This is a genomic window from Bacillus sp. z26, assembly GCF_058313635.1.
Genome location: NZ_JBZFQM010000002.1, coordinates 304151 through 534836 on the forward strand (window position 1 = coordinate 304151; position 230686 = coordinate 534836).

Here is a 230686-nt window from a genome sequence, read left to right on the forward strand (position 1 = left end):
TTGTCCTTGTTACCTTCACCGCCGCTTTTCGTCTCTTCTTTGTTTCCGCAAGCCCCCATGATTGTGCCCGCAGCCATAACAAGTGACAATGCCAAACCTAATTTGCGTTTCTTCAAGGCCTTAACCCCCTATAGTTTTTTGGCAGTAGGTTTCTTTTTTGCGCATGAATTATATTCTTTTACGCAAAATATGAAAGCGGAATGTATCCGCTTTAAAGAAGTTGGCCGAGTAAAGATATGGTTTGTCTTTACTATCATAGTGAGTTTGTTTAAGTAAAAGCAGAGCAGTGTCTGATTTGCAATTTAAAATAGGAGAAATCTTCTCGTGATATCCATGTGGTTCAATATCTGCCACAGCGTATGTAATTTGTATACCCGCATTTTTTTCCAAGACATGAAGTAATGATTCTTCTTGGTAAAGAGACGGATCCGGTAACACACGAACGGGTATCTTGTCCAGACAATAAACGACAGGTTCTCCATTAGCAGTTCTGACTCGCTCGATTACTGAAAACTGATCCTCAACTTGACAGTCAAACCTTCGCATATCTTCTTCCGTTGCATGCTCTATGAATGAGTTTAAAAAAATTGTTCCCGGTTTCATGTTAGCCTCGCGGATCATGTCTGTTACACTCTTTAATTGTTCAATTCCTGAAGAGAATACAGGAGTGGAATTCACAAAAGTACCTACCCCATGCCTGCGTGTAATCAAATTATCTTCTTCCAGAATTCTGAGTGCTTCTCTTAATGTCGCTCTGCTCACACCGAGTAATTTGGCCCATACAGACTCAGAGGGCAATTTTTCATGCTCTTTATAGACACCGTTTCTTATGTCCTGTCTAATCTTGTCGATTACTTGCAGATATAATTGCCGGTTGTCTTGTCTGATAGACATACTCTTTTCCCCCAAAGAACTTCTAATTCTCATTCTATTGTTGTTATCTACTAACCACTCATAATTTATCATGTATTCACAAAGAAATAAATAGCTATTCACAAAATTATCATTTTTTGTAAGCGGTCTTTTATCCGATTTTTTCCATAACGATATGCTAAATCCCGCGTCAAATCTGGTTTTTTCAACAAATAAGTCTTTTTTCCTACAATTAATGTTTATATATTATAAATATTCTGTTAAAGTATAAATTTAAGGTGATTTGCATTTAGCGTGTTTTGGAAAATAAAATAATGATATACACATATAGTCATTCTCTATTTGCTCATCCCGGTACTTTCCAAAGAATATTCCAGACTAGAATCGCCATATGTTATTACATACTGAGGTACATAATCTTTCGACATTTTGGATCTTACCATAAAAAGATTTTCTTCTTCAAAAGATAAAGGGATAAGGATCTAGGTCCTTATCCCTTTATCTTATTTAAAGAATACATCTAGTTCTTTTTGAGTAGACGGTACTTTTATTTCACCATTCTTAATTTTCACTTTGTAGTCATTGACAGTCTTGATGATATCGTCAGATAAGTTATCGGTAGTCGGTGCGATATCTACTCCGTTAGCTTCAAGTCCAAATTCAACGGTTTCACCTTTAGGGAAGTCACCATCCATTGCACGTTTTGAAATTTCCTGAACAGCCAAGTCAACACGCTTAATCATTGAAGTTAGTGTGACATTCGTGTCTGTTCCGCTAATTTCACCTTCAGCTGCTTGATCTTTATCTACACCAATCACCCATATCTCTTTATCTGGATTGTTTTTCTTGATGTTTTTCGCTTCGGTAAAGACTCCTTTACCACCATTTCCTGCTGCATGGTAAATGACATCAATGCCCGATTTATACATTGCTGCTGCAGTTGCTTTGCCAAGTGACGCATCACTGAAACTTCCTGTGTATTTTACTTGTACTTCAGCATCTGGATTTACTGTTTTAACACCGGCAATAAAACCTTTTTCAAATTTTTGAATTAGCGGGTTCTCCACTCCACCTACAAAACCAATTTTGTTGGACTTTGTTTGCATCCCGGCAATAACACCTACCAAGAATGAACCTTCATGCTCTTTAAATGTAATACTTGCGACGTTATCAGCATCAACTACTGCGTCAACGATAGCAAATTGTGAATCAGGATTTTGCTCTGCTGCCTCTTTGATTGCTTCCTCCATCGTAAAACCAATACCATATATTAAGTTAAAGTTTTGGCGTACTAATTGGTTCAAGTTTGTTGTATAATCTGCATCAGATTCAGATTGCAAGTAGTTATAACCGTCTTTTCCTTTTTCCAAACCGTTCTTTTTACCGAAAGCTTGCAATCCTTCCCATGCAGATTGATTGAATGATTTGTCATCTATCCCACCTGTATCACTAACCATCGCCACGGTGAAATTATCCTTGTTCGAACCACCATCATTGCTTTCCTCTTTGTTTCCACAGGCACCAAGAATTGTTCCTGCAGCTAATAAAAGAGACAAAGCTAATCCAAATTTACTTTTTTTCAACATAATGCCTCCTAAAAAATATTTAGTCAGTGCTCCATATAGTATGAGCTTCTTTACTTCCTTTTACGCAGAATAATCTGCTTGAATAAGATCTCATTAGTTATATCAACCCTTGTTATCATAAAATTTACACATTGCCAATTCGCAGGGTAACGAGTATAAATCATGACCTTATATCAACATGAAATCCGTTGCTGCATATGTATTTCAATATTTCAGTAATATAAGTACCTTGGCAACTGTAATTGTATGATCTGACCTTGTACAAGTATTTGCTCTGATATCTAAGCGAACTATTCAAAAGCAATTCTACATACGATTCCCTGACCAATCATAATTTAACATGGATTTGTGTAAAAATAAATAGATATTCTAATATAATTAATCGCATCATTTCCCATAAGAATTAAACTTTAAAAAAATATATATAAACCATCATATATCAGAAATAACAGACTTTTTTTCAGGTAAATATTATTATTATTTTAATATATATTATATTAAAATAATATATACCTTTATTACCTATAATTATTTAGTTCTTCCTTATCCTTGGTTGAGATAACCGCCTACTTATTATTTTACAATTCAGCTTAAATACCAATTACATCCGTATGCTTACCAAATACACGAAATATTGATTACAGTGCTAATAGTTTGGATCCTTTACAACTAAATTAAGTAAAAAAATGGAGCAGCATTAAGCTGCTCCATTTACGAATTCATAGCCTGATCATAATCTTTAGGGACTAATACATTCCTTGGTTTACTTCCTTCATACGGCCCGACAACGCCCTGAGCTTCCATCTCATCAATCAAACGGGCAGCCCTTGTATATCCAATTCTGAACCGTCTTTGCAGCATCGAAACAGAAGCTGTTTGCATTTCCGCAATTAATCTGACGGCTTCATCATATAATTCATCCGTTGATACACTCACAGTTTCTGATACTTCATCCGGTATCATATTTTCTTGATATTGGGCTTTTTGTTGAGTTATCACAAAGTTTACTACATCTTCAACCTCCTGATCTGATAAAAAGGCACCTTGGACCCGTACAGGTTTTGATGCACCTACAGGAAGGAACAACATATCTCCGCGACCAAGAAGCTTTTCTGCCCCACCCATATCCAATATGGTTCTTGAATCAATTTGGGAGGAGACACTAAAAGCAATCCGGGAAGGAATATTAGCTTTTATAACTCCTGTAATAACGTCTACAGATGGCCGCTGAGTTGCAATAATTAAATGTATACCTGCAGCCCTTGCCATTTGCGCAAGTCTTGTAATGGCATCTTCCACTTCACTGGAAGCTACCATCATTAAGTCAGCCAGTTCATCCACAATCACTATAATGTATGGCAATAATGGATTTTTCTCGCCTTCTTCTAAATTTTGTCTCGTTACTAAGTCATTGTAACCCTCAATATTCCTGGTTCCAGAATGAGAAAATAACTCATAACGTCTTTCCATTTCCATAACGACTTTCTTTAATGCCTGAGCAGCTTTTTTCGGATCGGTAACGACAGGTGCCAATAAATGAGGGATTCCATTATAAACATTTAACTCCACCATTTTTGGATCAATCATCATCATTTTCACTTCATGCGGCTTTGCTCTCATCAATACACTTGTTATAATTCCGTTAATGCAAACACTTTTCCCGCTTCCTGTTGCTCCTGCTACGAGTAAATGAGGCATTTTGTTTAGTTCAGCTGAAACAGCTTCACCAGATATATCTCGTCCTAAAGCAATTAATAATTTTGAACCGCTTTTTTCGGATGGCTGTACTTCAAGCACTTCTCTTAAAGAAACTATGGCCACCTCTGAATTTGGAACTTCTATCCCAATTGCTGATTTACCTGGAATTGGGGCCTCAATCCGTATATCTTTGGCAGCTAATGCAAGTGCCAAATCATCTGATAACGAAACAATTTTACTAACCTTTACACCTACATCAGGGTGTACCTCATACTTAGTTACAGCAGGTCCCAAATGAACTTGAGTCACCCTAGCTTTAACTCCGAAACTTTTAAAAGTACTCTCTAATTTCTCTGCATTAGTATGTATTAGTTCATATTCTCCACTTTGATCTGTCTTTTTAGGTGAACGCAGCAATGAGATTTTAGGAAGTTTATAGTCCACATTTTCAACTTCTGTAAAATTCATATGCGGTACAGGATCAGGGATTACTTCCGTACGATTGCCTGGTTTCAATACCTGGTCATCACTTTTCTTTTCATCGGTTTCCTGGTCAGAATATGCCCGATCTGCAAAATTCGAAATAATTCGTTCTTCAAGTGTATCTTCATTTTCAATAATTTTTCCCGATACATCTAGATTAGCGGAGGTTTGTACAGATTCTCCATCGCTCTTTTCCTTTTGCTTTTTATTCTTCACTGACTTAGGCTCGCGGATATCTTTCAAAAATCCTTTCCACTGACCCGCCATAAACTTTCCGCTTGAACCCATTATCTTACCGATTGGTTCGCTAAATCCTTTACCAGTAATTAGAATTAAACCTGCAACGATCGATAAAAATGAAATAAATTTACTACCGGCATCTGCAAATAAAAAATGAAAGACTGCATAAAGGATTGCACCTATCATCCCACCACCAAGGTCTGTTGTACTGGCTGTTCCCTCTAGTTCCATCCAAAAGATTTCCCAGGTATTTAGTATTACACTTGGTTGCATAAATCCATTATTAGAGGACAAATGTTCAAATAAGATAGTATGTGAAGAGAGTAATATCGCTAAAATAATAAGATATAATCCGACGAGCTGTCTTTTAAAAAAGAAAGGAATCTCTCTTTTCCACATTAAGAACACACCGAAGGCCATTAAGCCAAGAAGAAGCAAAATGTACCATTCACCCATAAAAAACCTTGAAAGAAACACGAATGAAGTGCCTACAGCACCAAGCTTTGCCATCGCAATCGCAGAAAATCCGAATATCGCCAATCCTGTTATTTCATATTTCAATGTCGACTTTATTTGGTCACCTTTTCTGGAACGAGATTTCTTTTTTTTCTTACTCATTCGATCACCCGTATTTCATATAGAATTAAAAACGAAAAGAAAGCAGCCGACTTGGCTGCCTTTACACCGTTCACCCTATTATAGCATATATAAGGACTACTGACTGCTATTCAAGGTTGATAATTACCGCACCAGGCGCAAGGTTCTCAGATAAGTAATCATTGGGATCTGTGCTGATAATCCGATTAACCTTTACTGCCCCATTAGGTAATCTTTCCCCAATAAATGGAACACCGTCTTTCTTAAACATCTCCAGACTATTTTGATTTAAATCTTCATTAACAAGAGTTTCAAGAGGCATGATTGTATAATAAGTCATCTTAGTTTTCCTTTCATTGCTCTTTGATCATCTCATTTAGCTTAGCAATAGCGGCACCAATTCCGCCCACCTCATTAATCAACCCTGTTTTAACAGCATCATCTCCCACTACATTTGTCCCTATATCCCTTGCCAGGTTCCCTCTCGCAAACATTAAATCCTTAAAAGTTTCTTCACTAATATCTGAGTGCTTTACCACAAAATTTACAACTCGATCCTGCATTTTATCTAAGTATTCAAATGATTGCGGAACTCCTATAACCAAACCCGTTAAACGGATAGGATGGATTGTCATTGTAGCTGTTTCCGCAATAAAAGAATAATCACAGCTTGTGGCAATAGGTACCCCAATACTATGACCTCCCCCTAAAACTATGGATACAGTTGGTTTAGATAATGATGCTATCATCTCAGACATTGCAAGACCAGCCTCAACATCACCACCAACCGTGTTTAAGATAACTAATAAACCTTTAATATCAGGGTTTTGTTCAATCGCGACTAGTTGCGGGATAATATGTTCATACTTTGTTGTCTTATTTTGAGGCGGCAATTGCACATGTCCCTCAATTTGCCCAATAATCGTTAAACAATGGATCGTAGAATCCTTTGGCATCTGCGGTACAATTGTTTGTCCTAAAGATTGTATTTTATCAACAAGCGCACTGGCGGCCCCTGTTTTGTCACCAACAGACTTTTCCTCAGACGGCATCTCTACCTTTTTATCCAATTTGTAATCCCCCTCTTAAAAACACTCATCCTTTTAATAGTATGTACAGAGGGAGAATTTCCATTCAGGAGTATAATCATAGATAAATCTTATTTGAACAAATAAAAGAATCCCCCTTTATGAAGGATTCTTAGGAAACCGTTTAGTTTAACACCTTAGGAGACTCAACCATGCATCAGCTGATTTAACATTTATTTTTTCCGGTACTATTCGTGCTTACTATATCAGCTGAAATGTGTTTGTTCCGTCTTTATAAAGGTTTCTTTACACCTTTACTATTACACTTTGAAAACACACTGCCTATATTCGGTTATGGGTTACTCAAACCTGTTTATCGATTTCTAAAGATTATGTGGAGTGAACTAGCCAATTCCTCTCTCATCTAAATGTGATCATCACCTTGCCTTTTTGATTATCATTAGCTAAAAACGAACAATTAACTCCACCCTTCTTATAAATATCCGACGAAAGGATTTTGGTTAAGCATATTCAGACTTTTATCCTGACAACATTCACAATACAGTATAATCAGTCTTTCAATTCATTCCCGTTTGAGTTACTTTCAATTCATTCCTAATGCATAAACACACTATCACATTTTGTTGAAGATTCCCATAATCTTTGTAGAAATAGCTTTCCAGGAATAAATCATACATCGTTCTTGCTTAATACGTAAACCAAATTCTTATTTCTTAAGCTTTCCTTTTTACGGAACGAACACTATATGATTGAGTCACCTGAAGTGTTAAACTTTATTGTTTCCTCCTTTCTTATTTATATAATACCCATTTCCAAAAGAATAAACCGCTTTCAATTATTTTTTTTGATATTTTTTTAACCTGCATTTCCGTCCATTAATACCCAATTATTTAACTGATTGAAATAGATAAAAGCGGCCCTGTTTAAAGCCGCCTTATCACTATACCAATTGCTTTTCATAATACGTTATTTCTTTTCCCTTACTCATTCTTTCCTTAAAGGATGAAAATCCGCTTCTCTCCCAAAAATGTCTGATTCTCTCATCTGTGCTCCAGACATTCAAGCAGATTTTCTTGAATCCGCTATTTTTAAATGCCTCTTCCAACTCATAATAAGCTGCGGTTCCATAACCAAATCCTTGATAATCAGCATGGATTATGAACAAATTGATTGATACGAGCATCTCCTCTGGTTCTTCCTGATAGCAGGTTAGTCCAATATAGGTATCCTCAACTTTGATTAAAAAAGAACGATTATTTGAAGACAAGTATTCTAATACATACTCTTCTATAGGCATTTTGCCATTTTCTAAATAAGATGAATTGGAATGTATCATTTCTCTCGCAATATATAGATTCTCTTCAACTACTTCTTCAAATGTAATCATTCTATACCACTCTCCTATTCTTGGTTTAGCTTATGTTCACTTCTAACTGGCTACTGAGTATTACGAATGAACAGATTATCAGAAATCCAATTTTCTTTTACCATTTCAAGTATTTATTATTTGTACGCATTGAGTATCTGAATATGAAAAATGACTATCCAGCGGATAGCCATTTTCATTCTACTTTATACTTCCATAATAATTGGTAAAATCATTGGACGACGTTTTGTTTTTTCAAACAAATAATGATTCAAATTATCACGGACCTCCTGTTTCACTCCAGCCCAGTCAAAATGATCTTTTGCCGTGTTTTTCACAACAATTTCACGTACTATATTTGTTGATTGTTCCATCAATGATTCTGACTCACGGACATAAACAAATCCGCGAGAAATGATTTCAGGACCGGCAACGATACTTTTATCCGAGCGGCTCAATGTCACAACGACAATGAGGATCCCATCCTGGGATAATAAACGTCGGTCACGCAATACAATATTCCCTACATCACCTACGCCGCTTCCATCAATTAATACATTGCCTGCTATCACTTTTCCTGCACTTTCCATTGCCTCATCTGTAATTTCAATGACTTCCCCATTTTCAGGTATATGGATACGGTTTTGTTCAAAGCCAATCGATTTAGCTATGCGCATGTGCGCAATAAGCATCTTATAATCTCCCTGAATTGGTATAAAGTATTTAGGCTTCATAAGGTTCAACATCATTTTCAGCTCTTCCTGGCTCCCATGGCCAGAAACATGAATTTGATTTTTACCAGCTACTACTTTTGCGCCCGCTCTATATAACAAATCAATGGTCCGGGACATAAGTAGTTCACCGCCGTGAACAGGGTTAGCGGCCAATAATACGGTATCACCTTGTTTAATATTCACTTGTTTATGAGCGTGCTTAGCCATTTTTTGTAGTGCATCAAATGGTTCACCCTGCGACCCGGTTGCAAGGATGATAATTTCCTTATCCTCATGCTGATCTATTTGAGTTATTGGGATTAAGACATCCTCATGTACATCTAAATAGTTAAATTCTAAGGCAATCTCCAATACTTTTTCCATAGATTTACCAACTATTGCAACTTTTTTGCGATTATCGTAGGCAGCATTTAACACTTGCTGAAGACCATTAATATTAGACGCATAACAAGCTACAATGATTCTGCCCTTGGCATTGTAAAATTCATCTGACATATGTCTTGCAACCAATGATTCAGATGGAGTAAAACCAATGCGTTCAGCTCCTGAACTATCTGATAAAAGACATAGCACTCCCGATTCACCGATTGCTGCCATTTTGCCAATTTCCGCCTTATAGAGTCCTTGTGCAGCCTGATCGAATTTAAAATCACCCGTATAAACAATAGCACCATCTTTTGTTTCAATACAGATTCCAACAGAATCAGGAATGCTGTGGTTTGTTTTAAAAAATGTGATGCGTGCAGAGGAAAAACGCAGAGATGTGTTTGAATCTATTACTTCAAAATCAACATTTAATTGATCGTTTATCTCCGCAATTTTCGATTTCGTTAATTCTATACTTAATCTTGTACCGTATACAGGCGCATCCAATTCTTCAATAATATAAGGCAATGCACCAATATGATCCTCATGGCCATGTGAAAGGAAGATTCCCTGTATTCTTTCTTTATTTTCGATAAGGTAAGAAATGTCCGGAATAACAACATCTATACCCAGCATTTCAGTCTCTGGGAACATCAAACCGGCATCAAGAACATATATATCTTCGTCCACTTCAACGAGATACATATTCTTGCCGATTTCTCCTGCTCCTCCCAATGCAATTACTTTGATTTTCTGTCTAATTTGTTTTACCAATTTATTGTTCCTCCTGTTATTAACTGCTCGTCCATTTTCCAGTTGAATCCATTATAACTGATAGTGTAGTGGCATGCCACTGCCACACCCTTTTCGAATATATCTATTTATTCTAACTTGTAACATTATTTACAATAAAACCATTTTAATGTCCAGTATGTGCCTAAACTTCATGCTTTATATTTCACTGCTTTATATCACAAAAGTTCCAATGTCCTTCTGGTTAGATAATATGAAATAAATAACCCCAAATATGTATAATATAATCCAATAGATAGATAAGCCAATTGCAAAGAATTGGCTTACCAGACTTGAAAAATAGATAAACTTAATTAAGCATGTTTAATAGATTTATTAATGTACTACGTTCAGCTTCATTAAGAGGCACAAGCGGCAATCGGACAGATCCCACGCTCATCCCCTTGATTTGTAAAGCTGTCTTGACAGGAGCAGGACTTGGCGCCATGAATAATCCCTCAATGACAGGAAGCAACTTCTGATGCATTTTGGCCGCTTCAGCAATTTCACCATCAAAGAAATACCCAATCATTTGTTGTATGTCACGTCCAACGATATGAGAAGCTACCGAAACAACACCTGCCCCTCCGATAGAAAGTACCGGAAGTGTTAATACGTCATCGCCACAATATAATTCAAAATCAGCCGGTGTATTGGCAATGATTTTAGTCATTGCATTTAAATCACCGCTTGCCTCTTTCACTGCGACAATATTTGGAATCTTTGCCAGGCGAATAACCGTTTCCGGTTGAATATTTGTTACCGATCTTCCTGGTATATTATATACCATTACAGGCAGTGATGTAGCTTCAGCTACAGTCTTGAAGTGCTGATACAGCCCTTCCTGGTTTGGTTTATTATAATAAGGAGCTACAAGCATAATCGCATCCACACCGGCAGCTTCTGCCTTTTTCGTCAAATGTATGGATGCATACGTGTTATTTGAGCCTGTTCCGGCTATAACAGGGATCCGTTTATTAACAATTTTCACAACATATTCAAATAGAGCTATTTTTTCTTCTGTTGATAATGTAGGAGATTCTCCGGTAGTTCCTGATATCACCAATGAATCTGTTCCTGTCTCAATTAAATAATCAATTAATTTTGCTGTCTTAACAAAATCTATATTCCCTTTATTATCAAAAGGGGTTACCATTGCGGTGGACACACGTCCAAAAAGACCCATTCTACCACTTCCAATCCCTAAATTTTATTATTCAGCCATTTCTCGCCATTCAGTTAGATGTTCATCCAGTAAATGGAGATTAAACGCATCATGTAAAGCATTTACTGCTTCAACTAAATCTTTTTCTTTAACCAATACCCAAATTGTAGTGTGACTATCTGCCGATTGCAGAATCTGTATTCCACGTTCGGACAGCGGAGTGACAATTTTTGCCGTGACTCCAGGCACTCCAGTTATTCCGGCCCCAACGACAGATACTTTGGCACAGTTTGGTTGCACGCGAGGCTCATAGCCTAATTCATGTAATACTGCTATCGCTTTATCTGCGTCCTTATTAGAGACTGTATATACAGTACCATTCGGGTAAATATTGATAAAGTCTACGCTTATTGCCGAATTTGCCATAGCTGTAAAGACTTCAGTCTGCAAATTATACTGGTTTTCTTTGGCTTTTACTTTAATCTGAGTAATATTATTCACATGTGCAATACCTGTAACAAGACGTTCCTGAATATCGCTGCCGCGCCGGTGTTTCGGGTGACCTGTCACCAACGTCCCTTCACCTTCAGAATAGGTTGAACGGATTCGCAAAGGAACTTTAGCCTGCATCGCTATTTCAACCGCTCGCGGATGAATAACTTTAGCGCCTTGATATGCCATATTACATACCTCTGTATAGGTTACTACAGACAAAGGTCTGGCTTGCTCGGCGATACGGGGATCTGCTGTCATGATGCCTTCCACATCAGTGAATATATCAACATAGTCAGCCTTTAATGCGGCGCCAAGGGCTGCAGCAGATGTATCACTGCCTCCACGGCCTATTGTTGTTATATCCCCATTTTCAGCTATCCCCTGAAAACCGGTTACAACGACAACGTCTGATTTAGCTAATTCATCAATCAGTCTATCGGTCTTCATTTCCATGATTTTCGCATTTGTATAATCAGTATTCGTTCTGAAACCGGCCTGTCCTCCAGTTAAAGCAGTTGCCTGTATACCTTCTTCAAGGAGCATATTGGTAAATACAACCGCTGAAATAATTTCCCCGCATGATAATAGCAAGTCCTGCTCGCGCTCTCCCAGGTGCATTCCGTTTTCATTCACAAGTGAGAGCAATGAATCTGTTGCATATGGATCGCCTTTTCTTCCCATTGCCGATACAACTACTACTATTTTATATCCTTTATCTAAACCTCTTCTAATATGTTGAAACGCATACTTTCTGCTTTCTGCATCCTTAACAGATGTACCGCCAAACTTTTGAACGATGATTTTCACTATTCCACCCCAAAATTGGCCTTCATATTTAAAGAATAATAGGAAGGCCAGAATATCTTATATATATCCTTGATTATACAAGACCTAATCGGACTAGGCTCTCGGCGATCTGGACAGAATTCCATGCAGCCCCTTTTAAAAGGTTATCTGATACCACCCACATATGGAACCCGCTCTCTTCGTCCAAATCTTTCCTAACTCTTCCAACAAACACTTCATTTTTTCCAACGCAATCTGCTGGCATGGGATAAACCTGATTGGCAGGATCATCCTGCAGGACAACTCCTGGAGCATCCATTAACAATCCTTTTATTTCCTCAGCACTGACACCGTTACTTTCAATTTCAAAGTACACAGATTCAGAATGACCCACTGCAATAGGAAGGCGAACACAAGTAGCAGCAACCTGCAGGGAAGGCATATGCATAATTTTTTTCGTCTCATTTATCATTTTCATTTCTTCATACGTATACCCATTATCCTCAAAGATATCTATCTGAGGAATAGCATTAAAAGCGATCTGATGATGTTTGTCTGCACCTTTAACAGGTAATATAGATGGGTTAACGGCCCTGCCGGCTAAAATGTCGCCTGTTTGCCTATTTAATTCCTCAACAGCTGCTGCACCTGCACCGGAAACAGCCTGGTAGGTGGAAACAATAACTTTTTTAAGTCCGTAAGATTTTCTAATTGGTTCAAGTGCTGCAACCATTTGGATAGTCGAACAGTTCGGATTCGCAATAATTCCCTGATGCTTATGAAGATCTTCCTCATTTACTTCAGGAACTACAAGCGGGACATTCTCTTCCATACGAAATGCACTTGTATTATCCACAACGATGGCACCTCTTTTAACCGCCTCTGGAGCTAGTGCTTTTGATATACTTCCACCCGCACTGAACAGAGCTATATCGACCCCTTCGAAGCTCTCTGGCTTAGCTTCCTGTATCGTTACGGTCTCACTGTTAAATTCAACTTGTTTACCAGCAGATCGAGAAGAGGATAACAGACTTATTTTTCCGATAGGGAATTTTCTTTTTTGTAGTGTTTCAATCATTTGCTGTCCGACGGCCCCAGTGGCCCCCACTACAGCTACATGCAATTTTTTTTCATTCATGGATGTTTCCCCTTCCTATAATTTCTGTATTTGTCTAACTGTAAACTGCAACAGTAAAAGTAGAAATGTTGTCAAGATTATTTTTATATTTATTTATAAAAGGGCAACATTCTTTTCAGAACAATGAATATATTCTTCTTTAAAATATATCATAACATGTCATTTTTTTAAATCATCCACATTAATCTCTGTATCTTTCAATTATAATAGGCTGGACTTGTTTAGCTTCTAGAGCATATTCCACCGTCTCTAATAGACTCTCCATTCTGGCCACCATTGAATTTGGTTTTTTTAAGGGGTCATCCTGGCCAAATGGAATAAAGTATATATCTTTAGTACTTAGCAATCTCATTAAATTCACACCATTTAAACCAAGTGCATCATTTGTTGAGATCCCGAGTACAACCGGACGATGATTCCTAATAGTTGCTTTGGCAGCCATTAGTACTGGTGAATCATTTTGTGCATTTGCAAATTTACTCATCGAAACACCAGTCATTGGCGCGATTACCATACAATCCAATGGAAATTTGGGACCTAAGGGCTCTGCATCGACAATGGTATCGATCACTTTTTTGTTTGTCAGTTTTTCAATTTTCGCTATCCAATCTTCACCTTTGCCAAATCTCGTATCCGTATTTTTAACCGTATAACTAACAACCGGAACAACCTCTGCCCCAGCGTGAACCAGTTTTTCAATTTGTGGATAGACTTCATCATACGTACAGTGGGATCCTGTTAATCCGAATCCTATTCTCAATCCCTTGACATCCATTATTATATCTCCCTTCCATTTCCTAAATCATCCAGAAGTAATTGGCCCAGTACATTAGCCATAATTTGGCCAGCCGTTTTAGGTGCCACTATTCCAGGCAATCCAGGTGCTAAAATAGCCTTTATTCCACGTTTTTCTGCATATCTGAAGTCTGTCCCGCCCGGTTTCGATGCTAAATCAATAATCAATGTTCTTGTTGGCATTTTTGAGATGATTACGGCTGTAATAATCTTATGAGGCACAGTATTTATACAAATATCAACATTTTCAACAACAGATTCCAATTCTGTTAATGGAAAAGGAGTCAAACCCATTTCCGTTATTCTGGCTATATGTTCTGATTTACGGGCACCCACACGAACTTTGGCTCCAAGTCCATGAAAAGCTCGGGCCACACTCATCCCGACTCTCCCCAATCCAAGGACTAGCACATTAGACCCATGAATCGTAAAATCTGTATGCTGAATAGCCATCATTATTGTCCCTTCAACGGTGGGAATGGAATTGTATATAGCTATATCATCCCGTTCAAATAATTGGACTAATTTACGATTTGTCTGTTTCGTTATATTGTTTAAGTAATCATTGCTAATACCCGAATAGATTGTACAATGTTCCGGTGTTTCTTTTAAAAAAGCTTCCGTGAGGATGATTTGTCTGTTTGAAAAAATAGTATCCAGCTTCCCATCCATATTTGTACCTGGAACAGGCAAAATAATGGCATCCAGCTCTTTAACAGGCAAATCTTCCAGACTTTCCTTAACTGCTCCCGTGTAAGCATGTGCTAATTGTTCAAAACCTGTTAAATACACCTTTGCATCCAACTCGGTTAATTTGCGAATCACTTCAAGCTGCCTGGCATCTCCACCGAGGACGGCAATATTCATTCCTGTGAGCATGGAAGATTTTCACCTTCTTTATTTTATAAAGATCAATTCATTCAATCTCATAATATGAAAAGAAGAAGGCATCGGTGATAAAAACCTGGACCAACAAAAAAAACGCACCTTGGCGTTTTTTAAGAATCCGTTATTGTATTTTCATTAGGAATATCTATGATGATCATATCCGTACCTATTGTTTGTATATGACTCCAGCGGACGCGTACTTCATTTCCATTTTTTCTGAATCCAAACCATTTACCCGATGGGATTAAAAGAGCGGTAATTTGACCGGATAATTCATCTATCTCAAGGTCTGTTTGGCCAAGTACCCCTAATCGTTCTGCTTTTTTAACATCCACAATCTCTTTGCCGCTTAATTCACTCAGCTTCATTTAGGCCACTCCTCTTTCATTTGCTTACTCTAAACTATATGAAGGGGTGGCATACTTTTAGAAGAGAAAGTTAATCCGGGTACTGCCTAATAATAAATAAAAAAGCAAGCCTGCTAATAATCCAATGGATTAAAAGAAGGCTTGCTTTTTTATTATTTATAAGTTCCACTCATCTTGCGGCCCAACTAAAGCCGCTGCATAGGAGTCAGTAAATATATCTTTGATGCAATCATTTACACTGTTAACAGAAACAGCATCAATCAATTCTACAATATCATCGAGGGAACGGTGTTTTCCCAGTAAGAGCTCATTTTTACCATTACGGCTCATTCGGCTGTTTGTGCTTTCTAAACTTAACATCAGACTGCCTTTCAGTTGCTCTTTGCAATTATCAAGTTCTTTGCCGGTAATCCCTTCATTGCGCAATTCATTAAGAGTGTCCTGAATCGTATTAAATAGCTCCTGGACCTGATTGGCACCAGTTCCGCCATAAATAACAACCACACCATTATCCTGATAGGAAGTATGGTAGGAATAGACACTGTAAGCAAGCCCCTTTTCTTCACGCACATTCTGGAATAAACGGCTGCTCATCGATCCGCCTAATACATTGTTAAGCGTTATTAAGCTGTAAATTTTTTCATTTCCTATATCATAACCGTTAAAACCAAGACATAGATGGGCTTGTTCGGTATCCTTTTTTCTAACAATCTTATTCGTATGGAAGGTTGGAATTTCCAATTCAGGCCGCGCTGTCCCGCCCTCATAACTTCCAAATAACTTTTCAACCTGTTTGATAAAACTCTCATCAACATTGCCTGCAACGGAGATAACGACCTTATCTGGAGTATAGTGATTATAAACATACTGTTTCAATGTCTCCGGGTTGATTGTATCCAGAATTTTTTCTGTGCCTAAGATTGGGTAACCAAGTGGATGTTTTTCAAAAACAGCCTGGCTCAGAATATCATGAACAATATCATCAGGTGTATCTTCATACATTTTGATTTCTTCACCAACAACATTTTTTTCTTTTTTTAGTTCCTCTTCGGCAAATGTGGAATTGAAGAACATATCCCCCAGAACATCCAAAGCATATGGCGCATGATCATCCAACACTTTGGCATAGTAGCACGTATATTCTTTAGATGTAAAAGCATTCACCTGACCGCCAATCCGATCAAATGATTCCGCTATTTCTTTCGCAGTTCGGGTAGTTGTCCCTTTAAAAAACATGTGCTCCAGAAAATGAGAAATGCCATTGTTTACTTGATCTTCATTTCTTGAACCAGTTTTGATCCAAACCCCGATTGCCACTGAACGAACAGTAGGGATGGTTTCCAAAACTATACGGACACCGTTTTGACATGTATATTTTTTTATCAACAAACGTTCCTCCTATTCATGATGTCCCCTTTTTCAAATATACCTAATATGTATACACTTTTAACAGCATAGAGAAATCTTTCCGGCCCTATATGGGTACAGGAAAGTCTTCAGGGGCTTACACGTTCTTCTTTGAATGCCTCACTTACAGGCACGATTTTATATTCCTTCTCAATCTTCTTAATTAATATATCCAAAGATTTTGATGTTGATTCTGTTGGGTGCATAAGAATAAGAGCACCTTTATGTATATGGTCTAGAACCCGTTTTGTCAGTACTTCTGGTGTTGGTTTTTTCCAATCCACTGTATCAACTGTCCAGAGAATAGTTTCCATACCAAGGCCGGCTGCCACTTGAACTGTCCGATCGTTATAACTCCCGCTCGGAGGTCCAAATAATGTCGGCGTATGACCCGTCACTTTTTGAATCACTCGGTTTGTTTCCTGGATTTCCTTTTCGGCAGCTGCAGCTGATAAATGTTGCATATTTGGATGAGTATATGAATGATTCCCCAGCTCATGCCCGGATGCTGCTATTTTTTTGGCAAGTTCAGGGTTGTTTTTTACCCATCGTCCTTCCATTACAAATGTAGCATGGATTTTAGACTTTTTCAAAGTGTCCAGCATTCCTGCAATAAATTCATTGCCCCAAGCAACATTAATGATAAACGATACGACAGGTTTATTTGGGTTTGCACGATAGATGGGTGAGGGTGACAAGTCTTTCAAATGGACTATCGGGCTGACTTCTTTGTAGACGAGTTGATTTTCCTGGAATTTCCCTTTAGGTTTCATCTTCTTATACGACTTCTCTATGTCTACCTGAATTCCATTGTACCCCGGAGTTTTCTTCCAGACCCGATCAATCACTGCATCAACAGGCTCCTGTTTGTATCTTTCAGCGGCCTGTTCAATTTGTTGGTAAAGTTCATCATTTGCATTTGTGACATAAGCAACCATTCCATTCGGAATGCTTGTCACATATTGGTTCATAAAAGGACTTTGCACCAACATCCATGATATAACGCAAATGGCACATAATGCAAGGAATTGGAACATTTTTTTATCCATAGCTTCTCCTCCTCACACAAAATGTATGAGTGGATAGGACAGGTTAGAACTATAGGGATTTATTAACAAAAATGAACATTGTTAAAAGACTAGGAAACCAATGTCTCCTAGCCGGCTCGTCATGCTTATTTTTGTTCTGCTTTTTCTTTTTCTTCTTTTATAACTGCTTTACGTGATAGGTTAACTCTTCCTTGTCGGTCAATTTCAGTAACCTTAACAAGAATTTCATCACCAATTTTCACGACGTCCTCTACTTTGCCAACACGTTCTTCTGCCAGTTCAGAAATATGGACAAGACCGTCTTTTCCTTTAAAGATCTCAACAAAGCATCCAAATTTCTCAATACGTTTCACCGTACCAAGGTAGATTTGGCCAACTTCAACTTCGCGAACTAAATCCTCAATAATCGCTTTTGCTTTTTCATTCATTGACTGATCAGTGGATGCGATATAGACCGTACCGTCTTGTTCGATATCGATTTTCACGCCGGTTTCTTCAATAATTTTATTGATTTGTTTTCCGCTTGGTCCAATAACATCTCTGATTTTATCAGGTTTAATAGCCATTGTTAAAATCTTAGGCGCATATTGAGAAAGTTCTTCACGAGGTTGGTTCAATGTGCTCGTTAGGTGATTCAAAATATGGTTTCTTCCTTTTTGAGCTTGCATTAAAGCTTCCTCTAGGATTTCACGAGTCAGACCAGCAATTTTTATATCCATTTGTAGTGCAGTTACACCTTTTGCGGTACCTGCTACTTTAAAGTCCATATCTCCCAGGTGATCTTCCATTCCTTGGATGTCTGAAAGAACGGTATAATGTTCTCCTTGCTTAATGAGACCCATTGCAATACCTGCTACCGGGGCTTTGATTGGAACTCCGGCATCCATCAATGCTAACGTACTGGCACAAATACTTGCCTGAGAGGTAGATCCATTTGATTCCAGCACTTCGGATACAAGGCGGATTGTATATGGAAAATCATTTTCATTAGGAATAACCGGTTCAAGTGCTCTTTCACCAAGTGCTCCGTGTCCGATTTCACGTCTGCCTGGTCCTCTGATTGGTCCTGTTTCTCCAACACTGAAATGCGGGAAATTATAATGGTGCATGAAGCGCTTAGACTCTTCAAGGCCAAGCCCGTCCAATATCTGAACATCTCCTAATGCACCCAGTGTAGCAATAGAAAGGGCTTGAGTTTGTCCACGAGTAAATAATCCGGAACCATGAGTACGAGGTAATAAGCCAACTTCAGAGGACAAAGGACGAATTTCTTCAGGATTTCTTCCATCAGGACGTACTTTTTCTTCTGTAATTAAACGGCGGACCTCATCTTTTACCAATTTACTCAAGATTTCATTTACTTGTTTGAGCGTCTCTTCATCCGCTTCTTTTTCTTCGTAAACAGCCTTGACTTTTTCTTTTACTACTTTAATCGCATCTTCACGAGCGTGTTTTTCTTGTACTTGCACAGCCGTGTGCAATTCTTCTAAACACATTGCTTTAATTTCTTCCATCAACTCAGCATTTAATTCATATAGAGTGATTTCACGTTTTTCTTTACCGACAGCTGCTACAATTTCATTTTGGAATGCAATCAATTTTTTGATTTCATCATGTCCAAACATGATTGCTTCCAGCATTGTTTCTTCAGGCACTTCCTGCGCTCCTGCTTCAACCATGTTAATGGCATCCATTGTCCCGGCAACTGTCAAATGAATGTCACTATTTTCAAGCTGTTCAATCGTTGGGTTAATAACAAATTTGCCATCAACTCGGCCAACAATTACACCGGCAATTGGTCCTTCAAATGGAATATCAGAAACACAAAGGGCCAGTGAAGATCCAAACATAGCTGCCATTTCCGTAGGACAGTTTTGGTCTACACTAAGAACCATGCTCACTACCTGTACATCATTACGGAATCCATCAGCAAATAATGGACGGATTGGACGGTCAATTAGACGGCTTGTCAGAACTGCCTTCTCACTTGGTCTTCCCTCACGTTTAATAAATCCACCAGGGATTTTTCCTACTGCGTATAATTTTTCCTCATAGCTCACTGTTAATGGGAAGAAATCTAAATTCTTTGGTTCCTTTGAAGCTACTGCTGTACTTAGAACGGCTGAATCGCCATAACGAATTAACGCAGCACCATTAGCCTGTTTCGCTAATTGGCCGATTTCTACCGTTAATGGACGTCCTGCCCAATCAAAAGAAAATGTGCGTTTTGTTTGCTCCATTTCTTCATTGCTCCTCTCTGCTTACAATAATCTTACAAAATTTATCCTGTTTCTCATCATTTTGACAAGATCTGTTGGATTTCAATCAAATTAATATTAGTATACTCCATAGTTGTCGAGTTAAAAAGCGACAATACCTTCTAACTTTTATGATCTCCTCTATGTATAACAAAAAAGCGGGAAAAATCCCGCTTTTTCTGAGTAGTTTATCGACGTAAACCAAGCTTGTTGATTAGTTCGCGATAACGTGTAACGTCTTTATTACGCAAATAAGTAAGTAAGTTACGACGTTTACCTACCATTTTTAAAAGACCGCGACGTGAGTGGTGGTCTTTCTTATGAGTGCGTAAGTGTTCGTTAAGTGTGTTGATTTGTTCAGTAAGGACAGCGATCTGAACTTCTGGAGAACCAGTATCGCTCTCATGAGTTTTGTACTCATTAATGATCTCATTTTTACGCTCTTGCGTTAATGCCATCCTAATTCACCTCCTAATTTTCAAATCCCCTCGTCCTGAGCGAGCGTTGGTGATGCGCTTAGCCAAGGAAAGGTTCTATTCATACGATAATTAGAATACTACGTTCCTGTAAAAAAAGCAAGTGCTTAGTTTTAACCAAAATATTCTATTGCGAATTTTTTATCATTTTTAAGCTGAGCAACCAGGCCGTCCACGGAACTAAATTTTTGTTCACTCCGAATACGTTTATGCCACTCGACAATGACTCTTTCTTTATAGATATCAGCTTCAAAATCTAACAAATGTACTTCTATAGTCGGTATTTCTTCTTTTTCCAAATGGAAAGTAGGTTTATAGCCTACATTACATATACCATTATACCAATTACCACGCACCTTCATACGTACGCAATAGACACCGGTCCCTGGAAGATAATAATCCGGATCAATCTTTATATTAGCAGTGGGAAAACCTAATAATCTTCCGCGTTTTTCCCCATCCACAACACTTCCTTTAACCGAGAAATGTCTGTTTAGTAATTGATTGATCGTTTCGGTATGACCGTTAATCAATTCTTCGCGAATTCGGGTTGAGCTAATTTTCTCTTCTCCAAGATCCTGTTTTGATACCGTTGTGACATCAAACTTATCTTTTGAATGAAGCGGCAGTGTTTGCATGGTACCTTTTCCATATTGCCCATAAGAATAATCGAAACCGGCAACCACATGTTTAATATTGAGTGATATTAAGTAATCATCGACAAATTGTTGTGGTGAAAGACGTGAAAAATCAGGCGTGAATTGGACAATAAAGAGATAATCCAATCCCATATTCTCCATTAAATCTATTTTATCCTGCAAAGGTGTTAAGAGCCTTACATGCTTGATATGTTTATTCAAAATGACAGATGGGTGGGGATCAAATGTCATCACTGCTGTCGCCAACCCTTTTTTTTCTCCAATTCGTTTAACCGTTTCAATCACCTTTTGATGGCCGATATGAACGCCATCAAAATAACCAAGAGCTGCTGCTATTGGCGGAAAGTCTCCCCAATGATAGTTATGGGGATGAGTAATATTGATTATTTTCATCTTTATTCCCCTCTGAATTCAATCTCCATAATCATTATCATACTATATAAATGGAATAACTTTAACCGGTTTACACATACCTTTTTTCTCAGGATGGTGCTGATAAACAGCCAATAGTTCATGTCGGTCATTAAATACGGCAAACGGACTTTCCATATTCCCTGCAGATAAATAGTCGGCTGTCATGACAGCACCGTTACAAACCTTTTCCGCAGCCTCTTTTGAGACTTCAATATATGGCAGATTGACAACACCATCTTCAACAGGTTTCAGTACTTCGTTAACGGTTCCCTCCTCCGCATGAACTGCCAGCTCCTCAAGTGTAATAGCATCGGTCAAGGTGAAAGATGCTGAACGCGATCTGACGAGCTTAGACATATGCGCAGGATAGCCTAATTGATCTCCTATCATACAGGAGAGGGTTCGGATATACGTTCCTTTACCACAGGCAACCCGAAAAGAAAAGGTAATGGAATCACCTTCAAATAGCTCTCTGTCGTCTAAGAGCTCAATTTCATAGATATTTACCTTACGTGACGGGATCTCCACTTCCTGTCCCTTTAAAGCATACTCATACAGTCTCTTTCCATTCACTTTGACAGCCGAGTAAATAGGCGGAGTCTGAACAATTGTTCCTGTAAGTGAGTTTAAAATACGGATAATTTCAGCACGTTTAATTATCCGCTCAATTTTTTTCTGATTTACTATATCACCAGAAGCATCTTCAGTGGTTGTTGACCAGCCAATAGTCACTTCACCTATGTATTCTTTACCAGCATCCGTTATGTACTCAGCTACCCTGGTTGCCTTTCCTAGACATATAGGTAATACTCCGGTCACATCCGGATCCAATGTTCCCGTATGTCCAACTTTTTTCATTCTCAGTATTTTCCTTACTTTGATAATACAGTCATGTGACGTATATCCTGCCGGTTTATTGAGAATCAGGATTCCATTTAACTGACTCATCGCTATCACCCTAGTTCTCCTAAAATTTTTAATATAAAAAGGGGATAGACATTACGTCTATCCTTACCTCTATTCTTCGTGTTTATCTTTATTTTCCTCATGAATTTGATGTAACAGATTATCGATTCTATTTCCATATTCAATGGACTCGTCAAATTCAAAAGAGATTTCCGGTGTTTTTCGCAGGCGAATACGTTGGCCCAGCTCAGAACGGATAAATCCTTTTGCTTTAGCAAGGCCTTTAAGGGTATCCTCTCTTTTCTCAGCATCACCGAGAACAGAAATATAAACTTTGGCCTGCTGAAGGTCACCAGTCACTTCAACGTCTGTTACAGTCACAAATCCTACTCGTGGATCTTTAATTTTCCTGCCAAGTATCTCACTTAGCTCTTTTTTCATTTGCTCTCCCACACGTGTAGATCTAAGGCTCATGTTTTTCACCTCTTTTTAAAGCCATTCTAGATTGGTTGAATTCCTTTCCAATTCTGGAAAGGAATCAAGAAATGCCAATGCCTTCTGCAGCTCCTTTTCAGCTGCAATTTTGGAAGAGGAGACAACCACAATGGCAATGACCGTATGTTGCCACCTATCCTGATAATCGACTTCAGCGACAGAGACATTAAATTTTTGTTTTAAACGCGTCATGACACGTTGCAGAACTGCCCTTTTTTCCTTTAGGGAGTGAGTATTTGGAATCAAACATTCACATTCTGCTGCTGCAATCATGCTCGTTTAATTTCCTCCATTACATATGCTTCGACAACATCGCCTTCTTTAATATCATTAAAGTTTTTGATAGTTATTCCGCACTCGTAACCCTGCGCTACTTCTTTCACATCATCCTTGAAGCGTTTAAGTGTATCCAGTTCACCTTCAAAGATTACAATGCCTTCACGAATCAGACGGATTCCACTGTTACGCGTAATCTTACCATCTGTTACATAACTTCCTGCAATGGTTCCTACTTTGGAAATTTTAATTGTTTGACGAACTTCAGCTTGACCGATTACTTTTTCCTCATATTCAGGATCTAGCATACCTTTCATCGCTGCTTCGATTTCTTCAATTGCTTTATAAATAATTCTGTGCAGACGTACATCTACTTTTTCAGCTTCAGCAGCACGTTTAGCATTGACATCCGGACGTACGTTGAATCCAATTACAATTGCATTGGAAGCAGTCGCTAAAATAATATCAGACTCAGTAATTGCACCAACGCCTGCGTGAATGATTTTAACTTTTACGCCTTCAACTTCAATTTTTTGCAAGGAAGCTGCTACCGCTTCAACAGAACCTTGAACATCACCTTTTACAATGATATTAATTTCTTTTACTTCACCTTGTTTTAATTGATCAAACAAGTTTTCAAGAGTTACACGTGAACTCTCATTACGTGAAGCTAAAATATGTTTTTGAGCACGCGCTTCCCCAACTTGACGGGCTGTTTTCTCATCTTCAAATACAACGAAGCGATCTCCTGCCTGAGGGACGTCGTTTAATCCAGTAATTTCGATTGGAGTGGAAGGACCCGCTTCTTTTATACGACGGCCTAAATCATTCACCATCGCACGTACTTTACCAAAAGTGTCCCCAACAACAATTGGATCTCCTATGCGCAGTGTTCCATTTTGTACAAGCAAAGTAGCTACAGATCCACGGCCTTTATCTAATTCCGCTTCAATAACTGTACCAATTGCTTTACGGGCAGGATTTGCCTTATATTCATTTACTTCGCTTACAAGTAAAATCATTTCAAGCAATGTTTCGATTCCTTCCCCTTTTTTCGCAGACATTGGTACAAAGATAGTATCCCCGCCCCACTCTTCAGGTACCAGGCCATTTTCAACCAATTCCTGTTTCACACGTTCAGGGTTAGCTCCTTCTTTATCCATCTTGTTAACTGCAACAATGATGGGTACTTCTGCTGCTTTAGCATGGTTAATTGCTTCTATTGTTTGTGGCATTACTCCATCATCAGCAGCTACCACGATAATTGTAATATCCGTTACTTGCGCACCACGTGCACGCATAGTTGTGAAAGCAGCATGTCCCGGGGTATCCAGGAATGTGATTTTCTTACCATCAACATCTACTTGATAAGCACCAATATGCTGCGTAATTCCGCCCGCTTCGCCTTCAGTAACTTTTGTATGTCGGATTGCATCCAGCAAAGTTGTTTTACCATGGTCGACGTGACCCATAATTGTAACTACAGCTGGTCTTTCTACTGTATTTTCATCTGGATTTTCATCATCCGCAATGACAGCTTCAAGATCTGTCACATCTATCTTAATGATTTCTTCTACTTCTACGCCATAATCAGCACAAATCAGTTCGATTGCATCTTTTTCCAATATTTGATTAATAGTTGCCATGACTCCAAGCATGAATAATTTCTTAATGATTTCACTTGGTTCACGGTGAAGTTTTTTACTTAACTCCTGTACAGACAGAGATTCAGTGAAAGTAATTTTCTCCGGTAATTCTCTTTCTTTTCTAGGTATCGGCTGATATGTTGATTTACTTTGATGACGTTGGTTATTTTTTCTATTTCGGTTATTTTTGAAGTTACCTCTTTTTTGATTATCTTGCACGCTTTTTTTCCCTTCATTTCCCTTAGTTGCCGGTTTATTCTTTGTATTTTGTTTTGTAACCTGATTGTCCTTTGTTCCAGTAACACCAGGTTTTGGTCTATCAGCGTTTTGAGCTGGCCTTGAAGTTTGCTGGCCACCTCTTTGCTGATTATTAGTTGCTTGATTTTTTTGTTGCCCGCTTATATTTCCTCGGTTTTGGTTCTGGTTCTGATTTTGACTAGTTCCAGCTTGATTGGTATTTGCAACTTTAGCGGTATCTGCTTTCTCTGATTTTGGATTAAACAGCTTTTCTAGTTTTTCTACTGCCTGTTCCTCAAGAGCCGTCATATGATTACTGACTTCGATACCCATGTCCTTAAGTTTATTAATTACCACTTTACTAGAAACATTGTTCTTCTTCGCATATTCATATACACGTACTTTACCCATTCCTTCACCCCCGAATTAGTTAATCGAGCAAGGAGATTAATTTCTTTGCAAACCCATCATCTTGTACAGCAACTACCACTCTTGATTCCTTTCCTATTGCTTCTCCAAGCATAGTACGGTTTTCAACCCTGATAATTGGTACATGGTAAAAATGACATTTGTCGGTGATTTTCTTTTCCGTATTTATAGAAGCATCTTTTGATAATAAAACTATTTTCGCTCGACGAGAGCGTATTTCTTTTATAACCAATTCTTCCCCGGAAATAACTTTTCTCGCTCGATATGCGAGTCCCAATAGGGACATCCATTTTTTTTGCATCATGGTTGTGATTTGTTCTCCTTAGTAGCCAGCATTAAAAGTTCTTCATATATGGAAGAATCTATATCTGCCTCCAGATGATTAGATAGGCTATTCTTCTTTTTGGCAGCTTTAATGGCTTCCTCAGAAAGGCTTAAGTAGGCTCCCCGGCCTGCTTTCTTACCGGTTGGATCTATGGAAACCTCGCCTTCCTTGGAGCGAACAATCCGGATCATTTCCTTTTTTGGTTTCATTTCACCGGTGCCGATACATTTTCTCAGCGGTACTTTCTTTCGGTTGTTCACCATCATCACCTCACCAATGGAATCATTCTTCTTTTTCATCATCGAGTCCAAATGTGAATCCTGTAAACTCGAGTTCTTCATCATCTTCATTATCAGCTAGGCGATTAACAGGATAGATCCCTGCTTCACGTGCATCTGTTTCACTCTTAATATCAATCTTCCACCCAGTAAGTTTAGCAGCCAGGCGAGCGTTTTGTCCACGTTTACCAATAGCTAAGGAAAGTTGATAATCAGGTACAATAACAGTGGTTGCTTTTTCTTCTTCTTTCACAATGACTTCAAGTACTTTTGAAGGACTTAAAGCATTGGCTACGAAAACAACCGGATCTTCTGACCATTTCACGATATCAATTTTCTCGCCTTTCAGTTCATTGACAATGGCTTGTACGCGTTGACCTTTAGGACCCACGCACGCACCTACCGGATCCACTTCAGAATTATCGGAGTGGACGGATATTTTAGAGCGGTCACCTGCTTCACGAGCCACAGATTTTATTTCTACTGTACCGTCAAAAATCTCAGGTACTTCCAGTTCAAACAATCTCTTTAGAAGGCCCGGATGAGTACGGGACACAAAAATTTGAGGTCCTTTTGATGTCTTTTCCACTTTTGTAAGAAACACTTTGTAGCGTTCATGTGGTTGATAAGACTCATTCGGCATTTGTTCATTGGCCGGAAGCAGTGCTTCTGTTTTGCCGAGAGCCACATAAATATATTTTGAATCACGACGTTGGACAATACCTGTCATAATATCTTCTTCGCGATCAATGAACTCATTGTACACAATGCCTCTTTCAGCTTCACGAACACGTTGTGTCACAACTTGTTTAGCTGTTTGTGCTGCGATACGGCCAAAGTTTTTTGGTGTAACTTCAAGTTCAAGGACATCTTCAACTTCATAGTTCGGATTGATACTTTTTGCTTCTTCCAATGAAATTTCAAGGCGGGAATCAAAAACTTCATCAACTATTTCTTTACGCGCAAATACTCGCATGGAACCATTTTCTAAATTAAAATCCACTCGTACATTTTGGGCTTGGTTGAAATTTCTCTTATAGGCTGATACAAGTGCTGCTTCAATAGCCTCTATAAGTACATCCCTGGAGATTCCCTTTTCCTTTTCTAAAATGGTCAGTGCATCGAGTAATTCATTACTCATTTTACTAATCCCCTCCTACAAACTTTAACCCTTATGAAAAACTAATAGCTAGTCTTGCCTTGGCAATCTTGTCATAAGGGATGGTTATTTCCTTTATGCGTGTTTTAATTTTAATTTCAATACTGACGGTGTCGCCATTGAAATCTTTTAAGATACCTTCAAACTCTTTTTCATTATCAATCGGTTCATATGTTTTAATATGTACATTTTTACCGACTGCTTTCGTAAAATCGCTGTCTTTTTTTAGTGGACGTTCTGCACCCGGAGATGAGACCTCCAGGAAGTAGTTGTTGGAGATAGGATCTTTTTCATCAAGCTTCTCGCTCAACCTTTCAGAAACAATGCCACATTCTTCAATATCCACACCGTCTTCCTTATCGATATACACTCTAAGGAACCAGTTTCTGCCCTCTTTTACATACTCTACTTCAACGAGCTCGAGGTTTAATTCTTCAAGGATAGGGGCAGCCATTTCCTCGACAATATCAGTGACTTTCTTGCTCATGCTTTCACTCCTTTACGTCTATGTAAACGACTGAATATCATCCTAATACAAACGAAAGAGTGGGTTTCCCCACTCTTTAGCACATACGTATCAGCAGTAATTCTTACTTGAATATAACATAAAGAGTTGGTTTTTGCAAATTAGCGATTCTGAATCAGAATAAAGAGAGTTGGTTTTGATCAGGCATATCGCCCAATGAACCATGATTATCCAGATATTCTAATATAGTTTTGGAAACTTTGCCTCTTTGCTGCAAATCTTCTTTAGATAAAAATTCGCCGTTCTCTCTAGCTTTTACAATATTGAAAGCCGCATTCGTTCCAAGTCCTGGGATTGAATTGAATGGCGGAATTAAGGTATTGCCATCAATAATAAAATCAGTTGCACTGGATCGGTATAAATCAACTCTCTGGAAGCTATAACCACGCTCACACATTTCCAGGGCTAACTCTAGAACAGTCATTAAGTTTTTCTCTTTTGTAGAAGCATCAAGGCCTTTTTGATTGATTTCATCAATTCTAGAACGAATCATTTCGGATCCTTTCACCATGGCATCAAGATCAAAGTCCTCTGCACGCACCGTAAAATAAGCAGCGTAATACAGAAGTGCATGATGTACTTTAAAATAAGCGATCCTCACGGCCATTAATACATATGCCGCAGCATGGGCTTTCGGGAACATATATTTAATCTTTTTACAAGATTCAATATACCATCCCGGCACATTGTTTTTCAGCATTTCTGCTTCCATATCTTCACTAAGGCCTTTCCCCTTACGTACAGACTCCATTATCTTGAAGGCAAGTGATGGTTCGAGGCCCTGATAAATTAAATACACCATAATATCATCCCGGCAGCCAATAACCTGGCTCAGGTTACAAATATTGTCTTGAATTAATTCCTGCGCATTTCCAAGCCAAACATCCGTACCGTGTGAAAGACCGGATATTTGAACAAGCTCCGCAAATGTTGTCGGTTTCGTATCTTCAAGCATTTGTCTTACAAAACGCGTACCAAATTCAGGGACACCCAGAGTACCTGTTTTACAGTTAATTTGTTCAGGGGTTACGCCAAGTACTTCCGGCGTACTGAAAATCTTCATTACTTCCGGATCGTCTGTAGGAATTGTTTTCGGATCTATTCCACTTAAATCCTGCAGCATCCTGATAACGGTTGGATCATCATGACCAAGAATATCAAGTTTCAAAATATTATCATGGATGGAATGGAAATCGAAGTGTGTTGTTTTCCATTCTGAATCACTCGCATCAGCCGGGAACTGGATAGGAGTGAAATCATAAATATCCATATAATCAGGGACTACAATGATTCCCCCTGGATGCTGCCCTGTTGTACGCTTAACACCCGTACATCCGCTTACTAAACGATCTGTTTCCGCCGAACGGAAATGCAGGTTATTTTCCTGCGCATACCCTCTGACATATCCATAGGCTGTTTTTTCAGCTACCGTACCAATCGTTCCTGCACGGTACACATAATCTTCACCAAAAAGGACCTTTGTATAATTATGGGCTTGCGGTTGGTATTCACCTGAGAAGTTCAAGTCAATATCCGGAACTTTATCTCCCTTGAAGCCAAGGAATGTTTCAAACGGAATATCATGTCCGTCTTTCACATAGCTGACAGCGCAGTCCGGACAATCCTTATCAGGCAGGTCAAAGCCTGACCCGACAGACCCATCATTAAAGAATTCGGATTTCTTGCACTTCGGACATACATAATGAGGCGGCAATGGATTAACTTCCGTAATCTCGGTCATCGTAGCCACAAAGGAAGAACCGACGGAACCACGGGAACCAACCAAATATCCATCATCGAGCGACTTTTTAACCAATTTATGAGAGATTAGATAAATAACCGCAAATCCATGGCCTATGATACTCTTCAGTTCTTTTTCAAGACGCGCTTCCACTATTTCTGGCAGGTTTTCTCCATAAATCATTCGGGCTCTTGAATAACTCATTTCACGTATATCTTCTTCAGCACCCTCGATTTTTGGTGTATACAAGTCATCCTTAATCGGCTTAATTTCATCAATCATATCTGCAATTTTGTTTGTATTAGTCACAACAATTTCTTTTGCTTTTTCTTGACCAAGAAACGCAAAGCAATTCATCATCTCATCCGTCGTACGGAAGTGTACATCAGGCAAGCTGTGACGGTTCAGAGGGTTTGCTCCCCCTTGTGAGTTAATTAATATTTTACGATAGATTTTATCATTAGGATTCAGGTAATGAACATTGCCTGTCGCCACAACTGGCTTGTTTAATTTTTCTCCAAGCTTAATAATATTGGCAATGATTGATTCGAGCGCCTTATCACTTTGGACAAGCTCCATCTCGATAAGAGGAGCGTATACTTCTTTTGGATGCACTTCAAGATAATCATAGAATTCAGCTACTCCCTCTGCTTCTTCAAATGATTTTTGCATCATATTCTCAAACACTTCGCCGCGATCACAACCGGAACCAACTAAGATCCCTTCACGATATTGCATAAGGACGGATCTTGGAATTCTTGGGACACGGTAAAAATAATTGATATGGGCGATTGAAACAAGTTTAAATAAATTCTTTAAACCCTCCTGAGTCTGCGCCAGTAATGTGCAGTGATACGGTCGGGCTCGCTGAAATGCCTTGCCTTTGCCCATATTGTCATTTAGTTGATTATGATTGGTAATTCCTTTTTCATTAGCATCCTTTAACATTTTCATTAATAGATGGCCGGTGGTTTCAGCATCATAGATAGCCCTGTGGTGCTGAACAAGTTCCACATCAAATTTTTTCGCCAAATTATTAAGGCGGTGATTTTTCAAATCAGGATAGAGGAAACGGGCCAGTTCAAGTGTATCAATAACCGGATTCGTGGCTTTACCAACTCCGAGTTTTTTATAACCCATATTTAAAAATCCCATATCAAAACTTGCATTATGTGCAACAAAAATTGAATCTCCTGACCAATCCCTGAACTTCGTCAATACTTCACTAACTTCAGGAGCATTTTCTACAAGGTCGTCGGTTATTCCTGTTAAATTAATGGTTGTGGAAGACAATTTATGGTGTGGATTTGCAAATGACTCAAACCGATCAATAATCTCTCCATTTTTCATTTTAACTGCCGCAAGCTCTATAATGGTATCATATATGGCAGAAAGCCCCGTTGTTTCAACGTCAAAAACTACATATGTGCTTTCTTCTAAATTTAAATCCGCTGTATTATAGGCAATCGGCACGCCGTCATCTACTAAATTAGCTTCTACTCCATATAATATTTTTATATTATTTTTTTTGCCGGCAGAGTATGCCTCAGGGAATGATTGAGCTACGGCATGATCTGTTATCGCGATGGCTTTATGGCCCCATTTGGCTGCTTGGCTAACCAATGCGGAGACTGATGTAACAGCATCCATTTGACTCATCGGAGAATGCAAATGCAGCTCAACACGCTTTTCATCTTCATGAGCTGTATCCCTGCGATCTTTACCGGCTATTTCATTAATATCATTTGCAATCATGACTAAATCACGTACAAATGTATCATTTTGAACACTTCCCTGAACACGTACCCACATACCTTTTTTAACACGTGCTAATTGGCTTGCATCCTCTCTGTCACGTGAAAACATTTTGACGAGAATACTGTTGCTATAATCCGTAATTTTAAAGGTCAATAATGTACGACCACTCTTCAGCTCTCTCGTCTCAGCATCAAATACATATCCTTCAACCGCAACTCTGCGTTCTTCTTCAACGATTTCATCCAATGTTTTAAAGTCCGCATCCGGTTTAATTTTATAGCCGATTACTAATGGGCCATCAGAGACTGCACCATCATCCTTAGCTTCAGCAGCTTTCTTCATATCCTGGACTGCCTGCAGAGCCTTTTCTTCATCTTCTTTTTGCTTTTCCTTTTTAAATGATTCCATTGCCTCACTGTACGCATCCCTATCAACAATTGCATCCAGCTGCAAGGGCGGGAAACCAAAACGCTGATAAACTTCAGAAATTAAACCTGTATATTTTCGTTTAAGCTGTCCTGCTTCCGCCTCATTGCGGGCAGTTATAATCAGCTTATTTCCTTCAACCTTTGGGACCTGGCCATGTAATAACTCTAATATCGCCGGAGAAATCCCATCAATTTCACTTATACAATTTTTCCAGTAGTCTGAAATCAATTCACTCGAAGAAAGTGGATTCCTTACTTCAATAGAATAGCCGACAGTTGCAATCGGAGAAAAGACCTGCATTAATTGCATCGTGAATCTAGTCCATACACTGCATGGAATTATATGTTCAAAGCTGAAATAGAAGTGCCATTTACGAGCCACTTTTTCTATCACTACTTTATCGATTTCTGCATTGGAAAAATGCATGACTACTGCATCTTCCGTAAGCTGAAGTTGCTGGAGCAACGTTCTGAATTTATCTTGTTTAATACGAGAATTCTCTTCCATTTCTATCTCTCCCAAACGTCATTCTCCTTTTTGTGTCTAGTAATTATAACACAACTCCTTTTTAATCAAATCCCTTCTTGCAAAGATTAATGCTTTTATCAATTCAGATAAATTGTATATGGTAACCCATATTATCCCACATGAAATTCCTGCAGTCTCTTTAATGAAGTATTACAGATCATACATTTTCACTTATAAAATAACTTCTCTCATGATGCACGACCGTATATTTCAGCATAAATAAAAACAAGCTCTCCTCTGGAAGCGGGAGAGCTTGCTTGTTTCATTTATTTACAGTAGTTCTTTTAGTCGTCCAGCCAGATCAGCAACGGACACTTCAAAGCTTTCACCTGTCTGTCTTACTTTCACTTCAACGATACCTTCAGCTGCTTTTTTACCGATCGTTACTCGAACTGGAAGCCCGATTAAGTCGGAATCAGCAAATTTCACACCTGCACGTTCCTTACGATCATCCATTAAGACATCGAAGCCTGCTTGTTGAAGCTGGTCGTATAATTCTTCACCAAGTCTCTTTTGCTCATCGTCCTTCATATTAACAGGAATTAGGTGCACTTGATATGGAGCAATATTTACAGGCCACATCAACCCTTTTTCATCATTAAATTGCTCAGCAATAGCCGCTACGGTTCTGGATACGCCAATTCCATAGCAACCCATGATCATAGGCTGGCTGCGTCCATTTTCATCCAAATAGGTACCGTTCATGGCCTCACTGTAACGCGTACCCAATTTGAATACATGACCCACTTCTATTCCTTTGGCAAATTGAATAGTACCTTTTCCATCTGGAGAAACATCTCCAGCCTTGATAAATCGAAGATCTTCATATTTTACATTTTTAAAATCACGCTCAGGATTTACATTGATATAATGTAAGCCTTCATCATTGGCACCGCAGACCGCATTTTCTAGAACTTCAACCGCATAATCCCCAATGATTGTCACGCGATCTCTATCCACTCCAATTGGGCCGAGAGAACCAACGCCGCAATTCATGATTTCTTTTGTTTCTTCAGGACTTGCTGGTTCAACAATTGTTGCATTAAAAATATTTTTTAATTTTATATCATTTAATTCATGATCTCCCCTAATCAATACAAGGACAAATTGATCATCCACTTTCCAAAGAAGAGATTTAATGCACTTATCCGCACCTATATTTAAAAAATTCGATACTTCTTCAATTGTTTTTTGCTCAGGTGTTGATACCTTGGTTAGTTCTTTAAGCTCTTCACCCGTTTTAGCTGTTGCATTGATAACTGGTGCCATTTCAATGTTAGCCGCAAAATCAGAAGAATCAGAGTATGCAATTGTATCTTCACCTATTTCTGAAAGCACCATAAATTCATGCGTATCTTTTCCACCCATTGCCCCAGAATCCGCTATTACCGCTCTGAAATCAAGTCCACAACGGCTGAAAATATTGGAATAGGCTGTAAAGATGCGATCATATACCTCATCCAGGCTTTCCTGGCTGGAATGGAATGAATAGGCATCTTTCATGATAAATTCACGGCCGCGAAGCAAGCCAAAACGAGGACGTTTCTCATCACGGAATTTTGTTTGGATTTGATAAAGGGTTAATGGCAGACGCTTGTATGATTTCACTTCATCACGAAGTAAGCTTGTAATGACTTCTTCATGGGTTGGTCCCATTGCAAACTCACGATTATGGCGGTCGCTCATTCTCATCAATTCAGGACCATAAGAATACCATCTGCCGGATTCCTGCCATAACTCTGCCTGTTGCAGCGTTGGCATTAATAATTCTACCGCTCCCGCACGTTCCATTTCTTCTCGAATAATTTTTTCGACATTTTGGATTACTTTTAAACCAAGAGGAAGATAACTGTATATTCCACTCGCATTTTGGCGCATAAATCCGGCACGAAGTAATAATTGGTGACTTTTTACTTCAGCGTCAGATGGCACCTCTCTCAATGTTGGAATCATGGTCATACTTTGTTTCATATCTATTCACCTTTCTATCCCTATTCGCTTTACTTTATGTATAACAGGGGCTTTAAATTTTATAGCCCCCGTTACTTTTGAATCCTATTTTAAAAGAAAAACCTCTGTATATCATTCCAAGTGACAACAATCATTAAGAGCATCAATAAAGCAAATCCGATAAAATGGACCATACCTTCCTTTTGCTTATCGATTGGTTTCCCTCTGACCGCTTCAATCGCAAAGAATAACAGTCTTCCTCCATCCAAAGCAGGTAAAGGCAAGAGATTCATTATACCGAGGTTGATGCTTAAAACTCCTGCCCATTTTAACAAGTAAAAAATACCTGATTTTGCCACTTCTTCAGTAGAAACATAAATACCTACAGGACCAGATAATTGATCTACGGAGAATCCTCCAGTGATTAAATCTCCAAGCACAATGAAAATTTGCTTAGTCCATACATACGTTTCAGTAAAACCATACCCAATCGCTTTTAGAAAAGATTTTTCTGTTGGTGCATAGACACCAATAATGCCTCGTTTACCAGCTGAATCCTCCACTAATTTAGGCGTGACTGTGATTTCCTGTTCCTGTCCGTCACGCTCGACCTTAAAGGCCAGATCATTATTGGCATTTTCCTGTATCGTGGATTGAATATCACTCCATGAATCCACCTTTTCACCATTAATAGATTGGACAGTATCTCCTTCTTTGAGGCCAGAACTAATGGCAGGTCCGTCTTCTGTCAATTTACCAAGCTTAGGCTCATCGACCACGACTCCTTGGGCAATCCCAATAATCATGAATAAAACTGCTGCTAAAACGAAATTCATCATCGGACCGGCAAAAATGGCCATCGCTCTTTGCGGTAATGTTTTCGATGAAAATTGACGGTCATATGGAGCAATTTGCAATTCAAGACCATCTTCTATCATGACTGCTTTTGGGTGAACCTTATACGTTTGGATTATTTCATCATTTCCATCTTCATATCCCCGAATGATTAACTGATGATCCAAATCTGCTTCTTCTACTTCAATAATTCGAGCTTCAGGAAATTTATCCTTGTTGGTAACAATAATTTTGTTGATTTCTTGATTTTCATTAAACATAACACCAATACGGAAACCTGGTTTCAATTCTACTGATTCTACATCTTCACCTGCCATTCGAACAAAACCGCCAAGCGGGAGTAAACGAATGGTATAAACTGTTTCATTCTTTTTTACTGTAAAGATTTTTGGCCCAAAACCTATTGCAAACTCGCGGCAGAGGATACCGGCTCTTTTTGCAAAAATTAAGTGGCCTAATTCATGAAAAAACACCAAACCGCCAAAAATTAGTATAAACGCTAATATAGTTTGCACTTAATCGACCATCCTTTTAATATAGTGACTCGATATATTTTCTTGTATCCTGATCGACTTCTTGTATAGTTTCGAGTTCAGGATTTATAATTGGCTGATGACGGTTCATTGCCTTCTCCACCAGTTCCTCAATTGCCAAGAATGAAATCTTGCCCTGTAAGAATAATCCGACCGCCACCTCGTTGGCTGCATTTAATACAGTCGGCATTGATCCGCCTATTCTTCCGGCGTTATAAGCGTATTGTAAACAAGGATAACGGTCAAAGTCCATCTTTTTAAAATGTAATGTTGCCGCATCTGCTAAATTAAGCCTTTTCGAAGAGATAAGCGGTAATCTGTCCGGGTAGGAAAGTGCATATTGGATTGGAACACGCATATCCGGGGTACCAAGCTGTGCGATTACACTTGAATCATGAAATTCAACCATGGAATGAATAATGCTTTCCTGATGCAGGAGAACGTCAATTTGTTCATATGGTAAATTAAATAGCCAATGAGCTTCAATGACTTCAAGTCCTTTATTCATCATTGTGGCAGAATCTATCGTTATTTTTGCACCCATGGACCAGTTTGGATGATTGAGTGCATCTTCAACCGTAACATTTCTTAGTTCATCCCTTGTCCGGTCTCTGAAGCTTCCTCCTGACGCTGTAATAATCAGGCGCTCAATATTTTTAGCCTGCTCTCCCTGTAATGCCTGGAATATAGCTGAATGTTCGCTGTCAACCGGCAAAATAGGCGTGTTATACTTTTCAGCAGCCTCCATTACAAGATGTCCGGCTGTCACCAATGTTTCTTTATTGGCCAGAGCAATTTGCTTGCCCGCTTCCATCGCTTGCATAGTCGGAATTAAACCAATGCTACCCATCACAGCATTTACAACGATGTCTCCATTTACATAAGTAGCTGCCTCTATTAATCCATCATGCCCGTATACAATCTTTCTATTTGGATATTCTGTTTTTAATCGTTCGGCATCATCTTTTAACTGTACACAAATCAATTCCGGCTGGAATTCTTCTGCAATACTACGAATCCCATCCAAATTTCTTCCGCCTGCAACGGCTGTTAACTTAAATTCCTCTGGGTGATTGCGAACAATATCGATTGTTTGCATCCCAATTGAACCTGTAGCCCCTAATAAATTAATCCTTTTCAAATTAAAGCTCCTCCCCAGCAATTGTAGTGTTATTAATTAGAAAATGAAGAAATGCAAAATGGGAAGAATAAAAATTAAACTATCAAACCTATCCAAAATTCCTCCATGCCCCGGTAAGATATTACCCGAATCTTTAACACCATAATGCCTTTTATATGCGGATTGCACAAGATCTCCCAATTGCCCAAAGATAGATATTAAAAGAGCTATTACAATCAGCTTACTTATATTGTAGTCTAAATTAGAGAGGAAATAGAACAATATTGCAACAATGATTGCACTTCCAATCCCGCCAAGAAAACCTTCCACGGTTTTATTTGGGCTGATTTCAGGCCAAAGCTTTCTTTTTCCTAAAGAGCGTCCTACAAAATAGGCGCCCGAATCTGTAACCCATATAGTAATTAATACAAATAGTATCGTTACCAGACCGTTACCGGTATCTCTTGTGGCAAAAAAGTAATAAAACGCAACACCTATGTAAAGAGATGATAACAGGAGAAAGGCTGCATCATCAAAGGTAAAAGCATTTTTCGAAATAACAGTAATCACCAATAATAAGAATGCAACAATAATGACTATATCCATTTTTTCATAATGAATCATATCAAAAACACCGTTATACCTGTCAGGAATCAGTAAAATCCATACTAATATGAACGATAGCAGTGAGGATATCGTCATTAATGGTATCTTCTTCATCTTAATCAATTCATATAATCCAATAGTCGCCATAGCATATATTAAAATAAGAAATGGAATATTTCCATATATCAAAATCGGTAAAAATAACGCCATAGCTATAACTGCTGTAATGATTCTTTGTTTCATCCAAAAATCCTCGCCTTCCTAATTATACGCCGCCATATCTTCTTGAACGTCCCTGGAATTCTTCAATCGCATTCAACAACTCTGCATCATTAAAATCTGGCCATAAAACATCAGTAAAATAAAATTCCGTATAAGCTAATTGCCATAACATAAAATTACTCAAGCGAATTTCGCCGCTGGTTCTAATTAATAAATCCGGATCCAACAACTGATTGGTCATTAAATAGTCGGAAAAACGCTCTTCTGTCAACTCATTTTCATCTAAACGACCGTCTTTCAAATCTGCCGCGGCTTTTCTTACACCTTCCAGGATTTCTGCGCGACTGCCGTAATTAAGGGCAAAGTTTAAAATCAGGCCATCACTATCTTTTGTTTTTTCCAATGCAGTTGTTACTGCACTTACAGTATGTAAAGGCAGTCTTTTCTGGTCCCCCATAATTTGAACCTTCACATTCTCTTCCATTAACTCCGGCAAAAAAGTACCTAAAAATTCCTCAGGTAATTTTAATAAATAATCCACTTCATCTTTTGGTCGCTTCCAGTTTTCGGTCGAAAAGGCATATACAGTTAACACCTTCACTCCTAATTCACTCGCCAATTTAGTCGTTTTACGAACGACCTTCATCCCTTCATGATGCCCAGCGACTCTTGGCAGCGCCCTTTTTCGTGCCCAACGACCATTCCCATCCATTATAATGGCGATGTGATTGGGTATTTTATTTTGTTTTACCTTTTCTATTCTTTCTGATATAGAAAGCTGTTTACCTTTTCTCTCGACTTTCTTCCATCCAAACATTTTATTTCCTCCAAAAGGAATTGATCATCCCTGCTTATGTATATATCTCATCCATATTCTTTGGTACAAATTCCATAACCTATCATACCACATTTATATGTCACAAACATTCCTGTATATTAGTTTGTTTCACTTTGGAGCATGAAAACTTTACAGGTTAGTCTTTTCAATCTTGCTGTGAAAAAAGATTCTTTTATAATTTGACCTACGATGTATTCCATACAATATGTAACAAAAAAACCCCTTTTGGCAAAAGGGGTTTTTTGATATAAAATCAAACTTCCATGATTTCCTTTTCTTTATCTTTAGCAAGCTGATCAATTTTAGTGATGTGTTCATCAGTCATTTTTTGAACGTCATCAGAATATCCACGCAGTGCATCTTCTGTAATTTCTCCGTTTTTCTCTAACTTCTTAAGATCATCATTACCATCACGGCGCACATTACGAATGGCCACTTTCGCTTCCTCAGCTTCTTTCTTCACTTGTTTAACAAGTTCACGACGACGTTCTTCCGTAAGTGCAGGAATACTTAGACGGATAATATTTCCATCGTTCACTGGGTTAAGACCAAGATCAGATTTCAGGATGGCTTTCTCAATATCACCAAGAATAGTTTTATCATAAGGTGTAATAACCAACATACGTGGTTCCGGCACACTGATTGAACCAAGTTGGTTTACAGGCGTCGGAGCACCATAATAGATAACAGTCAGTCTGTCCAACAGGGAAGCACTTGCACGTCCTGCACGGATAGAAGCCAACTCTCTTGAGAATGCCTGAATTCCCTTATTCATTTTTTCCTTAGTATTTGCTATAACTTGCTTTGCCATTATACTTTCCCCCTAACGATAGTACCTATAGTTTCGCCCATAACAACACGTTTAATATTTCCTTCTTCCATTATTGAGAAGACAATTAGTGGAATATCGTTATCCATACATAAGGATGATGCTGTGGAGTCCATTACAGATAAACCGTCCTTAATTAAATCAAGATAAGAGAGTTTATCATATTTTACAGCGCTGCTATCTTTAACAGGATCTGCACTATAAACACCGTCCACATTATTCTTACCCATCAGAATAACATCTGCTTCTATTTCGGCAGCCCGTAAAGCTGCTGTCGTATCTGTAGAGAAATAAGGATTTCCTGTACCTGCAGCAAAGATAACTACACGTGCTTTTTCTAAATGCCGGATTGCCCTTCTGCGGATATATGGCTCAGCGACCTGTCTCATTTCAATAGATGTTTGCACACGTGTCTCAATTCCCTGCTGCTCTAAGCTATCTTGAAGCGCAAGCGAATTCATGACTGTAGCAAGCATCCCCATATAATCAGCCGTTGCACGGTCCATTCCAAGTTCACTGCCTGTTTTACCGCGCCAAATATTGCCTCCGCCAACTACTACTGCGACTTCTACACCAAGCTCAGCAACTTCTTTTACTTGTTTAGCAACAGAAGAAATAATTTTTGGGTCAATTCCAAATCCTTGAGCACCGGCAAGTGCTTCCCCACTTAACTTTAATACAACTCTTTTATACTTTACGCCGCTCATAGTAACCTCCACCATTGTTAGTCATCGATTTATTTTACAAAGCTAATATAATCGATATCTACATCTCAATCTCTGCACATTATTATAAAGAAAAATATTTTCTTGAAAAATAGGGAACACAGCGTGTCCCCTATTTTTATGCTATACACAATTGTCATTTAGATTAGTCTTTTTTAATTTGGCTCATTACTTCTTCAGCGAAGTTATCTTGTTTCTTCTCGATTCCTTCTCCTACTTCGTAACGAATGAATTCAACGATAGAAGCACCGTTTGCTTGTACAAATTGACCAACTTTTTGGTCTGGGTTCTTAACGAAAGTTTGGTCCAGTACACATACTTCTTCAAAGTATTTTCCAAGACGGCCTTCAACCATTTTAGCAACAATTTTCTCAGGTTTACCTTCATTAAGAGCTTGTTGAGTTAATACTTGACGCTCATGCTCAACTTCTTCTGCAGAAACTTGATCACGAGATACATATTTAGGGTTAAGAGCAGCAATATGCATAGATACATCTTTTGCAACTGCTTCGTCAGTTGATCCTTCAATGATAGTTAGAACGCTGATACGTCCGCCTTGGTGGATGTAAGCGCCGAAAGCACCATTTTCAGGTTTTGTTTTGATCTCAAAACGACGCAGAGACAAACGCTCACCAATTTTAGCGATAGCAGCATTAATGTGATCTTGAACAGTTGCACCGTTATCCATAGTTTGAGCATGTGCTTCTTCAACAGTAGCTGGAGTGTTTGCCAAAAGATGAGCAGCTAATTCTTTTACAAGAGTTTGGAAACCTTCATTTTTAGCAACGAAATCTGTTTCAGCATTCACTTCAAGGATAACCGCTTTATCTCCTTCTACAACGATAGAAGTAAGACCTTCTGCAGCGATACGATCGCCTTTTTTAGCAGCTTTTGCGATTCCTTTTTCACGAAGGTAATCAATTGCTTTATCCATATCTCCGTTTGTTTCTTGAAGTGCTTTTTTGCAGTCCATCATACCTGCACCAGTTTTTTCACGTAATTCTTTAACCATTTGAGCAGTAATAGCCATTTGGTCTTCCTCCTTTATATCATCCGATAAAATCAGTATGTAGCAGTGTTCGCATCCGTATACACCACTCTATTTTATTTCAAAAAAAGGTGATAAAAGGCACTGTCCTCTTATCACCTTTAAAAAATCAATTAAGCATTTTCAACTGTAGTTGCTTCTTCTGCTTCTACAGTTTCTTCAACTACTGCTTCTTCTGCAACTGGAGCTGTTTCTTCACCTTGTTTACCTTCAAGAATAGCATCAGCCATTTTACCAGTAAGCAATTTAACAGCACGGATTGCATCATCGTTTGCAGGGATTACATAATCGATTTCATCCGGATCACAGTTTGTATCAACGATACCTACGATTGGAATGTTCAATTTGTGAGCTTCTGCAACAGCAATACGCTCTTTGCGTGGGTCAATGATGAACAATGCATCAGGGATTTGTTTCATATCCTTGATACCGCCCAAGAATTTTTCAAGACGTTCTTGTTGTTTTTTTAATTGAATAACTTCTTTTTTAGGAAGAACTTCGAATGTTCCGTTCTCTTCCATTTTCTCGATTTCTTTAAGACGTGTGATACGTTTTTGAATAGTTACGAAGTTTGTTAATGTACCACCTAACCAACGTTGGTTAACATAGTACATACCAGCACGGCCAGCTTCTTCTTTAACAGAATCTTGTGCTTGCTTTTTAGTACCAACGAATAACATAGTACCGCCATCAGCAGCTAAGTCTCTTACGAAGTTGTAAGCTTCTTCTACTTTTTTAACCGTTTTTTGAAGGTCGATAATGTAGATGCCATTACGCTCCGTGAAAATATATTTTTTCATTTTTGGGTTCCAACGACGAGTTTGGTGCCCAAAGTGTACACCTGCTTCAAGCAGTTGTTTCATTGAAATTACTGACATGTTTGTTCCTCCTATGTTTTGTTTTTGCCTCCGCTTAAATCATTTTCAGACTGAAACTGTAATTTACAGCACGGTCAGCCTAAATCCTTAAGCGTGTGTATTAACACCATGTCATAATATAGCACAATTTAAGGATACAATCAAGTCATTTTCCTTTACTTTTTGTTTAATTTAAATAAAAGGTCAATTTCTGTTTTGCCACGTTCCATTTTTTTGGCTATTTCTTCGATTGTTTTACCTTGGTTTTTCATAGCCAGTGCCTCAGCCAGTATATGATTTTGATCCATTTCTCGGCTCTTTTGGACTGATTCCTTCTTTTCAATTATGCTATTTGTCACACCCGATTGCCCATTTGAATTTATGTAAGCATGCAATGCTGCCTGCTGTCTATACCCTTGCGGTAACCCAAGAAGCTCCTGTTCTACAAAATCAGGCTCCACTTCAGTAGGGTGTTTATCTTCAGCTGGATCTGCGCTTCTGTTCCTAAATAACTGTTTAATCTCATCATTTTCTTCTTTCATCTCAAAAATAAACGTATTGATCAGCTCTTCCATCTCTTCTATAGATGCTTTATAATTCTTCTCAAACTGTATCAGGCGATTCTGCCTTGAGTAAAGGATCATGACTATTAATATAGCTACCATATTAACCATAATGCTTAAAATAAGGATAACTGCCATTTGGTCCCCTCCCTTCCAAACCTATATACTTCGATGGATTGCAGTTTCGCAAAAAGGCAGAACGATTTTTACTAGCTTCGTCATTCTGCTGCCATTTTTGCTCTTACATACTTTTTCTCTATTCTGGTCCCTGTTCAACCAGTTTTTGATTTACGCTCATGCAGAAAATAGCACGCGTTCACCTGCATTCCAGAACATTATAAATTTAGAAGTCTCTTTTTATAGCGGATACATAGATATTTCGTTTCCCCTATTAGTGAATTTGACTGACTGGTACATTTGATTCAGCGGCCTAGAATACTTGCCCATCTTTATATATAGATTGGGATAACAAGAACCATTCACAATGAGTTCCTCATCGACTTGCAAGTAATAATCTAAATTTACTCTTTCCTGCTTTAGCTTTTTCATTTCCTCAACTAAATGGTTTTTTGTTTTACTATGTTTTTCTAACAAGAGGACATCCTTTTTACTCATACTAGAAAGTCTCGATTTTTCTTCCAATTTCAAAGCGATATATGTTAGTTTTGATAGTGTTTTTTCGATTTTCTGACAGTGAAAATCTAAATCCTTCTTTTTACAATCAATTGCTTCTTTATTTCCAATATGTATTTCAGTACGCGCGTAATGCACATTTCCTGCATCCTGAAGTTCCACTCGTTTTCCAGCTTTCAAAACACCGCCTATTAAATGCCCGTTTTCACAGATAATAGATTTCATGGAAGTAACATAGCTATGAAGAATGGCATTTCGAATAACAATATCGCCACTCGAAATAATAGTTACATAGTTCATATACAAAGCATATAAATCCCCGCCTGTACGAATGTGACAATCTTTTTCACCGGTAATTCCGCCCTTTACACAGATTGAACCGCCAACATCAATCTCAGATCCTTCAATCATACCGTATACTTTCAAATCACCGCCGCAACGTATGAAATATCCAGCAGGTACGTTACCCTCAATGCTCACATTGCCTATGAAATCTATATTTCCTATCTCCAGACTAAGGTCGCCTTCTACTCGAAAAACTGGATTAACTTGGATCGTTTGGTCCACCATACTGATTTGCCCGTCAATCGTTGCATATACAATTGATGCATGTTCAATAACATTGGGGCCTAATTTAAAGACAGCCTTTTTGCCAGGTTTCGGCTTCACTGCATCCCCAAATACATCCATTCCAAAATGGCCAATCGTCGGTTGAGATACAGTCGCAATTTTATCCCCTGTGCAAACGGAAGGGATCTCCATTATATTCTTGAAGTTAAATGGCTGTTTCTGTTTATTCAAAACCTTCATGCAATCGAGTATTAATTCTCCATTACACCCATTTTCAGCAGATTGACCTTCAGCAAACAATAATGGAAACAGAACCTGTTCCGTATTCAACAATAGAGATTTGACTTCTTTTTTTATACCAAAGGTTATCGGTAAGGATGCCAGCCATTCTTCTACTTCTCTTTCAGACACTATCTGTGTCAGATTTTCCTCAGATTTAATCCAGGCCTTCATTTTGTCTGGGGAAATCTCTAGTTTATATGGAAAGTTCATCTTACCCCCTCCCAAGTTAAAGATTTAGCGATAAATCGTCTTTGCCAATAATTCTTTTAATTTAAATAAAGCGCGCGAATGTATTTGAGAAATTCTTGAGGTGGAAAGCTTCAAAATATATCCAATCTCTGTAAGAGTTAATTCCTGCCGGTAAAATAAATCCAGAACTAATTGTTCTTTTTCACCAAGCTTATGAATGAGGTCTTCCATCTCTTTAAGCAATTCTTTTTTTACAAGTGCATCTTCAGGAGATAGCATGCGCTCATCTTTCACCGTGTACGATTGCACTTCCTGTTCTGAATGTGCATCATGAGGTTGTTCATCCATTGACAGTACATTGGAAAAGAAGTTCTCATTCGTAATTTTGATCACCTCATCTTCAGGTATCCCCAATTCTTTGGAAATCTCATCCGGTGTAATATTACGCATGTTCTTCTGTTCCAATGCTTCGATAGTAGAATCTATCAATTTTGCTTTTTCTCTCGTGCTTCTTGGCAGCCAATCCTCTTTACGAAGTCCATCTATAATAGCTCCTCTAATTCGAAAGGAGGCATATGTTTCAAATTTTAAATCACGGGAAGGATCAAATTTTTCTAAAGCATCAAATAACCCCATATTTCCCAAACTCCGTATTTCATCCCTATTTACATTTTTAGGCAGGTTTACAGAGATCCGTTGGACATGATAACTGACCAATGGCAAGTATTTTTTTGCCAATATGTCTCCAGCCTGCGCGTCCCGGCCTTCTAGCCATTTATGCCAATATGTTTGTTCTTCACCGGTATTCACTTGAGACATTTTGACCCTCCTTAATTTGGTTTTTAATGGTAATACAATTATAACAAAAAGTCACAGATTCACATCCGACAAATTTCCCTTAATTTCGCTCCATAACCAGTTAGTATCTTAAATATACTGATTCCCCTGATTCACCGTGCGAATATACAATAGACCTGTTATTGGATTAAATTCGATTGTTCTTCCGCTATTCCCGCCAACATCTTCAGCCATAACTTGGATATGGTTATCTTTTAGTTGTGTTTTTAACGCATCGACATTTCGCGGTCCAATCCTCATCAGATTACTTCCAGAATTGTATTGAAACATCTGGGCTCCACCAGCAAGCTTCGCCTTCAGCATCTGTCTTTTTACACCTTTGCTTTCTAACTGAGCGATCAGCTCAGGAATCGCAGTATCAGCATATTTGGCTTTATTAAATGTTCTCCCTCTCGCTAGCGAAGAATCCGGAAGCATCACATGAGCCATACCTGCGACTTTTTGAGTAGTGCTGTATAAAACAACACCAACACAAGAGCCAAGTCCGGCCGTTTTAATAATCGAATCCCTGCAAGCAATTTTCATATCTGCAATCCCAACACGGATAATTTCATAATCATGAGAAGGATTCATTCCATTTTCACTCCCAATGTGGTGAAGAGAGTATCAAACGATTCAGGATCAGGCAGTAAAAAGAAATGTCCATTCACATCCTCCTCATCCTTACTATCAAATTCAGTTAAGTCCGTATCAATGATAATTGCATAATCCCCCAGTTGAGAAAATTCCAGTAATCCATACCCAAGCAGGGCTCCAACCATGTCAATTCCCAATATGGGAACAGAAGGATAGATCTTCATGCCGGTAAAATCCGACAAGGCAGTTAAATAGGAGCCGGACAAAATATTACCCATTTCTGCTAAAGCAGATAAGGCCATTTCATCGTCTGGCGACTGGTCAAAAGAAAATTGATCAGAACCTGTCATTTGATTGATAAACCTAACTGCTTGGGATAGGGATAGGATAAAAAACATATTGCCAGTGATGTCTCCTTCAATCCGCAAGTAAATACTCACGACTACATTATCCGCTCCTCCTGCCAGTTCCATCGTTTCATCAAATGTAGCAATTCTTACGGATGGGACACTCATCATGATCGGTTTGTTCAGTAATTGTGATAAAGCAGTCGCTGCATTGCCTGCTCCGATATTCCCTATTTCCTTTAATGTATCGAGTTGGAGAGTCGTAATGGAATCCAAATATGACATGTGATCCTTCCTCTTCCTATATAGAGTGTGCGGTGCCCAATACTTGTAAAATCCGCTCAAGCTTAATTAAGATGAGTAGCCGTTTGTCTATTTTTGCAACTCCATTTATATAATCGATTTCCTGTAGACCTACAACTTTGGGTTGCGGTTCCATTAAATCAGTCGGAAATTCTACTACGTCCTTTGCTGAGTCCACAATTAAACCCACTTCAAAATGGTTATAAGAAACAATGATAATCCTGGTAGATTCATCCTGTTCTTTGCGTTCAAGTCCGAAGCGTATTCGTAGATCAATGATTGGTGTAATAGTACCTTTAAGATTTATGACCCCCATCACAAAGGGTTCTACCCTTGGGACTCTCGTAATATAAGGTACTTTTTCGATGGACATTACATGCTCAACCGGAATGGCATACTCTTTGTCCATCAACTCAAAGACAATCACTTTTAACATACTCTCATTGGTATTTACAGTCATATAAATTCCTCCTTTCTTTTGCTGCACCGCTTACTTAACAAAAGAATTGCAATCTAGAATTAATGCTACTTGTCCATCCCCGAGAATCGTTGCACCCGACAGCGCAAAAACAGAGTTTAAATAGTTACCCAATGATTTTAAAACGATCTCCTGCTGCCCGATGAAAGAATTAACGACTAACCCAGCCATTTTATCTCCATTGCGAACAATAACTAATGATAAAAATTCTTCTTCCTCCCGGCTAACAGGGACGGATAATATAGAATGCAAATAAATCAGTGGAATAATTTTGCCTCTAAAATCAATGACATCTTGGTTATGAGACTTTAATATATCCGCTTTTTTCACAATATAGGTTTCAATAATGGATGATAACGGAATCGCGTACTTTTCATGTTGAACTTCAACAAGCATGACAGAAATGATGGACAAAGTAAGAGGCAATTCCACAGAAAATTTTGACCCATACCCATACCGTGAGTGAATGGATACATTCCCGCCTAGAGATTCAATTGTATTTTTAACAACATCCAGTCCGACACCCCGACCCGAAATATCAGATATTTCCTTTGCAGTTGAAAAACCGGAAGCAAAAATAAGATCGTTTTTTTGACGTTCTGTCATTGCTTCTGCTTGTTCTTCTGTGATAATTCCTTTATCCAATGCTTTCATCACAACTATATCTGTATTGATTCCAGCACCATCATCCTCTATTTCAATAAAAACGTGGTTTCCACTATGGTAAGCCTTCAGGATTACAACACCTTCTTCAGGCTTGCCCTTTTCACTTCTTGCTTCTGGTGTTTCAATGCCATGGTCCATGGCATTACGAAGCAGGTGCAAGAGTGGGTCACCAATTTCATCAATAACGGTCCGATCCAATTCTGTATCCGCACCAATAATTTCAAGGCGGATTTTTTTATTTAAGTCTCGGGCAAGCTGCCTGACCATACGCGGAAACCGATTAAAGACGTTCTCTACCGGTACCATTCTCATATTTAAGATAATGGTTTGCATATCACCTGAGATCCTTGTCATACGTTCAACCGTTTCAAATAATTCCTGATTATTAAGATCTTTTGAAATTTGTTCAAGTCTGCCCCTATCAATCACTAACTCTTCAAAAAGGTTCATTAATATATCAAGGCGCTCAATATTTACACGAATTGTCTTGTTATGAGCTATAGGCGCCTTAACGGGCGCTGCCTTTTGTTCTTCTTTATCCTCTGTCCGATTCGTTTTATCTTTCTCTGCCAGTTTCTCATTTACCAGTTTTCCTGGTTCTTTATGGCTGATTGTTTTAGGTGATTTAACTGTTAGCTGCAACACTTGTACAGATTCAATTTCGGATACTTTTAATATTCTCTGCTCAATATCCCTCGCTGATTGTTTCGTTAGCAACGTAGCAGTAAATTCTTGCTCAAATTTTTCCTCCTCGAGAGAATCTACGGTAGGAACAGACTTAATAACCTCTCCCAGTTCAGCAAAAATTTCATACACCATAAAAACTCTGACTGCTTTTAAGATACAATCATTCTTTAAGATCACCTTTACAGCGAAGGCATTGTACCCTTGTTCGATTGATTGTTCCAATACCGCCCATTCATATTCATCATAAGTAGCCATATCAGACTCAGAGTTTGGCATGGTATTTGAAGAAGATTTCTCAGTAAGCGTAGTTGTAGTTGTTAACGTCGTTCGTTCACCAGTCGCAATCTTTTCTAATTTTTCGATTGTTAAAGAGACATCTCGTTTACCATCTCCTCCATCTGCAATCGATAAAACCATGGCTTCAAGATCATCAACAGCTAAAAATACAACATCTAAAATGCCTGAATTCACTTTTATACGCTGATTTCTGATTTCATCTAATACATTTTCCATCTGATGAGTTAAACGTGCCAAATCATCAAAACCCATAGTCGCAGACATCCCTTTTAATGTGTGGGCTGCTCGGAAAATTTCATTAACAACCGTTAAATCATTATCATTTTTTTCTAACTCCAATAATTGCTCATTACATATTTGCAAGTGTTCCTTGCTTTCTTCTATGAAAACCTCTAAATATTGATTTAAATCCATGCCAACTCACCTCTCACTCTTACAATGTTTATTTAATGCTCCTGCTATATCATGCAAAGGCATTACTTCATCTACCATTCCAGTTGCGACAGCAGATTTTGGCATCCCGAAGACCACACATGTTTTTTCAGATTCGGCTATCACTATGGACTGAGTGCATTTTTTTAAATCCAAAATCCCCTTCGTCCCGTCAGTTCCCATGCCGGTCATAATAACAGCTATTCGCTCATATAACCGGGGCAATTTAGAAACAGAATTAAAGAGGTTGTCCACTGAAGGACGATGACCATTAATTGATGGGGTATTATCCAATCTGGCAACTAATTCGCCGCGATGTAGCAAAGCTGTCAAATGAAATCCACCCGGAGCAATATAAGCAGTACCATTACGCAAGGTTTCTCCGTCTTCAGCTTCTTTCACCGTTATTTTTGATAACTCATTTAACCTGCTAGCTAGGGATTTTGTAAATCCTTTAGGCATATGTTGAACTATCAGAAGGGGGGCCTTGATCTCTCTGCTCAATAATGGTAAAACGCTATACAACGCTCGCGGCCCTCCAGTAGATGTTCCAATGCAAACAATTTTTTGGCGGGAACCCTTAGTAGCTATCGTTTCAGTCATATCGGTATCTTTTTTCTGTACCCCTTCCTCGGAATTATCAGGAATAGAGGTTACATTCATCAAGCTATCATCTTGCCTTAAAACATCCATATTTACTTTGACAGCTTCTTTCACTTTTTGAATCATTTCCTGCTTAATTCTGTGTAGGTCCTGCGAAAATGAACCGGAAGGCTTTTCGATAAAATTAACTGCACCAAACTTCATACACTCCATAACCATGTCTACCCCTGACCTATTTGTTCCAGAAAGCATAACTACAGGGGTAGGATTTTTTATCATAATTTCCTGTAAGGTCGTAATTCCGTCCATAACCGGCATTTCAATATCAAGCGTGATCACATCTGGTTTAAGCTTTTCTATTTTTAAAAGTCCCTCTGCTCCATTTCGGGCAATAGCCACCACTTCAATATGTTCATCTTCCTGAAGAATTTCTGTAATCAGCTTCCTCATAAATGGTGAGTCTTCTACTATTAGCACTCTAATTGTATCCAATTCGTAAGACCTACCTTTCAAACAGATAATTCTTCATCTTTTGCATAAACGAAATAGGCTGACTTTCCCCTTTTACAAATGTCCCCATGTAATGACGAATGATTTTTTTTAGGGCTTCACTTGCAGGGGAAGATGGATTTAATAAGATAAATGGAATTTGCCTTATGACTGCTTTTTGTACAGCTTTATCATCAGGCAAAACACCAAGTGCCAAAATCTCTTTATGTAAAAATTGTTGGGCAGCCCTCGTTAAGCGCATAATGACTTCATCGCCTTCCCTTCGGCTTGAAGCGCGGTTACATAATAGATAGAAAGGTACATTTGTCCTGCTGGCGAGATATTTCATCATCGAATAGACATCTGTTATGGCTGTTGGCTCAGGATTTGTGATATAGATCAATTCCTGAGCTGAAACGATAAATTGCAAGGTTTGCTCTGATATTCCTGCACCCATATCCAAAATAATAAAATCATAGTCTTCCAAAATACTTTGAAATTGATAACTAAAGGTATCAAATTGTTTTTGGTCCATCTTAAATAACTCTGACAATCCTGTTCCACCAGGAATATAATGAATCCCTTCAGGTCCAGTAGAAATAGCCATTCTTAAGGGAACACCCTCATTAAAGTGATCGGCTACTGTATATCTGCCCGATTGGCCAATTAAGATATTGATGTTCCCCATTCCTACATCAATATCCATGATTAATACTTTTTTATTTTGCTTAGCCAGTCCAATTGAAAAATTCAACGAGAAATTTGATTTGCCGACTCCGCCTTTCCCGCTGACAACGGCTATCACTTTAGCAGAATGTCCCTCTTTTTCGTTAAGAACCCTTTGCCTTAGCAGTTCAGCTTGGTCGTGCATATAAATGACCTCCACAAACTGTCTTAACTATTTTCTCAGGGGTAGCGGCAACAATATCATCAGGAACGTTCTGTCCATTTGTCATATAACTGACAGAAACTTGATGTTTAAAGATAAAATTCAGAATAGAACCATGAAAAGCTGTTTCATCTATTTTGGTAAAAATGATACCTTGTATCGGAATAATGGAAAACTGGTTATAAATCGTATCCATATCCATCTCTTTAGATGTTGCAGAAAGAACAAGATACGTCTCCATATCCATCTCGAAATCTATCAGACCTTTAAGATCCGCAACAAATTCCTGATTACGAAAATTCCTGCCTGCTGTATCAATGAATACATGATCGTAATGAGCAAAACGTTTAGCTGCCTGTTTGAAATCCTCCATGTTATAGGCCACTTCAACCGGAACTCTCAATATCTCTGCATATGTTTTCAATTGTTCAATAGCACCTATTCGGTAAGTATCTGTCGTGATAAACGCAATCTGCTTTTGATGTTTCATCACATATTCGGCCGCAATTTTTGCGATTGTCGTAGTCTTTCCAACTCCGGTAGGACCCAGAATATTTACATATTTTCTTTTAAATAATCGGTCATCATTTACTGCATAATCCATTAATTGATCTACTAAATAGTAATAAACCAAATCTAATAGTTCACTTTCTGATAGTTCATCTGCGTTTCTGCTGTTTCTCCATTTTTCCAATAAATAATCCATTAACTTATCGGTTAAATGTTTATCTAATTCTATTTTGACAAGCCTCTTGTGTATTTCTCTTAATTGATCCGGATATAGACTATACTTAGATTCGAATGAAAGCATTTGTTTCATCTCTTTCAGTTCATTAAGTATGTATTTTGACGGCACTTCACTGTTTCTATTTAGAGATTCGGCAGATTCTATCGGTTTTATAATGGAATCACTTTTGAATGGCGGCTTCGGATTCTTGCTTACCTTTGTATATGTCGTTTTTTTACTGTCCACTGAATCAGTATCAATTGTGGCAATCACTTCAAATGTTTTCTTTCTAAACAGACCCAGTATGCCGTTGCTATTCACCACTTTTGAATTTAAAATCACGGCATCATTACCAAATTCTGTCCGTATTCGGCTCATGACATCTTGCATGGATACACCAGTAAATTTTTTCACCTTCATTCAGCATTCACCACCCCTACGCTTTGTATCTCCACATTGGCTTCCAACTCGTTGTATGATAAAACTGGGAGCTGCGGAAAATATCTCTCTGTCAGTTGGCGTACATACATCCTTACCGCTGGTGAACATAGCAATACAGGTGATTGATCTAAGAGAGCATGCTCCTCCAGCTTCCCGGCTACTGATTCAAGGACTTTCTGTGAATCAATCGGATCAAGCGATAGATAATTTCCTTGTTCAGTTTGTTGAACACTATCCGCTATTATCTTTTCTACTCTTCCAGATAGAGTTAATACTTTCAAATTATCTCCTACGACATATTGGTTGGTGATTTGACGTGCAAGTGCCTGTCTGACATATTCCGCTAAAATATCTGTATCATTTGTCACCCTGCCAAAATCAGCCAGTGTTTCAAAAATAATCGGCAAATTTCTAATTGAAACCTTTTCTCTTAATAATTTAGCCAGCACCTTTTGTATATCACCGACTGACAATGGGTTTGGTGTAACTTCCTCTATTAAAATAGGCGAAGACTCTCTGAGATGTTCAATTAATTGTTTCGTTTCCTGGCGTCCAATTAAATCAGATGCATTTGTTTTAATGACCTCTGTTATATGCGTAGAAACAACCGATGGCGGATCCACGACTGTATAGCCGAGCATTTCAGCATATTCCTTCGTCTCTTCAGTAATCCACTTGGCTGGCAATCCAAAGGAGGGTTCTATCGTATCAATGCCTTCTATAGAATCATCATCCATTCCCGGAGCCATCGCTAAGTAGTGATCTAATAAAAGCTCACCCCTTGCCATTTCCGAACCTTTAATTTTCAATCGATACTCATTGGGCTTGAGCTGAATGTTATCTCTGATTCTCACTACAGGTATAACGAGCCCCAATTCAATTGCAAGCTGTCTGCGGATCATAACCACTCTGTCCAATAGGTCTCCGCCCTGATTGGCGTCTGCTAACGGAATCAGACCATAACCGAATTCAAATTCAATCGGGTCAATACTGAGTAGACTAATGACGCTTTCTGGACTTTTCATTTCTTCCATCTCACCAGCTTCATCGGTTTCCGGTGCAGAAATGGTACTTTCATTCTGTTGAAGGGATGTAGCTTTATACGCACCCCAAGCTAATAAACCAGAAATAATCAGTGTTAATATATTATTAATAGGTGTAAATAACCCCAATAACATAATCGTTGCAGCTGCTATATAAAGCATTTTGGGATAAGCAAACAGTTGGGATGTAATATCAGATGCAAGGTTTCCATCCGACGCTGCTCTCGTTACAATAATCCCTGTTGCAGTTGAGATGAGCAGGGCAGGCACCTGGCTGACAATACCATCCCCTACAGATAAAAGTGAAAATTTCACAGCTGCTTCACCAAATGGTAAATCCATTTGCATAACACCGATGACCATTCCAAATATTAAATTAATCAGGACGATAATAATACTCGCTATGGCGTCACCTTTAACAAACTTACTGGCACCATCCATCGAACCAAAAAAGTCCGCTTCTCTTGATACCTTATCACGCCTGATTCTTGCCTCTTGTTCAGATATCATGCCGGCATTTAAATCGGCATCAATACTCATTTGTTTACCTGGCATTGCGTCAAGCGTAAAACGGGCTGCCACTTCCGCAACACGTTCAGCACCTTTTGTAATAACAATGAATTGGATGATAATCAAAATTAAGAATACAACCAATCCAACAATAACCTGGCCGCCAACTACAAAGTCTCCAAACACATGAACGACTCCTCCCGCATCCCCATGTGTCAGTATGGCTCTTGTCGTAGAAATATTAAGGCCGAGCCTAAACAAAGTAAGGAGCAAAAGTAAGGAAGGGAAAATCGAAAATTGTAATGGTTCCTGCGTATTCATTGAAGTCAATAATACTAATAAAGCAAGAGAAATATTGACCATGATTAAAAAGCTAATTAACCATGTCGGTAAAGGTATAATCAACATGGCTACGATCATTATGACGGCTATAGTAACGGATAAATCTCTTGCTCGCATACTTGTTCTCTCCTAACGGGTATTAAAGTAAAACATAATCTATAAAAATCGAAGTTTATTTTTCTTCTATTATCCAGTGTCTTGATGAACGTTTTGCTTTGGACTATCCTAAGACTTGCTATTCAATTTATAAACGTATGCAAGAATTTCAGCCACCCCTTTATAAAATTCCTCCGGTATAGCCTGTCCAATTTCTGCCTGGTCGTACAACGCCCGTGCTAATGGTCTGTTTTCCATCATGGGAATATCATTTTCTTTGGCAACAAGCTTAATTTTTTGGGCAACGAAATCCAAACCTTTCCCGAGGATATATGGGGCATCCAGATGATCTTCGTCATACTTCAGTGCGATGGCATAATGTGTGGGGTTTGTAATCACAACATCTGCCTTCGGTATTTCCTGCATCATTCTCGACATAGCCATTTCTCTCTGTTTTTGCTTGATTCGAGACTTTATAATAGGATCGCCCTCAATTGTTTTATACTCTTGTTTAATTTCCTGCTTAGACATTCGTATACTTTTTTCAAAATCAAAGCGTTGATAAAGATAATCGAGCATGGCTAGAAATAATAAAGCTCCCGAAGCAAACAAACCGGTTCTCACTGTAATGTCTGCCAGTGTAATTAAGGATGCTCCCAGGTCCTTAGTAGAAAGCATCATAATTTCGTCCAACCGTGACCATATGCTATAGAATGTTACAATTCCAATGATCGCAATTTTTAAAATTGATTTAAGCATTTCTACGATGGCCCTCATCGAGAAAATCCGTTTAAACCCTTTAATTGGATCGATTTTTTCCAACTTAAATTGAATGGTTTCAGTTGAAAACAAAGCCCCCACTTGGGCAAAATTTGCCAGAATACCCGCCAAAAATGCAGCCAGCATGACAGGTCCTAAAATAATAGCCATCTGCTTCAGAATATCGATGAACATTAAATACAAGTCACCTTCTGAAAATGTGATTGTTGATGAAAGACTGATAGGATATTTAAAAAGTGTGAATAACCTTTCTTTCAAGAATCCGCCTGCGATATATAAAAAGAAAAACACTCCCAATAAAACAACTGCTGTATTAATATCCTGACTTTTTGCAACCTGCCCTTTTTTCCTCGCATCCTGTCGTTTTTTAGGAGTAGCTTTCTCAGTCTTTTCTCCTGAGAAAAATTGTAAATCCAGTTTCAACAGAGTCATTCTAACTCCCTCCCAACAGATGCATTAGTGAGCGCATACCTTCCAAAGTTGTATTCAATAGCCCTTTAACTAATAGTAAAGTAGTGCCCATTGTGATGATAATCAAAATGAAGCTAACAAATATTTTAATTGGAAAGCCAATAACGAATATATTCATTTGCGGAACTGTTCTGGCCACTATTCCAAGGGCTACATCCACTAAAAACAAACTTCCGACAATTGGAATCGACATTTGAAAGGCAATAATAAAGGACTGCGTAAAAAAATGTACCATCAGTGGCAACATTTGCTCATTCCCAAAAGGCAGAAAATCTGTAGACAGCGGAATAAATTCATAACTGAAAAAAATACCATCCAGTAATAGGTGATGGCCATCAATTGCTAATAGAAAAAGCAAGGCAAACGTATATAAATATTGACCCATAATCGGGCTTTGAGCACCTGTTTGAGGATCTATAACATTTGCCATTGAAAAGCCCATTTGAAAATCAATGAAACCGCCGGCTGCTTGAACAGCCGAAAACATCATATAAGCAAAGAACCCTATTAATAATCCAACTAAGGATTCTTTTAATACTAATAATAGATATAAACCGTCAATCTCAAAACCAGGTGATGAGACCGTATAATACATAATCCACGCAAGCAACGCGCTAATTCCAATGCGATGCTGAGCAGGTATCAATCTGTGTGAGAAAATAGGCATGGTAATAAAAAACGATGCAATGCGAACAAAAATCAATAAATAAACACTAAACTTTGGTATGATTTCTTCCATACGCTATCCTACAAACTTCGTTAAATTATTAAAGATATCAGCTGTATAAGAAAGCATTTTACTCAGCATCCACGGACCAAAAAATACAACTCCTAACAACACAGCGACTATTTTCGGAATAAATGCCAGTGTTTGCTCCTGGATTTGTGTGGTCGCCTGAAAAATACTAACAATTAAACCAACGCCTAAGGCCAATATTAATAATGGGGCACTTATGATCAATACGGTATATATCCCCTTCTCCGCTAAAGAAATGACCATTTCTGATGTCATCTTTCTCTCACCTGCCTAAAAACTTTGTAATAAAGATTTAACTACCAAATACCAGCCATCAACCATCACAAATAACAATATTTTAAAAGGTAACGAGATCATTACCGGCGGCAGCATCATCATCCCCATAGACATCAGAACACTTGCTACTATCATGTCTATTACCAGAAAAGGAATAAAAATCATAAATCCAATCTGAAAAGCTGTTTTCATTTCACTGATTGCAAAGGCCGGTATAAGGGTTGTCAGCGGAATGTCTTCAATTGTTTTGGGAGCATCTGCTTTTGAATACTCCAAAAACAGTTGCAAATCCTTTTGTCTCGTATGTTTACTCATGAATTCTTTAAAGGGTCCTGCCGCTTTTTCATAGGCCTCTTCCAATTTTATCTCGTCCTTAAAAAGTGGTTGAAGCGCTTCGTCGTTCACCTCAGAAAAAACCGGAGCCATCACAAAAAAAGTAATGAACAATGACAACCCGATTAATACTTGTGTAGGCGGTATCTGCTGGGTCGATAAGGCTGTTCTCACAAAACCCAAAACGATGACGATTCTTGTAAAACAGGTCATCAAAATTAAAATACTGGGTGCAAGAGAAAGTACAGTTAATACCAGGAGCAATTTAACTGATGTTGATACGCTTTCAGCATCCCCACTGCTAAATAGATTCATTAAGTCATTCATCCCGGTGTGTTCCTTTCTTGCTTATGTCTTCTTTGACCTTTTGGCGTTCTTTCTTTAACTCTTCCAGTTGTTCCTGAAAGTGTATGGAGAATGATTGTGACTTTTGTTTGGGAGACCTTGATTTCCATTTATTCATAAGCATCGTGACAAAATCCTTTGGTACCAGCTGTTGATCTACTTTCTCATTATGTTCTTCCATCAATCGGTTGTACTCTTCCCTATCATCAATAACATTGAGTAACTGAACTGTGTCGCCAACCCCTACGATGTAAATCGTTTCTCCAATTCTAACCATTTGGATGGAGCGATTACCGCCTAAAGGAGTACCCCCCATGTTTTCGATGATCTGACCATGTTGATACCCGCGGTTTTTCTTATTAATGACACGTAAAAGTACAAACAACAGGCCTGCGACAAATAGTAAGGCAAAAATCATTCTAAAGATATCACCAAAGGAAATTCCTACATCACTTGACTTTGTCTCAGTAGTGTCATTGGTTTTAATAGTACCGGTGTTCCCTGACTCCGTATTACTATCTTTATGATTAAAGTAGCTGTCTACACTTTCATTATTATTATCCGACGCTGCACTTACAATAATTTCCATATCAAATGAAGCAACTGCCAAACTTAAAATGATGATTAGTATAATTTTTATATAACCTAGCATTCGTAGCACGTTTATTTCCCCTTTTTAGGATAAAGCTTTGCTTATTGCCTCTAATACTCGGTCAGCGGCAAAAGGTTTTACAATAAAATCTTTTGCACCTGCCTGTATGGCATCGATAACCATAGCCTGCTGGCCCATAGCAGAACACATAATGATCTTGGCATTGGGATTTATTTTACGTATTTCTTTTAAGGCGGTAATTCCGTCCATCTCTGGCATCGTAATATCCATGGTTACCAAATCAGGCTTTGTCTCTTTATAAAGCTCGATTGCCTGGCGACCGTCTGCGGCTTCCCCTACCACTTCATAGCCATTTTTCACCAGGATATCTTTAATCATCATTCTCATAAATGCCGCATCATCCACTACTAAAATTTTATGTGCCATTCCCTATTCCCCCAGCTTACTTTAATTTTTTCAGGCGATCAGTTTTGCTGATGATATCAGTTACACGAACGCCAAAGTTTTCATCAATTACAACTACTTCCCCTTTAGCAATCAATCGGTTATTTACCAATATATCGACCGGCTCTCCTGCTAATTTATCCAATTCAATTATGGAACCTGAAGACAGTTCAAGAATTTCTTTGACAGATCGATTAGTTCTGCCTAGTTCAACGGTTACCTGCAATGGAATATCCAGTAACATATTGAGATTATTAGCTTCTTTCTCATCCAGGCGATGGACCGGTTCGAATTCCGAAAATGTAACAGGCTGTACTTGGACAGGCTGGCTATTAGCTACCGAGTTCATTCCAAGATGCTGATTGCTTTGCATGTATTTCTGAGATTGCCCTTTTATCAGGTCATCCTCATAGATGTGATCCTCTTGAAAAGATCTATCAGATGTCGTACCTGCCATTACCATATCCCCTGCTATATTGGTAGTTTCCGCTCCATTCATGGTATAGGTAGCCGGATACTTCTCTTTTGTAGGTTCATCCACATGTACAGAAGTTTGATCTAACAACTCATCTACTAAACTTCTGGCAAAATGGGCAGGCAATAATTGCATAATATATGAATCAATTAAATGACCAATTTTCAATCTAAATGATACTTTAACAAGCAAGTCATCCTTAGGAATGACATCATGTCCTGCTCCTTCCGGTAAATCTATGATTTCTATTGAAGGTGGTGAGATATCTACACGTTTATTAAAAACCGTTGACATAGAGGTTGCAGCAGACCCCATCATTTGATTCATCGCTTCCTGTACAGCACTGAGATGGATCTCTGATAAGTCATTGGCCGGTGACAGTCCATCTCCACCAAGCATCAAATCAGCGATAATAGCAGCATCTAAATGCTTTATGACTAATAAATTGGATCCGATAAAGCCTTCCGTATATTCCACCTTAATGGCTACATAAGGCTGTGGAAATTCTTCCACCAGTTTTTCACTGGCTATTAAGGAAACTAAAGGCGTCGTGATAGCCACTTTTTGATTTAAAAGCATGGATAGCGCCGTCGCTGAACTACCGAATGAAATATTACCAATTTCACCAAGAGTATCCTCTTCTATTGTAGAAAAAAAATCTCCTATCACTGGAGAAGTACTGAAGCTATCCTGTCCAGAACTATCTAATAAAGCATCAATCTCTTCCTGAGTAAGTCTTTCATTATTCATCAATCTAAGTCTCCCCCTTTCAAGTTCTCCAATATTTGAATACCAATCTTCTTATTTACCTTACCTGCCTGTCCAAGAAATTTAGGTACATCACCGACAGATATCACTACTGGGCGATTAATTGGCTGACTGAGTTCAATGACATCCCCCGCAGTTAGGTTTAAGAAATCCTGGATTGAAATATCAGCAGTGCCCAATTGAGCCACCAGAGGTAACTCTGCTGTGCGGACACGTTGTTCCAACATGTGCAATTCATTCGGCTCTCTTTCCTTTTTGGTCGTATGCATCCAATAGTGTACGGATAGTTTAGGTATGATCGGCTCCAATACAATGTGCGGTATACATATATTAATCATTCCGCTAACCTCACCAATTGCAATATTTAATGAAATAACAACCACCGTATCATTAGGGGAAACCATTTGTAAAAATTGTGGATTTACTTCAAATTCTGATAATTCCGGATTGATATCTGCAATAGTGGACCATGCTTCTTTTATATTTTCAAAAGCATGTTCAAACAGGTTGGACATGATTTTTGTTTCAATTTCTGTAAGGCTTTCTACTTTATTGAAACTTGACCCTCTACCGCCCAATACTCTGTCCAGCATCGTATAGGCAATATTAGGATTAACTTCCATTAGGATTCGCCCATCTAAAGGAGGAACCTCAAAAACATTCAATATTGTCATTTTAGGCACAGAGCGTATAAATTCCTCATATGGAAGCTGATCAGCTGTCGCTACATTAATATTGACGTATGTACGAAGCTGCGCTGAAAAATAGGTGGTCAGTAAACGCGCAAAATTCTCATGTATTCTCGTTAAATTCCTAATTTGATCTTTGGAAAACCGTAAAGCTCTTTTAAAATCGTAAACTCTTACTTTTCTTTCATTTTCTTCCTTCTTTAATTCATCAGCATCCATTTCACCTGTTGATAAAGCTGATAATAATGCATCAATTTCATTTTGAGATAAAACCTCGCCAGACAATCAAATCACCTCCGTTGTTTCAGATACTTTTATGTTCTTCGCTTTTTTATTGGAGAATGGACGAGGTTGTATAAATCTCGATAACCTTACCTTCTTGCATTAACCCATTTACTTGTGACTTAAGTTTATTTTCGAACTCCTGTTTGCCTTTTTTATCATTCAGTTGATCAGCTTTCATTTCCGTTAATTCCTTGATCACAATATCATTTACTTGAAAGATTCTTTTTTCCAATTCTTCTTTAGCTTTTTTATTGTCTGTTTCCATCATGTACGTTACACGGATTAACGTATTATCGGATAGGTTAGTCGTAATTTCGGGTATTTCAACAGAATACTCAATAACCTCATCAATACTCGGTACTTTATCTGAAGAGTCGTTTGAATCATTCATCAAGATAACTACTCCGACAACCCCCAGCAAAGAAACAGTTGCCAGAAAAACAAGTATGATTGTCATCCATTTATTCTTCATCATTATCCTCCCGATCATGCTGATGCCCTAAAACATTTATGCTGCGATAAAAATGATTAATCGAATGTATAATTTCTCTCTCCGCTGTTGCTACCACCAGTTTTTTTCCATTCGTCATCGTAATGGTCGTATCCGGATTAGCTTCTACAGATTCAATATATAAAGCATTTAAATAATAGTTCTTACCATTTAATTTGGTTACCAATATCATAATTGGGAGGGCTAAAGAATAGCTTTAGCCCCTGCCTCCTTTACTCATTACCTTTTCAGATTTACTAATTCCTGTAATATTTCATCGGAAGTTGTAATGATTCGAGTGTTCGCCTGAAAACCACGCTGTGCCACAATCATTTCAGTAAACTCCTCTGACAAATCTACATTTGACATTTCAAGTCGTCCTGATGAAAGTTTCCCTCTACCACCGGTGTCTGCGGTTCCTTCCAGAGGGCCGCCAGAGTTAACAGATTCCTGGAAGGTATTATTGCCAGTCTTTGTTAAACCGGCTGGGTTATTGAATTTGGTAACAGCAATCGTTCCAAGATCCACATTAGCTCCATTGGCATTAACACCCGTAATTTTGCCGCCCTGTCCGATACTGAAGCTCGCCACATCAGTGATCGTAATATCGCCGGCAGTCCCCTGAACCTTATATCCTTCACTCGTAACCAGCGCGCCATCTTCATCTAAATAAAAATTCCCTGCACGTGTGTAATATTCTGCATTACCGTTTTTAACTTTAAAATATCCGTCACCTTCAATAGAAAGATCCAGTGTCCGATTCGTTGTTTGTGCACTTCCCTGGGTATCGATATTATCAATAGATGCCAGCGAGCTCCCAAGCCCGACTTGAATAGCATTTGTTCCGCCCTTTTCAGCTGTGGCAGCACTTGCCCCTGAAACAGTTTGGCTCATTGTATCTTTGAAAGTTACCCTGCCTTTTTTATAACCATATGTGTTCACATTTGCGATATTATTCCCGATAACATCCAATTTTGTTTGGAAGTTTTTTAATCCGCTAATACCAGAGTACATAGAACGTAGCATAGTATTTTCCCCTTTCAACTTGGCTGTATCAGTCATTCAACAGCCCCGGCTTCCTCGACAAGAGGTCCAGCCATTTCCTACTTTAATTTAAAATAATTGCCCCATTAATATTGGTAAAAATTTGCGCGCCTGCTTCTGCTCTATCCATCGCTGTAATCACTGTATTATTTTTGGCGTTTACAATAAGCGCTGCATTTTCCATCAGAACCAGTGAGTCGCTTAAACCCTTCCGTCTTGCTTCTGCAAGCTTTTCCTCGAGTTGGCCCCACTGTTGTTCATTAATCTGTAAATTCCGCTGTTGAATTCGCTGTTCGGCATGCTTACTAATTGTAATGCCTTTATTACTACGATCTATTGCGGGCCTAAGGAAGCTTTCAAATGATTCATTTCCACTTTTCAGTTGTACTTTTTGCTGTTTTTTTAGTGGATTAGCAACCGGTACAGGCGGCTTGTATATAATTCTCTGGTCCATTGACTTCTCCTCTTATCTTTATCCTACTTTAATCAACTGATTGAGAAGCAGGGCTGTATTTGCTTCATCATTCACCTCAAAGGTAACCTGTCCATCCTTTTGAAAGACTGAGGATACAAGCGCTGTACGCTCTGTTCCTTCTGCATCAAGCCAAGATACTTGTTTCCCTATTAAACGGCTAGCTTCGGCAAGGTTGTTGCCTGCTGAAATCTCGTTTACAGAAGAAATGTTTGCTGGCTCTAAAACAGTTCCGTCTTCAAGGATAAATTTCACACTGTCTTCAACGAATTGAACAGATTTTACTACGCCAGTGCCTTCTTTAACTTCAGTTTGATCACTATCATTGTTTGTATCTTCCATTTTATGAAAAGTTACTTCCTGCCCAACTAACTGAGAATACGTAATCAATAGATTTTGATTTTGAGATTTCATAAAGCTTTCTAATGTCGTATTCATATTTGTCATTTGCTCAAGACTCGAGAAAGTTGCCATTTGCGCGATGAATTCCGTATTTTCCATTGGGCTGGTTGGATCCTGATTCTGTAATTGAGTCAGTAATAACTTCAGGAAATCATCCTTGTCCAAGTTATTCTTCACTTCCCTTGGTTGAGATTGCAGGGAACTATATAAGAGACTTGTATCAATCGTTGTCAATTTAACTCCTCCTATATCTCTTGATTAATCATCGTGTCTTCGAGAACACTTAAAAAGCCTGAGTATGATTCTTCTTCCTTGTCGTCAAGGTCATTCTCAGCCAGACTTTCATTCTGATCTTTTCTCTTTTCAGAAGGTGATTCTTCCTGAAACTGTGTTTCTGCTGTTTGTTCAAACTCTATTTTGTCGAAATTAATGCCTTGTGCAGCAAGGGACACTCTTAATCCGAGAAGTTGGGATTCTAATAGTTCTCTTCCTTTTTGAGTGTTCGCAATAATTTTTACCACCATTTGGCCATCTTTTTGCATGAGTTCAATTTGTAATGTTCCGAGATTTTCAGGTGTTAATCGAACAAACAGTCTCTGAACTCCATTTTGATTCGTATAATTTGCTCTCGAAAAAATGGACTCAAATGATTTTATAAACTCTTCTGCCCCTACTGCCTGTCCATTTTTTTCAAGGACCAAAGCCGGACTCTGCTGTTGCGTTTGCAATTGAAGTTCGCCAATCATCACAGGTTGATTTAACGGTATTTCTGCACTTTTACTCGTTATCAAATTGGATGGTATAAGAGTCCCGCTATTTTGGTTGTTTAGTGAAAATTTCCCGGGTTGTTGATTGTACACTTTTAATCCTATATCTCTTATGGAGACAGTATAGTTCTTGGTTTCAGTAGGAGTTTCCTGTACTTTTTCATGAATGCTTGATAATTTTTCATTCCATTTAGATAAAAGGACAGTCAGTTGACCTACATTTTCTGTAACTTTTTGATTGGGTAATACATAATCATTGCTCATTACAATCAATTTTCCTACATTCAACAGAGTAAGGAACGCCTGTTGTTTTTCACTTGTTAAACTTTCATACGAGTTCGAGAGCCCCTTATCCAGAATGCCAGTCAGTGTTTCAATTTCCTCTTTTGAAGGAGGGAATTTAGTGAAATCGATTTGTTTAAATGTGCTTTGAAGTTCTATTAGCTGACTCAACGCCTCTTTAATGGTTTCAGAAGGATTACTGCCTAATAGTTGCTGAATAAATTCCAGGTTATTGATGTCACCCTGATTATTGGTAATCAGTAGAGTTAGTAACTCAAATGCCTCATCAATTTCTTCAAGCCCCTCTTTCTCGAGGAAACTTAAAGTATCATCCAATTCCACACTTTCTTTCTGATTATCTTCCAGCTGAATTTCTGGTTTTTCTTCTTTAGCCAATCCCTTTTCAGTTTGGAGCATTTTTTGAAAAGGCTTATCCTGAGAATTTTTACTGATTAATATAGGGTCATTTTTAGGTACAGCCGTTGTTTTTACCAATGGATTGTTAAGCAATACACCAGTCTGATTCATTCATTCACCTCCTTTCTATTTTTTAGGCTGACTCTATTCCGAATTCTCTGTATCGCTTCCTTTTTCAACTGTGATTTTTTCCATTAACACAGCTGCTTTTTTAGCATCCATTTTTTCCATAATGGCAGCCAGGCTTTCTGTTGTTACTGAAGAAAGGACTTTCACAGCTTCTTTCTCATTCATTTCTGCCACAATTAAAGCAGCTTGCTTAGGTGCCATTTTTTCGTAAGTGTCCACTATATCTTTATAAGACTTAGAGCTCTCTTCCTTTTTATAGTCCAGTTCTGAGATTGTCTGCTCCAATTGCTCTACGGTTAGCTGACTTCGTTTCAGTTCCTGCTCTTTGTTATCCAACATTTTTTCCAGGCTGGCTGCCTCTTCCTCTTTATCTTTTAGCTGGGTCTTTATCTTCGTTATCTCTTTCACATAAAGCTCTTGATTGTTTTCTTTTATTTGATGTTCTGTTTCTGCCGTTTCTTCTTTTTCACCTATAAAGGGTATACTCTTAGTTAGTTTATCGGCTTGTTTAGTTATATTTTTACCTGAAATGGTTGCTGTAATTAACACAGCACCAGCAATAAATATAAAAACAATCAATATAATAAGAAACATTTGCAATTTGCCTAATCCTTTATATTCCTGTTCTTCCTTACGATCCAACTACTACGCCTCCATTATGAACGGCTCATATATTGTTGAATAGATATTTCATCCATCTGCCGATTTTCTTCATATTTCATCCTATTAAAATATCTTTGAAAATCTTTTTCTTTTATTTTCTCGTATTTTTTTACTTCTACATTTTTTTCTATTAGAAGCTGATGATAGAATTGCATTTTTGATCGCGTCTCCATCACACGCTTCTGATAATGCGCTATCATTTTTTCGTGATTCTCTAAAAAACGCTGATTATGCCTCACCTGTTGCACAGATAAGCCATTCTTCAATTGTTCCGATTGTAAATCCAATAACTCTTCTTTCTTTTTCAGCATTTGAAAAAGATGCTCAGCTTCTGATTCAAACTCTTTTACAGCGCTTGTATATTTGGACTCGGAATCAGTTTTTTCTTTTTCTTTTATCGTTAATATCTTTTCAAATTTATATTGGTAGTGCATGAATTCATCCACCCATTCCCATTAATAAACGCAATTGTTCAATACTCTGTTGTTTCGTTACTTTATCATTTACACCCTGTTTTAAATATTCAATGATTTCCGGATATCTTTTAATTGCTTCATCAATGATTTGATTGGAGCCATTTTTATATGCACCAATATTAATTAAATCTTCTGCTTCGAGATAAGCTGCCATGGACTGCCTTACCTTTTCAGCTGCTTTTGCGTGAGCAGGGTCTATAATATGTGCCATAACCCTGCTGATACTTTTTAAAATATTAATTGCCGGGAATTGCCCTTTATTAGCAAGATCTCTGTCTAAAACAAAGTGTCCGTCCAATATTCCCCTAACCGCATCCGCAATAGGTTCATTCATATCATCACCGTCTACTAATACCGTATAAAAGGCGGTTATCGTGCCTTTCTTATTTGTACCGGTTCGCTCCAGTAATCTTGGAAGAATACTAAACACAGACGGAGTATATCCTTTTGTTGTTGGCGGTTCCCCAACAGCCAATCCCAATTCCCTCTGCGCCATAGCTACCCTCGTAACCGAATCCATCATCAACATGACATTTAATCCTCGGTCTCGGAAAAACTCCGCAATTGCCGTAGCCGTGTAGGCCGCCTTTATTCTCATTAATGGCGGCTGGTCTGATGTAGCTACTACCACAATGGATCTTTTCAATCCAACAGGACCCAGGTCTCTCTCAATAAATTCCCGAACCTCTCTCCCCCGCTCACCGACAAGAGCGATCACGTTTAAATCAGCTGTGGTATTTCTGGCAACCATTCCAAGCAGTGTGCTTTTTCCAACTCCGCTTCCAGCAAATATACCAACCCTCTGACCTTTTCCTACCGTCAATAAGCTATCAATCATACGGACACCAGTCTCAATTCCTTCATCAATAGGCGGACGGGACATTGGATTTGGAGGATCTTGTTCTGTAACCACACTGGATAACCCATATGGAAGCGTTCCTCCATCAAGGGGATTCCCAATTGCATCCAGTGTTTTTCCTATTAAACCGGTGCCTACTTTAATCTCAAGCGGCTTCCCGGTCGCTTCCACAAGGGAACCGGGAGCTATCTCACTAACAGCACTATAGGGCATTAAAATAACAATCTCTTCTCGAAAGCCCACCACTTCTGCCTTTATCTTTTGATTTTTTCCGGTATGGATCAAACACATATCGCCAATTGAACTGGCTGGCCCCTGAGACTCGATCATAAGCCCTACCACTCTTTTAATTCTTCCATACCTTTTAAAAGTATCGAGATAATCAATTTGATCTATTAATAGAGAGACATTCATGAGAGACCCTCCTCAAGAATTTCCAGAAGCTTAATCCTGATTTGTTCCAGCTGTTCATCTACACTCGCTACCAATCGGCCATTAGAAGACTCTATCACACACCCATTCTCATCTAATTCATCATTCGGATAGATATAGAATTCTGTTTCTCTCGGAAATAGTGCCATTAATTCTTTTTTATTTGTAAGGACAAACGAATAATGAGTCGGATGGACATGTAATTCAATATTTCTGTATTCTCTTGCTTCCTTAATCGCCTTCTTTACAATAAATAAGTAATCTTCTTTATTTTCATGTAAGTGTTGATTTATGATTTTTTCAGCTATTTTTATCCCAAGATTCAATAATGTGAACTCAGACTTTTCCACTGCAGTCTGATAATCTTTTTTTGCATTTACTACAGTCTCTTTCGCAAGATCCAGCAGTTGTTTATATTCTTTCTGTGCATCCATTAGCCCTTGATTCTTGCCTGTCAGATACCCTTCCTGTCTGGCATCTTCAATGAAAGTTTGCTTTTCTATATTCCAGCGTTCCACTTCTTCATGAATCTTTAATTGGATTTGGTCGGCTTGTTTCTGAGCTTCCAATATAATGGCTTTTGCCTCTTCAGTCGCTTCCATTAAGGTAAGATCTCTATCCTGGGTTATCGGATTTTCATTACGAATGGAATCATTTTGTTCATTCATAATTTTCTTGATTTGGATCAGCTTTTTATTTTGTGCATGTGTATCCGTCATATGGGATTTTATTATTCTAGACAATAATGTCATCTCCCCCACCACGGGCTAAAACAATTTCACCGGCATCCTCGAGGCGTCGTATGATAGCAACAATCCTAGACTGTGCTTCTTCCACATCCCGTAGACGAACCGGTCCCATAAATTCCATCTCTTCCGTAAATGTTTCAACCATTCGTTTGGACATGTTTTTATAAACAATTTCTTTCACTTCTTCACTAGCCACTTTAAGCGACAGCATTAAATCATCATTCTCTACATCTTTAATCACACGTTGGATAGCTCTGTTATCCAAGGTGACGATATCCTCAAATACAAACATCCGTTTCTTAATTTCTTCAGCTAATTCTGGATCCTGAATTTCTAAAGCTTCCAAAATTGTTCTCTCTGTTGAGCGGTCCACTCCATTTAGAACTTCAACGACTGCTTCAATTCCTCCGGTTTGTGTATAATCTTGCGTTACAGTCGCGGAGAGTTTTCTTTCAAGAATCTGTTCTACTTCATTAATTATTTCAGGAGAAGTACTATCCATTAAGGCGATCCGTTTGGCTACGTCAGCCTGCATATCATGTGGAAGCTCGGATAATATTTGCCCTGCCTGTCCCGCTTCCAAATAAGATAAAATTAGGGCAATCGTTTGAGGATGCTCATTTTGTATGAAATTTAATATTTGACCCGGGTCTGCTTTTCTAACAAAATCAAAGGGCCTCACCTGCAGGGAAGAAGTTAATCTATTAATAATCGCTTGCGCTTGGTCATTGCCTAATGCTTTTTCTAAAACGGTCTTGGCGTACCCAATCCCACCCTGAGAAATGTAATCCTGAGCAAGGGCGATTGTATGAAACTCATCGACGATATCCTCTTTTTCTTTCGAGCCCACCTTACGTACGCCTGAAATTTCCAGGGTCAGTTTTTCAATCTCCTCTTCCGACAAATGCTTATAAACATTTGCCGAAACATCAGGTCCCATTGAAATAAGCAAAATCGCAGCTTTCTGTTTACCCGTTAACCCGTTTTTTATATCTCTACTAGACATATTGTTCTGACCCCCTACTCTTCCGCTATCCATGATCTTAAGAGTTTCGCAAATTCATCCGGCTTTTCTTTCGCCAGTTTTTCAAGTTGCTTTCTTTTAACAGTCGCTTCTGACTCTGCTTCATCCTCAATATTGGATACCAAAACAGGAGGTACTGGTTCTTCATATTCATTTATCTCATATTCTTTTTTCTTACGTGATTTTATAATGAAAATAAGAAGCACAATGATTGCTAGAAGTAAAACACCGCCAATTACATAAACCCACCATGGAATACTGCCTTTCGATTGTTCATCAAATGTAACTTTTCCATTAAACGGCTGGACCGATATGGCGATTTTTTCCTCTAATTGTTCATCTGTAAGCGGATCATTATTTTCGGACTTATCTATACTTGTTCGAACAATTGTCCCTAAAATATCTCTAATATCTGTAATCCGTTCTTCAGGAAGAGAATTAGTATCATCTGCTTTAGGAGGTTCCACCATTACCTGAATCCCCAAGTCTCTCACCTTGTATGGTGATTCACTAATCTCTTTACGTATTCTGTTTACCTCTTTATTAACTGTTTCTTCAGTCTTTTCATAGTCCCCGTTCCCGTTTGATCCTTCCAAATATTGCGAACCAAGCGAGTCTGAAGGATCTTCAGTGATAGGTGTACCACCATCTGCTCCTGCATTCCCTGTATAGGTTTCAGATAAGTTTTGAGCGCTGATCGTCAACCCTTCCATATTCTCTTCATCCACAGGTTCCACAAGATTTTCTTCTCTATTCTCTTGGGTAAAATCCACATCTGCTGTTACAGAAACAATAACTTTATCGGTACCCATAATCGTTCCAAGCATTCCTTGGACACGTCGTTGTATATCTTTCTCAATCTCTTTTTTTATTTCATTTTGAGAGGCAAAGCTATCCGAACTGCTGCTCCCATTATTTTTTAGATCAAAATACTCAAAATATTGGTTCATAATGACGATATTATCTGTAGGGAGATTCGGGACACTTTTAGAGACTAAATGGTATAAAGCTTTTATTTGATTTTCTTCAAATTCCTGGCCAGGTTTGGTATTTAATACAATAGAGGCTGAAGCCTCTTCTTTCGTATCACTAACGAACACCCCTTTGTCAGGGAGTGTAAGAATAACCTCCGCCTCTTGAACTCCTTCAATCCCTTTAATAAGACCCGCAATTTCATTTTGCATGGCATCCTGTTTAATAACATTAAATTCATTATCTGTCATACCAAAACTTGCATTTTCGCTAAAATATGAATAATCTATGCTGCCAGATTTCGGAATTCCCTCTGCAGCCAGTTCCACTAACAGTGTATCTGCCATTTCACTTGGAACCAGTATTGTACTTCCACCATCAGCTATTTCCGACTCAATTCCTCTGCCATCCAGATTCTCTTTAATAGATCCTGTTTCTGTTGGTGCAAGATTACTATATAACGGTACGAGCGTAGTTCTTGAAGTAAGAAAAACAGTAGCAACAGATATTAGGATCAGTGCTGCTGCTATGCCAATGTAGGCCGTTTTCTGTTTACCTGTACGGCTCTTCCAATAATCCTTTATTTGGTTTCCCATTTTATAAATCGATTCTTTCATCATGATCCCCCGAACTTAAGCTGGCTTGCATCAATATTATCGTCCACAGAGACTTCCCTGTCGTATGTTGGGAAATATTAATTTCGTTGGGACTATGTGCAAATTCATTATTATGTTTACATATTCATTCTCATAATTTCCTGATAAGCTTCGACAGCTTTATTACGGACTTCCATAGTAGCTTGCAGTGTTACACTCGCTTTCTGTGATGCAATCATTACATTATGTAAATCAACATCTTCTCCAAGTACTAGTTTCTGTGTCATAGCTCCTGATTCTTGCTGAGTTGCATTTATTTCTTCAATTGTTTTTTTTAAGACAGATGCAAAAGAATTTTGAGCCTCGTATGGTGTATTAGTATTTGTTAATTTAGGTTCCTTCTGAGTTAATACTGAAGAAACAGCGTTATTTAATTGAATAGGTTCCAAATTTTAAATCCTCCTAATTATTTGCCTATTTCCAGTGCTTTCATCATCATGCCTTTGGAAGCATTAAATACTGTAACGTTTGCTTCATAGGAGCGGGTTGCGCTTATTAAATCAACTGTTTCACGCAAAGGGTCAACATTGGGCATTTTAACATAACCCGTTTCAGGATCAGCATCTGCGTGGGTGGGATCATAAACTAAATTGTAATCTGGTTCCTCGATATATCCGGCCTCATTGGCTTCTGGATTGCCTGGATCGTAAACCATATTGACGTCTTCTTTAATTGCAGTCACCTTTACCCCATTACCGACAGCAGATTGGTCCGTATTATTCATAGCTGAATGCAGATAATTAGAAAACCCGTTATTTCTGGTTTCCAATACAACTGTTTTCCGTTGATACGGTTGCCATTGTCCATCAACATATTTACCTCTAGTGGTTTCAGCATTGGCCATATTAGATGAAATCACGTCCATACGCAGGCGCTGGGCGTTTAATGCACTCGATGTAATATCCATGCCAGAAAACAATCCCATACTTATTTACCTCCCCGTATAACACTCTGTAATGTTTGAAAATTGCCGTTAAGTCGCTCAACCAATGCGTTGTAATAGATTTGGTTAGTAGCCAGATCACTCATTTCACTGTCCATATCCACACTGTTCCCCGCACTATTGTAATTCGCGTTTTTACTGGTGACTTGTAAATCTATATTTTCTTTCTCTTTAAATTCAAAATGTTTGCTGTCAGTTTTAAATGATTGATCATTGATCTCTGTTGCTTGATTTAATACAGACTTAAAACTTACACTCTTCGCTTTATAATTAGGCGTGTCCACATTCGCAATATTCTGGGAGATTGCTTTCGATTTTAATGAAGAATAATTAAGCCCCTGTTCAAGTAAGCTGACAGTATTGGAAAATAACTTCATTATCTCACCCTTTCCATCATAAAAAGTCTTCTATGTTACTCATTTTAACGGCTGTACATTCTATATAATGGATAATTTTTCTATTTACTACTCTATTCACTTATTTTCACCAGTATAATATTACATTTTTTTATTTTTATAGTACAAATATTACATTTTAGTCACATTTTTAAAATATATGTCATATTTTATATTAAAGAAAATATGTTAAAAATGATAAGTACAATAGTCCTATTTTGTTGAATAATTTTGGATTTTACGGTTTTTTGTCGATATTTCTTCTTTATATTTAGAAATTATTAGTATTTCTTATAAATAAAAAAACCAAAGTCTTTAAATTGACTTCGGTTTTACTAAAGAATTTTTTCTATATTTATGTTAGGTTCTTAGTACATTAATCAAATTTCAGCAGGAATAAATTCTTTTCCTCTTACTTAATATTTCGGGAGACAAAATAAGTTAATTCACATTATTACATAAGACTACGAAAGATATGCTCAGCTATACATGACTTCTCTAAAGGAATCCCATTAACAAATGCTTTGGACGTTAAGGGCTCTGGCCTGACAAATAATTGTGCAACCAGGTAAGACGGAACTCAGTCCATCTTATTAGTTCTCATAATAAAAAAACGAAGTCTAAGATTTGACTTCGTTTTTTATATTTTAAGTTTTAGCGTTTTAATGCTTCGAGCTCATTCAAAAATTTAGCATTCAGAACTTTAATATACGTACCTTTCATACCTAAAGATCGGGACTCGATAACACCGGCACTTTCTAATTTTCTTAATGCGTTAACAATAACTGAACGGGTAATTCCTACACGATCAGCAATCTTGGAAGCAACCAACAAACCTTCATTTCCTTTTAATTCCTCAAAAATATGCTCGATTGCTTCTAATTCACTGTAGGATAAAGAACTGATAGCCATTTGTACAACAGCTTTACTTCTTGCTTCTTCTTCAATTTCTTCTGCTTTTTCACGCAAAATTTCCATTCCAACCACTGTAGCGCCATATTCGCCAAGAATCAAATCATCGTCAGCAAATTTTTGTTCTACACGGGAAAGGATTAATGTACCCAGACGCTCGCCTCCGCCTACGATCGGTATAATAGTCGTCCAACCAGCCTTAAACAATTCTTTGTTTTCCACAGGGAACGCTGTATATTCGCTCTCAACATCAATATTGGAAGAGGTTTCTTTAATATTGAAAAGATTATTCGTATACTCTTCTGGAAATTGACGATCTTCAAGCATTTTCTTCATACGCTCATTTTCGATTTGCTGGTTTATTTGGAAACCAAGTAATTTCCCTCTACGGCTGACCACGAAGATATTCGCTTCAATGACTTCACTTAAGCTTTCAGCCATTTCTTTAAAGCTCACTTGCTTTCCACCTGTTTTTTGCAACATCGAGTTTATTTTTCTAGTCTTATTCAGTAAATCCATTTTTTTCTTCCTCCTATAATGTCTTCTTTTATGGGATATTTAATTAGTGTATTTGAGTGAACAGGATAAGGGAAAAGAGTAAAATGTAACTAATTAATTGTACCCTCGAGCAATAATCTGAAACATTTAACTATTTATAATATATACTCACTTAAGTTTTTATTTTTAGATATTGCACCCAGTTTTTCATCCACATACTGAGGAGTAATCGTAATTTTCCCCATCGTAATATCAGGCGCTTCAAATGATAAGTCTTCTAACAGCTTTTCCATAATAGTATGTAATCTTCTCGCTCCAATATTATCCGTGTTTTGGTTCACTTCAAAAGCAACCTCAGCTATCCTACGAATAGCTTCGTCTGAAAATTCAATTTGTATACCTTCTGTTTCTAATAATGCAATATATTGTTTAATTAACGCATTATCAGGTTCTATTAATACTTTATAAAAATCATCCACAGATAATTTTTTTAGCTCTACTCTGATTGGGAAACGGCCTTGCAGTTCAGGTATAAGGTCAGAAGGCTTCGCAATATGAAAAGCTCCTGCAGCAATAAATAATACATGATCGGTTTTAACAGTTCCATATTTCGTTACAACTGTTGAACCTTCTACAACAGGAAGTATGTCTCTTTGAACTCCTTCTCTCGATACATCAGCTGAAGAAGTCCCGCCGCTTTTACTTGCTACTTTATCGATTTCATCAATAAAGATAATACCAGTCTGCTCAGCTCTCTCAATAGCTACCTGAGTTACCTCATCCATATCGATTAATTTTTGCGCTTCTTCATTTGCCAAAACTTTACGCGCATCTTTAATAGCCATTTTTCTTTTTTTCTGTTTTTTAGGCAGCAGATTACTGAAAGCATCTTGCATATTCATACCCATTTGTTCCATACCAGATCCTTGAAGCATGTCGAACATAGAAGGGGGCTGTTCTTCTACCTCAATCGTAATCATATCTTCTTCCAACTCACCATTTAATAAACGTTCTTTTATTAATCTGCGTCTTTCGTAGATATTTCTTTCATCTTCCTGATTATCTTGATCAGTCGCATTGGAAGTATCCCCTGACGTACCAAAAATCATTTCAAGAGGGTTTTTAAAGGAAGAAGACTTTTTACCTGAAGGTACTAGCAATTCGACAATTCGAGTATTGGCATTTTCTAATGCTTTATCTTTCACTTCAAGCATTCTTTCTTCTTTTACAAGCCTTATGGACGTTTCAGCTAAATCACGCACCATGCTTTCCACATCACGCCCCACATAACCGACTTCTGTGAATTTAGTTGCTTCCACTTTAATAAAAGGCGCTTTTACTATCTTGGCTATTCTGCGAGCTATCTCTGTTTTACCAACACCAGTTGGTCCAATCATGAGAATGTTTTTAGGTACAACTTCATCACGCAGGGTTTCTTTTAAGAGACCGCGTCTATATCTGTTTCTCAACGCAATAGCCACCGCTTTTTTAGCATCCGCTTGCCCAATTATGTATTGGTCCAATTTCTCTACGATTTGTCTTGGTGTTAGATTTTTATTGTCCTGTTTCATTAGGATCCTCCTTTGTTTATAGCTCTTCCAAAATAATATTAGAATTCGTATATACACAAATTTCAGATGCAATTGTTAATGAAGCATGAGCAATTTCTCTCGCTGTCATACTTTCACCAGAAAATCGTTTTAAGGCACGGCCGGAGGAAAGCGCATAATTCCCGCCGGAACCAATTGCCAATATACCATCATCAGGCTCAATCACCTCTCCTGTACCGGAAATCAAAAGCATATTATCCCTGTCCATTACGATTAGCATAGCTTCAAGCTTACGTAAAACTTTATCACTTCTCCAGGATTTGGCGAGTTCAACCGCCGCACGTTGTAAGTTACCATTATATTCATGCAATTTGCTTTCGAACATTTCAAATAATGAAAAGGCATCTGCAACCGAACCTGCAAAACCGGCCAAAACTTTTCCATTGAATAATCTTCTTACTTTTTTTGCAGTGTGTTTCATTACAACAGAATTCCCCATTGTTACCTGGCCATCTCCGGCCATAGCGCATTCCCCATTATGTTGTACTGCAAAAATTGTAGTAGCATGAAATTGTTCCATAATACAACTCCCTCATTAAGATTAAGGCTATGAATATTTCTTTAAGCTCTTGGATGGCTGTTTCTATAAACTTCTCTTAGTCTTTCCTTACTGACATGCGTATAAACCTGTGTGGCTTGTATGCTTGAGTGTCCAAGCAATTCCTGCACAGAGCGTATATCCGCACCGCTATTCAAAAGATGTGTCGCAAAACTATGCCGTAACATATGTGGGTAAAGATGCTTGTTAACAGAAGCTTTATCAATGATATTGGACAAAATATACCGAACACCCCTTGGCGTTAAAGGGTTGCCTCTTTGATTAACAAACAGATACCCGTGAGATTGTGCTGCTTTTTTTAACAATTCATTTCTCGGACCATTAATATATTCCCATAATGCTTTTTTAGCATACTCACCAAAAGGAATATAACGGTCCTTCTTCCCCTTACCATGGGCAAGGACAGTCATGAGAGTAAAATCTAAATCACCCAGTTCTACGCTGCAGCATTCACTTACCCTCATGCCTGTTGCATATAAGAGTTCTAATAAAGCCAGATCTCGCTTACCTGAATCGGTAGTATGATCAATAGTTGAAAAAATAGCTTCCATCTCTTCTTCATACATAAACCGAGGCAGCCTCTGTTCTTTTTTTGGTAACGAAAGCATAGCAAATGGATTTTCGTCCACAATATTTTCCCTCATCAGAAACTTATAAAATGATCGTAAGCAAGAAATCTTCCTGCTGATGCTTCTTTTAGATAAATTACGTTCAGTGAGATTGGTAACATATAATCGAGCATCAGGATACGTGACTGCTTTTATATTTGAAATAACTTGCTCATTCATGAACAAAAAAAATTCCTCTATATCCTTTTGATAATATGCAATAGTATATTTTGAATAGTTTTTTTCGATTTGTAAATACTTTATATAAAATTTTAAAGAAGTTTCAATATTCAAAATAGCCACCCCTCACAGGTTACTAAATATTAACACACTATAGTAACCCTTGCAAATACTTTACAAACTATTCAAAAAGTTCCGAATTGTTTGTAATGCTCTTTCAGCATGTGCTTCCGCTCGCTCTTGCTTCGATCTAATCTTTCTGCCCAAGTCAGGGAATAAGCCAAAATTGGCATTCATCGGCTGAAAATTTTTGGCGTTTGTAGACGTGATATAGTGGGCCATGCTTCCCATTGCTGTTTCCTGAGGGAAGATTACTGGTTCCTGTCCTGAAGCGAGCCGTGCTGCATTGACTCCTGCAATCAGACCAGAAGCTGCCGATTCTACATATCCCTCAACACCGGTCATTTGTCCCGCAAAGAATAAATTAGGTTTAGCTTTTAATTGATAGGTAGCTGTCAACACTTTAGGTGAATTGATAAAGGTATTTCTGTGCATAACACCATATCTCACAATTTCAGCATTTTCGAGTCCAGGGATCAATCTGATTACTTCTTTTTGCGGACCCCATTTCAAATGAGTTTGAAATCCAACAATATTATATAATGTTCCTGCTGCATCATCTTGACGAAGCTGAACAACCGCATATGGACGTTTACCCGTTTTCGGATCTTCCAGTCCAACCGGTTTCATCGGACCGAACAGCATTGTTTTCTTCCCACGTTTTGCCATTACTTCAATCGGCATGCATCCTTCAAAGAAAATTTCCTTTTCAAATTCTTTCAATGGAACAGTCTCCGCTTCAATTAGCGCTTCATAAAAAGTATTGAATTCTTCTTCTGTCATCGGGCAATTTAAATAAGCTGCTTCCCCTTTATCATATCTTGATTTCAAATACACTTTGTTTAAATCAATGCTATCTTTTTCTATAATTGGAGCCGCCGCATCATAAAAATAGAAGTAATCCTCACCGGTTAATTGACTGATTTCTTTTGATAACAGTTCACTAGTTAGGGGACCTGTTGCAATAATTGTTATTTCATCATTGGGTATTTCAGTTAATTCCTCATTGTGAATGGTCACATTCGGATGATTTTTTAATGTATCAGTTACTTTGCCCGCAAATTCATGTCGGTCAACGGCAAGGGCCCCTCCAGCTGGTACAGAACAATAATCAGCGGAATTTATAATGATTGAGTTTAATTGGCGCATCTCTTCTTTTAATACTCCAACCGCATTTGTTAAAGTATTAGCACGCAAAGAGTTACTGCAAACCAATTCAGCAAACTTGTCCGTATGGTGTGCCGGAGTTTGTTTCACGGGTCTCATCTCATATAAATCAACCTTTATACCTCTCTCAGCCAATTGCCAGGCTGCTTCACTTCCTGCTAATCCGGCACCAACTACTATTACTCTTTTCATTTATGTATACCCTCCAGCTATGTTTATTACTTAACTCATAAATTCATGTAACAGATTTATGGAAATCTGTGATATTTGTTATACGTTTTTGTTACGAAAAAGTTTCAGGAATCCCTTTACCTCTTACTTAAGGATAAGAAGGAAGAGCCTTTATTAGCCCTTCCCTCTTTAACTCTGTGGTTCTTCCTTATATTCGCAATTAATACATTGAACCTGTACGCCTTTTTTTAGTTTTTTCTCAACCAGCGGTCCCTCACAATTAGGACAAGATCTTTGAAGCGGCTTATCCCATGAAACGAAATCACAGGCAGGATATTGATCACAGCCATAAAAGATACGTCGTTTTTTGCTTTTTCGTTCGACAATATTACCTGCATCGCATTTCGGACATTTTACACCGATGTCTTTGACGATTGGCTTCGTATTCCGGCAATCAGGGAAATTACTACACGCCGCAAACTTGCCGTATCTACCCATTTTGTACACCATGGGTGATCCACATTCTTCACATGTTTCGCCAGTTGGTTCATCCTTTATTTCGATTTCTTTCATTTCTTCCTCAGCTTTGGCTAAATCTTTCTCGAATTCTTTATAGAAATGATCGATAATATTGACCCATTCAACTTCCCCATCTTCTACACTATCGAGTTCATTTTCCATTTTAGCCGTGAATTCCACATCCAGGATGTCTGGGAAAAATTCACTCATGACCTCGACTATTATCTCACCAAGCTCTGTCGGAATAAAACGTTTATTATCTAAAGCTACATAGCCTCTTTTTTGTATAGTGTCAAGGGTTGGTGCATAAGTTGATGGCCTGCCGATTCCTAATTCCTCAAGTGTTTTAACCAGCCTTGCTTCTGTATAACGAGGAGGCGGCTGAGTAAAATGCTGATTTGACTGGATATCTTTCGAGTATACAGTATCCCCTTCTTTCAAATCAGGCAGTAAATTTTCTTTTTCTTCATTATTATCATCATTGCCTTCAATATATACTTTCATAAAACCGGCAAATTTTACTTTTGACCCATTTGCTCTGAATACGACATCACCATTTTTTAAATCTACAGCCATAGTATCCATAATAGCAATCGCCATCTGGCTGGCAACAAACCGTTCCCATATTAGTTTATATAAACGGAATTGATCCTTAGAAAGATATTGCTTCATCACGGAAGGTTCTCTGACCACACCGGTCGGCCGCACTGCCTCATGGGCATCCTGCGCTCCAGTTGTCTGCTTATCCTTCCTCTGGGTACTTGGAAGATAATCTTCACCGAACTTAGACTTAATCCATTCTTTCGCCTCATTTTGTGCAGTCTCAGAAACCCTTGTAGAGTCAGTTCTCATATACGTGATTAAACCGACAGTTCCTTCTTTACCAACCTCAATACCTTCATACAGTTGCTGAGCGATCATCATCGTTTTCTTTGCTCTGAAATTAAGTTTACGAGCTGCTTCCTGTTGCAGGGACGAAGTTGTAAACGGAGGTGCGGGATTACGTTTTCGCTCCTTCTTAGTTACCGATTGCACTAAGTATTCGTTTCCATTAACTTTTGAAAGTACATTCTGAACATCTTCTTTTGACTGCAATGGAACTTTCTTTCCATTGATTGAATGAAAGTTAGCTTCAAAATCCTTTTTTCCTTTCAGAAACGATCCATTGATGGACCAGTATTCTTCCGGTTTAAAGGCCTCAATTTCTTTTTCACGATCCATAATTAGACGTACAGCAACGGATTGCACACGGCCGGCACTTAAGCCTTTCTTTATTTTTTTCCAAAGAATTGGGCTAATGCTGTACCCCACAATACGGTCTAATACTCTTCTCGCTTGCTGAGCATCAACCAAATTCATTTTAATTGGTCTTGGATGTTTAAATGACTCTTTAATTGCGTCTTTCGTTATTTCATTGAATACAACACGACAATCAGAGCTTACATCCACGCCGAGGCTGTGAGCCAAATGCCATGCGATTGCTTCCCCTTCTCTGTCGGGGTCAGCTGCGAGATAGACTTTCTTAGCTTTTTTTGCGGCTGTCTTTAATTCTTTTAGTACATCACCTTTACCGCGGATAGTGATATATTTTAATTGATAATTTTTTTCAAAATCTACACCCATCTGGCTCTTCGGTAAATCACGTACATGACCCATGGATGCTTTAACTTTATATTTTTTTCCTAAATATTTTTCAATGGTTTTCGCTTTAGCAGGCGATTCCACTATAACTAAATAATCCGCCATTTCTTTCCTCCTTAAGAGGGTATCATTCTCTATATTTATGCATGTATGATTATGAAGGTATTGATTTACATCTGTCAATGGTATGTTTATAAGGATTTTAAACTATTGACAACAATCAATATAATCTGAATACTCCTCGTGACTCAAAAAACCTTGTCTGATGCACAATGTATAACAGAAATCATAAATTTGCAACTTAAATAGTTTTTTATGAGATAGCTAAAAATGATTATCTTCATTCATACATGTCATCAGAGACCTCAAGGCCATCACCACTCGTAGAGAATATCATTAGCATGATTGATTAATTTGGCGCCTTCTTTTATCAATTCATGCGGGCCGGCAGACAGTTCAGAAAACACACTTCCAGGAACTGCATAAATATCTTTTCCCTGTTCCAAACCATGTTGAATTGTGATGAATGTCCCGCTTCTTTGTTTCCCCTCTACCACTAATATAGCCCTTGATAATCCGCTGATAATTCGGTTTCTCATTGGAAAATGCCAGGGTTCTGGTTTCATGATGGGTGGATATTCAGATAGTACGATCCCATTTTTCACAATTGAATCGGCAAGTGCTGTATTTTCTTTTGGGTATATATTGAAAAGCCCTCCACCAATAACAGCAATAACCTTTCCGCCACTTTGCAGTGCCTTAAACTGTGCATGAGAATCGATCCCTCTTGCCAACCCACTTACAATACATACATCAGCCTTAACTAAATCCGGAATCAGATAATTCACCATCTTTTTTCCATAATCCGTAGGGGCACGGCTACCTATTATGGCTAATATTCTGGAATTATGCAAGAGCTGAGGATTTCCCTTACAGTATAAAACCCACGGCTGCTGATAAATAACGGAAAGTTGACGGGGATATAAATGGTCCAGAAATGTAATACAGTGAATGTGGTTTTTTTCATAAATAGAAGGCATTTTTTGAAGGTCTTTATTTTGGAGGTCTTTTATAAATAAAGATGTTTTCGAAGAGGGTAACTCCAGTGTTTCCATCCAATATCTGAACGGCTGGTCATATATTTTTCGGAGATTTGGATCATTTTTTAATATACGATATTTGGCCTTCCAACTTACACCCCGACAATGGTCAAGATGTACAAGTCTGTTCTTCCATTCATCCATAACAGTTTCACCTCATATTTTTTTTGAAATATATATAAAGACGCTCCCCTTAATTAGGATAAGGGGAGGCTGTCTTGATAAATTAATGAGTTTTACACTGATCGTAAAGCCCTTTTTCTTTTAGTACACGCAACATAGTTTCGCCCATTACAGCCGGAGTTTCTGCCACTTTTATGCCGCATTCATTCATCACACGGATTTTTTCATCGGCAGTCCCTTTTCCACCCGAAATAATGGCACCCGCATGGCCCATTCGTTTTCCTGGAGGAGCAGTGCGACCCCCGATAAACCCTGTAACAGGTTTTGTCATATTTTCTTTGACCCATTGCGCTGCTTCTTCTTCAGCTGTACCACCTATTTCACCAATCATAATAACCGCATACGTTTCTGGATCTTCATTAAAAGCTTTTAAAACATCAATGAAATCTGTTCCATTGACAGGGTCTCCGCCAATACCGACCGCTGAAGACTGCCCAAAGCCTGCCTGAGTTAGTTGGTGCACGGCTTCATAAGTTAATGTACCAGAGCGGGAAACGACGCCTATATGCCCTTTTTTGTGAATATAACCAGGCATGATTCCTACCTTGCATTCCTCCGGAGTAATTACTCCCGGACAGTTTGGCCCAATCAGACGTGTTTTCTTACCTTCCATATACCGTTTTACCTTCACCATATCCAACACAGGAATATGTTCGGTAATACAGATGACAAGATCTAATTCCGCATCAACTGCTTCAAGAATGGAGTCAGCTGCAAAAGGGGCCGGAACATAGATAACGGAAACATTGGCGCCTGTTGCTTTTTTTGCTTCAATTACAGTATTAAATACAGGAACACCTTCAGCTTCCGTACCACCTTTACCAGGTGTTACACCGCCTACAATTTTAGTACCATATTCAAGCATTTGCTGTGTATGAAAACGGGCCGTAGAGCCAGTAATACCTTGTACAATTACTTTTGAATCTTTATTAACAAATACACTCATTTCATTTATCCTCCAGTCTTAGCCTATTAACGAAACGATTTTTTGTGCACCATCAGCCATTGATTCTGCCGCTGTGACATTAATACCAGATTCCTCTAATATCTTTTTGCCAAGTTCCACATTCGTTCCTTCCAAACGTACTACCAGCGGAACCTGCAAGCCAATTTGCTTGGCTGCTTCGACAACACCCTCTGCAATAACGTCACATTTCATTATGCCGCCAAATATATTTACAAAAATCCCTTTAACATGGCTGTCTGAAAGGATAATTTTAAATGCTTCTGTAACTTTTTCAGCCGTAGCACTGCCTCCAACATCCAGGAAGTTTGCAGGAGTCCCGCCATAGTGATTTATAATATCCATTGTGGACATAGCAAGCCCTGCACCGTTAACCATACAGCCAATATTTCCATCAAGAGAAATATAGCTTAAATCATATTTCGAAGCTTCAATTTCTTTTGGATCCTCTTCTTCAATATCACGGTATGCGACAATATCCTTATGGCGATAAAGAGCATTCTCGTCGAAATTCAGCTTAGCATCCAAAGCCATTACTTCACCGTCACCTGTGATAACCAAAGGATTGATTTCAGCTATGGAACAATCTTTTTCGATGAACGCAGTATAAAGACCATCCATAAATTTAACTGCTTTATTGATTAATTCTTTTGGTATATTAATATTAAAAGCTATTCTTCTAGCTTGGAATGGAGTCAATCCGATTACAGGATCAATAACTTCCTTGAAGATTTTTTCCGGTGTCTTTTCAGCAACTTCCTCAATTTCAGTTCCACCTTCTTCAGAAGCCATTAACACGACTCTTGAAGTGGTTCTGTCAAGAACAAGACCAATATAGTATTCTTTCTTAATATCGCACCCTTCTTCAATAAGTAAGCGTTTTACTTCTTTGCCGTCAGGACCTGTTTGATGTGTCACCAATACTTTGCCGAGTATTTCACCAGCATATGTACGAACCTCATCCAGCGATTTGGCAACCTTGACGCCACCAGCTTTCCCTCTTCCTCCCGCATGGATTTGCGCTTTTACAACAGTAACTGCAGTTCCCAGTTCACTTGCCGCATTAACCGCTTCCTCTACTGAAAAAGCAACTTTTCCATTAGGAACCTTTACCCCGTATTGTCTGAGGATCTCTTTACCTTGATACTCATGGATATTCATTTCTTATCCTCCCATCAAAACTTTCAGACTATAAAAACTATATTGCGTTTTCATTGTATTAAAACTAGTATTCAAAGTCCAATAATTTAAAGCGTTTTCTCCAAATATCGGTAATTTTTTTACCTACTATTACATCAATTAAATTAAAAAGCATACTAAATAAAGGCTGCATTTCCTCTTCATCAGCCCTTATTTAGCATGCCTCACTGAAATTTCCATAAATCTCTTCAACCTTCTAACAGATTTATATTTTGATAAAATTCCATTATTTGATATCTACTTTTTGATCTATTTTGTAAACAAAGGCAAAAACCTCAGCTACAGCCTGATATAACTCCTCAGGTATGGATTGATTAATCTCAAGTTGTGACAGTAACTCTGTAAGACTGGGATCCTTCCGAATTGGAATTTGATATTTTTCAGCTTCCTTTACAATCTGATCCGCTATAATCCCTTTTCCCTTAGCTATTAATTTTGGAGATACATCCTGATTTTCCTCATATTTTAAAACAGAGGCAGTTCTTCTGCTTGTCGTCATATTTTATAATCCACTCCGATATATCCTGATGCAGGATACTTTGGTTTGTCCATATCCAAATTTGTGGTCTTTCTTTGTGTGAAATCGTCTATTTTTACCGTCGATAACAAATAGCCCTTCTCCGCCAGATTTTCCTTTAATATGGGCAAAAGGGAATTCAAAGCTCCATTAGCTTCTTCTTGCTTAACAGTCCATATCTTCAAACTAATGACCCTGTTCTGGATGTTCATATCGATAACGGTATCTTTTAAGTGTAGCAGCTCCAAATAAAATACAATTTTGCAATAAGCAGGATCAATCGTCCCATCTTCACGCTTTCGTCCAGTCCATTGTAAAGTTACATCATTTTCAACTGCAGGAAATGGTACAGGAATCTGCATAAATACATTCTGTAATGGCCCAGTTTCCTGTGATACTAATTGAAATGCGGCTAATCTTGTGAGAATATTCTCAGCCTGATTTTTTAGCAGTATGGGTGTATTTTCAGTCATTAATTGCAGTAATATGTCTTTTAACATACCTGTCCCTTGCTGTTCCGATTGATTCTTTACTCCACCTATTCCCAGTGATTGCATGATAGAATTCAACACTTTGTATAATGTATTGTCTTTATCGAGACTGAGATGACTGAACATATCATTGTTTAAAATTTTCCCCTGGACCTTTACCCATTCTTCAGCTGTTAATTCAGGCGGTCGATTGCTAACCCCCTTATTAACTCTTTCAATCCATTCCTGCAATCTATTAGGGCATTCATTTGATGCAAATGCTTGTCCTTCTTTAAAATATACCCCTGCTTTTTGAATCAGTTCCACATCTTCATCCGAAAAGCTCAAGGCTATTTTTTGAAAGACTTCACTTTTACCTGTTTGAAGAATATCGTCTACCATTTTTGCCATGTGAGTGAATTTGCCAGATTCAGAATTAACCTTAAGTTGTTCATACAATGATTCAAGCATACTAGTTAGCGGTTTTCCTGTTTGCAGGGATAGAAGTGCATCTAATGCGGTTTTATGAACCGGCAGCTGATTCATAAATGCCATTTTAGCTACCGGTAATCCACTGGATGGATTCTCTAATGTATTCAACCAATTTAGTGCAGTCGTAAAACTTTCCTTCGTAACAGCCATCTGATTGGAAGCCACCATTTCAGCCAGTTCTGAACCAAGCTTTGAATTTTTTACTTGGAATAAATTTAATAGTTGATTCGGCAAATCATTTTTGGATCCTCCACTCCCTGATGGCACAACCTTGAGTTGAACCAATCCGTTTTCAAGAAGACTGGCCTGAAACAAATAGCGTACATGGGCTTCAACCGGCACTTCCATTTTTGCCATTAACTTGGTCCCATTCACCACCACTTCCGCCATTTGGTGAGGGTAAAATTTTGTTATCTTACCGGCGAATATTTGACCATCGCGAAAACCCGATGATACTTTGCTATACTCGAGTTTGTTCATCCATGACTCTATGTTCATGACAGGCTGCAAAACATCACACCTCTCTCAGTTCTGTTTATCTTTTAAAGGAGCAAATGTCATCCTGTGCCAATCAACCGGTCCATACTTTTCTATTGCTTCCAGATGACTGCTCGTGCCATATCCCATATGCTTTTCAAAACCATACTGCGGGTAAATCTGCGCATATTCTTTCATGAGCCTATCTCTCGTTTCTTTGGCAATTACTGAAGCCGCTGCAATGGAGATGGATTTAGCATCTCCTTTAATTAACGATATTTGCGGGATTGGCAATTCCAATTCCATCGCATCAATCAAGGCATAATCGGGGAATACTCTTAACTGATTTACTGCGGAAAGCATCGCCTTTTTTGCTGCCTGATATATATTTATTTCATCTATTTCTTGACTGTGGATAATACCAACTCCGACTGCAAGCGCCTTTTCCTGTATGTACTCAAAGTACTGCTCCCTTTTTGCTACAGAGAGTTGTTTGGAATCGTTGAGTCCAGGTAAATAGAACTTTTCAGGCAAGATAACAGCTCCTGCTACTACAGGACCCGCAAGCGGCCCACGCCCAGCCTCATCTATACCTACGATATATTTATATCCTTCTTCTCTTAATTGGCTCTCATAGACGGATATAGACTCGAAATGACGTCTTTCTGCTTCCTTTCTTGCTATCGACTTTTCAAAGACTGACAGAGCTGCCTGAACACCTTTACGATTATCCTGGCGGCATTCCTCAATGAAGGGATCCTCCATAGTTTGTATCTCCATCAATCTATTTTTTATTTCTGATATCGTAAGTAAATTCTTCATTACCCCAGTTTCCTTCCTAGTTATTATCGGTTTATCCAAGCAAATGTAAAGACCCCCATCTCAGGGGGTCTACAATTTATTTATTATACATCAGTTTCCAGATCAGATGGAGATTCAAACGTTAATCTTCCAAATTTTTGTGTACGGATGTCTCTTATAATCAATTCAGCTGTTTTGTCATAATCGACCAAACCGCCCCCTGCTAAACATCCACGGAATTTTCCAATATGGTCAAAGGCCTCCACAATTTCTTCCGGGATTGCATCAAGCTTATACCCTTCCTGCAAACGCGCAGGATAATCCCGTTCCAGGAATTTCAATCCATAGATGGCAATATCATGGAGATTCAGGATTGTATCCTTAATAGCACCCGTTATAGCCAGTTTATAACCTACTTGCTGATCCTCAAACTTTGGCCATAAGATTCCCGGCGTGTCCAATAGTTCAAGTTCCTTACCAACTTTGATCCATTGCTGCGCTTTTGTGACACCTGGCATATTTCCTGTTTTAGCAATATTTTTTCCTGCAAGCCTATTGATTAAAGTAGACTTACCTACATTCGGAATTCCGACAATCATCGCTCGGATTGCACGTGGTTTTATACCTCTTGATTTCATTTTTTCTATTTTTTCTCTCAGCACTTCTTGAGTTCCAGCCATAATGCTTTTCAAGCCGGTTCCCTGATGTGCATTTACCGCCACTGCTTTAATTCCTTTAGCTTCAAAATAGGCCAACCATTGATTTGTTTTACTTTGATCTGCCATATCAGCTTTATTTAAAATAACCAGCCGCGGTTTGTGCTGGATGATTTCATCAATCATCGGATTTCTTGATGATTGAGGTAGCCTTGCATCCACCAACTCAAATATAATATCAACAAGCTTTAATTTTTCTGTTACTTGACGTCGGGCTTTCGCCATATGCCCGGGAAACCATTGTATAGTCATACCTTCACCTTTTCAGTCTTTAGTCAGCAATTCTAAATTCATTTAACGGCCAGTACACAAGACTGGTTTTGCCTAGAATTTCACTTTGCTTTATCGTTCCAATATGGCGGCTATCTTTAGAATATCTGCGATTATCCCCCATTACAAACACTTCACCTTCAGGGACGGTCTCACGGCCAATAATTTCTTCCAGTGTAAACGGTTCAGTTAAAGGTCCGTCAATAACTTGTTCCTTCGCCTCATTCAAATAAGGCTCCTCATAAGCCTTTCCATTAATATAAAGCGTATCATCTTTATATTCTATTTTATCACCAGGTAAACCAATTACTCTTTTAATGTAATCTTTTTCTTCTGTGGCATGAAAAACGACTATATCAAATCGCTCAGGTTCACCGATTTTATAGGATAATTTATTGACTACCATTCTATTTTCATTATGCAGCGTTGGCATCATCGATAAACCATCAACCAATATAGGTGCAAATAGGAAGTATCGGATAACTGCTGCCAATACAACAGCTATAACTAAAGCTTTAATCCACTCAAAGATCTCATTTTTCCCTTTAGATTTACCCATTTTCGAAACACCGCCTATATCTTTCCTTTATGTATAAATATATACATTTCACATCAAAAATCAATAATTTTATATATATAATGTGAAAAAGGAGCTTGTGCAAGCACAAGCTCCCTGTATCCACTCACGTTACACACGTAATTATCGGATTTCTTTAATACGCGCTGCTTTACCACGTAGGTTACGCAAGTAATAAAGCTTAGCACGACGTACTTTACCGCGACGGATAACTTCCAATTTAGCGATACGTGGTGTGTGCATTGGGAATGCACGTTCAACACCTACACCATAGGAAATTTTGCGGACTGTGAAAGTTTCACTGATTCCGCCTCCGCGACGCTTAATTACTACGCCTTCGTATACCTGAATACGTTCACGAGTTCCCTCAACAACCTTAACGTGTACTCTTACAGTATCACCGGCACGGAAAGAAGGAAGATCCGTTCTTAATTGATCCTTCGTGATTTCTTCGATTAATTTATGCATCGTATTCAACTCCTTCCACCCAATGCTCTTATCAGCCCTTTAAGATCATGACAGCGGAACATTGTTATAAAGAGAAAAGGCTTTACACCCTAACTCACAAACAGTATCTTATCACATAAAACACCTGATTTGCAACTATCTATCTTCACTTTTTATTTCTTCCAGCCATTTTTTTTCTACTTCAGATAACTCATAATGCTCCAATAGATCAGGACGTCTTTGCCAAGTTCTGCGCAGAGATTCTTTTTTTCTCCATTCATCAATATATTTATGATTACCCGATACAAGAACATCTGGTACCTTCATTCCGCGAAAATCAGCTGGGCGGGTATAATGGGGATGCTCAAGAAGACCTGAACTAAATGAGTCCAGTACCGGTGAATCCTCATTGCCCAGAACTCCAGGCAAGAGACGAACAACACTATCAATGATCACCATGGCTCCAAGCTCTCCGCCGGTTAATACGAAATCACCGATTGATATTTCATCAGTCACGGCATATTCTCTAATCCGCTCGTCATACCCTTCATAATGTCCGCATACAAAAATAAGCTGATCTTCCTTCGCCAGCTCTTCCGCCTTGGCTTGGGTGTAGCGTTCCCCTTGTGGACATAGAAGGATAACCCTTGGCTTCTTCTCCTGCTCTTCCGGGGTGATTTTTTCTAAGCAATCGAAAATCGGCTGAGGCTTCAAAACCATCCCAGCTCCGCCGCCATATGGATAATCATCTACAGATTGATGCTTGTTATCAGAGTAGTCCCGAAAATTATGTGTATGATATTCCACTGCTTTTTTTTCAGCAGCCTTCTTAAGGATGGAAGATCCAAAGACACCACTGAACATTTCCGGGAATAATGTAAGGATATCAATTCTCATTACTCCAGCAGTCCTTCCATGGGATCAATCGTAATCATTTTAGTATCTACATCAATTTCTTTTACGACATCATCGATATAAGGAATTAAAACTTCTTTACCGCTTTTTCCTTGGATGACCCATACATCATTCGCGCCCGGTGAAAGAATTTCTTTTACCACACCGATTTCGGTACCATCTGCAGTACACACCGTACATCCAATGATTTCATGGTAATAATACTCTCCTTCACCAAGGCTGCTCATTTGTTCCTCGGTAATTTTTAGAACTCCCTCTTTATAAGCTTCTACCGCTTCTATCGTGTCATGACCGGCAAACGTCAACAAATAAAAGTTCTTGTGTTGCCTTGAAGATTGCACAGTAACTTCAATCGGTTGATCAGAATTCTTTTTGAAGATATATAATGTGCTTCCCTTCTTATATCGTTCTTCCGGAAAATCTGTACTTGAAACAATTCTTACCTCACCTTTAATTCCGTGAGTATTGACAATCTTCCCAACTTTAAACCACTTTTGCATTTCTTTCTGTTCACCTCTATTTAAATTCATCAATGATGCCATCTTTTATGATGATTGTTTTAGTTTGTACAACTTCTTCCCAATTTTGCCCTACTTCAATATCAATTATCGACTGAACTTCACGTTCCTTCAATTCACTTCCATAAGGAAGAATATCAAGCTGTTGTATTTGAAAGTCGAGCAACTTCACCTTTTCTTTGCGTATATCAATTTCTTTCTCAAAATGAGTTATTAAACTAGCTGGCTGGAATTTCTTTGTTTTTTCCAATTTTTTTAATTCAAAACGCAACTGATCACATTCTTTATTCAGCACGTTTTTTTTAGATTCAAATTGCTCCAGCAGCTGCTGCTTGCTCTTTTCTGTCAATACCTGTTTCACTATAACATTTTGAAGTATTTTCATTACGGCACCTCTTTCCTACATACCAATCAACCTATTTTAGTACGGCACTAAAGGAATCGTAAAAACTGTCCATTATAAGCATCATTATAGTTACTTTCTTTTGCGGTAATATGTATGGATGTCTCCACTTAAAAATCAAACAAATCCCCATCAGCATTCCTAAGTTAATACTATCCCGAAACCACCTAAAAAGACAACAAAAAGCTGAAAGAGCTCGTTCAGGAGTGAGGAGCATAAGACAGAGGCTCGAAAGGGGGATTTTCCCTGTAGAGGCTATGCTTATGACCCGAACTCCTAGCTCTTGAAGCTAGATTGAACAAAAAGCTGAAGGGCCTCGCCCAGAAGCGAGGAGCATAAGACAAAGGCTCGGAGGGGACGGTCTCCCCCGTAGAGGTTTTGCTTATGTCCTGAGCTTCTAGGCCCTGAAGCTAGATTGAACAAAAAGCTGAAAGAGCTCGTCTTAAGGAACGAAGGCTAAGATCGCCACGTCCTGTGGCAACGTCTTCGTGACCTACATCCTGTAGGCCTCCGAAAAGCATAAGACGAATACTCGAAGGGTGGTCTTCTCCCTTAGAGTATTTGCTTATGACTCGAGGGCCTAGGAGTTGAAGCTAGATTAGACAAAAAGCTGAAGGGCCTCGTTTTAAGGAACGAAGACTACACAAAATACTAAATTGGTTGGATTCTCGACTAGTTTGGCTGGATCCCTGCGCAGTTTGGCAGGATTCCAGCTCATTTGGACTGGTTGCCGCACACCTTGTTCCATTAATAATTAAGAAAACTTTATTTGTCGATAAATCTATAGTGATTAAGCTAATGTATAACTTTAAATAATCACCACAACCGAATCCTATAAGAACATCATCACGCTACTCTGCCCCCCTGAGGAGGACAAGTGGCTCTAAGGGGGGTAAGCCATAACCACTCCTAGTACCTCACCAAAGATTCATGAGTATATAAGAAAAAGGAGGGATTACTCCCTCCTTTTTTTCAATCGCGTATTTCCAGATAGACTTTTTTGTCATTCTTGGATGCAGCGGTATACACTACTGTTCGAATAGCTTTAGCTACGCGCCCCTGCTTGCCAATTATTTTACCCATGTCATTTTGATTGACTGAAAGGGCGTAAACAATCTTACTGGCTTGTTCATCCATTGATACGGTCACGTCATCCGGATGATCGACAAGAGGCTTTACGATTGTTTCAATCAGTTCTATCATAACGGACCTTTATATTACTTGCTTTGCTTCGCGTTGTGGAATTTTTCCATGATGCCTTCTTTAGACAACAAGTTACGAACTGTGTCAGATGGTTTAGCACCATTTTGAAGCCATTGTAGAGTAAGTTCCTCGTCAATTTTCACTTCAGCTGGGTTTACAACCGGGTTGTAAGTTCCAACAGTTTCAATGAAACGACCGTCACGAGGAGAACGAGAATCTGCTACTACAATACGATAGAAAGGGGACTTTTTAGCACCCATACGTTTTAAACGAATTTTTACTGCCATTTTATACTTGCACCTCCGAATAGTATCACACAAGATAGTATATTACCAAATCTATATACCCTTGTAAAGTGTTTTTTCTTAACACCTATATTTTTTTACATGAAAGGTAGCTTAAAGCCGCCTTTTTTCTTGCCTTTTTGCTGCATGCCAGTCATTTGCTTCATCATTTTCTTCATGTCTTCGAATTGTTTCAGAAGGCGGTTTACTTCCTGAATCGGTCTTCCGCTTCCTTTGGCAATCCGTTTACGTCTGCTGGCATTGATAATTTCAGGCTGTTCCTTCTCTTTCTTAGTCATTGATTGAATAATAGCTTCTACGTGAGCAATTTGTTTATCATCAATGGAAAGATTGTTCATTCCTTTAATTTTATTTGCACCTGGAAGCATTTTTAATATATCATCCAACGGTCCCATTTTTTTGACCTGTGCAAGTTGTTCCAGGAAATCATCAAATGTGAAGGAGGCTGTACGCATCTTCTTCTCAAGCTCACGCGCTTTATCTTCATCCACATCCGTTTGAGCCTTCTCAATCAGTGTGAGAACATCGCCCATTCCAAGAATCCTGGAAGCCATTCGTTCAGGGTGGAATGGTTCAAGTGCATCCAGCTTCTCGCCCATACCGACAAATTTAATCGGTTTTTCAGCTACTGAACGAATAGATAATGCTGCACCACCACGTGTATCTCCATCCAGTTTGGTTAAAATAACACCGGTGATTTCGAGTTGGTCGTTAAAGCTTTTAGCTACATTGACTGCATCCTGTCCGGTCATTGCATCTACAACTAAGAAAATTTCATCAGGTTTCACAGCTTCTTTAATTTCAGCCAATTCACCCATCAAATTCTCATCAATATGCAAACGCCCTGCCGTATCAACTAACACATAATCACAATGCTCTTCTTTAGCTTTGGCAACCCCTTGCTTGGCAATTTCTACGGGACTAACTTGATCTCCCAGAGAAAATACCGGCATACTGAGTTGAGTACCTAATGTTTCAAGCTGCTTAATCGCTGCGGGACGATAAATATCGGCAGCAACAAGCATTGGTTTACGATTATATTTTTTACGGAGCAGATTAGCCAGTTTACCGGTAGTTGTTGTTTTACCGGCCCCCTGTAAACCAACCATAAGGATAACAGTTGGCGGACGGTTTGAAACAGCAATCTTACTTTGTTCCCCACCCATTAATTCCGTCAATTCTTCCTTAACAACCTTGATTACCTGCTGACCAGGTGTCAAGCTCTTTAAAACTTCTTGACCAATAGCCCTTTCATTGACACGTTTGATAAAATCCTTAACTACTTTAAAGTTAACATCCGCTTCAAGAAGTGCGAGTTTTACTTCTCTCATCATTTCTTTTACATCGGCTTCCGTAACTTTACCCTTGCCTCGAATTCTTTGCAATGTGCCCTGCAGTCGGTCGGCTAAACCTTCAAATGCCATTATGCCGCCTCCTAATCTAACTTTTCAAGAGATGCTATAATCTCAATCAGTTGTTCTTTAACATGTTTTTCATTAATCTGTTCTGTTAAACTTCCTAACTTATTGAGCAAAAGGCTGCGTTCCTGTGATTTATGAAACAGTAAAAGCTTAGCCTCGTATTCTTCAAGCATCGCTTCTGTTCGCTTAATATTATCATAAACGGCCTGGCGGCTCACCTCATATTCATCGGCAATCTCACCCAGGGAATAATCGTCCAGATAATACAGAGACATATAACTTTTTTGCTTCGGTGTCAGCAATGATTGATAGAAGTCATATAGGTAATTGATCCGCATTGTTTTCTCAAGCATTACTGACCCTCCAACTCTGTTAAGTGAAATACCTTTACAATATACAAGTTTAATCGGTAAATCAAAGAATGTCAAGAACCCATTCCTAAAGAGATAAAGCTAGTTTTACCAAGGTTTTTAGGTCAATGTAAGATTCAGAATAGAAGGCAGAACCTGACTCATTTGTTTCGTAAAATAACAGATTATTTCAATGATTAGCGCTGTCCCGCTCTCTTAAACAGCTCCTCCCTATATTGATTGTTACAAGGAACAATGAAGCATCATAAGAATTCGCAAGTCTACTATATATAATATTTCTGTTACACCTTTATTACATAACGAAAGAGCCTGAGATTGATCCCAGACTCTCCCTATCGTACAGGTTTATTCTTCTGCTTTGTCTACTAATTCAGCAAACAGGCCATACACAAATTGTTCAGCATCAAATACTTGCAAATCATCTATTTGCTCTCCCAAACCTGCAAATTTAACAGGTATGCCGAGCTCATTGCGAATCGCAATGACGATTCCGCCTTTCGCTGTCCCGTCCAGCTTTGTCAGAACAATCCCGGAAACATCCGTTGCTTCCTTAAACGTTTTTGTTTGGATTAGTGCATTCTGTCCTGTTGTGGCATCGAGAACTAACAGCACTTCATGTGGAGCACCTGGGATTTCCCGCTCAATAACTTTTTTAACCTTTTCAAGCTCTTTCATAAGGTTAACCTTATTTTGCAATCTCCCCGCAGTGTCGCACAGAAGAATATCCGCTTTACGTGATTTGGCAGCCTGTACGGCATCGTACATAACCGCAGCAGGATCGGAACCGGCACCTTGCTTAATGACGTCTACGCCAACCCGGTCTCCCCATACTTCCAATTGTTCGATGGCACCGGCTCGGAATGTATCACCTGCTGCCAAAAGCACCTTTTTACCCTCACTCTTATATTTATGAGCAAGCTTCCCAATCGTTGTCGTTTTACCAACACCATTTACTCCAACAAACAGGATGACGGTCAGCTGTCCGTCCTGAATATTAACCGCATTAGTTTGCTCCTCGCCAGCCTGATAAATTTCTACAAGCTTTTCGGAAATAACACTTTGTACGTCTTTTGTATCTTTAATATTGCGGCGTTTAACTTCGAATTTCAATTTATCAATCAGTTCCATAACGGTCTCGACACCGATATCTGCCTGAATCATAACGTCTTCAAGCTCCTCAAAGAAGTCTTCATCCACTTCTCTGTAGCGAGCAACCAAATCATTGACCTTTTCGGAGAATGAGTCCCTTGTTTTGGTCAATCCCTGTTTAAACTTTTCAGATGTAGTACTTGTCTGTTCAGTAAATTTTTCTTTTAGCTTCTTAAAAAAACTCATGTATTTACCACCTTTATGTTGATTCAATCAATTCCCTGGATTCCTCCAGACGGACAGATACCAGCTTTGAAACTCCTGATTCCTGCATCGTAACACCGTACAGAACATCAGCTTCTTCCATTGTTCCCTTACGATGTGTTATCACGATAAATTGGGTCTCTTTACTGTATTGCTTTAAATACTGGCTAAAACGGTATACATTCGCTTCATCAAGCGCTGCTTCCACTTCATCCAGTATACAGAACGGTACCGGTCTTACCCGCAAAATCGCGAATAAAAGTGCGATTGCCGTTAATGCACGTTCTCCGCCTGATAATAAGCTGAGATTCTGCAACTTTTTACCCGGCGGCTGCGCAATAATTTCCACACCAGTATTCAGTATATCATTCGGATCCGTTAATTTAAGTTCTGCTCGTCCTCCACCAAACAACGATGGAAACACCACATTGAATTCCTTTTTTATCGCATTGAAGGTAATCTCAAAACGGCGCTTCATTTCTTCGTCCATTTCCTCAATAACATCAAACAATGTATCTTTTGCTTCCTGCAGATCATCTCTTTGGGCAGATAAAAATTCATATCGCTCAGAAACACGGTCATACTCTTCAATTGCACCGATATTGACTGTTCCCAGCTCTTCAATGGAAAGCTTGATTAATTTGACTTTCCGTTTGGCTTCTTCAGGTTCCACCGTAAGTTGATATTGCTTTTTAGCCGCTTCAAATGTGAGCATGTATTCTTCTCTCAGCGTATCTAGTCGGGCATCCATTTCTACATCTAATCGATTCAGCTTAATTTCTTCATCTTTTAATGTTTCAGTTAAACCTCTATATTGACGTTTCCACTCTTTTAGTTCAACTTCACTTTCTTCAACAAGCTTTAATAATTCTTCTCGCTTTGTACGCAATGCCTTTATATCACGTACCGCTTGTTCTTTCTGTTCAAGCTTCTCTGCCGCAGTTTGTTCCAAATTGGTTTCACCTGTGGAACTCGATGACATTTCGCCATTTAACAGGGAAAGATCTTCTTCACTATCACGTATGTTTTGTTTTACTTCATTCAATTCAGACGTCAAACGCTCCACTTCATTTTGTTGATGCTGGAGCTGTTCTGTTTTTGAGGCTAATTGAATCTTTAGTTCATTCAATTCCTCAACCAGGACATCCTTACTCGATTGATCCATCAGCTTTTGCTCGGTATACCTGCTAATATCAGCATCCATTTGTTTTATGGATAAATCGTAAGCGGAAAGGTTGTTTATCAATTCTTTCTTACGATTTTCTTTCATATGACGCTCTTCATCGAGCGAAGATTTTTCCATATCATAAATGGTCAAGCGTTCATTAACATTGCGTTCTTCAATTTTCAATTCCCGTATTTGTCCTTTAATGGACTCTTCATTCAGACGAAGGGTCTCCCCGGCTTCACGAAGGCGGGTGACTTGTTTTTCAGACTCAGCTAAATCCGCTTTTATTTTCTTAACATGCGCTTCCAGTTTAGCTGTTTGTTCTTCCATTTGAGAGATTTTATCGACCAGCTCTTCTTTTTCACCCTTACGCGAAAGAATTGAAGAACCAGATTGCCTGTTTGCTCCGCCCGTCATCGCTCCTCCAGGACTGACAATATCTCCTTCAAGAGTGACAATTCTATATCTATATCCGGCAAGTTTTGCAATTTCGTTGGCCCCAACCAAATCTTTTACAATGAAAACATTACCCAAAAGACTCGCTATGACGTCTTTATATTTCTCATCAAACTGCACAAGATCAGCAGCAAGCCCAATAAAGGCCTGATGGGACGCGGCAGTCTGCAATATCTGTAATGGAACATGCTTGCCTTTGATAGTTGATAAAGGCAAAAACGTAGCTCTCCCCAACCGGTTTCGTTTTAAGAAGGCGATTGCTGAACGGGCATGTTGTTCTTCTTCTACAACGATATTTTGTAAAGCTCCGCCTAATGCAGTCTCAATCGCAATAGCATAATCCTTTGGCACGTGAAGCAATTCAGCAATAGCTCCCTCAATTCCATGTAAATTTTTATTCTTTTCTTTCAGAATCTCCTTTACACCTTGGAAAAATCCGGAGTAGTCCTCTTCCATCTCTTCAAGCATTTCTTTTCTTGATTTTGCTTTTTGTAAGTATTGATAAGCCTGATAAAGAGTTTTTTCTTGTTTTTCATATTGAGTCTTTAAATTTTCATGTGAGCGCTGCAAGTCGCGATAACGGTGAATTTGATTTTCCAAATCATGCTGGATGGCATGAAGGCGAATTTCCGTTTCCTTCAAACGAGCTGTAACCTGTTCCCTGGAAGACAATAATTTTTCATTATCCCGATCCAGCTTTGCATGTTTATTTTGCTGCTGGCTTAATTGCTGTTCCAGATAGGTTAGCTCATGTTTTGCCGCTGCCTGCTGATTTAACTGTTCAATGTACTCACTTTTTAACGCATCAATCTTAGCTTCCAAATCTCCATCAAAGTTACTGAGCAAACTTTGTTTCTCTTGCAATTTCTGTTTCGATTTTTTCGTTTCAGCCTGTAGATGATGTAACCTACCCATTTTTTCATCTCGGATAGTTGTTACCTGAATTAATTTATCTCTCCAAATTTGCAAACTTTTTTCGAGATGCTGCTTATTTTGGCTCGCATTCTTCATTCTTTCAATTAGGACTTGCTTACGCCCCTCTACCTTCTCCAGTTCTTCACTGACAGATAACAAGGTAGACTGCAGTGATTGAACTCGATTATCAAGCTCTGTTAATTGTAAGCGAATCGCCTCTACTTCAGATTCTTTATCCTGAATTAATAAACTGAATTCGGAATCCTTTGTTTGATGCTCTTTTAGCTGTTTTGACAAAGCTGTCCATTTTTCATGAAGGACCTCTATCTCGTATACAAGCAAGGCAGCTTCAAACTCCTCAAGCTCCTCTTTTTGCTGAAGATAATCACGGGCGATAGATGCCTGGATTTGAAGCGGCTCCACCTGCCCCTCCAATTCATGCAGAATATCATGAACACGGTTTAGGTTAGCTCTTGTTTCCTCCAGCTTAACTTCCGCTTTCTTTTTCCTCGTTTTATATTTTAATACACCAGCTGCTTCTTCAAATATCGTGCGTCGTTCTTCAGCTTTACTACTTAAAATTTCTTCTACTTTTCCCTGGCTTATGATTGAAAAAGCTTCCTTCCCAAGGCCTGAATCCATGAATAAGTCAACGATGTCTTTAAGTCGACATGGTTTTTTATTAATGAAAAAGTCACTGTCACCAGAACGGGTTACCCTTCTTGTGACACTAACTTCATGGAAATCAATCGGAAGGAACTGACTCTCATTATTTAATGTTAGCGTAACTTCCGCAAAGTTAAGAGCTTTTCTGGAGTCACTTCCAGCAAAGATAATGTCCTCCATTTTGGTTCCTCTTAACGATTTTGCAGATTGTTCACCCAACACCCAACGAATTGAATCTGTTATATTGCTTTTGCCACTCCCATTCGGACCTACCACAGCAGTTACACCTGAGACAAATTCAACGGAGATACGTTCAGCAAAAGATTTAAATCCTACTATATCCAACTGTTTCAAAAACAATTGTTTATCTTCTGACATGGTACCCAACTGCCTTTTAATTATTTATTTACTGCTTTTCTGCAAGTGAATAAGTGCTTGCTGTGCAGCATGCTGTTCTGCTTCTTTTTTTGACTTGCCTTTACCTGCCCCAAACTCCTGTCCATTCAGGGATACTCTCGCTATAAATTCTCTGTTATGAGCAGGGCCTTTTTCATTCAGTATTTTGTACTCCAGTATACCAATTCCGTCTTTTTGAACCAATTCCTGCAGCTGGCTCTTAAAATCCATCACATGAGAAAAAGCACCGTTATTAATTTTTGGATAGACTGATTTATTTAAAAATTCAATCACAACATCTAATCCCTGATCTAAATATAAGGCGCCGATAAACGCTTCGAAGACATCTGCCAGAAGAGCCGGTCGTTCTCTTCCACCTGTCATTTCCTCCCCTTTACCCAATAAAATTAAAGGTCCAAAAGAAAATTCAAGGGCAAATTTAACAAGGGAAGGTTCACAAACAATTGCCGCCCTAAGTTTTGTTAACTCTCCTTCACTCATCGTATTGAACTTTTTGTATAAGAATTGCGATACAGTTAATTCCAGCACCGCATCCCCTAAAAATTCCAATCTTTCATTATCTTCATATGGTTTTCGACGATGCTCATTCACATAGGATGAATGTGTAAATGCTTGTTTTAATAGGTTGATGTTGTTAAATGATACACCAAGCCTTTCCTGAAATGCTATGAAATCCGCATCAGTATTTGTCTTTCGTTTACTTTTCTGCATATTGACCCCCTGCTAAATCTGACTAAAAAGTTTCTCACATTTTAGTATATATAAATCCATAGAAATGGAAAAGGTACAAAAAGAAACGTCTTCCTTTAATCTAAGTGTTTTTCATATATACAGACATCTTATATAATAGCATGAAAAGCCCCGTATTTATACGGAGCTTTTCAAAGGAAACTAATTAGTTTTGGCTTTTTATGTAGTTCACAGCATCGCCAACTGTTGCAATTTTTTCAGCATCATCATCTGAAATTTCCATACCGAATTCATCTTCAAGTTCCATAACTAATTCAACTACATCAAGTGAATCAGCACCAAGATCATCTTTAAAAGAAGCTTCAAGTGTAACTTCGGATTCGTCTACACCAAGGCGATCCACGATTATTTTAGATACTTTTTCTAGTACGTCTGACACAACTTCACCTCCCTTCAAGCATCATACCCTAGTCTATTGTACAAGGGTTATTAAACATATTCAATCACTTAGTCACTACATGACCATTCCGCCATCGACCTGAATCGTTTGACCTGTTATATATCCAGAATCTTCGGAAGCCAGGAAAACGGCAGTTTTAGCCACGTCCTCAGGTAATCCAAAACGGCCCAGTGGAATTTGCTTCCGCATTTGCTCTCCAACTTCTTCAGTTAATACATTGGTCATATCTGTTTCAATAAACCCGGGGGCAATAGCATTTACCGTTATTCCTCGAGCCGCCAATTCTTTAGCAGTTGTCTTGGTTAATCCTATGACACCTGATTTTGCAGCTACATAATTAGCCTGCCCGGCGTTTCCACTCACACCGACCACAGAAGAAATATTGATAATCCGCCCCTGCCTTTGTTTCATCATTTGCCTGGATACGGCTTTCGTACAAAGGAATACTCCTTTTAAATTGGTATTAATTACAGAATCCCAATCTTCTTCTTTCATACGAACTAACAAATTATCACGTGTGATTCCAGCGTTATTTATTAAAATATCAAGTTTCCCAAATTGTTCAGTAACGCTCTTTACCATGGCAGTAACGGAATCAGCATTCGTTACATCTCCCTGGATAGCTACTGCTTCTCTGCCCATTTCTTTTATTTCACTGACCACCTGGCCTGCTTTTTCACTGTTTCCCGCATAATTAACCGCCACGGAGGCGCCTTCTTTTGCCAAAGCTATGGCAATGGCACGACCGATTCCTCTGGATGCACCCGTTACCAGTGCAACTTTTCCATCCAATTTACCCATTTGCCTTAACCTCCGCATCAAGTGAATTGACCACATTTTTACATGATTCAATATCTTTTACTGAATATGTTTTTACGCTGCGGTTGATTTTTTTAACCAACCCTGAGAGAACAGTCCCTGGGCCAAACTCGATAAAAGTTGTCACACCCATATTGATCATATATTCAACTGATTGCTGCCATTTCACCGGAGAATACAACTGCTTGATCAGACTTTCCTTCATTTCACTCCCAGTTCCAGCTTCAGTGCCTGAATAGTTCGAGATAATTGGGTAATCAGGAATCTGAATTTCTATTTCATTGAGTGTTTCCGCAAGCTTACTTGCTGCAGGTTTCATCAATGAAGAGTGAAAAGGACCGCTGACTTCCAAAGGCAGTATTCTTTTAGCTCCTTTTTCTTTCGCAAGCTCTCCTGCCAACCTTACCCCTTCAGTTGTTCCGGAGATAATAATCTGCCCGGGTGAATTTAAATTCGCTAATTGTACCGGTTCTCCTTGATTCGTTATCGTTCTTGTTACATCTTCTAAATGTGACGCATCCATACCAAGAACAGCACTCATCGTTCCCATCCCGGAAGGAACTGCCTGCTCCATATACAAGCCTCGATTGCGCACTAATTTAACCGCATCCTGAAACTGGATTGATTCAGCAGCTGTATAAGCCGTATATTCACCAAGACTGTGACCTGCCATATAATCAGGCTTTAGATCAGACATTTCTCGAAATACGCTAAGTAGTGCCAAACTAGTAATCAAAAGACTAGGCTGTGCATTATATGTATATGTTAATTTTTCCTGCGGACCTTCGAAAATCACCTTACTAAATTCTTCACCCAAACATTCATCTGCTCTCAAAAAGAGGGTTTTTGCATTCGGATAATTATCGTAAATATCTTTACCCATCCCCACTGTTTGTGATCCTTGACCCGGAAAAATAAAAGCAAATTTAGTCATCTTATCCCCCTTATTGTTCATTCCCCTTACTGTTCGTTTATCGCATCATGAATCGTTTCAGCAACATGATGTTCAACCATAATTTTTGCTTGGCGTATAGCATTATAGAATGCATTCGCATCTGAAGAACCATGCGCTTTAATGACAGGAGCCTTTAATCCAAATAGTCCAGCCCCACCGTATTCAGAGTAATCCAGCTTGTTTTTCAACTCTTTAAATCCAGGCTTTAAAACAGCCGCCGCCAATTTGCTCTTTAAATCAACCATCATAGCTTCTTTTAACATTTTAAATAAAGCAGAAGCAGTTCCTTCTGTTGTTTTGAGAACCATGTTTCCGGTAAACCCATCTGTAACCACAACATCAGCCACACCATTTAACAAGTCCCGGGCTTCTACATTACCAATAAAATTAAAGTCAGCATCCTTTAATAAAGCAAATGCCTGTTTGGTCAGCTCATTCCCCTTTTTTTCTTCTGTTCCAATATTCAACAATCCAACCCGAGGATTTTTAATATTACGAACCTTTTCAGCATATACAGATCCCATCAATCCATACTGGTATAAATGTTCAGGCTTTGCATCTGCATTTGCTCCTACATCTAATAATACAAATCCATTCCCATCGATTGTCGGTAATGTCGGGCTAAGCGCAGGTCGGTCAATCCCATCAATTCTTCCAACCACAAAGAGCCCCGCGGCCATTAGAGCACCCGTATTTCCAGCCGAGATGCATGCATCGGCTTGTCCATCCTTAACATACTGAGCAGCAAGAACCATTGATGCATTTTTCTTTCTTCGTACTGCTCTCACCGGTTCATCTTCACCGGTTATCACTTCATCCGTATGGATGATCGTAATCCGTTCTGTAGAAGTTAGATGATTTTTAATCTCAGTCTCATTGCCCATAAGCACGATTTCCAAATCCGGAAAAGCTTTAATCGCTTTTTCTGCGCCTTTTACAGATTCCTTTGGACCATGATCTCCACCCATAGCATCTAATGCAATTTTCATTTTTGTTCATCCTTTTTCTCAGTAGTTGTTCTGTACATGGAAAACTCCCCTTTAAAGACCAGCTCTTTACCTACAAAGCTGTGTACCGTAATCAGGGATCTTCCTTTATCCCTATCCACTTCTATAACCTTAGCTTTCGCAATCACACGATCGCCTTCATACACAGATTTTGTGAAGTGAATGGCAGCTTTTGCTGTTAAGGCCAGTTCCTCATTCGTTACCGCCACAGCCAGTGAATTAGCCTGGGCAAATAAATAATGACCTCTGGCAATTTTATTTCGTTTAAACACATGTTCAGGTTTTATATCTAATAAAGAAATAGCACTATTGTCCAAGTCAAGATCAATAATATCTCCTATAATTTCATCAACAGGCAGAGATTTGATCTCATCTATCATTCTCTTCTCAGCAACAGACTTTATTCTTTCTCTCAATTCCGGGATGGATAATTCCAAACGATCCAAGCGAATCGTTTGTATGCTAACCAGTAATTGTTCAGCCAATTCCTCATCGGTAATAAAAGGATTATCTTGTATCATATCCTTTAATATAGCTTGTCTATCCTTCTTGTTTCGTTTCAAAAGCCTTCACCTTCCGAAGTGTTATGACTAGGTACTAATAGTAGTATATAATTATAAAAAAAAGATTGCAAGAATTTTTCGGACTCCAACAAGCAATCTGTCAATCAATCTAATTTCTCACCTTCGAGAACTCCTGAATTTGACAGGTAATCTCTAAGGTACTTATACTTTTCATCCGTCCAGAATTCAGATCCCGCAATTAATTCTTCCGCATCTTTCCTGGCCGTTTCAAGCGCACGGTAGTCATGGACCATATCAGCTATTTTAAATTCAGGTACCCCACTTTGCTTTCTTCCAAAGAAATCTCCCGGACCTCTTAATTCCAGATCTTTCTCACTTAACGCAAATCCATCTGTTGTATCACACATCGCATTTAATCGTTCAATTCCCACTTCTGTCTTCGGATCTGCTATTAAGATACAGTAAGATTGGTCAGCACCCCGGCCTACACGGCCTCTTAATTGATGAAGCTGCGACAATCCAAATCGCTCAGCATCATAGATCATCATCACTGTAGCATTTGGTACATTTACACCCACTTCTACAACGGTTGTTGACACAAGTACTTGAATAGTATTATTCCCAAAACCGCGCATAATTTCATCTTTTTCATCGGCAGGAAGCTTACCATGCATAAGCCCAACAGAGTACTTTGGACTGAAATACTGCGTCATAGCCGTATGAACATCCAGTACATTTTGCAAATCAAGCTTTTCAGACTCCTCAATTAGAGGACAAATCACATAAGCCTGCCGCCCTTGTTCTAATTCTTTACTCATAAAAGTCAGAATCCTGTCCAGCATATTATGCTTAGCCCAATACGTTTCTATTTTCTTTCTTCCTGACGGCATTTGATCAATGATAGATACATCCATTTCGCCAAAGACCGTTATGGCAAGCGTCCTCGGGATAGGTGTAGCTGTCATGAATAGCACATCGGGACTTTCACCTTTTTCTCGCAAGATCCGGCGCTGCTCTACACCGAATCGATGCTGCTCATCCGTAATCACAAGTCCAAGCTTTTTAAAATTCACATCTTTTTGAATTAAAGCATGTGTCCCTATCAAAATATCAATTTCTCCTCGCTCAAGCATTTCCATCATTTCACGTCGGCGCTTACCCTTCACGCTTGATGTAAGGAGAGCTACATTTACAGCAAATGGCTGCAGTAGTTCAAATAGGGAATTGGCATGTTGTTCTGCCAAAATTTCTGTAGGTACCATTAAAGCTCCCTGATATCCTGCTGTCACAACAGCGTATAGCAGGATAGCCGCCACCACCGTTTTTCCTGAACCAACGTCACCCTGGAGCAATCTGTTCATGCGGTATGGAGACCTGATATCCAGTGCAATTTCATTAATGACCTTTTTTTGCGCATCGGTCAGTTCAAATGGTAAAGACGAAATAAACTTCTTCAATTTTTGATTATCATATGCATGCACTTGGCCATTCGAATTTTCTCGCTTCACTTTTCTGAGAGCTTGCATTTTAATTTGGAACAAGAGAAATTCTTCATAGACAAATCTTCTGTGGGCTTGCTTTACTTCAGCCGCATTTTGGGGGAAATGCAAGTAACGTAAGGCCAGTCCTCTTTCCGGCAACTTATATTGCACAAGATAATCTTCAGGCAATATTTCCACGATTCTCTCATGATAGGTAAGGTAGGCTGATTTAATCCATTTACGAAGTGATTTGACAGAGAGATCACCTTTAACATGATACACTGGCTCAAATTCCTGTTCCCTTGCCTGAGAGCTAAGTTTATATTCAGATGCCGTCAGGGTTAAACGGTTTTTATCCCATTTCCCCGTTACGGTTATCGTTTCATTCAGTGTTAACTTATTTTTAATATATGGCTGATTAAAAAAAGTTACAGTAATGATATGACGGCCTGTTAACAGCTTAACATTCAAACGAGATTTCTTCCGTCCAAAATAGGTTAAATTAGGGGCTGATTGAATGACCCCTTCGACAGTTATCCGTTCATCATGGGCTGCTTCCACGATGTCTTTTATTCTATAATCTTCATAACGATAAGGAAAATACTCAAGCAAGTCCGCAACTGTATAGATGCCAATATTATTTAGCTGCATAGCGGATTCTGGCCCTATCCCTTTTACTGTATCTACTGATAAATCATTTAATCTATCCATTTTTAAGTAAAACCCCAAATATTCTTGATTCCAACTCTCGGTCCGTTGGTGTAACATAAATCGTTCCCATTACAGCGTTCAGCTCTTTTACGGCTTCAGCCTTGTATACTGCATCCCGCAGATTCATAATGTCAGATATCTTCTCAACTTTACTTTCAACAAGTTCAACCAATCCGGCAACATTGCGAAACATATAGCAACCTCCTCATAAAGGATTATCTGCACTTTAATCCGAAACTTTTGTAACTTGTTTTACATGGTCCAATAATGAAATTTCCTCTAAAATATCCTGACCGATATTTTGATCGACCTCTATTGTCATGAGCGCCATCTTTCCTACATCTTGCCGTGAAACTTCCATATGTCCAATATTAATTTCATGCTTGGCAAGAATATTGGATACACTTGCAATCGCACCGAATCGATCATCATGGACAACTAAAATGGCCGGATGATGGCCTGATAAGCGCAGTTCAAACCCATTCAGTTCAAGTATTTCAATTGCACCTCCGCCAATCGAAATACCGACTAATTCCAACTCACCTTCATCATCACCCATTCTGATTCTGACCGTATTCGGATGGTCTGTTATGGCATCTTCTTCCACAAAAGTTATCTGCATGCCTTTCTCTTTGGCAATATCAAGAGAACGGATAAGACGCGGGTCCGATGTATCATAATCCAGTAATCCTGCCACAATAGCCACATCTGTACCATGCCCTTTGTACGTTTTAGCAAAAGATTCGTAAAAAGAAACAATCGCCCATTTAGGCTGTCTGTTAAACAGGCTTCTCGCCACCCGTCCTATCCTTACCGCCCCCGCCGTATGGGAACTGGATGGACCAACCATAATCGGACCGATAATATCAAATACACTTTTATATTTCATTACATACCCTCTCCAGTACAAAAATGTGAAAAAACCTATACATACTGAAATAGAAGGGGTTTCCCCCTTCTATTATTGTAATGATTGATATGTGTTTTTATTCAGCAGCAAATATATAGGAATACAATGGCTGTTTCCCATTATGCACTTCAACTTCTACATCTGGATAAGTATCCGCACAATATTGAACAAGACGATCCACTTCATCCTGGGAACTTTCTTCCCCATACAAAATAGTTAGGATTTCTGCATCATCGAGAATGTTTTCCAGCACTTGTTTAGCAGCTTCCACTCTATCCTTGTTTTTCACTTTAATTTTACCATCAATCAGACCCATATAATCGTTTTTCTCAATTTCAAGTCCTTCTATGCTTGTATCACGTACCGCAAACGTAACTTGTCCCGTAATAACATTCTCTAAGGCATCCTTCATCATTTCCTCATTATCACTTGCTGGAGAAGCAGGATTAAAGGACAACAAGGCAGTCAACCCTTGAGGAATCGTTTTACTAGGGATTACCGTAACGGGCTTTTCTATTACATCAGAAGCCTGTTCAACTGCCATAATAATATTTTTATTATTTGGCAGGATGTAAACATGATCAGCATTAATGGATTCAATTGCTTTTACGATATCTTCTGTGGATGGGTTCATCGTTTGCCCACCTTCAATGACTACGTCCGCACCAATGCTTCTGAACAAGTCAGCAATCCCTTCGCCCATAGCAATTGCCACTACACCAAAATCTTTCTTTTCAGTTTTGGTAGGTACAGCATTTTCCCGCAGTTCATTCGCTGTTTCATTTAAAATAGCAGAATGTTGTTCACGCATATTATCCACTTTAATTTTAATTAAAGTGCCGTATTTTTGCCCGTAGTTTAAACAATTACCCGGATTTTCTGCATGAATATGAACTTTTACGATATCCTCATCAGCAATAACAAGCAGTGAATCTCCGTATTGGCTTAAATCATTTCTGAAATTTTCTTCATTAAACGGATTTTCCGCCAATTTTTCAGGTTCAAAACGTACCATGAATTCAGTGCAATAGCCGAATTCAATATCTTCTGTTTTGATATGCCCCGAAACATTTATATGATGTTCCGCTTTCACAAGCTCATCCATTTTAGGTGTGAATTCAGGCGTTTCAGCAAGCTTTTCACCTTTTAGCTCAGCTAGGAATCCTTCATAAACGAACACTAATCCCTGGCCACCACTATCTACTACGCCAACTTCTTTAAGCACTGGCAGTAAATCAGGAGTACGTTTTAGGGAAGCTTTAGCTTCTTTTACAATAGCCTCCATTACTGCGATTACGCTTGTTTCTGATTCAGCTGCTGTTAGCCCTGCCTTAGAAGCTTCCCTTGCAACAGTCAAAATTGTACCTTCAACAGGTTTCATAACTGCTTTATAAGCAGTTTGCACACCAGCTTCAAATGCCAATGCAAATTCCTTACTGTCAATAGTTGCTTTTGGTTCTATATTTTTGGCAAATCCCCTGAATAATTGGGATAAAATAACGCCTGAGTTTCCACGCGCACCCATCAGCAATCCTTTTGCTAAAGATGAACCAACCTTCCCGATATGATCCTGTACATTGTTTTTTACCTCTTTAGCTCCTGATGTCATGGATAAATTCATGTTCGTTCCTGTATCACCATCCGGAACAGGAAATACATTTAACGAATCAACTAATTTAGCGTTGGCAGACAGCCTGTTCGCACCCTGTATGACCATTTCGGCGAATCTTTTGCCGTCAATAGATGTTATAGCCACTCAATTTTCCTCCTTAAATTACGGATTCGTAACCCGAACCCCTTGAACAAAAATATTAACGGATTCTACCGATAATCCAACAGTTTGGTTTAATGTATATTTAACTTTAGATTGTACATTATGAGCGATTTCGGAAATTTTTGTTCCGTAGCTTACAATGATATACATATCAATATGTAACTCATCTTCATTCTGTCTGACTACTACTCCTTTGGAGAAGTTCTCTTTACGTAAGATTTCACTAATTCCATCTTTAATTTGATGTTTGGATGCCATACCGACGATTCCATAACAATCTACGGCTGCACCACCTGCAATGATTGCTAATACATCATTCGAAATATCTATTTGTCCGTATTTCGTACTCATTTCAATGGACATATTTGTTCCCCCTTTATGGTCACCATAGCTAGAATCTATTTTACTATAATCACTTTTGAATGGAAAGCCCTTATCCTATACCAATTAATCAAAGTTAAAATCGTATGTCAAGGTTTTTTTCTTGAAAGACCTTTTCAATTGTATTGCATTATAGTGATAGGTATGTTAAATTATTAAAGTATCTTTTGAAGAGACCGACTAAAAAAGAAATGATTAATATAGGCAGTAAGGAGGGAATTGGGCTATGTCACGCAAATGTTTTATTACCGGCAGAAAAACAACTTCCGGAAACAATCGTTCTCATGCCATGAACGCTAACAAACGTACATGGAAAGCTAACGTTCAAAAAGTTCGTATTCTTGTTAACGGTAAACCGAAAAGAGTATACGTATCTACAAGAGCGTTAAAATCTGGTAAAGTTGAACGCGTATAATAAACGAGAACAAGCATCCTTTTAAAGGATGCTTGTTCATTTTTCCCCTATTTATCCCTGTTTAGTCTTATGTTTTTACTATTTTATTTAGTATTGATCCAAAGGATTCGCTCCAAGTTAGAGTATGGGTCGGGATTTTTTGTGCGAATCATATAGTGAAAAAACGCTTAATCCTACAAGAAAAACACCCCATAGCAGGGTGCCATATTATATTAAATTTAACCCTTTTTAAAAGCTCCCAACATAGCCTTAACGATTCCTCCCAAAAATCGGGGCAACTTAATCGTATAAAATTTCATTGTGTCCCTCCTTAGCTCTGCCCAGTTCTCATTAATCACTTTACATTCATATAATAGTAAAAAGTCCAACAGTTCATTCAATCTCTGCTTCTTACCACCAATAATATGCCATTCGAAAACGAAAAAGTACCAGTTTTGAAATTTAATTCATTACTGACTGACAATGTCCTGCCTCGGTATAAGGTACGATTTGCTAAAGGATATTTAAAATTCAAAAGCGTCAATCCCTCTACCTCATCGGTAATCGGTATAAAAGATATGTATTTGAAATCCGTATCTTCGACTACATAAGATCCTGGTTCAAAAAGCGTGATAATATTATTCTGATCCACTATACTTGTTGGAATATTTTTTTTTAGATTGTCTTTATTAAGCAGCATCATGATATTAGCGAGGGTATGGTCCATCCTGCCGCCTGTTGCTCCATAAACCGTGATTCTTTCCGGACTTTGGGTATAAGCCCATTCAAGAGCCAATTCCAGATCTGTAGCATCCTTTTCTGGAGGAAACTCAAAAAAGAGGTCGCAATTATCCTGCACCTGTTTCAATTCCTCTTTAGATATAGAATCAAAATCTCCAAAAACACTATTAAGATGAATACCTGCCTCCAAAATCCGTAATGAGCCTCGATCCACACCAATCCAGATTGTTTCACTTCCTTCACTACGTAACTTTCTTAAATTAGGAATGTACATAGCAGGACCACCGGCAACAATATTAATTTCCATAAGGTATGCTCCTTTACTCATTTGTCATACAAAAAAGGGTTATCCTCTTGTAACTTAATGGACAACCCTTTCCTTATTACTTTTTACAGAATTCTTTCACTATTCAGGCATAAACGCGATTGACGTTCGAAAAACACATTTTCCCTACACAACCTGTATATAATGCCCATTCATATGAAGAATCCTCATTGCTTTATAGATCCTTCTTTTATCAGCGCAAAACACTCAATAGATTACTCGCCGCGAATGGCTGCGATCGCTTTCTTCCTGTCTTCTTTATTATAAATAGCAGATCCTGCCACAAGCACAGTAGCACCTTTATCAATGCATAGTCTGGCGGTTTCTTCATTTACACCGCCATCAATCTCGATTTCAATGGATAAGCCTTTTTCCTTAATCATTTTATCCACCTGTTCTATTTTTTCCAGAACACTTGGTATAAAGACTTGCCCGCCAAAGCCTGGGTTTACAGACATTAAAAGAACCATGTCGATATCTTCCAGAATATAATCTAAAACATCAGGAGATGTGGCAGGATTTAATACTACACCTGCTTTAACCCCAAAAGATTTTATCAACTGGATCGTACGATGCAAGTGCGTACAAGCTTCTGCATGGACCGTTATATAATCGGCACCAGCTTTTGCAAAGGCTTCTATATATTGATCCGGATTTTCAATCATGAGATGAACATCAAGCGTTAATTTGGTAATAGGACGCACGGAATCAACAATAAGTGGGCCAATCGTTATATTGGGAACAAAATGACCATCCATCACATCAATATGAATCCAATCTGCTCCGCCTCTTTCAACATCACGGATTTCCTCTCCCAATTTTGAAAAATCGGCTGATAATATGGATGGAGCAATTTTAACCATAGTTAATACCTCGGCTTTCTATCTTTAATTTCCTCAAGGAATTGCAAATAATGATTATATCTGTATTCCTCTATCTCGCCCGTTTCAACACCTTGTTTAACAGCGCATTTGGGCTCCTTAACATGAAGACAACCCCTAAATTTACATTCCGAGCTTTTTTCTCTTAATTCTGGAAAACAACCAGTTAACTCCTCGGCTTCGATCTCGTTAAATTCAAGAGAACTGAATCCCGGTGTATCTGCCAATAAGCCATCCCCAAGATCAATAAGCTCTACATGCCTTGTTGTATGCTTTCCTCTGCCTAAATGAGAGGAAATTATATTGGTTTTTATATTTAGAGATGGATCCAGTACATTTAGCAGAGATGATTTACCAACTCCGGATTGTCCGGCAAATACTGAGATTTTCCCTTTCAGGTAAGGCTGTAACTCAGATATCCCTGATTCCTCCAAAGAAGACGTTAAAATGACCTCATATCCAATTTCTCTGTACTGTTCTGCATAATCTTGTATCTTCTTCTCACCTTCAGAATCCAGTAAATCCATTTTACTGATACAAATGATTGGTTCAATATTCTTAGATTCAACCAATACTAAAAATCGATCCAATAAGTTCGTACTGAATTCGGGCTCTGCAGCTGAAAACACAAGAATGGCCTGATCTACATTGGCAATGGGCGGACGTACTAATTCATTCCTGCGTTCTTTAATTTCCATGATATATCCATCCGTTGGATTTTCCGCTTGATAAATAACCGTATCTCCGACAAGAGGCGTAACCTTTTGTTTTCTAAAAATACCCCGGCCTCTGCATTGAACGATTTTACCCTCATCAGCTACATAATAAAAGCCACTCAACGCTTTAATGATTTTGCCTTCAGGCATATAGGCCCTCCTTTTTGTTAACTGTCCGAATAACTAATTACACCTTCATCATAAACACTATTATCCTTTATGATCTTATACCCTGCTTTACCATTATGAGGTATGGTAAATTGTAATGTTTTTTTGACAGTTTTTGTTATTTCAAATGTATCTACTGGTTCTGTCATATTATTGTTCAGGTCCTCAATCAGTATTGTCACCATTTGAGGCACACCGGCTAATTCTTCATCATACGTTATGGTCACTTCTTTACTCGTTTCTTTAGGTGGAATTTCTTCTTCCCCTTTGGAAATAGTTACTTTTACTTCTGAACCAACCTCAACAGCCGTTCCTGCTGCAGGCTCCTGAGAAATGACTTGACCCTCTTTAATCGTTGAACTGTATTCCTCTCTTGCTATGGTGATTTGTAGTCCCGTATCAGCCTCGTAATCATCCAGTGCCTTCTGATTATAATCAGTTAAATCTTTGAGAGTAAGTTTGGAAGGTCCACTGCTTAGTGTTAATATTAATATTGTCTCTGAAGGGATGACTTCTTCTCCCTGCCTAGGCTCTTGTTCAAGTACAGTCCCAGCTACTGAATCATCATTTACCCTATTAATTTCAATATCTCTAAAACCAAATTCTTCTATTAGCGGCTTAATATCCTCATAATGACGATCCTCATAATCGGGGACCTCCACTTGCTCTTTTCCACTGCTGAAATAGACATTAATAACCGCACCCTCTTTAACGGTATCTCCTGCTTCAGGGTCTGTTTTAATCACATTTCCAGCTGCAATTTCTTCATCAGGTTTCTCAATTGTGTCTCCGATTTCGAAGCCTTGCTCAATTAGAGTGGACATGGCTTTCTCCAATTGTGTGTCTTTAATATCAGGTACCTCAACATCCTTTGCGGCAAACATTCCCGGCAGAATCAAGAGCGCCAGAATCGCAAGCAGAATGAGTGATGTTAAAATAATTCCTGTTATCTTAAGCCATTCTCTCTTTTTCTTAGACTGCTGTTTTTTCTTTTTTGTTTTATCTTTCTTTTTCTTTTGCTTTTTCACAGAGGCATTTTTTCCTGCTGATCCGTTAACCTGCTCCATTAATACAGTATCTTCATCAATCGGTACGACTTTCGTCTCATCATAATTCTTAAACAAATCATCATTCGTTATAATCGGAATCGCCTTTGTTACATCATCATCATTTGGTATGGAAAACTTACTTTCGTTTAATCTTTCCGGATTTAGAGCCGTTTCTATATCTTCTTTCATTTCATCCACACTTGCATACCGGTGAAATGAATCTTTAGCCGTTGCTTTTAAGATGATATTTTCCACACTTTGAGGAATCGATGGATTCCACCTGCTTGGAGCCGGGGTCTCTGATTGGAGATGTTTCAGTGCTATTGAAACGGCAGACTCACCAGAAAATGGCAATCTCCCGGTGATTAATTCAAACATAACAATTCCAAGAGAATAAATATCCGACTTTTTATTCGCCATTCCGCCTCTTGCTTGTTCAGGAGACAAATAATGAACAGACCCGAGGACAGAGTTCGTCTGCGTTATGGAAGTTGCACTAAGAGCCATCGCGATCCCAAAGTCAGTAATTTTCACATTACCGTCGTGATCAATTAATATATTGTGTGGCTTAATATCTCTATGTACAATATGGTTCTGATGGGCATGCGATACAGCCGATGTGATTTGTTTCATAATATCCAATGCTTTTTCAACTGGAATCGATGAATAGGTCTGAATATATTGTTTTAATGTCATTCCATCGACATATTCCATCACAATATAATAAATATCTCCCTCTTCCCCAACGTCAAAGATACTTACAATATTTGGATGCGTCAAACTTGTGGCGGATTGGGCTTCCCGATGAAATCGCCTAATAAATTCCTCATCATCGGAAAAATCCATACGAAGAATTTTCAATGCAACGTCCCGGTCAAGTATCATATCTCTTGCCAGGTATACATTTGCCATGCCTCCTCCACCAATCATGCGGATAATCTTATATCTGTCACTAATGCGTTTGCCGGCCAACATATAACTCACCCACCTTCACTTTCAAAGCTGTGCAGAAGGATTACTAGAGTTATATTATCTTCTCCTCCGTTTTCATTAGCTTTTTGAATATATGTACCTGCAATATGGTCTAATGATTCACTGCTCGTAATAATGGTTTCTATTTCTGATTCAGAAAGTTTATCAGAGAGACCGTCTGAACATAATAACAGACGATCCCCCTCTTCAATATTAATTGTTTTTATATCGACATCCACACTTTTTTCTGTTCCTAGTGCACGAAGGATGACATTTTTTCTGGGATGGTGTGCGGCATCTTCTTTAGATATTTGACCGGAACGTACAAGCTCATTAACCAGGGAATGATCTTCAGTCACTTGTTTAAAGCCACTTTCATTCAAAAGGTAACATCTGGAGTCTCCAACATTTACAATTGTGGCTGTTTTATCCGTACAAATCACGCCAACAATAGTTGTCCCCATTCCTTCACATTCCTCATGTGTCATAGAATGCTCGTAAATTTCACGGTTAACACGCTTAATTTGCTCTTCTAAAAACAATTCGATAGAACTTGGTGAATCTGTCAGCAACTCTGTCTCCCATGCTTCTTTTAGTTTGGAAACAGCCATTTCACTTGCTACATCACCTGCTTTATGACCGCCCATTCCGTCTGCAATGACAGCAAAGATCATAGAAGGATTACCCTTATAAAATATACCGCCCTGATCTTCATTATGGATTCTCACCTTGCCCCGGTCTGTTCTAAAAACTGCCTTCATCCCTTCACCTCGTCTCTTCTTTCCTTTCTTTTGCTCTCAGTTGCCCGCAAGCTGCATCAATATCATGACCTTGCTCTCTTCTCGTTGTCACATTTATACCTTGATCTTTCAATGTTTTTTCGAACAGATCAATTTGTTCTCTTGGTGTTCTTACATACTCCCGTTCAGGAACATAGTTGACCGGGATTAAGTTCACATGGCATTTAATATCTTTTATTAAAGCCGCCAGTTCAAGGGCATGCTCAACCTGGTCATTTTCACCACCGAAAAGTCCATATTCAAATGTAATCCTTCTGCCTGTTTTATCAACATAATACTTAACGGCCTCCATTAATTGAGGAAGCTTGTATGCTCTGTTAATAGGCATAAGCTTACTGCGCAGCTCAGTATTTGGAGCGTGCAATGAAATAGCAAAATTGATTTGTAATTTTTCATCTGCAAATTTATATATTTTAGGGATGATTCCACTCGTCGAAACTGTTATATGACGTGCTCCGATATTCAGCCCTTTATCATGGTTGATAATTCGCAGGAACGACATCATATTGTCATAGTTATCGAATGGTTCTCCAATACCCATAATAACAACAGAACTTACTCGTTCATTCATTTCATCCAGTGCCTGCTGGACCTTTACAACCTGTGCAACAATTTCCCCGGCTTCTAGATTTCGCTTTAATCCGCCAAGAGTAGAAGCACAGAATGTACAGCCGATACGGCAGCCAACCTGTGTAGTCACACAAACAGAGTTTCCATAGTCATGACGCATTAATACGGTCTCAATGGAATACCCATCCTGTAATTCAAATAAGAATTTAATGGTGCCATCTTTTGATGTTTGCTGAACAAGTGTTTTTAATGTCGTTAGTGTAAATGCTTCATTTAGTTTTGCACGTAAATCTTTGGATAGGTTGGTCATATCTTCATAAGAGGAAACCCTTTTTTCATATAACCATTCAAAAATCTGTGTTGCACGGAATGCTTTTTCTCCGTTTTCTTCGAGCCATTCTTTCAGTTGATCTAATTGCAAGGAATAAATAGATGGGGGGCTATCCTGCTTCTTTACTTCCTTAGTTGTTGTTTGTCTCATTCCTTACGCCTTCTTTCGAATAGAAGCAATAAAAAATCCATCGCTTCCAAAATATTGAGGTAGTACTTGTAAACTATTATCTATAATATAAGGTCTCACCTTTTCAGGCATTCTGTTTTTAAGTGTAAGATCCTTCTCAAACTCAGGATGTGCCTGAAGAAATGCGTCAATAACTGCATTATTTTCATCATTGCCAACAGTACATGTACTATAAACGATTGTACCGCCTTTTTTTACTAATTGGGATACTTGATGTAAAATATCGAATTGAATTTTCGCGAGTGAGTTCAAATCTTGCTCACTTTTAGTATACTTGGCATCCGGTTTTCGTTTTAACACGCCCAAGCCAGAACAAGGAGCATCCACAAGGATTTTATCAAACATTTCCGTATCAAAAAATTCCGGTGTTTTCCTTGCATCCATTTGCTTAGTTTCAATATTCGTTAAACCAAGTCGTTTTGCCTGCGTATCAATTAATTTTGTTTTATGTGCATGAAGATCCAGTGCGTATATTTGCCCGGTCTTATTCATTTTTTCAGCAATATGCATCGTTTTACCGCCTGGTGCTGCACAGCTATCCAAAATGATTTCGTTTTCTTTCGGGGCTAAAGCATAGGCCACGAGCATAGAACTCTCATCCTGTATGCTAAATAGGCCTTCCTTAAAGCTCTCTGACATAGCCATATTTCCTTTAAGGCAGCGGATCCCTTCCTCTATTAAGAGACTCGGTTCAACAATATACCCTTCACTTTTCAGCTTTTCTATCAATTCTTCTCTGCTGATTTTCGTAACATTTACTCTGCCAGTTTGCACAGGAGCATGCAGGTTTTCTTCACACATTTTTTCTGTTTGCTCAATACCGAATTCATTTGCCCACTTTCTTACAAGCCATAATGGATGACTTGTTGAGATCGCGATTTTTTCAAGGGGATCCGTTAAACTATCCACTGACGGAATTCCTTCACGCTGAATAGATCGAAGTACGCCATTAACCAAAGAGGCAATTCCACGATGTCCGCGTTTTTTTGCAATTTCCACTGCTTCATGAATCGCAGCCCGATCAGGTACACGGTCCAGAAAATGCATTTGAAAAACGGTCATTTCAATAAGCGATAACACCCAAGATTCTAGCTTCTTAGGATTTTTAACAAAAGGTCTCACATAGTATTCCAGTGTCATTTTCCGTTGGATAGTCCCATATGTCAACTCGGTCAATAACCCTACATCCTGTGGAGAGAGGCTATTTTCTTTGATAGCATGGTTTAATGACAGATTGCTGTATGCCTGGCTTTTTTCGACAGAAACCAGGATATCTAGCGCTATTTCTCTAACATTCTTTTTTTGTGGCATTCTTTAATCTCCCAATTTCATTCCTGTTGATATAATGGCTGTACCTCGGAGCATTTGCTCAGCAGTCATTCTTTTCTTGCCGGCCAATTGCAAATCGGTAATTTTGATTGCTGTATCATTGCCTGTTTTCACAATAAATCCATCTTCCTCAATCTCAAGTACATCACCGGCATTCCCTTTTTTATCGCTCTTCACTTTTTCGCCCCACCATACTTTTATAACCGTTCCATTTAGTAAAGTATAGGCTACCGGCCACGGATGCAATCCGCGGATATGATTATAAATCTCCTCACCAGTCAGTGTCCAATCGATTAATTCCTGTTCTCTTTTAATATTGTAAGCGAAAGTTGCTTCTTCTTCATTTTGTTTGATTGGAGTGATTTCTCCATTCAACAATTTCGGAATGGTTTGTGAAACTAATTCAGCGCCAGCTTTGCTTAATTTATCATGTAAACTGCCGGTATGATCTGTTTCTTCAATCGGAACTTCCACTTTAGCCAGCATATCGCCGGCATCCAGCTTCTCTACCATGTACATAATGGTGACACCGGTCTTCTCTTTTCCCTGCATTATCGCATAGTGGATAGGTGCTCCGCCACGTAATTCAGGCAGTAAGGATGCGTGTACATTTATACAGCCTAACTCCGGTGCCTCTAATAAACGATTCGGCAAAATTTGCCCAAATGCTGCTGTGACAATTAAATCCGGATTTAAGGCAAGTACCTTGTCCACTTCAGAATCCACTCGAATTTTCTCGGGTTGCAGAACAGGTATGCCGTATTTTTCAGCGGTCACCTTAACAGGAGGCGGTGTCAAAATGCGTTTACGTCCAACCGGACGATCAGGTTGTGTTACTACACCTACGATTTCGTATCCATCTTTTATTAAGCGTTCCAAAACACCGACAGAGAAATCCGGTGTTCCCATAAATACTATTTTAGTCATTCAACTTCATACCCTTCCAACTCTTCTTCACTAATATAACGGACGACTTTAGAAGTAAATAAGATTCCTTCCAAGTGATCCATTTCATGCTGAATTGCTCTCGCCAAATAATCTTCAGCTTCTAAAATATATGTTTGTCCATTACGGTCCTGTGCCTGTATCTTAACATATGTTGGGCGCTCAACCTCCCCATATAGGTTCGGAAAGCTTAAACAACCCTCCACATCCTGGTCCATACCTTTAGCAGAAAGCATAATTGGATTAATCAGTTCAAATGTACCTGATTCATCATCTACATCAACGATTGCCACTCGTATATTTTGGCCAATTTGCGGAGCAGCCAATCCTACACCATCCGCGTTAATCATTGTGTCATACATATCATCCAGTAATTTTGCTAATTTATGATCAAATACTTCAACCTTTTTACAGGGAGTTTCAAGAATTTTATCTGGGTGTTTTACAATCGGTAGTACAGCCACTTATACATTTCCGCCTTTCTATTTACATCATAATGAACGGATTGACATCAATCGATAATTGTAATCCAGATTGGGTGGCATTACGTCCATATGTTTCGTTCAATTTTTTTAAAATAGAGGTTAAATTAGGTTCCCGCTTGTATTTTATCAGACATTGATACCTATATCTATTATTGATTCTGGACATAGGAGAAGCCGATGGACCAAATACGACCGTTTCCGGTCCTACCTGCCGTTTAACAAATGCTGTTATTTTATCTGCCGCCTCAACGGTTTTTAAAACATCCTCATGGGAAATAGTTAAAAGAGCAATATAAAAATAAGGAGGATAGTCACTTTGTTTCCTTAGGAACATCTCTCTCATGAAAAAACCATCATAATCCTGCTCTGATGCCAGCTGAATACTGTAATGTTCGGGAGTATAGGTTTGGATGACCACTTCGCCCGGCAATTCATGTCTTCCGGCACGTCCACTGACCTGCGTTAATAGTTGAAAGGTTCGTTCCGATGATCTGAAGTCAGGTAAGTGAAGCATCGTATCAGCAGTAAGGACACCAACCAAGGTTACTTTTGGAAAATCAAGTCCTTTAGCAATCATCTGTGTTCCGAGAAGGATATCAGCCTGTCCTTCTTCAAATTTTTTCAGTAACGCTTCATGTGCCCCTTTTCGCCGTGTCGTATCCACATCCATTCTGATAACCCTTGCGTGTGGCAACAATTTACCCAACTCTTCTTCTACTTTTTGAGTACCAGTTCCAAAATAACGAATATGATCGCTGCCGCAATCGGGACATACCTCTGGAACTCTCTCTTCTAGGCCACAATAATGACACTTCATCAGTGATTGGGCACGATGAAAAGTCATTGAAATATCACAGTTTGAGCATGTCACGACCAAACCGCAATTTCTGCACATGACAAAGGAGGAATGGCCTCTTTTATTTAACAACAGAACGGTCTGTTCGCCTTTATCTACACGGTCCTTCAATTTTTCAAATAATAAATGGGAGAACATGGAGCGGTTTCCCCCTCTCATTTCATCCCTCATATCTATGACGGAAACAGTTGGCATGGCCTGCTGGTTCACTCTGGTTTTTAACGTTAAGAGTGTATAAACACCCTTTTTCGCTCTAGCAAAACTCTCAAGCGAAGGTGTTGCGCTGCCGAGCACAACCGGACAATGATGATAAGCAGCCCGTTTTAGCGCTACATCACGTGCATGATAACGTGGTGTTTCCTCCTGCTTATAGCTGCCTTCATGCTCTTCATCAATAATAATCAAGCCTAAATTCGTAAATGGAGCAAAGACAGCTGAACGGGCACCGACCACTACTTTAACTTCTCCGCGCTGGATTTTGCGCCATTCATCATATTTTTCACCATGTGAAAGGCCGCTATGTAAGACAGCCACCAAATCTCCAAACCGCCTTTTGAATCTGTTTACCATCATCGGTGTTAAAGAGATTTCAGGTACTAGAACAATAGCCTCCTTACCTCTATCTACAATTTGCTTGATTGATTGTAAATAAATTTCTGTTTTGCCGCTCCCCGTTACTCCATACAGCAGGAAATTTTCATTTCGATTTTCCTTTATGGCTATGGTAATTGGATCCATCGCCGCCTGTTGCGTAGCGGTTAACTCCAGGCAATGATCTGGTTTAAATTGCCCTGCGGCAAATGGACTGCGATATTCTTCCTTCTCAATAATCTTTACCATGCCCTTTGAGACAAGAGGTTTAATTGCAGTCGAACTATTTATTCCTGTTTCTTCCAACACTTTTGAAAGTATTTGCTCCCCTGGGTGCTTAATCAAATAAGCTACTAATTTTTTCTGATTGCTGGCATTGGCATTTAACTGCTCTAATTGTTCAAGTAGTTCTTCCTTGGTCAATAAAGAAGCAATATATTTTTGTTTCTTAATGTTTGTTTTATTGGAAACCTGAACAGTAATCTCCAGATTGCCTTTATCAATCTCATCCTTTATAAAAGATAGTAATTCATCATTTTGCATCTTAATCCAGCTAACAGCTTCCGATTTACCGAACAAATACTGAATCTGTTCCGGAAGGTCATTTATCTGTTTTCCGGGAGCAAGCCGAATTTGTTTTTCATACTTGGCTTTTAATGCTGCCGGCAGCATCGCCTGGAATGCCGATATTTTAAAGCACATCGTCTCATCTGCCAGCCAATGCCCCAAATCAAGCAATTCATTATTAATCGCTGGTTCAATATCCAATAAACTGCTGATAGTCTTTAATCCTTTAACTTCTGTATGATCCTTTAGCCTAACGACAAAGCCAAGTAATTTTCTTGGGCCAAATGGAACGGTCACTCGCATGCCCTCACGGATAATTCCTGTCCATTTCGCTGGTACTTTATAATCGAATGGACGATCCGTTTGTTGAGCTGGCACATCCACGATCACTTCTGCAATCATAATAAAGGTGCCTCTTTTATTTGTAAGGATTCTATCTCTTTAAATATTTCTGCAGCCACTTCTGCTTTACTTAATAAAGGGAGTTTTCTAAAGCTGCCATCCTTTTTATACAGGGTAACAATATTAGTGTCAGTTCCGAAGCCTGCACCTTCATGCGTTACATTATTGGCCACTATCATATCCGCATTTTTCTTAACCAGCTTTTTCTTTGCATATTCTTCCAAGTGATTGGTCTCAGCTGCAAAGCCAATTATAAGTTGATTCGTTTTTCTTCTACCGACCTCTCGAAGAATATCCCTTGTGCGACTTAGTTCAAGCGTACTGTCTCCTTCTTGTTTCTTGATTTTCTGATTTTCATAAACAGCCGGTTTATAATCAGCGACAGCCGCTGTACCAATGATAATATCCTGATGGTCCATGACGTCCATAACGGCTTCAAACATCTCAGAAGCACTTTCAACATCAATCACTTTGACACCTACTGGAGGATTTAGTGATACAGGACCTGATACCAACGTAACATCTGCTCCCAATCTGCTCGCTGCCTCTGCCAAAGCATATCCCATTTTTCCGCTTGAAAAATTAGAAATATAACGGACAGGGTCAATCCGTTCTCGAGTTGGCCCTGCTGTAATCAGAACTTTTTTTCCGACCAGTGGTTTGTTCTCACCAGAAAAATAAGTCCCCAAATTAGCAACAATTGTTTCCGGTTCTTCCAGCCTGCCCTTTCCAACATACCCGCAAGCTAAATAACCTTCAGATGGTTCCATAAATAAATAGCCATCTTCATGAAGACGCTCCATATTTCGTTGCACAGCTTTATGGTGATACATATGGACATTCATCGCCGGGGCAATAAAAACAGGCGCCGTAGTTGCCAGCAATGTGGTAGAAATAATATCGTCAGCAATCCCATTTGCCAACTTCGCTATGATATTTGCTGTAGCTGGCGCAATCAAAATGGCATCCGCCCAATCTGCGAGCTCGATATGTGCGATTTTACCAGGGATTTTCTCGTCGAACGTATCTATATAAACATCGTTTTTGGATAAAGCCTGAAAGGTTAGCGGCGCCACAAATTTCGTCGCTGATTCACTCATTAAAACTTTAACTTGCGCACCGGCCTGAACAAGTTTACTTGTTAATGCGGCCGATTTGTATACAGCAATTCCTCCTGTTACACAAACAAGTATCTTCTTATTATCAAGCATCTAATCACTCCATCACTGGTATTCTTAAGAATTCCTTTAGATACATCTTTTATATCATATATTATCTATTAAATTTGCACTAATATGTTTTACTATATAATTCGAAAACATATCATCATCAAAAAAAACAACCTTATTATAATTTCTAAGGTTGTTTTTTGCACCACTGTCTCTATTAATAGTCAAGACGACCTTCTGTTTCCACACGATATGTTAAATCACCAGAATGGATTTCCTCAAGAGCCTTTCCAACATGTTTATGAGATACGGGCTTTGCAATTCTTGTGCCTTCTCCGGACTCTTGCATATAACGTGCACGTTTAGCTGCGACAGACACCAAAGAATACTTAGAATCAATTTTTGTTAATAATGAGTCAATAGATGGATACAACATATTATTTATCATCCTCCAATAATTTTTTATATCTTTTTTCCACTCGTTCACGACGAAGATGTTCAGCTACCACGATTGAATTAATACGTTCGCATGCATGTTCCACACGATCATTTTCAACTACATAATCATACAGGTTCATCATTTCGATTTCTTCACGTGCCGCTTTCATTCTGTTTCGAATTAACTCATCTGTCTCCGTACCTCTTGTTACGATACGATTTTCGAGTTCCTTTAAGCTCGGTGGTGCAAGGAAAATAAATAATCCGTCAGGAAACTTTTCACGGACCTGACGCGCTCCCTGTACTTCTATTTCAAGAAATACATCCTTACCTTCATCCAACGTTTTGCGGACGTATTCAATCGGTGTACCATAGTAGTTTCCTACATATTCGGCATGCTCCAAAAGTTCATCATTGGCGATCATTTCTTCAAATTGTTTCTTGGATTTAAAGAAATAATCCACACCATCAACTTCTCCCTCACGAGGATTTCTAGAAGTTGCTGATATCGAATACTGAAAATCAACATCCGGCTGAGAAAAAATCGCTTTTCTGACCGTTCCTTTCCCTACGCCAGATGGACCTGATAAAACAATTAATAATCCTTTTTCTTCCAAAACTTTCACCTATCCTTCCAACACGCTCTCATCACGGTCATGTAACCTAGCAGCAACTGTCTCCGGCTGTACCGCAGACAAGACAACATGATCACTATCCGTTATAATGACGGCGCGCGTCCTTCTTCCATATGTAGCATCTATGAGTGAACCTTTGTCGCGGGCATCCTGAATAATCCTTTTAATGGGCGCTGATTCAGGACTTACAATGGTGACAATACGATTAGCAGAAACAATATTCCCAAATCCAATATTTATCAACTTTATGGACATTGAAGCAGCCTCCATCCCTCTCACCTAGTGTGTGCTTGTATGTACGGTCATAAACTGCATTATTCTACATTTTGAACCTGTTCCTTCATTTTCTCAAGAATTGTTTTCATTTCGACCACTTTTCTTGCGATTATTGCATCATTGGCTTTAGATCCAATTGTATTTGTTTCCCGATTCATCTCCTGTATCAGAAAATCCAGTTTTCTTCCAATTGTCCCACTTGCCTCTAATGATTCTATAAATTGAGCAATATGGCTTTTTAGCCTTAAGATCTCTTCATGGATATCTGCCTTATCTGTAAATAAGACTATTTCTGTTAATATCCTGTTTTGATCAAGATCAATGGTATCGCCAACCGCTTCATCAAGCTTTTGTTTAAGTCGGTTTCTATACAGCTTTACAACTTCCGGTGCCCGTTCCCTGACAGCCTCAACTTCCGCTTCAAGCATTAGAACATGCGTGATTAAATCACTTTTCAAGAAGTTACCTTCTCTTTCCCGCATATGACATAATCGGGAAGCTGCTTCTTCTACCGTATCCATCAGCATATGTTCGATGTCAGCATTTACTTCTTCCTTCTCATCGATATGAATAATGTGTTCGAGATGCAGCAAATCTGTCATCTCCGGTTCTGTATACGCACTGTACTTATCATTGAATTCAGTAGTTATATTCATAAATTGATCAATTAAATCCCAATTAGGTGTCATGGTTCTCTTAACATTACCATCGCCCTGCAGGCTGATAAACACTTCAATTCTGCCTCTATGCAACTTTTGCTGAATAATCTTTTTAATTCTGTCTTCATACATAAGCAGTTGTCGAGGTGATCGGATACTGCATTCAAAAAACCGATGATTTACACTTTTCATTTCTATGGTTATGGATAATGCGTCGTTTTCTGTTCTTGCTCTTCCATACCCTGTCATGCTTAAAATCATCCATACCCAGCTCCAATCAGTAACATTATACACTCTATTATAAAAATAAAAAGGTAATAGAGCTCACTCTACTACCTTAAAAATTATATCACAATTTATTTGGATTTACTTACATAAAATGTACCTGCCAATAAAAAAGTTGGAATGGAAGCCATACCGATAATCAATAACCAGTCACGTGGAGCTATCGGCACTGTATGGAATACGGACTGTAAAGGCGGGTAGTACAGAGCAATGACCATAAGAAGTAAGGAAGATATGACTGCCCCGACCAGGTACTTATTGCCAAATGGGTTCCTTGAAAAGATTGATTTTTCACTTCTGCAATCAAATACATGTATTAACTGTGCAAGCACCAAGGTCACAAAGGCCACGGTCTGTGCATATTGTAAACGATCAGGATTTGACTGATAGACAGTAATAAACGCGAGTAAGGTGGCTATTCCAATCAAAAAGCCCCTCGAGACAATTTTCCAGCCCAACCCCCTTGCAAATACCCCCTCTTTTGGATGGCGAGGTCCACGCTTCATTACATTCTCTTCAGGCTGGTCTAGACCAAGCGCCATAGCTGGCAATCCATCAGTGACCAGGTTTACCCATAGAATTTGGATTGGTAATAAAGGTAATGGCAGTCCCATAATCATCGCAAACAGCATGACCAAAATTTCCCCAACATTAGAAGCCAATAAATATCGTATGAATTTACGAATGTTTTCATATATATTTCTGCCTTCTTTAATCGCTGACTTTATGGTGGCAAAATTATCATCCATTAAAATTAAAGAGGATGTTTCTTTAGCTACGTCCGTTCCTGATATCCCCATTGCTATTCCAATATCCGCAGCCTTTATTGCCGGTGCATCATTCACACCGTCCCCGGTCATGGCAACGATATGACCTATTCGCTGAAAAGCACTGACAATTTTCAATTTATGCTCTGGCGAAACACGGGCAAAAACGGTTGTTTCATCTACAATATTTTCTAAATCTTCAACGGACATGGCGTCCAGTTCTTTCCCGGTCAGCAACCGATCTCCTTCTCGAAAAATATCTAGCTGCTTCCCAATGGCCTTTGCGGTAACCATATGATCACCCGTTATCATGACCGTTTTAATGCCTGCATCCCTGCATTCTGCAACCGCCTTCTTCACTTCAGAACGAGGCGGGTCCATCATGCCTTCCAACCCCAGGAATATCAATTCATTTTCTGCATCCGACTGATCCAGGATTGCTTGATTGGCCGGTACACTTTTATAAGCAACCGCTATTGTCCTTAAGGCTTGTTCACCCATTTGTTCAGTTGTATTCACTATAGAATTCAGGATTGGCTGGTCCATATATTGCACCCTGCCGTTGCTCATAAATGATGTACATTTCCCAAGTAAAACATCCGGTGCACCCTTTGTCACAACAAACTGCCTTCCGTTTTTATCTTTTACCAGCACACTCATTAATTTACGTTCTGACTCAAAAGGAAATTCCTTTATAATCGTATATTTCTCGAATAAAAGCTGACGGTCGATGCCCTTTTTCATAGCTGCAACCAACATAGCCCCTTCCGTGGGATCTCCATCTATATAGTACTTTTTCTTTTTTAATTTAAGCTCGGCGTTATTACAGAGGATCCCATAGGTGAGCAATTGCTTTAGCTCCGTATCATCGCTATGTCCGCTCAAACTTTCAAAAGTACCTGTTGGATCGAACCCTTTTCCGGATACTGACCAATGTTGCCCGGAACACCAGACCTTAGTAACCATCATCTTATTCTCCGTCATCGTCCCTGTTTTATCTGAACAAATAACGGATGCACATCCCAGCGTTTCCACAGCAGGGAGCTTACGCACAATCGCATTTTGCCGAATCATTCTCTGAACTCCGAGGGATAATGCAACCGTAACAATTGCAGGCAATCCTTCCGGAATAGCAGCTACAGCCAAAGATACTCCTGCAAGAACCATAGTATATAGATTATTACCTTGTAAAACTCCTATACCAACAACCAACACCGTTAGGAATAAGGCAGCAATAATCAGTACTTTCCCCAATTGTTCCAGCCGAAGCTGCAATGGGGTTTGTTGAGTATTGGCTTTTTGCAATAAATCTGCAATTTGACCCATGGCAGTCTTCATTCCTGTTGCAACAATTATTCCCTCACCTGACCCTCGCGTTACCATTGTTCCCATAAATGCCATATTAACCTGATCACCGATGCCTTCAGGTACATAACTCGTTGGTTCATCTGTTTTAGTGACAGGGAGAGATTCGCCCGTTAACGCAGATTCTTCTATTTCAAGATTATATTGTTTGACAATCCTCATATCTGCACCAATTCGATCTCCACTGGAAAACTTCACTATATCTCCCGGCACACAATCATTTGCAGGAATTCTCGACCATAAACCATCCCGCAAAACATTCATTTGCGGTGCGGCCATTTCCTTTAAAGCTTGCATGGATTTTTCTGCTTTCCTTTCCTGAAAAAAACCCAATAAACCATTTATTAATACAATCATGATAATGGCAATCGCATCAATATACTCCCCCAGTAAGCCTGAAACGAGAGTAGCTGCAAGTAAGACGAGTACCATAAAATCTTTAAACTGCTGAAAAAACAAAATTAGAGCAGATTGCTTTTCTCCTTCAGCCAATTCATTCTTACCATATTGATTCTGCCTCTTTTTTGCTTCCTGGTGACTTAAACCTTTGTTTGTATGTACTCCAAAAGCGGATTGCAACTTATCTTTGTCCATTTCTACCAGCTTCATGTGACGTTTACAACCTCCTTGACAATCCGGATAACTTTCTTTAGTACATGTTTATTCAGAGTTGTCCTAAAAAATGCTATACTTGTTAGACTGGAATTTATAACTCAAAAAAACTACTTACTTAATAGAAGAAGGTGTCACGCATATGTCCTTTGATGGATTTTTCACAAGAGCAATGACCGAGGAGCTATCCCAAACGTTAACTGGTGGCCGAATAACTAAAATTCATCAGCCTTATAAAAATGAATTAATCTTAGTCGTTCGCGCAGGCAGGACCAATCAAAAACTTTTGTTATCCGCACATCCAAGTTACGCACGCGTACAACTAACGGAAGAAAATACGGATAACCCTTCAGAAGCCCCTATGTTTTGCATGCTTCTTCGCAAACATCTGGAAGGGTATTTCATAGAGAAGATCGAACAACCTGAACTGGAAAGAATTATCACATTCGAAATTAGAGGACGCAACGAAATTGGAGACATTACTCAAAAATTATTAATCATCGAAATTATGGGTAAGCACAGCAATATCATCCTCGTAGATAAAGAGAGAAATATGATTATCGACTGTATCAAGCATGTACCACCTGCTTTAAACAGCTACAGAACATTGCTGCCGGGTCACCCCTATGTTTTGCCTCCAAATCAGAACAAGGTCAATCCGCTCCATGATATCGAGAAAGGCCTTCAATATATTGACTATATGGCTGGGAAGATTGATAAACAATTAGTCACACAATTTGCCGGCGTATCTCCTTTGCTAGCAAAAGAAGTAACCTATCGGGCCGGCCTAGTAAATAGAGAGACTGTTCCAGCAAGCTTTACTAAAATAATTGAACAGTTAAAGTCCCATCAATACACACCGACATTGGTATCAGGTAATAAAGATGCTTTCTACCTTATACCTCTTGAACACATGAAAGGAAGTACGAAAGAATTCCCTTCTCTAAGTTCACTGCTGGACCGCTTTTATTATCAAAAAGCGGACCGCGATCGTGTCAAACAACAGGCATATGACTTGGAACGGATTCTCTCAAACGAAAAAGAAAAAAATGAAAAGAAACTGATTAAATTGAAAGAGACACTGCAGGATTCGGAGAAAGCAGATATTTTCAAAAAATACGGGGAACTGATAACCGGCCATATTTATGCTTTAGATAAAGGTATGAACAATGCCGAAGTGATTGATTATTATGATGAAACTCAACCTACAATTACAATAGAGCTTGATGTCAGAAAGACCCCTTCCGAAAATGCGCAATGGTATTTTTCAAAGTATCAAAAAGCCAAGAATGCTAAATCATTTGTAATGGAACAAATCGAAAAAACAAATGAAGAAATTCAATATCTCGATAATCTCATCCATCAAATGAATACAGCATCACCAAGAGATTTGCAGGAAATCCGTGAAGAGCTTGAAGAAGGCGGATATGTGAAAAAAAGATATACCAAAAAACAAGGAAAGAAAAAAGATTTGAAGCCGGTCCTTGATACCTATATGTCCAGCGACGGCATTGAAATTTTGGTTGGGAAAAATAATAAGCAAAACGAATATTTAACCAATCGCTTAGCCGCCAAAAACCAACTTTGGTTTCATACAAAGGATATCCCAGGTTCTCATGTCGTTATCCGTGATGCAAATCCTTCCGAGCAAACGATAACAGAAGCCGCTATGCTGGCAGCCTATTTTAGCAAGGCTCGGCAATCTAGCCGCGTACCGGTTGACTCCACTTTAATCAGACACGTAAAAAAACCAGCGGGGTCTAAACCAGGCTTTGTAACTTATGATAATCAAACAACCTACTATGTTACACCGGATGAAGAATTGGTTCGATCCTTAAAAGCATGAACTAAAACGCATCGGTCCTAATTTAACTGGTTGGGTTTAAGAGTACAAAAATTAAATTAGAGTAATAAAAAGAGGTTCAAATCGCATTTTGATTTGGACCTTTTATTTTTGTTGATGTATAAAGGTTTATATTTAAAAAATATGAAAATTAGTAACGTAATTGACATACTAATTAACAGGATGACATTGCACATTGTCACTGATTTAAATTAGATGCTAAAATGGTTGCTCTCGCATATGCGATCTTTAAACTTTTAACACCATTCTTACTGTTTTTAGGATTTGACCATCAAAATCATCATCAAACTCTTTGACTACCTCAAAACCTTTGGCTTCATAAAAGGTCTTTCCGATTTTATTATCCTTTTCGACATTTATATAAATCTCATTTACACCGTCTAAATCTTTAATCCCCTTTTCCAACAATGCTGAACCTATGCCCTTACCTTGTTGTTCTGGATAAAGATAAATAGCCCCTAACTCAACTTTTCCATTTTCTCTTACTGGAGAAAAGTTAACAAAACCCACGACTTCACCATCTACTTCAACTACAAAAAGAGTAGAACGTTCTAACCGTTGCTTCATCCTTTCATCATTGTAAGCCGTTTTCAAGAAACTTTCTTGTACCTCTGAAGGAATTATTCCTTCGTACGTAACATTCCATGTTGTTTTTGCCACTTTTTGAACTTGTTTTATATCTTCTTGTTGCATTTTACGAATTACATATGCCATTCTAATCAGCCTTCCATTTGTTATTTAATTCCAATAATTTAAAAAATATAACATTTGTTATGATAAAAATGGACATGTTCTATTAACGTTTTTGAAAAAAGATGAAAAAGAGCATTATGGTGAACAATGCTCTTCATCTACTAAATATCATGTTATTTACTCTGTGAGATTTCCTTTAATTTGATTGCTGTATGTAATGCTGTTTGATGTTTTTGTACTTCAAATCCGAACCCGTTAGTCCTAATCCGCTGCGTTTACGTTTTGTTTTATGATTCTTTTGTAAGAGACTTAAATACAAAATAAGAATAGGCCGTCGGTACAATTACGATAATAGCAACTACACCCGTGATTATATAAAACTCCCATTCCATTGGCATAAAGTACGTCAGGAAAATGAGCAGACCCCCACCCATAAATAATTTACCGCCTAACCTATGCGTTTTTCTCCAAACTTCATCATTGCTAAGTGTCCATGGCGTGCGAATTCCAATGAAATAATTGGTCCTTGCTTGCTGAAGATAATTGCCAATAATCATAAATAAAACACCAACAAACGGACCAGCCAAACGTTCCATTGGGATATTAATCCCCAAACAAATAAGCAGTATAATCATATTGATGACAAAAAACAATGTAATCATGGCATAGTTTATTATCAGATAACCCCTTGAAAAATAATTATAATTTTTCTTTTTCGGATCAATTTTGGGTAAAATCATCATTAAAAGATAAGTAAAAACCATAATGGCATGCAGGGTAAAAAAAGCCGTTCCTTTTGATTGGTATCCATCCGCTCCATCCTTCCCCCAGTGAATCGGCACCACTTCAGGTAACGATGAAAAATTAATCAGCCAGCTAATCACCGAAATAGCCATTAAAATAATCGGAAACAAATGTTTTTTCATAATCATTCCCTCTTCCTTTTTTAATCTTTTTGGGGCTTCGTAATCCCGTAGACCCAACCGATCAGGTCCTGCAGTACAGTTGTGTTTAAAGAATAATACACATATTGTCCCTTTTTAATATGATGAACCAAGCCCGCTCCTTTTAAGATTTTTAAATGCTGAGAAATGCTTGGCTTGGACATATCAAAATGCTCATGTATCTCCCCTGCTGTTAAATCACCATCTTTTAATAAATCAAGAATTTTTCTGCGTGTGGGGTCCGATAAAGCTTTAAAAGTCTCATTCATTTCAATTCCCCCATAATATATTGGTATTAAATAAGTATTTAAGTAATTACTTAAATTGTAAATGAACTCAGCAAACTTGTAAATAAGCGGATTTATTGGTTGCTAAAACTAAATATACTGGAAAAGAAGAGGTATTTTATCTCTAGTTTTAAATACCTGTATGGCAGATTATTATAAGCAGCAAAAAGATTAGGTTATGATGGGTTTATCTCCTGTTCATTTATAAAACTATGAATTAAAAAAGGATAAAATCCTGATGATTCAGACTTTATCCATATTAAACCGTTATGCACTTAATAAATCCAGCTTTCATCATAAGGATTCTGCTTCCATTTGCGCAGTTTATTCAGCTCATCCTTCGTCACATACTGATGTTCTTCCGCTACTTCGATAAGTGTTGAATAATCGCTTAAGGAGTAAGATGGAACTTCAATATTAGCAAATGCCATACTTGCTTTATCCATTTCGTATGTAAAGATTGATACAACCCCGAGTACATCGCAGTCTGCTTCACGCAAGACCTGAACACATGCAATTGAACTGCCGCCAGTTGAAATCAAATCCTCTACAATTACTACCTTATCGCCTTTTTCAACTTTCCCCTCAATTTGATTTCCTTTACCATGTCCTTTTGCACTGGAACGAATATAAATCATTGGTAAGTGGAGTTGTTCACTTACCCAGGCAGCGTGCGGTATACCTGCTGTAGCTGTTCCTGCAATAATTTCTGCTTCAGGGAATTTTTCATTTATTAATTGAGCCAGGCCTTTTGCTATATCCTTCCTCACTGCCGGATAAGACATCGTTAAACGATTATCACAATATATCGGGGATTTGAGGCCGGATGACCAGATAAAAGGGTTGCTTGGCTGCAAGGCTACAGCCTGAATAGATAATAATTGTTCTGCTATTTTTCTTTTCATATTTTTCTCTCCCATTCGGTAACTATCTCATGATAAGCCCCTACTGGATCCTCTGCCGTTGTAATACTTCTTCCCACGACGATAAAATCACTGCCCTGTTCACTAGCCATAAATGGTGTAGCTACCCTTGTTTGGTCCCCTGCTGTATCACTGCCAAGACGAATTCCAGGAGTGACTGTACAGAAGTTCGTCCCAACCTGATTTTTAATTTGCTGAACCTCATGTACGGAGCAAACGACTCCATCAAGACCTGAATCTTTAGCTAATTGGCTGTAATGAATCACACTTTCAGCCAGGGTCGTCTGAATGAGTTGCTCTCGTCTCATCTGTTCTTCACTTGTACTTGTCAATTGCGTAACAGCTATACAAATCGGTCTTTTTCCTCCAGCCTGAGTACCCTTTTCAAGACCTTCAAGTGCATATTCCATCATCTTTCTTCCGCCTGCTGCATGAACATTAACCATATCGACTCCCAGTCTTGCCACTATCTCCATTGCTTTCCCAACCGTACTCGGGATATCATGCAATTTCAAGTCCAAAAAAATGTCATGTCCCAATTCTTTAATTGCCGTAATGATAGAAGGACCTTCTCCGTAATAAAGCTCCATACCTACTTTAACAGCCAATTTTTCATCCTTAAATTCCCTCAAAAAATGAAGAGTAAGCTCTCTATTCGGAAAATCAAGCGCGATGACCGGTGTATTGCGCATTCTCTTTCCAGCTCCTTCCTATACATTCTGATATATGATCAATCCCAAGCGATGTAAGAAGTTCCGGCAGAGCATCAATAATCTCAGGCATGACAAACGGATTGATAAAGTTTGCTGTTCCCACCGCAACTGCATTCGCACCCGCATAAAGAAATTCAATCACATCCTCAGCCGTTTCTATGCCTCCCATGCCAATGATAGGAATGGAAACTTGCGAGCTCACATCGTGAATCATACGAATGGCAACCGGTTTAATGGCAGGTCCTGATAAACCACCTGTCCGATTGGCTAAAACAGGCTTGGCTGTTTTGAGATCAAGTCTCATTCCTATTAGTGTATTAATCATCGTCAGTCCATCGGCGCCACCTTCTTCTACTGCCTTTGCAATGGAAACAATATCGCTGACATTTGGAGATAATTTAACGTAGATGGGTACCGACGACACGTCTTTAACCGCTTTTGTTAATTCTTTAGCGACAGTCGGGGCAGTACCAAATTGAATACCTCCGCATTTAACATTCGGACAAGAAATATTCAGTTCAAGTGCATGTACATTTGGAGCTTTACTGATCTGTCTAGCTGTCTCCACATAATCATCCATGGTGGTCCCAGCCACATTTGCAATAATTGGTACGTCGAAACTTTCAAGCCAGGGAAGCTCCTCACTCATAACCTTATCCAAGCCGGGATTTTGAAGACCAATGGCATTCAGCATCCCTGCATTCGTTTCCGCAACCCTTGGGGTCGGATTTCCGTAACGCGGTTCAAGTGTGGTTGATTTTATGATGACGGCACCCAGTTTACCGAGATCATAGAAATGGCTGTACTCTCTGCCAAAACCGAAACAACCCGAGGCTGGCATAATCGGATTTTTTAACGTTAATCCGGGCATCTGCATGCTTAAAGAATTATTCATATAATTACCTCCTCTGAACGAAACACCGGTCCATCCGTACATATCTTCCGGTACCCTTTTTCCGGTGTACGGCATACACAGGCAAAGCAGGCTCCAATCCCGCACCCCATTCTCTCTTCAAGTGAGATAAACACCTTTTTTTCTTTATACTTCTCCATAACCGCCTTCAGCATGGGCGTTGGTCCGCATGTATACACCCCATCACTATCCTGGAAGGCAGAGACACTCGTTACATATCCTTTATCCCCGTACGAGCCATCTTCCGTAGTGATAATGGTCTCCCCCAGTTCAGCAAATTCTTTTTCATAAAAAATATCTGTTGCCGTACGCAGACCTAGAATGTGCTGTACAGATACACCTTTTGCCGTAAAATCTCTTGAAAGCTGCAATAAAGGCGGTATCCCAATCCCTCCGCCAATCAAAAGTGCCTTGCCTCCCGGTCTCACTTCTTCAACCGGAAAGCCATTCCCAAGCGGTCCCATTACATCGACTTTTTCCCTCGTTTTTTTCTCTGATAGAATGCTGGTTCCTTTTCCTTCCACTCTGTAAACGATTGTAAAACGAGATTGCTCGGGATCAATCTGGCATATACTGATTGGCCTGCGCAGCAAAGGATCTATCCTGTTAGATACTCTGATATGCACAAATTGCCCCGGCATTTTCATGGAGGAGACAAGTGTCCCCTCCAAAGTCATTTCAAATATTTTCGGCGCAATCATTCGATGGCTGACAACAGTCATCATCTCTTTTTGAATCATAAGCTGATTGCCTCCCTGGCCGTTTCCATATGGTTCATTTTAGTTGTCGAAAAGGTTAAAGACTCCAACACGGTTAAAATGGCATTGGCCGTATCCAATGATGTCAAGCAAGGAATCCCATTTTCAACCGATTCACGGCGAATCCGGAAGCCGTCGCGTTCCGGCTGTTTGCCCTTGGTTAAGGTATTGATTACCAACTGTGCTTTGCCATTATGAATCATATCCAATAAATCCGGGTCATCACTGCCGATTTTCCCAACAATTCGGCATGGGATATTTGCTTGATCCAACACCTGCGCTGTCCCCTCGGTAGCTATGATTTGATAGCCAATTTCATTAAAACGTTCCGCAAGTTGTGCAGCTTCTTTTTTATCTTTATCTGCTACAGTCAAGAGAACAGATCCATGTTGTTTAATATGAATACCTGAAGCAATTAAGCCTTTATACAGCGCCTTTTGTAAAGTTTCATCTTTCCCCATCACTTCCCCAGTTGACTTCATTTCTGGTCCGAGCGTTATTTCAACCTGGCGAAGCTTCGCGAATGAAAATACAGGTACTTTCACGTAAACTCCCGTCTTTTCAGGTACAAGTCCATTATCGAAACCATAATCTTTAAGCTTTTGTCCCAAAATAACCTTAGTAGCCAATTTCGCCATCGGAACATTGGTGATTTTACTCAAAAAAGGAACAGTTCTGCTTGAACGTGGATTGACTTCAATCACATATACTTCATTGTTGGAAACAACATACTGGATATTAAATAACCCAATGATATTTAAGCCCTTTGCCAGTTTAATCGTATAGTCCACGATTTTCCCTTTAATTTCCCCTGATAGATTTTGTGGAGGGTAGACCGCAATAGAATCACCGGAATGGACTCCAGCCCGTTCAATATGCTCTATGATTCCCGGAATAACGACTGTTTCACCATCAGTTATCGCATCTACTTCAATTTCTGTCCCTGTCAAATAACGATCAATTAATACGGGATGCTTCGGATTTACCTTAACAGCATTTTTCATATAGTGAAGCAAATCCTCCTGATCATCCACAATCTCCATTGCTCTTCCACCAAGAACATAGGAAGGTCTTACCAAAATAGGATAACCTATCTCATCAGCGACTTTTACTGCTTCCTCCACTGATAATGCTGTTTTTCCTTTGGGCTGCGGGATGTTCAATTCTGATAAGGAACGCTCAAACATATCACGATTCTCAGATCGATCCACATCTTCAAGGGAAGTACCCAGTATCTTAACCCCTCTTTCGACAAGGGCTGAGGCAAGATTAATGGCAGTCTGACCGCCAAATTGTACAATGACACCTTCTGGTTTCTCTAAGTCTATTACATTCATGACATCTTCAATCGTTAATGGCTCGAAATAAAGTTTGTCGGAAATACTGAAGTCCGTTGAGACCGTTTCCGGATTACTGTTAATAATAATCGCTTCATAGCCTGCTTCTTTAATCGCCCAGACAGAATGAACCGTTGCATAATCAAATTCAACTCCCTGCCCGATTCGGATCGGCCCTGACCCCAGTACGACCACACTTCTGCGAGATGTTACAATAGATTCATTTTCATCCTCGTAACTGGAATAAAAATAAGGTGTCTCAGATTCAAACTCTGCCGCACAAGTATCCACCATTTTAAAGACAGGTTTAATTTGATTTTCTATCCGCCATTTATACACTTCCAATTCCGAGCTGTTCCAAAGACTAGCTAAGCTATAATCAGAGAATCCTAGTTTTTTGGCAGTTAATGTATATTCTGGATGAAAAGGTGTCTCTATAAGGTTACTTTCCATCTCAATGATTTTTGAGAACTTATGCAGGAAGAATAAATCGATTCCAGACCATTCGTGAATCACCTGAATCGTCAATCCACGCTTCAGCCCTTCGGCGATATAAAATAGTCGTTCATCCGTTGCCGTTCTAATTTGGTTTTCTATATCTTCATTTGTGAACATTTCAGCATTTGGCAGTTCAAAGTGCAAGATTCCAACCTCAAGGGAGCGAATTGCTTTTAAAAGAGATTCCTCGAACGTTCTGCCGATTGCCATAACCTCTCCGGTTGCTTTCATTTGCGTTCCAAGGATTCTGTTTCCCTCCTCAAATTTATCAAAAGGCCAGCGTGGTATTTTGGTTACGATATAATCCAGGGCTGGTTCAAAGCTGGCATATGTTTTACCGGTAACAGGATTAAGCATCTCATCAAGCGTCAATCCAACGGCAATCTTAGCTGCAAGCTTCGCAATTGGATAACCAGTTGCTTTAGAGGCAAGAGCAGACGAACGGCTCACCCTGGGGTTAACCTCAATAATGTAGTAATGGAAGCTATCCGGATCGAGAGCAAGCTGCACATTACAACCTCCTTCAATCTTTAAAGCACGGATGATTTTCAACGAAACATTTCGCAATAATTGGTATTCCCGATCGCTCAGTGTTTGGCTCGGTGCCACGACAATCGAATCCCCAGTATGTATTCCGACAGGATCAATATTTTCCATATTACAAACTACAATCGCACTATCATTTGAATCTCTCATGACCTCATATTCAATTTCCTTGAATCCTGCAATGCTTTTTTCCAACAAGCATTGGCTGACAGGACTGCTCATTAGCCCACCTGCTACAATTTCACGTAATTCCTCTTCGTTTGAACAGATTCCGCCGCCTGTTCCTCCAAGTGTATAAGCCGGTCGTACAATCACAGGGTATCCTACATCCTGAACAAAAGCCTCGGCTTCTTCCAGCGTATATATAATTTCGCTGTCTGGAACCGGTTCGCCTAACTTCTTCATTAAGCTTCGGAATAACTCACGGTCCTCAGCCTGCTCAATGGCAGATAACTTTGTTCCCAGAATTTCTACACCGCATTCCTCTAAAACTCCAGACTTGGACAGCTCAATAGCCAGATTCAATCCAGTTTGCCCTCCAAGTGTTGGCAATAAGGCATCAGGACGTTCTTTTCGGATGATTTTACTGACAAACTCTAACGTTAATGGCTCAATGTACACGGCATCTGCAATTTCCGTGTCTGTCATAATCGTAGCAGGATTGGAATTTACTAAGACAACACGATACCCTTCTTCTTTTAATGCGAGACATGCTTGTGTGCCTGCATAATCAAATTCTGCCGCCTGACCGATTATAATTGGTCCGGATCCAATAACCAAAATCGATTTAATATCTATGCGTTTACTCATTTTACCGCCTCTTTCAGCTTGGATTTCTCAATCATTGTGATAAATTGATTGAATAAATAATTTGTATCTTCTGGTCCCGGGGATGCTTCCGGGTGATACTGGACTGTAAACGCATCGTGATATTTATGTTTCAAACCTTCAATTGTGCCATCATTCAAAGCAATATGTGTAACTTCCAGATCCGTTTGCTCAATAGACCCATATTTTACGGTGTATCCATGGTTTTGTGATGTCAGCGCTACTTTACCTGTTGTTAAATCTTTAATTGGATGATTGGAGCCGCGATGCCCAAATTTCAATTTCTCAGTTTCAGCGTTACACGCTAAAGCAAATAGCTGATGTCCAAGACAAATGCCGAATATTGGCACTTTTCCGATTATTTTTCTTATCATTTCAATCGCATCCGGAACATTCTCAGGATCTCCCGGTCCATTGGTCAGCATGATTCCATCCGGCCGCAGTGTCATAATTTCTTCAGAGGTTGTGTTATAAGGCACAACAATTACATCACAGTCTCGGTTATTCAATTCTCTTAGTATTCCATGTTTCATTCCAAAATCTACAACGACCACTCGATAACCGCGCCCTGGACTTGGATAGGCTTTTTTGACAGAAACCTTTTGAACCTGATTACGTGGCAGTACAGTTGCTTTAACTTGATGAAGCATCGTTTCAGTGTCTTTTGTTACTGAACAAATAACCCCTTTTACTGTCCCTTTTTCACGTATCATTCTTGTTAGTTTTCTTGTATCAATCCCTGAGATACCGGGAATGTTCTTGATTTTCAAATACTCATCCAGTGAAAAACCACTTCTCCAGTTGGATGGAAAATCAGCCACTTCTTTTACAATTAAGCCACTGAGGCTGGGGGTTATAGATTCAAAATCATCCCGGTTAATCCCGTAATTGCCGATTAGTGGGTAGGTCATCGTAATAATCTGGCCGCAATAAGAAGGATCCGATAAAATTTCCTGATAGCCAGTCATTCCTGTATTAAAAACAACTTCTCCAATCTTATCGCATTCTCCCCCGAATGCTTCTCCGATAAAAACGGTCCCATCTTCTAATATTAATTTTCTTTTCATTCAGAAAAACTTCCTTTCTGCCAAACTATATTTCCTTCTACCATCGTCAATAAAGGCCACCCTTGACAGCTCACATCTGCAAATGGTGTATTCTTACCTTTGGAAAGAAAGTTCTCCGGATTGATGACTTGTTCCTCTTCTAAATCAATCAGGACGAGATCTGCATGTCTACCAATCTCTATTTTTCCGTAATCAAGATTAAATGCCTGTGCTGGTTTGATTGTTAATAAATCAATTAGTTGTTTAAGGGGCATCACTCCCTTTTTCACCAAATATGTATACAGCAGCGGGAATGCTGTCTCCAGACCAACAATACCAAACGGTGCTAACCTGATATTCTGTGATTTTTCCTCTACTGAATGAGGCGCATGATCAGTTGCGATAAAATCAATCGTCCCATCTAACAGACCTTCAATCAATGCCATTTTGTCATCCTCACCTCTTAAAGGCGGATTCATTTTAAAATTGGTATCGAGTCCCTTTATATTCTCTTCGGATAATAGCAAATGATGGGGAGTTACTTCTGCTGTTACATGAATGCCCGCCTTCTTTGCCTCACGGACCGTTCTGACCGACTCCTTTGTACTGATATGACAGACGTGATAATGACATGCTGCCGCCTCAGCAAGTAAAACATCCCTTGCAATATGGACCGCCTCAGCAACTGAAGGGATACCAGGTAATTGATGTTCCCTGGAATAGATTCCTTCATGAACACAACCATTCTGGATTAGTGTATTCTCCTCACAATGGGCGACTATGGCCATATCAAGTGCTGCAGCTTTTTTCATAGCTTCAAGCATCATTCCGGCCGACTGGACTCCGACACCATCATCGGTAAAAGCGAATGCTCCCGAATTCTTTAAAGCTGCAAAGTCAGTTAATTCCTTTCCAAGTTCGCGTATTGTAATCGAGGCATAGGGCAATACCCTTACGCTTGCCGTTTCTCTTATTCTCTGATTCAGCCAGCGCAATTGCTCGGCTGAATCCGGAACGGGACGTGTGTTCGGCATAGCAGCAACCGTTGTAAAACCACCCTTTGCAGCAGCTTTTGTACCCGTTTCAATTGTTTCCTTGTGCTCTCCGCCCGGCTCTCTTAAGTGGACATGTAAATCAATAAACCCTGGGGAAAGCAAGTATCCCCCCGCGTTAATGATGGTTACCTGCTGGTCAGTTAATTCATCCTGGATATCGATGATGAATCCATCCTTGATTAAAATATCCTTGGTGACTTGTCTTCCATCCTCAGAAAAAAATCGCGCGCTTTTGATAAGTGTATTCATGATTTACCGCCCCTCCCCTATGCTCGATACTTTTTTTTAAAGCAGCCATCCTCACGTATACTCCATTCGCCATTTGTTTAAATATTCGCGAACGCTCGCATTCAACTAAAGATTCATCAATTTCTACACCTCTGTTCACAGGAGCCGGATGCATAATTATACATTCTTTCTTCAAAAACTTTTCTCTTTCAATTGTCAATCCATATCTGTTCAAGTACTCCATTTTGCTCATTGGCATTTCCCCTGAATGGCGTTCATGCTGAATACGAAGCAACATAACCACGTCCGAATTTTTGATAGCATCATCAATGGGTTCGTAAGAAATATTACTGCCAGGAAGGCTGGCCCAATCCTGCGGTCCTGAGAATACTACCTTCACACCGAGCCTGGTTAGTGTTTCTGCATTTGAGCGAGCTACACGGCTATGCCTTATATCGCCTATAATAGCTACTTTTAATCCTCGAAACGATTGGAATTCTTGTTTAATCGTCATTAAGTCGAGTAAGCATTGCGTGGGATGGTGCCCGCATCCATCACCCGCATTTATTATGGATAAATATACAACACTTTGTATTAAATTTGCAAAATAATTGTCTTCCGGATGACGAATGACTACGGTTTCTACTCCAATCGCTTCCAATGTCTTCACTGTATCGGTAAGGCTTTCTCCTTTTAACACACTTGATGTTTGCACTTCAAATGGGATCACATCCAGCCCCAATTTCCGCTCTGCCATTTCAAAGCTGACTTTTGTTCGTGTACTCGGTTCGAAGAATAGATTGGCAACAAAGTGCCTTCTCACCGGCGTCCAAATTTCTCCACTCGCAAATGCCTCCGCATCCGAAAGCAAGCTTGAAATTTCCTCAATCGATAAATCCGTCATCGTAAGCAAGTGTTTCATAGTCATAGTCAATCAGCCCCCTATATTCTAAAAAAACCCTAATTCGTATTATACGAATCAGGGTTTTAGTTTATTTATCGAATAATCCCATAAGATATTGGAATTAATTCAACTTAACCTAATCCCTGTCTATTAATTGGATGATCTATTATCAACCTTGGCTCTCGTTGGTTTCTTTACCTGGAAGCACAAGATTTAAGATGACACCTACAATGGCGGCCAAGGCCATCCCTGAAATGGAAGCATGTTCGGTAATTTTGAGCATTGCTCCACCTACACCAATGATTAAAATGACAGAGGATATGACTAAGTTTCTATTTTTAGATAAATCAATTTTATTATCGATTAGCATACGCAAACCACTTGATGCGATGATACCGAAAAGAAGAATGGAGACTCCTCCCATCACAGCTGAAGGAATCGATTGAATAAGGGCTGAAATTTTGCCAATAAATCCGAATAGGATTGCGAATACCGCTGCCCCACCTATAACATACACACTGAATACTCTTGTAAGACCCATAACACCGATATTTTCTCCATAGGTTGTATTTGGAGGACCACCCAGACAGGATGCAATCATGATGGAAACTCCATCTCCAAATAATGAGCGATGCAAACCGGGCTTCTCTACAAAATTACGTCCTGCAATTTTACCTAGAACCAATTGATCCCCGATATGTTCTGCAATTGGGACGATGGCAACTGGAATCATGATCAGAACGATCTCCCATGTTAAAGCTGGTGTATAGTCTACAAATGGTATTGTAAAGTTTGGAATTTGGAACCAAGCTGCTTCTTTTACCGGCGTAAAATCTACGATTCCAAAGAAGCAGGCTGTAATATATCCACCAATAATACCGATTAATACTGGAATAAGTGATAAAAAGTTTTTAAAGAGAACAGAGCATGCGATTGTGATTGCAAGAGTAATTAAAGCTACTGTAATATGTTTTGTACTATAAACAAGAACTGCAGCAGATGAATCTTCATACATGGCCATATTTACTGCTGTAGATGCAAGACCAAGACCAATTACCATAATGACAGGACCAACAACTACTGGCGGTAAAAATTTCAATAGTGTTTCAGGACCCAGTTTTTTAACTAATAACGCAACGAGGGCATAGATAAGTCCTATTAAAAATCCGCCTACTAAAGCCGAACCAACTCCGCTGTTTTGATTTAATATAGTAATAGGGGCGATAAAGGCAAAGGAAGAACCAAGATAAGCAGGTATTTGTCCTTTGGTAATCAGGATGTAAACCAGTGTACCAATACCGCTTGTCAATAAGGCGATTCCCGGATCAAGGCCTGTTAAAATCGGTACGAGAATGGTTGAACCAAACATCGCAAATAAATGCTGCAGACTTAATATAAACCATTGCTTCGGAGTTGGTTTTTCATTGACATCGTACCTAATTTGAGGATTGTTTGCTGTTTCTGTAGAAGTCATAATTGTTGCCTCCCTGATGAAGTAATATTTCGAAGGGAGATGATCTTTGCATAGCTAGAATCATTTTCTCCCCCTTTTCAGCCTCACTGGACTGAATTTAAAAAGGAATTATTTATTCAAAAATGGAGACTTGTTCACCATCATCCATTTCTTTTAATTTGACGACAATTTTTTCATTTTTGGCAGTAGGGATATTTTTGCCTACATAATCAGCACGGATTGGAAGCTCCCTATGTCCTCTATCGATCAGAACAGCCAATTGTATTTGAGCCGGCCGGCCGATATCTACAAGAGCATCTAAGGCTGCCCTTACTGTTCTGCCCGTGTACAAAACATCATCGACGAGAATGACCTTCTTATCCTTTAAGCTAAAAGGAATATCTGACCCATTAACAAGTGGCTCTCCACTCTTTGCCTTTGTACTTAAGTCGTCCCGATACAAGGTAATATCCAGCTCGCCAACCGGAATATCCGCTCCTTCAATTTCATGAATTCTTTGTTGCAGGCGCTTCGCAAGAAAAATACCGCGGGTGCGTATGCCGATAATTACACAGTCACCAATACCTTTATTTTTCTCGATGATTTCATGCGCAATTCTCGTTAATGCTCGTGAGATTGCCTTTTCATCAAGTAAGGTTGCTTTCTCTAACATGCGATCAATCCTTTCTGAGGGAATTAAAAAATCCTTTTGCCGCGTGGGCAAAAGGATATAATGAACCATAGAAAAAGACGTACTTCTTCCAATTGTTTATCACGTACCTTCTCAGCCTCACGGGACTGTATTAAAGGACCTTATTAAGTTGTTTCTATATTACTTTAGGATGGATGCCCTTGTCAACAGTCAATTCTTAAAGTTTCCAAAAAATCGACAAAATATGTTGGTAAAGGTGCCTCAAATTCCAAATATTCTTCTGTTCGTGGATGAACAAATCCAAGTACGGCTGCATGCAAAGCCTGTCCATTTAAATCCGGTGTTTTTCTTGGTCCGTATTTTGGGTCCCCTGCAAGCGGATATCCAATATATTTCATATGGACACGGATTTGATGTGTACGTCCTGTTTCAAGCTGGCATTCAATAAAGGAGAAATCCTTAAATCTTTCCAGCACATGAAAATGTGTAACAGCATGACGTGAATTTCCATCGGTTACTGTCATGCTTTGGCGATCACGTTTATCACGGCCAATAGGTGCATCAATCGTACCTGCATCATGTGGAATGATGCCATGAACAAGCGCCTTGTATTTACGTGTAACTGTTTTTTCCGTTAGTTGTTTGACCAATTTCTCATGAGCCATATCGTTTTTTGCTACCATTAGCAATCCTGAAGTATCCTTATCAATGCGATGGACAATTCCCGGTCGCATAATTCCATTGATTCCAGACAAATCTTTACAATGATACATTAAGGCATTCACCAATGTTCCTGATCCATGTCCCACTGCAGGATGTACAACCATTCCTTTTGGTTTATTCACAACGATGACATCAGCATCTTCATAGTAAATATCAAGAGGAATATTCTCAGCAACAACATCAAGTTCCTCTGGTTCTGATGGTGTGATTTCAATAGAGTCACCTGGCTGGCATTTATAGTTTGCTTTTATTTGATTGCCATTAACCACGATGTTCCCTTCTTTAATCCATTGCTGGACTTGGGAACGCGACCATTCTTCATTTAATATAGAAAGGACTTTATCGAGCCTTTCACCTTTATGTTCTTCTGTTACTGTCAGTTTTTGACTATCCATTATTTAACTCCTTAGCTCTTTTTTCCTCTAAAAACATGGCAATCACCAATAATCCGACTCCTATACAAAGAGCAGAATCGGCCACATTAAAGACAGGAAAACTATATGAGAATATATACGTATGCACAAAATCTACCACTTCATTGCGGAAAATACGATCGATAAAATTACCAATCGCTCCTCCAAGGATAAGTCCAAGGGATATCCCCGTCAACTTATCAGTACTGTATTTCTTTATGTAATAGACAATTCCAATAATAACTATGGTTGTCACAATATAAAAAAACCACATTTGCCCTTGAAGAATCCCCCAAGCTGCACCACGATTTCTGTGAGAGGTGATATATAAAAAGTTTTCAATAACCGGTATACTTTCCCCATAAGTCATATACTTAACGACCAGCCACTTCGTAAATTGGTCAATTAAAATGATGAGGAATGCAATCAGATAATAAATAGATAACATGAATGTGCCCCCTACCTGATTAGAATGTCCATATCGTTTTAAAAAGTTGAGCCTCTCTAACAAATGCTGAAAATATTATCAAAAATATAGGCCCTTTCGATATGTTGAAAGGGCCTATATGTGAAATGAGCTCCCGAGAAGTTTATCAGCTTGTTTTAAGTAAATTCTTACCTAGTTATAGATAAAATCTGACATCTTCATAAGTACTGATATACATACTTATAGGAATCAGGAACACATTCACTGAGTATGACATTCACCTTTTTAATATGATTTTACGCCTGAATGCTTAACCCACTTAACCAAGTTCCGGATATTCAGTATCGACCACTGTGGAGCAGCGTTCACATAAAGTTGGATGTTTCACAACTGTACCAACTTCTTTACTGATATTCCAGCAGCGTTCACATGTTTCACCATTTGCTTTTGTTACTGTAATGGCTGCATGCTCTAATTTAATAGCTTCTTCTGGTGCATCGTAAATAGAGCCGGCCACTTCCACTGCAGAAACAATAAATAATTGTTCGAGTCTTTCCTCAATGCCTCCAAGCAATTCTTTTGTTTCTTCATTTACATACAAGGCTACTTTTGCATTTAATGATTTACCAATCACTTTTGCATTCCTTGCTTCTTCAAGTGCTTTAAGGACATCATCACGTACAGCCATAAAATGATCCCATTTTGCTTTAACAGCTGCACTGTTTGCATAGTTTTCTTCAACTGGCATATCTGTTAACTGTACACTCACAGCATCCTTATCCTCGATAAAGCTCCATACTTCATCAGCTGTATGCGGAAGAATCGGCGCAATCAGTTTAACTAATTTCATTACGCATTCATGCAGTACAGTTTGGATTGCACGTCTTTCTTCACCGTTCTCTGCATCACAGTAAAGAATATCTTTTGCATAGTCAAGATAGAAGGAACTTAAATCCTGTGTACAGAAATTATTGATGCTATTAAAGATATCGGCAAATTGATAGTTATCATACGATTTCTTAACCTGACCAACCAGTTCATTTAACTTAATAAGCATATACTGGTCCACTTCATGAAGATTTTCGTAAGAAACAGCGTCACGCTCTGCATTGAATCCGCTCAGGTTTCCAAGCAAGAATCTGAATGTATTTCGGATTTTACGATACACTTCAGATACTTGTTTCAGGATATTATCGGATACACGTACATCTGCTTGGTAATCAACGCTCGCAACCCATAAACGAAGAATATCAGCGCCCATTTGGTTAATAACTTTTAATGGATCAATCGTGTTACCTAGGGATTTACTCATTTTGCGGCCTTCTCCATCAAGTGTAAATCCATGGCTCAATACTTCCTTGTAAGGAGCTTCACCAGTAACAGCAACTGCTGTTATTAAGGAAGAGTTGAACCAACCTCTGTATTGATCAGAACCTTCAAGGTATAAGTCTGCCGGTCTTCTCAGATCTTGCCTTGCTTCAAGGACAGATTGATGGGAGGATCCGGAGTCAAACCATACATCCATAATATCTGTTTCTTTTGTAAATTGACCATTCGGGCTGCCTTCATGTGTAAATCCTTCCGGAAGAAGATCTTTTGCTTCTCTTTCAAACCAAATTGTGGATCCATAACTCGCGAATAAATCAGATACATGCTTAATGGTTTCATCTGTAATAATGGCTTCCCCATTTTCTGCATAAAACACTGGAATTGGTACGCCCCATGCACGCTGGCGGGAAATACACCAGTCTCCGCGATCGCGAATCATGTTATATAATCTGGTTTCTCCCCAAGCAGGAACCCATTTAGTTTCTTTGATTTGGTTTAATAGTTCTTCACGAATATTATCCACTGATGCAAACCATTGGTCAGTAGCACGGAAAATGGTCGGTTTTTTCGTTCTCCAATCATGCGGATAGGAATGTGTAATGAAATCAAGTTTTAACAAAGCACCAACTTCTTGAAGCTTATCCGTGATTTCTTTATTTGCTTTATCATAGAATAACCCTTCAAATCCAGGCGCTTCTGAAGTCATATGGCCTTTACCATCTACTGGACAGAGTACTCCAAGATTGTATTTTTGTCCTACGACAAAGTCATCTTCACCATGTCCTGGAGCCGTATGAACGCAGCCAGTACCTGCATCAGTTGTGACATGCTCTCCTAAAATGACCAATGACTCGCGATCATATAACGGATGTTTGGCAACTACATATTCCAGTTCAGCACCCTTAACAGTTTTCTCAACCTCAGCATTTTCCCATCCAAGTGTTTCTTTTACGGATGACAATAATGATTCTGCAACAATATATTTTGTCCCTTCCACATTTACAACTACGTAGTCAAGTCGTGGATGAACAGCAATCCCAAGGTTAGCCGGAATTGTCCAAGGGGTTGTTGTCCAAATAATAAACTTACTTCCCTCTTCGATAACACCTTTACCATTTGTTACATCAAATGCAACAAAGATTGATGCCGATTTCTTGTCATGGTATTCGATTTCCGCTTCTGCCAAGGCAGATTCACTTGAAGGAGACCAATAAACCGGTTTTAGCCCTTTATAGATATAGCCTTTTTTCGCCATTTCTCCAAAAACCTTAATTTGTTCAGCCTCATATTCCGGTTTTAACGTAATATACGGATTTTCCCAATCACCTCTTACACCCAAGCGTTTAAACTGATTGCGCTGTTGATCGATTTGCGTATAAGCATATTCCTCACAAAGTTTACGGAACTCAGCAATTGTCATTTCCTTACGATTCACTTTTTTATTTTTCGTTAAAGCTGTTTCGATTGGTAAACCATGAGTATCCCAGCCCGGTACATACGGAGCATTGTATCCATTCATAGATTTGAAACGGACGATAAAATCCTTTAAAATTTTGTTCATCGCATGTCCAATATGGATGTTGCCATTCGCATATGGCGGTCCGTCATGCAGCACAAATTTGGGAAGGTCCTTTGTGCGCTCCTGTACTAATTTGTAGATATCTTTTTCTTCCCATTCCGCCTGGACTTCCGGTTCTCTTTTAGGAAGATTTCCACGCATAGGAAATTCCGTTTTAGGCATCAATAATGTGTCTTTAAATTCCATTACATTCACTCCTTAAGTTTCCATTGAACATTAGTTACTCTATAAAATACAAAAAAGCCTCTTCATCCCGGTAAAGGGACGAAAAGGCTATATTTCCGCGGTACCACCCTTTTAGAATATTGACTCATCAATATTCCTCTTGGTATTCGTAACGTGAATGACCCGCCGCTTTTTAATGCCAATTACTTGGGTTCAAAAGCAGACTCAGGGATGATCTTCCATTCAGTTTCTTTTACCAGGCTCACACCTACCCCGGCTCGCTAAAAAAAGATTTTTCTGATGTACTGTTCCCGTCTTCGATTTAACTTTTCATTTTGATTTGATTTTTGATAATAAGATTTGTTAAAACATTATATTCAATAATTCACGAAAAAGTCAAGACCTTACATTTCTTCTTCATGCAGGTCGATGTCAAGTTCCGTGGCATCAACATCATATTTCAGAAGTTTATCCCAATCTTCACTGTTTAATAAATCAAGCTGGGCTTCAACAAGCATTTTAAAACGCATTCTGAATACTTTGGATTGCTTTTTAAGATCTTCAATCTCTATGGCAATCTTTCTTGCTTTCGATAAAGCTTCATTGACAATTCGGTCAGCATTTTTTTCTGCTTCCTTCATAATCAATTTAGCTTCTTTTTGAGAATTTCGTTTGACATCTTCTCCGGCTTCCTGAGCTATAACGATCGATTTATTTAATGTTTCTTCGATACTGGAGAAATGCTCAAGACGATGTTCCAACTCTTCAACTTTAGATTCCAGATCTTTCTTATCACGAAGGACCAACTCATAATCTTTAATGATTTGGTCAAGAAATTCATTTACTTCGTCTTCATCGTAACCTCGGAATCCTCTGCCGAATTCCTTGTTATGTATGTCTAGCGGTGATAATGGCATAGACTGCACCTCCGAATACTGATTCTTCTCTTAATCTTCTCTTAATTATTATACTATGCTTTCGACAGTAATGGTGATATTCCTTCTAAATTCCTGATTATTTTTGAATACCACACTTTATTTTCCATTTATCTTTCTTCGTTTTTCCATCGATAGAAAAAACTTTCATTCTACCTATTCCACGCGTGGATATTACATCACTTTCCCTAATTTCATAAGAAGGATTATCAATCTGTTTCCAGTTTACCTTAACGCGTCCCTGCTGCACGAGTGTTTGGCTCTTTTGCCTGGAAATATTCGCAATTGCTGATAAAATGGTATCTAATCTCATAGAAGAAACCGTAACTTGACTTTCCTTCCATTGCTCAGTTACTCTCATGACTTGGTCTATCGGAATTTCCTTAAACTTCACGCCTGCATTTCCCATTTTAGAAATATTCATCTCCAGATAGGAGGCAACATCTTTTGCCACGACAAATTGAACCCGCTCGCCTTCAATCCAAATATCACCAAACTTTTCTCTTTTCAATCCTACCGACATTAACGTGCCCAGGATCTGCCTATGTTTCAAGATCGTAAATTTGGCAGAATAGAATAATTCATAAATGGTCAATTCATAATCCTCTATTTGCGGTTCATAATAGTCCGGGTAAATGAATGCTCGTCTGCGTTCAGCCACTTCGTTTCCTCCATAAAAAGAAACTCGGACATCTCCATCAGTGCCAATTAGCATTCTTACAATTTCGGATTCTCTGGGGTCAAGAAAATCTGTTAATTTTGGTGCATATTGCACCTGTACCTGTTCAATCCATCCAAGTACCTGGTCGATAAATTCGTGTTCTTCCTGACGAAAATGCTGATAAATATTCATTTACATCCTCCAGCTAAAAATAATCAGCTCCCTGTTTTTAAAAGGGAGCTGATTATTACTTTTAAAAAATTGCTGCCAACGCACTGATTCCTACTCTAGCCATATTTAATACAAGAATCGCTACCAGAGGAGATAGATCAATCATGCCAAGCGGAGGGATGATTCTCCTGAACGGTTCTAAAAATGGCTCACATATGCGTGCCAGAAACATCCCAATTCCTGTATCCTTGGCATTTGGAAACCATGACATTAATATGTATATAATCAAGGCCCAGGAATATATGTCTACTGCTTTATAGAGTATCAAAAAAAATATATCCATTATTTGCTTACCACCTTATATCCTCAAGCTCATCTTCTTGGGCATATCCAGAAATAGAACCTGAAACATCAACATTTTCAGGAGTACATAAGAATATATTGGATCCAATACGCTGGATATCTCCACCGATTGCATAAACTGTTCCACTTAAAAAATCAACGATTCTTCTAGCCTGGTCAGGTGAGATTCTTTGAAGATTCACGACTACACCACGGCGATTTTTCAAATGATCGGCAATCTCCTGAGCATCTGCATAAGCTCTCGGTTCCAGCAACACTAACTTGGAAGATTTCTGTATGCTTTGAAGACTCACTATATTTTGTTGTTTCTGTTGCTGCTGCGTATGTTTATTTACTTTTGCCGGAGTCGTTTCTTCCTCCACATATTGCTCTTCATACTCATATTCATCATCTTCGAGCGCAAAGAAATTTTTCATCTTCGATACGATTGACATCATTTACACCTCTCTTTTATTCATTCCCTACCAAGGCTGTTCCAATTCTAACCATGGTTGCGCCTTCTTCAATGGCAATTTCATAATCATTGGACATTCCCATTGAAAGTTCTGTGCACGGGGCATTTTGCAGCATCATCTTTTGTATCAACACTTGCAAATCTTTTAATTTACGGAAACACATACGTATCTCTTCTTCATCATCTGTTAAAGGAGCCATCGTCATAAGTCCCATTACTTTAATTTTGTTAAACTCAGCAAGTTGTTGTACAAACTCGATTGCATCCTGAGGCTGTATTCCGTGTTTTGTATCTTCTCCGCTTACATTTACCTGAACAAAACAATCAATCTGGCGAGTAGCCCTCTTCTCTATTTCTATTGCCAATGACAAGCGATCCAGAGAATGAAGAACGTCTACACGATCAATGATTGTTTTCACCTTTTTTGTTTGAAGCGAACCGATAAAGTGCCATACTGGTCGTTCTTTTATACCCTCTTGTTTAGCGATTAATCCCTCTGTACGATTTTCGCCAAAGTTTGTAATACCAGCTTCAAAGGCTTCTTTAGTGCGTTCTAATGAAACATATTTTGTAACGGCAATAATCTGAATATCTTTTGGATTACGACCTACACGTTTTGCAGCTTTGTCTATTTTCTCCTGGATTATATGCAGGTTTTTCGAAACTTCCACCTTTTTTACTCCTCCTTCCAGCCGATCAACCCCATCATTCGACCAGTTTTCCCCTCATCACGTCGGTGAGAGAAAAAGTAAGAATCATCACAACTTGTACAAAAATCAGTTGTTATAATATTCTCTGGTAAAACACCGGCTTTCTGAAGAATTAGTGCATTTGCCAGCTTTAAATCAAGCTGATATTGATTCTCCGTAATTTGATTATAAGCGGTTTTTGTCTGTTCTTCTAGTATAACCTCCAATAAGTCAATGACTTTTTTGTCGACCGTATAACAGTTCTGACAAATAGATGGACCAATTGCTGCATAAATCTCTTTAGGTTGTACACCTTCAGCTTGCTCCCAAATACGGATCATGGATGAACTTATTCCAGCAACTGTCCCTTTCCAGCCTGCATGCACAATCCCAATCAAATGATGGCTTGGCGCAATAAGATACACGGGTACACAATCAGCAAAGCAAAGGGTCAGCAACAATCCGCTCTCTTTTGTGTACAAACCATCCGTTGCTTTTAATGCTGTATCGTAATCCATAGACCCAAGCCCAGCATGTCTTTTTTCTAATTTCCTAATTGTAGTTTCATGTGTTTGTTCGGCTCCAATCCAAGTTTCCACAGGAAAATGGATTTGCTCAGCTAATATACGCCTATTTTCTATTACTTTTTTATCCATATCATAGACATGAAAAGCTGTATTCATCGAATGAAACGGAAACTCGCTGACACCGCCACTTTTTGCAGTAAAACCGGCCAATAAATTTGGGTGCCGATTATTCCAATCTTTTATCGACAAAAATGATTCGGAAGTTTGTACAAATGGTTCCAAATTAATACCCCCGATTTTTCTTTCATTTTATCATAAATAGACTCAATTTTCTCCTATTCATTGAAACTTCCATTACCCTTATGTTCCACAAGAACAATATCTTCACCAATCATTTTAATTTTATTCCATGGAATGACAATGTCTTCATCTTTATTCATAAATGAAAGCATCTTACTATTGGCTACGATTATGCTTTCTATTCTACCCGTTCTAAGATCGATCTCAATATCTTCAACATTTCCTAAACGTTTGCCATCAAAAGTATTTACGATCTCTTTAATTTGCAATTCAGATATTTTTATCATTCGCTTCTACCCCCACCTGGGATTTTTTTGTTACTGGCATTATATGAACGAAAATTTTAATAAAGAACTGCTCCATACCGTTACTCTTTCACTTAAACCCTTAATGTTTGATCGACCTTTATTTTTAGATTTATCCCAGTTTAATTGTCTTACCGGGAATAACCTAAATGGATTACAAATCGTAAAAGATATAACATATACATAAATAAAAGCTATCCTCACACGAGGATAGCTTATAAACATAACATATTTGATTATAAGTCCATTAACATTAACCAGCAGCTAGATATTTTTATTCATTTGGCGAATAGCCGCTTTTTCCAAACGGGATACCTGCGCTTGTGAAATTCCTATTTCCTCAGCAACTTCCATTTGCGTTTTCCCTTGGAAGAAACGTTTCCGGAGAATCATTTTCTCACGTTCATTTAACCTGCGCATGCCGTCTTTTAACGCAATCTCATTAATCCATGTGCTATCTTTGCTCTTTTCATCACTAAGTTGATCCATTACAAAAATCGGATCGCCTCCATCGTTATAGATAGGTTCAAATAATGACACTGGGTCCTGGATTGCATCAAGTGCAAACACTACTTCTTCATAAGTAACATCAAGTGCTTTAGCAATTTCTTCTGATGTCGGTTCTCTTGATGTTTCACTCATCAGCCTTTCTCTGACCTGCAACGCCTTGTATGCAATATCCCTTAACGACCTGGAAACCCTAATTGGATTATTATCCCGTAAATAACGGCGAATTTCCCCTATGATCATCGGTACAGCATACGTAGAAAATTTTACATTTTGGCTTAAGTCAAAGTTGTCAATCGATTTCATTAAACCGATGCATCCAACCTGGAAGAGGTCATCAACATACTCTCCCCTGTTATTAAAGCGCTGAATGACACTCAGGACAAGTCGAAGATTTCCGTTAACTAACTTCTCCCTTGCTGATGATGATTCTCCTGATTGCAACTGTTTGAATAATTCCCGCATTTCATCATTTTTTAATACAGGTAATTTTGATGTATCCACACCACATATCTCTACTTTGTTTCGTGTCAATCCATTCCCTCCTAGCAGGAGCTGCTGTACAAAGTAAAGTATCTCCGCGGGAGGAAATTATATGCATATAAAAATTATTTCTGCATAGTGTTTATACTGAAATACCTGAATCATATAGGTTAATCGGATAAAAAATTTTTCTGCAATTTATCAAACCATTTTATTAAATTCTTTTCTAAGTCTTTTAATAATCCGTTTTTCAAGGCGGGATATATAGGACTGGGAGATCCCCAGTAGATCAGCAACATCTTTTTGCGTCTTTTCTTCTCCTCCAACAAGACCAAATCTCAGTTCCATAATTTGCTTTTCCCGATCATTTAATTGTTCCAATGCCTTAGCCAAAAGCTTTTTATCTATACTTGTCTCTAAATTTTTCGTAATGATATCATCATCAGTCCCAAGTACATCTGATAAAAGTAATTCATTACCGTCCCAGTCAATATTTAACGGTTCATCAAAAGAGACTTCCGAACGTGTTTTACTATTTCTTCGCAAGTACATCAAAATTTCATTTTCTATACATCTTGACGCATATGTAGCCAGCTTTATTTTCTTTTCGGGATTAAATGTATTCACTGCTTTAATCAGCCCAATTGTGCCAATACTAATTAAATCTTCGATATTTATCCCTGTATTCTCAAACTTGCGGGCTATGTATACCACTAATCGAAGATTTCTTTCAATAAGCATGGATCTAGCCGTTTCATCTCCTTTTGGCAGTTTATGAATCAATATTTCTTCCTCTTCCTTACTGAGTGGCGGAGGAAGAGCTTCGCTGCCACCGATATAGTATACTTCATCGGATTTGAGCCTTAATTTAACCAATACTTTTGTCCAATAATACGATAATCTAAAGCGGAAATTTCTCAATTGCTTAACCCCTTTCCTAATCCCCAATGTCTATTTTCTTTCTGGTATGAGTATAGTGGTTAATACCTTATGAATCAGATATTGAATCAACGGCCGCTAGCATTTTCGGGTGAACGATGGAATCGAAAAGCTCTTCACCTGATAATTGTTGCTTTGTAAAAGAAATTAGACATTTTTGAATAATGTGAATATCATTACCGAATTTAATCGATAGAACATCCGGTTTAAACGCAATTAACAATTGACTTTCATTTCCTACAACTTTGCATGGGATAATTCTCATTTTTTCCTGCCACCCATCAGGGAAACCCGTAAAATCGCTGTTCATATTCTGTATCCCATTCTCAATTAATTTGGAAACAGAGGTCGGCAATAACCCATCCCTTCCATGAAGTGAAATAATCGCTACAGGAGAGCCGGATAATGGATCGAGTAATTGGTTTCCAGTATCAACAAGACCTTCAGATTCGAATGAAACTCCATTGATTTCTACCATCATCGTGACTCGCTGCTCCTTATTCCATTTAGCAAGTTCTAAAATGTTAATATGCTTTTTTGAAAAGTGCCATGCCAATGGAAAGCCAATCATGACAAAAATCCAGCTGACCGGATCCCCGAAACTTCCAGAACCACTTGTGAATCCGTTGAAATATTCGGTCACTTTAAAACTAAAAAAATAGTGGCCGCCCAGCAGAACCCCACCGCAAGTAAAAGTTACACCGTATAAAGTTATTATTTTTTTTATGAATGCCCGAATACTTTTAAAACCAAATGCTGTTAAAATCATCAGAATAGAAATCATACTTTTGAGCCAAACTTGGTCAGCTAAATAGGAATAAGGGGTGATATATAGCCAAACTACCAATGATCCAATCAAACCTCCACATACAATTCTGATCCAATTTATTCGATTTTTTAATAAAACAGCAGTCCATACCAATAAACAAGTATCAAAGATCCAATTGAGAAACCAAATGGCATCAATATAAATTGTCATACTGTTTTCCTCATGCTTTTTTTTAATAGAACATATGAAAAATTATAACCTGATAGTCTCCAAAAGGTTGTCGCTTCCTGTAATGGGTGATAACGTTTTTTATTTATATTTTCATCAATATTTGTCGATAGTTAACTGCATTTTAAAACACGCGAGAAGGTTTTCTATGTGCTGTCCAATCCTTTTTTTGATGCACAAAAAACAACGGCACATTGAAGAGTATTTCGACTATTAAGCTATGTAGGAATCGGGAAATGATATAGATATTCACATCCTTCCATTTCCCCTGTACACTTTGTTAGCACTTAAATGTTAAGGCAGAAACACGGATGATGGTTGGATGATATCACGAAGAAACGTACTAATCTTATTTGCAAGAGGGGGGTAGAAAGATAGCTAAGGCAGTTATTATCCAAATAAAAGAGGAAGATAATGAGCCATGTACTGCAACTCATCATCTTCCTCTATGAATATTATTATCTGCGGCGATTCCGATTTCTTAAGAAAGTTGGAATATCAAGAGTGTCATCGGAATTGCTGCTCGTTTGATTATTTCTGCTTGGTTCTGCAGTATAGGATTCTTCGCGTTTTGGTATTTCACGCTTAACCGGATTACTTTGCGGAGCAGTACGCGTCGTTTGGCCAAAGTTCGGTCGGGGTGTTGCTGGACGCTGTTGTTCCACTTCATTGAAGCCAGTCGCAATCACAGTTACTACGATTTCGTCTTTCAAATTCTCGTTAATAACAGAACCAAAGATCATGTTAACTTCTTGGTCAGAAGCTGAAGCAACAATGTCAGCTGCTTCCTGGACTTCAAATAGACTTAAATTCGTTCCTCCGGTAATGTTCATTAATACCCCTTGAGCACCATCGATTGATGTTTCAAGCAGTGGACTTGAAATTGCTTTTTTAGCCGCTTCTGCAGCACGGCTTTCACCGGAAGCAACACCAATTCCCATTAAGGCAGATCCTTTATTGGACATAATTGTTTTAACATCGGCAAAGTCAAGGTTAATTAATCCCGGTACAGCGATTAAATCAGATATACCTTGTACACCTTGTCGCAGTACATTGTCAGCTTCACGGAACGCTTCAAGCATCGGTGTACTCTTGTCTACAATTTCCAATAATCGATCATTTGGAATGACGATTAAAGTATCAACTGATTCTTTCATGGATGCAATTCCACCCTGCGCCTGTGTGGAACGCTTACGGCCTTCAAATGTAAATGGTCTTGTGACAACACCAACAGTCAGTGCGCCCAATTCACGTGCAATTTGAGCAACTACAGGTGCAGCACCTGTTCCGGTACCACCGCCCATACCTGCCGTAACAAACACCATATCTGCGCCTTGAAGAGCTTGCTCTATTTGCTCTTTACTTTCTTCCGCAGCTTTTTTACCAACTTCAGGATTGGCACCAGCTCCAAGTCCGCGCGTCAGTTTACCGCCTATTTGCATTTTTATTTCAGCTTTTGACAGGTTTAAAGCTTGGGCATCAGTATTAACCGCGATAAATTCTACCCCTTGTAATCCATGTTCAATCATTCGGTTTACGGCGTTATTTCCCCCGCCCCCAACTCCGATTACTTTTATCGTTGCTAACGAATCAATATTTGTATCAAATTCTAGCATGGAAAGTCCTCCTATTATTTTCGGTAAAGTGTTTCCCCTATTCGAAAAATACTCCGAAGAATTTTTTCATTTTTGTACTCATTTTATCTTCCGGGTCTTTTGGTGCTTTTTCTTTTGGAGCCGATTTCTGAGCCGGACGCTTTTCTGTTGGTTCTTTAGCAGCAGCAACAGTATGCGATCCTAGTGTCATTCCTTGAGATCTGGCTTTATTACATGCATATGTGATAAGACCAACAGATGTTGTATACTGCGGTTCTCTGACACCTATGTAATTTGGTTCTGCTCCACGAACACGATTTTGCAGGATGTTTTGTGCTAAATCTAGTATACCAGGGGTTTTCACTACTCCACCAGTGAGAACATAGCCTCCAAGTAAATCATTTATACCCATTTTAGCTATTTCTTCTTCTACTAGTTCAAAAATCTCTGTTAATCTATCTTCCATAATATCAGAAACAATAAATTGATTGCAGGTTTGTTGTTTTTCACTGCCAATGACCGGAATTTTAAAAGTTTCTTCTTCCGCATCATCATCTATAAATGCATGACCATGCCTGATTTTAATTTGCTCAGATACATCAGTCGGTGTTTTCAGGACAATACTGAGATCTTTCGTAATGACATTTCCACCAAGCGGGATAACTGTTGCGCCTTTCAGCTCTCCATCTTCAAATACAGCAACAGATGTGGAGCCGCCGCCTATATCTACAAGCGCAATCCCTAGATTCCGCTCATCTTTAGATAATACAAGTGAACCAGCTGCCATTGGCTGCAAAGCAATATCTGTTATTTCAAGTCCTGCGTGTTCAACAGCACGAAGAGTATTATGTAAGATGGTTCTAAGTCCTGTAATCAAGACGCCTCTCATTTCCAGACGGACTCCAGTCATACCCTTTGGATCACTGATTTCATCTATTTCATCAACCTTGTAATGAACCGGAATAACATCAATAATTTCTCGGTCAGAAGGGATTGTGACTAATTCAGCCTGTTCCCTCACGCGGATTTTATCTTCTTCCGTAATCTCACGATTGTCATTTGATACAGCGACTACACCATGACAAGGCTGAAGCATGATATGATTGGCGCTTATCCCCACAATCACTTTACGAATCTCCATACCTACCATTCTTTCAGCTTGTTCAACAGCTTTTCGAATGGATTTAACAGTTTCATCTATATCAACAATCTGTCCTTTTCTCAAGCCTTCAGATGCTGCATTACCCACACCGATTATGTTTAAGGAGTCATTCTCCATTTCTCCTATTATCACTTTCACAGTGGATGTACCGATGTCAAGGCTAACATATATTTCATTGTTGTGCACCCTTTGGCACCTCCTTTAATAGCTATCTATCTTATGATTGACACTTTTAAACCCTACAAAACAACTATTCGCCAAAACACCTATTTATCCTGTCATTTTATCTAAAAACATCAGGGTTATTAAATGAATGTCTGTTTTTTAAGCATTCAGCAATATTCCAGAAAAACATTTTGTTATTCCATATTACCTTGATAATTACAAGTCTACACCAATATGGACGCCTAGAAAAGTCAAATTTATTGCTTGAAGCATATAAAAAATGAATTTTCTCACTTCTACTCTTTCAAATCTGTTTTATTATCAAAAAAATAAGTTTCTAAAATAATATAGTATTCGCTTAATATAGTTTTATTTTAGGAACTTACTAATATTTGAAAGGTTATTTAAAACAGATAGGCTTTCACACTTACAGTGGGTATTTCATTTTTCTGGCTCAACATTATTCCTTGTTTTTTAAGTCCGTCTTATAAGAACGGAAATAAGAACCAACTTCAAGATCTATAATCCCTTTGCTTCCTTCCTCCAATTGACTCACAATAGCAGCATAATGCACCAGCTTATCAGCCAAGGTTTCTCCGCTTGCAGTCACTTCATACCCATCATTCATATAAAGAGTCACTTTCGTTTTATCTGTCTTAGAGGGATTATGATGAATCTCTGATATTGAATTCATCACGTCCTCTGGCATTTCCTCAAGTTGCTCAATGATAACTGCCAAAGGTTTTCCTTCTTTGAATGCTACTAGTAACGGACCGGAATCAGGAATATGATTCAGCTTTTTGTTCAAAATGTTCCCGTTTGATAAAACCGGATAATATTCTTTTCCTTTTTGTACATACGCCGTGTATTTGTACTCATTAATTTTTATTTTTATGTTGTTAGGAAACTTTTTTTGCAAGGTGACACTCTTTATCTCGGGATGTCTCTTTATTATTCTTTCAATTTCGTCACCTTTAATCTCCCAAATATTATCATCAATTTTCAAACTGCTCTGTTTAATGATTTCTTTATCTGTCAAATATCTATTGCCCTCCACACGGATTGATTGAATTCGGCTTAAGGGAGATTGCAAATAGATAATGCTGAATATAAGTAAAAAGAAAATAGCTAAAAGCCCAATTAAACGCCTGTTTGCTTTCTTTTTCCTCATTTGTTTCAATTTCGGAATCCGATCTTCAAGAGATACCAAATTCTTATCCAATCCAAACACCTCTTTTTAACACAACTAAGAATCTGCATACCTTCAGGTGGATTAAATACATAAACCTTAATTTACTCCCATACTATAATGGATTTACCGGAATTTATATCGAATGGTTGAAGATTCTATGTTCAAGTATTGATATTAACCTATTTACTCTAAAAATGATAATCGATACAGGTATCAATTATGAGAAAATTATAACATATATTCTCCTGCTTTTTTCTGTTTTTTCAAGAGAGAATGATGTTTGACGCTTCTGATCTATCCAATAAAACAGAGTAAAAATAGTTGAACAGATAGTGGTTATAAAGAAATAAATAAGATTACAATCTAGGTTGTCAAACGAAAGCCATGCCAATCTTTTACGACCTATGACGGCATGGTTTTCCTGAGCATCTTCTATTCTTTCTTACTCATTCCTATCCATTTCGCTCTGTTTCTTTATACTTATTGCAGTTTCTTAATGATTTGCAACAAACGGTTGGCAGAATCAGGTATTCCCATTTTCTTCGCTGCCTTTTTCATAGATTCGATTTTGGTTTGATCTAGCATGATTTCATCCATTGCTTTTATTAAAGAGCTACCATTTAATTCACTTTCTTTTATCATCAACGCCGCTCCATTTGCTACTAAGGCCTGCGCATTCTTTTCCTGATGATTATTTGTTACATATGGACTTGGTATAAGGATGCTGGCTACACCTAATGCAGTTAATTCCGCTAATGTTGTCGCTCCCGCTCTCGATACAACTAAATCAATAGAAGGGAGAATCTCCGGCATATTGTGTATAAACGGTTTAACAATGACATTATCCGGTGTACCTACTAAATCAAGTTCCTCTTTTACAGATTGGTAATGGATTTCACCAGTTATATAAATAATTTGATATGGTTTATCTTTTAATACTTCAATATTTTTTAAGACAGCTTCATTGATGGCTCTTGCTCCCCGGCTTCCTCCGAATATCAGGACAGACTGCATGCCTTTTTTAATCCCAAGTTGCTGGATTGCATTTGATCCAATATGTGAAACAACTTCTGAACCACGCGGATTTCCCGTTAGAATAACTTTTTCTTTTGGAAAATACTGCGATGCCTCTTCAAAGCTGATGGCTACCTTAGTAACATATCGACTCAAAAATTTATTTGTTAAACCTGGGACGCTGTTTTGCTCGTGAATAATCGTTGGTATCTTCATTTTAGATGCCGCATAAACGACCGGTCCACACACATATCCCCCCGTCCCTATTACGACGTTTGGTTTAAACTCTTTTAAAATTTTCTTGCTGTTCGAAACACCTTTTAAGAAACGCCAAATTGTTTTTACATTTTCGAAGCTTAAAGATCGTTTAAAACCTGTAATCTCAATCGCTTTAAAGTCAAGTCCTTCACGACTGACAAGATCTTTTTCTAATCCTTTTTCTGTACCTATATATAAAAAGGATGCCTCTGGATTTAATTTTTTAATTTCTCTTGCCATGGCAAGTGCAGGATAGATATGTCCACCTGTACCACCACCACTTAAAACAATTTTCATGATCGATTCACCTTTCACTTACATTGTCACTAACTATATGGTTTACCCATATTCTACTACACTCTAAACCAGGATTACATAGGTTCTTCGTTATATATATTGCTAAAAATACAATTATACTTAAATAATAATGACCTGTAAAAAAAAGAAGCTTAATGAATTAGCTTCATGTCACTTTAATAATTAGAATACCTGCTAATATTGAGCAATACACCTACCGCCATTAACATCAAAGTTAAGGAAGATCCCCCATAGCTTAAAAAAGGTAAAGTAATGCCTGTAACTGGCATAAGACCTGTTACAACCCCAATATTGATCATCACTTGTACGGCGATCATAACAATAATTCCAACTGACAGAAAAGCTCCGAATAAATCAGGTGCACCAAGCGCAATCCTGATACCTCTCCACAACAGAAGAGCAAAAAGCAGTATGACTAAAGAACCCCCTATAAAACCCAGCTCTTCTGAGAGAATAGCAAAAATAAAATCTGTTTGCGGCTCCGGTAAATAAAAGAACTTCTGTCTGCTTTGGCCAAGCCCCAGGCCAAACAACCCACCGGGTCCAATGGCATAAAGAGACTGAATAATTTGAAATCCACTTCCCAGAGGATCCTGCCATGGGTCAAGAAAAGATGTGATTCTCTTCATACGGTAAGGTGCTGATACAATTAGTCCAACAAAGCCTGCAACCCCGAGCATACCAAGGCCAATGAAATGGCTTATCCGAGCACCAGCGATAAAAATCATTGCAATACTAGTTCCTACCATTACTGTTCCTGTCCCAAGATCAGGCTGCATCATAATTAATCCAAAGGCTAAGAAAACCAGGCCCAAAGAAGGTCCTAAACCCTTTTTAAGTGTTGTTATGTACTTTTGCCTTTCGGATAAAAATTTTGCTAGAAAGACTATCATCGCCAGTTTCATAAATTCAGACGGCTGTACGGAAAAAGCGCCGACGCCAATCCAGCTCCGCGAACCGTTCCTAAGCGTTCCTACCCCCGGAATCAGAACGACAATCAATAAAACAAAACAAATAATAACTAAAGGTTTTGCCCACCTTCTCCAGTTCCAATAATCGATATTCATAATGACAAACATAGCTACAATCCCTACACCCGCAAATAATAATTGTCTTTTCGCAAAGAAGAAGGTGTCTCCAAATTTATATGTAGCCCATATCGCGCTGGCACTGTATACCATAATCAATCCAATTGTAAGTAAAGAAAGCATTGCTATGATTAAAATTAAGTCAGGAGTGGATTTTTTTGCAGGCACTTCCATGCACCTCTTCGTTTTAAATTAGGGAAGTATTTCTTTGTTGAAAGAATCCTAACAAAAAGAGACGACTTCAAAATCGTCTCTATTGCTTTCAAGCAGTACCTTTCATGAGAAATACTGACTCTTGAACAAGCTCCCTATTTTAACTTATGCACGGCATCCATAAACATGTCCCCACGGGCTTCAAAATTTTTATATTGATCCCAACTAGCACATGCCGGCGAAAGTAAAATAGTATCGCCACTTTCTGACAGCTTATACGCTTCATTGGCGGCTATAGCTACATTATCGACATGTTTGATTAGAGATATCCCTGCTTTCTGTGCCGTTTTTATTAATTTTTCAGCAGTTTCTCCAAACACAATCATCGCCTTAGCATGACCTAGAAGAGGAATTAATTCATCAAAATCATTCCCACGGTCCAAGCCACCCGCTAACAGGATTAACGGACTTTTAAACGAAGATATAGCAGCTGATGCAGCTAAAATATTTGTTGCTTTTGAATCATTATAAAATTTCCGTCCATCTATTTCAGCAACATATTGCATACGATGCGCAACGCCTCTGAACGTTTTTAAGACATATTGAATCGCTTCATTGGATACACCATATAGTTTGACTGCTGCAACAGCAGCCAAAACATTTTCAAGATTATGTTTCCCAGGTAATACAACCTCATCAAGGGCTATTATTTTTTCATCCCTGAACCAAATAAATCCGTCTTTCGTGTAGCAACCTGTTTCATCAGCAATTTCCGTATTGAATGGAATAGAGGCGGCATTTGAATGTTCAGCCGCTTTTTTTGTGGCTTCCTGGCTTGCATTATAAATCAAAAAATCTGTGTCCTTTTGATTTCTCGTTATCTGCGCTTTTGCAAAAGCATATTCGTCTTTTGTGCCATGATAATCCAAATGGGCATCAAAAAGGTTTAAATAGACAGCAATATGCGGCCTGAACGTTTGGATCCCCATCAATTGGAAGGAGGATAATTCAATCACAATTACATTATCTTCTCTTGCTTCCTGGGCAACCCCGCTTGCCACAGTTCCTATGTTTCCAGCGATAAGAGGTTTTTTTCCACCGCGCTCTAGCATTTCATAGATCAACGTGGTCGTCGTCGTTTTACCATTCGTTCCGGTAATACCGATAAATGGCGCTTCAGAAATGCGATAGGCAAGCTCAACTTCTGTAATAATGTCAATATTCTTCTTTAAAGCTTCCTGTATCATCGGGTTTGTATAAGGAATTCCAGGGTTCTTTACAATTAATTCGAACCCTTCATCCAGTAATTCAATTGGATGGCTCCCGCAAACCACTTTAATGCCTTCTTCAAGTAATCCTTGCGCCTCAGGGTTTTCATTCAACGGCTTAAAATCATTTACCGTCACAAATGCACCTAATTTATGCAAAAGAGAGGCTGCACTCACACCGCTCTTCGCCAACCCTAGGACAAGCACTTTTTTTCTTAGATAATCGTTGATTTGCTTCATATTATAACCACACCTCTAAGTAGATTCCTAATATAGCGAAAAGTAATCCAACCGTCCAAAACGTTACAACTACACGCCATTCTGACCAACCGCTCAATTCATAATGGTGATGCAGTGGACTCATCTTAAATATACGTTTGCCTGTTGTTTTAAAAGAAGCTACCTGAATAATAACGGATAAAGTTTCAATTACAAAGATACCGCCAATAATCACGAGAAGTAATTCTAATTTCAGTAAGATGGCTACTGTAGCTATCGCTCCGCCTAAGGCAAGTGAGCCTGTATCCCCCATAAATACCTTAGCAGGGTGTGCATTAAAAACAAGGAATCCCAATACTGCCCCGACAACAGCTACACAAAATAAGGCAATATCGTATTCTTTTAAATTCCAGGCTAAAACAGCAAATGCCCCAAATGCAATAGCAGATGCCCCTGAAACCAAACCATCCAAGCCATCCGTTAAGTTGACAGCATTCGAAAACCCGACTAACCAAAATATAATAATAAAAATGTAAAACCAGCCAAAATCGATGCTGAAATCAGTCAAAGGGATGCTAATCTCAGTAGATAAATTGCTTTGTCTCATAATGAAATAAAAGATACAGGATATAACAATTTGTCCCAGTAATTTTTGCCTGGATGTTAATCCAAGATTTCTCTTCATGGCAATTTTAATAAAATCATCCAGAAAGCCGAGCAATCCAAACCCAATGGTTACGAATAACAGCAAATAAGTTTCAGTGCTTGGTTCTGCATATTTCCCTGTCATCACAAGGGTTGTAACAAGAATGGATAATAAGAATACAACGCCACCCATAGTAGGGGTACCTGTTTTTTTCTGATGTGATTTTGGTCCTTCTTCTCTAATACTTTGGCCAAATTTCAAGCGTCTCAAAAACGGAATAAAAATAGGAGAGAGAAGAACCGTTATTAAGAATGACACGAGTATTGTAAAAAATAAAACTTGCTCCAGCATGATTCTACTCCCTTTCTTCTTTTTGGTTCAATTGTAATTTTTGTTCAATGGCTTCAAGTGCTACTTCTTTATCATCAAAATGTAGGACTTCCTTACCTATGATTTGATAATTTTCATGTCCTTTGCCGGCAATCAAGACAACATCGCCAGGTTCTGCTTTGGAAACAGCATCAAAGATCGCTTCCTTACGGTCTGCAATTACCTTATAATCATAACCGGCCACTCCATTTTCCATATCAGCAAGAATAGATAAAGCATCCTCACTTCTTGGATTATCGGAAGTAAAGATTGGGTTTGAACTATATTCACATGCAACCCTTGCCATAATAGGACGTTTGGTACGATCTCGGTCACCGCCGCATCCAACAATGGTATACACTTTTTTAGCAGCAAACTCATTTATAGTCTTCAGAACATTTTCCAAGCTATCCGGTGTATGGGCATAGTCGACTAACACAGTAAATTCCTGTCCGCCATAAACCGGCTCAAATCGGCCTGTAACTCCCTTGATTTCCTGTAATGATGATAGGATTTGTTGAATTGGAAGCCCTGAAACAAGCCCAACAGCAATAGCAGCCAGACAGTTATATACATTGAATTTGCCAATCATCGGGATTGTTACCGGACAGCTGTAATCTGGCGTTGTCAAAGTAAATTTTGTTCCTTCCGCTGTGATGACAATATCAGTAGCCCTTACATCTGCTTTTTGGATAATGCCATATGTGACTACACTGGCAGGAGTTACTTTTTCAAACATAATGGATGCCGAATCATCTGCATTTAATATGGCATATTTCGGTTGATTATCGAGATAGGTATTTCCTAAACGGGAAAATAATAAACTCTTCGCATAGCGATAGTTTTCCATCGTTCCATGGTAATCAAGATGATCCTGGGTTAAGTTTGAAAAAACAGCAATATCGTAATCACAACCAAATACACGCCCCATATCGAGTGCATGTGATGACACTTCCATAACTGCAGTATGTACATGATTTTTTACCATATCTGCAAATGTTTTTTGTAATGTCAGACTATCAGGTGTTGTATTTTTGGTTTCGTATTTCTCAGATCCAATTTTGGTATACATGGTTCCGATTAAACCTGTTGTATAGTTTGCATCTTGAAATATTTTTTCAACCAGATGACTAATTGTTGTTTTTCCATTAGTACCGGTAACTCCAATCAGATTAAGCTTTTGAGTTGGATGTCCATAAAAGAAATCGGCTAATAATGCCATTACTTTTTGGGTACTTTTAACAATTACTACGGGGACATTTAGAGATAGCGGCTTCTCCGAAATAATAGCAACCGCTCCATTTCTAACCGCCTCTTCTGCAAGATTATGACCATCGACAGTATATCCCTTAATACAGATAAACAAACTGCCTTCTTTTACTCTGCGGTGGTCATTCTCAACGGATGAAATAAGAGGGTTCCCCTCTCCCTGTTTCTGTTTAAACGGTATTCTTGAGATTAATTCATCGAGTTTCATAAAACTGTTCCTTTCTTTTTTAAAGCAATCTTCATTATTGTATCGTAATTCAAGACGTTTAGAAATAATAAAGTATATAATCTTCCGTCAGGTGAAACGAATAACCGCTTTCATCGTTTTTAAAGAACGAAGAGGCAGCTGAATGAAAGAATATCAGCCACCATTTTTCTCTGCAGACGCTATTATTCATCTGCAGAGTCTTCTTTCAGATAAATTCGTATCGTAGAACCTTCTTTTAACTTAACACCCGCTGCCGGTGATTGTTGAACAATTCGGTTCCCGCTTCCCGACTTTTCTACTTTAAACGTAGAATATTGCTCACCTAAATCCTTTAATGTCATTCCAATCAAATCAGGAACTTCTTCCATTCTTGGATCTAAGTAGTTTTTCTCTTTCTCTACTTGATTTTTACGCGGTTTAACACCAAGGGCCGGTAAACTGTCCTTCATGATTCTTCCTACAATTGGTGCCGCTACAACTCCCCCAAATTGGACTGTATCTTTAGGATTATCGATTGCCAGATAGACAACCAATTGCGGATCATCTGCAGGAGCAAAACCAATAAACGAGACAATAAAATTATTTTCTAAATATCTCCCGTTTTGAGCTTTTTGTGCTGTACCGGTCTTCCCTCCGACTCGATAACCATCGACAAAGGCACCTTTACCTGAGCCCTGTGCCACGACCGTTTCCAGAGCCTCACGTATTTCCTTTGATGTTTCTTTTGATATAACGTTTCTTTTTGCCTTTGGCGTTTTTTTAATGATGGTTTCCCCGGTAGCGGGATTAACAATTTCTTTGGCAATGTAAGGGGTATAAAGCGTCCCTCCATTGATGGCAGCCGACACTGCCATCACTTGTTGAATTGGCGTAACCGATACACCCTGACCAAAAGCAGTTGTTGCCTGTTCAATGGGCCCAACTCGTTTTATATTAAATAAGATTCCCTTTCCCTCTCCCTGCAAGTCAATACCTGTTTTCTCTCCGAATCCAAAATCGTGAATATAATTAAATAATTTTTCTTTGCCCAGTCTTTGACCAAGCTCAACAAATCCAGGGTTACAGGAATTTTGAACAACTTCGAGAAACGTTTCAGACCCATGCCCCCCGCGTTTCCAGCATCTTAAATTGGCACCTCCCACTTTTGTATATCCCGGGTCAAAAAAGTGATCATTTTTCAGATCCACTTTCCCTTCTTCGAGTGCTGCCGCCAACGTAATAATCTTAAACGTAGATCCAGGTTCATAGGTACTCCAAACAGGCAGATTCCGATTATAAATCTCAGGAGCTACATTTCTAAAGTTACTCGGATCAAATGTAGGTCTGCTTGACATCCCCATTATTTCACCTGTATTTGGATTAACAGCTATCGCAATGATCCCATCCGGATTATAGGTTTCCTGAGCAATTTCAAGTTCTCTATCGATAATGGTTTGTATTCGGTTATCAACCGTTAATTTTAAATCATAGCCATTTTTCGGAGCCTTATAGTCATCAGCCATATTCTCCATCCGTTTGCCCTTGGCATCCGCATAAAACTTTACATATCCTTTTTGTCCTTTCAGTTCGTCATCGTAGGCTAACTCAAGACCCATTAATCCCTGATTATCAATACCCGCAAATCCGAGAACATGCGCCAGAGCAGAGCCTTTAGGATAATAACGAATCGAATCCTCCGCAATATACACCCCTTTTAAGTTTAAATCTCTGATTTGTTTTGCTTTCCTATGGCTGATTTTTCTGCCTTCAGGTATTTTGACAATAGATGTATTAGAGGTTATTAGTTTAAATGCTTTGTCCGTTCTCATATTTAATACAGTGGCAATCTGTTTAGCAGTCTCCGCTGCGTTTCCTATTTGGCGAGGGACTACATAGACAGTAGGGGCAGATTTATTTGTTGCATACACCACTCCATTTCTGTCCTTTATTTCTCCACGTTTAGGTTCAAATGGTACATTTCTGCTCCAAGAATCTTTAGCTAAACCAGTCAGAAAATCACCTAAATAAAACTGAACATATCCAAGTCTGATAATAATGACTAAAAATATCAGCAACCCTATCACCAGTGTTGCAATTAATCGTCTTCGGACAGTAATATTTGATGCTCTCATCCTCTCTCCTCCAATGCATGACTCCTTTTTCACTGTATGCTTGTACACTTCACTTTATGTCTATGCAATAAGGAAAGAAAACAGGCCTGACAGCTTTAGTGCAGCTGTCAGGCCTGTTAATAATCATTCTAGTCAGAAACTTCATCCTCTTCTTTTGTTTCGGAAGATTTCTCTTTTGATTTTTCATATATCGTTTTGGGATTTTCAAATTGGACTACCAGAAAAGCATCATTCTCTAATTTTTTGCCTGCTTTTGGTTTTTGCGTAACTGCATAGCCAGATCCTGAAGTATTCAAATCAACATCCATCAAGGAAGCTGCCTTCATAACATCTCTGATTGACCATCCCGAAAAATCAGGGACTGTTAGATCCCCATCTGTAAGAAGAAGAACCTTCTCCCCTTGTATCATTTTGCTTCCAGCACTCGGTGATTGTTTAGATACTCTGGTACCATTACCTATTACGATAGGTGTCAAACCAAGTTCATCAATCTGTGACTTAGATACCTCTACATTTGTATCGGTTAATTTAGGCACTTCACTGATAGATTTTTTCTTCGTATCGTCTGACTTAATATTTAAGTACTTTAATGTATTCTCCATCACTGAGTTAAACACTTGGGATACCGGCGCAGAGCCTGATTCACTTTCTTTGATCTGAGGCTGTTGGATAGCAACATAAACGACAACCTCTGGATTATCTTTAGGTGCCATACCCAAGAAAGAAAACAAATAATTTTCATGACCGGTAGCATAGCCGGCTCCGCTTTGACTTCGAATTTGTGCTGTACCCGTTTTACCGATAACATCATAACCATCTAATTTATACGGCTTTCCCGTTCCGTTTTTGGAGGTTACGACCGTTTCCAATATATCACGAACCTCAGCCGCCGTTTTTTTCGAAACAGGAGTTCCAGCAACGGTAGGTTTTGTTTCTTTTAAAACTTTATTTGTATTGGAATCCATAATCTTCTCTACCACATATGGCTTCATCATTTTACCATCATTAGCGATGGCAGTCGCTGCCTGAATCATTTGGATCGGTGTTACAGTTGATCCCTGCCCAAACGCAGTCGTGATTTTTTCGGATTTATATTTATAAACGAACTTTCCGGTTGTTTCACTTGGCAAATCAATACCGGTCTTTTTACCAAACCCAAATTTCTCAAAGTATGTTAAAAGTTTGTCCGAACCAATCTTTTCATCAGCCAATTTAGCGAAAGCAACATTGGACGATCGTTGTACTCCTTCAAGATAGGTAATCTCACCCCAACCAGCTCCACCATTATGATCTCTGATTGGTTTTGAACCTTCCATCTTATAGATGCCGGATTTAAATTTCTCATTAGGATTAAATACGCCTTCTTCCACTGCAGACGCCAGCGTAAAAATCTTCATCGTAGATCCTGGCTCTAACGACTCTTCAATAGACAGATTTTGCCAAGTATCAGTTAGACCATCACGAGTGTTCAAATCAAATGTAGGCCGTTGTGACATGGCCAGTATCTTTCCAGTCTTTGGATCCGCTACAATCCCAATCATTTTAGTTGGATTGTATTTCTTATTGACCTCTGACATGGCATCCTCTAAGAAGATTTGGATCTTTTTATCCAGTGTTAACTGAATAGATGCTCCATTCGAAGGCTCGTTCACTACCGTCTCTTTATTAGGAAGGATATTCCTCCAGAGATCGCCCTCGAACTTAATTGAACCATCTTTTTCCTGTAAATACTGATCCAATTCTTTTTCAAGCCCCAATGCCCCGGTTGTTTTCCCCGTTTCTTCATCATTTTCAACAAAGCCTATAACATGTGATGAAAAGATACCATTAGGGTAAAACCTTTTGGTATCTTTCACAAAAGTTATACCAGGTAAATTTAATTCTTCAATATCATTTTTCTGCTGGTGGGTTAAATCGCGTCCGGCAGCACCAAATTCAGTTTGATACAGCCCCTTTTTTTTCAGGCGTTTTAATATTTCACTTTCATCCATGTCAATATGCTCAGCTAATACCCTTGCTGTTTCTTCTTTATCTACCACGTGCTTTGGCTTTTCTGGATTTTCGGTTATAGAAGAATTAAGCAGAGCTATCAGTTTATAGGTGGATGTATCCCTAGCAAGGACCTCCCCGTTTTTATCAACGATTGTTCCTCTTTGTGCTGATAATGTGCGGGTAACTTCATATTTATCCTGCGCTTTTGCAGCGAGCTCCTGGCCCCCGGCAACCCCTGTATACTGAATGTACAAAAAGCGGAAAAATACTACACAAAAAAGCAGCCCAAATATTAGAAATAAAAGTGCTGCTCCCTTATTACGGCTTTTTTTATTACTCATTAATCCTGCACTACCTTAACATTTTTATCTTTTAGTGTTAATCCCAATTCTTTGGCTTTTTGCCAGATTCGGTCATATGTACTTAACTCGCTCACTTGGTCAGCATAGTCTTTATTCGTCTTTTCCTGGTTCTCTATTTTGCTTTCGAGGGCGATAATTTCGCTATTGGTTGAGTAAATATTCGCCTGTGCAGAGATTATTTTCACCGCAAAGAAAGCGATAAACAAAGAGAACGTTAAATAAAGAACCTTCTCACCAATCGTTATGCCGCCTTTTACCGTTACCTTCTTTGTCTGTGCTCCTGCATGACGTTGCTGTTCTTCCTGAAGTTTTCTTGCTAAACTACTCAAGTCTATCCCCTCCCACAAATGGTATCTTACTTTTTTATTTTATCTTTTCCGCTACTCTTAACTTAGCTGAGCGTGCTCTTTTATTCGCTTCTAATTCTTCCTCGCTCGGTAATATCGGCTTTCTCGTAATCAGCTTTAATTCAGGTTCAAATTCTTTTGGTATTACCGGTAATCCGTGTGGTAATGGCGGTAATTCTGAGTGCTCTTTAAAAAAGCTCTTGCATATGCGATCTTCCAAAGAATGGAAAGTGATAACAGAAATTCTGCCACCTTTATTAAGCATTGGCATCACTTTTTCTAAAGACACTTCAAAAACTCTAAGTTCATCATTCACTGCTATACGTATAGCCTGGAAAATTCGTTTTGCGGGATGTCCGCCTTTTCGCCTTGCCGGAGCAGGGATCGCATCTTTGATAATATCTACCAAATCAAACGTTGTACAAATAGGCCCAATCTCTCTGGCCTGTTCAATTTTCCGAGCAATTTGTTTGGAAAACTTTTCTTCCCCATATTTGAAGAAAATCTTCACCAACTCTTCATATTTCCAGCTGTTCACTACATCGTAGGCTGTTAAAGGAGATGATTGATCCATTCTCATGTCAAGTTGTGCATCATGATTATAGCTGAATCCTCTTTCCGGGGTATCAAACTGCGGAGACGAAACACCCAGATCGTATAGTACTCCATCTATTTTTGTAACACCAATTTCAGCAAGTTTTTCGTCCAAATAAACAAAATTACTATTTAATAATGTTACCTTGTCCATGTATGGCTCAAGTTTCTTTTCCGCATGCTTTAATGCAGTCTCATCCTGATCAAACGATATTAGTCTTCCTTGATCAGATAAAGACTTAGCGATCAATTCACTGTGTCCTGCGCCCCCAAGGGTACAATCTACATAGATTCCGTCAGGTTTAATATTCAGTCCATCCACAGCTTCTTTTAATAGTACAGTCGTATGATTAAACATTTCTTCACCTTCCTGAAAGGAAGTATGCGCATTAAATATCAAAACCAATCATATTTTCAGCAATCTCTGAGAAAGATTCTTCGGATTCCGAGAAATACTCTTCCCATATTGATTTACTCCATATTTCTATCCGGTTAGATACTCCTAAAACTACGCATTCTTTTTCCAATTTCCCATAGTTTAAAAGTGGTCCCGGGATGTTCACACGTCCCTGTTTATCCAGTTCGCATTCAGTAGCGCCTGAAAAAAAGAAACGGGTAAATGCTCTTGCGTCCTTCTTTGTAAGTGGAAGGCCTTTTAGTTTTTCTTCAAGTTGAGACCATTCATCCAGCGGATATCCAAACAAGCATTGATCAAGGCCGCGAGTAATGACAAACATATCGCCTAAACTATCTCTAAATTTAGATGGTATGATAATGCGTCCTTTCGAATCAATCGAATGATGGTATTCACCCATGAACATGTCCTTCACCCCACTTCTCCAATTTAGCGTACCACATCCCCCCACTTTTCACCACAATTTATATAAAAAAATTTTATATTCGGATAAAACATTTGATGCACATAATAAAGTTTTCCAGAGAGGCAATCAATAATAAAAAAACTGCCTTTTAAAGACAGTTTTTTTGAATACTAATATCTGTGTTTTAAGGTGCTGATTCCTCTACTACTTCCTTTTTTTAGTTCATATTTATTGTCAAACCGAGCGGATTGTTCCCTTCCTTTATACCTATCCTCTATATAAATACGACATAATGCGATCCATCGAATTCGAGCGATTCTGCCAAAAGCTGTTCCACCCATGATGTCCCGTATTGATTGAAAAAGTCGAAAGGATTAAGAATTCTTTCTTGAAGGCCGCCTGCCGGATGAAGCCTATTTTCGACACGATTGTATTTTCCAATCGTCTCTTCGTTTTTTCTCTCTAGATGGCTCTCCACTTTTTTCTGCATAAAAAGAAGCTGTTCTTTAATTATCTGGCGGTTTTTTTCGAATAGAGGTTCCAATCCTTTATCGAAATCAACCGCTTTATGTTGCCAGTCAAGATGGGCTGTTTCTAAATTTTTTATTATACTGCTATATGTATCTGGAGCCTGTTTTCGTAACTCATTCAGATAAACTTCCTTCTCTTCTGAACAACCTCTTTTTAGTGTTTTTTCTAAAGAAAGATTAAGTTCTTCCAATAACCTTTCCACATTTCTTTCTAATAGAGTAAAGGAAAGTCGCGGCCATATTGGAGGCATTTTTTCCCCAACCATATCAAACGCAGGCTTAATTTCACTCCAATACGCAATCTCGCTTGGTCCGGCTATAAAACCTAATACGGGAAAGAGTTTTTCCTGCAAAAGCGGACGGGAAACAACATTTGTACTGAAATATTCGGGATGCTTTGAAAGCAAATGATCCAGTTCTAGTTGAGATAATTTAATGCCGCTTCCCTTTCCAACTAAGTCACTCGTCCCTTCTTCACGTTCGAGCAGCAATCGATTGCTGGTGGAAGGTTCGTAATAAAACAGATTCGTACACCGTTCATCCAGTTCAATAACAGGACTATATCCGTTTTCTTCCAAAAGATTTTGCTGTTTGATTACAGCTTTGCTAATCTCCGTTTCATAAGCAATCTGCTGATACACAGGACCAGCCAATTTTCTAAAATCTGCATCACCTGAATCTACCAACAATAGGCCTTGATCTTTAAATAAATCGTTTATAAGGCTGGCGAAAAAATCTGTAAGCGTTTCAGATTTCTCAATCGTTTTTTCTGCCCAATCTAACAATTTATTTGTACGATCCGTTTCTCCCCATAAAGAAAAAACATCATTTAGCCATTTTTTTGCTACATCAGTATCCAATACAATATCAGATATCATTTTTTTCGATAAAGGTTTTTCCGGATATACGATTTTTTTTAATTCAGATCCTTCTTCAGCATATACATGATTAACCTCAGGAAAATCATGATCCTCACCCGCAATCCAAAAAATAGGGACGACCGTTTTATTTAATCTTTCACTTTGTTCCTTTGCCAGTTTAATAATCGAAATAATCTTATGGATAGAATACAGCGGACCAGTCAATAAACCTGCTTGCTGACCTCCGATAATAACGAATGCATCCTCACGCAAGGCATTGATGTTTTCCTTAACTCGCTCGGACATTCCATATTTACTCATGAATGATTGGATATAGGATGCCATTTCTATTCGTGGATAAGTCTGTTCCTCCAGCCAATCCGCTCGATCCTGTATATGGCTCTCATTTTTCCAATCATACTCTGTAAAAGCTTTATTTATTTCTCCTTTGAGATAGTCTGATGCAAAACTATTCAAAGCAGGAAGATTCATTTTTATGTATTCCATCAAGGTTGTCTCCTTTTGAACAAATTCATATACAGTATATCATTCCCTTTGATGCCTTAAAAACCTATTGCTTCACCTATATAAAAACCGCAAAAATTCTCTCGGTAATACCAATGACAGCCAATAAAAAATAGCCAATAGAGAAAAGTAGAAACGCGGCTCTCCAAAAGCTTGTGAAAACTCTTTTTAAATCAACCTCTTCCCTTACTTTATAATGCATAAACAAGACAATTGATGCTAATAAAATCAAGGTAATCATGATGATCCATAGATATGAATGTTCAAAAAGAGCAATGACAGCATAATGAACTGCCATTATCAGAAAAAGAGTCGTAGCATCTGCAGAAAGCCTCACTGCTTTTTTATTATTTTTAAATTTCTTCCGTGATAGTATATACACGATCATATACACAATTACCGGCATGATAACACAAGCAGCAATAAGTCCTGCCAGTAAGCTATCCAATCAAATCTCCCCGCTTTCTTCCATCCCACATACCATCGTATACAGCAATTGACATTGAGGTGACGGGATGTCATGTTTCTTTGCTTCCCGAATGCAATAGCCCAGGATTGCGTCTATTTCTGTTTTTCTGCCTAACTGAAGATCCCTTAGCATAGAAGATGTATTTTTTGCTGTACGATCACATATTTTGGATATTTTTTTAAAATAGTCTCGATGCTCTGACGGTGGAATTAAAAGCGAATAACAAACCTCACGGCAAACAGATTCCATCATCTTAACATAATATGTATTTTCTATTAATTCTCCATTACGAACCCTAAGAACACCTGTAAGAGGATTGATTACTGAATTAATAATCAATTTTTCTAGATGAATGGGCCATATATCAGGAATCACCTGTACAGGAAAGCCATTGATATCCAAATTTTTAATGCCTTTGACCTCAATTCCTTTGAATAGTCCAATTTTTATCATACCACTACCGGTATGGTGAACTGTATGGTCATTTTTACGAATGGCACCATGTTCAATAATACCGGTGTAGATAGTGGAAACCCGCATTCGAGGTAAAAAATTAAAATGATTCATCCCATTTTGCAAAAAGACCAGACACGATGCGTTCTCTTCAAGTAAAGGCATCAGTTCCCTAATAGCTGTCTGCTTTACGGTAAGTAGAATAATATCTTGATTTCGAATAGATTGTGCCGATTTTTCAATACATAATGCATGAATATGATTATAGTGATGCTCGTAATCATCAGCAATCAGGCTAATACCTTTTTCATTGATTTCTTTGGCTTGTCTTTGGGTATGTGAAAAAAGCGTAATTTGATGGTCATTGCTTAATCTTGCAGCAATTAATAATCCAATCGACCCACCGCCAATTATCCCAACCTTCATTTTGCCCTCCAAGACCTTTTGCAATAATTGTAACAAAAGGATTGAATGATGAAAAGATAACGGACCACTGTTTTCTTCTTAATGAATTGAAATGATTAAAAAATATGATTTTTCTTAAAATTTAGCTATAATGGTAATATAAGTTATAGCTTTTTTCACATACATATAAGGGGGATATGAGATGAGTGTAAGGGTTGAAAGATTACTTATTAATTACAGAACACTTGAAGAATTTAAGAAGTTTAAGGAATATGGTTTGCAAGAATTATCCATGCTCGAGGACTTACAAGCAAATCTGATCGAAGATAACAGCGAATCACCTTTTTACGGCATCTACTTTGTAGATAAATTAGTTGCTCGAATGAGCCTTTATAAAATCGATGCTAAGTATGATAAATATTTCGATCCGCCTCAGGAATATTATGAAATTTGGAAACTAGAAGTATTACCCGACTATCAGAATAAAGGCTATGGCTCTCTATTGGTTCAATTCGCAAAAAATCTTGGCCTGCCCATTAAAACAAATCCACGAGTCCACTCGCGCAGCTTTTGGGAAAAACAGGGTTTCCAACCTGTAGAGTATGATATGGAAAGAGACTTGGGAGAAAATCCCCTTAAATGGCAGCCTGCAGAATGATTATTAGATACATTTTGAGCTTTCTATTAGAGAAAGCTTTTTTTATCCAAAAGTAATATAAGAAGCATACCTTATATGGCATGCTTCCAAAGGTATATTTATTTACCCTCCGATAATTGGCGTGCACGATTCAGTAAATCGAGCAAACCACGATAATCCTTTTCCATTTGTTTAAATTGATTTTCTATTGTATCTCTCTCTTGAACCAAATAATCCGTATGCTTTTTTAACTCTGAATATTCCTTTAGCAATTCCTCTGATGATCGGAATGATTGTTCTTCCAACTTACTTTTTAAACTAATCAAATAAGCAATAACCATTTCTAAAGACAGGCTTAGCTCGGCATCGTCATTTTTTTCGACAGTAAGTTTGTGCGTTTCCTGGTTTGGCAGTTCTGTTTTTATTTCAAGGGTCCCAAACGTTTTCTTCAAGTTTTTACGTGCTTTTTTGGCTATTTCTATCCCTTCTAAATATTGCTTACGCACATAAGAATTCCATCTGAATCCACACGCAGCAGAAGTTCTCGACAACCCCTTACCAACCTCTTCAAACGCTTTCAACTGTGTGCTGCCCTCACGAATATGTCGTAACACTACTTCCGCCAAATAGACATCCTCATCCTGCGACCACCCATCCTGCCTGGAGCCTGTCATCCTCTATTCCCCCCATCATGCAATCAAATCATAATATTCATTCATATGCATCTGGTAGGAAAGATAGAATAAACAAGATTCTATTAACACGATAATTGAATTTACTTTGTTACTTATTTTGAAATCGTTTCATGGCTTCTATATGTATCGGTAATTCCCATAATTCAGAACATCGTTTAATTTCTTCATTCATTCTTATTTGTAGACCGGATACCTCCCTTTTACGAACCACAACATCTTTAAAAGCAATTAAAGGCTGAATATCATTCTTTATAATAGGCTCAATTATTGAAAAAACAGTATCGTCGTTTATTTCTTCCAAGATACCATTCACAAATCCATGGGCATATGCCTCATTTGCTGAAAATCTCTTCCCTGACATTAACCAGTCCAATCCAATTGCCTCAGTAACCTTTTCAAGCAAAAGAGTTCCGCCTCCCCAGCCGGTTGTAATTCCTTGTTCAACTTGAATAAAGCCCATTAAACTTCCCTTTCTTACATAACGAAAATCACACGCTGCAGCCAATTCCAATCCGCCGCCAAGAGCATGCCCATTCAAAAATGCAAAAACAGGCTTCGGCAAAATAGCTATTTTATACAAAATATCTCCCATACGAGATAACATTTGATAAGCATCCCTTTTGTTATCAAGTAGGTGGAATTCTTTCAAATCTCCACCAGAACAAAAAACGTCACCAGTTCCAGTTATCACTAGGGCTTTAAGGTTTTGATCTGATTTTACTCGTTCAAGGGCTTTTTCCAATAAATTCATCACCTCGAAATTAATTGCATTTCTAACCTCGGGGCGGTTCAGTGTGATCAGTAAATAATTCTCCTTAATCTCGTATATCACTTCATTCAGCATGAATATCTCCCCTTACAAAAAAAAACACAGGTTTCCCTGTGTTTTTTCGAGTTGATTATTTATTTACAACTTCTTTTCCTTTGTATGTTCCACATGCTTTACAGATACGGTGTGATAATTTCATTTCACCGCAGTTTGGGCATTCAACCATACCAGGGACTTGAAGTTTGAAATGCGTACGACGCAATCTCTTTCTAGTTTTCGAAGTTCTTCTGAAAGGTACAGCCATGTTTTACACCTCCTTAAAAAAACAATGGTTCTATGGAAGACTTATGTAGTCTTTCATTTTTTACTGTTATCATCATTGTTGTCAAAAAAATGGGCCAACTTTGCCAGTCTTGGGTCAACCTTTTTAACTTGCTGGTCCTCTAAAACTAATTCCCAGTCATCTCCCGCTTGTGGAGCACCGTTAACAGGCTGATCCGTATCACAGAATACCTGTAATGGAATTTCTGTGATAATGATTTCTTTGACTACCGGCGTTAGATCAACTACATCTCCCTCAGCCAAATGGTATTCTCCATCCTCTGTAACCATACCTTCATACTGATTGAAAAGATAGGTCTCTGTTGTTTGAACATCAATTGGGAATGGGACATCGACCAAGGTTCTTGAACATGGTAATGTTAATGTACCTGATATTTTCAGATGAAAAGTAACTCGATTAGAACTTAAGTCAGCCTTTCCAAATACACGAATCGGTGAAATATCACGAATTTGTGGATCTGTATCTTTTAGTTCAGATAAATCTGCTGTCTCATCTACATTAAACCCATTGTCGCGAATTTTCTGCAGTTGTGGAATTGTCCATTTCATATTATATCACCTCAAGGCAACAAAGGTAATTATAGCTTTGGTAAATTCATTTGTCAATGTTTTTTCTTTACAGCCATATGTGATACCCTTATGCAAATTTTAAGCACTTGTCCACTTATTCTACCCGAAATATGTCGTTTTGAAAACAGAATAAATTCACCGCCTGAGTTTCTACGAAGCTTGCTTCTTGATAACTCCATCATTTACTATTAAAAAAACAACTATTTATCAGGAGGTGGATCATGTGAATGCCCTGGGACTTGTTGTGGAATATAACCCTTTTCATAATGGACATTTATTCCATTTGCAACAATCTAAAGCTATTACAAATGCAGACGTGACAATAGGTGTAATGAGCGGCAATTTTTTACAGCGAGGAGAGCCTGCCCTGGTGGATAAATGGTCTAGAACCGCAATGGCATTAAAGGCTGGCGTTGACCTGATCATCGAGCTTCCATTCGTCCATGCCGTCCAGAAAGCCGAATATTTTTCCGAAGCGGCTATTCTCCTACTAGAAGAAGTTGGCTGTAAGTCAGTTTGTTTCGGCAGCGAGCAAGGTGAGATTGAACCTTTTATACATACATACACGATTATCCAAGAAAATTTAGACATAATTGACCAACGGATTCAGCATTACAGCAAGGAAGGATACAGCTATCCAAAAGCTGCATCTCTGGCCTACACAGAACTACAAGCTCGTTATCCGGCCATGCTTTCACTGGACCAGCCTAATAATATCCTTGGCTATCATTATGTATCCGCAATTTTAAAACATAATTTATTAATTGAACCAGCGACCATTAAACGGACGGGATCTGGATATCACGATCCTATTCTAAAGCCCGGAACGATTGCGAGTGCAACCGGCATCAGAAAAGAAGTTATGAAAAGCGGCAATCTGGAAGCCATCTCATCCTTTGTTCCGGAGGCAACGTTTGCACTTTTGGAGGACTATATGATGGAGAATCGGACCCTGCACAATTGGGATCTTTATTGGCCATTCTTAAAAGTTAAATTGATTACGACACCGCCTGAATCACTGGCTCAAATATATGAAATGAAGGAAGGCTTACAAAATCGATTAATTGAGGCGGCAGAACGCGCCGGTACTTTCATAGAATTTATGTCATTCATTAAAACGAAGCGCTATACCTGGACGAGATTACAAAGGATTCTTACCTATACCCTTTTAAACTTCACAAAAAATGAAATGCCTCAAAGCCTTTTTCCGCCGTACATACGCGTGTTGGGATTTACCGCTGCCGGGCAACAATATTTAAAAAGCATAAAAAAGGATAAAGGAAATCTCTTAATTTCCCGCCTTGCCGCCTGCGAAGACCCACTAATCGAAATAGACAAGCGGGCTGCCATGGTTCACGCTGCCGTCCTCCCTCCAGAGGTTTCTCTGAGGGCTCAGAAACGTGAATTTATGGCGCCTGTTGTCTTGTCGAATTAAAAAAGAATAGCCATTGATTCACATTCTGAATCAATGGCTTTTTCTTTTATTCTGTTTATCTCATTTCATGTTTTTCAAGTAATTCAGCGCATCATCTATTGTATCCACAGGGACAATAATCATATCAGTACCAATTTCTTTTGCTGTTTTTACAGCCAATTGATAATCCGATTTTTCTGCACCCTGTTGATTTGGAGCAAAAAATATTTCGGCATCAGCTGAATCAGCAGCTACAATTTTCTGATCCACACCACCGATTGGACCGACTGCTCCATCATCAGAAATGGTTCCTGTTCCTGCAATTTTCTTGCCTCTTGTGTAATCTTCTTCCGTTAATTGATTAAATATTTCAAGTGTAAACATCAACCCGGCAGATGGCCCTCCAATACTATCAGCGTCTATCTTGATACTCCTGTCTGTTTCGATGCTTCGATCCTGTACCAATGTAATGCCCACACCAACTTTTTCGGTTTCCTCGAGCAGCTCCAATTGAAGAGTTTTATCAATAATTTTTTTATCCCGCTTAATTTCTAACTTTACTTGATCTCCAGCCTTTTTCGAAGATACGTACTCTATGAAAAATTCACTTGACTTAATATTTTTTCCATCCACTTTGATAATTCTATCTCCGGGTTTTAATACACCATCTGCCGGTGTATCTTTAGCAATATGAAGTACATATATTCCCTCAACCTTCACTTTAGCTTGATATCCTGCTTCTTTGTATCCATTTAAAATAGCAGATGTTTGTGAATCATCCATTAGCTTTAATTGTCTGATGGAATATTCTTCATCTGTTTCATCCTGACTTCTGATTTGTTCCTGCTTATAAATTTTATGATAATCTGCTATTTTAGCCCATGCATATGTATAAATATTTGCCCTTCCCATCCGGACCGTTGTCAGCATAAAAGAGCCCTCTGCTTTTGTTCCGTTTTCAACCTCCACAAATTGCTCCAATGTTTCAGCAGAGCCGGGGGTTGAAACATAATAAGGCAATCTATAAAAGGACGCAAGCATCGCCAGGATCAGGAATGCCACCCCAATTTTGCCTTTATTAAACTTACGCTTCATCTATATTTTTCTCCTTCCAATGCTGTATGGCCTCTTTAATCTCCGGCAGCCTTTTTTTTGCTTCTTGTTCTCCCATCATAATGATTTCCTGAATGTTTGTAAATGCTCTCGAATTATAAGTTTCAACCGGGGGTTGAATCATTACATCTGCATTAATCCCTTTCATTTTAACAATCTCCATTTGCAGAATATCTAGGCTTTTAAATATAACGTCATAGATAGATTGGATCTCTGTATCTCCCTTTGTAGCTGACACATCGCTTGCAATTACAATATCCGCTCCCATTTCTTTCACAACCGAAACAGGAACCCGATCTACTACCCCTCCATCTACGAGTAGCTTTCCATTAATTCGTTTTGGTACAAAAACACCCGGTACAGAAATACTGGCTCTTACGGCCTCATAAACCGGACCTTTCGTAAAAATAACTCTCTCTCCTCTTTCTATATCTGTTGCTACAACAGCCAAAGGAATTTCAAGATCCTCAAGATTTTGGTTTTTTGTAAACAAACGAATATATTCCTCTATTCTTTTACCCGCCACAAAACCTAATCTCGGTACAGTCAAGTCCATAAAGTATTTTCGTTTAAATTGTAATGAAACTTTTTGTAATAGTTCAAGATCAGAGCCACTTGCATAAAAGCAACCAATTAATGCTCCCATGCTGCTACCGGCTATATAATCGATTTTTATACCCTCACTGTTTAATACTTTCAGTAAACCGATATGTGCAAACCCTCTGGCTCCACCGGAACCCAGTGCTAATCCTATTTTCGGCTTCATTTCAAATAACACTCCTTTATACGAACTGATTCCAAGTAGGCTCCAATAACGGAGTCTTCGTTCTAAACTGTTTTTCACTGCGTATATTTTAATAATGGGGACAACCCCCGTCACATACAATTCTCTCAATATTTTATTAAATATATTTTAACATTAGATTATTTACTACGCTTAAATTTCATAAGGGAAGGGATTTAATTTGGATAAATCAGGTTTAAAATCAGCACTATTGGCATTGATTGCAGTTATAATGGCAGCAGCATTAATATTAATGCCTCAGGAATCCTTTGAAGCATCTGTTCGGGGTTTGAATATTTGGCTTGAAATAGTATTTCCTTCCTTATTGCCTTTTTTAATCATTGCAGAAATGTTGATTGCATTTGGTGTAGTAAAATTACTGGGTGTTTTTCTAGAACCACTCATGCGTCCCTTATTTAAAGTACCTGGAGCAGGAGGGTTTGTCTGGGCAATGGGTCTGGCATCCGGTAATCCCTCTGGAGCAAAGCTAACGGCCAGGCTTCGAGATGAGGGACAGCTGTCAAGGATAGAAGCAGAACGATTAGTGTCATTCACCAGTTCATCGAACCCGCTGTTTATTTTTGGAGCTGTATCTGTTGGTTTTTTTAATAACGCTAAACTAGGAATACTGTTAGGATTAACCCATTATGCAGCGAATATTTGTGTTGGTTTAATTATGAGATTTTACGGAAGAAAAGAAGAAAGGGATAAATTCGAACGTACAAAAAAAGAAACAACCATATTTCCAATCATGGAAGCTTTAAAAAGCATGCACCGCACCCGCCTTAATGACCAACGGCCTATTGGAAAAATATTAGGAGATGCAGTTAACTCCTCCATTCAGACACTTTTAATGATTGGCGGATTCATTATTATCTTTTCTGTTATTAACAAACTTTTATTCCATTTACATATTACCGGCTTTTTCGCTTCCATCGTTAACAGTCTATTCTATACTCTTCATATCCCATCATCATTAAGTGTTCCTTTTATTTCTGGTTTGTTTGAAATCACTTTAGGATCACAATTAACGAGTCAGGCTGATGGAGCTACATTATTGCCACAAGCAATCATTGTCAGTGCTTTACTCGCATTTGGAGGATTCAGCATCCAGGCTCAGGTCGCCAGTATCTTGGCCGAAACCGATATACGGTTTAAACCATTCTTTATTGCACGCCTTCTCCACACTCTTTTTGCAGCAATCCTTACCCTGATTTTATGGAAACCCATATATTTACGGCTATCCACAGCCGAAAATACATCTTTCTCTCAGTTGGTATTCTCTATGGAAACATACGGAGGATTATCCAGTACGATCCTGAATTTCTTTGTCAACTATGGCGCATTAATCACTATTGTATCTCTAGCCGGCTACACCGCTTTATTATTTATACAGTATAGAAAATCACTATAAGTTAAAAGCCAATCCCTTTTTATATAGGATTGGCTTTTTTCCAAATGAGCTTATTCAGCGATCTTTCTACTCAGGCGTTTTTGCACACACTCAGGGACAAGCTCCGATATATCTCCACCATACTTTGCTACTTCTTTTACGATTGAAGAACTTAAAAAGGAAAATTGATTATTTGTCATTATAAAAAATGTTTCAATTTGATCATTTAATAAGCGATTCATTGAGGTGATTTGCATCTCATATTCGAAGTCGGAAACGGCTCTCAACCCCCGAATAACCGCAATTGCATTTTTTTCTTTTGCATAATCCACGAGCAATCCTTGAAAACTGTCCACTTTCACATTTGGTAAATGGGCAGTGGCTTCTTCTATGAGTTGTACTCTCTCCTCTACCGTAAATAACGATTTTTTAGCAGAATTATGGAGGACACCAACATATAATTCATCAAATATCTTTGCTCCTCTTTGAATAATATCCAGATGTCCATATGTTATGGGATCGAAACTTCCAGGGCATACAGCTATTTTCTTCACAATACTCCCCCATTCTTCATAATTAGTAGTTATCTCTCGAAAAAGGATATGACAGTAATTCCATACTTTTCTGTACGAAACCTTGTGAACCCGCCTATTTGTTCAGGAAGAGTCAATTCTTCTCCATGTTCACAAATGATTAAACCATTCTCTTCCAACAACTCAGCATCTTCAATTTCTCCAATGAGAGTCGGGATGATGTTAGCTATTTTATAAGGGGGATCCATAAAAATAAGATCAAATTTCTTATTTCTCTTACCAAGAGCTTTTAATGCCCGCAAGACATCACTTCTGTGAACCTCTGCCTGATTATCCATCTTACATGAAGCAATGTTCGTTTTAATTATTTGAATAGCTTTAGCATCCTTATCAACAAAAACGCCTCTTTCCATCCCACGGCTCAGAGCTTCAAGTCCAAGGGAACCGCTTCCTGAAAATAGATCCAGAACCTGTCCTCCTTCAAAATAAGGTCCTACAATATTAAATAAGGACTCTTTTACTTTGTCTGTAGTTGGCCGGGTTGTCATGCCCGGAACAGCCTTTAATGGTCTTCCTTTACAAGTACCTGAAATGACTCGCATAATCTGTCACCAAATTTCATATGTATTCAACTTTCTAAGATATCCTACCATAAAAATTCTTGATTTCACAAATAGAAATCAATTTTCTCCTACCCTTGAATAGTTCACTTGAATTTGGCCATACTACTAGCAACAACATCTTCAGAGATGTTGTTGCCAACCGCGGAGAAGACTTACGTTTCCCCATAAGTTCTTCCTCCGGTTTCTCCTCTCCCTTTGCCTTCTGCCTTCCTACGCGAAGGTATAGAAGGACCCTGCGATGTTACATCGCAGGGCTTTTTTATTACTTTTTTCAGCCTCTTAAAAACAAATATTATTTAAAAGCAGAATTTTATCATCATTTTCTTTAAATACAGCTATCATCCCAGATTAACCTGGCAGGATAATATGGTACACTAAACCATATTGCAATACAGGAGGACACTCGGAATGAATCAACGTTTTATTGAACTTGGGCCAGGATATTCTGACCTTTATGAGCTATTAGAATTAGCAAAGGCTAATCAATCTCGGATGAATTATTTTTTATGCTTACAGTCAGAAGGCGCAAAAGGTAAGGTCTTGTCATTTGTATTAGTCATGAAAAAATCTAGCTATGGTGACTTCATCCCACTCTATATTTGCAGGGAAGGCATCCCTGTTTTAGATAATAAACCAAGCAAGCGTTATGAATTATTTGAGCAAGCGGCCAGAGACCAGAATAGAGAGATTATCTCATTGGAAGTCAGACATTCATCCACTTTCACTGACACTGACCTATATTATCAATATTTAATTGGAATAATGCGTATGAATCGCTTCTTACCCCCATTGCAATAAAAAGCCGGATCCTAATGGATCCGGCTTCCCATTTAAATACCTATTTTATATTCATCTTTTTCCTTCTCATGCTTTTTACTCTCAAATTCTGTTTTAATAAACGGTTTATGAGATAATTCCACCTTTTTTACAAAAGCATATGAAGATAATTTTTCCGATACTGCCTCTATTTCGTCCATATTCACATATAATACAGCATATTTTAATTTGCGGGAAACATAATGCAAATTGCCTGTTTTACGCAATGTTTTCACTTGTTTTAGACTATGAAGCCATACAATCAGGCTTTGCCTTTCTACAAACATATACATACCCCTTTAGGATGCAATTTATATTTAGTGTACCATATTATCAAAAGGTGTATCAATATTTAGATAGATAGGGAACAGAGGCCAGACCTTGATATGTAATTGTACCTTTTTAATTATTTTCCAAAACTGATTGGTGGACACCTGTAATTAAAGAATACATACTCACTAAAAGATAAATATCTCTAATTATATTATCTCCCAGAATTAAACCTTAAAGAGTCTCAGGTGATTCATCTATAGTCCTTATTAGTACCATACAGTTTGATGCCTTACTTTGTTTGTGAAAATTCTTGCGGACGGAATAGAGAGAACAGCAGAAACAAAAAAACTGCAGACTTTGTCTACAGTCTAAAACGAAAGGCAATCCCCGTCTTTTCATCGGGGTTGCCTTTTTTTATACCGTCACGAACATCCACAGCTTCCCCCCGTACCGCATCCTCCACTGCAGGATGATTCAAAGAAAGGGTTCCCTGTCGGTACTTTTATATGAGGAGATACTGAATGGCCAATCAGCATGCTGATTTCATCCAATAGTTGCTGCAAGCCTGTTTCAGCTTGTTTATATTCAATCACAGATGGGTGAAGGTCCATTTCTCTTTTAGCCTCACGGATTGCTTTTGAAATAGTTCGGTAATCTGGATGGTATCTCCCAAAACGCTGAGCTTCCTCGTAAGCATCCTTTAAAGAATTAAAGGCATGTATTTTTTTCTGTGCAACCTGGTCCTTCTTCATCTGATCAAGACTTAAATAGTATTGCTGAGCTATATCTGAATTCATTATCTCTTTGGCTAATTGTTCAGCATGGTCAATGATTTCAACCGTTTCAATAGTAGCAAGCATGAAAATACTCACCTCCAACCTTATCATATCATGTAATATTCAAGGATGCTATAAGTTAGGAATAGTTTCCATTCAATCTTAGGTATCTCCTTAAGCTTGTCCGCTCTATACTGATAAGTAGAAGAAGTACTTAGCTAGAATACTCGCCATACTTCATCTACCCTTACAGAATGTCCATTCATTGATTACCGCTATTCATTGATTGAAACATCGAAACCATCATAGAGGCCATTTGAACACTGTTTGAAAGCTGATGAACCCGGTCTGGGATAGATTTTTTTAAAAAGTACTTCGCTTCTGTATTAAATAACGCAAACTCCTGTGGATTTCTGCACAACCGTCTGTACCAGATTGGCTGTTGTCTCAAAAAGCTCAGTAAATCTTCATCAGCTTCGATCAATTCATAGATATCTTGTCTCAAATTCTCACTCCGATCTTTATGAGCTAATCTTGTCTAAATTTGAAAGGATGATTATTAGGAACAGGAGGTGGCTTTTCTTCTGTTTGTGCGGTAGATTGAAATTGAGAGATAACCCCTTGAATCGCCCCTAAAGCCTGACTTATATTCCCTATTTGTTTTTGGATTTGATCAGGATCCATTTTCTTCAGTTGATTAAGAAGCTGCGAAATAAATTCTCCCTTATCTGTTTTCTCAGTCTCTTTCTCAGCCTTTTTTTCTCCTTTATATTCGTTCCACGCTTCATCCTCTTCACCAAGCAGGGCCCAATTTTCGTAAATTTCTTGCCATGTTTTCTTGCCCATCCTGACATCTTTTACGATTTTGGGATTATCCTTAAGAAAAAGCTTAAATTCCTGTACAGAAGGATGCAAATTAGATTCATCCATTTAATCTCACCTCACCACATGACATACGCCTAGGATAGTATATGTTTCCGAGAAACAATAAGTGAAGATTCTTATTAAAGAATTTAAACGATACCTTTGCTATTTACCCAGTATAATTTTAAACAACAAGTAAGGATGATAGGCTGTTTTTGTTTAGATAATGTAACTCCATAAATTTGACCACGGAAATATGGAGAGCAAGGTCCTTTCGTTTTGTACTTAAATGGACCAAGCATAAGTGTTAATTCAGTAATCTTATTCCTTCCGAACAATATACGAGATCCCTCTTTTTATAAACTAAAAAGAGCAATTGAAGAGAAAATAGCTTCTTCATTGCTCTTTTTAATGTACATTTTATTCATGCAAAGATACAAAGTTCTGTGTGTAATATTTTTTGTATACGCCTACTCCAAGTCGGGTAAAATCTTCATTCAGCATAATATCTCGGTGTCCTTTACTATTGAGCCATCCTTCAACGGCCGCAATTGCATCTGTGTACTGAGCAGCTATGTTTTCACCAGCCGAATTGTAGGAGATACCGCCTTCCTTCAGACGATCACCAACATCTTTGTCTTCTGGAGATACGTGATCGAAATACTCATTCCTCATCATATCTTCACTGTGCTTAAAAGCTACAGTCGAGATTTTCTCATCATATTCCAGAGAATTCAAACCAAAACGTTTTCTTATGACATTCGTCAGATCCAGGATCTGGAGCTGACTGCCTTCTTCTACCAGTTTCCATTCTTCTTCGGACAATTCTTTAGGCTCATATAATTCGCCCCGATAAGTAAGTTCATATGGCTTATGCATAATTAATGTTTCTGCATCCATAAATCGAACACCCGATACACGCCCCAGTATTTTATCTAAATAAACCTGTGCATACATATCACCGAGCTTTATTAGAGGGCGATAATGAAGATCTTCTTCCGATAACTCAAAATGATATTCAGTGTCTTTCCACTTTAACTTAATATAACTATCCATATTTAATTCTTTATATAGAGACTCCACTGTTTGATCTATAAAAAAGGGATATAGATTAATATCATCTGCAGAACTGAATAGGGTCACAATTTTTTTATTTTTTTCGTTTACTCCAAATTGAATATAGTTGTTTACTGTTTCATTATAGATCCACCAATTATATCCATAAGCTGAAGGATCAATACGACTGGGTTCACCATATTCCTCGAGCAATTGATTGCTGGTTTTACCGATCCATTTAGATACACCCTGTTCAGGTCTAGTCTTGTTATTCGAAACTTCTTTCATCTTTTCTGAGGATTCTATTGTATTTTCATTAACGGAGTCGTGATCGATAATAGCTGTATTGTCTTTTCCATCTTCATGAACCGTTAAATAAATGCCACCTACTGTAATTAAAACTAAACAAAAAATAACCTTCAAACCCAATTTCAGAGGAAGTCCCTCCTATCATTCATACTGTATATAATATAATTATACCATTAGAATTGAAACAAACCTATCACTTAAATCGAAACAATTATAAATAAGTATATTATATGCATATAGAATATTTATAGAATCAGAAAGATCTTTCTGATTCTATGAAAGAACAATTTATTGCAGATAAGGAAAATTAATACTAAAATTAGAAGGGAGAATTCCCATTACTTGTTTCATACCGAAATAGGGCATTTGCTAAAAGGGGATAGGAGGAAATAAGATGAAATTTGAAAATACAGGCCTTGAGAAATACCAAGTGAACTTAAACAGGCTAGATGAAGTCATGAGCGAAAATGGGATGGTACGAGCTGAACAGTGGGATTACGAACGCGTTTCCTACGACAAAAAATACGAATTAAAAGACGGTACATTCTATTTACGCGTCTTTGGATATGCTATTGAAGGTGATGTAGGTGCACACCGGGCAACTATTCAATTAATGACCCCGGTCCTCGGAAAGCATTATTACCCTCATGGTGTCGAATATGGAGAGACAGAGCATTTCCCAACATCACTACAGAAGCAATGTGAGACTGTTCTAGCTTCTGTAAAAGCTGAGTTAGATATATTTGTCGAGGTTGAATAAAAAGTACGCAGAAAGCCTGCAGGAATCATACATCCTGCAGGCTTACCTCATGTATTTTCTCATTAAGCAATAATGTCCATCACCTCTCTCAGCCTCAAATCCATGCATCCTTAAGACCTCTTTATAACAAGACTGTTTAGCCACTACTTCAGTCTTTACTATTTTTGCAGTACCTGTTTTTTTAAAATAATAGAGCAAACCTTCTATAACTTCAGACGCATATTCCTTTTCTGTTCCATCATCTGTAAAATTTAAAGAGAAATTTATGCCTCCTACTCCTTCAGGGTTTTCTTCTATCTCTAATTCACCAATAAATTGTTGACGCTTCAAATCGATAATAAAACAGATCCACCAGCCAGCATCTCCTTCCACTTCAAATAATTCTATTAAAAGAGGGAGCATACCTTTAATTCGATCAGATGGGAAACTGTCAGGGACATATACTGGGGAAACCATTTTAAAATCTCTGGGATATAAAATAAGTGACTTTGCCAACGACAAGGAACACGGGATAATCAGAATTCGACTGGTCCTAATTTGTTTCATTCTCGCACCTCCGAATACTTGCATTAAAAAATACATACATAAAAGATTTAATTTATAAGGCCCCTGATTGACATCACCCTGCCCTGTCAAAAAATATCAATTAAAATTCCACCCAATAAACGCTGTTGTAAAAGAAGATAAAAAAAAGCCGTCTCTAATTCTATGAGACGACCTGTTTCACCTATGCAACTTTTATTTTCAAGAACCAAGAATCGCTTTAAAAACGCTCGTGGTTTCTCCACCGTGATAGATAACATATAACAATAAATAGACAGTAACACCTGCTACAGCATTAACCATCCAAATTATGCTTGTAGGAGGAGCTATTTTTCGATGCTTCTCAATTTTTCCTTTATAGCCGTAATACAGACTAATAATTCCCATAACCGCTCCAATGGTTGCCAGCGTAATATGTGAGATTAGAAAAATTGTATAGTATATTTTTATCGAATCAGGTCCCCCGAAAGCAGTGTTTCCTATAAATAGTGTTCTGCTTGCATAAATTACAAAAAACAAAATGGCAAATACAGCTGCCCAAGACATCAATTTTTGATGAAACTTTATGTTTCCTTTTTTTACTTGCCATACTCCAAAACCTACAAGGATAGCACTGATCACGATGCATGCAGTGCTTATCGTAGGCAATACGGGTAATGAACCGCTCATAATAGCTGAACCTCTCTTTACTAATTCTGTTAACTCTACAATTGTAAAATATTATATTTGAAAACTCAAATTTTACTATTTAGTTCACTAAATTTTAAATATTCATCCAATTAATTCCCTAAATGCGGGTTTGCTTCCATAAATCGTTTTGTTTCTGCATCTGCTTTCTTAGTATCTTCTTTAAACCAATTGAAGAAGGTATAGGCTAAGATAATTCCATAAACGATTTCCTGGATAATTTTCATAATAACACCGCCTGTTTGCTGATCTTCAACAACTGGCATATTTATAAACATTTGAGGGCCACTCAAATCCAACCCTGATAAGGTACCAACAGGAACACAGAGTTTCATGGCTTCCATCCACACCGCAGGATCTGCATATGTCGCATACATCGGCACTTTTGAAAAAATGATCAGTGCACAGGCCGGTGTAATTAATATGCCATTAGCAAATATATATCCAATTTTCTTAAGTCCTGATAATCGTTGGCTCTCTTCAATTTTATTTACTAAATGCCACCACATAAAGAGTGAGGAAACAAACAGAACTGCTGTGAACAGACTATGAAGCAGCATATTAACTTTTACAATATCAAAAATGGATGGGACATGGTAAAAAGAAAAAAGCCCATTAAAGAAAATTAACGTTATCAATGGTTGTGTAAGGAGTAAAAACCATTTTTTAAATACGAATTTCTTTAACAGCCAATCCGGTAATCCTAATAGAATAAATGGCGGAATGACTAAAAATAAAAACGCCATCTGAACCATATGAATCGTAAAAGATAGATGCCCCAATAAATCGATTGGTGAGCCTTCAATAATATAAAAAAGAACCATTGCTATAGAGAAATAGATAGCTTCTTTCCTTTTAAAATGTTCACCCGCTTTATAATAAGTAACATAAAAATAGACGGCTACTATCAAGATTGTCATGAGGAATAAGTAAGGACTCCATAAGGCCCTAAATCCGAACATGTCTAAATTCAATTAACTCACCTCTTAATTAGTTTTCCTGCCTCTATTATAGTATTTAAGAAAAAATGGTATCTGAATCCATCTTTTAGCTCTATTAAACTTAAATGTTGATATCCGTTCCAGGGCTCCGCTTTATGCAGGTCGTCCGGTAGCCTCCTCGTTGATTTACGCCTATGGGGTTTCCCCAGTCTCGCTCCTCCAGTAGGAGTTTCAGAACACCCACTACTATCAACCAGCTAATAAATCAACAATGAACTTTAACAAAGCCAATCTTTTAAAAAAATCGGCTTAACGAGTTAAGCCGATTCCTTCTTAAATCCACACAATCAGTACAAATGTAAGGATAGTTGTTACACCAAAGAGCAACCCGGTGTACATAAATCCTGCCATTGTTCCATGTCCTTTTTTATTCATATGCATAAAATAATAGAGTTGAAAAATGACCTGTATCACTGCGAGCAATAAGATAAATGGCAATACAAACCATCTGGAAAACCCCTCATAACCCACTGCAAAGAACGCAACTAAAGTTAAGAAGATCATCATTATAAATGTAATAACCTGCATCTTCATATCTTCCGCATTTTTCTTCCGTCTATATTTAAGAGCTTCCTTACTAAGACGTGTCTTAGGTTGATTTTCCATTTATCTTCACCCCACCATTCCCATTAAGTAAACAACTGTAAAAATGAATACCCAAACCACATCAATAAAATGCCAGTAAAGGCTCGCAACATAAAATTTCGGTGCATTATACAAATTTAATCCGCGTTTTGAATTACGGAGCATTAAGGCAATAATCCAAAGCAATCCAAACGTTACGTGTCCCCCGTGGAAACCGACCAATGTATAAAAGGCTGATCCAAATGCAGACCCTGTAAATGTGTGATGGTATTCATGCACATAATGGTTAAATTCATAAATTTCTAATCCCAGGAAGGCAGCTCCCAGTAAAACCGTGATTAAAAGCCAAAACTGCATTTGTTTAAAATCATAGTTTCTCATGTGGTACATGGCATACACACTTGTTAAAGAACTTGTTAAAAGCAGCATTGTAGCAATAAAAGCCAGCGGCATATCAAACAAATCTTTAGCCAAAGTCATATCCTTATTAGGCGGTACACTATCTTTTAATGCTAAGTACGTTGCAAATAATGAAGCAAATAGTACTGTCTCTGCAGCAAGAAACAGCCAAAAACCTAAAAACTTATGTTTTCCTTCTGCTGTATGTTTCTCAGGGTGAGATGGCCATGTTTCTGGTGTGAATTTTTGTTGTGTATCCATTACACCTCAACCCCCTTATCATTTTTGGGATTAGAAGAGATCAATTCTTCTTTATGAATATGATATCCGTGGTCATCTTTGATGGAACGGATGAGCATAGCCAAGAAGGTTATCAACAAACCAATAATCATAACCGGAACAGTCCATGCCTTATCTGTTGCATTATAAAGTGCACCAAAAGCGGCAACAAATAATCCAAAAGAAATAAAGACCGGCAGAATGGAGTTATTAGGCATATGGATATCACCAAGAGGTTCAGCCGGTGTCATGCCATTCCTGCCTTCCATTTTTTCAAGCCACCAGGCATCATATCCACGTACCAATGGCAATCTTTCAAAGTTGTACTCAGGAGCTGGCGAAGAAATGGACCACTCAAGTGTACGGCCATCTTTCCATGGATCATTTCCAACCTTGACGTTTTTAACGGTTGTAATCACGATATTAACCAATAAGATAATGACAGCGACTGCCATCACAAATGCTCCAACAGTAGAAATTAAATTACCAGTCTCCCATCCCTGTCCGTCTAAGTAGGTGAATACACGTCTAGGCATTCCCATTAATCCGAGGAAATGTTGAACAAAGAATGTTAAATGGAATCCAATTAAGAATAACCAGAAAGTAATTTTACCCAAAAATTCATTCAACACAGTTCCAAATATTTTTGGCCAGTAAAAATGCGTACCTGCAAGTAAGGCCAGCACTACTCCACCTACAATAACATAATGAAAATGGGCAACAACGAAATAACTATCGTGATATTGATAGTCAGCCGGCGCTGCAGCATTCATAATTCCGGTCACTCCACCCATAACAAACGATGGGATAAAAGCGACAGCATACAACATTGGCGTCGTAAACGTAATCTGACCGCCCCACATGGTGAATAGCCAGTTAAAGATTTTAATTCCAGTTGGAACTGCAATTGCCATAGTAGCTACAGCGAATATAGCATTTGCAACTGGACCAAGACCTACTGTAAACATATGGTGAGCCCATACCATGAATCCTAAGAAACCAATTAGAATAGTTGCAAAAACCATGGAAGAATATCCAAATAATCTTTTTCTAGAGAATGTCGGAATTATCTCTGAGAAAATCCCGAATGCTGGAAGAACCAATATATATACTTCCGGATGTCCAAAAATCCAGAATAAATGCTCCCATATAATTGTATTTCCACCTAAAGCTGTTACAAAGAAGCTGGATCCAAACATACGATCAAACATCATCAATGTTAATCCCACTGTAAGCGGCGGGAAAGCAAATAAAATCAAGGCAGACGCCACGAATGTTGTCCATGTAAAAAGAGGCATACGCATGAACGTCATTCCAGGTGCCCTCATATTAATAATCGTGGCCAGGAAGTTAATTCCGCCAATTAACGAACCCATACCAGATATCTGAAGTCCCAGTATGTAAAAATCTATTCCGTGACTTTCAGATGCCAACGAAAGAGTTGCATAAGATGTCCACCCGGCATCAGGCGCTCCACCCATAAACCAAGATAAGTTTAAAAAGATACCGCCAAAGAAAAACAACCAAAAACCTAATGAATTTAAAAATGGGAATGCTACGTCTCTTGCCCCTATTTGCAGCGGCATGATTGCATTCATAAATCCAAGTAATAAAGGCATGGCAGCCAGGAATATCATGGTTGTTCCATGCATGGTAATGATTTGGTTAAACATTCCTCCACTGATAAAATCATTTTCAGGCTTAACAAGCTGTATTCGTATAAACATTGCTTCAAGCCCCCCGAGCAAGAAGAAAATTCCTCCCGCAAAGATATAGAGCTTGGCAATCTTCTTATGGTCAACTGTAGTTAAATAATCCCAGATAACACTAAGAAACCCCTTTTTTTGAGTAATCGTACTCACGTTTTAACCTCCCCTTTGCAAACTAGCAAACTTTTATTTTAGCGTTAAGGTTTCCAGGTACTTAGTAAGCGCTTCAATTTGTGAATCAGAAAGCTTTCCGTATGTACCAGTCATTTTGTTTCCTTCTTTAACTGACTCAGGATCTTCAAGCCACTTCTTCACATTTTCTTCATTATTTTCCAAATAACCCGCTACTATTTCACGATCAGCAAAATTGGATAGGTTGGGTGCTAATCGTGCCTGTTCCGGTCGCTGATCGTTTGAATCGATTGCATGACAACCGATACAGCTTTTATTAAAGATTTCCTGTCCTTCACTAGCAGTTGCATCAGTTAGTTTTTCTTCTGTATGCTTTGTTTCTTTCATGCTGGCTACCCATTTATCAAATTCATCTCTTGGCAAGGCTTTCACTTTAAAATCCATCAAAGCATGAGAAGCTCCGCATAGCTCAGCACATTTCCCATAAAAAATCCTGCCGGCCTCTTCACTTTTTTTATCATCAAACTCTAGCCAGAAGCTATTCTCACCTTCCGTATTTGTGTCAAGCTTACCTCCAGCAGATGGAATCCAGAAGGAATGCTTTACATCAGTAGCCTTTAAATTAAAGTAAACCTTTTCATCGGTTGGCACGACAAGCTCTTGTCCTGTCATAATGCCTTCACCTGGATATTCAAACTCCCACCAGTAGTAATTCGCCCTTACATTCACTGTTAAGGCTGTTGGATTACCATCCTTATCCTTGTCATCTTTAGCAGATACATCCGCAAAATCAAACGTATAATAAATGGTTGGAACTGCAAGAATGATTAATAAAATAATCGGAATAACGGTCCAAAGGATTTCCAACTTGTGATTACCTTCAATTTGTTTAGGGATTGAATTATCTCCCTTTTTACGACGAAATTTTAAAATTGCAAGTACAAATAGTATAACAACGACGATAATAACCAATACCATAATGGAAGTACTGAGTATCATCAAATCATATTGTTTCTCCGCAACCTCTCCTGCTGGATCTAACGCTGATAAATACGGCTTGCCACAGCCCGAAAGAATCAGTGTGAAAATAGCAATTAAAGATGCAATGCGCCATTTTTTCATAGCAAATAATTACCCCTCTTTCGTAAAAAATTTCTTCTTTCCAAAGGAACATCTTATATAATTAATTTCTTAAAGAAAGAACCCCCAATGTTAAAAGCGATTAATTAATGAAACAATGACCATTGCGACAAAAGATATTGTCATATAGTTTAAAGAATAAATAAACATCTTATTGGCCCACTTTAAATCTTCTTCTTTCGAAAATTCCTTTTTTAAAGAGAATCCTCTTAAAGTTAAAATAAGCCATCCTATATTTAGAATTGTTGCCAAGACCACAAAAGATACCCCGATTGGTTTCAGTATAAATGGAATTGGAAGCAATAAAACCACCCATATTAACATATGAATCTTTGTTTCTTTGAATCCTTTTACAACAGGCAGCATTGGTATTCCAGCTGCTCTGTATTCCTCCGTACGTTTCATAGCCAATGCGTAAAAATGCGGAGGCTGCCAAACAAACATTAATAAAAACAATCCCCAGGCTATGGGATGCAATCCAGGGTCAACAGCCGACCACCCAATCAAAGGCGGAACAGCACCCGAAAAACTGCCGATAACAGTATTTGAGACTAATCGTCTTTTTGACCACATGGTATATAGCATTACATAGGACACTACCCCAATCAGTCCCATTAAAGCAGCCATTGGTGAGGCCATCAATAGAATTAACAACCCGGTTATCACCAGAGCGAGCCCCATATATAACACTTTTATAGGGTGAACTTTACCAGTAACCGTGGGACGGTTCTTTGTGCGAGTCATGAATACATCAATATCTCGGTCTATATAATTGTTTAAGCTGCCAGATCCGGCTATAACCAGTGCTGCCCCCACAACACCATATAAAACGAGATCAAGATTGCTAAGAAAACTTTGGTCCGTAAAATACAGACCGAGCCAAATACCTGTAAAAACAGTTATTAAATTTGAATTTACAATCCCCACCTTCACTAATACCAAAAAGTCCTTAAATGTTGTACTGCTCATTTCTTTATCCATGTCTAGTCCCTTCTGGTTCTCATATGAGGTCTGCGATGCCGGTTTAGGTTTCATGCTGTTACCTCCTGTCTGTCATAGTAGATTTCAATACTTGAGTTCTCCTTCGATATATTCACGTAATAAAATGATTATATTTTTATAGAAAAATTTACCTACTATATATTTAAACATAGAACATACAGTTCATGTGAAGATTATTTGTCTGATTTTTGTCAAAAGTGTGACCTAATTATTATATAGTGGTAATTTTATCCTGTAAATATGTTTTGTAACATTTTAAGAGTGAAAACCTTATTTAACCAATTGAATCCCCACTCTATTTCTAACAAACTCTTCCTTAAGTTTCAACTATAAACAACCGCAGCAGAGTCTTTCATCCCAAAATTTATAATTTCAAAGATCATTTAAAAACTTTCCTTTGAAATTATTGTCTTTATTATTTATGATATATTAGTAATGATTATCAAACTTTGTAATATTTACCTTATTATAATGGTTACAATTATTAGGAAACAAATGTTTAGGCTTACTAAATTATTAAAATAAAGCAGGTGTTAGAAGTACATGCAAAAATCGTTGAAATGGTTTGCCGTTATGACAACCCTTGTCATGCTCGTCATCTTAATTGGAGGCGCGCTCGTTACAAAAACAGATTCCGGCATGGGATGCGGACGTTCCTGGCCATTATGTAATGGGGAATTCATTCCTAAAGAGATTACGCCCGCTTTGATTATCGAGTTGGCACATAGACTTTGTACCGGTATCGGAACATTTATGGTAGTTGGACTATCCATATGGTCATGGAAAGTCATCGGGCATATCCGAGAAACTAAATTTCTCGCGATCCTATCTGTATCATTTTTAATCATCCAGGCATTGATAGGGGCAGCTGCCGTCGTTTGGAGTCAATCTGATTTCGTGCTTGCCCTGCATTTTGGAATATCGCTCGTCTCATTCGCAGCAGTTCTTCTCTTAACTTTATTGATTTTTGAAGTAGATAAAAAGTTTGATGCCGACAAATTGAAAATATCAAGGAAGATGTCATTTCACATTATTGCCCTGACTGTTTATTCCTATATTGTCATTTATACAGGCGCATTGGTTCGGCACACGGAAGCCAGTCTTGTTTGTCCTGAATGGCCTATGTGTTTCAATGACGGTTCACTAGTGCCTAATAATATGTATCAATGGATTCAAATGGGGCATCGTGCTGCTGCCGGCCTGATTTTTCTCTGGATCTTCTGTATTTTCATTTATACATGGCGTCATTATCGCCATGTTAAAGTATTATATTGGGGCTGGACTATTTCCCTCATTCTTGTCACTTTGCAGGTTATAGCAGGAGCGTTTATTATCTTTACCCGTTTAAACCTATATGTAGCTCTTATGCATGCACTACTGATTACATGTTTATTTGGGGTATTTTCCTATTTTATCCTTCTGGTAACCAGATCCAGGAAGAACACAACAACACAAACTTTGAATCAAACGATTAAAAAAACAAGCTAATTAAAACTGTATTCTTAAACCATGCTTTGCACCACTTTTATACAAACTTATTTCATTTCAAAAGAAAAGGAACGGGATATATATTTCCACGCTCCTTCAAACTGTAGACAAATCCCTTAATCTTTTAGGAACCTTGTCTACAGTTTTTTGTTTTCGTTATTCTTTCCTATTTGGTTAAGCTATTTTCTATAGTATGGGCTCACTTTCCGCGAGCAAGCATCAAGCCTCCTCGCGCTATGCGCTGCGGGGTCTAGGGTACGCTTGTTTTTCCCGCAGGAGTCTCTCCCATTCTGCAGAAAATAGCATACTGCTTCATATATGAGTTTCCTCGGTATAAGAAAAAAATTCTCTGTGTTTTTTTGTATAATATAGGTAACCAATATTTACCAACGCAATGATGAGTATGTTAACCAAACATACACAAAGCGCAAGGAAACCATTGAACGAGTCTTTGCGGATGCGAAAGAAGGGCATGGAATGCGTTGAACAAGTTTAAGAGGACTTAAAAAATAGTCCACGCAGGCGATGCTTACTTTCGCTGCCATGAACTTGAAGAAAATGACCAATTAGATTTGGGAGGGTTCAAAAATGGCTCAAAAAATAGATGGATCGGTCTATCCCTCGTGAAAAAGCAAAAAAAGAGGGAATTCAAAAATTAGTCCCTTAAGAGCCATTCTGAATTCCTTTCTTGTCTACAATCTGAAGGAACGGGATATATATCCACGTTCCTTTTTTGTATTGTTTATATCAATCGAGTTCAATCAGTAAATCGTCTGTTTGAATGGCTTCTCCATCTTCCACAAAAATCTCTTTAATCATTCCGGCAAATGGCGCTTGAACAGTTGTTTCCATTTTCATTGCTTCCGTAATGATTAAATGGTCTCCTTTTTCAACCTTTTGTCCCTCAGCAACCAAAACCTTCATCACGGTTCCCGGCATGGTTGCACCTATATGGTTTGGATTAGAAGTGTCCTGCTTTCTTTTCGATTGAATAAGCGTTTTAACACTATCATCTTTTACAACTACTTCTCGAGCTTGTCCATTAAGTTCAAAATAAATCATTCTCGTACCATCCAAACGAGGCTCATTGATGGAAATCAATTTAATCATTAGTGTTTTTCCCTTTTCGATTTCCACTTCTATTTCTTCCCCTATAGAAAGACCAAAATGGAATGTTGGTGTATCTAATGCTGATACATTGCCATATTTACTGCTTGACTCTGCATAATCCAAGAATACCTTTGGATAAAGGGCATAAGAGATGACGTCAAACATATTGACAGGACGTTTGATCTTCTCGAACAATTCTTCTTTTAATTTTATAAAATCAATATCCTCGAGCAATTCACCTGGCCTCACAGTAATAGGCGTTCTATTCTTTAAGATTACCTTTTGGAGTTCTGCAGGAAAACCACCGTGTGGCTGGCCCAAATAACCACTAAATAATTCGATGACTGAATCTGGGAAATCGATTAAATGCCCTCTCTCTAAAACACTCTCTTCTGTCAAATTGTTTTGTATCATAAAGAGAGTCATATCACCTACTACTTTGGACGAAGGTGTTACTTTAATGATATCACCAAACAACATATTTACTCGATGATACATATCTTTCACTTCATCCCAGCGTTCACCTAAACCAACCGCTTTCGCTTGCTGCTGAAGATTGGAGTATTGACCGCCCGGCATCTCATGAACATATATTTCCGTATGAGGTGATTTCATGCCACTTTCGAAATCAGCGTAGTAATTTCTGACGCCTTCCCAATACTCAGATAGCTTTTCAACAGGCTTAATATCAAGTTGAGGTCTCCTCTCGCTACCTTCCAGGGCATAATAAAGTGAATTCAGGCTTGGCTGGGAGGTAAGACCAGCCATTGAGCCAAGTGCCGTATCCACGATATCAACACCTGCATCAATTGCACGTGCATACTGATAGATTCCGTTTCCGCTCGTATCATGTGTATGCAGATGAATCGGTATATCGACCGCATCTTTTAACTCTGATATTAACCGATAAGCAGCTTCAGGCTTCAACAGTCCTGCCATATCTTTAATAGCTAATATATGTGCTCCCTGTGCCTCTAATTCTTTAGCTAGATTCCGATAGTACTGTACATCATACTTTTGCCTGCAGGGGTCAAGTATATCACCTGTATAGCAAATTGCGGCCTCTGCTATTTTCCCTGTTTGGCGAACCGATTGAATGGCTTTTTCCATTCCTTTAACCCAGTTCAGGCTGTCAAAAATACGGAATACATCTATTCCGGCATGGGCTGACTTTTCAACAAATTCCTGTATAACATTATCAGGATAATTTTTATAACCCACTGCATTGGAAGATCGTAAAAGCATTTGGAATAGTACATTTGGGATATCCTGTCTCAGTATTAACAATCTTTCCCATGGATCTTCTTTTAAAAATCGGTAAGCAACATCAAAGGTTGCCCCTCCCCACATTTCCATAGAAAACAGATTAGGCATCATCTTTGAGGTTGGTGCCGCGATTTCCAGTAGATCCTTTGTTCTCACCCTCGTTGCCAAAAGTGATTGGTGTGCATCTCGGAATGTAGTATCCGTAATTAATACGTTTTTTTGCTCTTTAATCCAATTGGTCAATCCCTCCGGCCCCAATTGGTCCAATAATTGTTTTGTACCGGCCGGAGCTGCTATATGATCATGAGTTTGCGGAATCTTCGGCTTATCGAAATTTGGTTTCTCTTTTACACCTATCCCTGGGAACCCATTAACCGTGACATTTGCAATATAATTCAGTATTTTAGTTCCACGGTCTTTTCGATCAGGAAAAACAAAAAGCTCCGGTGTCGAATCGATGAATGAGGTATCATATTGACCTGACTTAAATTGCTCATGTTGAACAACATTTTCAAGGAAAGGAATATTGGTTTTAATTCCCCTAATTCTGAATTCCCTTAAATTACGCAGCATCTTTGCAGCTGCTTGATCAAATTGGGCAGCATGAGTTGAAACTTTAACAAGCAGGGAATCATAATACGGTGTGATAACCGACCCATGATAGGCGTTACCCGCATCCAAACGTACACCAAATCCACCGCCTGATCGATAAGCCGCAATTCTTCCCGTATCCGGCATAAAATGATTTAATGGATCTTCAGTAGTCACCCTCGCTTGAATGGCATACCCATTCGTATGTATATTTTCTTGTTTTGGGATATTTAATGGATTATCATGCAGACTATGACCTTCTGAGATTTTAATTTGTGATTGAACAATATCAATACCCGTGATCATCTCTGTAATCGTATGTTCGACCTGTACACGAGGGTTTACCTCGATAAAGAAAAATTCCTCTCCAGAAACAAGGAATTCTACTGTGCCCGCATTCACATACTGTACATTATTCATTAATAGGACAGCAGCATGACAGATCCTTTCCCGCAAAGAATCTGTGATTGAAACACACGGCGCTACTTCAACTACTTTTTGATGGCGGCGCTGTACAGAACAGTCTCTTTCATATAAATGAACAATGTTTCCTTCCATATCTCCAAGTATTTGTACTTCTATATGTTTTGGATTCTCAACATACCGTTCTACATAAACTTCATCATTTCCAAAGGCAGCTTTCGCTTCTGATTTTGCCCGATAATAAGCTTCTTCTACTTCTTTTGGATTGCGAACAATCCTCATACCTCTGCCTCCGCCTCCGAGCGAAGCTTTAATAATAATGGGATACCCATTTATTTCTCCAAACTCTATAACCTCTTCCAAATCGCCAACTGGGCCATCACTCCCAGGAATAATTGGGATACCGGCCAATTTTGCCTGCTCTTTTGCCTTTACTTTATCTCCAAACATATCAAGATGTCTTATGTTTGGACCAATAAAAATAAATCCTTCCTCTTTACATCGTTTAGCAAATTCAATATTTTCAGACAGAAAACCATAGCCTGGATGTATAGCATCAACACCACTCATCCTGGCAATCTCAATGATTCCTTCTATATCAAGATACGCATCGATTGGCTTTTTACCTTCACCAACCAAATAAGCTTCATCTGCTTTATAACGATGATAGGATTTATAATCCTCTTTTGAATAAATAGCAACCGTTTTAATATCTAATTCATTGCAAGCTCGAAAAATTCGGATAGCAATTTCGCCGCGATTAGCTGCCAGAACTTTTTTAATTTTCTTCATAGTAAGCACCTCAGCCTTCTTTAAAATTATGTAAATATAATAATTTTTTATAAAAAATAATGAGTAAGAAGGATATTCTTACTCACCATTTATTTAGATTTGTCCATCCATAGCGTGATGTAATTCTTGTGTATTGGGGTCTTTTTTGTATGTCGCATCATACCTCGTCATCATAGAAACATTGACCAGTATTCCAGCTGAAATGAAAAGGACAAACAATGATGAACCGCCATAACTGATAAATGGCAAAGTAACCCCGGTTATTGGTATTAAACCGATTACTCCTCCCAGGTTAATCATCGCTTGAATGCCAATCATACTGGAAATCCCTGTAGCAAGCATACTTCCAAATGGATCATTTGACTTAATAGCAACACGAATTCCTTTTAATACAATCGTAGCCAGACAGATAAGGACAAACCCTACACCAATAAGTCCCAATTCCTCCGAAATAACGGACATAATAAAATCAGTGTGCGGTTCAGGCAAGTAACCATACTTCTGCGTACTCTGTCCAAATCCCACACCTGTAATACCGCCATTTCCAATTGCTACATATGAATTGACAAGTTGATACCCTTCATATTTCTCACTCGAAAACGGGTCCATAAATCCGACAAAACGCTCGAGCCTTTTTGGAGTAAAAATCTTGTCTTTAAAGAGAAAGATTAATGGTGCAGCTACAACCAATGCCCCTACCAAAATGGAAATCAATTTCGCGAAACTTTTCCAGTTCATACCAGAACAAATAATAACGGTGCATGAACTTGTGAAAATAATGAAAGCTGTACCGATATCAGGTTGCAACACAATCAACACACAGATGATGATTAAAAAGAGCAGGGGGGGAACGACACCTTTATTGAATACATTTATATATTTTTGTTTATTCGAATAGACAGCACTTAGGTAAATAATCATCCCCAATTTAATAAATTCTGATGGCTGCAGACTCCCAAGTGAACCAAGCTTAAACCAACTTTCCGCATTTCCGGCGGTATGGCCAATAAAGTTCAGGGCAACAAGGGCAAAAATCGATCCAAAGACAATCGTAATCAAAATCTTCTTATTCTTATAAATCGGATAAGGTGTTGCTGCTATAAAGAAAAAGATGATAAACGCGACCATTAGATGCTTAAATTGTTTTATGTAGAAAAAATCACTGGGATATCCAAATCTTGTCACAGCTGTTACCATGCTGGCACTGTATACCATAACCAACCCAAATATACTCAAAAGAATAATAACGGCGATGAGGGTAAAATCATACGATTTTAAAATACGTTTTAACATAATGATCTCCTTGCCTGAATTTCGTTTCAAAAATAAAATAAACGGTTGTTAAAATTATATAAAGAAAAACAAAAAAACTCAAACAACTTCGGCATCGTTTGAGTTTCGACTGCTACTTATTTTCTCAAGGAAGCATCATGAAGAGTTGATAGTTCTTTTTCAAGGAATCCCAATAGCTCTTTACCGTCTCTTTCTTCTATTAATCCCAATCGGACAGCAAAGTCAATTTCTCTGGAGAGACCAAACATTTGAGTATCTAAAACTTCTTCATATAATGGACATTGAGGCATAGTCAAATTGTCCATTTGCACCTTTATTAGTTGAAATATTTTATCAGCGTCAGCCTTTAACAATGCGTAGGCCTTTTCTTGATGATTGACAAGGATATCAGATGTCAATGTGCAACCCCCCATTATGGCCCAATGAACCAATCTATTATAAAATTTTACCCTTAAAACCGTAAAATTGCAAGAATAGGTAATGTCAAGAAGTTTAGTTTTTCTAAAAAAGATATCCTTTGAAGCAGCTAAATACTGTACAAGCTCAACCGGCAGTTATAAGATTAAATTTGGAAGGGAGAGACAAATTATGAAGGATATTCTACAAGTGAAAGGGAATGTGAAATTTCCTATCTACATCGATCCGGGCACATGGATATTTGATGACAGAAAGTTTGATCTGGATGCCTGGCATCCTGAACTTAAGCAAGAAAATTTTAATGAACAGGAAATGTATTTAAAACAAGTGTCATCTCAATGGGATAAAGAAATTATTGAAGGTTCTTCGCCACCTCCGCGTGAGCCTGTCAAAAAAATAAAGAAACAGGAGCTAACAGAAAGAAGCTTTGGCATTGCCTTAAAACCTTTTTTTCTAAACGCTGAACCAGAAAATAATGCCACAACTATTACTATACATACAGAAGAATCAAACTTTGTTTACCCGCTTGAGGAAGCGTTTCAATTAGTAGCTGGTTTCTCCATAAAAGGTAGGCCAGTCAATGCGGACGAAGGGGGCCCTATTCATATTTATCATGGTGATGGCTCTAACAGGCAAACACCGATTAAAAACGTAACAGGTTTTACGATTCAATAAGGAATATTGGGAGCTTTGGCATCAATTGTCCTGCTCCCCTTTAATATAATCGATCCCTGCAATAAATTACGGTTTATTATATGATAAGGAGTTACAAACAAACTGACCAATTCGTCTTATTCAATTAACACGAATTTTTTAATTCCACGTCCTCAGCCTATTTTCAGACTGTTTTATAATAAATCAGCAGCCAGTTGGGCTAAACCAGACCTCTCTCCTTTCACTAAATTCACATGGCCGGCGATTGCTTCACTTTTAAACTTCTCCAGAACATACGTCAGCCCATTATTCCATTCATCCAAATAAGGATGATCTATTTGGGCAGGGTCCCCGAGTAATATAATTTTACTGCGCTCCCCCACTCGGGTCAGAATTGTTTTCACTTCATGTTTAGTAAGATTCTGGGCTTCGTCCATAATAATAAAACTATCAGGTAAACTGCGCCCTCTAATATATGTTAACGCCTCCACCTCAATGGAATGCAGTCCAGCCAGAATTGAATCTAACTCCCCCGGTTTCTTTGTGTTAAATAAAAATTCGAGATTATCATAGATAGGCTGCATCCATGGACGTAATTTTTCTTCTTTTTCACCAGGCAGGAACCCTAAATCCTTCCCCATTGGTACAATCGGTCTTGCTACAAGTAATTTATTATATTCCCCTAAATCCTCCGTTTGCAGCAACCCGGATGCCAGCGCCAACAATGTTTTCCCAGTCCCGGCCTTTCCAGTCAAGGTGACCAACTGAATGTCACTTCTTAATAACAATTCGATGGCCATATGCTGCTGCACATTTCGCGGCTTAATCCCCCATACATGTTCCTGATTATAGCGAAGCTTTTTAATCTTTTTTTCATGACCGCTTATAATTCCTAAAGCAGAAAGTGAACTCATTTCTGTACATTTTATAATAACAAATTGATTCACATAAACAGAATCCGTTTGCTCTCTTGGAACTGAGATTTCTCCCTTTGAATAAAATTCATTCACAACCGTACGAGAAACGAAGATTTCTAGAAAGCCCGCATACATCTGGTTTTCATGAATAACCCGATCACTCAAAAAATCTTCTGCCAAAAGCCCAAGTACATCAGCTTTTACCCGCATTAGGATATCTTTACTTACTAGAATCACATTCCGTCCGTTTTCTTTCGCCTGTTCTTCCAAAGACAAATTCTTGGCAATGGCCAATATCCGATTATCATTTGTCTTCTCCGCAAAGTATTCCGCAACGTTGTGAGATGAGCGATGATTCATCTCTATTTTTAAATATCCTCCATTTGTTAAAGGAATTTTATGATGGAGGTTCCCTTTTGTACGCAATTGATCAATGAGCCTGGAAACATAGCGGGCATTTTTCCCTACTTCATCCAAGTTACGTTTCTTTGAATCAAGTTCCTCCAATACCACTGCGGGGATGACTACCTCATTCTCCTGGAATGAAAAAATCGACATTGGATCCTGTAGTAATACATTCGTATCTAGAACGTAGATTTTGCTCAATATATATCCTCCTGGCCATGACTTCATTTATTCTTCGGAGCTTGGTATACTTGGTTGAATGATTTCCGAATTTCACTCCCGTCATAAGCAGGTACACTCCTGCTAAAATTTTAGACCTGCTTGCAGCTGATTGAAATTCTTGTTTGATAAGCGGGACAAATCTGATGCTCAAATATATGTATTTACATCCATAAATAGAAGAAAACAACGCATTATCTTTAAAATGTTTAAGTATTTTCAGAGCTGTATACAAAACAATCCAACATTACCTCCCAAATACTAGCTAAGCCATTCACCCCTCTTGGAACGTGTGTATGGATGATTCTTATATGGTATAATTACCATACATGCAATAGATTGGGGTGTACTTTAATGCGAGTTAAATGTGTAATCTGTGATAAAATCGAATCAATTGAAGATGAAACGCTAATGGCTAAAAGGCTCAGAAATCGTCCAATTCATACATATATGTGTCAGAAATGCAGTAAACGTATTGAAGAACGAACAAATGCACGAAAGAGCACAGGTAATTTCAGGATTTTCCGGGCAATTAAAGAAGATGATACATGGTAAGGGTAAAAATGGTCTTATTTTAGAACAGGACATCAGCTTTCAAATCCCTACCTATCAATCTTAACCCTTAAATAGAAACATAAAAAAAACAGAGAAGATGCATGCATCTTCTCTGTTTTTTTACTCTGAGGGATAATTACGGTAAAATTCAGGTTTTTGGAGTATTTGATTTAGCATAGCCTCAACCATATCCTCCGGAAACTTGAATTCCATGACAGCTCCTCCAATTTTATAAGAGACTGTATACCATTCACCACTTTTTTTATAGCTATATTCTGTTAATCCAAACTTCTCCTGTAAGGTATGTTCAAACCAGAGGACTGTTTCATTTGCTGCGGTATCTTCAGGTCGGTGATCCATAACAACTTTTATCGTCAACCAATTATAAATCGCATCCTGAACAGAGTTCATTTGATCACCTCTTAGTCCGCTTTGACCTCGTCTTTCATTTCCTTATGGAGCCTATATTTGTATAATCCCAGAAATACAGCAGCAACTACCAATACTTCTGCTAATGGCAGGAAAAGTGATAAAAAGGTTAAAAAGCTGCACCCAAGAGCCATTATGGCATAAACCACAATGCTTTTTCCTAGGCTTAATTTTCTGGCAAACCCCAGTTTATAAACAATCCCGCACAGCACTACAATCGTCAAATAAAGAGCCCACACCCCGATTTGTGAATACTCTGGGTCTCCTATTCGGTACAAATCAGCAAAGAACGGTAGATTATTTGTAATATCCACTATAAAACGCTCCCTCTCCCCAAAGGTTATGGTCTATTCAGCGAATTATTTCTTTTTCTTAGCTGCTTTCTCACGTTCGTTTTTGTCAAGAATTTTTTTACGTAAACGAATCGATTCTGGTGTTACTTCGCAGTATTCATCATCATTTAAATATTCCAACGCTTCTTCAAGTGACATGATTCTAGGTTTTTTCATGGTAACTGTATTATCTTTTGTAGCGGAACGAACGTTTGTTTGTTGTTTAGCACGAACGATATTAACAGTTAGGTCGTTTTCACGGTTATGTTCCCCTACAATCATACCTTCATAAATTTCAGTACCCGGCTCTACAAAAATTACGCCACGGTCTTCAATTTGAATGATACCGTATTGAGTAGATTTACCTGTCTCCATGGATACAAGAACACCTTGTCTTCTTCCGCCAACCTGGCCTGATTGCATAGGCTGATAAGAATCAAATGTATGGTTCAAAATCCCATATCCACGTGTTAATGTTAGGAATTCGGTTGTATATCCGATCAGTCCACGGGAAGGAACATTAAATACGAGACGTACTTGTCCACTTCCGTTATTGACCATATCAAGCATTTCGCCTTTTCTTTCACCTAAAGATTCCATAATCGCACCTGTATATTCCTCAGGAATATCGACTTGTACACGTTCTACAGGTTCACATTTAACCCCATCAACGACACGGATAATTACTTCAGGCTTAGATACTTGAAGCTCATATCCTTCACGACGCATATTCTCGATGAGAATGGATAGGTGTAATTCACCGCGTCCGGAAACAATCCAGGCATCCGGAGAATCAGTAGGATCCACACGTAAACTTACATCTGTTTGGAGTTGGCTCATTAAACGTTCTTCAATTTTACGAGATGTTACCCATTTACCTTCTCTACCTGCAAATGGACTGTTATTCACGACAAATGTCATTTGTAATGTAGGCTCGTCTATACGTAGAACTGGAAGTGGATCCTGAGCATCTATTGGGCAAACTGTTTCCCCAACATTAATGTCTTCCATACCGCTGACAGCAACCAAATCACCCGGTAATGCTTCATCTACTTCCACACGTTTCAGTCCTTGGAAGCCGAATATTTTAGTAACACGGAAATTCTTCGCTGTTCCATCGAGCTTCATTAATGATACTTGTTGTCCGACTTTCATTGTTCCGCGGAAAACACGGCCAATTCCAATTCTTCCTAAATAATCACTATAATCAAGCAAAGCAACTTGGAATTGAAGTGGCTCTTCACGGTTGTCCACAGGTGATGGAATATTATCTACGATTGATTCAAATAAACATTTCATGTTTTCCTCTTGATCAGCTGCATCCGGGCTTAAAGATGCTGTACCATTAATTGCTGATGCGTATACTACCGGGAAATCCAATTGTTCTTCAGTTGCACCTAATTCGATAAACAAATCAATAACTTCATCAACTACTTCTTCAGGACGAGCAAAATCACGGTCGATTTTGTTAACAACTACTATTGGTGTAAGTTTTTGCTCCAATGCTTTTTTCAGTACAAAACGGGTTTGCGGCATACATCCTTCATATGCATCGACGATTAACAGTACACCGTCTACCATTTTCATAATACGTTCAACTTCCCCGCCGAAGTCAGCATGTCCCGGTGTATCTAATATATTAATACGTGTATCTTTATAGTTAACGGCAGTAGTTTTCGCTAAAATGGTAATACCGCGCTCTCTTTCAAGATCATTGGAATCCATTGCTCTCTCGGCAACTTGTTCATTTGAACGGAATGTTCCTGCTTGTTTTAACAATTCATCAACCAATGTCGTTTTACCATGGTCAACGTGAGCGATAATCGCTATATTTTTGACGTCGTTTCTTAATTGCAAACTATTTCAACTCCCAGATTTTAAGCATATTGTAATCAACCTTGTCATTATAACATGAAACTAGAATCCTGCTATCATTTTGTGTACAATGAGTATGAAGATTGGGGTGAGTTACATATGAATATTAGTATGATATTTATGTTGCTAGCAATTCTAGCAGTGTTAAGCTTAATCGGTATTGCTATTTCCATCGCTGAAGGCAGTGTTTTAGCCATCCTCCTCTGCCTTGTTGCTTTTATTGCTATTATGGGAAGCGGCTTTACACTAAAAAAGCGTTGGAAAGAAAAACTCTAACTGTTTTAATTAAGTAATTTTATCTTAATATTTCATTTTTCGCAACAAAAAAGCATCAATACCTGATGCTTTTTCACTTTTAGGATGATAAATACTCTTTAATAATTACTTTATGCAAAGCTGGCGTTGCAACCAGGAATGAGCTCTTCTTAAGAAAATGGATTGGATTTCCTTTTAAATCTGTCACTGTGCCACCCAATTCTTCTATGAGTACGGCTCCACCTGCAAAATCCCACGGCGCTAATCTCATGGAAATATAAGCGTTCATTCTGCCGGTTGCAACATATGCAATCTCAAGAGCAGCTGATCCATATGATCTTGTTCCCCTTGCATCTTTAACCAGCCTTCCCATTAATTCTTTATCAATTTTTTTATTATCCGTTAACCAGATTGGATTTAATCCAATGATGGATTCGTGGAGTGGTACTTCTTTTATCTTTGGAATTTTATTATCATTGAGAAAAGCTCCTTCTCCTTTGGTACAATGGTACAGCTCATCATGAACAACATCATATATAAGTCCAATTTGGCCAATGCCATCTTCTATTATACCTATTGAGATTGCAAAGTTTCTTTGTTGATGGACAAAATTCATTGTTCCATCAATAGGATCAATAATCCATACTACGCCTTCCAATGATTCCAAATCATGACCTGAACCTTCTTCACCAAGAATACGATGGGATGGAAAGTGTTCTGAAATTTTTTCTTTTAAAAATTGTTCTATCTCCATATCCATATTTGTTACTAGATCATTTACATTTGATTTCGTATTAATATCTAAAATTGATTCAAATGAGTTAATTATTTTTACCCCTGCTTCTTTAACCCATTGAACTGCCATATCATGAATGTTATGAAGATTTGTCATTTCTCCCACCTCAATTAAAAATCTTTCCCTTTAGTATGTATATAAATTCCAGTTTAATGCTAAAGACGTCATTTAACAAGAAAAGACGAACATCATGAACGAAAACATGCAGTTCGCCTAAATCAATGTTAAGTACACCCAAATCATAAATGCTATCAAAGTGCCTTTAAGCGTAAAAGTTCTTTTCTTATCCTTTCAAGCTTTTGTTTTGAGCGGCTTTTCTGTTTTTCATCCTCATGCTCCATTGCCTCAAATAATGTAGCCAATTCATAATCAAGTTCCATTCTCAGAACGGCTTTTCGATGTTTCTCGACTTCTTGTGCTTTTAATTTGTGATTAACTACCTGTTTCATATAATCCTCTCCTTGTATATATTATAAGAAAATTCAGAAATCTATATTTTTTACTATATTATGTTCTTCCTGCATTATTGCAACCAAATTAGACAAGCGCCCACTTCTTTATGCATTATATTATTTATCCCTCTCATCCTTATGTTAAAATAAGATTGAAGAGGAGGTAAGAACATGGAAATAAAAGGTTTTACTGATGAAGACTTTAATGTATTTACAATAGATGGCCTCGACCAACGAATGGATGCAATTAAAACATTAATACGCCCCAAATTTGAAACATTGAGTCAAATCTTCACAGACGAATTATCTGTTCTAACAAAAGGTCCAATATATCCGCATATTGCAAAACATGCTCGCCGTACGATTAATCCACCTAATGATACTTGGGTATCATTTTCATCCAATCCACGAGGCTACAAAATGCAGCCACATTTTCAGATTGGTTTGTGGGAAACCCATTTATTTATCTGGTATGCTGTAATCTATGAAGCTAAAGATAAAGAACAAATAGGTCAACGACTGGCCAGCCAAACGGAATCGATAAAAGATCTTATCCCTTCTGACTATGTTTGGTCTCTTGATCACATGAAACCGGATGTGATTCCCCACAATACACTAACACTGGATAGCTTGAACGATATGTTTAATCGTTTACAATCCGTAAAAAAAGCCGAACTATTATGTGGTTATCAAATTTCTCGTGAAGAAGCCGTAAAGCTCTCCGGTGATCAATTAGTTGAGATCATTCGTGATGTATTTGTACAATTAATACCCCTGTATAATGTCTAATAAACTCGAAAAAAACATTAACCCACTTTTGCACTATGCAAAGCGGGTTAATGTTTTCTACTTCATTTTTATAAAAGCTTCAGCTGAATTATTTTTAGCTCTTTTAATGGCTTGGTAAGTAGAATATCCACTCACTTCTTCAAACTCATTGCATACTTTCTTTTCCTCGGATTTAGATGGAACAATCTTCTTAAATTCATTGTAATGTTCCAACAATTGCTCCCTGTCCATTCCTTGTTCATAGACTTTTTCGATTGCTTGAAAAAATGCAATAACTTTTACGATTTCCTCAGTTGACCATTCAAAATCAATTGGATATTGATAATCCATATGTATCACCTCTTATGTTGTAATTGCTTGCAAGCGTTCCCTTACAACCGTAGCTTCTGCTAGCATTCTACTGAATAATTGTTCTACCGTAGGCTCATCCTTTATTATACCAATAACTTGCCCCGCCCATCCAAAACCAGCTTCTGAATCTCCATTATATACAAATGCTTTATTTCTTTCACCACTAATATAATCCATTAATTCCTCATATGTACTATTAATATTCTCCATTCGAATAATCATATCCGTTAGAGGGCTATGAAGGGCACGCCCAGGAGCACCCAGGCTCTTTTTAATCACTACCGTATCTTTCCCAGAGCCATCCAGGATCGATTGTTTATAAGCAGCATGAGCCAGCCTGCATTCCTTTGTGGCAATGAATCTTGTTCCCATCTCAATACCTTCAGCTCCGAGTGCCATCGCGGCCATCCAACCTCTGCCGTCCCCAATTCCTCCGGCTGCGATAACCGGAATAGAAACATGGTCAACAGTTTGCGGCACTAAAACCATCGTACTCAGTTCATCCCTTCCAATATGCCCTCCTCCTTCATAGCCTACAACCATAACTGCGTCTGCTCCAAGTTCTTCAGCTTTTACCGCATGCCTTACTCCTGCTGTTAAGACGAGCTTCTTGACTCCTGTACCTTTAAACATATCTAAAAATTCAGCTGGGTTGCCTCCTGTTACTGAGACAACTTCTACTCCTTTAGTTAATACAACCTGAACATATTCTTCATATGATCTTCCATGGTTGCCGATCGCAAAATTGACCCCGAATGGTGAAGATGTCATTGTACGAACCTTATCAATTTCCTCAGCCAACTCTTCAGGACTACTCAATGACATGGCTGTAATCTGTCCAAGCCCTCCTGCATTTGAAACAGCTGCTGCCAAATCAGCATAAGCAAGATAAGCCAAACCACCCTGGATAATCGGAATTTTTATGCCCAGCAGTTCAGTTACACGTGTTTTCCACATAAGAGTTCCTCCTTAGTTAAATTTAATCCTCAACAAATACAGACGCATGATAAAAATCTCCAGGACATAAAATTAAAAACAACAATATTTAACTATTTAATTTACCCTATACCCTAAATAATTGAAGAGCGAGAAGAAATCCACCAAAAAACAAAAAAGACACCCGTTTTCATTTAAGGGGGTGTCATTGCTAAAGTTACTTTTTATTAGTATTCGAGTTTAAGGTATCTAATATGAAATGAACTGGTTATTGGACCGCAGCCTACTCTTGCTCACAACTATTGCAATCCGTGCATGTTGCATACAATACTGTTACTTTTTCATCTTCAAAATGATCGATTGTATTGTTGCATCCTGTACATACGATTGTACCCATTCATTTCATCTCCTTCTCTAATTGTAAACACCTTCCAAGAAAGCGTTTTTATTCCATAAATCAATAATAGTATAACTCAATTGATATTTCAAGCCTAAATTGTATAACACATTAAAATATTTTAGGTATAATTATGTTCACTATATGTCGAGAGATTATCATATTTATAAAATTTGCATATAGAAATAGATTATTCTAGAGATTCAATCAATTTGGAAATAAAGAAGACTAAAAGAACCCTTGATCCTGCATCTTTTGCATTCATCCTATACAACCTGCTAGCACCTCTCTTTTAAATGAAAACTGATTAATATGCATACATTAAAAAGACGATCCTCATGGCCGCTCTTGTTATCCATTTTCAGGAAATGATAAGCTAAGTAAAAATAAATCTATCGAAGGAGGTTCCTATGTCTTTATCAACATTTATAAAAATGAAGGATGGATCGCTAAAAAACGATATTACAATTGGGGATATAAAAGAATTAATCAACCAATATAAACATTCAATCTCACATACTTCCAGTCAATTGGCTTGGGATTATAGCAAAAATGCTTTTCCTTATATCTTGAAAGAAACGGATGAAGGAAAACAACAATGGTTTTACTTGTACTCCGAGGAGAAAGATTATCATATTATCGGGATTGGAGTGGACTGTGAGCACTCGGAAGCACCTGATGGCACAAAACAAAAAATTCCCTATATCCAAATCTCTTTATCTAAGCATTCAACAAATGGAGATAAATCAAAAGCTAATGAGTTTGCCAAATTCTTATCAAAAAAATTAAAAGGGGAGCTTCATTTATTTAACGGAAGGATCATTTATTATAATCTAAAAAAATAGGTACTTAGCAACTAACTTTACCTACTCTATTTCATAATGAGATTCCTGAATGAACGTTACATTATAACAGGTGAATGGTTTATTCAATCTACACAGAAAAAAATACACCCCAAGGATCCGGCAATACTATGCTTAGCTCTTCACTGCTTAACTATCCACACACCAACGGCGGATGTTAAATCAGGTTTAACCGGGGTCTGACCGCCTGTTACGAGTAAATATGCACTATGTGTTTTAGGGTCTTCTAAAGGCATATATGAATTCTTTTAAATAAAAAACAAAGCAGCCCAAAAGTTTAAGGGCTGCCAGTATATATATTTAAATATTATAGTGATTTAATATCACGAGAATTAATCAACTTATACCCCTTTGCCCGTAAACCTTCAACTAATTCAGGCAAAGCATCTTTAGTCCATTGTCGGTCGTGCAGAAGTAAGTTTGCCCCCGGGTATAATTCTTCACTGGTGAGCATGATTTTTACTAAGGCATCTTTATTTTGATATTGTTTTTCCCAATCATACCCCATAGTCCAATTCATTAACTGCATTTTTTCATCTTTGGCAATTTGTTTGGAGAAATCTGTGTTCTGTCCAAATGGTGCTCTGAAAAATCGGGGTCGTTCACCAGTGATCTCTTCGACCATATCATTTACTTTAATGATTTCTTCTCTTTGCTTTTCCTCATCTAAATTTGGCAAGGAAGCATGACTGTATGTATGGTTTCCAATTTCAAATCCCATATCATATATCTGTTTTAACACCTTTTTCTTATCTTCCGATTCCAAAAAATGGCCATTAACAAAGAATATAGCAGAGGCGTCCATTTCTTTTAATTTTTCGGCCATTACTAAACTATATTGATCCGGTGCATCATCAATGGTAAAGAGTACAACTTTCTTGCTGCTGCCGTCAGTGGGTTCAATCTTCCAATTCGTTTGATTGACTTGATAGATTGGAGTAACGTTCTCTGGCGGTTGCACTGCCTCTTTTGCGACTTCTTCCTTCATTTCCCCTTTATCATTTACATTCTTTGCAACTTGTTCTGAGGGCGCAGATTCGGTGTTTTGCTTTGGAGTATCTTCTTTTCCTTCACCCCCATAGCCACAACCGGAAATTAAAAGGAGAACCATCAAAATTCCTATACCACGTTTCATCAAATTCCACCTTTCGATTATATACATCCTATATTTTACCACTATTTCGACATAATAAAACACCCCTCTCCATACGGAAAAGGGGTGTGAGTTCATTAAAGTTATTTAATGACGTGGATAGGGCTTCCCATTGCAACTTCTGCTGCTTCCATTGTGATTTCTCCCAATGTTGGGTGAGCATGAATAGTCATAGCAATGTCTTCTGCAGTCATACCTGCTTCAATTGCAAGGCCAAGCTCTGCAATCATATCAGAAGCTCCAGGTCCTGCAATTTGAGAACCGATTACTAATCCATCTTCTTTACGTGTGATTAACTTCATAAATCCTTCTGCAGAATTTAGAGCTAAAGCACGTCCATTTGCTGCAAATGGGAATTTGGAAGCAACGATCTCTAAGCCTTCTTCTTTTGCTTGTTGTTCAGTATAACCAACCGTTGCAAGTTCAGGTTCAGAGAATACAACTGCTGGAATACCAAGGTAATCAATTTCTGCAGCATGTCCAGAAATAACTTCAGCAGCAATTTTACCTTCATAAGAAGCTTTATGAGCTAATTGCGGGCCAGAGATGATATCACCAATTGCAAAAATGTTATTTACAGATGTACGGCATTGTTTATCTGTTTTAATGAAGCCTCTTTCATCTAATTCAATACCAACTTGTTCTAAGCCAAGTTCATCTGTATTAGGCTTTCTTCCAACTGTTACTAATAGATATTCAGCTTCGACTTTTTTCTCTTCGCCTTTTTCTTCATAAGTAACGATTACGCCATTTTCAGTTTCTTCAACGCCTTTAGCTTTAACTTTAGTGAAGATATCAACATCTTTCTTCTTCAAGTTACGCTTAACGATAGAAGACATCGGTTTTTCGAAAGCAGCTAGTATTTCATCCATACCTTCTAAAATTGTCACTTTAGTTCCAAAGTTAGCATATACAGAACCTAATTCAATACCGATTACACCGCCGCCGATAATAGCCATGCTTTCAGGAATATGATCAAGGTTTAAAGCTCCTGTTGAATGAATAACACGATCAGAATATTTAAAAGTCGGTAATTCAATCGGTCTTGATCCAGTTGCAATAATAGCATTTTTGAATGTATACGTTTGAGCACTGTTTTCAGTCATAACACGTATGTTATTAGCATCTACAAAGTAAGCCTCGCCTTTAACGATATCTACTTTGTTACCTTTAAGTAATCCGCCAACACCGCTTGTTAATTTTTCTACTACAGTACCTTTCCAAGCTTGTACTTTAGAGAAATCTACTTTTACGTTTTCAGCAGTAATACCTAGATCTTCAGAATGTTTGGCATCATGATAACGATGTCCTGCCGTGATTAGCGCTTTGGATGGAATACATCCAACGTTCAAACATACACCGCCAAGGTTTCCTTTTTCAACGATTGTTACTTTTTGTCCAAGCTGAGCAGCACGGATTGCCGCTACGTATCCTCCCGGACCTGCACCAATTACTATAGTATCTGTTTCAATTGGGAAATCTCCAACTACCATGTCTTATCCCTCCATTAATAATAATTCTGGGTCATTTAATAGGCGTTTAATGTGATTTAAAGCATTTTGGCCAGTAGCTCCGTCAATCATACGGTGGTCAAAGCTTAATGATAATGACAATACTGGTGCAGCTACGATTTCACCATCACGAACGATTGGCTTTTCAGCAATACGGCCAATTCCAAGAATCGCAACTTCCGGATGGTTGATAACAGGTGTGAACCATTGTCCGCCAGCAGAACCGATATTGGAAATTGTACAAGAAGCACCTTTCATTTCGTTAGCAGCTAATTTGCCATCACGAGCTTTTCCAGCAAGTGTGTTGATTTCGTTAGAGATAGCAAACATAGATTTACGATCTGCATCTTTAACTACAGGTACAAGAAGTCCTCTTTCAGTATCAGCTGCAATACCGATATTGTAATAATGTTTATGAACGATTTCTTGTGTTGCATCGTCAAGAGATGTATTTAATGCTGGGAACTCTCTCAATGCACTTGTCAAAGCTTTTACAACATAAGGAAGGAACGTTAATTTAACGCCTTTTTCAGCTGCAACTTCTTTGAATTTCTTTCTGTGAGCAACCAATTTAGTTACATCTACTTCGTCCATTAATGTAACGTGTGGCGCAGTGTGTTTAGAGTTAACCATTGCTTTAGAAATAGCTTTACGGATTCCACTCATTTTTTCACGAGTTTCAGGATATTCTCCTTCAGGAATAGCAGTTGCAGTTGCAGCTGGTTTAGCAGTCTCTTCTGCAGCAGTTTCTTTAACAGGCGCACTTTCTTGTCCACCGTTCATAAACGCTTGGATATCTTCTTTCAATACACGGCCATTTTTACCTGTACCTGTAACTTTGTGAATATCCACGCCGTTTTCTCTTGCAAATTTTCTAACAGATGGCATAGCGATTACACGATCATTAGAAGTTTCTTCTGTTTGAGGCTGTGCACCTGCACCTGTTTGAGCTTTTGGTTGATCAGAAGTCGCAGCATCTTTTTTAATATCTTGTCCGCCTTCTAATGTAGACTGAACTTGAGCTTCAGTTTTTTCTTCACCATGCTCATCACCTTTAAATTGAACATCTTCATAGCCTGGCGCATCAAATGTTACAAGAACATCACCCACAACAGCTACAGTACCTTCTTCAACTAATACTTCTTGAACAGTACCTTCTACTGGAGAAGGAATTTCAACAACGGATTTGTCATTTTGTACTTCACAAAGTACGTCATCTTCCTGTACTTTATCACCTGGTTTAATGAACCATTTTACGATTTCACCTTCGTGTATACCTTCGCCGATATCCGGGAGTTTAAATTTAAAAGCCATAGCTTTACATCCTCCTCTTTCTTTTCAGTTTTTAAAGTTATGTTGTGTTAGTCAGGGAATGCCACAAAAGCATTTCCTATTATGTTAAAATTCTAAAACTTTTTTTGCAGTTTCAAGTATATCTTGATGATTTGGCAACCATACAGGTTCAGCTTGAGAAAATGCAAATACTGTATCAGGCGCAGTTACACGCAATACCGGTGCTTCCAGGCTAAGAATGGCACGGTCATTAATTTCAGCAACAACCTGTGCAGCAATACCTGCTTGTTTTTGAGCTTCCTGAACGACAATTGCGCGTCCAGTTTTTTCAACAGATGCAATAATAGTTTCAATATCAAGCGGGCTGATTGTTCTTAAATCAACTACTTCAGCAGACAAGCCTTCCTTTTCAAGTTCCTCTGCAGCTTTAATGGATTCTTGAACCATAGCACCATACGTAATAATAGAAAGATCTGTACCTTCTCTTTTCACATCAGCTTTACCAAGAGGAATTGTATATTCACCTTCAGGTACTTCTTGACGGAATGAACGGTACAATTTCATGTGTTCCAAGAAAATAACCGGATCGTTATCACGGATTGATGAAATTAATAAACCTTTCGCATCGTAAGGTGTTGATGGGATGACCACTTTTACACCCGGAGTTTGAGCCATTAAACCTTCAAGGCTGTCAGCATGCATCTCAGGTGTATGAACACCGCCACCAAAAGGTGAGCGAATAGTAATCGGTGAATTATATGAACCACCGGAACGGTATCTCATACGAGCCATTTGTCCCGCAATGGAGTCCATAACTTCAAATACAAAGCCGAAAAATTGGATTTCTGGAACAGGACGGAATCCTTGTAGACCAAGTCCAATTGCCAATCCACCGATACCAGATTCAGCTAAAGGAGTATCAAAGATTCGGTCTTCTCCAAATTCCTCTTGTAATCCTTCAGTTGCACGGAAGACACCACCGTTTACTCCTACGTCCTCACCAAAAACGAGAACTTTAGGATCATTACGCATTTCAGTACGCAATGCATCATTGATGGCTTGAATCATCGTCATTTGGGCCATGGCTTATTTCGACTCCTTTTCTGTATAAATTTCATATTGTTCTTCAAGGGTGTAAGGCATTTCTTCATACATGTTCATAATTAAATCAGTTACTTTTTGTTTTGGAGTATTATCCGCTTCTTTAATAGCAACTTTAATATCTTCTTTTGCTTGTTCAATAACTTCGTTTTCTTTCTCTTCACTCCATAATCCCTTTCCTTCAAGGAATTTACGGAAACGAACAAGTGGATCTTTCTTTTCCCACTCATTATCAAGATCAGCTGTACGGTAACGTGTTGGATCATCGCCAGCCATTGTATGCGGGCCATAACGGTAAGTTAGTGTCTCAATTAATGTAGGACCTTCGCCTCTAATTGCTCTTTCACGTGCTTCCTTAACAGCTGTATATACGGCTAATGGATCCATACCGTCTACTTGGATACCCGGGATACCAGCAGCTAGTGCTTTTTGTGCAATTGTATTCGCAGCCGATTGTTTTTCAACCGGTGTTGAAATCGCAAAGCGGTTGTTTTGAACAATAAAGATTGCAGGAGCTTTAAATGCACCAGCAAAGTTAATTCCTTCGTAGAAATCACCTTGAGAAGCACCGCCGTCACCCGTGTATGTAATGGCAACTGATTGTGCACCTTTTTTCTTCATACCAAGAGCCACACCGGCACATTGTACGTATTGTGCACCAATGATGATTTGTGGAGAGATTACATTGACATCTTCAGGAATTTGGTTACCTGCAAAATGACCGCGAGAGAATAAGAAAGCTTGAGTCAATGGCAGTCCGTGCCAAATCATTTGTGGTACGTCACGATAACCTGGTAAAATGAAATCTTCTTTTTCCAAAGCAAATTGAGATGCCAATTGTGAAGCTTCTTGTCCAGCTGTTGGAGCATAGAAACCAAGACGACCTTGTCTATTCAAAGAGATAGAGCGTTGATCAAGAATACGAGTGTAAACCATTCTTCTCATTAATTCCTGAAGCTGTTCGTCACTTAAATCAGGCATTGCTGATTTATTTACGACTTCTCCCTCTTCATTTAAAATTTGTAAAGTTTTGAACTGGTCGCTTACGCTTTCCAACTGCTTCTCTGCCTCGAAAAGGACTTTTTGTTGTTTAGAAGCCATAGGATTCACATCTTCCTTTCTATAAATGGTAAATATTCCATCTTTAAATTATCATAATACCAGTTTTCACATCAAACCATTAGATAACTGTATTAGTTTTCTTTTGATCAAAAGTAGTACAACTGTATCAACAGTTACAGTTTACACGATTAAAATATTAAGCGTCAAATTAAAAGCTTATAAGTATGTAAACATTTTCACAATCTTTACATAGTATAAAACTGTTATATATTAACTTCTTTTTATATTAATACAGAATGTGTAAGAAATCGTTTATCATTATGCGTACTCCCCACCATAATCCCCTAAAGTATTACGGACAAAACAATTGATTGTATCAACCACGCCATAGAATAAATCTTTAAACCTAATAACTATTTTTAGATGATAATAATTTTAATCATATTTGATTCTTGAGAAAGCTTAATTGAGTTATTCTACTTAACTATACCCACCAAAACTTAATGAATCACTTTATCAAACACTCAATTATCTAAGAAAAAAACCATCACTCCGGATGGCTTTTTTCTTGGTCTGAATCTACATCTAAATTCGCACTTTTATAAAAAGCGATCTTTTTTTCGTTATATTCATTCGTTAAGTCATTAAATTTTTTATTAGAATCTATTAGCTGTGTGTACGTTTCATTAATGGACTCAATCTTTTCTTCCAATTCGTCTTTGGTTACATCCTCTTTCTTAAAGAGAGTGTACAGATCGTTTTCCTGTGTAAGACTCTTTGTATAATATTTATACAATTGGTCATACTCATCAAACCTGCTTGTCATAATTTTCTTTAATTCCTTTGCCTCTGATTGTAAAGAAGCATCTTCTAGTTCCTCTATTTGTCCATCAAAGTCCTTGAAGCGCTCTTTCGCTTTATCAATCGAAGTCTTTTCTACCTCCATTAATTCCCGCCTTTTTTCTATACCCTTAATTGCATCGTTAGATAAAACTTTAATTTCGTCAATTTCTTTCATTCCTAATTTTATAATTTTGCCGTATAACTCATTATCTTCTTCTTCAAGCTTTTGAATCGGCTTTTGTTGCTCTTCAAAATCTTTTTCCAATGATGCAACATCTTCCAACGTCTCATACATATTCTCTTCCGGAGTACTTTTATTTAGGCACCCTGTTAAAGCAATCATTAACGCCAATACCCCTGCAAGAATATAGTACTTTTTAATATTATTCATGATAAACACTCCTATCCGTTCCATCTTCACTATAACTAAACGGGAAAATTATGACAACAAATAACCTAATCAAAAGAAATAATACCCAATAAAGGCCATTTTGTAATCCATCAGCAAATAAAATATCGTTTTTTAAAGAAAATCATAAGATCAGGAACTTTTCGACTATCATCACGCATTTGGAAACTCGGAAAATGATGTTATCAAAAGTTTTACTTATATGATAAGATTGTTGATGTCTTTATTAACTTTTTATTCAGGGTTTGATAGACTATATTGTATAAATGGACAGTTTTATGAGGTGAAATCATGATTAAGATGGAAGATATTATTAGAGAAGGCCATCCTACTCTTCGAAAAAGAGCTGAAGAAGTACAAATTCCGCCTACTAAAGAGGACCAGGAAATTCTCAAAAGCTTAATGGAGTATGTTCAAAACAGCCAGAATTCAGAAATAGCCGATAAATATGGTTTGCGTGCCGGAGTTGGGTTAGCAGCTCCTCAAATTAATATTTCAAAAAGAATGATTGCTATTCATGCTACAGATGATAAAAACAAACTTCATAGCTATTGTCTCTTCAATCCAAAAATCATAAGCCATTCTGTTCAGAAAGCTTATTTGGCATCTGGAGAAGGATGTTTATCAGTGGATAGAGCCATCCCAGGTTATGTGCCTCGTCACAATAAAGTGAAAGTACATGCTTATACACTCGAAGGGGAAGAAATTACATTAAGATTAAGCGGTATGATGGCCATCATTATCCAGCATGAAATAGATCATTTAAATGGCGTTATGTTCTATGATCATATAAACCCTAAAGATCCATATGCGCATTTAGAAAATGCGGTTGTGATTGATAAATAAAAACCGGTGAATACTCACCGGTTTTTATATTAGCTTCAATTCCTTTAATCCATAATATATTCCGTCTGAATCGACGTCTCTTGTAATAAAGTCTGCCTCTTTTTTTAATATAGCAGCTCCATTTCCCATAACTACACCTGTTCCGGCCGCCTTAATCATTTCTAAATCATTCAACCCATCTCCGAATGCATAAACTTCATCCATCGAAAAACCTTTACGCTTGATCACATGTTCAATCCCTTTGGCCTTTGAGCCGCCATTTGGCACAACATCCATTGCATACGGATGCCAGCGTATAAACTGAAGCTCTGGATAATTTCCTTCATAAAGCGCAGTATGGTGTTCTTCACAAAACAATAGCGCTTGATATATTTCATGATTTTTATAAAAGTCCACTTTCTCTTCAGGATGTGGAAAATGAAGAGTTCCTAGGCTCTCTTCAATAAATGGATCGTGAACTGCATTGGCTTTCATGGTTTTCTCATTCATATAAATCATGGAATGCCCATTCGAATGGCTGTTTATTGTTAGTTGCTCCAATTGAGATTCAGATAGAGGATTTTTATAAATCATCTCTTGCTCAAAAACAACATATTGACCATTAAAGCTTACAAAAGAATCAATATCGAGTTCTTGAAGCAGGTGGCTGAACATAAAAGGCGCTCTACCCGTTGCAATCGCAACATAAGTCCCATTTTCCTTCAGTAAACGAATCGCTTCTTTTGTAGACTCCGGTAATTTCTTTTCAGAATCCAACAGTGTACCATCAATATCAAAAAATACAATTTTACCCATAAAAAAAATTCCTCCCAGATGCACCATACTATCTATATTAACGAATAATTCTCAACAACCATATTATCATAATAGGTAGCAAACCACTGCATGACGAATCTTATCAGAAAAAAGTACTAATTAATCAATGTACTAACTTAGGGTCGCACGAGAATTCTGCTACTTCTTAAGCAAGTACTCCCATTATTGTTAACAAATTACAATATAAGCTTATGCATCCAAGCATATACTACTTATGAGTACACCGATTAATTAATTTTTAAAAAAGCTGCTTACATTATGCCAAGTATATTTACCAAACGCATAATAACCATTAAAATAATAGATAAAGGAGATGGTCAGCCATGTTAAAAAAGCTCAAAAAAAGGCTTCTTAAACAATGGAAAGACCTCATCGGCAGAAAATCAATTGCATAATTTTTTGAAAAGCCCTTCAAATATCCTTGCGGAGGGCTTATTCTATACGGTAAAGTAGATAACAGTCCTTCTATTGAAGATGTTTAAACATGCAATTGTTAGGATATTTTCTTATAATAGAGTTAATGAATGTTTTATTGCAGATGGAAATAATGAATATCAATAGATAAGGTGGCCTGGTTGTTGCTCCTTGCCACCTCTTTATTTATAAATTTTAGAAGAGTAAGTTAGGAGAGATTTACATGATTTATAAAGTTTTTTTTCAGGAAAATTTAGCAGAGACACCCGTTCGCGAAAATACTAAATCAGTTTACGTTGAGGGGAAATCTGAAAGAGATGTTCGTCAAAAGTTGAAAAGCCTTCCATACAATATTGAATATGTTCAAGTTCTTACAGATGAATATCTGGAATTTGAAAAACGAAATCCGGATTTCCGTATTATGGAGACCAAATAATTTATGAAATTTGTTAAAAACGACCAAACAGCCGTTTTCGCCCTTGGAGGGCTAGGCGAAATCGGCAAAAACACATACGGGGTTCAGTTCCAGGATGAAATCATTTTAATTGATGCTGGAATTAAGTTCCCAGAGGACGAATTACTCGGAATCGACTATGTCATTCCCGATTATTCCTATCTCGTGAAAAACGCGGACAAGATTAAAGGTTTATTTATCACACATGGCCATGAGGATCATATTGGCGGGATTCCTTATTTGCTAAAGCAAGTGAATATTCCTCTCTATGGAGGTAAGCTTGCACTCGGGTTATTGAAGAAAAAGTTAGAAGAGCACGGTTTACTCAGACAAGCCATTATCCATGAAATTAAAGAGGACGATTTGATTAAGTTCCGGAAAACTTCCGTTACTTTCTATCGGACCACTCACAGTATCCCGGATGCATATGGTATTGTGGTTAAAACTCCACAGGGAAATATCGTACATACCGGTGATTTTAAGTTCGATTTCACTCCGGTTGGAGAACCTGCCAATTTAACCAAAATGGCTGAAATCGGTAAAGAAGGTGTACTTTGTCTTCTCTCAGACAGTACGAATAGTGAAATTCCTAATTTTACCATGTCTGAGCGCCGAGTAGGCGACAATATACAAGATATATTCCGAAAAGTAGAAGGACGCATTATTTTCGCAACCTTTGCTTCAAATATTCATCGACTGCAGCAAGTTACAGAAGCAGCTGTCCAAAACAACCGTAAAGTAGCCGTTTTTGGCCGCAGTATGGAAAATGCGATTGAGATTGGCCTTCAACTCGGCTATATTACAGCACCAAAAGAGACGTTTATTGATACACATCAATTAAACAGATTACCAGCGAACGAAGTAACGATTTTGTGTACGGGTTCACAGGGCGAGCCAATGGCTGCTTTATCCAGAATAGCAAATGGGACCCACAGACAAATTCAAATAAATCCAGGGGATACTGTTGTATTCTCATCATCACCTATTCCAGGTAATACTGTCAGTGTTTCACGGACGATTAATATGTTATTCCGTGCAGGAGCAGATGTCATTCATGGCCCTTTAAGCAATATTCATACATCAGGCCATGGCGGACAGGAAGAACAGAAATTAATGCTTCGATTAATGAAACCTAAATTCTTTATGCCAATCCATGGAGAGTATCGCATGCAGCGAACACATGTACAAACCGCTGTGGATTGCGGAGTAAAAGAAGAAAATTGCTTTATTATGGATAACGGCGAAGTACTGGCACTTACTCAGGATAGCGCCACAGTTGCTGGCAAAGTACCTTCAGGAAATGTTTATATTGACGGCAGCGGAATTGGGGACATTGGAAACATTGTCTTACGTGACCGTCGTATACTATCTGAAGAGGGCCTTGTGATTGTTGTAGTCAGCATGAATATGAAGGAATTCAAAATTGCTGCCGGCCCAGATATCATTTCTCGCGGTTTTGTCTATATGAGAGAATCAGGAGATTTGATTAATGAAGCTCAACACCTTATCACACAGCACTTGAACAAAATCCTGGTACGCAAAACGACACAGTGGTCTGAAATTAAAAACCAAGTGACAGATACACTGGGACCTTTCTTATACGAAAGGACAAAACGTCGTCCAATGATTCTGCCAATTATCATGGAAGTATAAATACCAAAAGAGCGGATCCCTTAAAATGGGACCCGCTCTTTTTATTCACCTTTTGTCCGAAACAGCATTTTATTGATTAACAAAGTAAACGGAATAAGCAGTAATAATCCAAATAATAATAAAAAGCTCAGGGTTATCCATACATAACGGCCATTAAATGAATCCAGCGTAATAAATGGATCCAGTATGTAAGGAAGGTGTGATATGCCATACCCAAAGAAAGCAAATAAAAATTGAAGCAACACATAAATAAAAGCTAAACCATGCCTCTTATTTTTAATAATTAAATATAATGCCGCCATAAAACAACATAATGATAAAGCAAATATCCACCAAATATCCAAGCCATTATTAAAGTGCCGCAGATTATGGCCTCGGAGTGATATCGTAGCTAAAACAACTGCAATCATCGTGAGAACACTCCAAAAAAGAGCATACCCCCTTGCAGTCAAGCTTTCTTCCTTATCATTTGTCTTTCCCTTATAGTAAAGCAAGAATACTGCACTTATAAACAATACACTCACTATAGCCAGAAATACGACACTCCATGAGTAAGGACTCAAGAATAATTTTTTAGCCAGAAGATATACTTGCTCACCTTCCCTTTTAATAAAGCCTCCCTCCGATATTGTAAGGCCTATTGATAAAGAGGCTGGAATGAGAATACCTGTCGTAACATATATAAATAAAAAAGACCAACTCGTTTTATTTCCTTTTTTGTACATAAAATGCGCCAAAAATCTGACAACAACGAGCATTAAAACAACCAGTCCCGGTATAACGAGTGCTCTGGCAAAGTAATAAAATGTTGATGGGTAAAAACCAATTAACCCTGCTACAAAAAAAATAAAGAAAATCATGGTGATATGCCATAGCCTTGGATCATAATTACCTCTCCATTTGGAAATCCCCACATGCTTCCCTTTAAAACGTCCATAATATGTAAAAAAACCTACCCCAAACTCAATCGAAGCGATAATAACATATACATAAAGGAAGGACCATAATACCGTTATTGTCAGCAATTCAAAACTCAAGATATGACGACTCCTTCTTTTTTATTGATTGATTAATCCTTATTAAAGTATTTAACACAAAAGGCATTAACCATTACATATTTCCGGCAGTGCCCTGATTCTTTTACAGCCTGTTATCATTTGCAATCCGTGGGCCTCACTCTGGATTCCAAGGAAAATCGAATCAGAAAATTCTCGGGATATGCTAAACAATACATAGTACCGTTCAAGTTTCACCCTGTTTTTTAATCATTTCCTAATAACGGCTTGGTTTAAGTTCCGCCAACATTCCTGTCAATCCTTCTAGATCTTTATCATTCTATTAATTTATGTGTATAGACTATTATGTTTTTTTCAACATTTTACCTATCACTTGGCAAACCATTCTTCTTGCTTTATGGTATACCTATATTATTCTATTATGATAGGGATAGAATGTATACACTTTCCTATCATATCAGGATTATAGTATACCAAAAAAAATAGTTTCTACCATTATTCAACACTTCTGTTTATAATCAAAAGTAAGGTGTTAGGAAAGGATTGGTTTAATGAATCATACGATCGTAATGGGTTTTAAATTTTCTGATTTAGAATGGGAAAGCTGGCTTTTTGATATTGGAATTTTGGCTCTAAAAATCTTTCTATTTTATGTAATCTATAAATTAGTGCGAGCTTTTACCTATAAAGTCATTGAAACTATTTTCTCTCGCATGCAGGCGAAAGAAAACCTTTCAGAGAACCGCACTAAAACATTGGAATGCTTAACTAAAAATGCCGTTGGCTATGTCTTTATATTTATCTTAATTGTTACCATCTTGGAAATGTTCAGTATTAATGTTAGTGCGATTCTTGCTGGTGCCGGAATCGTTGGCTTAGCAGTTGGTTTTGGCGCACAAGGCTTAGTGAGTGATGTAGTAACGGGCTTTTTTATCCTCTTGGAAAAACAAATTGATGTTGGGGATGAAGTGACAATAGGTGTTATCAACGGCGCTGTTGAGGTAGTTGGACTTAAAACAATCCAAATAAGAGGGTATGATGGAAGTCTTCACTATATCCCAAATCGGCAGATTGCTATACTGAGCAATCACTCCCGGGGTGCTATGCGTGCTATGGTAGAAATAAAACTTAAAACAGAGGACAATTTGGAGGAAATCACAAAAGCCATAAAAGAAATATGCCATACCATGGCAGAAAAGGATGATGATATCCTGATGGGACCTGAAATCCTCGGCATCCAAGATATGGGGACATCTGATTATACAATTAGAATAGTTGCCAGAACAAGAAACGGACAGCAATATCATGTTGAACGTCAATTACGTTCCAAGATTAAAATAGCCATGGATCAAATCAGACTTCAATATGCTGCTGCTGAAGGAAATGGATAATAAGTATAGAACCCGGCTGGTTTTTTCTCAGTCGGGTTCTACTTTTTATATTGATTTCATGCGGATATAGTCTGATATAACGGATACAGCAAAAGGAAGTGCCCGCTCATCAGGATTTAATTTTGCATGATGCAATCCATATGATGACTGAACACCGAGCCAGAACATAAAGCCTGGTGTATCTTTAATCATGTATCCGAAATCCTCTCCCGTCATCGCCTCCTTACATTTGACTAATGACGTATCCTGACGTTGATACAGAAAATCCATAAACTCTTCAGTCAACTCTTCTTCATTGTATACTTGGTAATACGATGCGCCAAAATCAACATTTATTTTACAACCAAGAGCAATTTCCATTCCTTTGGACAGTTCCAGTATTCTTCTACGAATCAACAGCATAGTATCGTCAGAAAGTGTCCGAATCGTACCTTCTATACGTGCATCTTCCGCAATACTATTTTGCACAGTTCCTCCTGTTATTTTCCCAATCGTAACAACAGCTGAATCGAGCGGATTAATATTTCTGGCTACAATGGTCTGAAGCTGATTAACAAACTGGCAGGATGCAATCACCATATCATTCGTTAAATGCGGATAGGCCGCATGCCCGCCCTTTCCTTTAAAATCAATAAAAATCTCCGAAGTATTAGCAAATAGCAACCCTGTTTTGGTCGCAATCGTTCCTACAGGATATTCAGGAGCTATGTGCAATCCAAAAATCATATCCGGTTTCCATTTTAAAAACTGCTCAGTAGCAATCATTTCTTCCGCTCCGCCAGGTCCTTCTTCTGCAGGCTGGAACATAAATAGAACATGATCATTGATTGGATTATTAACAAGATTGGTCAAAGCGCCAAGGGCAATAGTCATATGAAAATCGTGGCCACATGCATGCATATAGTCTGCATGTTCAGATTTAAAGGACAGCTCCGTTTCTTCCCTAATCGGTAAACCATCTATGTCTGCACGATAACCAATCGTTTTAACAGGTGCTAACCCTCTCACTCTTACAAAGATGCCTGTTCTCCATTTTACCCATTCTATTCGCTCCCCAGGTAAATTTTTTATGTAATCAATCAAATATTGTTGAGTCTTAAATTCCTTATAACCCGGTTCAGGGATTCGATGCAAGTCTCTCCTAACCGCGATTAGCTTCTCCATATCCAAACTCACCTCTCCTCCAATTTAAAAACAGGCATGGAAATCAAGATCTCCACGCCTTTACTTTCTTTCTTATAATTGACGAAGTTCGTCCTTCATTTCAATTTTAGATTTTGTCTTCTCATCAATGGTCTTAATCACTTTGGCTGGAATACCCGCCACTACTGTATGAGCCGGAACATCTTCAACTACAATTGCGCCTGCAGCAACTACAGCACCTTCACCTACTCGTACACCTTCTAAAATAACCGCATTGGCACCAACCAGCACATTATCCTCAATCACAACCGGATTAGCGGAAGGCGGCTCAATCACTCCAGCCAACACTGCTCCAGCTCCAATATGACAATTTTCGCCGACGGTGGCACGTCCGCCAAGCACAACGTTCATGTCAATCATCGTTTTATCACCTATGCTTGCACCAATATTAATAGATGCTCCCATCATAATGACTGCGTTATTGCCAATATGAACTTGATCACGAATAACCGCACCCGGCTCAATTCTTGCATTAATTCCTTTTAAATCCAATAGTGGAATTGCAGAATTTCGACGGTCATTTTCAATAACATAATCTTCTATTTTCGCCTTATTTTCTTCTAATGTCGGTTGAATATCAGACCACTCCCCAAAGATTACCCCTGTATTGCCATTAATGAAGGCTTTTACTTCAGAGTTAAAGACCAGTTCACTGATATCTCCCTTTATGTATACTTTAACCGGTGTTTTTTTTTCGCTATTCCCGATAAAAGAGATAATTTCATTTGCATCCATCATTTTCATGTAATACTTCTCTCCCCTAAATAATTTTCTATTACATTAACAGACAGGATTAAGAAACACAAGAATTGAGATTTCATTTTTGATCCATCTCCTCTATTAATTTAACAAATGCCTTAACCTGTCTAAGTTCAAGTGAAGCGTCATAGCTTACAAGCCATGTCTTTCTTTCTACAGACCGTCCTTCAAGGTCATATAAAGGATGCTTAAAATAAGAAGCTTCTCCTTCTCTTAAAGAAATCCCGGGCAATATGGCATAACCAATTCCATTCATTACCATTTGTTTGCAAGTTTCAATTTGATCGACTAAGATGGTGCGTGTCGGAGGAATGCCATAATGGCGAATCCACCAGTTTTGAATCTCGCGATAATAGTTTGAATCACTTTTAAACAGGATGAACGGTCTTTCTGTAGATAAAGCATCTGATAATTGGCTTAGTTCGGTATCCACAAGGTATAAGTGATCACTGAACAATAGCTTTTTATAGCTATGCCAATCAGGTGCTCCTCTAAGTATACCAATATGTGACTCTCCATTATATATATTTTCAATCATTTCACTGCTCCAGCCTGTAACCAATGAAATTTTCACATTAGGATATTTACTGACATATTTTTTCAATACTTTTGGGAGCCAATACTGACCTACGATAGAAGCACTGGCAATCTTTAATGTACCCTGCACATTATGATTAAGAGCATCCACTTTTTCCCGTGTTTTTTCTTTTAATTTTAAGGATTCCCTGGCATATTGGACAACAATTTCTCCCGCTTCTGTTAATGTCATCCCTTTTGCGGACCTTATAAAAAGCGGTGTTCCCCATTCTCTTTCTATCGATTGAAGACGCTGTGAAAGTGCTGGCTGGGAGACAAACATTCTTTCGGCAGTCTTACGCAAATTTAATTCCACAGCAAGTGTATCTAATAATTCAAAATCAGTTATAACCATTTGCTCTCCTCACAAACCAATCTTATCTTAATCAGACAACTCACTTTATTTTACCTTTATAGTCTGCTGAACTGCAAATAATATCCTATAGCAAAATCAGCTAGACACCCTCGCTCTCTTTTGGCATTTTCAAGATTAATATCGCACTCACAATCGCTAAAATAAAGACAATGGCATAAACGATACTTAATGAGTGTGTCAATCCTTTCTGGAGAAGTAGCAACTTTCCTGGCTCTAATGAAGAACGAATGTCTGAGTTCAACAATTCATTTATCGAGTTTAGATGTAAAGTTTCATTTCCTACCGCATTTTGTATAAAGTAGGCATTTAAACGATTATTCAAAATGCCTCCTAACAATGCTGCACCTATTGTATTTCCCAGATTTCTCATGAACATATTTGCAGCTGTTGCAGCACCTCTTAGATTCCAATCCACTGTGGATTGGATGGAAACAATGAATGCCGTGCTGGTCAGCCCCATTCCTACTCCAATAAAAAAAGATCCCGATGCTGCCAAAAGGACATGGACGTAGTAAGGCAAAAGTATGAAGATCAAGCCTCCTAATACTAAAAAAAAGCCGCCAGCCATACAAGTACTGCGGTATCCAATTTTCAGCATCAAATTGCCTGATAGAGAAGAAGCTATTGGCCATCCAATAGACATAGCAGTAAGTGTAAATCCTGCTATAGTTGGCGATTTCCCCATGACCCCTTGTACAAAAGTTGGTAAATAGCTTGATATCCCAATCAACATGATACCTGTTGTCAGAGATGTCAGATTTGCAAATAAAATTGATTTGTTCTTCCAGATTGAAAAGGGCATTACCGGCTCTGCCACCCTAATTTCATGCTTAACAAATACTATGACCAAAAGCAGTATAAAGGAGATGAACAACAAATTGGTTAAAGAAAACCAGGAAAATGCTATGCCACCTTCTACAGAAATATACATTAAAAGTGACAAGGTCATTGTAAGCAATACAGATCCAACATAATCAACCTTTTGCTTTTTAACTTTTTTATGCTCATGAAAGAAAAACAACAAACCTGCTAT

The 230686-nt window shown here is 38.4% G+C and carries 227 protein-coding genes, 1 pseudogene and 1 other annotated feature (2 of these 229 cut by a window edge); of the genes and pseudogenes, 18 read left to right on the forward strand and 210 right to left on the reverse strand.

Going from position 1 to position 230686, the window contains the following annotated elements; translation table 11 throughout:
- From AC4G3K_RS06685 to AC4G3K_RS07210, 106 genes are all read right to left on the reverse strand, one after another.
- On the reverse strand, positions 1 to 116 hold the start of the coding sequence (locus AC4G3K_RS06685; RefSeq protein ID WP_491132873.1) for a BMP family lipoprotein. It extends 970 nt beyond the left edge of the window; only the first 116 of its 1086 coding nucleotides appear in the window; it begins with the start codon at positions 114 to 116; its stop codon lies beyond the left edge, outside the window.
- A gap of 52 nt (positions 117 to 168) precedes the next feature.
- The gene (locus AC4G3K_RS06690) at positions 169 to 894 is read right to left on the reverse strand and encodes a GntR family transcriptional regulator (protein WP_491076948.1); all 726 of its coding nucleotides are present in this window, start codon (positions 892 to 894) and stop codon (positions 169 to 171) included.
- A 482-nt stretch (positions 895 to 1376) separates the two neighbouring features.
- Positions 1377 to 2456 (reverse strand): BMP family lipoprotein, encoded by a 1080-nt coding sequence (locus AC4G3K_RS06695; protein ID WP_491132874.1) that lies wholly within the window; start codon positions 2454 to 2456, stop codon positions 1377 to 1379.
- Between the two features lie 714 nt (positions 2457 to 3170).
- The gene (locus AC4G3K_RS06700; RefSeq protein WP_491132875.1) at positions 3171 to 5498 is read right to left on the reverse strand and encodes a DNA translocase FtsK; all 2328 of its coding nucleotides are present in this window, start codon (positions 5496 to 5498) and stop codon (positions 3171 to 3173) included.
- A 106-nt stretch (positions 5499 to 5604) separates the two neighbouring features.
- Positions 5605 to 5817: a YlzJ-like family protein gene (locus AC4G3K_RS06705; protein ID WP_491076945.1), complete on the reverse strand. Its 213-nt coding sequence runs from the start codon at positions 5815 to 5817 to the stop codon at positions 5605 to 5607.
- Positions 5818 to 5830: 13 nt separating this feature from the next.
- The gene (locus tag AC4G3K_RS06710) at positions 5831 to 6529 is read right to left on the reverse strand and encodes a ClpP family protease (RefSeq protein ID WP_491077193.1); all 699 of its coding nucleotides are present in this window, start codon (positions 6527 to 6529) and stop codon (positions 5831 to 5833) included.
- 937 nt (positions 6530 to 7466) lie between these two features.
- Positions 7467 to 7913, reverse strand: a complete 447-nt coding sequence (locus AC4G3K_RS06715) for a GNAT family N-acetyltransferase (protein ID WP_491132876.1) — start codon at positions 7911 to 7913, stop codon at positions 7467 to 7469.
- Positions 7914 to 8098: 185 nt separating this feature from the next.
- Positions 8099 to 9766 (reverse strand): ribonuclease J, encoded by a 1668-nt coding sequence (locus AC4G3K_RS06720; RefSeq protein WP_491132877.1) that lies wholly within the window; start codon positions 9764 to 9766, stop codon positions 8099 to 8101.
- Between the two features lie 328 nt (positions 9767 to 10094).
- Positions 10095 to 10970 (reverse strand): 4-hydroxy-tetrahydrodipicolinate synthase, encoded by an 876-nt coding sequence (gene dapA, locus AC4G3K_RS06725; RefSeq protein ID WP_491076942.1) that lies wholly within the window; start codon positions 10968 to 10970, stop codon positions 10095 to 10097.
- Between the two features lie 27 nt (positions 10971 to 10997).
- Positions 10998 to 12251 carry an aspartate kinase gene (gene dapG, locus AC4G3K_RS06730; RefSeq protein WP_491076941.1) on the reverse strand — a complete coding sequence of 418 codons (1254 nt, stop codon included), beginning with the start codon at positions 12249 to 12251 and terminating at the stop codon, positions 10998 to 11000.
- Between the two features lie 73 nt (positions 12252 to 12324).
- Positions 12325 to 13368 carry an aspartate-semialdehyde dehydrogenase gene (gene asd / locus AC4G3K_RS06735; protein ID WP_491076940.1) on the reverse strand — a complete coding sequence of 348 codons (1044 nt, stop codon included), beginning with the start codon at positions 13366 to 13368 and terminating at the stop codon, positions 12325 to 12327.
- Between the two features lie 181 nt (positions 13369 to 13549).
- On the reverse strand, positions 13550 to 14143 hold the full coding sequence (gene dpaB, locus AC4G3K_RS06740; protein ID WP_491076939.1) for a dipicolinate synthase subunit B: 594 nt from the start codon (positions 14141 to 14143) through the stop codon (positions 13550 to 13552).
- A gap of 2 nt (positions 14144 to 14145) precedes the next feature.
- Complete coding sequence (gene dpaA / locus AC4G3K_RS06745) at positions 14146 to 15042, reverse strand: dipicolinic acid synthetase subunit A (protein WP_491132878.1); 897 nt, start codon at positions 15040 to 15042, stop codon at positions 14146 to 14148.
- A gap of 119 nt (positions 15043 to 15161) precedes the next feature.
- Positions 15162 to 15419: a YlmC/YmxH family sporulation protein gene (locus tag AC4G3K_RS06750; RefSeq protein WP_491076937.1), complete on the reverse strand. Its 258-nt coding sequence runs from the start codon at positions 15417 to 15419 to the stop codon at positions 15162 to 15164.
- Between the two features lie 156 nt (positions 15420 to 15575).
- Positions 15576 to 16805 carry a M16 family metallopeptidase gene (locus tag AC4G3K_RS06755; RefSeq protein WP_491132879.1) on the reverse strand — a complete coding sequence of 410 codons (1230 nt, stop codon included), beginning with the start codon at positions 16803 to 16805 and terminating at the stop codon, positions 15576 to 15578.
- 110 nt (positions 16806 to 16915) lie between these two features.
- On the reverse strand, positions 16916 to 17875 hold the full coding sequence (locus AC4G3K_RS06760; protein WP_491132880.1) for a polysaccharide deacetylase family protein: 960 nt from the start codon (positions 17873 to 17875) through the stop codon (positions 16916 to 16918).
- Between the two features lie 125 nt (positions 17876 to 18000).
- Positions 18001 to 20115, reverse strand: a complete 2115-nt coding sequence (gene pnp / locus AC4G3K_RS06765) for a polyribonucleotide nucleotidyltransferase (RefSeq protein WP_491076934.1) — start codon at positions 20113 to 20115, stop codon at positions 18001 to 18003.
- 206 nt (positions 20116 to 20321) lie between these two features.
- Positions 20322 to 20591 carry a 30S ribosomal protein S15 gene (rpsO, locus tag AC4G3K_RS06770; protein ID WP_066100335.1) on the reverse strand — a complete coding sequence of 90 codons (270 nt, stop codon included), beginning with the start codon at positions 20589 to 20591 and terminating at the stop codon, positions 20322 to 20324.
- Between the two features lie 131 nt (positions 20592 to 20722).
- Positions 20723 to 21661 (reverse strand): bifunctional riboflavin kinase/FAD synthetase, encoded by a 939-nt coding sequence (gene ribF / locus AC4G3K_RS06775; protein WP_491076933.1) that lies wholly within the window; start codon positions 21659 to 21661, stop codon positions 20723 to 20725.
- A 42-nt stretch (positions 21662 to 21703) separates the two neighbouring features.
- Complete coding sequence (gene truB, locus AC4G3K_RS06780; RefSeq protein ID WP_491076932.1) at positions 21704 to 22630, reverse strand: tRNA pseudouridine(55) synthase TruB; 927 nt, start codon at positions 22628 to 22630, stop codon at positions 21704 to 21706.
- Between the two features lie 69 nt (positions 22631 to 22699).
- Complete coding sequence (gene rbfA / locus AC4G3K_RS06785) at positions 22700 to 23062, reverse strand: 30S ribosome-binding factor RbfA (protein ID WP_491076931.1); 363 nt, start codon at positions 23060 to 23062, stop codon at positions 22700 to 22702.
- Between the two features lie 15 nt (positions 23063 to 23077).
- Positions 23078 to 23356: a DUF503 domain-containing protein gene (locus AC4G3K_RS06790; RefSeq protein ID WP_491076930.1), complete on the reverse strand. Its 279-nt coding sequence runs from the start codon at positions 23354 to 23356 to the stop codon at positions 23078 to 23080.
- On the reverse strand, positions 23353 to 25653 hold the full coding sequence (infB, locus tag AC4G3K_RS06795; protein WP_491076929.1) for a translation initiation factor IF-2: 2301 nt from the start codon (positions 25651 to 25653) through the stop codon (positions 23353 to 23355). Before infB ends, AC4G3K_RS06790 begins: the two co-directional genes overlap by 4 nt.
- 19 nt (positions 25654 to 25672) lie before the next feature.
- Positions 25673 to 25975, reverse strand: a complete 303-nt coding sequence (locus AC4G3K_RS06800) for a YlxQ family RNA-binding protein (protein WP_491076928.1) — start codon at positions 25973 to 25975, stop codon at positions 25673 to 25675.
- Positions 25972 to 26262 carry an RNase P modulator RnpM gene (gene rnpM / locus AC4G3K_RS06805; RefSeq protein ID WP_491077192.1) on the reverse strand — a complete coding sequence of 97 codons (291 nt, stop codon included), beginning with the start codon at positions 26260 to 26262 and terminating at the stop codon, positions 25972 to 25974. Before rnpM ends, AC4G3K_RS06800 begins: the two co-directional genes overlap by 4 nt.
- 16 nt (positions 26263 to 26278) lie before the next feature.
- A complete protein-coding gene (gene nusA, locus AC4G3K_RS06810; RefSeq protein ID WP_491132881.1) occupies positions 26279 to 27415 on the reverse strand; it encodes a transcription termination factor NusA in 1137 nt (378 codons plus the stop codon).
- A 31-nt stretch (positions 27416 to 27446) separates the two neighbouring features.
- Positions 27447 to 27920, reverse strand: coding sequence for a ribosome maturation factor RimP (gene rimP / locus AC4G3K_RS06815; protein ID WP_491076926.1), 474 nt, complete (start codon positions 27918 to 27920; stop codon positions 27447 to 27449).
- A gap of 154 nt (positions 27921 to 28074) precedes the next feature.
- Positions 28075 to 32394, reverse strand: a complete 4320-nt coding sequence (locus tag AC4G3K_RS06820; RefSeq protein WP_491133242.1) for a PolC-type DNA polymerase III — start codon at positions 32392 to 32394, stop codon at positions 28075 to 28077.
- A 291-nt stretch (positions 32395 to 32685) separates the two neighbouring features.
- Positions 32686 to 34386, reverse strand: a complete 1701-nt coding sequence (locus AC4G3K_RS06825) for a proline--tRNA ligase (protein WP_491132882.1) — start codon at positions 34384 to 34386, stop codon at positions 32686 to 32688.
- Between the two features lie 89 nt (positions 34387 to 34475).
- Positions 34476 to 35735, reverse strand: a complete 1260-nt coding sequence (gene rseP / locus AC4G3K_RS06830) for an RIP metalloprotease RseP (RefSeq protein ID WP_491132883.1) — start codon at positions 35733 to 35735, stop codon at positions 34476 to 34478.
- A 16-nt stretch (positions 35736 to 35751) separates the two neighbouring features.
- Entirely contained in the window at positions 35752 to 36894 is a 1143-nt protein-coding gene (gene dxr, locus AC4G3K_RS06835) for a 1-deoxy-D-xylulose-5-phosphate reductoisomerase (protein WP_491132884.1), read from the reverse strand.
- A 36-nt stretch (positions 36895 to 36930) separates the two neighbouring features.
- Positions 36931 to 37722, reverse strand: coding sequence for a phosphatidate cytidylyltransferase (locus AC4G3K_RS06840; protein ID WP_491132885.1), 792 nt, complete (start codon positions 37720 to 37722; stop codon positions 36931 to 36933).
- 22 nt (positions 37723 to 37744) lie between these two features.
- Positions 37745 to 38518: an undecaprenyl pyrophosphate synthase gene (gene uppS, locus AC4G3K_RS06845; protein WP_491132886.1), complete on the reverse strand. Its 774-nt coding sequence runs from the start codon at positions 38516 to 38518 to the stop codon at positions 37745 to 37747.
- 274 nt (positions 38519 to 38792) lie between these two features.
- The gene (frr, locus tag AC4G3K_RS06850) at positions 38793 to 39350 is read right to left on the reverse strand and encodes a ribosome recycling factor (RefSeq protein WP_491132887.1); all 558 of its coding nucleotides are present in this window, start codon (positions 39348 to 39350) and stop codon (positions 38793 to 38795) included.
- On the reverse strand, positions 39350 to 40075 hold the full coding sequence (gene pyrH / locus AC4G3K_RS06855; RefSeq protein WP_491132888.1) for a UMP kinase: 726 nt from the start codon (positions 40073 to 40075) through the stop codon (positions 39350 to 39352). Before pyrH ends, frr begins: the two co-directional genes overlap by 1 nt.
- Before the next feature lie 163 nt (positions 40076 to 40238).
- Positions 40239 to 41123 (reverse strand): translation elongation factor Ts, encoded by an 885-nt coding sequence (tsf, locus tag AC4G3K_RS06860; protein WP_491132889.1) that lies wholly within the window; start codon positions 41121 to 41123, stop codon positions 40239 to 40241.
- 131 nt (positions 41124 to 41254) lie between these two features.
- On the reverse strand, positions 41255 to 42019 hold the full coding sequence (gene rpsB / locus AC4G3K_RS06865; RefSeq protein ID WP_491076917.1) for a 30S ribosomal protein S2: 765 nt from the start codon (positions 42017 to 42019) through the stop codon (positions 41255 to 41257).
- A gap of 155 nt (positions 42020 to 42174) precedes the next feature.
- Positions 42175 to 42699: a hypothetical protein gene (locus AC4G3K_RS06870; protein ID WP_491076916.1), complete on the reverse strand. Its 525-nt coding sequence runs from the start codon at positions 42697 to 42699 to the stop codon at positions 42175 to 42177.
- A gap of 219 nt (positions 42700 to 42918) precedes the next feature.
- Complete coding sequence (locus AC4G3K_RS06875; protein ID WP_491132890.1) at positions 42919 to 44256, reverse strand: flagellar assembly protein A; 1338 nt, start codon at positions 44254 to 44256, stop codon at positions 42919 to 42921.
- Between the two features lie 24 nt (positions 44257 to 44280).
- Complete coding sequence (locus tag AC4G3K_RS06880) at positions 44281 to 45054, reverse strand: FliA/WhiG family RNA polymerase sigma factor (RefSeq protein WP_491076914.1); 774 nt, start codon at positions 45052 to 45054, stop codon at positions 44281 to 44283.
- Between the two features lie 108 nt (positions 45055 to 45162).
- Complete coding sequence (locus AC4G3K_RS06885; protein WP_491076913.1) at positions 45163 to 45666, reverse strand: chemotaxis protein CheD; 504 nt, start codon at positions 45664 to 45666, stop codon at positions 45163 to 45165.
- Positions 45663 to 46301 (reverse strand): chemotaxis protein CheC, encoded by a 639-nt coding sequence (locus tag AC4G3K_RS06890; RefSeq protein ID WP_491076912.1) that lies wholly within the window; start codon positions 46299 to 46301, stop codon positions 45663 to 45665. The genes AC4G3K_RS06885 and AC4G3K_RS06890 overlap by 4 nt, the downstream gene beginning before the upstream one ends.
- 16 nt (positions 46302 to 46317) lie before the next feature.
- Positions 46318 to 46779, reverse strand: a complete 462-nt coding sequence (locus AC4G3K_RS06895) for a chemotaxis protein CheW (protein WP_491076911.1) — start codon at positions 46777 to 46779, stop codon at positions 46318 to 46320.
- Between the two features lie 30 nt (positions 46780 to 46809).
- Positions 46810 to 48861 (reverse strand): chemotaxis protein CheW, encoded by a 2052-nt coding sequence (locus AC4G3K_RS06900; protein ID WP_491076910.1) that lies wholly within the window; start codon positions 48859 to 48861, stop codon positions 46810 to 46812.
- Positions 48862 to 48867: 6 nt separating this feature from the next.
- Positions 48868 to 49974 (reverse strand): protein-glutamate methylesterase/protein-glutamine glutaminase, encoded by a 1107-nt coding sequence (locus AC4G3K_RS06905; RefSeq protein WP_491076909.1) that lies wholly within the window; start codon positions 49972 to 49974, stop codon positions 48868 to 48870.
- A gap of 10 nt (positions 49975 to 49984) precedes the next feature.
- The gene (locus tag AC4G3K_RS06910; protein ID WP_491132891.1) at positions 49985 to 50842 is read right to left on the reverse strand and encodes a MinD/ParA family protein; all 858 of its coding nucleotides are present in this window, start codon (positions 50840 to 50842) and stop codon (positions 49985 to 49987) included.
- Positions 50826 to 52007, reverse strand: coding sequence for a flagellar biosynthesis GTPase FlhF (flhF, locus tag AC4G3K_RS06915; RefSeq protein WP_491076907.1), 1182 nt, complete (start codon positions 52005 to 52007; stop codon positions 50826 to 50828). Before flhF ends, AC4G3K_RS06910 begins: the two co-directional genes overlap by 17 nt.
- Positions 52004 to 54040 (reverse strand): flagellar biosynthesis protein FlhA, encoded by a 2037-nt coding sequence (gene flhA / locus AC4G3K_RS06920; protein ID WP_491076906.1) that lies wholly within the window; start codon positions 54038 to 54040, stop codon positions 52004 to 52006. The genes flhF and flhA overlap by 4 nt, the downstream gene beginning before the upstream one ends.
- Before the next feature lie 108 nt (positions 54041 to 54148).
- Positions 54149 to 55231, reverse strand: coding sequence for a flagellar biosynthesis protein FlhB (gene flhB, locus AC4G3K_RS06925; protein ID WP_491132892.1), 1083 nt, complete (start codon positions 55229 to 55231; stop codon positions 54149 to 54151).
- Position 55232: 1 nt separating this feature from the next.
- Positions 55233 to 56009: a flagellar biosynthetic protein FliR gene (gene fliR / locus AC4G3K_RS06930; RefSeq protein ID WP_491076904.1), complete on the reverse strand. Its 777-nt coding sequence runs from the start codon at positions 56007 to 56009 to the stop codon at positions 55233 to 55235.
- Positions 56010 to 56012: 3 nt separating this feature from the next.
- Entirely contained in the window at positions 56013 to 56282 is a 270-nt protein-coding gene (gene fliQ, locus AC4G3K_RS06935) for a flagellar biosynthesis protein FliQ (RefSeq protein ID WP_491076903.1), read from the reverse strand.
- 15 nt (positions 56283 to 56297) lie between these two features.
- Positions 56298 to 56963 carry a flagellar type III secretion system pore protein FliP gene (fliP, locus tag AC4G3K_RS06940; RefSeq protein WP_491076902.1) on the reverse strand — a complete coding sequence of 222 codons (666 nt, stop codon included), beginning with the start codon at positions 56961 to 56963 and terminating at the stop codon, positions 56298 to 56300.
- Positions 56956 to 57633 carry a flagellar biosynthetic protein FliO gene (locus AC4G3K_RS06945; RefSeq protein WP_491133243.1) on the reverse strand — a complete coding sequence of 226 codons (678 nt, stop codon included), beginning with the start codon at positions 57631 to 57633 and terminating at the stop codon, positions 56956 to 56958. Before AC4G3K_RS06945 ends, fliP begins: the two co-directional genes overlap by 8 nt.
- 24 nt (positions 57634 to 57657) lie before the next feature.
- Positions 57658 to 58020, reverse strand: coding sequence for a response regulator (locus AC4G3K_RS06950; RefSeq protein WP_491076901.1), 363 nt, complete (start codon positions 58018 to 58020; stop codon positions 57658 to 57660).
- A gap of 16 nt (positions 58021 to 58036) precedes the next feature.
- Positions 58037 to 59266: a flagellar motor switch phosphatase FliY gene (fliY, locus tag AC4G3K_RS06955; protein WP_491132893.1), complete on the reverse strand. Its 1230-nt coding sequence runs from the start codon at positions 59264 to 59266 to the stop codon at positions 58037 to 58039.
- Positions 59263 to 60255, reverse strand: coding sequence for a flagellar motor switch protein FliM (gene fliM / locus AC4G3K_RS06960; RefSeq protein WP_491076899.1), 993 nt, complete (start codon positions 60253 to 60255; stop codon positions 59263 to 59265). Before fliM ends, fliY begins: the two co-directional genes overlap by 4 nt.
- Before the next feature lie 46 nt (positions 60256 to 60301).
- Complete coding sequence (fliL, locus tag AC4G3K_RS06965) at positions 60302 to 60727, reverse strand: flagellar basal body-associated protein FliL (protein WP_491076898.1); 426 nt, start codon at positions 60725 to 60727, stop codon at positions 60302 to 60304.
- Positions 60717 to 60938, reverse strand: a complete 222-nt coding sequence (locus AC4G3K_RS06970; protein ID WP_491076897.1) for a flagellar FlbD family protein — start codon at positions 60936 to 60938, stop codon at positions 60717 to 60719. Before AC4G3K_RS06970 ends, fliL begins: the two co-directional genes overlap by 11 nt.
- Positions 60939 to 60985: 47 nt before the next feature.
- Entirely contained in the window at positions 60986 to 61771 is a 786-nt protein-coding gene (flgG, locus tag AC4G3K_RS06975) for a flagellar basal body rod protein FlgG (protein ID WP_491076896.1), read from the reverse strand.
- Between the two features lie 82 nt (positions 61772 to 61853).
- Positions 61854 to 62243: a TIGR02530 family flagellar biosynthesis protein gene (locus tag AC4G3K_RS06980; protein ID WP_491076895.1), complete on the reverse strand. Its 390-nt coding sequence runs from the start codon at positions 62241 to 62243 to the stop codon at positions 61854 to 61856.
- A gap of 18 nt (positions 62244 to 62261) precedes the next feature.
- Positions 62262 to 62897: a flagellar hook assembly protein FlgD gene (gene flgD, locus AC4G3K_RS06985; RefSeq protein ID WP_491076894.1), complete on the reverse strand. Its 636-nt coding sequence runs from the start codon at positions 62895 to 62897 to the stop codon at positions 62262 to 62264.
- Positions 62898 to 62908: 11 nt separating this feature from the next.
- Positions 62909 to 64240, reverse strand: coding sequence for a flagellar hook-length control protein FliK (locus AC4G3K_RS06990; protein WP_491132894.1), 1332 nt, complete (start codon positions 64238 to 64240; stop codon positions 62909 to 62911).
- A gap of 33 nt (positions 64241 to 64273) precedes the next feature.
- Positions 64274 to 64900: a MotE family protein gene (locus AC4G3K_RS06995; protein WP_491076892.1), complete on the reverse strand. Its 627-nt coding sequence runs from the start codon at positions 64898 to 64900 to the stop codon at positions 64274 to 64276.
- Positions 64901 to 64914: 14 nt separating this feature from the next.
- Positions 64915 to 65355: a flagellar export protein FliJ gene (gene fliJ / locus AC4G3K_RS07000; protein ID WP_491076891.1), complete on the reverse strand. Its 441-nt coding sequence runs from the start codon at positions 65353 to 65355 to the stop codon at positions 64915 to 64917.
- Between the two features lie 4 nt (positions 65356 to 65359).
- Entirely contained in the window at positions 65360 to 66670 is a 1311-nt protein-coding gene (gene fliI, locus AC4G3K_RS07005) for a flagellar protein export ATPase FliI (protein WP_491076890.1), read from the reverse strand.
- Entirely contained in the window at positions 66667 to 67431 is a 765-nt protein-coding gene (gene fliH / locus AC4G3K_RS07010; RefSeq protein ID WP_491132895.1) for a flagellar assembly protein FliH, read from the reverse strand. The genes fliI and fliH overlap by 4 nt, the downstream gene beginning before the upstream one ends.
- Complete coding sequence (gene fliG / locus AC4G3K_RS07015) at positions 67424 to 68443, reverse strand: flagellar motor switch protein FliG (RefSeq protein WP_491076888.1); 1020 nt, start codon at positions 68441 to 68443, stop codon at positions 67424 to 67426. The genes fliH and fliG overlap by 8 nt, the downstream gene beginning before the upstream one ends.
- A gap of 14 nt (positions 68444 to 68457) precedes the next feature.
- Entirely contained in the window at positions 68458 to 70050 is a 1593-nt protein-coding gene (gene fliF / locus AC4G3K_RS07020) for a flagellar basal-body MS-ring/collar protein FliF (protein ID WP_491076887.1), read from the reverse strand.
- Positions 70051 to 70166: 116 nt separating this feature from the next.
- The gene (gene fliE / locus AC4G3K_RS07025; RefSeq protein ID WP_491077189.1) at positions 70167 to 70469 is read right to left on the reverse strand and encodes a flagellar hook-basal body complex protein FliE; all 303 of its coding nucleotides are present in this window, start codon (positions 70467 to 70469) and stop codon (positions 70167 to 70169) included.
- Positions 70470 to 70495: 26 nt separating this feature from the next.
- A complete protein-coding gene (locus AC4G3K_RS07030) occupies positions 70496 to 71014 on the reverse strand; it encodes a flagellar basal body rod protein FlgC (RefSeq protein ID WP_491076886.1) in 519 nt (172 codons plus the stop codon).
- Positions 71015 to 71016: 2 nt separating this feature from the next.
- Entirely contained in the window at positions 71017 to 71409 is a 393-nt protein-coding gene (flgB, locus tag AC4G3K_RS07035; protein ID WP_491076885.1) for a flagellar basal body rod protein FlgB, read from the reverse strand.
- A 672-nt stretch (positions 71410 to 72081) separates the two neighbouring features.
- Positions 72082 to 72858 (reverse strand): GTP-sensing pleiotropic transcriptional regulator CodY, encoded by a 777-nt coding sequence (gene codY / locus AC4G3K_RS07040; RefSeq protein WP_491076884.1) that lies wholly within the window; start codon positions 72856 to 72858, stop codon positions 72082 to 72084.
- A 134-nt stretch (positions 72859 to 72992) separates the two neighbouring features.
- The gene (gene hslU, locus AC4G3K_RS07045) at positions 72993 to 74408 is read right to left on the reverse strand and encodes an ATP-dependent protease ATPase subunit HslU (protein ID WP_491076883.1); all 1416 of its coding nucleotides are present in this window, start codon (positions 74406 to 74408) and stop codon (positions 72993 to 72995) included.
- A 16-nt stretch (positions 74409 to 74424) separates the two neighbouring features.
- On the reverse strand, positions 74425 to 74967 hold the full coding sequence (gene hslV / locus AC4G3K_RS07050; protein ID WP_491076882.1) for an ATP-dependent protease subunit HslV: 543 nt from the start codon (positions 74965 to 74967) through the stop codon (positions 74425 to 74427).
- Between the two features lie 41 nt (positions 74968 to 75008).
- Entirely contained in the window at positions 75009 to 75911 is a 903-nt protein-coding gene (gene xerC / locus AC4G3K_RS07055; protein WP_491133244.1) for a tyrosine recombinase XerC, read from the reverse strand.
- Positions 75912 to 75968: 57 nt separating this feature from the next.
- Entirely contained in the window at positions 75969 to 77273 is a 1305-nt protein-coding gene (gene trmFO, locus AC4G3K_RS07060) for an FADH(2)-oxidizing methylenetetrahydrofolate--tRNA-(uracil(54)-C(5))-methyltransferase TrmFO (protein WP_491076881.1), read from the reverse strand.
- 168 nt (positions 77274 to 77441) lie between these two features.
- Entirely contained in the window at positions 77442 to 79517 is a 2076-nt protein-coding gene (gene topA / locus AC4G3K_RS07065) for a type I DNA topoisomerase (protein ID WP_491076880.1), read from the reverse strand.
- A 269-nt stretch (positions 79518 to 79786) separates the two neighbouring features.
- Positions 79787 to 80656 (reverse strand): DNA-processing protein DprA, encoded by an 870-nt coding sequence (gene dprA / locus AC4G3K_RS07070; protein ID WP_491132896.1) that lies wholly within the window; start codon positions 80654 to 80656, stop codon positions 79787 to 79789.
- An 82-nt stretch (positions 80657 to 80738) separates the two neighbouring features.
- Positions 80739 to 81641 (reverse strand): succinate--CoA ligase subunit alpha, encoded by a 903-nt coding sequence (gene sucD / locus AC4G3K_RS07075; RefSeq protein ID WP_491132897.1) that lies wholly within the window; start codon positions 81639 to 81641, stop codon positions 80739 to 80741.
- 18 nt (positions 81642 to 81659) lie between these two features.
- Complete coding sequence (sucC, locus tag AC4G3K_RS07080) at positions 81660 to 82820, reverse strand: ADP-forming succinate--CoA ligase subunit beta (protein ID WP_491132898.1); 1161 nt, start codon at positions 82818 to 82820, stop codon at positions 81660 to 81662.
- 265 nt (positions 82821 to 83085) lie between these two features.
- Complete coding sequence (locus AC4G3K_RS07085; RefSeq protein ID WP_491076876.1) at positions 83086 to 83358, reverse strand: EscU/YscU/HrcU family type III secretion system export apparatus switch protein; 273 nt, start codon at positions 83356 to 83358, stop codon at positions 83086 to 83088.
- Complete coding sequence (locus AC4G3K_RS07090) at positions 83355 to 84848, reverse strand: hypothetical protein (protein WP_491132899.1); 1494 nt, start codon at positions 84846 to 84848, stop codon at positions 83355 to 83357. The genes AC4G3K_RS07085 and AC4G3K_RS07090 overlap by 4 nt, the downstream gene beginning before the upstream one ends.
- Before the next feature lie 15 nt (positions 84849 to 84863).
- On the reverse strand, positions 84864 to 85637 hold the full coding sequence (rnhB, locus tag AC4G3K_RS07095) for a ribonuclease HII (protein WP_491076874.1): 774 nt from the start codon (positions 85635 to 85637) through the stop codon (positions 84864 to 84866).
- Positions 85638 to 85720: 83 nt separating this feature from the next.
- Positions 85721 to 86584, reverse strand: coding sequence for a ribosome biogenesis GTPase YlqF (ylqF, locus tag AC4G3K_RS07100; protein WP_491076873.1), 864 nt, complete (start codon positions 86582 to 86584; stop codon positions 85721 to 85723).
- Between the two features lie 19 nt (positions 86585 to 86603).
- Positions 86604 to 87161, reverse strand: coding sequence for a signal peptidase I (gene lepB / locus AC4G3K_RS07105; RefSeq protein WP_491076872.1), 558 nt, complete (start codon positions 87159 to 87161; stop codon positions 86604 to 86606).
- 141 nt (positions 87162 to 87302) lie between these two features.
- Positions 87303 to 87647 (reverse strand): 50S ribosomal protein L19, encoded by a 345-nt coding sequence (gene rplS / locus AC4G3K_RS07110; RefSeq protein WP_491076871.1) that lies wholly within the window; start codon positions 87645 to 87647, stop codon positions 87303 to 87305.
- A gap of 135 nt (positions 87648 to 87782) precedes the next feature.
- Positions 87783 to 88523 (reverse strand): tRNA (guanosine(37)-N1)-methyltransferase TrmD, encoded by a 741-nt coding sequence (gene trmD / locus AC4G3K_RS07115; protein ID WP_491076870.1) that lies wholly within the window; start codon positions 88521 to 88523, stop codon positions 87783 to 87785.
- The gene (rimM, locus tag AC4G3K_RS07120) at positions 88523 to 89041 is read right to left on the reverse strand and encodes a ribosome maturation factor RimM (RefSeq protein WP_491133245.1); all 519 of its coding nucleotides are present in this window, start codon (positions 89039 to 89041) and stop codon (positions 88523 to 88525) included. Before rimM ends, trmD begins: the two co-directional genes overlap by 1 nt.
- Before the next feature lie 16 nt (positions 89042 to 89057).
- Positions 89058 to 89444, reverse strand: a complete 387-nt coding sequence (locus AC4G3K_RS07125; RefSeq protein WP_491076869.1) for a YlqD family protein — start codon at positions 89442 to 89444, stop codon at positions 89058 to 89060.
- 990 nt (positions 89445 to 90434) lie between these two features.
- A complete protein-coding gene (locus AC4G3K_RS07130) occupies positions 90435 to 90665 on the reverse strand; it encodes a KH domain-containing protein (RefSeq protein WP_491076868.1) in 231 nt (76 codons plus the stop codon).
- A 14-nt stretch (positions 90666 to 90679) separates the two neighbouring features.
- On the reverse strand, positions 90680 to 90952 hold the full coding sequence (gene rpsP, locus AC4G3K_RS07135) for a 30S ribosomal protein S16 (protein WP_491076867.1): 273 nt from the start codon (positions 90950 to 90952) through the stop codon (positions 90680 to 90682).
- A gap of 95 nt (positions 90953 to 91047) precedes the next feature.
- Positions 91048 to 92394 carry a signal recognition particle protein gene (ffh, locus tag AC4G3K_RS07140; RefSeq protein ID WP_491132900.1) on the reverse strand — a complete coding sequence of 449 codons (1347 nt, stop codon included), beginning with the start codon at positions 92392 to 92394 and terminating at the stop codon, positions 91048 to 91050.
- Between the two features lie 11 nt (positions 92395 to 92405).
- Positions 92406 to 92744 (reverse strand): putative DNA-binding protein, encoded by a 339-nt coding sequence (locus AC4G3K_RS07145; RefSeq protein WP_491132901.1) that lies wholly within the window; start codon positions 92742 to 92744, stop codon positions 92406 to 92408.
- A 363-nt stretch (positions 92745 to 93107) separates the two neighbouring features.
- Complete coding sequence (gene ftsY, locus AC4G3K_RS07150; RefSeq protein WP_491076864.1) at positions 93108 to 94097, reverse strand: signal recognition particle-docking protein FtsY; 990 nt, start codon at positions 94095 to 94097, stop codon at positions 93108 to 93110.
- A gap of 13 nt (positions 94098 to 94110) precedes the next feature.
- Positions 94111 to 97680 (reverse strand): chromosome segregation protein SMC, encoded by a 3570-nt coding sequence (smc, locus tag AC4G3K_RS07155; protein ID WP_491077186.1) that lies wholly within the window; start codon positions 97678 to 97680, stop codon positions 94111 to 94113.
- Between the two features lie 42 nt (positions 97681 to 97722).
- The gene (gene rnc / locus AC4G3K_RS07160; protein WP_491132902.1) at positions 97723 to 98448 is read right to left on the reverse strand and encodes a ribonuclease III; all 726 of its coding nucleotides are present in this window, start codon (positions 98446 to 98448) and stop codon (positions 97723 to 97725) included.
- Positions 98449 to 98632: 184 nt separating this feature from the next.
- Positions 98633 to 98866, reverse strand: coding sequence for an acyl carrier protein (locus AC4G3K_RS07165; RefSeq protein ID WP_491076862.1), 234 nt, complete (start codon positions 98864 to 98866; stop codon positions 98633 to 98635).
- Positions 98867 to 98941: 75 nt separating this feature from the next.
- On the reverse strand, positions 98942 to 99688 hold the full coding sequence (gene fabG / locus AC4G3K_RS07170; RefSeq protein WP_491076861.1) for a 3-oxoacyl-[acyl-carrier-protein] reductase: 747 nt from the start codon (positions 99686 to 99688) through the stop codon (positions 98942 to 98944).
- The gene (gene fabD / locus AC4G3K_RS07175; RefSeq protein WP_491132903.1) at positions 99681 to 100640 is read right to left on the reverse strand and encodes an ACP S-malonyltransferase; all 960 of its coding nucleotides are present in this window, start codon (positions 100638 to 100640) and stop codon (positions 99681 to 99683) included. The genes fabG and fabD overlap by 8 nt, the downstream gene beginning before the upstream one ends.
- 26 nt (positions 100641 to 100666) lie before the next feature.
- Positions 100667 to 101650, reverse strand: a complete 984-nt coding sequence (plsX, locus tag AC4G3K_RS07180) for a phosphate acyltransferase PlsX (RefSeq protein ID WP_491076859.1) — start codon at positions 101648 to 101650, stop codon at positions 100667 to 100669.
- Positions 101647 to 102231 (reverse strand): transcription factor FapR, encoded by a 585-nt coding sequence (gene fapR / locus AC4G3K_RS07185; RefSeq protein WP_491132904.1) that lies wholly within the window; start codon positions 102229 to 102231, stop codon positions 101647 to 101649. Before fapR ends, plsX begins: the two co-directional genes overlap by 4 nt.
- Before the next feature lie 104 nt (positions 102232 to 102335).
- The gene (gene recG, locus AC4G3K_RS07190) at positions 102336 to 104384 is read right to left on the reverse strand and encodes an ATP-dependent DNA helicase RecG (protein ID WP_491132905.1); all 2049 of its coding nucleotides are present in this window, start codon (positions 104382 to 104384) and stop codon (positions 102336 to 102338) included.
- Complete coding sequence (locus AC4G3K_RS07195) at positions 104377 to 104577, reverse strand: hypothetical protein (RefSeq protein ID WP_491076856.1); 201 nt, start codon at positions 104575 to 104577, stop codon at positions 104377 to 104379. The genes recG and AC4G3K_RS07195 overlap by 8 nt, the downstream gene beginning before the upstream one ends.
- 33 nt (positions 104578 to 104610) lie before the next feature.
- A complete protein-coding gene (sdaAB, locus tag AC4G3K_RS07200) occupies positions 104611 to 105273 on the reverse strand; it encodes an L-serine ammonia-lyase, iron-sulfur-dependent subunit beta (protein ID WP_491132906.1) in 663 nt (220 codons plus the stop codon).
- A 97-nt stretch (positions 105274 to 105370) separates the two neighbouring features.
- Positions 105371 to 107050 carry a DAK2 domain-containing protein gene (locus AC4G3K_RS07205; RefSeq protein ID WP_491132907.1) on the reverse strand — a complete coding sequence of 560 codons (1680 nt, stop codon included), beginning with the start codon at positions 107048 to 107050 and terminating at the stop codon, positions 105371 to 105373.
- 18 nt (positions 107051 to 107068) lie between these two features.
- Positions 107069 to 107431 (reverse strand): Asp23/Gls24 family envelope stress response protein, encoded by a 363-nt coding sequence (locus AC4G3K_RS07210; protein WP_491076853.1) that lies wholly within the window; start codon positions 107429 to 107431, stop codon positions 107069 to 107071.
- Positions 107432 to 107675: 244 nt separating this feature from the next.
- On the opposite strand from AC4G3K_RS07210, the gene rpmB reads away from it, so the two are divergent.
- A complete protein-coding gene (rpmB, locus tag AC4G3K_RS07215; protein WP_491076852.1) occupies positions 107676 to 107864 on the forward strand; it encodes a 50S ribosomal protein L28 in 189 nt (62 codons plus the stop codon).
- Positions 107865 to 108082: 218 nt separating this feature from the next.
- Here rpmB and spoVM read toward each other — a convergent pair whose 3' ends face one another.
- The 17 genes from spoVM to AC4G3K_RS07300 form a co-directional block, all read right to left on the reverse strand.
- Positions 108083 to 108163, reverse strand: a complete 81-nt coding sequence (spoVM, locus tag AC4G3K_RS07220; RefSeq protein WP_049671465.1) for a stage V sporulation protein SpoVM — start codon at positions 108161 to 108163, stop codon at positions 108083 to 108085.
- A gap of 77 nt (positions 108164 to 108240) precedes the next feature.
- Positions 108241 to 108891, reverse strand: coding sequence for a thiamine diphosphokinase (locus AC4G3K_RS07225; protein ID WP_491132908.1), 651 nt, complete (start codon positions 108889 to 108891; stop codon positions 108241 to 108243).
- 233 nt (positions 108892 to 109124) lie between these two features.
- Positions 109125 to 109772 carry a ribulose-phosphate 3-epimerase gene (gene rpe / locus AC4G3K_RS07230; protein ID WP_491076850.1) on the reverse strand — a complete coding sequence of 216 codons (648 nt, stop codon included), beginning with the start codon at positions 109770 to 109772 and terminating at the stop codon, positions 109125 to 109127.
- Between the two features lie 2 nt (positions 109773 to 109774).
- Entirely contained in the window at positions 109775 to 110656 is an 882-nt protein-coding gene (rsgA, locus tag AC4G3K_RS07235; protein ID WP_491076849.1) for a ribosome small subunit-dependent GTPase A, read from the reverse strand.
- Positions 110657 to 110673: 17 nt separating this feature from the next.
- Positions 110674 to 112698, reverse strand: a complete 2025-nt coding sequence (gene pknB / locus AC4G3K_RS07240; protein ID WP_491132909.1) for a Stk1 family PASTA domain-containing Ser/Thr kinase — start codon at positions 112696 to 112698, stop codon at positions 110674 to 110676.
- Between the two features lie 5 nt (positions 112699 to 112703).
- Positions 112704 to 113456 (reverse strand): Stp1/IreP family PP2C-type Ser/Thr phosphatase, encoded by a 753-nt coding sequence (locus tag AC4G3K_RS07245; RefSeq protein ID WP_491076847.1) that lies wholly within the window; start codon positions 113454 to 113456, stop codon positions 112704 to 112706.
- 4 nt (positions 113457 to 113460) lie between these two features.
- Entirely contained in the window at positions 113461 to 114546 is a 1086-nt protein-coding gene (gene rlmN / locus AC4G3K_RS07250) for a dual-specificity RNA methyltransferase RlmN (RefSeq protein ID WP_491076846.1), read from the reverse strand.
- 3 nt (positions 114547 to 114549) lie between these two features.
- Entirely contained in the window at positions 114550 to 115896 is a 1347-nt protein-coding gene (rsmB, locus tag AC4G3K_RS07255; protein ID WP_491132910.1) for a 16S rRNA (cytosine(967)-C(5))-methyltransferase RsmB, read from the reverse strand.
- A gap of 3 nt (positions 115897 to 115899) precedes the next feature.
- Positions 115900 to 116841 carry a methionyl-tRNA formyltransferase gene (fmt, locus tag AC4G3K_RS07260; RefSeq protein ID WP_491132911.1) on the reverse strand — a complete coding sequence of 314 codons (942 nt, stop codon included), beginning with the start codon at positions 116839 to 116841 and terminating at the stop codon, positions 115900 to 115902.
- Positions 116838 to 117323 carry a peptide deformylase gene (gene def / locus AC4G3K_RS07265; RefSeq protein WP_491076843.1) on the reverse strand — a complete coding sequence of 162 codons (486 nt, stop codon included), beginning with the start codon at positions 117321 to 117323 and terminating at the stop codon, positions 116838 to 116840. The genes fmt and def (AC4G3K_RS07265) overlap by 4 nt, the downstream gene beginning before the upstream one ends.
- Before the next feature lie 22 nt (positions 117324 to 117345).
- Complete coding sequence (priA, locus tag AC4G3K_RS07270) at positions 117346 to 119763, reverse strand: primosomal protein N' (protein ID WP_491133246.1); 2418 nt, start codon at positions 119761 to 119763, stop codon at positions 117346 to 117348.
- A complete protein-coding gene (gene coaBC, locus AC4G3K_RS07275) occupies positions 119757 to 120971 on the reverse strand; it encodes a bifunctional phosphopantothenoylcysteine decarboxylase/phosphopantothenate--cysteine ligase CoaBC (protein WP_491132912.1) in 1215 nt (404 codons plus the stop codon). The genes priA and coaBC overlap by 7 nt, the downstream gene beginning before the upstream one ends.
- A 175-nt stretch (positions 120972 to 121146) precedes the next feature.
- Positions 121147 to 121365 carry a DNA-directed RNA polymerase subunit omega gene (gene rpoZ / locus AC4G3K_RS07280; RefSeq protein ID WP_491076841.1) on the reverse strand — a complete coding sequence of 73 codons (219 nt, stop codon included), beginning with the start codon at positions 121363 to 121365 and terminating at the stop codon, positions 121147 to 121149.
- A 1-nt stretch (position 121366) separates the two neighbouring features.
- Positions 121367 to 121984 carry a guanylate kinase gene (gene gmk / locus AC4G3K_RS07285; RefSeq protein WP_491077184.1) on the reverse strand — a complete coding sequence of 206 codons (618 nt, stop codon included), beginning with the start codon at positions 121982 to 121984 and terminating at the stop codon, positions 121367 to 121369.
- A gap of 9 nt (positions 121985 to 121993) precedes the next feature.
- Entirely contained in the window at positions 121994 to 122257 is a 264-nt protein-coding gene (remA, locus tag AC4G3K_RS07290; RefSeq protein WP_066100607.1) for an extracellular matrix/biofilm regulator RemA, read from the reverse strand.
- 59 nt (positions 122258 to 122316) lie between these two features.
- Complete coding sequence (locus AC4G3K_RS07295; protein WP_491132913.1) at positions 122317 to 123198, reverse strand: YicC/YloC family endoribonuclease; 882 nt, start codon at positions 123196 to 123198, stop codon at positions 122317 to 122319.
- Positions 123199 to 123293: 95 nt separating this feature from the next.
- Positions 123294 to 125963 (reverse strand): calcium-translocating P-type ATPase, SERCA-type, encoded by a 2670-nt coding sequence (locus tag AC4G3K_RS07300; protein ID WP_491076839.1) that lies wholly within the window; start codon positions 125961 to 125963, stop codon positions 123294 to 123296.
- Between the two features lie 145 nt (positions 125964 to 126108).
- Here AC4G3K_RS07300 and AC4G3K_RS07305 point away from each other — a divergent pair, with 145 nt between their 5' ends.
- Entirely contained in the window at positions 126109 to 127812 is a 1704-nt protein-coding gene (locus AC4G3K_RS07305) for an Rqc2 family fibronectin-binding protein (RefSeq protein WP_491132914.1), read from the forward strand.
- A 246-nt stretch (positions 127813 to 128058) separates the two neighbouring features.
- On the opposite strand, the gene AC4G3K_RS07310 is transcribed toward AC4G3K_RS07305, so the two are convergent.
- From AC4G3K_RS07310 to AC4G3K_RS07515, 42 genes are all read right to left on the reverse strand, one after another.
- Positions 128059 to 128544 (reverse strand): GNAT family N-acetyltransferase, encoded by a 486-nt coding sequence (locus AC4G3K_RS07310; RefSeq protein WP_491132915.1) that lies wholly within the window; start codon positions 128542 to 128544, stop codon positions 128059 to 128061.
- 266 nt (positions 128545 to 128810) lie between these two features.
- Positions 128811 to 129449, reverse strand: a complete 639-nt coding sequence (locus tag AC4G3K_RS07315) for an SdpI family protein (RefSeq protein WP_491076836.1) — start codon at positions 129447 to 129449, stop codon at positions 128811 to 128813.
- A 20-nt stretch (positions 129450 to 129469) separates the two neighbouring features.
- Positions 129470 to 129736 carry an autorepressor SdpR family transcription factor gene (locus tag AC4G3K_RS07320; protein WP_491076835.1) on the reverse strand — a complete coding sequence of 89 codons (267 nt, stop codon included), beginning with the start codon at positions 129734 to 129736 and terminating at the stop codon, positions 129470 to 129472.
- A gap of 293 nt (positions 129737 to 130029) precedes the next feature.
- A complete protein-coding gene (gene pyrE, locus AC4G3K_RS07325) occupies positions 130030 to 130659 on the reverse strand; it encodes an orotate phosphoribosyltransferase (protein WP_491076834.1) in 630 nt (209 codons plus the stop codon).
- Complete coding sequence (pyrF, locus tag AC4G3K_RS07330) at positions 130656 to 131369, reverse strand: orotidine-5'-phosphate decarboxylase (RefSeq protein ID WP_491132916.1); 714 nt, start codon at positions 131367 to 131369, stop codon at positions 130656 to 130658. Before pyrF ends, pyrE begins: the two co-directional genes overlap by 4 nt.
- A complete protein-coding gene (locus AC4G3K_RS07335; protein WP_491132917.1) occupies positions 131341 to 132285 on the reverse strand; it encodes a dihydroorotate dehydrogenase in 945 nt (314 codons plus the stop codon). Before AC4G3K_RS07335 ends, pyrF begins: the two co-directional genes overlap by 29 nt.
- Complete coding sequence (locus tag AC4G3K_RS07340; RefSeq protein ID WP_491132918.1) at positions 132282 to 133043, reverse strand: dihydroorotate dehydrogenase electron transfer subunit; 762 nt, start codon at positions 133041 to 133043, stop codon at positions 132282 to 132284. Before AC4G3K_RS07340 ends, AC4G3K_RS07335 begins: the two co-directional genes overlap by 4 nt.
- Positions 133040 to 136252 carry a carbamoyl-phosphate synthase large subunit gene (carB, locus tag AC4G3K_RS07345; RefSeq protein WP_491132919.1) on the reverse strand — a complete coding sequence of 1071 codons (3213 nt, stop codon included), beginning with the start codon at positions 136250 to 136252 and terminating at the stop codon, positions 133040 to 133042. The genes AC4G3K_RS07340 and carB overlap by 4 nt, the downstream gene beginning before the upstream one ends.
- Complete coding sequence (locus AC4G3K_RS07350) at positions 136249 to 137337, reverse strand: carbamoyl phosphate synthase small subunit (RefSeq protein ID WP_491132920.1); 1089 nt, start codon at positions 137335 to 137337, stop codon at positions 136249 to 136251. Before AC4G3K_RS07350 ends, carB begins: the two co-directional genes overlap by 4 nt.
- The gene (pyrC, locus tag AC4G3K_RS07355) at positions 137334 to 138620 is read right to left on the reverse strand and encodes a dihydroorotase (RefSeq protein ID WP_491132921.1); all 1287 of its coding nucleotides are present in this window, start codon (positions 138618 to 138620) and stop codon (positions 137334 to 137336) included. The genes AC4G3K_RS07350 and pyrC overlap by 4 nt, the downstream gene beginning before the upstream one ends.
- The gene (locus AC4G3K_RS07360; RefSeq protein ID WP_491133247.1) at positions 138583 to 139521 is read right to left on the reverse strand and encodes an aspartate carbamoyltransferase catalytic subunit; all 939 of its coding nucleotides are present in this window, start codon (positions 139519 to 139521) and stop codon (positions 138583 to 138585) included. The genes pyrC and AC4G3K_RS07360 overlap by 38 nt, the downstream gene beginning before the upstream one ends.
- Positions 139522 to 139672: 151 nt before the next feature.
- A complete protein-coding gene (gene uraA / locus AC4G3K_RS07365) occupies positions 139673 to 140977 on the reverse strand; it encodes a uracil permease (RefSeq protein ID WP_491132923.1) in 1305 nt (434 codons plus the stop codon).
- Positions 140978 to 141089: 112 nt separating this feature from the next.
- Positions 141090 to 141629 carry a bifunctional pyr operon transcriptional regulator/uracil phosphoribosyltransferase PyrR gene (pyrR, locus tag AC4G3K_RS07370; RefSeq protein ID WP_491132924.1) on the reverse strand — a complete coding sequence of 180 codons (540 nt, stop codon included), beginning with the start codon at positions 141627 to 141629 and terminating at the stop codon, positions 141090 to 141092.
- Between the two features lie 182 nt (positions 141630 to 141811).
- Positions 141812 to 142726, reverse strand: coding sequence for an RluA family pseudouridine synthase (locus AC4G3K_RS07375; protein WP_491132925.1), 915 nt, complete (start codon positions 142724 to 142726; stop codon positions 141812 to 141814).
- Positions 142719 to 143192 carry a signal peptidase II gene (gene lspA, locus AC4G3K_RS07380; RefSeq protein WP_491076824.1) on the reverse strand — a complete coding sequence of 158 codons (474 nt, stop codon included), beginning with the start codon at positions 143190 to 143192 and terminating at the stop codon, positions 142719 to 142721. Before lspA ends, AC4G3K_RS07375 begins: the two co-directional genes overlap by 8 nt.
- A gap of 298 nt (positions 143193 to 143490) precedes the next feature.
- Positions 143491 to 146265 carry an isoleucine--tRNA ligase gene (ileS, locus tag AC4G3K_RS07385; RefSeq protein ID WP_491076823.1) on the reverse strand — a complete coding sequence of 925 codons (2775 nt, stop codon included), beginning with the start codon at positions 146263 to 146265 and terminating at the stop codon, positions 143491 to 143493.
- A 71-nt stretch (positions 146266 to 146336) separates the two neighbouring features.
- Positions 146337 to 146571, reverse strand: a binding site (T-box leader).
- 77 nt (positions 146572 to 146648) lie between these two features.
- On the reverse strand, positions 146649 to 147161 hold the full coding sequence (locus AC4G3K_RS07390; RefSeq protein ID WP_491076822.1) for a DivIVA domain-containing protein: 513 nt from the start codon (positions 147159 to 147161) through the stop codon (positions 146649 to 146651).
- Between the two features lie 97 nt (positions 147162 to 147258).
- Positions 147259 to 148032 (reverse strand): YlmH family RNA-binding protein, encoded by a 774-nt coding sequence (locus AC4G3K_RS07395; RefSeq protein ID WP_491132926.1) that lies wholly within the window; start codon positions 148030 to 148032, stop codon positions 147259 to 147261.
- Between the two features lie 61 nt (positions 148033 to 148093).
- The gene (locus AC4G3K_RS07400; protein WP_491076820.1) at positions 148094 to 148354 is read right to left on the reverse strand and encodes a YggT family protein; all 261 of its coding nucleotides are present in this window, start codon (positions 148352 to 148354) and stop codon (positions 148094 to 148096) included.
- A gap of 7 nt (positions 148355 to 148361) precedes the next feature.
- Entirely contained in the window at positions 148362 to 148808 is a 447-nt protein-coding gene (locus AC4G3K_RS07405; RefSeq protein WP_491076819.1) for a cell division protein SepF, read from the reverse strand.
- A gap of 16 nt (positions 148809 to 148824) precedes the next feature.
- Positions 148825 to 149499: a YggS family pyridoxal phosphate-dependent enzyme gene (locus tag AC4G3K_RS07410; protein WP_491076818.1), complete on the reverse strand. Its 675-nt coding sequence runs from the start codon at positions 149497 to 149499 to the stop codon at positions 148825 to 148827.
- A gap of 5 nt (positions 149500 to 149504) precedes the next feature.
- Positions 149505 to 150326 (reverse strand): peptidoglycan editing factor PgeF, encoded by an 822-nt coding sequence (gene pgeF, locus AC4G3K_RS07415; protein WP_491076817.1) that lies wholly within the window; start codon positions 150324 to 150326, stop codon positions 149505 to 149507.
- Between the two features lie 53 nt (positions 150327 to 150379).
- A complete protein-coding gene (locus tag AC4G3K_RS07420; RefSeq protein WP_491076816.1) occupies positions 150380 to 150631 on the reverse strand; it encodes a YlmC/YmxH family sporulation protein in 252 nt (83 codons plus the stop codon).
- 282 nt (positions 150632 to 150913) lie between these two features.
- Positions 150914 to 151690 (reverse strand): RNA polymerase sporulation sigma factor SigG, encoded by a 777-nt coding sequence (gene sigG, locus AC4G3K_RS07425; protein ID WP_491076815.1) that lies wholly within the window; start codon positions 151688 to 151690, stop codon positions 150914 to 150916.
- A gap of 150 nt (positions 151691 to 151840) precedes the next feature.
- Positions 151841 to 152560 (reverse strand): RNA polymerase sporulation sigma factor SigE, encoded by a 720-nt coding sequence (gene sigE / locus AC4G3K_RS07430; RefSeq protein ID WP_491076814.1) that lies wholly within the window; start codon positions 152558 to 152560, stop codon positions 151841 to 151843.
- 67 nt (positions 152561 to 152627) lie between these two features.
- Positions 152628 to 153557 carry a sigma-E processing peptidase SpoIIGA gene (spoIIGA, locus tag AC4G3K_RS07435; RefSeq protein ID WP_491076813.1) on the reverse strand — a complete coding sequence of 310 codons (930 nt, stop codon included), beginning with the start codon at positions 153555 to 153557 and terminating at the stop codon, positions 152628 to 152630.
- 476 nt (positions 153558 to 154033) lie between these two features.
- Positions 154034 to 155191, reverse strand: a complete 1158-nt coding sequence (gene ftsZ, locus AC4G3K_RS07440; protein ID WP_491076812.1) for a cell division protein FtsZ — start codon at positions 155189 to 155191, stop codon at positions 154034 to 154036.
- Between the two features lie 37 nt (positions 155192 to 155228).
- A complete protein-coding gene (gene ftsA / locus AC4G3K_RS07445) occupies positions 155229 to 156518 on the reverse strand; it encodes a cell division protein FtsA (protein WP_491076811.1) in 1290 nt (429 codons plus the stop codon).
- Between the two features lie 439 nt (positions 156519 to 156957).
- Positions 156958 to 157719, reverse strand: a complete 762-nt coding sequence (locus tag AC4G3K_RS07450; RefSeq protein ID WP_491132927.1) for a cell division protein FtsQ/DivIB — start codon at positions 157717 to 157719, stop codon at positions 156958 to 156960.
- A 450-nt stretch (positions 157720 to 158169) separates the two neighbouring features.
- Entirely contained in the window at positions 158170 to 159258 is a 1089-nt protein-coding gene (murG, locus tag AC4G3K_RS07455) for an undecaprenyldiphospho-muramoylpentapeptide beta-N-acetylglucosaminyltransferase (RefSeq protein ID WP_491076809.1), read from the reverse strand.
- Between the two features lie 176 nt (positions 159259 to 159434).
- The gene (gene spoVE / locus AC4G3K_RS07460) at positions 159435 to 160535 is read right to left on the reverse strand and encodes a stage V sporulation protein E (protein WP_491132929.1); all 1101 of its coding nucleotides are present in this window, start codon (positions 160533 to 160535) and stop codon (positions 159435 to 159437) included.
- 140 nt (positions 160536 to 160675) lie between these two features.
- Positions 160676 to 162028 (reverse strand): UDP-N-acetylmuramoyl-L-alanine--D-glutamate ligase, encoded by a 1353-nt coding sequence (murD, locus tag AC4G3K_RS07465; protein WP_491132930.1) that lies wholly within the window; start codon positions 162026 to 162028, stop codon positions 160676 to 160678.
- Between the two features lies 1 nt (position 162029).
- A complete protein-coding gene (gene mraY / locus AC4G3K_RS07470; RefSeq protein WP_491076806.1) occupies positions 162030 to 163004 on the reverse strand; it encodes a phospho-N-acetylmuramoyl-pentapeptide-transferase in 975 nt (324 codons plus the stop codon).
- 4 nt (positions 163005 to 163008) lie between these two features.
- A complete protein-coding gene (locus AC4G3K_RS07475; RefSeq protein WP_491076805.1) occupies positions 163009 to 164499 on the reverse strand; it encodes a UDP-N-acetylmuramoyl-L-alanyl-D-glutamate--2,6-diaminopimelate ligase in 1491 nt (496 codons plus the stop codon).
- A 182-nt stretch (positions 164500 to 164681) separates the two neighbouring features.
- On the reverse strand, positions 164682 to 166610 hold the full coding sequence (locus tag AC4G3K_RS07480) for a stage V sporulation protein D (protein WP_491132931.1): 1929 nt from the start codon (positions 166608 to 166610) through the stop codon (positions 164682 to 164684).
- 128 nt (positions 166611 to 166738) lie between these two features.
- A complete protein-coding gene (locus AC4G3K_RS07485) occupies positions 166739 to 168943 on the reverse strand; it encodes a penicillin-binding protein (protein ID WP_491076803.1) in 2205 nt (734 codons plus the stop codon).
- A complete protein-coding gene (ftsL, locus tag AC4G3K_RS07490) occupies positions 168943 to 169293 on the reverse strand; it encodes a cell division protein FtsL (protein WP_491076802.1) in 351 nt (116 codons plus the stop codon). The genes AC4G3K_RS07485 and ftsL overlap by 1 nt, the downstream gene beginning before the upstream one ends.
- A gap of 34 nt (positions 169294 to 169327) precedes the next feature.
- Positions 169328 to 170263 (reverse strand): 16S rRNA (cytosine(1402)-N(4))-methyltransferase RsmH, encoded by a 936-nt coding sequence (gene rsmH, locus AC4G3K_RS07495; RefSeq protein ID WP_491076801.1) that lies wholly within the window; start codon positions 170261 to 170263, stop codon positions 169328 to 169330.
- A gap of 31 nt (positions 170264 to 170294) precedes the next feature.
- Positions 170295 to 170726, reverse strand: a complete 432-nt coding sequence (mraZ, locus tag AC4G3K_RS07500) for a division/cell wall cluster transcriptional repressor MraZ (RefSeq protein WP_491076800.1) — start codon at positions 170724 to 170726, stop codon at positions 170295 to 170297.
- Between the two features lie 274 nt (positions 170727 to 171000).
- Positions 171001 to 172623, reverse strand: coding sequence for a bacillithiol biosynthesis cysteine-adding enzyme BshC (gene bshC / locus AC4G3K_RS07505; protein ID WP_491132932.1), 1623 nt, complete (start codon positions 172621 to 172623; stop codon positions 171001 to 171003).
- Between the two features lie 76 nt (positions 172624 to 172699).
- Positions 172700 to 173089: a DUF3397 domain-containing protein gene (locus tag AC4G3K_RS07510; RefSeq protein ID WP_491076798.1), complete on the reverse strand. Its 390-nt coding sequence runs from the start codon at positions 173087 to 173089 to the stop codon at positions 172700 to 172702.
- Positions 173090 to 173989, reverse strand: a complete 900-nt coding sequence (locus AC4G3K_RS07515) for a ketopantoate reductase family protein (RefSeq protein WP_491132933.1) — start codon at positions 173987 to 173989, stop codon at positions 173090 to 173092.
- A 181-nt stretch (positions 173990 to 174170) separates the two neighbouring features.
- Here AC4G3K_RS07515 and AC4G3K_RS07520 point away from each other — a divergent pair, with 181 nt between their 5' ends.
- Positions 174171 to 174626, forward strand: a complete 456-nt coding sequence (locus tag AC4G3K_RS07520) for an N-acetyltransferase (protein ID WP_491076796.1) — start codon at positions 174171 to 174173, stop codon at positions 174624 to 174626.
- 98 nt (positions 174627 to 174724) lie between these two features.
- On the opposite strand, the gene AC4G3K_RS07525 is transcribed toward AC4G3K_RS07520, so the two are convergent.
- The 4 genes from AC4G3K_RS07525 to AC4G3K_RS07540 form a co-directional block, all read right to left on the reverse strand.
- Positions 174725 to 175279, reverse strand: coding sequence for an RsfA family transcriptional regulator (locus tag AC4G3K_RS07525; protein ID WP_491076795.1), 555 nt, complete (start codon positions 175277 to 175279; stop codon positions 174725 to 174727).
- A 109-nt stretch (positions 175280 to 175388) separates the two neighbouring features.
- Positions 175389 to 176144, reverse strand: a complete 756-nt coding sequence (locus AC4G3K_RS07530; protein ID WP_491132934.1) for an enoyl-CoA hydratase/isomerase family protein — start codon at positions 176142 to 176144, stop codon at positions 175389 to 175391.
- Positions 176145 to 176199: 55 nt separating this feature from the next.
- Entirely contained in the window at positions 176200 to 176373 is a 174-nt protein-coding gene (gene rpmF / locus AC4G3K_RS07535; RefSeq protein WP_066100735.1) for a 50S ribosomal protein L32, read from the reverse strand.
- A gap of 53 nt (positions 176374 to 176426) precedes the next feature.
- A complete protein-coding gene (locus AC4G3K_RS07540) occupies positions 176427 to 176960 on the reverse strand; it encodes a YceD family protein (protein ID WP_491076793.1) in 534 nt (177 codons plus the stop codon).
- Between the two features lie 244 nt (positions 176961 to 177204).
- Here AC4G3K_RS07540 and AC4G3K_RS07545 point away from each other — a divergent pair, with 244 nt between their 5' ends.
- On the forward strand, positions 177205 to 178416 hold the full coding sequence (locus tag AC4G3K_RS07545) for a nucleotidyltransferase (protein ID WP_491076792.1): 1212 nt from the start codon (positions 177205 to 177207) through the stop codon (positions 178414 to 178416).
- Positions 178417 to 178476: 60 nt separating this feature from the next.
- Here the strand turns inward: AC4G3K_RS07545 and AC4G3K_RS07550 are convergent, their stop codons facing one another.
- Positions 178477 to 179490 (reverse strand): SepM family pheromone-processing serine protease, encoded by a 1014-nt coding sequence (locus tag AC4G3K_RS07550; protein WP_491076791.1) that lies wholly within the window; start codon positions 179488 to 179490, stop codon positions 178477 to 178479.
- The gene (locus tag AC4G3K_RS07555) at positions 179480 to 180274 is read right to left on the reverse strand and encodes a patatin-like phospholipase family protein (protein WP_491076790.1); all 795 of its coding nucleotides are present in this window, start codon (positions 180272 to 180274) and stop codon (positions 179480 to 179482) included. The genes AC4G3K_RS07550 and AC4G3K_RS07555 overlap by 11 nt, the downstream gene beginning before the upstream one ends.
- Before the next feature lie 199 nt (positions 180275 to 180473).
- On the opposite strand from AC4G3K_RS07555, the gene ylbJ reads away from it, so the two are divergent.
- On the forward strand, positions 180474 to 181706 hold the full coding sequence (gene ylbJ / locus AC4G3K_RS07560) for a sporulation integral membrane protein YlbJ (RefSeq protein WP_491076789.1): 1233 nt from the start codon (positions 180474 to 180476) through the stop codon (positions 181704 to 181706).
- 50 nt (positions 181707 to 181756) lie between these two features.
- On the opposite strand, the gene coaD is transcribed toward ylbJ, so the two are convergent.
- Together coaD and rsmD are read right to left on the reverse strand one after the other, a co-directional pair.
- On the reverse strand, positions 181757 to 182239 hold the full coding sequence (gene coaD, locus AC4G3K_RS07565) for a pantetheine-phosphate adenylyltransferase (RefSeq protein WP_491076788.1): 483 nt from the start codon (positions 182237 to 182239) through the stop codon (positions 181757 to 181759).
- 29 nt (positions 182240 to 182268) lie between these two features.
- Entirely contained in the window at positions 182269 to 182820 is a 552-nt protein-coding gene (gene rsmD, locus AC4G3K_RS07570; RefSeq protein WP_491076787.1) for a 16S rRNA (guanine(966)-N(2))-methyltransferase RsmD, read from the reverse strand.
- 429 nt (positions 182821 to 183249) lie between these two features.
- On the opposite strand from rsmD, the gene AC4G3K_RS07575 reads away from it, so the two are divergent.
- The gene (locus AC4G3K_RS07575) at positions 183250 to 183639 is read left to right on the forward strand and encodes a DUF7147 family protein (RefSeq protein WP_491132935.1); all 390 of its coding nucleotides are present in this window, start codon (positions 183250 to 183252) and stop codon (positions 183637 to 183639) included.
- A 32-nt stretch (positions 183640 to 183671) separates the two neighbouring features.
- Here the strand turns inward: AC4G3K_RS07575 and AC4G3K_RS07580 are convergent, their stop codons facing one another.
- The 5 genes from AC4G3K_RS07580 to AC4G3K_RS07600 form a co-directional block, all read right to left on the reverse strand.
- Positions 183672 to 183944 (reverse strand): YlbG family protein, encoded by a 273-nt coding sequence (locus AC4G3K_RS07580; protein ID WP_491076785.1) that lies wholly within the window; start codon positions 183942 to 183944, stop codon positions 183672 to 183674.
- Positions 183945 to 184352: 408 nt separating this feature from the next.
- A complete protein-coding gene (locus tag AC4G3K_RS07585) occupies positions 184353 to 184790 on the reverse strand; it encodes a YlbF/YmcA family competence regulator (protein WP_491132936.1) in 438 nt (145 codons plus the stop codon).
- A 178-nt stretch (positions 184791 to 184968) separates the two neighbouring features.
- Positions 184969 to 185211, reverse strand: coding sequence for a YlbE-like family protein (locus AC4G3K_RS07590; protein WP_491076783.1), 243 nt, complete (start codon positions 185209 to 185211; stop codon positions 184969 to 184971).
- Positions 185212 to 185234: 23 nt separating this feature from the next.
- Complete coding sequence (ylbD, locus tag AC4G3K_RS07595) at positions 185235 to 185636, reverse strand: spore coat protein YlbD (RefSeq protein ID WP_491132937.1); 402 nt, start codon at positions 185634 to 185636, stop codon at positions 185235 to 185237.
- A 354-nt stretch (positions 185637 to 185990) separates the two neighbouring features.
- On the reverse strand, positions 185991 to 187055 hold the full coding sequence (locus tag AC4G3K_RS07600; protein ID WP_491076781.1) for a CAP domain-containing protein: 1065 nt from the start codon (positions 187053 to 187055) through the stop codon (positions 185991 to 185993).
- A 274-nt stretch (positions 187056 to 187329) separates the two neighbouring features.
- On the opposite strand from AC4G3K_RS07600, the gene AC4G3K_RS07605 reads away from it, so the two are divergent.
- Positions 187330 to 187695 (forward strand): YugN family protein, encoded by a 366-nt coding sequence (locus AC4G3K_RS07605; protein ID WP_491076780.1) that lies wholly within the window; start codon positions 187330 to 187332, stop codon positions 187693 to 187695.
- Positions 187696 to 187737: 42 nt separating this feature from the next.
- Here AC4G3K_RS07605 and AC4G3K_RS07610 read toward each other — a convergent pair whose 3' ends face one another.
- The 8 genes from AC4G3K_RS07610 to cyoE all read right to left on the reverse strand — a co-directional run bounded on the left by AC4G3K_RS07610 (position 187738) and on the right by cyoE (position 195151).
- Positions 187738 to 188241, reverse strand: coding sequence for a hypothetical protein (locus AC4G3K_RS07610; RefSeq protein WP_491132938.1), 504 nt, complete (start codon positions 188239 to 188241; stop codon positions 187738 to 187740).
- A 198-nt stretch (positions 188242 to 188439) separates the two neighbouring features.
- Positions 188440 to 188907 (reverse strand): DUF420 domain-containing protein, encoded by a 468-nt coding sequence (locus tag AC4G3K_RS07615; protein ID WP_491076778.1) that lies wholly within the window; start codon positions 188905 to 188907, stop codon positions 188440 to 188442.
- A 110-nt stretch (positions 188908 to 189017) separates the two neighbouring features.
- Positions 189018 to 189899, reverse strand: coding sequence for a cytochrome c oxidase assembly factor CtaG (ctaG, locus tag AC4G3K_RS07620; RefSeq protein WP_491076777.1), 882 nt, complete (start codon positions 189897 to 189899; stop codon positions 189018 to 189020).
- Positions 189900 to 190199: 300 nt separating this feature from the next.
- Positions 190200 to 190532: a cytochrome c oxidase subunit IVB gene (gene ctaF / locus AC4G3K_RS07625; RefSeq protein ID WP_491076776.1), complete on the reverse strand. Its 333-nt coding sequence runs from the start codon at positions 190530 to 190532 to the stop codon at positions 190200 to 190202.
- Between the two features lie 6 nt (positions 190533 to 190538).
- Entirely contained in the window at positions 190539 to 191171 is a 633-nt protein-coding gene (locus tag AC4G3K_RS07630; RefSeq protein ID WP_491076775.1) for a cytochrome (ubi)quinol oxidase subunit III, read from the reverse strand.
- Positions 191171 to 193051, reverse strand: coding sequence for a cytochrome c oxidase subunit I (gene ctaD, locus AC4G3K_RS07635; protein WP_491076774.1), 1881 nt, complete (start codon positions 193049 to 193051; stop codon positions 191171 to 191173). Before ctaD ends, AC4G3K_RS07630 begins: the two co-directional genes overlap by 1 nt.
- 33 nt (positions 193052 to 193084) lie before the next feature.
- On the reverse strand, positions 193085 to 194152 hold the full coding sequence (gene coxB, locus AC4G3K_RS07640) for a cytochrome c oxidase subunit II (protein WP_491076773.1): 1068 nt from the start codon (positions 194150 to 194152) through the stop codon (positions 193085 to 193087).
- Positions 194153 to 194242: 90 nt separating this feature from the next.
- Complete coding sequence (gene cyoE / locus AC4G3K_RS07645) at positions 194243 to 195151, reverse strand: heme o synthase (protein WP_491133248.1); 909 nt, start codon at positions 195149 to 195151, stop codon at positions 194243 to 194245.
- Positions 195152 to 195715: 564 nt separating this feature from the next.
- Between cyoE and AC4G3K_RS07650 the strand changes: the two genes are divergently transcribed.
- Both AC4G3K_RS07650 and AC4G3K_RS07655 read left to right on the forward strand, forming a co-directional pair.
- Positions 195716 to 196660 (forward strand): COX15/CtaA family protein, encoded by a 945-nt coding sequence (locus AC4G3K_RS07650; protein WP_491132939.1) that lies wholly within the window; start codon positions 195716 to 195718, stop codon positions 196658 to 196660.
- Between the two features lie 417 nt (positions 196661 to 197077).
- A pseudogene (locus AC4G3K_RS07655) lies at positions 197078 to 197170 on the forward strand (transposase); the annotation flags it as partial.
- A gap of 237 nt (positions 197171 to 197407) precedes the next feature.
- On the opposite strand, the gene pyc reads toward AC4G3K_RS07655, so the two are convergent.
- The 3 genes from pyc to AC4G3K_RS07670 all read right to left on the reverse strand — a co-directional run bounded on the left by pyc (position 197408) and on the right by AC4G3K_RS07670 (position 202548).
- Complete coding sequence (pyc, locus tag AC4G3K_RS07660; protein WP_491132940.1) at positions 197408 to 200842, reverse strand: pyruvate carboxylase; 3435 nt, start codon at positions 200840 to 200842, stop codon at positions 197408 to 197410.
- A 93-nt stretch (positions 200843 to 200935) separates the two neighbouring features.
- A complete protein-coding gene (locus AC4G3K_RS07665; protein WP_491132941.1) occupies positions 200936 to 202135 on the reverse strand; it encodes an FtsW/RodA/SpoVE family cell cycle protein in 1200 nt (399 codons plus the stop codon).
- Positions 202136 to 202251: 116 nt separating this feature from the next.
- Positions 202252 to 202548, reverse strand: coding sequence for an Fpa/YlaN family protein (locus AC4G3K_RS07670; RefSeq protein WP_491076769.1), 297 nt, complete (start codon positions 202546 to 202548; stop codon positions 202252 to 202254).
- A 175-nt stretch (positions 202549 to 202723) separates the two neighbouring features.
- On the opposite strand from AC4G3K_RS07670, the gene AC4G3K_RS07675 reads away from it, so the two are divergent.
- Entirely contained in the window at positions 202724 to 203227 is a 504-nt protein-coding gene (locus AC4G3K_RS07675) for a peptidyl-prolyl cis-trans isomerase (protein ID WP_491076768.1), read from the forward strand.
- 173 nt (positions 203228 to 203400) lie between these two features.
- Here AC4G3K_RS07675 and AC4G3K_RS07680 read toward each other — a convergent pair whose 3' ends face one another.
- Complete coding sequence (locus tag AC4G3K_RS07680) at positions 203401 to 204732, reverse strand: PhoH family protein (protein WP_491133249.1); 1332 nt, start codon at positions 204730 to 204732, stop codon at positions 203401 to 203403.
- Between the two features lie 369 nt (positions 204733 to 205101).
- On the opposite strand from AC4G3K_RS07680, the gene AC4G3K_RS07685 reads away from it, so the two are divergent.
- Positions 205102 to 205302, forward strand: a complete 201-nt coding sequence (locus AC4G3K_RS07685; protein ID WP_491132942.1) for a YlaI family protein — start codon at positions 205102 to 205104, stop codon at positions 205300 to 205302.
- A gap of 120 nt (positions 205303 to 205422) precedes the next feature.
- Here the strand turns inward: AC4G3K_RS07685 and AC4G3K_RS07690 are convergent, their stop codons facing one another.
- The 3 genes from AC4G3K_RS07690 to typA are packed head-to-tail and all read right to left on the reverse strand — an operon-like array spanning position 205423 to position 207920.
- A complete protein-coding gene (locus AC4G3K_RS07690) occupies positions 205423 to 205713 on the reverse strand; it encodes a hypothetical protein (protein ID WP_491132943.1) in 291 nt (96 codons plus the stop codon).
- Positions 205714 to 205724: 11 nt separating this feature from the next.
- The gene (locus AC4G3K_RS07695; RefSeq protein WP_491076765.1) at positions 205725 to 206045 is read right to left on the reverse strand and encodes a YlaH-like family protein; all 321 of its coding nucleotides are present in this window, start codon (positions 206043 to 206045) and stop codon (positions 205725 to 205727) included.
- 45 nt (positions 206046 to 206090) lie between these two features.
- A complete protein-coding gene (typA, locus tag AC4G3K_RS07700) occupies positions 206091 to 207920 on the reverse strand; it encodes a translational GTPase TypA (RefSeq protein WP_491076764.1) in 1830 nt (609 codons plus the stop codon).
- A 117-nt stretch (positions 207921 to 208037) separates the two neighbouring features.
- Between typA and AC4G3K_RS07705 the strand changes: the two genes are divergently transcribed.
- On the forward strand, positions 208038 to 208214 hold the full coding sequence (locus AC4G3K_RS07705; RefSeq protein ID WP_491132944.1) for a DUF5325 family protein: 177 nt from the start codon (positions 208038 to 208040) through the stop codon (positions 208212 to 208214).
- A gap of 79 nt (positions 208215 to 208293) precedes the next feature.
- Here AC4G3K_RS07705 and AC4G3K_RS07710 read toward each other — a convergent pair whose 3' ends face one another.
- On the reverse strand, positions 208294 to 209085 hold the full coding sequence (locus AC4G3K_RS07710) for an inositol monophosphatase family protein (protein ID WP_491132945.1): 792 nt from the start codon (positions 209083 to 209085) through the stop codon (positions 208294 to 208296).
- A 155-nt stretch (positions 209086 to 209240) separates the two neighbouring features.
- Positions 209241 to 209438 (reverse strand): YkzI domain-containing protein, encoded by a 198-nt coding sequence (locus AC4G3K_RS07715; protein ID WP_491076761.1) that lies wholly within the window; start codon positions 209436 to 209438, stop codon positions 209241 to 209243.
- Between the two features lie 174 nt (positions 209439 to 209612).
- Here AC4G3K_RS07715 and AC4G3K_RS07720 point away from each other — a divergent pair, with 174 nt between their 5' ends.
- The gene (locus AC4G3K_RS07720; protein ID WP_491076760.1) at positions 209613 to 210230 is read left to right on the forward strand and encodes a YktB family protein; all 618 of its coding nucleotides are present in this window, start codon (positions 209613 to 209615) and stop codon (positions 210228 to 210230) included.
- Positions 210231 to 210287: 57 nt separating this feature from the next.
- Here AC4G3K_RS07720 and AC4G3K_RS07725 read toward each other — a convergent pair whose 3' ends face one another.
- The 3 genes from AC4G3K_RS07725 to AC4G3K_RS07735 all read right to left on the reverse strand — a co-directional run bounded on the left by AC4G3K_RS07725 (position 210288) and on the right by AC4G3K_RS07735 (position 211914).
- Positions 210288 to 210560 carry a UPF0223 family protein gene (locus AC4G3K_RS07725; RefSeq protein WP_491076759.1) on the reverse strand — a complete coding sequence of 91 codons (273 nt, stop codon included), beginning with the start codon at positions 210558 to 210560 and terminating at the stop codon, positions 210288 to 210290.
- A gap of 12 nt (positions 210561 to 210572) precedes the next feature.
- Positions 210573 to 211538, reverse strand: coding sequence for an NAD(P)H-dependent flavin oxidoreductase (locus AC4G3K_RS07730; protein ID WP_491076758.1), 966 nt, complete (start codon positions 211536 to 211538; stop codon positions 210573 to 210575).
- A gap of 262 nt (positions 211539 to 211800) precedes the next feature.
- Positions 211801 to 211914, reverse strand: coding sequence for a GapA-binding peptide SR1P (locus AC4G3K_RS07735; RefSeq protein WP_491076757.1), 114 nt, complete (start codon positions 211912 to 211914; stop codon positions 211801 to 211803).
- Positions 211915 to 212324: 410 nt separating this feature from the next.
- On the opposite strand from AC4G3K_RS07735, the gene AC4G3K_RS07740 reads away from it, so the two are divergent.
- Positions 212325 to 212759, forward strand: coding sequence for a DUF1885 family protein (locus tag AC4G3K_RS07740; RefSeq protein WP_491076756.1), 435 nt, complete (start codon positions 212325 to 212327; stop codon positions 212757 to 212759).
- A 325-nt stretch (positions 212760 to 213084) separates the two neighbouring features.
- On the opposite strand, the gene AC4G3K_RS07745 is transcribed toward AC4G3K_RS07740, so the two are convergent.
- The 6 genes from AC4G3K_RS07745 to AC4G3K_RS07770 form a co-directional block, all read right to left on the reverse strand.
- Positions 213085 to 213912 carry a polysaccharide deacetylase family protein gene (locus tag AC4G3K_RS07745; RefSeq protein ID WP_491076755.1) on the reverse strand — a complete coding sequence of 276 codons (828 nt, stop codon included), beginning with the start codon at positions 213910 to 213912 and terminating at the stop codon, positions 213085 to 213087.
- Between the two features lie 101 nt (positions 213913 to 214013).
- Positions 214014 to 215423, reverse strand: coding sequence for a dihydrolipoyl dehydrogenase (gene lpdA / locus AC4G3K_RS07750; protein WP_491076754.1), 1410 nt, complete (start codon positions 215421 to 215423; stop codon positions 214014 to 214016).
- A 3-nt stretch (positions 215424 to 215426) separates the two neighbouring features.
- Positions 215427 to 216755 (reverse strand): dihydrolipoamide acetyltransferase family protein, encoded by a 1329-nt coding sequence (locus AC4G3K_RS07755; protein WP_491076753.1) that lies wholly within the window; start codon positions 216753 to 216755, stop codon positions 215427 to 215429.
- An 84-nt stretch (positions 216756 to 216839) separates the two neighbouring features.
- Positions 216840 to 217817 carry an alpha-ketoacid dehydrogenase subunit beta gene (locus AC4G3K_RS07760; protein ID WP_491076752.1) on the reverse strand — a complete coding sequence of 326 codons (978 nt, stop codon included), beginning with the start codon at positions 217815 to 217817 and terminating at the stop codon, positions 216840 to 216842.
- Between the two features lie 3 nt (positions 217818 to 217820).
- Positions 217821 to 218936, reverse strand: a complete 1116-nt coding sequence (gene pdhA, locus AC4G3K_RS07765; protein WP_491076751.1) for a pyruvate dehydrogenase (acetyl-transferring) E1 component subunit alpha — start codon at positions 218934 to 218936, stop codon at positions 217821 to 217823.
- A 508-nt stretch (positions 218937 to 219444) separates the two neighbouring features.
- Entirely contained in the window at positions 219445 to 220131 is a 687-nt protein-coding gene (locus AC4G3K_RS07770; RefSeq protein ID WP_491076750.1) for a YkyA family protein, read from the reverse strand.
- 309 nt (positions 220132 to 220440) lie between these two features.
- Here AC4G3K_RS07770 and def (AC4G3K_RS07775) point away from each other — a divergent pair, with 309 nt between their 5' ends.
- Positions 220441 to 220995 carry a peptide deformylase gene (gene def / locus AC4G3K_RS07775; protein ID WP_491132946.1) on the forward strand — a complete coding sequence of 185 codons (555 nt, stop codon included), beginning with the start codon at positions 220441 to 220443 and terminating at the stop codon, positions 220993 to 220995.
- A gap of 24 nt (positions 220996 to 221019) precedes the next feature.
- Here def (AC4G3K_RS07775) and AC4G3K_RS07780 read toward each other — a convergent pair whose 3' ends face one another.
- Positions 221020 to 221790 (reverse strand): Cof-type HAD-IIB family hydrolase, encoded by a 771-nt coding sequence (locus tag AC4G3K_RS07780; protein ID WP_491132947.1) that lies wholly within the window; start codon positions 221788 to 221790, stop codon positions 221020 to 221022.
- Positions 221791 to 222448: 658 nt separating this feature from the next.
- Here AC4G3K_RS07780 and AC4G3K_RS07785 point away from each other — a divergent pair.
- Complete coding sequence (locus AC4G3K_RS07785) at positions 222449 to 222661, forward strand: DNA-dependent RNA polymerase subunit epsilon (protein ID WP_491076747.1); 213 nt, start codon at positions 222449 to 222451, stop codon at positions 222659 to 222661.
- Between the two features lie 3 nt (positions 222662 to 222664).
- The gene (rnjA, locus tag AC4G3K_RS07790; protein WP_491076746.1) at positions 222665 to 224332 is read left to right on the forward strand and encodes a ribonuclease J1; all 1668 of its coding nucleotides are present in this window, start codon (positions 222665 to 222667) and stop codon (positions 224330 to 224332) included.
- Positions 224333 to 224373: 41 nt separating this feature from the next.
- Here rnjA and AC4G3K_RS07795 read toward each other — a convergent pair whose 3' ends face one another.
- Positions 224374 to 225369: a cytochrome d ubiquinol oxidase subunit II gene (locus AC4G3K_RS07795; RefSeq protein WP_491076745.1), complete on the reverse strand. Its 996-nt coding sequence runs from the start codon at positions 225367 to 225369 to the stop codon at positions 224374 to 224376.
- Between the two features lie 530 nt (positions 225370 to 225899).
- Here AC4G3K_RS07795 and AC4G3K_RS07800 point away from each other — a divergent pair.
- Complete coding sequence (locus AC4G3K_RS07800; RefSeq protein ID WP_491076744.1) at positions 225900 to 226739, forward strand: mechanosensitive ion channel family protein; 840 nt, start codon at positions 225900 to 225902, stop codon at positions 226737 to 226739.
- A 45-nt stretch (positions 226740 to 226784) separates the two neighbouring features.
- On the opposite strand, the gene AC4G3K_RS07805 is transcribed toward AC4G3K_RS07800, so the two are convergent.
- The 4 genes from AC4G3K_RS07805 to AC4G3K_RS07820 form a co-directional block, all read right to left on the reverse strand.
- Positions 226785 to 227903, reverse strand: coding sequence for an N-acetyldiaminopimelate deacetylase (locus tag AC4G3K_RS07805; protein ID WP_491076743.1), 1119 nt, complete (start codon positions 227901 to 227903; stop codon positions 226785 to 226787).
- A gap of 72 nt (positions 227904 to 227975) precedes the next feature.
- Positions 227976 to 228686: a 2,3,4,5-tetrahydropyridine-2,6-dicarboxylate N-acetyltransferase gene (dapD, locus tag AC4G3K_RS07810; protein WP_491076742.1), complete on the reverse strand. Its 711-nt coding sequence runs from the start codon at positions 228684 to 228686 to the stop codon at positions 227976 to 227978.
- 73 nt (positions 228687 to 228759) lie between these two features.
- Positions 228760 to 229632, reverse strand: a complete 873-nt coding sequence (gene ccpC, locus AC4G3K_RS07815; protein WP_491076741.1) for a transcriptional regulator CcpC — start codon at positions 229630 to 229632, stop codon at positions 228760 to 228762.
- 100 nt (positions 229633 to 229732) lie between these two features.
- Positions 229733 to 230686, reverse strand: the 3' portion of a protein-coding gene (locus tag AC4G3K_RS07820) for an MDR family MFS transporter (RefSeq protein WP_491132948.1). The gene runs 561 nt beyond the window's last position; 954 of the gene's 1515 nt are visible here — the last part of the coding sequence; the start codon falls outside the window, past its right edge; the stop codon is at positions 229733 to 229735.

Excerpts from the sequence above, each read along its gene's own strand:
- AC4G3K_RS06690 (WP_491076948.1), bottom strand. The coding sequence starts at position 894 with ATGTCTATCAGACAAGACAACCGGCAATTATATCTGCAAGTAATCGAC.
- AC4G3K_RS06700 (WP_491132875.1), bottom strand. The coding sequence starts at position 5,498 with ATGAGTAAGAAAAAAAAGAAATCTCGTTCCAGAAAAGGTGACCAAATA.
- AC4G3K_RS06705 (WP_491076945.1), bottom strand. The coding sequence starts at position 5,817 with ATGACTTATTATACAATCATGCCTCTTGAAACTCTTGTTAATGAAGAT.
- AC4G3K_RS06710 (WP_491077193.1), bottom strand. The coding sequence starts at position 6,529 with ATGCCGTCTGAGGAAAAGTCTGTTGGTGACAAAACAGGGGCCGCCAGT.
- AC4G3K_RS06715 (WP_491132876.1), bottom strand. The coding sequence starts at position 7,913 with ATGATTACATTTGAAGAAGTAGTTGAAGAGAATCTATATATTGCGAGA.
- dapA (WP_491076942.1), bottom strand. The coding sequence starts at position 10,970 with ATGGGTCTTTTTGGACGTGTGTCCACCGCAATGGTAACCCCTTTTGAT.
- asd (WP_491076940.1), bottom strand. The coding sequence starts at position 13,368 with ATGAATGAAAAAAAATTGCATGTAGCTGTAGTGGGGGCCACTGGGGCC.
- dpaB (WP_491076939.1), bottom strand. The coding sequence starts at position 14,143 with ATGGATGTCAAGGGATTGAGAATAGGATTCGGATTAACAGGATCCCAC.
- dpaA (WP_491132878.1), bottom strand. The coding sequence starts at position 15,042 with ATGCTCACAGGAATGAATATTGCCGTCCTCGGTGGAGATGCCAGGCAG.
- AC4G3K_RS06750 (WP_491076937.1), bottom strand. The coding sequence starts at position 15,419 with ATGAAGCTGAGTGAATTAAGCGGCAAAGAGATTGTGGATGTTAAAAAA.
- AC4G3K_RS06760 (WP_491132880.1), bottom strand. The coding sequence starts at position 17,875 with ATGGATAAAAAAATGTTCCAATTCCTTGCATTATGTGCCATTTGCGTT.
- pnp (WP_491076934.1), bottom strand. The coding sequence starts at position 20,115 with ATGGAGCAAACAAAACGCACATTTTCTTTTGATTGGGCAGGACGTCCA.
- rpsO (WP_066100335.1), bottom strand. The coding sequence starts at position 20,591 with ATGGCATTAACGCAAGAGCGTAAAAATGAGATCATTAATGAGTACAAA.
- ribF (WP_491076933.1), bottom strand. The coding sequence starts at position 21,661 with ATGAAAATAATCAATATTACTCATCCCCATAACTATCATTGGGGAGAC.
- truB (WP_491076932.1), bottom strand. The coding sequence starts at position 22,630 with ATGAGTCAGTTAAATGGAATCCTGATTCTCAATAAACCGGCAGGATAT.
- rbfA (WP_491076931.1), bottom strand. The coding sequence starts at position 23,062 with ATGAGCCTTAGATCTACACGTGTGGGAGAGCAAATGAAAAAAGAGCTA.
- AC4G3K_RS06790 (WP_491076930.1), bottom strand. The coding sequence starts at position 23,356 with ATGATTGCAGCAGCAGAATGTGAATGTTTGATTCCAAATACTCACTCC.
- infB (WP_491076929.1), bottom strand. The coding sequence starts at position 25,653 with ATGGGTAAAGTACGTGTATATGAATATGCGAAGAAGAACAATGTTTCT.
- AC4G3K_RS06800 (WP_491076928.1), bottom strand. The coding sequence starts at position 25,975 with ATGATGCAAAAAAAATGGATGTCCCTATTGGGACTCGCATATCGAGCG.
- rnpM (WP_491077192.1), bottom strand. The coding sequence starts at position 26,262 with ATGATGGTGAACAACCGAAAGAAAGTACCGCTGAGAAAATGTATCGGC.
- nusA (WP_491132881.1), bottom strand. The coding sequence starts at position 27,415 with ATGAGTAATGAATTACTCGATGCACTGACCATTTTAGAAAAGGAAAAG.
- rimP (WP_491076926.1), bottom strand. The coding sequence starts at position 27,920 with ATGAGCAAGAAAGTCACTGATATTGTCGAGGAAATGGCTGCCCCTATC.
- AC4G3K_RS06820 (WP_491133242.1), bottom strand. The coding sequence starts at position 32,394 with ATGGAAGAGAATTCTCGTATTAAACAAGATAAATTCAGAACGTTGCTC.
- AC4G3K_RS06825 (WP_491132882.1), bottom strand. The coding sequence starts at position 34,386 with ATGAAACAAAGTATGACCATGATTCCAACATTGAGAGAGGTGCCATCT.
- AC4G3K_RS06840 (WP_491132885.1), bottom strand. The coding sequence starts at position 37,722 with ATGAAACAAAGAATCATTACAGCAGTTATAGCTATGGCGTTATTTTTA.
- uppS (WP_491132886.1), bottom strand. The coding sequence starts at position 38,518 with ATGTTTGGATGGAAGAAAGTCGAGAGAAAAGGTAAACAGCTTTCTATA.
- frr (WP_491132887.1), bottom strand. The coding sequence starts at position 39,350 with ATGGCAAAGCAAGTTATAGCAAATACTAAGGAAAAAATGAATAAGGGA.
- pyrH (WP_491132888.1), bottom strand. The coding sequence starts at position 40,075 with ATGAGCGGCGTAAAGTATAAAAGAGTTGTATTAAAGTTAAGTGGGGAA.
- tsf (WP_491132889.1), bottom strand. The coding sequence starts at position 41,123 with ATGGCTATTACTGCTCAAATGGTTAAAGAATTACGTGAAAAAACTGGT.
- rpsB (WP_491076917.1), bottom strand. The coding sequence starts at position 42,019 with ATGTCAGTAATTTCAATGAAACAACTGCTTGAAGCAGGTGTACACTTT.
- AC4G3K_RS06870 (WP_491076916.1), bottom strand. The coding sequence starts at position 42,699 with ATGGCAGTTATCCTTATTTTAAGCATTATGGTTAATATGGTAGCTATA.
- AC4G3K_RS06875 (WP_491132890.1), bottom strand. The coding sequence starts at position 44,256 with ATGAACTTTCCATATAAACTAGAGATTTCCCCAGACAAAATGAAGGCC.
- AC4G3K_RS06880 (WP_491076914.1), bottom strand. The coding sequence starts at position 45,054 with ATGTCTCAAGTGAATACCGGTGAAGAACAAACATATTGGCATAAATGG.
- AC4G3K_RS06885 (WP_491076913.1), bottom strand. The coding sequence starts at position 45,666 with ATGAATCCTTCTCATGATTATGAAATTATCCGTGTTGGGATTGCAGAT.
- AC4G3K_RS06890 (WP_491076912.1), bottom strand. The coding sequence starts at position 46,301 with ATGTCATATTTGGATTCCATTACGACTCTCCAACTCGATACATTAAAG.
- AC4G3K_RS06895 (WP_491076911.1), bottom strand. The coding sequence starts at position 46,779 with ATGACTGTAAATACCAATGAGAGTATGTTAAAAGTGATTGTCTTTGAG.
- AC4G3K_RS06900 (WP_491076910.1), bottom strand. The coding sequence starts at position 48,861 with ATGGATTTAAATCAATATTTAGAGGTTTTCATAGAAGAAAGCAAGGAA.
- AC4G3K_RS06910 (WP_491132891.1), bottom strand. The coding sequence starts at position 50,842 with ATGCACGACCAAGCTGAACTGCTAAGGCAAAGGGTTCTTAACGAAAAA.
- flhF (WP_491076907.1), bottom strand. The coding sequence starts at position 52,007 with ATGAAGGTGAAAAAATTTACTGGTGTATCCATGCAAGATGTCATGAGC.
- flhA (WP_491076906.1), bottom strand. The coding sequence starts at position 54,040 with ATGCGAGCAAGAGATTTATCCGTTACTATAGCCGTCATAATGATCGTA.
- flhB (WP_491132892.1), bottom strand. The coding sequence starts at position 55,231 with ATGACTCTGTTGAAACTGGATTTACAATTTTTCTCAGGAGAAAAGACT.
- fliR (WP_491076904.1), bottom strand. The coding sequence starts at position 56,009 with ATGGAAGAAATCATACCAAAGTTTAGTGTTTATTTATTGATTTTTGTT.
- fliQ (WP_491076903.1), bottom strand. The coding sequence starts at position 56,282 with ATGACATCAGAAATGGTCATTTCTTTAGCGGAGAAGGGGATATATACC.
- fliP (WP_491076902.1), bottom strand. The coding sequence starts at position 56,963 with ATGAATGACTTAATGAATCTATTTAGCAGTGGGGATGCTGAAAGCGTA.
- AC4G3K_RS06945 (WP_491133243.1), bottom strand. The coding sequence starts at position 57,633 with ATGCTAGGTTATATAAAAATTATACTAATCATCATTTTAAGTTTGGCA.
- AC4G3K_RS06950 (WP_491076901.1), bottom strand. The coding sequence starts at position 58,020 with ATGGCACATAAAATTTTAGTAGTGGATGATGCGGCATTTATGAGAATG.
- fliL (WP_491076898.1), bottom strand. The coding sequence starts at position 60,727 with ATGAAGAATAAATGGATGACAATCATACTTGTTTTTCTGGCAACTGTT.
- AC4G3K_RS06970 (WP_491076897.1), bottom strand. The coding sequence starts at position 60,938 with ATGATATTGGTAACCAAATTAAATGGTAAGAACTATTATTTAAATGCT.
- flgG (WP_491076896.1), bottom strand. The coding sequence starts at position 61,771 with ATGCTACGTTCTATGTACTCTGGTATTAGCGGATTAAAAAACTTCCAA.
- AC4G3K_RS06980 (WP_491076895.1), bottom strand. The coding sequence starts at position 62,243 with ATGGACCAGAGAATTATATACAAGCCGCCTGTACCGGTTGCTAATCCA.
- AC4G3K_RS06990 (WP_491132894.1), bottom strand. The coding sequence starts at position 64,240 with ATGAATCAGACTGGTGTATTGCTTAACAATCCATTGGTAAAAACAACG.
- fliJ (WP_491076891.1), bottom strand. The coding sequence starts at position 65,355 with ATGCACTACCAATATAAATTTGAAAAGATATTAACGATAAAAGAAAAA.
- fliI (WP_491076890.1), bottom strand. The coding sequence starts at position 66,670 with ATGAATGTCTCTCTATTAATAGATCAAATTGATTATCTCGATACTTTT.
- fliG (WP_491076888.1), bottom strand. The coding sequence starts at position 68,443 with ATGTCTAGTAGAGATATAAAAAACGGGTTAACGGGTAAACAGAAAGCT.
- fliF (WP_491076887.1), bottom strand. The coding sequence starts at position 70,050 with ATGAAAGAATCGATTTATAAAATGGGAAACCAAATAAAGGATTATTGG.
- AC4G3K_RS07030 (WP_491076886.1), bottom strand. The coding sequence starts at position 71,014 with ATGGGATTGTTTTCTGGCATGGATATTACATCGAGTGCATTAAACGCC.
- flgB (WP_491076885.1), bottom strand. The coding sequence starts at position 71,409 with ATGAAGTTATTTTCCAATACTGTCAGCTTACTTGAACAGGGGCTTAAT.
- codY (WP_491076884.1), bottom strand. The coding sequence starts at position 72,858 with ATGGATTTACTGAATAAGACTAGAAAAATAAACTCGATGTTGCAAAAA.
- hslU (WP_491076883.1), bottom strand. The coding sequence starts at position 74,408 with ATGAAACAGGACAATAAAAATCTAACACCAAGACAAATCGTAGAGAAA.
- hslV (WP_491076882.1), bottom strand. The coding sequence starts at position 74,967 with ATGGAACAATTTCATGCTACTACAATTTTTGCAGTACAACATAATGGG.
- trmFO (WP_491076881.1), bottom strand. The coding sequence starts at position 77,273 with ATGAAAAGAGTAATAGTAGTTGGTGCCGGATTAGCAGGAAGTGAAGCA.
- topA (WP_491076880.1), bottom strand. The coding sequence starts at position 79,517 with ATGGCGGATTATTTAGTTATAGTGGAATCGCCTGCTAAAGCGAAAACC.
- dprA (WP_491132896.1), bottom strand. The coding sequence starts at position 80,656 with ATGGATGAATGGAAGAACAGACTTGTACATCTTGACCATTGTCGGGGT.
- sucD (WP_491132897.1), bottom strand. The coding sequence starts at position 81,641 with ATGAGTGTATTTGTTAATAAAGATTCAAAAGTAATTGTACAAGGTATT.
- sucC (WP_491132898.1), bottom strand. The coding sequence starts at position 82,820 with ATGAATATCCATGAGTATCAAGGTAAAGAGATCCTCAGACAATACGGG.
- AC4G3K_RS07085 (WP_491076876.1), bottom strand. The coding sequence starts at position 83,358 with ATGACGACAAGCAGAAGAACTGCCTCTGTTTTAAAATATGAGGAAAAT.
- rnhB (WP_491076874.1), bottom strand. The coding sequence starts at position 85,637 with ATGAAGAATTTACTTACGATATCAGAAATAAAAAATAGATTGATGGAG.
- ylqF (WP_491076873.1), bottom strand. The coding sequence starts at position 86,584 with ATGACTATACAATGGTTTCCCGGGCATATGGCGAAAGCCCGACGTCAA.
- lepB (WP_491076872.1), bottom strand. The coding sequence starts at position 87,161 with ATGGGTAAATCTAAAGGGAAAAATGAGATCTTTGAGTGGATTAAAGCT.
- rplS (WP_491076871.1), bottom strand. The coding sequence starts at position 87,647 with ATGCATAAATTAATCGAAGAAATCACGAAGGATCAATTAAGAACGGAT.
- trmD (WP_491076870.1), bottom strand. The coding sequence starts at position 88,523 with ATGAGAATTGATATCCTTACATTATTCCCGGAAATGTTCAGTGGTGTC.
- rimM (WP_491133245.1), bottom strand. The coding sequence starts at position 89,041 with ATGCAAAAGTGGTTTAAAGTTGGGAAGATTGTCAATACTCACGGAATT.
- AC4G3K_RS07125 (WP_491076869.1), bottom strand. The coding sequence starts at position 89,444 with ATGAAAATACTTCAAAATGTTATAGTGAAACAGGTATTGACAGAAAAG.
- AC4G3K_RS07130 (WP_491076868.1), bottom strand. The coding sequence starts at position 90,665 with ATGATAGAACTGATTGAAACAATCGTAAAGCCTCTTGTCGATCATCCG.
- rpsP (WP_491076867.1), bottom strand. The coding sequence starts at position 90,952 with ATGGCAGTAAAAATTCGTTTAAAACGTATGGGTGCTAAAAAGTCCCCT.
- ffh (WP_491132900.1), bottom strand. The coding sequence starts at position 92,394 with ATGGCATTTGAAGGTTTAGCCGACCGACTGCAGGGCACATTGCAAAGA.
- AC4G3K_RS07145 (WP_491132901.1), bottom strand. The coding sequence starts at position 92,744 with ATGCTTGAGAAAACAATGCGGATCAATTACCTATATGACTTCTATCAA.
- ftsY (WP_491076864.1), bottom strand. The coding sequence starts at position 94,097 with ATGAGTTTTTTTAAGAAGCTAAAAGAAAAATTTACTGAACAGACAAGT.
- rnc (WP_491132902.1), bottom strand. The coding sequence starts at position 98,448 with ATGCAGAAAAGTAAACGAAAGACAAATACTGATGCGGATTTCATAGCA.
- fabG (WP_491076861.1), bottom strand. The coding sequence starts at position 99,688 with ATGGGTAAATTGGATGGAAAAGTTGCACTGGTAACGGGTGCATCCAGA.
- fabD (WP_491132903.1), bottom strand. The coding sequence starts at position 100,640 with ATGACTAAATTTGCTTTTATTTTTCCGGGTCAAGGATCACAAACAGTG.
- plsX (WP_491076859.1), bottom strand. The coding sequence starts at position 101,650 with ATGAAAATTGCATTAGATGCTATGGGTGGAGATCATGGTCCAAAGGAA.
- recG (WP_491132905.1), bottom strand. The coding sequence starts at position 104,384 with ATGGATAGATTAAATGATTTATCAGTAGATACAGTAAAAGGGATAGGG.
- AC4G3K_RS07195 (WP_491076856.1), bottom strand. The coding sequence starts at position 104,577 with ATGTTTCGCAATGTTGCCGGATTGGTTGAACTTGTTGAAAGTAAAGTT.
- sdaAB (WP_491132906.1), bottom strand. The coding sequence starts at position 105,273 with ATGAAATATAAAAGTGTATTTGATATTATCGGTCCGATTATGGTTGGT.
- AC4G3K_RS07210 (WP_491076853.1), bottom strand. The coding sequence starts at position 107,431 with ATGTCCATTGAAATGAGTACGAAATACGGACAAATAGATATTTCGAAT.
- rpmB (WP_491076852.1), top strand. The coding sequence starts at position 107,676 with ATGTCACGCAAATGTTTTATTACCGGCAGAAAAACAACTTCCGGAAAC.
- spoVM (WP_049671465.1), bottom strand. The coding sequence starts at position 108,163 with ATGAAATTTTATACGATTAAGTTGCCCCGATTTTTGGGAGGAATCGTT.
- AC4G3K_RS07225 (WP_491132908.1), bottom strand. The coding sequence starts at position 108,891 with ATGGAAATTAATATTGTTGCCGGTGGTCCTGCTATGTACATTCCTAAT.
- rpe (WP_491076850.1), bottom strand. The coding sequence starts at position 109,772 with ATGGTTAAAATTGCTCCATCCATATTATCAGCCGATTTTTCAAAATTG.
- rsgA (WP_491076849.1), bottom strand. The coding sequence starts at position 110,656 with ATGCCTGAAGGCAAAATCATTAAAGCGTTGAGTGGCTTTTATTATGTA.
- pknB (WP_491132909.1), bottom strand. The coding sequence starts at position 112,698 with ATGTTGGCCGGCAAACGCATTAGTGACAGATATAAGATTATCCGCATG.
- AC4G3K_RS07245 (WP_491076847.1), bottom strand. The coding sequence starts at position 113,456 with ATGAAGGCAGTTTTTAGAACAGACCGGGGCAAGGTGAGAATCCATAAT.
- rlmN (WP_491076846.1), bottom strand. The coding sequence starts at position 114,546 with ATGAGACAAACAACAACTAAGGAAGTAAAGAAGCAGGATAGCCCCCCA.
- rsmB (WP_491132910.1), bottom strand. The coding sequence starts at position 115,896 with ATGCCACAAAAAAAGAATGTTAGAGAAATAGCGCTAGATATCCTGGTT.
- fmt (WP_491132911.1), bottom strand. The coding sequence starts at position 116,841 with ATGACTAAAATAGTATTTATGGGAACACCGGATTTCTCTGTCGGTGTT.
- coaBC (WP_491132912.1), bottom strand. The coding sequence starts at position 120,971 with ATGCTTGATAATAAGAAGATACTTGTTTGTGTAACAGGAGGAATTGCT.
- rpoZ (WP_491076841.1), bottom strand. The coding sequence starts at position 121,365 with ATGTTGTATCCATCTATTGACTCATTATTAACAAAAATTGATTCTAAG.
- remA (WP_066100607.1), bottom strand. The coding sequence starts at position 122,257 with ATGTCCATAAAGTTGATAAATATTGGATTTGGGAATATTGTTTCTGCT.
- AC4G3K_RS07295 (WP_491132913.1), bottom strand. The coding sequence starts at position 123,198 with ATGATTTTAAGCATGACAGGGTATGGAAGAGCAAGAACAGAAAACGAC.
- AC4G3K_RS07300 (WP_491076839.1), bottom strand. The coding sequence starts at position 125,963 with ATGAAGCTGGTAGAAATGGACAAAGATAAGTTGCAATCCGCTTTTGGA.
- AC4G3K_RS07305 (WP_491132914.1), top strand. The coding sequence starts at position 126,109 with ATGTCCTTTGATGGATTTTTCACAAGAGCAATGACCGAGGAGCTATCC.
- AC4G3K_RS07310 (WP_491132915.1), bottom strand. The coding sequence starts at position 128,544 with ATGGCATATGTAATTCGTAAAATGCAACAAGAAGATATAAAACAAGTT.
- AC4G3K_RS07315 (WP_491076836.1), bottom strand. The coding sequence starts at position 129,449 with ATGAAAAAACATTTGTTTCCGATTATTTTAATGGCTATTTCGGTGATT.
- AC4G3K_RS07320 (WP_491076835.1), bottom strand. The coding sequence starts at position 129,736 with ATGAATGAGACTTTTAAAGCTTTATCGGACCCCACACGCAGAAAAATT.
- pyrE (WP_491076834.1), bottom strand. The coding sequence starts at position 130,659 with ATGAAAAGAAAAATAGCAGAACAATTATTATCTATTCAGGCTGTAGCC.
- pyrF (WP_491132916.1), bottom strand. The coding sequence starts at position 131,369 with ATGCGCAATACACCGGTCATCGCGCTTGATTTTCCGAATAGAGAGCTT.
- AC4G3K_RS07335 (WP_491132917.1), bottom strand. The coding sequence starts at position 132,285 with ATGAATAATTCTTTAAGCATGCAGATGCCCGGATTAACGTTAAAAAAT.
- AC4G3K_RS07340 (WP_491132918.1), bottom strand. The coding sequence starts at position 133,043 with ATGATTCAAAAAGAGATGATGACTGTTGTCAGCCATCGAATGATTGCG.
- carB (WP_491132919.1), bottom strand. The coding sequence starts at position 136,252 with ATGAGTAAACGCATAGATATTAAATCGATTTTGGTTATTGGATCCGGA.
- AC4G3K_RS07350 (WP_491132920.1), bottom strand. The coding sequence starts at position 137,337 with ATGAAAAGAAAATTAATATTAGAAGATGGGACCGTTTTTATCGGAGAA.
- pyrC (WP_491132921.1), bottom strand. The coding sequence starts at position 138,620 with ATGAATACACTTATCAAAAGCGCGCGATTTTTTTCTGAGGATGGAAGA.
- AC4G3K_RS07360 (WP_491133247.1), bottom strand. The coding sequence starts at position 139,521 with ATGAAACACTTGCTTACGATGACGGATTTATCGATTGAGGAAATTTCA.
- uraA (WP_491132923.1), bottom strand. The coding sequence starts at position 140,977 with ATGACTTCTACAGAAACAGCAAACAATCCTCAAATTAGGTACGATGTC.
- pyrR (WP_491132924.1), bottom strand. The coding sequence starts at position 141,629 with ATGTTAGAGAAAGCAACCTTACTTGATGAAAAGGCAATCTCACGAGCA.
- AC4G3K_RS07375 (WP_491132925.1), bottom strand. The coding sequence starts at position 142,726 with ATGGATAGTCAAAAACTGACAGTAACAGAAGAACATAAAGGTGAAAGG.
- lspA (WP_491076824.1), bottom strand. The coding sequence starts at position 143,192 with ATGTTATCTATTTATTATCTGATTGCATTCCTCATCATTTTAATTGAC.
- ileS (WP_491076823.1), bottom strand. The coding sequence starts at position 146,265 with ATGGAATTTAAAGACACATTATTGATGCCTAAAACGGAATTTCCTATG.
- AC4G3K_RS07390 (WP_491076822.1), bottom strand. The coding sequence starts at position 147,161 with ATGCCATTATCACCGCTAGACATACATAACAAGGAATTCGGCAGAGGA.
- AC4G3K_RS07395 (WP_491132926.1), bottom strand. The coding sequence starts at position 148,032 with ATGAATATTTATCAGCATTTTCGTCAGGAAGAACACGAATTTATCGAC.
- AC4G3K_RS07400 (WP_491076820.1), bottom strand. The coding sequence starts at position 148,354 with ATGGATATATTTTTTTTGATACTCTATAAAGCAGTAGACATATATTCC.
- AC4G3K_RS07405 (WP_491076819.1), bottom strand. The coding sequence starts at position 148,808 with ATGTCAATCGTATCGAAGATGAAAAATTTCTTTGCGCTCGAAGATGAT.
- AC4G3K_RS07420 (WP_491076816.1), bottom strand. The coding sequence starts at position 150,631 with ATGATAAAAATATCTGAATTGCAAATTAAAGAGATCGTAAATACTTTT.
- spoIIGA (WP_491076813.1), bottom strand. The coding sequence starts at position 153,557 with ATGACAATTTATATTGATGCCATTTGGTTTCTCAATTGGATCTTTGAT.
- ftsZ (WP_491076812.1), bottom strand. The coding sequence starts at position 155,191 with ATGCTAGAATTTGATACAAATATTGATTCGTTAGCAACGATAAAAGTA.
- murG (WP_491076809.1), bottom strand. The coding sequence starts at position 159,258 with ATGAAAATTGTTTTAAGTGGTGGTGGTACAGGTGGACATATCTATCCT.
- murD (WP_491132930.1), bottom strand. The coding sequence starts at position 162,028 with ATGAAGCAAATCAACGATTATCTAAGAAAAAAAGTGCTTGTCCTAGGG.
- mraY (WP_491076806.1), bottom strand. The coding sequence starts at position 163,004 with ATGCTGGAGCAAGTTTTATTTTTTACAATACTCGTGTCATTCTTAATA.
- AC4G3K_RS07475 (WP_491076805.1), bottom strand. The coding sequence starts at position 164,499 with ATGAAACTCGATGAATTAATCTCAAGAATACCGTTTAAACAGAAACAG.
- AC4G3K_RS07480 (WP_491132931.1), bottom strand. The coding sequence starts at position 166,610 with ATGAGAGCATCAAATATTACTGTCCGAAGACGATTAATTGCAACACTG.
- AC4G3K_RS07485 (WP_491076803.1), bottom strand. The coding sequence starts at position 168,943 with ATGAGTAATAAAAAAAGCCGTAATAAGGGAGCAGCACTTTTATTTCTA.
- rsmH (WP_491076801.1), bottom strand. The coding sequence starts at position 170,263 with ATGTTTAATCATACGACTGTACTATTAAAAGAAGCTGTGGATGGACTG.
- mraZ (WP_491076800.1), bottom strand. The coding sequence starts at position 170,726 with ATGTTCATGGGTGAATACCATCATTCGATTGATTCGAAAGGACGCATT.
- bshC (WP_491132932.1), bottom strand. The coding sequence starts at position 172,623 with ATGGAATACATAAAAATGAATCTTCCTGCTTTGAATAGTTTTGCATCA.
- AC4G3K_RS07515 (WP_491132933.1), bottom strand. The coding sequence starts at position 173,989 with ATGAAGGTTGGGATAATTGGCGGTGGGTCGATTGGATTATTAATTGCT.
- AC4G3K_RS07520 (WP_491076796.1), top strand. The coding sequence starts at position 174,171 with ATGAGTGTAAGGGTTGAAAGATTACTTATTAATTACAGAACACTTGAA.
- AC4G3K_RS07525 (WP_491076795.1), bottom strand. The coding sequence starts at position 175,279 with ATGACAGGCTCCAGGCAGGATGGGTGGTCGCAGGATGAGGATGTCTAT.
- AC4G3K_RS07530 (WP_491132934.1), bottom strand. The coding sequence starts at position 176,144 with ATGCTGAATGAAGTGATATACGAGATTAAGGAGAATTATTTACTGATC.
- rpmF (WP_066100735.1), bottom strand. The coding sequence starts at position 176,373 with ATGGCTGTACCTTTCAGAAGAACTTCGAAAACTAGAAAGAGATTGCGT.
- AC4G3K_RS07540 (WP_491076793.1), bottom strand. The coding sequence starts at position 176,960 with ATGAAATGGACAATTCCACAACTGCAGAAAATTCGCGACAATGGGTTT.
- AC4G3K_RS07550 (WP_491076791.1), bottom strand. The coding sequence starts at position 179,490 with ATGAAGCGTAAGTTTAATAAAGGCAAAATTGGGGTGGCATTCCTGATC.
- AC4G3K_RS07555 (WP_491076790.1), bottom strand. The coding sequence starts at position 180,274 with ATGAAGCCGAAAATAGGATTAGCACTGGGTTCCGGTGGAGCCAGAGGG.
- rsmD (WP_491076787.1), bottom strand. The coding sequence starts at position 182,820 with ATGCGAGTCATTTCAGGTACTTGTAAAGGAAGACCATTAAAGGCTGTT.
- AC4G3K_RS07575 (WP_491132935.1), top strand. The coding sequence starts at position 183,250 with ATGAATCAACGTTTTATTGAACTTGGGCCAGGATATTCTGACCTTTAT.
- AC4G3K_RS07580 (WP_491076785.1), bottom strand. The coding sequence starts at position 183,944 with ATGTTTGTAGAAAGGCAAAGCCTGATTGTATGGCTTCATAGTCTAAAA.
- AC4G3K_RS07585 (WP_491132936.1), bottom strand. The coding sequence starts at position 184,790 with ATGCTTGCTACTATTGAAACGGTTGAAATCATTGACCATGCTGAACAA.
- ylbD (WP_491132937.1), bottom strand. The coding sequence starts at position 185,636 with ATGGATGAATCTAATTTGCATCCTTCTGTACAGGAATTTAAGCTTTTT.
- AC4G3K_RS07605 (WP_491076780.1), top strand. The coding sequence starts at position 187,330 with ATGAAATTTGAAAATACAGGCCTTGAGAAATACCAAGTGAACTTAAAC.
- AC4G3K_RS07610 (WP_491132938.1), bottom strand. The coding sequence starts at position 188,241 with ATGAAACAAATTAGGACCAGTCGAATTCTGATTATCCCGTGTTCCTTG.
- AC4G3K_RS07615 (WP_491076778.1), bottom strand. The coding sequence starts at position 188,907 with ATGAGCGGTTCATTACCCGTATTGCCTACGATAAGCACTGCATGCATC.
- ctaF (WP_491076776.1), bottom strand. The coding sequence starts at position 190,532 with ATGGAAAATCAACCTAAGACACGTCTTAGTAAGGAAGCTCTTAAATAT.
- AC4G3K_RS07630 (WP_491076775.1), bottom strand. The coding sequence starts at position 191,171 with ATGGATACACAACAAAAATTCACACCAGAAACATGGCCATCTCACCCT.
- coxB (WP_491076773.1), bottom strand. The coding sequence starts at position 194,152 with ATGAAAAAATGGCGCATTGCATCTTTAATTGCTATTTTCACACTGATT.
- cyoE (WP_491133248.1), bottom strand. The coding sequence starts at position 195,151 with ATGGATAAAGAAATGAGCAGTACAACATTTAAGGACTTTTTGGTATTA.
- AC4G3K_RS07650 (WP_491132939.1), top strand. The coding sequence starts at position 195,716 with ATGCAAAAATCGTTGAAATGGTTTGCCGTTATGACAACCCTTGTCATG.
- pyc (WP_491132940.1), bottom strand. The coding sequence starts at position 200,842 with ATGAAGAAAATTAAAAAAGTTCTGGCAGCTAATCGCGGCGAAATTGCT.
- AC4G3K_RS07665 (WP_491132941.1), bottom strand. The coding sequence starts at position 202,135 with ATGTTAAAACGTATTTTAAAATCGTATGATTTTACCCTCATCGCCGTT.
- AC4G3K_RS07670 (WP_491076769.1), bottom strand. The coding sequence starts at position 202,548 with ATGGGGGGTTGCACATTGACATCTGATATCCTTGTCAATCATCAAGAA.
- AC4G3K_RS07675 (WP_491076768.1), top strand. The coding sequence starts at position 202,724 with ATGAAGGATATTCTACAAGTGAAAGGGAATGTGAAATTTCCTATCTAC.
- AC4G3K_RS07685 (WP_491132942.1), top strand. The coding sequence starts at position 205,102 with ATGCGAGTTAAATGTGTAATCTGTGATAAAATCGAATCAATTGAAGAT.
- AC4G3K_RS07690 (WP_491132943.1), bottom strand. The coding sequence starts at position 205,713 with ATGAACTCTGTTCAGGATGCGATTTATAATTGGTTGACGATAAAAGTT.
- AC4G3K_RS07705 (WP_491132944.1), top strand. The coding sequence starts at position 208,038 with ATGAATATTAGTATGATATTTATGTTGCTAGCAATTCTAGCAGTGTTA.
- AC4G3K_RS07710 (WP_491132945.1), bottom strand. The coding sequence starts at position 209,085 with ATGACAAATCTTCATAACATTCATGATATGGCAGTTCAATGGGTTAAA.
- AC4G3K_RS07715 (WP_491076761.1), bottom strand. The coding sequence starts at position 209,438 with ATGAAACAGGTAGTTAATCACAAATTAAAAGCACAAGAAGTCGAGAAA.
- AC4G3K_RS07720 (WP_491076760.1), top strand. The coding sequence starts at position 209,613 with ATGGAAATAAAAGGTTTTACTGATGAAGACTTTAATGTATTTACAATA.
- AC4G3K_RS07725 (WP_491076759.1), bottom strand. The coding sequence starts at position 210,560 with ATGGATTATCAATATCCAATTGATTTTGAATGGTCAACTGAGGAAATC.
- AC4G3K_RS07730 (WP_491076758.1), bottom strand. The coding sequence starts at position 211,538 with ATGTGGAAAACACGTGTAACTGAACTGCTGGGCATAAAAATTCCGATT.
- AC4G3K_RS07735 (WP_491076757.1), bottom strand. The coding sequence starts at position 211,914 with ATGGGTACAATCGTATGTACAGGATGCAACAATACAATCGATCATTTT.
- AC4G3K_RS07740 (WP_491076756.1), top strand. The coding sequence starts at position 212,325 with ATGTCTTTATCAACATTTATAAAAATGAAGGATGGATCGCTAAAAAAC.
- AC4G3K_RS07745 (WP_491076755.1), bottom strand. The coding sequence starts at position 213,912 with ATGAAACGTGGTATAGGAATTTTGATGGTTCTCCTTTTAATTTCCGGT.
- lpdA (WP_491076754.1), bottom strand. The coding sequence starts at position 215,423 with ATGGTAGTTGGAGATTTCCCAATTGAAACAGATACTATAGTAATTGGT.
- AC4G3K_RS07755 (WP_491076753.1), bottom strand. The coding sequence starts at position 216,755 with ATGGCTTTTAAATTTAAACTCCCGGATATCGGCGAAGGTATACACGAA.
- AC4G3K_RS07760 (WP_491076752.1), bottom strand. The coding sequence starts at position 217,817 with ATGGCCCAAATGACGATGATTCAAGCCATCAATGATGCATTGCGTACT.
- pdhA (WP_491076751.1), bottom strand. The coding sequence starts at position 218,936 with ATGGCTTCTAAACAACAAAAAGTCCTTTTCGAGGCAGAGAAGCAGTTG.
- AC4G3K_RS07770 (WP_491076750.1), bottom strand. The coding sequence starts at position 220,131 with ATGAATAATATTAAAAAGTACTATATTCTTGCAGGGGTATTGGCGTTA.
- def (WP_491132946.1), top strand. The coding sequence starts at position 220,441 with ATGATTAAGATGGAAGATATTATTAGAGAAGGCCATCCTACTCTTCGA.
- AC4G3K_RS07780 (WP_491132947.1), bottom strand. The coding sequence starts at position 221,790 with ATGGGTAAAATTGTATTTTTTGATATTGATGGTACACTGTTGGATTCT.
- AC4G3K_RS07785 (WP_491076747.1), top strand. The coding sequence starts at position 222,449 with ATGATTTATAAAGTTTTTTTTCAGGAAAATTTAGCAGAGACACCCGTT.
- rnjA (WP_491076746.1), top strand. The coding sequence starts at position 222,665 with ATGAAATTTGTTAAAAACGACCAAACAGCCGTTTTCGCCCTTGGAGGG.
- AC4G3K_RS07800 (WP_491076744.1), top strand. The coding sequence starts at position 225,900 with ATGAATCATACGATCGTAATGGGTTTTAAATTTTCTGATTTAGAATGG.
- AC4G3K_RS07805 (WP_491076743.1), bottom strand. The coding sequence starts at position 227,903 with ATGGAGAAGCTAATCGCGGTTAGGAGAGACTTGCATCGAATCCCTGAA.
- dapD (WP_491076742.1), bottom strand. The coding sequence starts at position 228,686 with ATGAAAATGATGGATGCAAATGAAATTATCTCTTTTATCGGGAATAGC.
- ccpC (WP_491076741.1), bottom strand. The coding sequence starts at position 229,632 with ATGGTTATAACTGATTTTGAATTATTAGATACACTTGCTGTGGAATTA.